This window comes from Verrucomicrobiaceae bacterium, assembly GCA_016713035.1.
Lineage (GTDB): Bacteria > Verrucomicrobiota > Verrucomicrobiia > Verrucomicrobiales > Verrucomicrobiaceae > Prosthecobacter.
Genome location: JADJPW010000002.1, coordinates 346,029 through 575,977, shown reverse-complemented (window position 1 = coordinate 575,977; position 229,949 = coordinate 346,029). Strand labels below are relative to the sequence as shown.

Annotated in this window: 208 protein-coding genes, 6 tRNA genes and 17 pseudogenes (2 of these 231 cut by a window edge); 95 read left to right on the top strand and 136 right to left on the bottom strand. The window is 59.0% G+C overall.

Features of this window, described 5'->3' with window-relative positions:
• The 5 genes and pseudogenes from IPK32_09490 to IPK32_09470 form a co-directional block, all read right to left on the bottom strand.
• On the bottom strand, nt 1-1,155 hold the 5' portion of the coding sequence (locus IPK32_09490; protein MBK8092186.1) for a hypothetical protein. The gene continues 282 nt to the left of window position 1, outside the view; the window shows 1,155 of its 1,437 coding nt (coding positions 1-1,155); the start codon lies at nt 1,153-1,155; its stop codon lies beyond the left edge, outside the window.
• Complete coding sequence (locus tag IPK32_09485) at nt 1,149-3,221, bottom strand: c-type cytochrome (protein MBK8092185.1); 2,073 nt, start codon at nt 3,219-3,221, stop codon at nt 1,149-1,151. Before IPK32_09485 ends, IPK32_09490 begins: the two co-directional genes overlap by 7 nt.
• A 4-nt stretch (nt 3,222-3,225) precedes the next feature.
• A pseudogene (locus IPK32_09480) lies at nt 3,226-3,800 on the bottom strand (DJ-1/PfpI family protein).
• Between the two features lie 35 nt (nt 3,801-3,835).
• Nucleotides 3,836-4,740 (bottom strand): annotated as a pseudogene (locus IPK32_09475) (sugar phosphate isomerase/epimerase).
• Nucleotides 4,741-4,930: 190 nt separating this feature from the next.
• Nucleotides 4,931-6,088, bottom strand: a complete 1,158-nt coding sequence (locus IPK32_09470) for a DNA-binding transcriptional regulator (protein ID MBK8092184.1) — start codon at nt 6,086-6,088, stop codon at nt 4,931-4,933.
• 123 nt (nt 6,089-6,211) lie between these two features.
• Between IPK32_09470 and IPK32_09465 the strand changes: the two genes are divergently transcribed.
• Nucleotides 6,212-7,438: a Glu/Leu/Phe/Val dehydrogenase gene (locus IPK32_09465; protein MBK8092183.1), complete on the top strand. Its 1,227-nt coding sequence runs from the start codon at nt 6,212-6,214 to the stop codon at nt 7,436-7,438.
• Between the two features lie 6 nt (nt 7,439-7,444).
• Here IPK32_09465 and IPK32_09460 read toward each other — a convergent pair.
• From IPK32_09460 to IPK32_09415, 10 genes and pseudogenes are all read right to left on the bottom strand, one after another.
• Nucleotides 7,445-9,467: pseudogene (locus tag IPK32_09460) on the bottom strand (DEAD/DEAH box helicase).
• A 114-nt stretch (nt 9,468-9,581) separates the two neighbouring features.
• Nucleotides 9,582-12,056, bottom strand: coding sequence for a hypothetical protein (locus IPK32_09455; GenBank protein ID MBK8092182.1), 2,475 nt, complete (start codon nt 12,054-12,056; stop codon nt 9,582-9,584).
• Complete coding sequence (locus IPK32_09450; protein MBK8092181.1) at nt 12,053-12,451, bottom strand: BlaI/MecI/CopY family transcriptional regulator; 399 nt, start codon at nt 12,449-12,451, stop codon at nt 12,053-12,055. The genes IPK32_09455 and IPK32_09450 overlap by 4 nt, the downstream gene beginning before the upstream one ends.
• Nucleotides 12,452-12,519: 68 nt before the next feature.
• On the bottom strand, nt 12,520-16,440 hold the full coding sequence (locus IPK32_09445; protein ID MBK8092180.1) for a lamin tail domain-containing protein: 3,921 nt from the start codon (nt 16,438-16,440) through the stop codon (nt 12,520-12,522).
• Nucleotides 16,441-16,531: 91 nt separating this feature from the next.
• Entirely contained in the window at nt 16,532-18,211 is a 1,680-nt protein-coding gene (locus tag IPK32_09440; GenBank protein ID MBK8092179.1) for a hypothetical protein, read from the bottom strand.
• 92 nt (nt 18,212-18,303) lie between these two features.
• Nucleotides 18,304-18,765 carry a single-stranded DNA-binding protein gene (locus IPK32_09435; protein ID MBK8092178.1) on the bottom strand — a complete coding sequence of 154 codons (462 nt, stop codon included), beginning with the start codon at nt 18,763-18,765 and terminating at the stop codon, nt 18,304-18,306.
• 41 nt (nt 18,766-18,806) lie between these two features.
• Nucleotides 18,807-19,124 (bottom strand): Dabb family protein, encoded by a 318-nt coding sequence (locus IPK32_09430; GenBank protein MBK8092177.1) that lies wholly within the window; start codon nt 19,122-19,124, stop codon nt 18,807-18,809.
• Between the two features lie 33 nt (nt 19,125-19,157).
• On the bottom strand, nt 19,158-19,535 hold the full coding sequence (locus tag IPK32_09425; GenBank protein ID MBK8092176.1) for an NADH-quinone oxidoreductase subunit A: 378 nt from the start codon (nt 19,533-19,535) through the stop codon (nt 19,158-19,160).
• An 82-nt stretch (nt 19,536-19,617) separates the two neighbouring features.
• Nucleotides 19,618-21,033 carry a sulfatase gene (locus tag IPK32_09420; protein ID MBK8092175.1) on the bottom strand — a complete coding sequence of 472 codons (1,416 nt, stop codon included), beginning with the start codon at nt 21,031-21,033 and terminating at the stop codon, nt 19,618-19,620.
• An 85-nt stretch (nt 21,034-21,118) separates the two neighbouring features.
• A complete protein-coding gene (locus IPK32_09415; protein ID MBK8092174.1) occupies nt 21,119-22,114 on the bottom strand; it encodes an alpha-ketoacid dehydrogenase subunit beta in 996 nt (331 codons plus the stop codon).
• A 186-nt stretch (nt 22,115-22,300) separates the two neighbouring features.
• On the opposite strand from IPK32_09415, the gene IPK32_09410 reads away from it, so the two are divergent.
• A tRNA-Val gene (locus IPK32_09410) sits at nt 22,301-22,375 on the top strand.
• Nucleotides 22,376-22,396: 21 nt separating this feature from the next.
• Here the strand turns inward: IPK32_09410 and IPK32_09405 are convergent.
• On the bottom strand, nt 22,397-23,797 hold the full coding sequence (locus tag IPK32_09405; protein MBK8092173.1) for an MBL fold metallo-hydrolase: 1,401 nt from the start codon (nt 23,795-23,797) through the stop codon (nt 22,397-22,399).
• A 173-nt stretch (nt 23,798-23,970) separates the two neighbouring features.
• On the opposite strand from IPK32_09405, the gene IPK32_09400 reads away from it, so the two are divergent.
• The 9 genes from IPK32_09400 to IPK32_09360 all read left to right on the top strand — a co-directional run bounded on the left by IPK32_09400 (nt 23,971) and on the right by IPK32_09360 (nt 30,615).
• Nucleotides 23,971-24,546, top strand: coding sequence for a HigA family addiction module antidote protein (locus IPK32_09400; protein MBK8092172.1), 576 nt, complete (start codon nt 23,971-23,973; stop codon nt 24,544-24,546).
• A gap of 287 nt (nt 24,547-24,833) precedes the next feature.
• The gene (locus tag IPK32_09395; GenBank protein ID MBK8092171.1) at nt 24,834-25,028 is read left to right on the top strand and encodes a hypothetical protein; all 195 of its coding nucleotides are present in this window, start codon (nt 24,834-24,836) and stop codon (nt 25,026-25,028) included.
• Nucleotides 25,022-26,311: a tyrosine-type recombinase/integrase gene (locus IPK32_09390; GenBank protein MBK8092170.1), complete on the top strand. Its 1,290-nt coding sequence runs from the start codon at nt 25,022-25,024 to the stop codon at nt 26,309-26,311. The genes IPK32_09395 and IPK32_09390 overlap by 7 nt, the downstream gene beginning before the upstream one ends.
• A 105-nt stretch (nt 26,312-26,416) precedes the next feature.
• Complete coding sequence (locus IPK32_09385; protein MBK8092169.1) at nt 26,417-26,965, top strand: hypothetical protein; 549 nt, start codon at nt 26,417-26,419, stop codon at nt 26,963-26,965.
• Nucleotides 26,931-27,314: a hypothetical protein gene (locus tag IPK32_09380; protein MBK8092168.1), complete on the top strand. Its 384-nt coding sequence runs from the start codon at nt 26,931-26,933 to the stop codon at nt 27,312-27,314. The genes IPK32_09385 and IPK32_09380 overlap by 35 nt, the downstream gene beginning before the upstream one ends.
• A 66-nt stretch (nt 27,315-27,380) precedes the next feature.
• On the top strand, nt 27,381-27,575 hold the full coding sequence (locus tag IPK32_09375; GenBank protein ID MBK8092167.1) for a hypothetical protein: 195 nt from the start codon (nt 27,381-27,383) through the stop codon (nt 27,573-27,575).
• Nucleotides 27,572-28,597 carry a hypothetical protein gene (locus IPK32_09370; protein MBK8092166.1) on the top strand — a complete coding sequence of 342 codons (1,026 nt, stop codon included), beginning with the start codon at nt 27,572-27,574 and terminating at the stop codon, nt 28,595-28,597. Before IPK32_09375 ends, IPK32_09370 begins: the two co-directional genes overlap by 4 nt.
• The gene (locus tag IPK32_09365; protein ID MBK8092165.1) at nt 28,594-29,958 is read left to right on the top strand and encodes a hypothetical protein; all 1,365 of its coding nucleotides are present in this window, start codon (nt 28,594-28,596) and stop codon (nt 29,956-29,958) included. The genes IPK32_09370 and IPK32_09365 overlap by 4 nt, the downstream gene beginning before the upstream one ends.
• Nucleotides 29,959-30,096: 138 nt before the next feature.
• Nucleotides 30,097-30,615, top strand: a complete 519-nt coding sequence (locus tag IPK32_09360) for a hypothetical protein (GenBank protein ID MBK8092164.1) — start codon at nt 30,097-30,099, stop codon at nt 30,613-30,615.
• 753 nt (nt 30,616-31,368) lie between these two features.
• On the opposite strand, the gene IPK32_09355 is transcribed toward IPK32_09360, so the two are convergent.
• Nucleotides 31,369-31,454, bottom strand: a tRNA-Tyr gene (locus IPK32_09355).
• Nucleotides 31,455-31,543: 89 nt separating this feature from the next.
• Complete coding sequence (locus IPK32_09350; GenBank protein ID MBK8092163.1) at nt 31,544-31,792, bottom strand: hypothetical protein; 249 nt, start codon at nt 31,790-31,792, stop codon at nt 31,544-31,546.
• Between the two features lie 206 nt (nt 31,793-31,998).
• Here IPK32_09350 and rpsT point away from each other — a divergent pair, with 206 nt between their 5' ends.
• Nucleotides 31,999-32,265 (top strand): 30S ribosomal protein S20, encoded by a 267-nt coding sequence (gene rpsT, locus IPK32_09345; protein ID MBK8092162.1) that lies wholly within the window; start codon nt 31,999-32,001, stop codon nt 32,263-32,265.
• Between the two features lie 18 nt (nt 32,266-32,283).
• Nucleotides 32,284-33,128: pseudogene (ftsY, locus tag IPK32_09340) on the top strand (signal recognition particle-docking protein FtsY).
• Between the two features lie 9 nt (nt 33,129-33,137).
• On the opposite strand, the gene tsaA reads toward ftsY, so the two are convergent.
• Nucleotides 33,138-33,809, bottom strand: coding sequence for a tRNA (N6-threonylcarbamoyladenosine(37)-N6)-methyltransferase TrmO (gene tsaA / locus IPK32_09335; protein MBK8092161.1), 672 nt, complete (start codon nt 33,807-33,809; stop codon nt 33,138-33,140).
• A gap of 84 nt (nt 33,810-33,893) precedes the next feature.
• A tRNA-Phe gene (locus IPK32_09330) sits at nt 33,894-33,966 on the bottom strand.
• A 187-nt stretch (nt 33,967-34,153) separates the two neighbouring features.
• Here IPK32_09330 and IPK32_09325 point away from each other — a divergent pair.
• Nucleotides 34,154-34,543, top strand: a complete 390-nt coding sequence (locus IPK32_09325) for a GxxExxY protein (protein ID MBK8092160.1) — start codon at nt 34,154-34,156, stop codon at nt 34,541-34,543.
• A 374-nt stretch (nt 34,544-34,917) separates the two neighbouring features.
• Here IPK32_09325 and IPK32_09320 read toward each other — a convergent pair.
• From IPK32_09320 to IPK32_09305, 4 genes and pseudogenes are all read right to left on the bottom strand, one after another.
• Nucleotides 34,918-36,179 (bottom strand): annotated as a pseudogene (locus IPK32_09320) (DEAD/DEAH box helicase).
• A 43-nt stretch (nt 36,180-36,222) separates the two neighbouring features.
• Nucleotides 36,223-36,651 (bottom strand): hypothetical protein, encoded by a 429-nt coding sequence (locus tag IPK32_09315; protein MBK8092159.1) that lies wholly within the window; start codon nt 36,649-36,651, stop codon nt 36,223-36,225.
• Between the two features lie 59 nt (nt 36,652-36,710).
• Nucleotides 36,711-37,556: a helix-turn-helix transcriptional regulator gene (locus tag IPK32_09310; protein MBK8092158.1), complete on the bottom strand. Its 846-nt coding sequence runs from the start codon at nt 37,554-37,556 to the stop codon at nt 36,711-36,713.
• Nucleotides 37,557-37,628: 72 nt separating this feature from the next.
• Entirely contained in the window at nt 37,629-43,694 is a 6,066-nt protein-coding gene (locus IPK32_09305; protein ID MBK8092157.1) for a hypothetical protein, read from the bottom strand.
• Between the two features lie 78 nt (nt 43,695-43,772).
• Between IPK32_09305 and IPK32_09300 the strand changes: the two genes are divergently transcribed.
• Nucleotides 43,773-44,516: a sigma-70 family RNA polymerase sigma factor gene (locus IPK32_09300; GenBank protein ID MBK8092156.1), complete on the top strand. Its 744-nt coding sequence runs from the start codon at nt 43,773-43,775 to the stop codon at nt 44,514-44,516.
• Between the two features lie 91 nt (nt 44,517-44,607).
• Here the strand turns inward: IPK32_09300 and IPK32_09295 are convergent, their stop codons facing one another.
• The 3 genes from IPK32_09295 to IPK32_09285 all read right to left on the bottom strand — a co-directional run bounded on the left by IPK32_09295 (nt 44,608) and on the right by IPK32_09285 (nt 49,135).
• Nucleotides 44,608-45,276, bottom strand: coding sequence for a transposase (locus tag IPK32_09295; GenBank protein ID MBK8092155.1), 669 nt, complete (start codon nt 45,274-45,276; stop codon nt 44,608-44,610).
• 178 nt (nt 45,277-45,454) lie between these two features.
• The gene (locus IPK32_09290) at nt 45,455-46,519 is read right to left on the bottom strand and encodes a hypothetical protein (GenBank protein ID MBK8092154.1); all 1,065 of its coding nucleotides are present in this window, start codon (nt 46,517-46,519) and stop codon (nt 45,455-45,457) included.
• Between the two features lie 102 nt (nt 46,520-46,621).
• On the bottom strand, nt 46,622-49,135 hold the full coding sequence (locus IPK32_09285) for a protein kinase (protein ID MBK8092153.1): 2,514 nt from the start codon (nt 49,133-49,135) through the stop codon (nt 46,622-46,624).
• 342 nt (nt 49,136-49,477) lie between these two features.
• Here IPK32_09285 and IPK32_09280 point away from each other — a divergent pair, with 342 nt between their 5' ends.
• The 3 genes from IPK32_09280 (at nt 49,478) to IPK32_09270 (ending at nt 57,564) form a co-directional block, all read left to right on the top strand.
• Nucleotides 49,478-50,908 (top strand): sulfatase, encoded by a 1,431-nt coding sequence (locus IPK32_09280; protein ID MBK8092152.1) that lies wholly within the window; start codon nt 49,478-49,480, stop codon nt 50,906-50,908.
• Between the two features lie 85 nt (nt 50,909-50,993).
• A complete protein-coding gene (locus IPK32_09275) occupies nt 50,994-55,373 on the top strand; it encodes a DUF1080 domain-containing protein (GenBank protein MBK8092151.1) in 4,380 nt (1,459 codons plus the stop codon).
• Between the two features lie 151 nt (nt 55,374-55,524).
• Nucleotides 55,525-57,564: a hypothetical protein gene (locus tag IPK32_09270; GenBank protein MBK8092150.1), complete on the top strand. Its 2,040-nt coding sequence runs from the start codon at nt 55,525-55,527 to the stop codon at nt 57,562-57,564.
• Between the two features lie 16 nt (nt 57,565-57,580).
• On the opposite strand, the gene IPK32_09265 is transcribed toward IPK32_09270, so the two are convergent.
• On the bottom strand, nt 57,581-58,591 hold the full coding sequence (locus tag IPK32_09265) for a Gfo/Idh/MocA family oxidoreductase (protein ID MBK8092149.1): 1,011 nt from the start codon (nt 58,589-58,591) through the stop codon (nt 57,581-57,583).
• Between the two features lie 293 nt (nt 58,592-58,884).
• On the opposite strand from IPK32_09265, the gene rpmE reads away from it, so the two are divergent.
• The 11 genes and pseudogenes from rpmE (at nt 58,885) to IPK32_09210 (ending at nt 67,421) form a co-directional block, all read left to right on the top strand.
• Complete coding sequence (gene rpmE / locus IPK32_09260; protein MBK8092148.1) at nt 58,885-59,130, top strand: 50S ribosomal protein L31; 246 nt, start codon at nt 58,885-58,887, stop codon at nt 59,128-59,130.
• Nucleotides 59,131-59,218: 88 nt separating this feature from the next.
• The gene (gene prfA / locus IPK32_09255; protein ID MBK8092147.1) at nt 59,219-60,298 is read left to right on the top strand and encodes a peptide chain release factor 1; all 1,080 of its coding nucleotides are present in this window, start codon (nt 59,219-59,221) and stop codon (nt 60,296-60,298) included.
• 83 nt (nt 60,299-60,381) lie between these two features.
• Nucleotides 60,382-61,824: a decarboxylating NADP(+)-dependent phosphogluconate dehydrogenase gene (gnd, locus tag IPK32_09250; protein MBK8092146.1), complete on the top strand. Its 1,443-nt coding sequence runs from the start codon at nt 60,382-60,384 to the stop codon at nt 61,822-61,824.
• Between the two features lie 161 nt (nt 61,825-61,985).
• A complete protein-coding gene (locus tag IPK32_09245; protein ID MBK8092145.1) occupies nt 61,986-62,159 on the top strand; it encodes a hypothetical protein in 174 nt (57 codons plus the stop codon).
• Between the two features lie 20 nt (nt 62,160-62,179).
• Entirely contained in the window at nt 62,180-62,809 is a 630-nt protein-coding gene (locus IPK32_09240; protein ID MBK8092144.1) for a hypothetical protein, read from the top strand.
• A gap of 10 nt (nt 62,810-62,819) precedes the next feature.
• A pseudogene (locus tag IPK32_09235) lies at nt 62,820-63,002 on the top strand (NADP-dependent phosphogluconate dehydrogenase).
• A 148-nt stretch (nt 63,003-63,150) separates the two neighbouring features.
• A complete protein-coding gene (locus IPK32_09230; protein MBK8092143.1) occupies nt 63,151-65,370 on the top strand; it encodes a hypothetical protein in 2,220 nt (739 codons plus the stop codon).
• Nucleotides 65,371-65,404: 34 nt separating this feature from the next.
• Nucleotides 65,405-65,584, top strand: a complete 180-nt coding sequence (locus IPK32_09225) for a hypothetical protein (protein ID MBK8092142.1) — start codon at nt 65,405-65,407, stop codon at nt 65,582-65,584.
• A 95-nt stretch (nt 65,585-65,679) separates the two neighbouring features.
• Nucleotides 65,680-66,159 carry a hypothetical protein gene (locus IPK32_09220; GenBank protein MBK8092141.1) on the top strand — a complete coding sequence of 160 codons (480 nt, stop codon included), beginning with the start codon at nt 65,680-65,682 and terminating at the stop codon, nt 66,157-66,159.
• Between the two features lie 365 nt (nt 66,160-66,524).
• On the top strand, nt 66,525-66,851 hold the full coding sequence (locus IPK32_09215; protein ID MBK8092140.1) for a helix-turn-helix transcriptional regulator: 327 nt from the start codon (nt 66,525-66,527) through the stop codon (nt 66,849-66,851).
• Nucleotides 66,852-67,001: 150 nt separating this feature from the next.
• Nucleotides 67,002-67,421, top strand: a complete 420-nt coding sequence (locus IPK32_09210) for a nuclear transport factor 2 family protein (protein ID MBK8092139.1) — start codon at nt 67,002-67,004, stop codon at nt 67,419-67,421.
• 4 nt (nt 67,422-67,425) lie between these two features.
• On the opposite strand, the gene IPK32_09205 is transcribed toward IPK32_09210, so the two are convergent.
• From IPK32_09205 to IPK32_09180, 6 genes are all read right to left on the bottom strand, one after another.
• Nucleotides 67,426-68,550: an iron-containing alcohol dehydrogenase gene (locus tag IPK32_09205; GenBank protein MBK8092138.1), complete on the bottom strand. Its 1,125-nt coding sequence runs from the start codon at nt 68,548-68,550 to the stop codon at nt 67,426-67,428.
• A gap of 51 nt (nt 68,551-68,601) precedes the next feature.
• The gene (locus tag IPK32_09200; GenBank protein MBK8092137.1) at nt 68,602-70,032 is read right to left on the bottom strand and encodes an aldehyde dehydrogenase; all 1,431 of its coding nucleotides are present in this window, start codon (nt 70,030-70,032) and stop codon (nt 68,602-68,604) included.
• Nucleotides 70,033-70,088: 56 nt separating this feature from the next.
• Complete coding sequence (locus IPK32_09195; protein MBK8092136.1) at nt 70,089-70,274, bottom strand: hypothetical protein; 186 nt, start codon at nt 70,272-70,274, stop codon at nt 70,089-70,091.
• A 163-nt stretch (nt 70,275-70,437) separates the two neighbouring features.
• A complete protein-coding gene (locus IPK32_09190; GenBank protein MBK8092135.1) occupies nt 70,438-70,665 on the bottom strand; it encodes a hypothetical protein in 228 nt (75 codons plus the stop codon).
• A complete protein-coding gene (locus IPK32_09185) occupies nt 70,655-71,212 on the bottom strand; it encodes a hypothetical protein (protein MBK8092134.1) in 558 nt (185 codons plus the stop codon). Before IPK32_09185 ends, IPK32_09190 begins: the two co-directional genes overlap by 11 nt.
• Before the next feature lie 15 nt (nt 71,213-71,227).
• The gene (locus IPK32_09180) at nt 71,228-72,289 is read right to left on the bottom strand and encodes a hypothetical protein (protein MBK8092133.1); all 1,062 of its coding nucleotides are present in this window, start codon (nt 72,287-72,289) and stop codon (nt 71,228-71,230) included.
• A gap of 385 nt (nt 72,290-72,674) precedes the next feature.
• Here IPK32_09180 and IPK32_09175 point away from each other — a divergent pair, with 385 nt between their 5' ends.
• Nucleotides 72,675-73,265: a PEP-CTERM sorting domain-containing protein gene (locus tag IPK32_09175; GenBank protein ID MBK8092132.1), complete on the top strand. Its 591-nt coding sequence runs from the start codon at nt 72,675-72,677 to the stop codon at nt 73,263-73,265.
• A 2-nt stretch (nt 73,266-73,267) separates the two neighbouring features.
• On the opposite strand, the gene IPK32_09170 is transcribed toward IPK32_09175, so the two are convergent.
• Genes IPK32_09170 through IPK32_09160 form a run of 3 tightly spaced genes read right to left on the bottom strand, consistent with a single transcriptional unit; the run spans nt 73,268 to nt 78,108 of the window.
• A complete protein-coding gene (locus IPK32_09170; GenBank protein ID MBK8092131.1) occupies nt 73,268-73,930 on the bottom strand; it encodes an SDR family oxidoreductase in 663 nt (220 codons plus the stop codon).
• On the bottom strand, nt 73,927-74,460 hold the full coding sequence (locus IPK32_09165) for a phosphatidylserine synthase (GenBank protein ID MBK8092130.1): 534 nt from the start codon (nt 74,458-74,460) through the stop codon (nt 73,927-73,929). The genes IPK32_09170 and IPK32_09165 overlap by 4 nt, the downstream gene beginning before the upstream one ends.
• A gap of 15 nt (nt 74,461-74,475) precedes the next feature.
• Nucleotides 74,476-78,108 (bottom strand): ATP-binding cassette domain-containing protein, encoded by a 3,633-nt coding sequence (locus IPK32_09160; protein MBK8092129.1) that lies wholly within the window; start codon nt 78,106-78,108, stop codon nt 74,476-74,478.
• 211 nt (nt 78,109-78,319) lie between these two features.
• Between IPK32_09160 and IPK32_09155 the strand changes: the two genes are divergently transcribed.
• On the top strand, nt 78,320-79,750 hold the full coding sequence (locus IPK32_09155) for a sulfatase (protein ID MBK8092128.1): 1,431 nt from the start codon (nt 78,320-78,322) through the stop codon (nt 79,748-79,750).
• Nucleotides 79,751-79,774: 24 nt separating this feature from the next.
• Here the strand turns inward: IPK32_09155 and IPK32_09150 are convergent.
• The 5 genes and pseudogenes from IPK32_09150 to gatB form a co-directional block, all read right to left on the bottom strand.
• Nucleotides 79,775-81,621: pseudogene (locus IPK32_09150) on the bottom strand (FAD-dependent oxidoreductase).
• A gap of 6 nt (nt 81,622-81,627) precedes the next feature.
• Nucleotides 81,628-82,389, bottom strand: a complete 762-nt coding sequence (locus IPK32_09145; GenBank protein ID MBK8092127.1) for a hypothetical protein — start codon at nt 82,387-82,389, stop codon at nt 81,628-81,630.
• 6 nt (nt 82,390-82,395) lie between these two features.
• Nucleotides 82,396-83,832 (bottom strand): Gfo/Idh/MocA family oxidoreductase, encoded by a 1,437-nt coding sequence (locus IPK32_09140; protein ID MBK8092126.1) that lies wholly within the window; start codon nt 83,830-83,832, stop codon nt 82,396-82,398.
• 81 nt (nt 83,833-83,913) lie between these two features.
• Nucleotides 83,914-85,025, bottom strand: a pseudogene (locus IPK32_09135) (lactonase family protein).
• Nucleotides 85,026-85,109: 84 nt separating this feature from the next.
• Nucleotides 85,110-86,573: an Asp-tRNA(Asn)/Glu-tRNA(Gln) amidotransferase subunit GatB gene (gene gatB, locus IPK32_09130; protein ID MBK8092125.1), complete on the bottom strand. Its 1,464-nt coding sequence runs from the start codon at nt 86,571-86,573 to the stop codon at nt 85,110-85,112.
• A 119-nt stretch (nt 86,574-86,692) separates the two neighbouring features.
• Here gatB and IPK32_09125 point away from each other — a divergent pair, with 119 nt between their 5' ends.
• On the top strand, nt 86,693-87,322 hold the full coding sequence (locus IPK32_09125) for a cyclase family protein (GenBank protein ID MBK8092124.1): 630 nt from the start codon (nt 86,693-86,695) through the stop codon (nt 87,320-87,322).
• A 49-nt stretch (nt 87,323-87,371) separates the two neighbouring features.
• On the opposite strand, the gene IPK32_09120 is transcribed toward IPK32_09125, so the two are convergent.
• Nucleotides 87,372-87,448: transfer RNA gene (locus IPK32_09120), tRNA-Asp, on the bottom strand.
• A gap of 112 nt (nt 87,449-87,560) precedes the next feature.
• Between IPK32_09120 and obgE the strand changes: the two genes are divergently transcribed.
• The 4 genes from obgE to IPK32_09100 all read left to right on the top strand — a co-directional run bounded on the left by obgE (nt 87,561) and on the right by IPK32_09100 (nt 91,431).
• Nucleotides 87,561-88,598 (top strand): GTPase ObgE, encoded by a 1,038-nt coding sequence (obgE, locus tag IPK32_09115; protein ID MBK8092123.1) that lies wholly within the window; start codon nt 87,561-87,563, stop codon nt 88,596-88,598.
• A 300-nt stretch (nt 88,599-88,898) separates the two neighbouring features.
• Nucleotides 88,899-89,954, top strand: a complete 1,056-nt coding sequence (gene rlmN / locus IPK32_09110; GenBank protein MBK8092122.1) for a 23S rRNA (adenine(2503)-C(2))-methyltransferase RlmN — start codon at nt 88,899-88,901, stop codon at nt 89,952-89,954.
• Nucleotides 89,951-90,880 carry a DUF3108 domain-containing protein gene (locus IPK32_09105; protein MBK8092121.1) on the top strand — a complete coding sequence of 310 codons (930 nt, stop codon included), beginning with the start codon at nt 89,951-89,953 and terminating at the stop codon, nt 90,878-90,880. The genes rlmN and IPK32_09105 overlap by 4 nt, the downstream gene beginning before the upstream one ends.
• Before the next feature lie 2 nt (nt 90,881-90,882).
• Nucleotides 90,883-91,431, top strand: a complete 549-nt coding sequence (locus IPK32_09100; protein MBK8092120.1) for a hypothetical protein — start codon at nt 90,883-90,885, stop codon at nt 91,429-91,431.
• 27 nt (nt 91,432-91,458) lie between these two features.
• On the opposite strand, the gene IPK32_09095 is transcribed toward IPK32_09100, so the two are convergent.
• Nucleotides 91,459-92,409: an endonuclease/exonuclease/phosphatase family protein gene (locus IPK32_09095; protein ID MBK8092119.1), complete on the bottom strand. Its 951-nt coding sequence runs from the start codon at nt 92,407-92,409 to the stop codon at nt 91,459-91,461.
• A 20-nt stretch (nt 92,410-92,429) separates the two neighbouring features.
• Nucleotides 92,430-92,690 (bottom strand): twin-arginine translocase TatA/TatE family subunit, encoded by a 261-nt coding sequence (gene tatA, locus IPK32_09090; GenBank protein ID MBK8092118.1) that lies wholly within the window; start codon nt 92,688-92,690, stop codon nt 92,430-92,432.
• 180 nt (nt 92,691-92,870) lie between these two features.
• On the opposite strand from tatA, the gene IPK32_09085 reads away from it, so the two are divergent.
• Genes IPK32_09085 through IPK32_09075 form a run of 3 tightly spaced genes read left to right on the top strand, consistent with a single transcriptional unit; the run spans nt 92,871 to nt 94,557 of the window.
• The gene (locus IPK32_09085; protein MBK8092117.1) at nt 92,871-93,179 is read left to right on the top strand and encodes a Dabb family protein; all 309 of its coding nucleotides are present in this window, start codon (nt 92,871-92,873) and stop codon (nt 93,177-93,179) included.
• Between the two features lie 8 nt (nt 93,180-93,187).
• Nucleotides 93,188-93,886 carry a 7-carboxy-7-deazaguanine synthase QueE gene (locus tag IPK32_09080; GenBank protein ID MBK8092116.1) on the top strand — a complete coding sequence of 233 codons (699 nt, stop codon included), beginning with the start codon at nt 93,188-93,190 and terminating at the stop codon, nt 93,884-93,886.
• Complete coding sequence (locus IPK32_09075; protein MBK8092115.1) at nt 93,883-94,557, top strand: thermonuclease family protein; 675 nt, start codon at nt 93,883-93,885, stop codon at nt 94,555-94,557. The genes IPK32_09080 and IPK32_09075 overlap by 4 nt, the downstream gene beginning before the upstream one ends.
• Nucleotides 94,558-94,663: 106 nt before the next feature.
• Here the strand turns inward: IPK32_09075 and IPK32_09070 are convergent.
• From IPK32_09070 to IPK32_09055, 4 genes and pseudogenes are all read right to left on the bottom strand, one after another.
• Nucleotides 94,664-94,910, bottom strand: a pseudogene (locus tag IPK32_09070) (hypothetical protein).
• 3 nt (nt 94,911-94,913) lie between these two features.
• Nucleotides 94,914-97,109, bottom strand: a complete 2,196-nt coding sequence (locus IPK32_09065; GenBank protein MBK8092114.1) for a DUF1553 domain-containing protein — start codon at nt 97,107-97,109, stop codon at nt 94,914-94,916.
• Between the two features lie 6 nt (nt 97,110-97,115).
• Nucleotides 97,116-97,823 carry a hypothetical protein gene (locus tag IPK32_09060; protein ID MBK8092113.1) on the bottom strand — a complete coding sequence of 236 codons (708 nt, stop codon included), beginning with the start codon at nt 97,821-97,823 and terminating at the stop codon, nt 97,116-97,118.
• 51 nt (nt 97,824-97,874) lie between these two features.
• The gene (locus IPK32_09055) at nt 97,875-99,254 is read right to left on the bottom strand and encodes a DUF1501 domain-containing protein (protein MBK8092112.1); all 1,380 of its coding nucleotides are present in this window, start codon (nt 99,252-99,254) and stop codon (nt 97,875-97,877) included.
• A 231-nt stretch (nt 99,255-99,485) separates the two neighbouring features.
• Here IPK32_09055 and IPK32_09050 point away from each other — a divergent pair.
• Nucleotides 99,486-99,562, top strand: a tRNA-Pro gene (locus IPK32_09050).
• A 639-nt stretch (nt 99,563-100,201) separates the two neighbouring features.
• Here the strand turns inward: IPK32_09050 and IPK32_09045 are convergent.
• Both IPK32_09045 and IPK32_09040 read right to left on the bottom strand, forming a co-directional pair.
• Nucleotides 100,202-100,405 carry a hypothetical protein gene (locus IPK32_09045; GenBank protein ID MBK8092111.1) on the bottom strand — a complete coding sequence of 68 codons (204 nt, stop codon included), beginning with the start codon at nt 100,403-100,405 and terminating at the stop codon, nt 100,202-100,204.
• 91 nt (nt 100,406-100,496) lie between these two features.
• A complete protein-coding gene (locus IPK32_09040) occupies nt 100,497-100,835 on the bottom strand; it encodes a hypothetical protein (protein MBK8092110.1) in 339 nt (112 codons plus the stop codon).
• A 401-nt stretch (nt 100,836-101,236) separates the two neighbouring features.
• On the opposite strand from IPK32_09040, the gene IPK32_09035 reads away from it, so the two are divergent.
• Genes IPK32_09035 through IPK32_09025 form a run of 3 tightly spaced genes read left to right on the top strand, consistent with a single transcriptional unit; the run spans nt 101,237 to nt 102,985 of the window.
• Complete coding sequence (locus IPK32_09035; protein MBK8092109.1) at nt 101,237-101,431, top strand: hypothetical protein; 195 nt, start codon at nt 101,237-101,239, stop codon at nt 101,429-101,431.
• Nucleotides 101,428-101,730, top strand: coding sequence for a hypothetical protein (locus IPK32_09030; GenBank protein ID MBK8092108.1), 303 nt, complete (start codon nt 101,428-101,430; stop codon nt 101,728-101,730). Before IPK32_09035 ends, IPK32_09030 begins: the two co-directional genes overlap by 4 nt.
• A complete protein-coding gene (locus IPK32_09025) occupies nt 101,717-102,985 on the top strand; it encodes a hypothetical protein (protein ID MBK8092107.1) in 1,269 nt (422 codons plus the stop codon). The genes IPK32_09030 and IPK32_09025 overlap by 14 nt, the downstream gene beginning before the upstream one ends.
• Before the next feature lie 273 nt (nt 102,986-103,258).
• Here IPK32_09025 and IPK32_09020 read toward each other — a convergent pair.
• From IPK32_09020 to IPK32_08985, 8 genes and pseudogenes are all read right to left on the bottom strand, one after another.
• Nucleotides 103,259-104,155: pseudogene (locus IPK32_09020) on the bottom strand (UDP-2,3-diacylglucosamine diphosphatase).
• A 148-nt stretch (nt 104,156-104,303) separates the two neighbouring features.
• Nucleotides 104,304-104,708 carry a winged helix-turn-helix transcriptional regulator gene (locus IPK32_09015; protein ID MBK8092106.1) on the bottom strand — a complete coding sequence of 135 codons (405 nt, stop codon included), beginning with the start codon at nt 104,706-104,708 and terminating at the stop codon, nt 104,304-104,306.
• Nucleotides 104,709-104,807: 99 nt separating this feature from the next.
• A complete protein-coding gene (locus IPK32_09010) occupies nt 104,808-105,413 on the bottom strand; it encodes a class I SAM-dependent methyltransferase (GenBank protein ID MBK8092105.1) in 606 nt (201 codons plus the stop codon).
• Nucleotides 105,410-106,588 (bottom strand): annotated as a pseudogene (locus IPK32_09005) (BtaA family protein). The gene IPK32_09010 and the pseudogene IPK32_09005 overlap by 4 nt, the downstream one beginning before the upstream one ends.
• Nucleotides 106,589-106,678: 90 nt before the next feature.
• Nucleotides 106,679-107,707 carry a hypothetical protein gene (locus IPK32_09000; GenBank protein ID MBK8092104.1) on the bottom strand — a complete coding sequence of 343 codons (1,029 nt, stop codon included), beginning with the start codon at nt 107,705-107,707 and terminating at the stop codon, nt 106,679-106,681.
• A gap of 211 nt (nt 107,708-107,918) precedes the next feature.
• Complete coding sequence (locus tag IPK32_08995) at nt 107,919-108,362, bottom strand: hypothetical protein (GenBank protein MBK8092103.1); 444 nt, start codon at nt 108,360-108,362, stop codon at nt 107,919-107,921.
• 183 nt (nt 108,363-108,545) lie between these two features.
• Nucleotides 108,546-110,084 carry a filamentous hemagglutinin family protein gene (locus IPK32_08990; GenBank protein MBK8092102.1) on the bottom strand — a complete coding sequence of 513 codons (1,539 nt, stop codon included), beginning with the start codon at nt 110,082-110,084 and terminating at the stop codon, nt 108,546-108,548.
• A gap of 19 nt (nt 110,085-110,103) precedes the next feature.
• Entirely contained in the window at nt 110,104-110,571 is a 468-nt protein-coding gene (locus IPK32_08985; GenBank protein ID MBK8092101.1) for a hypothetical protein, read from the bottom strand.
• 19 nt (nt 110,572-110,590) lie between these two features.
• Between IPK32_08985 and IPK32_08980 the strand changes: the two genes are divergently transcribed.
• Nucleotides 110,591-110,851: a proprotein convertase P-domain-containing protein gene (locus tag IPK32_08980; protein ID MBK8092100.1), complete on the top strand. Its 261-nt coding sequence runs from the start codon at nt 110,591-110,593 to the stop codon at nt 110,849-110,851.
• Nucleotides 110,852-110,964: 113 nt separating this feature from the next.
• A complete protein-coding gene (locus IPK32_08975) occupies nt 110,965-111,315 on the top strand; it encodes a hypothetical protein (GenBank protein ID MBK8092099.1) in 351 nt (116 codons plus the stop codon).
• A gap of 1 nt (nt 111,316) precedes the next feature.
• Here the strand turns inward: IPK32_08975 and IPK32_08970 are convergent, their stop codons facing one another.
• The 20 genes and pseudogenes from IPK32_08970 to IPK32_08875 form a co-directional block, all read right to left on the bottom strand.
• Complete coding sequence (locus IPK32_08970) at nt 111,317-111,739, bottom strand: hypothetical protein (protein ID MBK8092098.1); 423 nt, start codon at nt 111,737-111,739, stop codon at nt 111,317-111,319.
• Nucleotides 111,685-112,851, bottom strand: a complete 1,167-nt coding sequence (locus IPK32_08965; protein MBK8092097.1) for a hypothetical protein — start codon at nt 112,849-112,851, stop codon at nt 111,685-111,687. Before IPK32_08965 ends, IPK32_08970 begins: the two co-directional genes overlap by 55 nt.
• 492 nt (nt 112,852-113,343) lie before the next feature.
• Entirely contained in the window at nt 113,344-113,763 is a 420-nt protein-coding gene (locus IPK32_08960) for a hypothetical protein (GenBank protein ID MBK8092096.1), read from the bottom strand.
• A gap of 45 nt (nt 113,764-113,808) precedes the next feature.
• Nucleotides 113,809-114,402 (bottom strand): hypothetical protein, encoded by a 594-nt coding sequence (locus IPK32_08955; GenBank protein ID MBK8092095.1) that lies wholly within the window; start codon nt 114,400-114,402, stop codon nt 113,809-113,811.
• A 157-nt stretch (nt 114,403-114,559) separates the two neighbouring features.
• A complete protein-coding gene (locus tag IPK32_08950) occupies nt 114,560-117,937 on the bottom strand; it encodes a hypothetical protein (protein MBK8092094.1) in 3,378 nt (1,125 codons plus the stop codon).
• Nucleotides 117,938-117,939: 2 nt separating this feature from the next.
• Complete coding sequence (locus IPK32_08945) at nt 117,940-118,788, bottom strand: hypothetical protein (protein MBK8092093.1); 849 nt, start codon at nt 118,786-118,788, stop codon at nt 117,940-117,942.
• Nucleotides 118,785-119,342 carry a filamentous hemagglutinin N-terminal domain-containing protein gene (locus IPK32_08940; GenBank protein ID MBK8092092.1) on the bottom strand — a complete coding sequence of 186 codons (558 nt, stop codon included), beginning with the start codon at nt 119,340-119,342 and terminating at the stop codon, nt 118,785-118,787. The genes IPK32_08945 and IPK32_08940 overlap by 4 nt, the downstream gene beginning before the upstream one ends.
• Before the next feature lie 7 nt (nt 119,343-119,349).
• Nucleotides 119,350-119,637: a hypothetical protein gene (locus IPK32_08935; GenBank protein MBK8092091.1), complete on the bottom strand. Its 288-nt coding sequence runs from the start codon at nt 119,635-119,637 to the stop codon at nt 119,350-119,352.
• 11 nt (nt 119,638-119,648) lie between these two features.
• The gene (locus IPK32_08930) at nt 119,649-120,422 is read right to left on the bottom strand and encodes a peptidylprolyl isomerase (GenBank protein ID MBK8092090.1); all 774 of its coding nucleotides are present in this window, start codon (nt 120,420-120,422) and stop codon (nt 119,649-119,651) included.
• A gap of 68 nt (nt 120,423-120,490) precedes the next feature.
• The gene (locus IPK32_08925; protein MBK8092089.1) at nt 120,491-120,760 is read right to left on the bottom strand and encodes a hypothetical protein; all 270 of its coding nucleotides are present in this window, start codon (nt 120,758-120,760) and stop codon (nt 120,491-120,493) included.
• 206 nt (nt 120,761-120,966) lie between these two features.
• Entirely contained in the window at nt 120,967-121,242 is a 276-nt protein-coding gene (locus tag IPK32_08920) for a hypothetical protein (protein MBK8092088.1), read from the bottom strand.
• 3 nt (nt 121,243-121,245) lie between these two features.
• Nucleotides 121,246-122,103 (bottom strand): putative porin, encoded by an 858-nt coding sequence (locus IPK32_08915; GenBank protein ID MBK8092087.1) that lies wholly within the window; start codon nt 122,101-122,103, stop codon nt 121,246-121,248.
• Entirely contained in the window at nt 122,027-123,343 is a 1,317-nt protein-coding gene (locus IPK32_08910; protein ID MBK8092086.1) for a putative porin, read from the bottom strand. Before IPK32_08910 ends, IPK32_08915 begins: the two co-directional genes overlap by 77 nt.
• The gene (locus tag IPK32_08905; GenBank protein ID MBK8092085.1) at nt 123,282-124,055 is read right to left on the bottom strand and encodes a hypothetical protein; all 774 of its coding nucleotides are present in this window, start codon (nt 124,053-124,055) and stop codon (nt 123,282-123,284) included. The genes IPK32_08910 and IPK32_08905 overlap by 62 nt, the downstream gene beginning before the upstream one ends.
• A gap of 9 nt (nt 124,056-124,064) precedes the next feature.
• Nucleotides 124,065-124,465, bottom strand: a pseudogene (locus IPK32_08900) (biopolymer transporter ExbD).
• A 6-nt stretch (nt 124,466-124,471) separates the two neighbouring features.
• Nucleotides 124,472-125,236 (bottom strand): MotA/TolQ/ExbB proton channel family protein, encoded by a 765-nt coding sequence (locus tag IPK32_08895; GenBank protein MBK8092084.1) that lies wholly within the window; start codon nt 125,234-125,236, stop codon nt 124,472-124,474.
• A gap of 27 nt (nt 125,237-125,263) precedes the next feature.
• Complete coding sequence (locus tag IPK32_08890; protein ID MBK8092083.1) at nt 125,264-125,599, bottom strand: hypothetical protein; 336 nt, start codon at nt 125,597-125,599, stop codon at nt 125,264-125,266.
• Nucleotides 125,577-126,302 carry a DUF2341 domain-containing protein gene (locus tag IPK32_08885; GenBank protein ID MBK8092082.1) on the bottom strand — a complete coding sequence of 242 codons (726 nt, stop codon included), beginning with the start codon at nt 126,300-126,302 and terminating at the stop codon, nt 125,577-125,579. Before IPK32_08885 ends, IPK32_08890 begins: the two co-directional genes overlap by 23 nt.
• 22 nt (nt 126,303-126,324) lie before the next feature.
• Nucleotides 126,325-126,723 (bottom strand): BamA/TamA family outer membrane protein, encoded by a 399-nt coding sequence (locus IPK32_08880; protein ID MBK8092081.1) that lies wholly within the window; start codon nt 126,721-126,723, stop codon nt 126,325-126,327.
• A complete protein-coding gene (locus IPK32_08875) occupies nt 126,693-127,859 on the bottom strand; it encodes a ShlB/FhaC/HecB family hemolysin secretion/activation protein (protein ID MBK8092080.1) in 1,167 nt (388 codons plus the stop codon). Before IPK32_08875 ends, IPK32_08880 begins: the two co-directional genes overlap by 31 nt.
• Nucleotides 127,860-128,207: 348 nt before the next feature.
• Here IPK32_08875 and IPK32_08870 point away from each other — a divergent pair, with 348 nt between their 5' ends.
• Complete coding sequence (locus tag IPK32_08870) at nt 128,208-128,636, top strand: transposase (GenBank protein ID MBK8092079.1); 429 nt, start codon at nt 128,208-128,210, stop codon at nt 128,634-128,636.
• Entirely contained in the window at nt 128,605-128,883 is a 279-nt protein-coding gene (locus IPK32_08865) for a transposase (protein ID MBK8092078.1), read from the top strand. The genes IPK32_08870 and IPK32_08865 overlap by 32 nt, the downstream gene beginning before the upstream one ends.
• Nucleotides 128,884-128,918: 35 nt before the next feature.
• Here the strand turns inward: IPK32_08865 and IPK32_08860 are convergent, their stop codons facing one another.
• The 9 genes and pseudogenes from IPK32_08860 to IPK32_08820 form a co-directional block, all read right to left on the bottom strand.
• On the bottom strand, nt 128,919-129,380 hold the full coding sequence (locus IPK32_08860) for a hypothetical protein (protein MBK8092077.1): 462 nt from the start codon (nt 129,378-129,380) through the stop codon (nt 128,919-128,921).
• Nucleotides 129,377-129,664: a hypothetical protein gene (locus tag IPK32_08855; GenBank protein MBK8092076.1), complete on the bottom strand. Its 288-nt coding sequence runs from the start codon at nt 129,662-129,664 to the stop codon at nt 129,377-129,379. Before IPK32_08855 ends, IPK32_08860 begins: the two co-directional genes overlap by 4 nt.
• A gap of 87 nt (nt 129,665-129,751) precedes the next feature.
• Nucleotides 129,752-130,570, bottom strand: coding sequence for a hypothetical protein (locus IPK32_08850; protein ID MBK8092075.1), 819 nt, complete (start codon nt 130,568-130,570; stop codon nt 129,752-129,754).
• Complete coding sequence (locus IPK32_08845; protein ID MBK8092074.1) at nt 130,509-131,015, bottom strand: hypothetical protein; 507 nt, start codon at nt 131,013-131,015, stop codon at nt 130,509-130,511. The genes IPK32_08850 and IPK32_08845 overlap by 62 nt, the downstream gene beginning before the upstream one ends.
• Nucleotides 131,016-131,073: 58 nt before the next feature.
• Nucleotides 131,074-131,910 carry a PEP-CTERM sorting domain-containing protein gene (locus tag IPK32_08840; GenBank protein ID MBK8092073.1) on the bottom strand — a complete coding sequence of 279 codons (837 nt, stop codon included), beginning with the start codon at nt 131,908-131,910 and terminating at the stop codon, nt 131,074-131,076.
• Nucleotides 131,911-132,000: 90 nt separating this feature from the next.
• Entirely contained in the window at nt 132,001-132,840 is an 840-nt protein-coding gene (locus IPK32_08835; GenBank protein ID MBK8092072.1) for a hypothetical protein, read from the bottom strand.
• The gene (locus tag IPK32_08830; GenBank protein MBK8092071.1) at nt 132,837-133,535 is read right to left on the bottom strand and encodes a response regulator transcription factor; all 699 of its coding nucleotides are present in this window, start codon (nt 133,533-133,535) and stop codon (nt 132,837-132,839) included. Before IPK32_08830 ends, IPK32_08835 begins: the two co-directional genes overlap by 4 nt.
• Nucleotides 133,536-133,902: 367 nt before the next feature.
• Entirely contained in the window at nt 133,903-134,520 is a 618-nt protein-coding gene (locus IPK32_08825) for a TIM barrel protein (protein MBK8092070.1), read from the bottom strand.
• A pseudogene (locus IPK32_08820) lies at nt 134,430-136,265 on the bottom strand (arylsulfatase). Before IPK32_08820 ends, IPK32_08825 begins: the two are co-directional and overlap by 91 nt.
• 620 nt (nt 136,266-136,885) lie before the next feature.
• Between IPK32_08820 and IPK32_08815 the strand changes: the two are divergent.
• The 4 genes from IPK32_08815 (at nt 136,886) to IPK32_08800 (ending at nt 141,239) form a co-directional block, all read left to right on the top strand.
• Nucleotides 136,886-137,086, top strand: a complete 201-nt coding sequence (locus IPK32_08815) for a hypothetical protein (protein MBK8092069.1) — start codon at nt 136,886-136,888, stop codon at nt 137,084-137,086.
• A 136-nt stretch (nt 137,087-137,222) separates the two neighbouring features.
• Nucleotides 137,223-137,621: a helix-turn-helix domain-containing protein gene (locus IPK32_08810; GenBank protein ID MBK8092068.1), complete on the top strand. Its 399-nt coding sequence runs from the start codon at nt 137,223-137,225 to the stop codon at nt 137,619-137,621.
• A gap of 86 nt (nt 137,622-137,707) precedes the next feature.
• Entirely contained in the window at nt 137,708-138,316 is a 609-nt protein-coding gene (locus IPK32_08805; GenBank protein MBK8092067.1) for a transposase, read from the top strand.
• Nucleotides 138,317-139,295: 979 nt separating this feature from the next.
• Nucleotides 139,296-141,239, top strand: a complete 1,944-nt coding sequence (locus IPK32_08800; protein ID MBK8092066.1) for a DUF1553 domain-containing protein — start codon at nt 139,296-139,298, stop codon at nt 141,237-141,239.
• Between the two features lie 119 nt (nt 141,240-141,358).
• On the opposite strand, the gene IPK32_08795 is transcribed toward IPK32_08800, so the two are convergent.
• A complete protein-coding gene (locus tag IPK32_08795; GenBank protein ID MBK8092065.1) occupies nt 141,359-141,922 on the bottom strand; it encodes a c-type cytochrome in 564 nt (187 codons plus the stop codon).
• A gap of 6 nt (nt 141,923-141,928) precedes the next feature.
• On the opposite strand from IPK32_08795, the gene IPK32_08790 reads away from it, so the two are divergent.
• Entirely contained in the window at nt 141,929-142,408 is a 480-nt protein-coding gene (locus IPK32_08790; protein ID MBK8092064.1) for a hypothetical protein, read from the top strand.
• A gap of 78 nt (nt 142,409-142,486) precedes the next feature.
• Here the strand turns inward: IPK32_08790 and IPK32_08785 are convergent, their stop codons facing one another.
• From IPK32_08785 to IPK32_08775, 3 genes are all read right to left on the bottom strand, one after another.
• Entirely contained in the window at nt 142,487-142,843 is a 357-nt protein-coding gene (locus IPK32_08785) for a HEAT repeat domain-containing protein (GenBank protein MBK8092063.1), read from the bottom strand.
• Between the two features lie 745 nt (nt 142,844-143,588).
• On the bottom strand, nt 143,589-144,266 hold the full coding sequence (locus IPK32_08780) for a hypothetical protein (GenBank protein ID MBK8092062.1): 678 nt from the start codon (nt 144,264-144,266) through the stop codon (nt 143,589-143,591).
• 712 nt (nt 144,267-144,978) lie between these two features.
• Nucleotides 144,979-145,188: a hypothetical protein gene (locus tag IPK32_08775; GenBank protein ID MBK8092061.1), complete on the bottom strand. Its 210-nt coding sequence runs from the start codon at nt 145,186-145,188 to the stop codon at nt 144,979-144,981.
• Between the two features lie 160 nt (nt 145,189-145,348).
• Here IPK32_08775 and IPK32_08770 point away from each other — a divergent pair, with 160 nt between their 5' ends.
• The 10 genes and pseudogenes from IPK32_08770 (at nt 145,349) to IPK32_08725 (ending at nt 154,498) form a co-directional block, all read left to right on the top strand.
• The gene (locus IPK32_08770; GenBank protein ID MBK8092060.1) at nt 145,349-145,615 is read left to right on the top strand and encodes a hypothetical protein; all 267 of its coding nucleotides are present in this window, start codon (nt 145,349-145,351) and stop codon (nt 145,613-145,615) included.
• A complete protein-coding gene (locus IPK32_08765; protein MBK8092059.1) occupies nt 145,612-147,639 on the top strand; it encodes a PQQ-binding-like beta-propeller repeat protein in 2,028 nt (675 codons plus the stop codon). The genes IPK32_08770 and IPK32_08765 overlap by 4 nt, the downstream gene beginning before the upstream one ends.
• Nucleotides 147,639-148,631: a hypothetical protein gene (locus tag IPK32_08760; protein ID MBK8092058.1), complete on the top strand. Its 993-nt coding sequence runs from the start codon at nt 147,639-147,641 to the stop codon at nt 148,629-148,631. The genes IPK32_08765 and IPK32_08760 overlap by 1 nt, the downstream gene beginning before the upstream one ends.
• Nucleotides 148,632-148,643: 12 nt before the next feature.
• Nucleotides 148,644-149,421 (top strand): annotated as a pseudogene (locus IPK32_08755) (SDR family NAD(P)-dependent oxidoreductase).
• A 93-nt stretch (nt 149,422-149,514) separates the two neighbouring features.
• Nucleotides 149,515-150,489, top strand: a complete 975-nt coding sequence (locus tag IPK32_08750) for a hypothetical protein (GenBank protein MBK8092057.1) — start codon at nt 149,515-149,517, stop codon at nt 150,487-150,489.
• 55 nt (nt 150,490-150,544) lie between these two features.
• Nucleotides 150,545-151,460 (top strand): annotated as a pseudogene (locus IPK32_08745) (dihydrodipicolinate synthase family protein).
• A gap of 112 nt (nt 151,461-151,572) precedes the next feature.
• On the top strand, nt 151,573-151,965 hold the full coding sequence (locus IPK32_08740; protein ID MBK8092056.1) for a CBS domain-containing protein: 393 nt from the start codon (nt 151,573-151,575) through the stop codon (nt 151,963-151,965).
• 22 nt (nt 151,966-151,987) lie between these two features.
• Complete coding sequence (locus IPK32_08735; GenBank protein MBK8092055.1) at nt 151,988-152,713, top strand: DHH family phosphoesterase; 726 nt, start codon at nt 151,988-151,990, stop codon at nt 152,711-152,713.
• On the top strand, nt 152,682-153,245 hold the full coding sequence (locus IPK32_08730) for a hypothetical protein (protein ID MBK8092054.1): 564 nt from the start codon (nt 152,682-152,684) through the stop codon (nt 153,243-153,245). The genes IPK32_08735 and IPK32_08730 overlap by 32 nt, the downstream gene beginning before the upstream one ends.
• Before the next feature lie 116 nt (nt 153,246-153,361).
• Nucleotides 153,362-154,498 carry an aminotransferase class V-fold PLP-dependent enzyme gene (locus IPK32_08725; GenBank protein MBK8092053.1) on the top strand — a complete coding sequence of 379 codons (1,137 nt, stop codon included), beginning with the start codon at nt 153,362-153,364 and terminating at the stop codon, nt 154,496-154,498.
• A 251-nt stretch (nt 154,499-154,749) separates the two neighbouring features.
• Here the strand turns inward: IPK32_08725 and IPK32_08720 are convergent, their stop codons facing one another.
• Together IPK32_08720 and IPK32_08715 are read right to left on the bottom strand one after the other, a co-directional pair.
• Nucleotides 154,750-156,207: an NAD-dependent epimerase/dehydratase family protein gene (locus IPK32_08720; GenBank protein MBK8092052.1), complete on the bottom strand. Its 1,458-nt coding sequence runs from the start codon at nt 156,205-156,207 to the stop codon at nt 154,750-154,752.
• A complete protein-coding gene (locus tag IPK32_08715; protein MBK8092051.1) occupies nt 156,204-157,646 on the bottom strand; it encodes an N-acetylmuramoyl-L-alanine amidase in 1,443 nt (480 codons plus the stop codon). Before IPK32_08715 ends, IPK32_08720 begins: the two co-directional genes overlap by 4 nt.
• 65 nt (nt 157,647-157,711) lie before the next feature.
• On the opposite strand from IPK32_08715, the gene IPK32_08710 reads away from it, so the two are divergent.
• A complete protein-coding gene (locus IPK32_08710; protein MBK8092050.1) occupies nt 157,712-158,542 on the top strand; it encodes a TIGR00282 family metallophosphoesterase in 831 nt (276 codons plus the stop codon).
• A gap of 142 nt (nt 158,543-158,684) precedes the next feature.
• Here the strand turns inward: IPK32_08710 and IPK32_08705 are convergent, their stop codons facing one another.
• Both IPK32_08705 and IPK32_08700 read right to left on the bottom strand, forming a co-directional pair.
• The gene (locus IPK32_08705) at nt 158,685-160,235 is read right to left on the bottom strand and encodes a sulfatase (GenBank protein ID MBK8092049.1); all 1,551 of its coding nucleotides are present in this window, start codon (nt 160,233-160,235) and stop codon (nt 158,685-158,687) included.
• A 39-nt stretch (nt 160,236-160,274) separates the two neighbouring features.
• Nucleotides 160,275-161,045, bottom strand: a complete 771-nt coding sequence (locus tag IPK32_08700) for a creatininase family protein (protein ID MBK8092048.1) — start codon at nt 161,043-161,045, stop codon at nt 160,275-160,277.
• A gap of 90 nt (nt 161,046-161,135) precedes the next feature.
• Here IPK32_08700 and IPK32_08695 point away from each other — a divergent pair, with 90 nt between their 5' ends.
• Nucleotides 161,136-161,504, top strand: a complete 369-nt coding sequence (locus IPK32_08695) for a CoA-binding protein (protein MBK8092047.1) — start codon at nt 161,136-161,138, stop codon at nt 161,502-161,504.
• A 270-nt stretch (nt 161,505-161,774) separates the two neighbouring features.
• Here the strand turns inward: IPK32_08695 and bcp are convergent, their stop codons facing one another.
• Complete coding sequence (gene bcp / locus IPK32_08690; protein MBK8092046.1) at nt 161,775-162,257, bottom strand: thioredoxin-dependent thiol peroxidase; 483 nt, start codon at nt 162,255-162,257, stop codon at nt 161,775-161,777.
• A 111-nt stretch (nt 162,258-162,368) separates the two neighbouring features.
• Nucleotides 162,369-162,722: a P-II family nitrogen regulator gene (locus tag IPK32_08685; protein MBK8092045.1), complete on the bottom strand. Its 354-nt coding sequence runs from the start codon at nt 162,720-162,722 to the stop codon at nt 162,369-162,371.
• A 312-nt stretch (nt 162,723-163,034) separates the two neighbouring features.
• Here IPK32_08685 and IPK32_08680 point away from each other — a divergent pair, with 312 nt between their 5' ends.
• Both IPK32_08680 and IPK32_08675 read left to right on the top strand, forming a co-directional pair.
• On the top strand, nt 163,035-164,018 hold the full coding sequence (locus IPK32_08680) for a permease (protein ID MBK8092044.1): 984 nt from the start codon (nt 163,035-163,037) through the stop codon (nt 164,016-164,018).
• Nucleotides 164,019-164,052: 34 nt separating this feature from the next.
• The gene (locus IPK32_08675) at nt 164,053-165,294 is read left to right on the top strand and encodes a hypothetical protein (protein ID MBK8092043.1); all 1,242 of its coding nucleotides are present in this window, start codon (nt 164,053-164,055) and stop codon (nt 165,292-165,294) included.
• Here IPK32_08675 and IPK32_08670 read toward each other — a convergent pair whose 3' ends face one another.
• Nucleotides 165,295-166,230, bottom strand: coding sequence for a ThuA domain-containing protein (locus IPK32_08670; protein MBK8092042.1), 936 nt, complete (start codon nt 166,228-166,230; stop codon nt 165,295-165,297).
• A 169-nt stretch (nt 166,231-166,399) separates the two neighbouring features.
• On the opposite strand from IPK32_08670, the gene IPK32_08665 reads away from it, so the two are divergent.
• On the top strand, nt 166,400-167,281 hold the full coding sequence (locus IPK32_08665) for an FKBP-type peptidyl-prolyl cis-trans isomerase (protein ID MBK8092041.1): 882 nt from the start codon (nt 166,400-166,402) through the stop codon (nt 167,279-167,281).
• 62 nt (nt 167,282-167,343) lie between these two features.
• Here IPK32_08665 and IPK32_08660 read toward each other — a convergent pair whose 3' ends face one another.
• From IPK32_08660 to recA, 6 genes are all read right to left on the bottom strand, one after another.
• Nucleotides 167,344-168,189: an amidohydrolase family protein gene (locus IPK32_08660; protein ID MBK8092040.1), complete on the bottom strand. Its 846-nt coding sequence runs from the start codon at nt 168,187-168,189 to the stop codon at nt 167,344-167,346.
• A gap of 106 nt (nt 168,190-168,295) precedes the next feature.
• A complete protein-coding gene (locus IPK32_08655; protein MBK8092039.1) occupies nt 168,296-169,393 on the bottom strand; it encodes a beta-lactamase family protein in 1,098 nt (365 codons plus the stop codon).
• A gap of 64 nt (nt 169,394-169,457) precedes the next feature.
• On the bottom strand, nt 169,458-170,246 hold the full coding sequence (locus tag IPK32_08650; GenBank protein MBK8092038.1) for a succinate dehydrogenase/fumarate reductase iron-sulfur subunit: 789 nt from the start codon (nt 170,244-170,246) through the stop codon (nt 169,458-169,460).
• Nucleotides 170,247-170,267: 21 nt separating this feature from the next.
• Nucleotides 170,268-172,178: a fumarate reductase/succinate dehydrogenase flavoprotein subunit gene (locus IPK32_08645; GenBank protein ID MBK8092037.1), complete on the bottom strand. Its 1,911-nt coding sequence runs from the start codon at nt 172,176-172,178 to the stop codon at nt 170,268-170,270.
• Between the two features lie 40 nt (nt 172,179-172,218).
• Complete coding sequence (locus IPK32_08640; GenBank protein MBK8092036.1) at nt 172,219-172,929, bottom strand: succinate dehydrogenase cytochrome b subunit; 711 nt, start codon at nt 172,927-172,929, stop codon at nt 172,219-172,221.
• Nucleotides 172,930-173,093: 164 nt separating this feature from the next.
• Nucleotides 173,094-174,182: a recombinase RecA gene (gene recA, locus IPK32_08635; protein MBK8092035.1), complete on the bottom strand. Its 1,089-nt coding sequence runs from the start codon at nt 174,180-174,182 to the stop codon at nt 173,094-173,096.
• A gap of 159 nt (nt 174,183-174,341) precedes the next feature.
• Here recA and rlmB point away from each other — a divergent pair, with 159 nt between their 5' ends.
• Nucleotides 174,342-174,917, top strand: coding sequence for a 23S rRNA (guanosine(2251)-2'-O)-methyltransferase RlmB (rlmB, locus tag IPK32_08630; GenBank protein MBK8092034.1), 576 nt, complete (start codon nt 174,342-174,344; stop codon nt 174,915-174,917).
• Between the two features lie 2 nt (nt 174,918-174,919).
• Here the strand turns inward: rlmB and IPK32_08625 are convergent, their stop codons facing one another.
• Together IPK32_08625 and IPK32_08620 are read right to left on the bottom strand one after the other, a co-directional pair.
• A complete protein-coding gene (locus IPK32_08625; protein MBK8092033.1) occupies nt 174,920-176,401 on the bottom strand; it encodes a sulfatase in 1,482 nt (493 codons plus the stop codon).
• Between the two features lie 119 nt (nt 176,402-176,520).
• Nucleotides 176,521-177,687, bottom strand: coding sequence for a hypothetical protein (locus IPK32_08620; GenBank protein MBK8092032.1), 1,167 nt, complete (start codon nt 177,685-177,687; stop codon nt 176,521-176,523).
• Nucleotides 177,688-177,845: 158 nt separating this feature from the next.
• On the opposite strand from IPK32_08620, the gene IPK32_08615 reads away from it, so the two are divergent.
• Both IPK32_08615 and IPK32_08610 read left to right on the top strand, forming a co-directional pair.
• Entirely contained in the window at nt 177,846-179,216 is a 1,371-nt protein-coding gene (locus IPK32_08615; GenBank protein MBK8092031.1) for a sulfatase-like hydrolase/transferase, read from the top strand.
• Between the two features lie 88 nt (nt 179,217-179,304).
• Nucleotides 179,305-180,756, top strand: a complete 1,452-nt coding sequence (locus IPK32_08610) for a family 10 glycosylhydrolase (protein MBK8092030.1) — start codon at nt 179,305-179,307, stop codon at nt 180,754-180,756.
• Between the two features lie 14 nt (nt 180,757-180,770).
• On the opposite strand, the gene IPK32_08605 is transcribed toward IPK32_08610, so the two are convergent.
• Both IPK32_08605 and IPK32_08600 read right to left on the bottom strand, forming a co-directional pair.
• Nucleotides 180,771-181,877, bottom strand: a complete 1,107-nt coding sequence (locus IPK32_08605) for an aminotransferase class V-fold PLP-dependent enzyme (protein ID MBK8092029.1) — start codon at nt 181,875-181,877, stop codon at nt 180,771-180,773.
• 93 nt (nt 181,878-181,970) lie between these two features.
• Complete coding sequence (locus IPK32_08600) at nt 181,971-182,447, bottom strand: MogA/MoaB family molybdenum cofactor biosynthesis protein (GenBank protein MBK8092028.1); 477 nt, start codon at nt 182,445-182,447, stop codon at nt 181,971-181,973.
• An 88-nt stretch (nt 182,448-182,535) separates the two neighbouring features.
• Here IPK32_08600 and IPK32_08595 point away from each other — a divergent pair, with 88 nt between their 5' ends.
• Genes IPK32_08595 through IPK32_08580 form a run of 4 tightly spaced genes read left to right on the top strand, consistent with a single transcriptional unit; the run spans nt 182,536 to nt 185,151 of the window.
• On the top strand, nt 182,536-183,462 hold the full coding sequence (locus tag IPK32_08595) for an ABC transporter ATP-binding protein (GenBank protein MBK8092027.1): 927 nt from the start codon (nt 182,536-182,538) through the stop codon (nt 183,460-183,462).
• Complete coding sequence (locus IPK32_08590; GenBank protein ID MBK8092026.1) at nt 183,459-183,992, top strand: ABC transporter permease; 534 nt, start codon at nt 183,459-183,461, stop codon at nt 183,990-183,992. Before IPK32_08595 ends, IPK32_08590 begins: the two co-directional genes overlap by 4 nt.
• A gap of 59 nt (nt 183,993-184,051) precedes the next feature.
• Nucleotides 184,052-184,303, top strand: a complete 252-nt coding sequence (locus IPK32_08585) for a hypothetical protein (protein MBK8092025.1) — start codon at nt 184,052-184,054, stop codon at nt 184,301-184,303.
• Complete coding sequence (locus IPK32_08580; protein MBK8092024.1) at nt 184,300-185,151, top strand: pantoate--beta-alanine ligase; 852 nt, start codon at nt 184,300-184,302, stop codon at nt 185,149-185,151. The genes IPK32_08585 and IPK32_08580 overlap by 4 nt, the downstream gene beginning before the upstream one ends.
• A gap of 20 nt (nt 185,152-185,171) precedes the next feature.
• Here IPK32_08580 and IPK32_08575 read toward each other — a convergent pair whose 3' ends face one another.
• Nucleotides 185,172-186,308 carry a hypothetical protein gene (locus tag IPK32_08575; GenBank protein ID MBK8092023.1) on the bottom strand — a complete coding sequence of 379 codons (1,137 nt, stop codon included), beginning with the start codon at nt 186,306-186,308 and terminating at the stop codon, nt 185,172-185,174.
• 139 nt (nt 186,309-186,447) lie between these two features.
• Here IPK32_08575 and IPK32_08570 point away from each other — a divergent pair, with 139 nt between their 5' ends.
• Nucleotides 186,448-187,962 (top strand): alcohol dehydrogenase catalytic domain-containing protein, encoded by a 1,515-nt coding sequence (locus tag IPK32_08570; protein ID MBK8092022.1) that lies wholly within the window; start codon nt 186,448-186,450, stop codon nt 187,960-187,962.
• A 9-nt stretch (nt 187,963-187,971) separates the two neighbouring features.
• Here IPK32_08570 and IPK32_08565 read toward each other — a convergent pair whose 3' ends face one another.
• On the bottom strand, nt 187,972-188,574 hold the full coding sequence (locus IPK32_08565) for an HNH endonuclease (protein ID MBK8092021.1): 603 nt from the start codon (nt 188,572-188,574) through the stop codon (nt 187,972-187,974).
• A gap of 176 nt (nt 188,575-188,750) precedes the next feature.
• Here IPK32_08565 and IPK32_08560 point away from each other — a divergent pair, with 176 nt between their 5' ends.
• The 5 genes from IPK32_08560 (at nt 188,751) to IPK32_08540 (ending at nt 191,768) form a co-directional block, all read left to right on the top strand.
• Nucleotides 188,751-189,752: an MBL fold metallo-hydrolase gene (locus tag IPK32_08560; protein ID MBK8092020.1), complete on the top strand. Its 1,002-nt coding sequence runs from the start codon at nt 188,751-188,753 to the stop codon at nt 189,750-189,752.
• A complete protein-coding gene (locus IPK32_08555; GenBank protein ID MBK8092019.1) occupies nt 189,749-190,270 on the top strand; it encodes a dihydrofolate reductase in 522 nt (173 codons plus the stop codon). Before IPK32_08560 ends, IPK32_08555 begins: the two co-directional genes overlap by 4 nt.
• A gap of 62 nt (nt 190,271-190,332) precedes the next feature.
• Nucleotides 190,333-190,971, top strand: a complete 639-nt coding sequence (locus IPK32_08550; protein ID MBK8092018.1) for a DUF1361 domain-containing protein — start codon at nt 190,333-190,335, stop codon at nt 190,969-190,971.
• Between the two features lies 1 nt (nt 190,972).
• Nucleotides 190,973-191,389 (top strand): DUF393 domain-containing protein, encoded by a 417-nt coding sequence (locus IPK32_08545; GenBank protein MBK8092017.1) that lies wholly within the window; start codon nt 190,973-190,975, stop codon nt 191,387-191,389.
• A gap of 22 nt (nt 191,390-191,411) precedes the next feature.
• Nucleotides 191,412-191,768, top strand: a complete 357-nt coding sequence (locus IPK32_08540; protein ID MBK8092016.1) for a DUF167 domain-containing protein — start codon at nt 191,412-191,414, stop codon at nt 191,766-191,768.
• Nucleotides 191,769-191,780: 12 nt separating this feature from the next.
• On the opposite strand, the gene IPK32_08535 is transcribed toward IPK32_08540, so the two are convergent.
• Both IPK32_08535 and IPK32_08530 read right to left on the bottom strand, forming a co-directional pair.
• Complete coding sequence (locus IPK32_08535) at nt 191,781-192,545, bottom strand: DUF1553 domain-containing protein (GenBank protein MBK8092015.1); 765 nt, start codon at nt 192,543-192,545, stop codon at nt 191,781-191,783.
• On the bottom strand, nt 192,542-193,939 hold the full coding sequence (locus tag IPK32_08530) for a DUF1549 domain-containing protein (GenBank protein ID MBK8092014.1): 1,398 nt from the start codon (nt 193,937-193,939) through the stop codon (nt 192,542-192,544). The genes IPK32_08535 and IPK32_08530 overlap by 4 nt, the downstream gene beginning before the upstream one ends.
• A 308-nt stretch (nt 193,940-194,247) precedes the next feature.
• Between IPK32_08530 and IPK32_08525 the strand changes: the two genes are divergently transcribed.
• The 3 genes from IPK32_08525 to IPK32_08515 all read left to right on the top strand — a co-directional run bounded on the left by IPK32_08525 (nt 194,248) and on the right by IPK32_08515 (nt 197,096).
• Nucleotides 194,248-194,640: a hypothetical protein gene (locus tag IPK32_08525; protein ID MBK8092013.1), complete on the top strand. Its 393-nt coding sequence runs from the start codon at nt 194,248-194,250 to the stop codon at nt 194,638-194,640.
• 133 nt (nt 194,641-194,773) lie between these two features.
• On the top strand, nt 194,774-195,469 hold the full coding sequence (locus IPK32_08520) for a serine/threonine protein phosphatase (protein ID MBK8092012.1): 696 nt from the start codon (nt 194,774-194,776) through the stop codon (nt 195,467-195,469).
• Between the two features lie 28 nt (nt 195,470-195,497).
• Nucleotides 195,498-197,096, top strand: a complete 1,599-nt coding sequence (locus IPK32_08515) for a hypothetical protein (GenBank protein ID MBK8092011.1) — start codon at nt 195,498-195,500, stop codon at nt 197,094-197,096.
• Nucleotides 197,097-197,153: 57 nt separating this feature from the next.
• Here IPK32_08515 and IPK32_08510 read toward each other — a convergent pair whose 3' ends face one another.
• On the bottom strand, nt 197,154-197,942 hold the full coding sequence (locus tag IPK32_08510; protein ID MBK8092010.1) for a hypothetical protein: 789 nt from the start codon (nt 197,940-197,942) through the stop codon (nt 197,154-197,156).
• 31 nt (nt 197,943-197,973) lie between these two features.
• Nucleotides 197,974-198,516 carry a hypothetical protein gene (locus tag IPK32_08505; protein MBK8092009.1) on the bottom strand — a complete coding sequence of 181 codons (543 nt, stop codon included), beginning with the start codon at nt 198,514-198,516 and terminating at the stop codon, nt 197,974-197,976.
• Nucleotides 198,517-198,610: 94 nt separating this feature from the next.
• Between IPK32_08505 and IPK32_08500 the strand changes: the two genes are divergently transcribed.
• On the top strand, nt 198,611-199,333 hold the full coding sequence (locus IPK32_08500) for an isoprenyl transferase (protein MBK8092008.1): 723 nt from the start codon (nt 198,611-198,613) through the stop codon (nt 199,331-199,333).
• 27 nt (nt 199,334-199,360) lie between these two features.
• Here the strand turns inward: IPK32_08500 and IPK32_08495 are convergent.
• From IPK32_08495 to IPK32_08445, 11 genes and pseudogenes are all read right to left on the bottom strand, one after another.
• A pseudogene (locus IPK32_08495) lies at nt 199,361-201,332 on the bottom strand (BatA domain-containing protein).
• Nucleotides 201,329-201,814: a hypothetical protein gene (locus tag IPK32_08490; GenBank protein MBK8092007.1), complete on the bottom strand. Its 486-nt coding sequence runs from the start codon at nt 201,812-201,814 to the stop codon at nt 201,329-201,331. The pseudogene IPK32_08495 and the gene IPK32_08490 overlap by 4 nt, the downstream one beginning before the upstream one ends.
• A 238-nt stretch (nt 201,815-202,052) precedes the next feature.
• Nucleotides 202,053-202,373: a hypothetical protein gene (locus tag IPK32_08485; GenBank protein ID MBK8092006.1), complete on the bottom strand. Its 321-nt coding sequence runs from the start codon at nt 202,371-202,373 to the stop codon at nt 202,053-202,055.
• Between the two features lie 325 nt (nt 202,374-202,698).
• The gene (locus tag IPK32_08480) at nt 202,699-202,998 is read right to left on the bottom strand and encodes a type II toxin-antitoxin system RelE/ParE family toxin (protein ID MBK8092005.1); all 300 of its coding nucleotides are present in this window, start codon (nt 202,996-202,998) and stop codon (nt 202,699-202,701) included.
• A gap of 6 nt (nt 202,999-203,004) precedes the next feature.
• A complete protein-coding gene (locus tag IPK32_08475) occupies nt 203,005-203,298 on the bottom strand; it encodes a hypothetical protein (protein MBK8092004.1) in 294 nt (97 codons plus the stop codon).
• Nucleotides 203,295-203,453, bottom strand: coding sequence for a hypothetical protein (locus IPK32_08470; GenBank protein MBK8092003.1), 159 nt, complete (start codon nt 203,451-203,453; stop codon nt 203,295-203,297). Before IPK32_08470 ends, IPK32_08475 begins: the two co-directional genes overlap by 4 nt.
• Before the next feature lie 285 nt (nt 203,454-203,738).
• Nucleotides 203,739-204,641 carry a DUF58 domain-containing protein gene (locus IPK32_08465; protein ID MBK8092002.1) on the bottom strand — a complete coding sequence of 301 codons (903 nt, stop codon included), beginning with the start codon at nt 204,639-204,641 and terminating at the stop codon, nt 203,739-203,741.
• Nucleotides 204,634-205,104 (bottom strand): four helix bundle protein, encoded by a 471-nt coding sequence (locus IPK32_08460; protein MBK8092001.1) that lies wholly within the window; start codon nt 205,102-205,104, stop codon nt 204,634-204,636. Before IPK32_08460 ends, IPK32_08465 begins: the two co-directional genes overlap by 8 nt.
• 117 nt (nt 205,105-205,221) lie before the next feature.
• Nucleotides 205,222-206,226, bottom strand: coding sequence for an AAA family ATPase (locus tag IPK32_08455; protein MBK8092000.1), 1,005 nt, complete (start codon nt 206,224-206,226; stop codon nt 205,222-205,224).
• Nucleotides 206,227-206,288: 62 nt separating this feature from the next.
• On the bottom strand, nt 206,289-207,281 hold the full coding sequence (locus IPK32_08450; GenBank protein MBK8091999.1) for a methionine synthase: 993 nt from the start codon (nt 207,279-207,281) through the stop codon (nt 206,289-206,291).
• Nucleotides 207,278-208,243: an NTP transferase domain-containing protein gene (locus IPK32_08445; protein MBK8091998.1), complete on the bottom strand. Its 966-nt coding sequence runs from the start codon at nt 208,241-208,243 to the stop codon at nt 207,278-207,280. The genes IPK32_08450 and IPK32_08445 overlap by 4 nt, the downstream gene beginning before the upstream one ends.
• Before the next feature lie 140 nt (nt 208,244-208,383).
• On the opposite strand from IPK32_08445, the gene IPK32_08440 reads away from it, so the two are divergent.
• The 3 genes from IPK32_08440 to IPK32_08430 all read left to right on the top strand — a co-directional run bounded on the left by IPK32_08440 (nt 208,384) and on the right by IPK32_08430 (nt 210,161).
• A tRNA-Leu gene (locus tag IPK32_08440) sits at nt 208,384-208,468 on the top strand.
• Nucleotides 208,469-208,540: 72 nt separating this feature from the next.
• Complete coding sequence (locus IPK32_08435; GenBank protein ID MBK8091997.1) at nt 208,541-209,221, top strand: ubiquinone/menaquinone biosynthesis methyltransferase; 681 nt, start codon at nt 208,541-208,543, stop codon at nt 209,219-209,221.
• 61 nt (nt 209,222-209,282) lie between these two features.
• Complete coding sequence (locus tag IPK32_08430; GenBank protein ID MBK8091996.1) at nt 209,283-210,161, top strand: hypothetical protein; 879 nt, start codon at nt 209,283-209,285, stop codon at nt 210,159-210,161.
• A 2-nt stretch (nt 210,162-210,163) separates the two neighbouring features.
• Here IPK32_08430 and IPK32_08425 read toward each other — a convergent pair whose 3' ends face one another.
• Nucleotides 210,164-211,390 carry a DEAD/DEAH box helicase gene (locus IPK32_08425; GenBank protein MBK8091995.1) on the bottom strand — a complete coding sequence of 409 codons (1,227 nt, stop codon included), beginning with the start codon at nt 211,388-211,390 and terminating at the stop codon, nt 210,164-210,166.
• 79 nt (nt 211,391-211,469) lie between these two features.
• On the opposite strand from IPK32_08425, the gene IPK32_08420 reads away from it, so the two are divergent.
• The 4 genes and pseudogenes from IPK32_08420 (at nt 211,470) to IPK32_08405 (ending at nt 216,724) form a co-directional block, all read left to right on the top strand.
• On the top strand, nt 211,470-212,108 hold the full coding sequence (locus IPK32_08420) for a DUF1080 domain-containing protein (protein MBK8091994.1): 639 nt from the start codon (nt 211,470-211,472) through the stop codon (nt 212,106-212,108).
• Between the two features lie 2 nt (nt 212,109-212,110).
• Nucleotides 212,111-213,235 (top strand): metallophosphoesterase, encoded by a 1,125-nt coding sequence (locus tag IPK32_08415; protein ID MBK8091993.1) that lies wholly within the window; start codon nt 212,111-212,113, stop codon nt 213,233-213,235.
• Between the two features lie 31 nt (nt 213,236-213,266).
• A pseudogene (locus tag IPK32_08410) lies at nt 213,267-215,882 on the top strand (DUF1553 domain-containing protein).
• Nucleotides 215,882-216,724 carry an alpha/beta hydrolase gene (locus IPK32_08405; GenBank protein ID MBK8091992.1) on the top strand — a complete coding sequence of 281 codons (843 nt, stop codon included), beginning with the start codon at nt 215,882-215,884 and terminating at the stop codon, nt 216,722-216,724. The pseudogene IPK32_08410 and the gene IPK32_08405 overlap by 1 nt, the downstream one beginning before the upstream one ends.
• On the opposite strand, the gene IPK32_08400 is transcribed toward IPK32_08405, so the two are convergent.
• Nucleotides 216,721-217,854, bottom strand: a complete 1,134-nt coding sequence (locus IPK32_08400) for an efflux RND transporter periplasmic adaptor subunit (protein ID MBK8091991.1) — start codon at nt 217,852-217,854, stop codon at nt 216,721-216,723. The genes IPK32_08405 and IPK32_08400 overlap by 4 nt on opposite strands.
• Before the next feature lie 138 nt (nt 217,855-217,992).
• Here IPK32_08400 and IPK32_08395 point away from each other — a divergent pair, with 138 nt between their 5' ends.
• From IPK32_08395 to IPK32_08385, 3 genes are read left to right on the top strand one after another with little or no spacing between them, the layout of a single operon-like run.
• Nucleotides 217,993-218,736, top strand: coding sequence for an FHA domain-containing protein (locus IPK32_08395; GenBank protein ID MBK8091990.1), 744 nt, complete (start codon nt 217,993-217,995; stop codon nt 218,734-218,736).
• On the top strand, nt 218,672-219,688 hold the full coding sequence (locus tag IPK32_08390) for a DUF1080 domain-containing protein (protein ID MBK8091989.1): 1,017 nt from the start codon (nt 218,672-218,674) through the stop codon (nt 219,686-219,688). Before IPK32_08395 ends, IPK32_08390 begins: the two co-directional genes overlap by 65 nt.
• Nucleotides 219,685-222,204 carry a c-type cytochrome gene (locus IPK32_08385; protein MBK8091988.1) on the top strand — a complete coding sequence of 840 codons (2,520 nt, stop codon included), beginning with the start codon at nt 219,685-219,687 and terminating at the stop codon, nt 222,202-222,204. The genes IPK32_08390 and IPK32_08385 overlap by 4 nt, the downstream gene beginning before the upstream one ends.
• Nucleotides 222,205-222,251: 47 nt before the next feature.
• Here IPK32_08385 and IPK32_08380 read toward each other — a convergent pair whose 3' ends face one another.
• Entirely contained in the window at nt 222,252-222,566 is a 315-nt protein-coding gene (locus IPK32_08380; GenBank protein MBK8091987.1) for a hypothetical protein, read from the bottom strand.
• Nucleotides 222,567-222,583: 17 nt separating this feature from the next.
• On the bottom strand, nt 222,584-222,799 hold the full coding sequence (locus IPK32_08375; protein ID MBK8091986.1) for a hypothetical protein: 216 nt from the start codon (nt 222,797-222,799) through the stop codon (nt 222,584-222,586).
• 759 nt (nt 222,800-223,558) lie between these two features.
• On the opposite strand from IPK32_08375, the gene IPK32_08370 reads away from it, so the two are divergent.
• Nucleotides 223,559-225,082, top strand: coding sequence for an ATPase (locus tag IPK32_08370; protein MBK8091985.1), 1,524 nt, complete (start codon nt 223,559-223,561; stop codon nt 225,080-225,082).
• Between the two features lie 4 nt (nt 225,083-225,086).
• Here IPK32_08370 and IPK32_08365 read toward each other — a convergent pair whose 3' ends face one another.
• The 6 genes from IPK32_08365 to IPK32_08340 all read right to left on the bottom strand — a co-directional run.
• A complete protein-coding gene (locus IPK32_08365) occupies nt 225,087-225,527 on the bottom strand; it encodes a hypothetical protein (protein MBK8091984.1) in 441 nt (146 codons plus the stop codon).
• Nucleotides 225,528-225,580: 53 nt separating this feature from the next.
• Entirely contained in the window at nt 225,581-225,751 is a 171-nt protein-coding gene (locus IPK32_08360; GenBank protein ID MBK8091983.1) for a hypothetical protein, read from the bottom strand.
• A gap of 163 nt (nt 225,752-225,914) precedes the next feature.
• Nucleotides 225,915-226,358, bottom strand: a complete 444-nt coding sequence (locus tag IPK32_08355; protein ID MBK8091982.1) for a hypothetical protein — start codon at nt 226,356-226,358, stop codon at nt 225,915-225,917.
• Between the two features lie 26 nt (nt 226,359-226,384).
• Complete coding sequence (locus tag IPK32_08350; GenBank protein MBK8091981.1) at nt 226,385-228,310, bottom strand: sulfatase-like hydrolase/transferase; 1,926 nt, start codon at nt 228,308-228,310, stop codon at nt 226,385-226,387.
• 155 nt (nt 228,311-228,465) lie between these two features.
• A complete protein-coding gene (locus tag IPK32_08345) occupies nt 228,466-229,113 on the bottom strand; it encodes a transposase (GenBank protein ID MBK8091980.1) in 648 nt (215 codons plus the stop codon).
• A 177-nt stretch (nt 229,114-229,290) separates the two neighbouring features.
• Nucleotides 229,291-229,949 carry the 3' portion of a DUF1080 domain-containing protein gene (locus IPK32_08340; GenBank protein ID MBK8091979.1) on the bottom strand. It continues 124 nt past the right edge of the window, so the window shows 659 of its 783 coding nt (coding positions 125-783); the start codon falls outside the window, past its right edge; the stop codon is at nt 229,291-229,293.

Sequence of the window (229,949 nt, the reverse complement as noted above, 5' to 3'; positions counted from 1 at the left end):
GCCGGTTTCGGTGAGTTCGAGCTTCTGAACATCCAGTGGTGTCTTTTTCGACCACACGATCTTTTGCAGGCCAAAGGGACGATTGCCTTTGCTGTTCCAGCCACGATTCGACTCACCGACGATGAGCGAGCCGTCCGGCAGCGTCGTCAGGGCCAGTGCGGCGCATTGCAGACCGTCGATGAAGGGAAAACAGGCTCCCTGGAACTCTCCGCCTACTTTTTCGAGGAAAACGCGATTCACACCACTGAGCACGAATTCGCCGAGGAAGAGCTGTTTCTCAAAAGGACCGAATTTTCCGCCACTGCGGTCACAGGTGATGCCGGTGCCGCTTTGGCCCATTTTCACATACGGCAGCCAAACCGCAGGCGGCGTGTATCCGCGCACTTTTTTCATCGCTTCGGCCACGGTGATGCCTTCAGGTTGCTTCGCGGCGATTTTCACCGGTGAATCGGGTCGCATCGCATCGGGGATGGAGTCGGCGTGCGAAAAGTAAGCACCTTTGTGGATGTGAAACAGCGGCGTGGTGGGCATCCAGTTGCCTTGCTGGTCAGTGACGAAGATTTCGCCATCTGCATCCTGACCGATGCCGCAGGGGCTACGGAATCCCGCGCACCACGGCTCTAGTTTGCCCTCTGGAGATGTGCGCACCACCCAGCCACGCCAGAGCGTGTCCTCTTTGACCATGGCTTTGCCCATGCTGCAATTCAGCGAGGTATAGAGATTCCCTGCGGCATCAAACACCGGCCCATAAGCATACTCATGGTAAGCACCGGACACGCCCCAGCCCGCCGCTGCGGCGAGGTATTCATCCGCTACGCCATCACCATCTGTGTCACGGATTTTGGTCACTTCCGCACGCTGCGTGGCATAGAGCGCTCCATCATGATACGCGAGGCCCAGAATCTCATGCATGCCACTCGCAAAGCGCTGGAAGCCCTTTTCGCCTTCAACCCAAACTTCACCTTTGCGCAAGGCGACGGCCAGCTTGCCACTTGGAAGCACCGCCAGGCCGCTGGCTTCGAAATTCACGCCTTGAGGCAGGTCGTAGGTCTCGATGCGGTAGTAGTCGGACGGGGATTGAGCGAGCAAAGAGGCCGCTGCGAGGAACTGAAAACTGAGAACGGAAAACTGAGAACTGAAAATGGATTTTACCATGACACGACCTCCTTGGTTTCTTGGCCGTTGGTTTGGATGATGTGCTCGAAGCCGTTCTTTCTCGGACGAAGGGTGTCCTCGACTTGTTGGCCGTTTTCGCGGTAGAGGAAGGTGGGAACGCCATCTTTACCGAGCTTGTAACCCTGGAAGACTCGCGGCGCTGCATCCGGCAGTGTTTTGATGTCGGTGCCCAGCGGTTTGATGGGCGGCATGGCGCGGTCTTGCCAGTTGCTCATGGCATCGAGGAAGCGGCCTTTCCACACGATGGCCCACCGGGCGGTTTTAGCGTCAAAGGCGGCATTCAGGCCCCCTGGGAAGCCGACACCGATGGCATGCGTGCCGACGCCTTCGATAAAGCTGCGAAAGACGATGGGTTTGACCGTGGGTTTGAGTTCAAAGTCCTCTGCGGACATGAGTCCCTCCGGCAGAGGCTGGCCTTCCACCTCTCGCAGGTAGGTCCAGAGGCTCTCGATGTCTTTGTCAGCCGTTTTGCGGCCTACAAACATCGGCGGCATGACGGTGCCGGGTTGCGTGACTTGGGGGTTGAGCAGCAGCTCTTTAAAATACTCTGGCTGGAGCCGCTCCACCGTGTGCGTGAGACGGATGACAGGTGGCCCCAGCGATTTGCGCTCCTTCAGGCCGTGGCAGGCGACGCAGGCGAGCCCCGTGGAGCCCAGCAGCTTGCGACCGAGCTCAGCACGATGGTGCTTTTCGAGGCCACTGATGTCGATCTGCACAGGTTTATCGAGTTTGTCCGCTTCCTGGAAAGTGCTGATGAGCATTTCGGTCTGCGCTTGGCCGAAATTCGGCATGCGTGTGTCCATGTAGGGCCGCACGCTGCCATTTTGGCCCCAGAGGATTTTTTCAAACCAACCCCGCGTGAGCTTGCGACCGACTTTGTCGAGATTCGGCGGCAAATGAGCCAATTCGCCGAGCGATTCGGCAGTGGCATCGTTCACACCGAAAAACTGTGCTCGCGGATCTTCGGGCCCGCCTTTGCCATCGCGGTCATGGCATGCGTAACAGTTCAGGCGGCTCATCTGCCAATCAATCTGCTGCTGTGCGGTGAGTTGAGGGGCTGGTTTTTGGATTTCGGCAAGAGCGAGGCGCAGAGCCTTTTTTTGCAGCTCATTCAAATCAAAGCGCGGAGTGCCAGTGGGCTGCTTTTCATCGAGGCAGCCGATGCTGGGGTTTTGAATCGGTCGCAGAGGGCTGGCAGTGCCCATTTGATGGCACGCGACGCAGTTCATGCTTTCAAAGAGTGCTTTGCCTTTTTCGATGCCCTGGGGCGGAATCTTCAGCGCAGCACGCGCCGTGGCTTTTTCGGCCACACGACCCGTGTGGAGGTAGGCGGCGATGTCAGCAGCCTCCTGCTCACTGAGGCGCATGTCAGGCATGCGGCCTGCGGGGCGGGTGTGGAGCGGGTTTTTGAGGAAAGCGGCCAATGCATTGAATTCATACGCATCCGCGAGTGCGATGGGCACGGAGCCATTGCCGGGTTTTTCGATTTCGGCATCAGCAGGCACTTTCGGAGGCCGCACATCGAGCGCGGGCTCATGGCAGGCCACACAGCCAACTTTGTGGTAGAGGCCTTTACCGCGCTCGGCATCGCCAGCGGGCATTTTTTTTTGCGTTTCGGGCTTCAAGGAGCTGAGGTACTCGACCAGTGCTTCCGCTTTCTCTTCATCGCCTTCCTCTCCAGCGAAGAGACCTGGCATCTGCGTGCCTTTTTTCCGATGCTGCGGGCTACGGATCATGAGCCAGAGGGTGTCCTCATCCAGTCGCGATCCGACGGCGCTCAGATCGGGCGCTGGCTTCGGCTTTAGTCTCTCTTGCCAGGCTTTTGGCACGGCATGACAGGCGGTGCAGTTCAGCTCAGCCATCAAAAGCAGGCCACCATTCACGAGATGCTCATCTGGATCTACGGCCAGATGGAATTGGTCGAAGGTGAAGACGTAGGCGTGATTGATAGGCTCTGCCTGGAGTGGATGGGCATCACTACCGCGATGCATGAAGCCGATAAGGCCCATCAGCACGATCGTTTTAGAGATGGAGGCTACTCTCATGATTTCAGAGTCCCATTTTAGCACGCTCTGCATCCAGCGCCTTGATCCACGGCCCGATGAAGTGGCCAGAATCATGATACGTGCGTCCGCTGTACATGTGCTGGTCGATGACGCAGGGTTCATTCACATAGATGCCACCGCAGATTTCGAGGTCGAATTTGCATTTCGCGACAGTGGCCATGCGCAGGCCTTTGACGATGTCGGCACGGGCGGGGATCTCCACGCCGTGGCAGACGCTGGCGCAGGGCTTTTTGTTTTCCCAGAACCACTTGGTGATGCGCAGTAGATCGGCGTCCTCGCGGATGTACTCGGGTGCACGACCACCACTGAAAAAGATGCCGACGTATTCCTCAGGCTTGATGTCTTTGAAGGCGATGTCGGCGTCGATGCTATAGCCTTCCCACTCTTTGGTGATGGTCCAGCCGGGTTTGATCTCATGCAGCACCATCTGGTATTTCCGCTTTTCCGGCGCAGCGACGACAGGCTTGTAGCCGCCTCAATGAGGCGGTAGAATGGGTAGAGCGTATCGACGGTCTCGGTGGCGTCACCGACGATGAGGAGGACTTTGGCTTCAGGCATTTGTTGTGATGGGGGGAAGAGTATGAGTGTGTGGATTAAAGAGTGGCGACGATGGTGTCGAGATGGCTTTTCGCTTTGGCAATCTCTGCGGTCGATTCTGCGGCGGTGGGCATGATGGGGATGCCACGCGGGGTGGGATGCATGAAGATTTCCGTGGGGCCGGTGAATTGGATGGCTTTGAGAGCCTGGAGGAGCGGTTTCCAGTCGAGCGGGCCTTTGCCGGGGAGTTGCTGGAGTTCTTCCGCTTTGGGCATGGGCTTCATGCATCCTTTGCCGTGCTCCCAGGCGTAGAAGAGGTCATTTTCTGGTCGATGTGCTTGATGAGATCACTGAGCAGCGCGGTGTCCTGCGGCAGATGGTAGGGAGCGAGGGCGATACCGATGCCCGGTGTGTCACGGATGAAGTCCGCGAGCCATCGCAGGCTATCTGGCGTGTCGATGAGATTGTTGATGTGGTTCTCGATGCCGATGCTGACGCCGTTCTGGGCAGCGAGTGCCGCGTGGGGCTTCATTTTTTCCGCAAAGTCCTTCACATTGGCTTTGAGCCGCTCTGGAGAGAGTCCCTTCCAGTCTCCAGCGCCACCAGTGACGATGAAGGAGCCTCCGAGCTTCTTCACGAGCGCGATTTCTTCACTGAGCTTGAAGGGGCCGAGGTCGTAGCGGGTGCTGCCACCGAAACCGACGCCGTGTTCGTGGAGCATGGCGGCAAATTTGTCGTGGCCGATGGTATCGAGCTCCTCACGCTGCGTGCCGTGCTTTTTCGGCCAGAGCTCGATGGCTGTGGCACCGCCTTTTTTCACCTCTGGCAGGATTTCCGCGAGCGAGAGGCTGCCATACATGGAGGAGGCGAGCATGTAATTCAGCTTCCACGGCGTCTCAGCGGCGAAAGCAGGTGCGGTGGCGGCAGCGGCGATGGATTGGAGAAAATGACGGCGGTTCATGTGGTGGATTAAACGCCGGAAGATCCACCGCTTCATTCAGACTTTGGGCACGGTGTTTCAGGTTTTGCGGCGGCGGCGAAGATGCATTTACCTGCGGGCTTATGATGCGGCAGTCTCGGTGAGAGGCTTGTTTAAAAGCTGTGCGTGCGCTGGATGCCCATGCGTGGAGCCACGCGGCGCTGGTGCACTATCAAACCACGTGCCTCTTCCGAAATTGCCCAGGCGTCATGCCGGTGCGTTTGCGGAAGGCCTCCGCCATGTATTGCGGGTGAGTGAAGCCGCACTTCGCGGCGATTGCATCGAGAGTGAGGCCGGTGTGGGTGAGCAGTTGCTCGACGAGGGCGAATTTTTGCCGAGCGATCTCCTCGCCGGGGCTGCGGCCGATGAGGGACTTCATGCGGCGCTCCAGCACACTCCGCGAGAGAGCACAGGCACGAGCCACAGCAGTGACATCGAGGCTTTGTGCGGCGTTTTGGCGGATGAACCGCAACGCAGCAGAGATGCGAGCATCCTCCACAGCGACGATGTCACTCGACTGCCGTATGACGATGTCCCCTGGGGCGTGGAGATGCCTCTCATCAGGCTGGGGGATGCGCCTCCCCGCCATCCATTCATCCAGCACCCGTGCGGCATCGAAACCGACGGTCTGACCGCGCAAGCGCACACTGGAAAGCGGCGGCGAGGCGGTCTCGCAAAGCATGTTGTCATTCTCCGCGCCGACGACGGCGAGCTCCTCCGGCACGGCGAGTCCGGCACGGCGAGCGGCGTCGAGCACCCAAAAACCGAGCTGGTCATTCACGGCGAAAACGCCCACGGGTCTGGGCAAACTCTGCAACCAAGTAACGAGAGCGCCTCGATGCTGCTCCCAGTTTTTGCACTTCGACTGAAAAATAGGGCAGTCAAAACCGAAACGACTCACCGCCATAGCGAAGCGCTCACTGCGCTCGATGAAGAAGGCCTCTGAGGCATCCAGCACGCAGCCAAAGTGCTGAAAGCCGCGATGGCGAAAGTGCTCAGCCACACGCGTGCCGACGACACTGTTATCCATGCCCACAAAGGGAAAAGGATGCTTCAAAACGGTCGTGCGTAGCTCGACGACGGGCAGCTTCGTCGCCTTGAGCTGGCGCAGCAGGGCCTGATCGGCAGTGCGGGAGAGGATGCCATCACCATGCCAATTTTTAAGCCAATCTGGAAAGCTGCTACGCAGATCACGTGGCTCCAGATAGAGTGACCACGGCCCATGCTCCGCGACGTAGCGGCGAATGCCGCGCACGATGTCGCGACCGTAAGAGCGCGAAGTATCAACGAGGATAGCGACCTCGGGTATTCTAGGTGAGGCAGACGACATGAGGAAGTGCGAATGGAGCAGAGATCTCTGTTCGTCACACTTGATATATCGTCCACGCAACCACAAGTTCCCATCACCATGAGCACCGCGATCCCCCACGTCTATGATTCGCCTGTTTTCCGCATGGCATGCCAGCAATTCGATCTGGTGGCCGATTTCCTCGAAATCCCCGACAATGCACGTGATCGGCTGAAGCTCCCCAAACGAGCCCTCAGCGTCGCGATGCCCGTGAAGCGCGACGATGGCCGCGTGGAGGTCTTCATGGGCTACCGCGTGCAGCACCACCTCACGCTCGGGCCCACCAAAGGCGGCATCCGCTTTCATCCCGATGTCACTCTGGGCGAGGTCGCCGCGCTCGCTATGTGGATGAGCTGGAAATGTGCCCTCACTGGCCTGCCTTATGGCGGAGCCAAAGGCGGCGTCTGCGTCAATCCGCGAGATTGCAGCACCAACGAGCTCGAACGCATCACCCGCCGCTACACGCAAGAGCTGATCCCCTTCATCGGCCCGCAGGTGGACATCCCCGCGCCAGACATGGGCACCAATGAGCAAACCATGGCCTGGATCATGGATACCTACTCGCTACAAAGCGGCCACTGCGTCCCCGCCGTCGTCACCGGGAAGCCCGTCAACCTCGGCGGCTCACTCGGTCGCCGCGAGGCCACTGGGCGCGGTGTCGCCTACCTCGTCTCTCGTGCCATGGACACCCTCGGCATCACCGCCAGCACGGCCACTGCCGTCGTACAAGGTTATGGCAATGTCGGCAGCATCGCTGCATCCACCCTAGCACGTCAGGGCATCAAGATTATCGCCGTCAGTGACGCCTTTGGTGGTCTCTACAACGAAAAAGGAATCGACCTCGCGAAACTCGACTCCCATGTCGCAAAAACCCGCAGCGTCGTCGGATTCGAAGGAGCAGACGCCATCACCAACGAACAGCTTTTACTCACCCCCTGTGACGTCCTCGCCCCCTGTGCCCTCGAACGGCAGATCAATGCCACCAACGCCGCCCAAATCCGCTGCAAAATCCTCGCCGAAGGAGCCAACGGCCCCACCACACCCGAGGCCGATGCCATCCTCGAACAACGTGGCGACATCTTCGTCATCCCCGACATTCTCTGCAACGCTGGCGGTGTCATCGTCAGCTACTTCGAGTGGGTGCAGGATCTCCAGAGCTTCTTCTGGGACGAAGGCGAGGTGATGAGCAAGCTCTACCGCATCCTCGAGCAGTCCTTTGTCCAAACGCTCAACTTCAGTCGCAAACGCCAGTGCGGCATGCGCCTCGCGGCACTCAGCCTCGGCATCCAGCGAGTGCATGAGGCCAAAGCCATGCGCGGGCTGTTTCCGTGATCCGTTTCACCCCAACACCTCCGTCGGGCACTCAGGCAAAGACGCCAAAAAGGCGCGGCCATACGGCTTCGTGAGGATACGGTTGTCGAGGATAGCGCAGATGCCTTGGTCCTTGGCGGTGCGGATCAGGCGGCCGACGCCTTGGCGGAGTTTCAGGATGGCCTCGGGCACGCTGTATTCGGTGAAGGGGTTCATGCCTTCGGCCTCTAGGTGCTCGATGCGGCTCGCAGTGAGCGGATGATCTGGCACGGCAAAGGGCAGACGAGTGATGATGACATTGCTCAAGGATTCACCAGGCACATCCACGCCCGTCCAGAAGCTATCGGTGCCGCAGAGCACGCTGTGGGTGTCGTTTTTGAACTCCGCCAGCATTTGGTGCCGCGGCATGCCACGGCCCTGCACCAGCAGGCGCCAGCCGCGCTCCTCGCAATGGGCATCGAGCGTGTCGGCCACCGAAGTCATTTGGCTGTAGCTGGTGAAGAGCACAAAGGCGCGGCCTTTGCTCAGATCGAGAAAATGGCAAATCCACTGGCCAAGTTGGTCGAGATAGCCCGCCTCATTCGGCTGCGGCATCTTCTGCAACAAATAGAGCTTCATCTGCCGCTGGAAATCGAACGGACTCTCGATGCAGGCCGCGTGGGCTTTTTCTGCACCGACTCGATTGCGGAAGTAACGCAGCTTTTGGTCATCACCGACCCCCAGAGTGGCACTGGTGAACACGCATGCCTTTTGGCTCGCGAAAAAAATCTGCCGCAGTTTCGGCGAGACATCGACAGGCGCGGTGTGGAGCGAAATGATGTTCTTTTCCAGACCCGTGCGCTCCACCCAGTGGACATGGTCTTCCTGATCTTGGTCCAGATACATCTTCAGCCCACCTGCGACAGCACGCAGACGTTTGGCCAGATCATGCAGCTCCAGCTTGGTGTGTTCCTTGTGAGCAGCGTCGCCGGCTTTGTCGGCTCTTTTGGCCAGTTTTTCGAGTGGGAGGGCCAGAGTGTTCTCTACCAGCTCAGGGTCACGCACGCGGAACTCACGGCCCATGGCATTGAATTTGCACGCAGCCTCCACACGGCGGAAAAAGTCGTTCACGAGGTCGATCGTGCTCAAAACCTCACGGATGCCGTCTTTATCGCCCACGAGCTGGAAAAAGCCCTTTCGCGACTTCGGATTGTGCAGCCGCCCGAGGTCGAATTTGATGTTCGATTCACTGATGTGCAGCCCAAAGGCCTTCGCGGCCACATTTTCGATCGTGTGGGCCTCGTCGATGATCACGAAATCACGTGGGAAGAGGAAATTGCAGTCCTCGGTGGTCGTTTCGTCCGCCGAGGCCAGCAGCGTGAAAAACAGCGTGTGATTCAGCACCACCACATCCGCCTTCTCCATGCGGCGGCGCGTGTCCTGATACCAGCAGCGGCTGCCCGGAGGGCAACGGCGCGGCGATGCAGGCATGTGGCTCGCTGCACACCAGCGACCACACGCGTGCACCTGGCGTAAAGTCCATGTCGCTGAGTGTGCCGTCCTCTGTCTGCGCAGCCCAGTCGGCGATCTGGCCTAGTTCCGACGCTTCGGAGGATGAAAACAGGTCACCGCTCTCGCTCATGGCACGGTGCAGCCGCGTGGGGCACAGGTAGTTCCCGCGTCCCTTCAAAATCTCCGCGTGGAAGCTGCCGACGATCTTCTGCACCAGCGGGATGTCTTTGGAGATGAGCTGCTCCTGCAAATTGATCGTATGCGTGCAGATGATGGCCTTCCGCTTCTGCTCCAGCGCAAAAGTCACCGCCGGGATCAGATACGCGAGTGATTTACCGACACCCGTCGCCGCCTCACACACCAGCGCATGGCTGCCGTCCAGCGCCTCTCCCACGAGCTGCGCCATGCGCTGCTGCTGCGGCCGGTACTCGAACTGTGGTGACTCCGAAAGCCGCCCATCCTCTGAAAACGCGATGTGCATGCGCGGCCCCAGCGGCGGACGCTGCGGCTGGGCAAACACTCGCCCTCCTTCCTCGTGATCTTCGACGACATGAAACATGCGGGAGCCGCCGATAGCAGAGAGCGAAGGGCAGAGAGCAACGGACTTTTTTCCGCCGCGTGCGAATTATGACCTTCCGCTCCTCATGGGCCGCTTGTCCAATGACGACCACTGCTACTTTTTCGGCAAGGGACTGATCAACTGCGCGGAGATGAACAAGCAGCGTGTGGTTTGGCCTGTGGATTCGGACAGGACTACGGTCTGGCCATCCCAAATCGTGACGGAGGTGGTGTTGCCTGGTTTGATGTTGATGTTGAGCTCGATGGTGTTTCCGTCTGCGCCCAGAGTGGGCGTGATGGCGAGCTTTTGAACTCCGAACTCCGCTGGCGTGCGAAAAGTGCTTTCCACGCCAGGTTTGGCGCTGGCTCTAGGCAGGACATTGATGGATGTTTCTTTCTTTACTGATAATGAACGCATGACGACTTGGAATTGGGGGTCGGTGAGCACACCACTGAGAAAAATACCCAGAGGAGGAGCTGGCTCGGCGGGTTTGGAATCAGATGTTTTTTTGACCGCGCCCGATTGGAGGATGTCTAGGAACGCCTCCCAAGGCATGTTTACGCTCACCGCTTTCACAACTAGGACAATCCGCTTGTTGGCGCGATCATGATCGGCGTTTAGGATTCCGAGCCACTCCTCGATGAGTTCGAGCGTGGCTTTGGAGGCCTTCACGGTGAGTTTGCCTTCCTGGATGCTCGCGTCGCCCGGTGCGATGACGATTTTTTGTTCACGGAGCATGGTGACAAGGTTCGTGGTGTTTTGAAGAATCGCAGGGAGCCGATAAGTGCGTTGTGCGATTTCCAAGGAAGGTTTGTCCGGCATGTTCCTTCCTGGAGGTGGACGCGGGCCTTTGTCGTCGAAGCTGGTTTCTTCGCCTCCGGGATTGATCGCCATCGCGGTGATGAAAACGGTGACGGGTTTCTTCGGCGTGGTGAGATGCAGCACGAGTGTCTCACCAGAGGCGAGATCGGCTATGGCGCTGGTTTGGTGCATGGTGACGTGCTCCCAGACAGCATGTGCATCACTCATGCCTTCGTTGGCATCGAGCCCGAGGGAGACATTGGCCTCCACGCGGCTCTTCGCGGTGTCGGTGGCGGCGGCGAGGAGTTCGATGGAGGGGCCCAGTTTCTTCATTTCGGCACCTTTTTGCTCATCCGGCGGCATTTTGAGGATTTCGCGCACGACTTCGACGGTGGCCCGCTGGCCGAGTTTGGTGATGACGCTGGGGGCGCTGAGAATGTGGATGTCTTTTTGCTGTGTGGATTCGCGGATGAGCTTTTGGAACTCGCCTTTTTGAATGATGGCTGCGTGTTGGCTGAGAAGTGGGCCGCCTTGGATGAGCCTAGTGAGGAAAAACACCTGCGGGCTGCGCTCGCTAGCACGGGCGACGATTTCTTCGATCAAATCGAGGTTGGTGGACCAATTGCGAACGAGGAGGGTGCTGGTAGCTATTTGATAAAGGGCGGAGGAGCCTTCAGGGAATGGAATGCCGCGTTTTTCGAGGAAATCCCGCGCGGTGCTGCCTTCGGCGAAGCCTGGCGGCACCCTATAATGCCGCGTGAACATTTTTCCCGGCTGCGGAGCTGCGGCCTGAGCGGTGGCGATACCAAAAGAGGCCGCGAGGTATGGCGTGACCAAAGCGAAGGCCAAACAACCGAGCACAAACAGCGCACCGATTTTTTTCCGAACACCACGGGCTTCCATCAGGGCGACGAGGCGATCTTTGAGCCTGCGTGCGGGGCGCGAGCGAAGGAGCGGCATGGCAAAGCGGGAGGGCGAGGGCTGCCCGGCCCAGGTGAGGAGGAAATCGGCATAAGGCGCATGATCCGGCTCCTCGCCGACGGCGGCGGTATCGCAGGCCTCTTCGCGGGCGCGGGCAAACTCCTCGATGAGGGCATGCACGAAGGGATTCCACCAGAGGAACGTCAGGGCGATGTTTTGCAGCAGCACGGCCACGGTGTCGTTCAAGCGCAGATGCTCGGCTTCATGCCGAATGAGCCAGCGCCATTGTTGCGGAGAGAGCTCTTGGAAAGCCTGCGCTGGAACGGCGATGACGGGAAAGAACCATCCAGCGGCGCAGGGGGTGCACGGGGCCTCCGATACCGAGAGTCGTTCAAAGGGTACATCACGGGGTAGAGAATCGATTTCCGACTGGGTCAGCCCCCGAAGCCTCCATGCCCAGCGCTGGATGCTTATGCTCTGAACCAGAAGCCACAGCAACAAGAGTGCCGTGACTAGCCAGGACAATCGGTGAACCCATTTCACGAGATCGTTCACGTTCCATGCGGAAATGGCGGCGGGCCTCGGTGCGGGCTGCACGCTGGCGGTTTGTGGCTCCACCTTCACCCGCCAATCGTGCTCGAAAGTCTCGCGTATCGGTGTCAGGACGGGGACATGCTGCTTCGTCGGAAAAAGATCACGAAAGGTGATGTCAAATGGGCTGTAAAGGCACATCAGCACAGCGAGATTTGCGAGGATGCAGCGACGTAATGCATCGCGAATGACAAAACGCACCAGTAGCCATGCCACGGCTCCAATGACGAGGCTGTGGACGATGAAATTGAGGAAGGTGATGGCCTCCGTGCTCATGATGAAGTGCCTCCTTTTTTGTTGCTGATGAGTTTTTTTAGTTCGGCGAGCTCTTCGGCGGTGATGTCGCCGTTTTCGACGAGGCAACGGACGAGGGCGAGGCTGCTGCCGCCGAAGAGGCGCTTTTTGAGCTCGGTGAGGACACTGGTGCGGCCCGGCTGCTCTTTGACGGCGGGTTCGTAGGCGTGGCTGCGGTTGCTGTCGTCACGCACGATCCATCCTTTGGCCTCCAGGCGTGTGAGCTGCGTTTGCAGGGTGTTGCGCGTGACGGGTTCGGCGCGGTTTTCGTTCACGGCATCCAGCAGCTCCAAAACGGAGGCGGGATGCTTTTTCCAAAGGATGTCCATGAGTGCCTGTTCGGCAGCGGAAAGGGCTGGGAGTGCTTTTTTGGCCATATTTCGCGAGTTTGACGACAGATGTCGGATTTGTCGAGAAAAATGTCCGACAGGTGTCGGATGACGATTTATGGCAGCGTGACCTTCAGGCGCATGAAGCGGGTGTTTTCGCTGCTGAGAGGTGCGGCGGCTCTGGTGGTAAAAAGGTGGAAGCCTCCCGTTGTGGCGGTGGGGGCACTGTACAGCTCGGTGTGGCCGGGGCCGGTGCTCCAGGTGCCGATTTGGAGTGTGGGGCTGGTTTCGACGGTGAGGGTGGCAGAGCTGGCGGCGGGATTGATGCGGCAGATGAGGGCGAGGTACTGCTGGCCGCTGATTTCGATGAGGGTGGGCTGTGGAAGCGCGGTGGTGGGTGCGTCGTTGATTTTGGGAGGGGTTCCGAGGGCGTATTCGAGAGCGTTGTTGATGCCGTCGGCATCGGGGTCGTCGTCGGGGTCTTTGATTTCAGTGGGGTCGTTGGTGCGGTGAAAGCTGAGGTCCCGCCACGCGGCCCAGGTGAGTGTATGCGGTGTGCCGCCGGGCTGGCCACCAGCGCTGGCACTGGCGGTCCAGTTGGCGACGTTGGCGTGATCGGGTGCTGTGCTTGGATTGACCAAAAGGAGGCTGGGGCCAAAGCCATCTGCACTGCGGGGCCAGGGTGCGGTGTCGGTGTAGGTGACGCTGTGGAGGAGGGTGCCGTTGTTGCGGAGCTCGATGGTTTCGCCGCTGTTGCTGATGCCGCCGCTGTATGCTCCGGCGGCGATGATGCCGTTGTAGGCAGTGCCGTAGCGTTTGCGGAAGGCGATGAGGCTTTTGACGACGAGGATGTTTTGGCCGGGTGCGAGACTGGTGAAGCCGCTGCTGCTGAAGGTGTAGCTGATGCCGTTGGCGAGGGTGAGCTGGGCGAGTAGGACGGGTGCGGTGCTGATGTTTTGGATGCGGATGAATTCGAAGTCGTCGCCGTTGGTGATGGGGTCGGGTGCCTGGGTCTCGGTGAGTGTGGCGCTGGGTGGGTTGTACATGATTTCAGCGATGACGAGATTCGTGGCGCTGGGTGGGACGGGGTCGATGGTGTAGGTGGCTTCGCTGAGGGGGGACCACTCTCCGAGGGAACTGCGTGTGCGTGTGCGGAGTGTGATGGTGGTGTTTAAGGTGATGGCGCTGCTGTAAGTGGTGGCGGTGGGTCCAATGGCTCCGCCTTCGAGGCGCGGATCTGTGCCATCGGTGGTGTAGTAGATGGTTCCGCCGCTACCGCTGAGTGTGAGCGTGGTGCCTTGGGCGACATTGCCACTGGGAAGACTGAGGGCGGGGGCTGTGGTGGCGGGCCAGAGTCCGTAGGTGGCGAGTTGGGTGCCGTTGGGGCCGAGGAGATAGGTGCGGCGGCCGGTGGTGGGTGCGGTCCAGGTGCCGAACCACGTCTCATTGAAGGCCTGACCCGTGGTGTAGGTGAGGATGGGCTGGACCTGGGCTTTGAGGGCGTCTTTTTGGGTCTTCAGCCAAAAGGTGCTGCCACGGTCATCGAGCACTCCGCCGTTGAACATGTGCTTGTAAACGCGGTCGGCGAATTTGAGCCTGAACTCGGCGCTGGTGCGCAGTTTATTGAAGAGGATGCGGAGGGTGCGGTCACTGGTAGCGAATTGATTGGCGATGACGTCGTAGGACACCCCCTGACCGGTGTAGCCGATGGCGTTGAAGCCGCCCTCGCTGTCCCAGTCGATGAAGCGCCAGAGGGAGTTCGGGCCAGAGCTTTGCTCACGGACCATGACCCAGTTGTTGGCGGGCCAGTCCCACATGGCCGCGTAGATTTTCATGAGGAAGTAGTCACAGATGTTATCGAGATCGAGGCGGCTCTTTGCAGCGGCCCAGTTTGCAGGGATGGTGAGGTCTGCGGCGAGGGTGGTGCTGAAGAGGTCATCGAAGTCGGTCCGATCGCCGTCTTCGACTTCGTTGTTGTCGATCACGTCCCACACGGCGCTGCCGCCGTAGTGCTCGCGGAGCATGTCTTCGCGGATGCGCTCGACGATGTTGTAGTAGCCTTTGTATTGCCCATTGAGGTAGAGTGAGGTCCAGCGGCCGATGACGCCTTCATGCCCCATGGCCATGAGGATGCGGCGGCAGAGCTCGTCGGTGATGTGGGGATTGAAGTTGTCGTTTTTGCCGGAGCGGAGGCGCAGTTTGTCGAAGCGGGTGATGTCGTAGCCGGGGAAGATGCTGTGATTGAGCTTTCCAGGGCCGTAGGCGCTGCGGAAGTAGAGATTGAAGCTGGGCTTTTCTTCCCACTGATTGAATATCCAGGGTGAATTGCTGGTGTAGAGGAGGCGTAGCCGGGGACGTGTGTAATTACTGGCGGAAAGGCGCATGCCAGCCTGGATGGAGACGCTGGGGGTGGCATCTGGGTAGTGGTATTCGAGGGCGATTTCGCGCTCGGCGGGGTCGCCTTCGAGCATGGCGATGTTGTAGGTCTCTGGGCCTGCGGGGAGCCACTGGGCATCTGCATCGCGGGTGCCGCCTTCGATGCTGAGGACTCCATGGGGCTTATAAAAGACACGGGTGCCGCTGGCGGTCATGAGTGTGGCCGGCAGAGTCCTGATGGCGGTGTTTTGGGCGATGAGGTAGGTGTGGGTGGCGATTTCTCCAGGCAGGAGGCTGGGCGCAAAGGCGCGGGCACGCAGGACGGTGCCGGTTTTGTCATTGATGAATGGGATGCTGATGGGCGCTGAGTAGGCCGTGCTGGTCTCGGTGGGGTCGCTGCCATCAAGTGTGTAGCGGATGGTGGAGCCAGGGGTGGTGCAGGTGAGAGTGACGGTCTGTGCGGTGTCGTAGAAGTCACCTGGGAGGCTGGCGGTGATGGCGGCGGTGCGTGCGGTGTGCTCGGTGCCGCTGTTAGCTGCGGCGGGTGTGGCTTTTTCGAAAAAGACGGGCGTGATACCGTCGCTGACACTGCGCCCGAAAGTAGTGTGGGCATGCTGTCCGGCGGGATAGGTCAGAGAGTCGATAAGGCTGCCGCTTTGGTAAAGGAGGAGGCTGCCGCCGTCTTTTTCGAGGGTGAAATTGCTGTGGAGGTAGGTGGCGGTGCTGCTGCCATTGGCCTCAAAGCGGTTGTCACACATGACGATGAGGTAGCCACTTGCGGGGAGTGTGGCGCCATTTGGAAAGGACCATTTGGCGGGTTGGGCAGCACTGTCGGTGAGGGTCCAGCTGGTGAGGTCGATGGGGCTAGAGCTGGCGTTTCGCAGCTCGATCCAGTCACGGGCTTCTTGTGGGTCTTCGTAGTCCTCATGCTTCCCGGGTGGTGTGGGAAAGGGCTGCGTGACGAGTATGGTGTCCACGACGATGCCACTGGGCTCATGATGGCCGACGAAGTAGCGCCACACGCCGCCCGCCGCGCCACTGCTGATGAAGGTGGCTCCGCCACTGAGGCTGAGTGCGGCATCGAGTTTCAGGCTCGTGGCGAGGTCGTAGTTATGCACCTGGATGGCGAGGACATTGGTGCCGGTCACGAGGACTTGATTCGCCGGCACAGTCAGTAAATCACTGAAGCCAGTGGTGGTGGCGGCGTTGTAGGCACGCTGCGTGGCATAGACGTGGTGTTTTGCGGGGCCGAGATTTTTGCGAGAGATTTCGATGCCGTTGATGCTGGCAACAAAGCCATCGTTGTAGTCGATTTGCAGGCGCAGGAGTGTGGTGGCGGTGGCTTGGGCCTCCGTGGCGGTGAATTCTTTGCGCAGGTAGAGCGAGTAGGCTTTGCCACTCATCTCGGTGGTCAGATCGGTGCCCAAACCAGTGACGCCATGGCCAATGGGCTGCGTGCCAGTGCTCCAGGCACTGTGATCAAACTCAGCGGCACTCCAAGGTGGGCCACTGCCGATGGAGGGGACACCCGTGGTGCTCCAGCGAATGATGCGCTCACTAGGATTGGCCGCCAGCTCATTGATAGTGACCTGCGCAGGCACCGAAGTGGCCGAAATGGCACCTATAGCTACGGTGATGAAAAAAAGAGCAGCAGGTGACACGAGGCCCACTTACACCAGAAACGACCCTATACGACAAAAAACCCGCTCTGGGGCACAGAGCGGGTTTTAGCGAAAGGGTGTCTGAATGTGCTTATTTCTTCTTTTTGCCGCCGAGGGCGACAGCGAGCACAAGGACGACGACAACGACACCACCTGCGATCATGAGGATGGTATTGAGGTCCATGCCGCCTTCCTCAACGGGTGGGTTGATGATGGCACTGTAATCCGTTGCAGGCATGGCACCGGGCGCTGTGGCACCAGGGAGAGCTCCAGGAATGGCCTGTGGATAGGCACCGGGAACAGTGGCTCCTGGCACTGCACCAGGAACGGCTTGTGGATAGGCTCCTGGAACAGCGGCTCCTGGCACTGCACCAGGGACTGCTTGGGGATAAGCACCGGGAACAGCGGCTCCTGGCACTGCGCCAGGGACAGCCTGGGGATAGGCTCCGGGGACAGTGCCGGGGGCTACCTGGGGAGGGACGCCAGGTGTGGGCTGCGGGTAGGCCCCGGGAGCGGCAGGGTTTACAGCTCCAGGAGCGGCGACAGGAGCCGCTCCTCCGCTGGCCATCTGAAGGGCACGGGCTACGGCGTCATCGGTGCCACCTGCGGGGGCTACTCCAGGGGTGCCTGCGGCACTAGCAGCAGCACTTCCTGCCTGGGCGGCGGCTTTGGCCTGGTTTTCGTAGTTTTTGGCGATGAAGGCTTGGCCATATTTCTGGATTTCCTGCGCATACTGCATGGGGATAGTCGGCGTGATGAGGCGCTGGGCGGCATTGAGCGCAGCGTAGCCTTCTTGAAGTTTGTTGTTGTAGTAATGACCAATGGCGATGTGGATTTGGTCATTGATGGCAGTGATGGCCGCGACATCGGTTTTTTTGCGCTTGGCACTTTCCGTGGAGGCTAGTTTTTGCTGCTCTTTGATCTGCTTGATGTTGTATTTGTAGGGAGTCGCCCATTTGGCGTCCCGCTTATCAGAGTCGTATTTGTCCTCGGCTGCGTTTTTTTCTTTTTCGATAGCTGATTTCGTGCGGCTGAGATCGGGCTCAGTGAGCCGCTTGAGGTTGTCATCGCGGTTTTTTTGAAGGGTGGGCTGGTCGCGTGCCATCTGATTGAGTTTGGACTCATAGTCGGTGAGGTGGGCGATAACTTCTTCGACGGCCTTGGGGTAATGGATGGAGAGGAAGTGGGAGGAGCCTGCGGCGGTGAAACTCTCAAATTGCTTCATCGCGGCACTGAAGTCTCCGGCCTTGGCGGCATCATTCATGGCTTGGCGAATGCGGTAGGCGTCGATGTTGTATTTCTCGGCACGGGCATCGGCACTGGCGAGCCATTTGCCGTCCATCTTGATTTCTCCGGCGATGACTTTTTCTTTTTCCGCCTGGAGTTCATCGATCATTTTCTGGACCTGCGCGGCCTGGGGGGAGCCTGGATAGCGGTTCACAAAAGGGCGGAGGCGGTCCTGGATGACTTGCTCGTAGGCCTCTGCGGTCATCAGGTCGGCCGTGGGTGTGAGGGTGAGGAGCTCTTTGATTTCGACTTCCTCAGGCTTTTCCTTCATGATGCCGCCTGGAGCGATGTCGGCCATGGGGACGATTTTTTCGTCCCAGATTTTAGGCGTGACCTTGTACTTAATCTTCACGCCGGCGTCATTTTGCTCGAGGATGGTGCCTTCGAGCTTTTTGCCGTCTTTCAAAGTGACGATGTCGGCATGGAGTACACCGCTGGAGATCGCAGTGATCACCAGGGCGGGCAGGAAGCGGCTCAATTTCATGATGGGTCTAGGGTGGGTGGGGAAAAAGCGAGGAATGCGAGATTAATCAAAAAGGGCGGGCCTCGTAAAGGGGCGATTACATGAGAAGGGGATTATTTTTCCCGGCGCTTGAGGATGATGCGCTTGAAGCGAGCATCTCCGGTAGCGCTGACACTCACAATCTCACTGTCATCGACGAAGACCTGATGGATGAGACGGCGGTAGTAGCTGTTCATCGGCGGGAGGTCGGCTGGCTGACCCGTGGAGCGGACGCGGGAGGCGAGCTCTTTGGCACGGGCGATCATTTTATCCTCACGCATGGAGCGGTAGAACTCGACATCGACGCGGATGCGCGGTGCATCACTAATATGACGCTGGAGGACGCGATTGACGAGGTATTGGATGTCTTCGAGCACTTCACCACGACGGCCGATGAGGCGCTCACTATCCTCGGTGAGGATCTGGAGGGTGGGACCGTCGGCACCGTCATCGGGCTCGATCTGGGCAGTAAAGCCGAGGTAGCCGAGCATGGCATCGAGGATGTGCTGGGAGTGTTCGAGAGCGGTGGCGTTCATGGGAAGTTCGGGGTGCCCGGTTCTCGGTTAGCGGGTAGTTTCTACGAGTATTTGACGTTTTTTTGCGGCTCCATTTCGAAGGCGGTCGTTTCCTGCTCGGCGATGTGGGGCTTGAGGACTTCTTCGCGGAATTTGAAGTAGTAGGGGTCGTCCTGGCAGATGGCGAGCTTGTCCATGCTTTCGACTTCGATTTGGACGAACCAGGGCCATTCGTCGGAGGGATTGACGCGTTTGCCGGTCTTGACGGCGAGGACTTCGGGCACGCGAAGAAGGAGCACCCGTGTCTGTGCCATCATGGTCTCCAGCCGCTCGGGGGTGACCTCGGGCTTGAGCTGAAAGAGGCTGAGGTAGGAGATCATGTGCGGCGAATCCGGCGATGGACCGGTAGGGAGCTAGGATTTCCAGTCGAGGACGCCTTTTTTCCAGGCGTAGCCGAAGGCAGCGAGGAGGATGAGGGCAAAACTGAAGGCGACGAGGAGGATGGAGGCACTATCAAAGACGGTGATGTAGTCTTTATAGACGACGGACCAAGGGTAGAGGAAGACGACCTCGATGTCGAAGAGGACAAAGAGCATCGCGACGATGTAGAACTTCACGCTGAAGCGTGGTTGGCTCTCGCCGATGGGCAGCATGCCGCACTCGTAGGCGCTGTCTTTGATCTGGCTCCTACGAGCAGATTTACCGAGTAGGGCAGAGACGAGTAGGGTGGCACCAGCGAATCCGCCGGCGATGAGGACTTGGAGAAGGATGGGGAGATAGTTTTCCTGCATGGGGATGAGGTCACGAATGGTTAGCGGGCGGCTGGGGGAGCGTCAACAGACGTTCTCGCGGAGAGCGGCGTGGGGAATGGGCTCAGTGGGCGGCTTTCACGCGTGGAGTGGGCTTTTCCACATGGCCGGCCTCACGCTGCTGGCTGCCACGGGCATCGCCGTCTCCGAGGGTGCGACGGGCGGCCTCAGCTCGCTGGAGCAGGCGCTGGACGATTCCTGGCTGCTGGGCGGAGAGGTCGTTTTCTTCGGCGACATCGGTTTGGACGTCATAGAGGGCTATTTTTTGCTCGATGGGCTTTTTGCCTTTGGCGGTGCCGATGCCGCCTTTGTCACTGAGGGGCAAATAAAGCTTCCAATCGCCTTCGCGGACGGCTTGGAGCTGTTTGACATTAAAATAGAAGAATCCGGTGCCGTCGTAGGGTGAGTGGGCGTCCTTTTCGCCAAAGAGCAATGGACGGATGTCGTGGCCGTCGATGGGCTTTTGCGGAGGTTTGGCACCGGTGACTGCGGCCAGGGTCGGGAGCATATCCATCATGGTGCAAAGCTGGGTGCAGGTGGTGCCAGCGGGCACTTTGCCGGGCCAGCGAGCAATGCAGGGCATGCGCTGGCCGCCTTCACTGGTGCTGTAGCCCATGCCTTTATAGGGGGCGTTGCTGCCCTGGGCGGGAGTGCGGTTAACGGCACCGTTGTCATTGGTCCAGATGACGAGGGTATTTTCGTCGAGATGGTTGTCTTTGAGTGCCTGGAGGATTTCTCCAGTGGACCAGTCGAGCTCCTCGATGGAGTCGCCGTAGAGCCCGTTGGCGGATTTCCCTCGAAAGGCGGGGCCTGGATAGCACTCCTTGCGGCTGCCGGGGCCTGCTTCGGGGAAATAGAGGAAGAAAGGCTGCTCACGGTGCTGGCGGATCCAATTCACAGCGGCTTCGGTAAAGCGCTGCGTGAGTGTTTCTGCCGCGACGGGTGCTTCGATGACTTTTTCGTCCTGCATCAGCGGCAGCGGGGGCCAGCCTTTTTCCGGGAATTTGTCATGCACCATGTCCTCGCTGTAAGGGATACCGAAGTAGGAATCGAAGCCGTTGCGCGTGGGCAAAAAGTCCGGCTGATCGCCGAGGTGCCATTTGCCGAAGCAGGCAGTGGCGTAGCCGTTTTGCTTCAAAAGCTCTGCCATCGTCTCCTCGCCGGGATGAATGCCCCGCGTGGCGACGGGCTGCAAAACGGCTGCGCCGATGGCACTGATGTGCAGGCCGACGCGGCGCGGGTAACAGCCTGTCATCAAGGCCGCACGACTCGGTGTGCACACGCCGCTGGCGGAGTAGAAGCTGGTGAATTTCCGCCCCTCAGCAGCCATTTTGTCGAGATTCGGCGTGCGGTGCTTCGTCTGCGGATTGAAGCAAGCGATGTCGCCATTGCCGAGGTTGTCACAAAGGATGACGATGATATTCGGACGTGCGGCAGCAAAAGATGCTGCGGCGAGGAAGGCGAGGGTTCCAAGTTTCATGTTTCAAGTAACAGGCAGACCTGCAAACGCCGCGAATGGGCACCAACTTGAAACTTGGGACCTGAAACTTGAAACGAACCCGCGATCAGCAAATCCCCAGCGCCTTCGCCACCACGACATCTGCGGTCGGAAGCTGAATGGCCTCCAGCGGCGGGCTGTAGATCGCGGGGGAGTCGAGGCTGCACACGCGCTGCACGGGAGCATCGAGCTCATCAAAGATGCGCTCCTGGATCATGTAGGCGATCTGGGCTCCGATGCCGCAGTAGGGCTTGTTTTCCTCCACATAGACGGCGCGGTGGGTCTTGGCGACGGATTCGAGGATGGTGTCCTCATCCAGCGGGCGAATGGTGCGCAGATCTACGACCTCGGCGTGGATGCCATGCTCTTCCTCGAGGATCTGTGCGGCCTGGAGACAGGTGATGACAGCTTTGCCGTGGGCGATGAGGCTGATGTCGGTGCCCTGACGCTTCACATCGGCCAGACCGAGCGGGATGAAAAGCTCACCACCGGGGAGCTCGTCGTTGGAGGGCACATCCCATTCTTCGCCGTAGAGCTTAGTGCTCTCCATGAACATGACTGGGTCATTGTCGCGGATGGCGGCTTTCATGAGGCCCTTGGCATCATAGGCATTGCTGGGGCAGACGCACTTCATGCCGGGAAAGTTCGCCATGATGTTCTCTGGCGTGTGGGAGTGCGTAGCTCCCACGCTGGTGCCGCCATTGGCCGGGCCACGGATGACGATGGGGCAGTTGATCTTACCGCCAGACATGTAGCGAACCATGGCTCCATTATTGACGATTTGGTCCCAGGCGACGGTGTAAAAGCTCCAAAACATCAGCTCCATCACGGGCCGCACGCCGAGCATGGAGGCACCGATGCCCATGCCGATGAAGCCGGCCTCGCTGATGGGTGTATCGACGAGGCGCTTGTCTCCCCACTTATCCCAGAGGCCTTGGGTGACTTTGTAGGCACCGTTGTATTGGGCGACTTCTTCCCCCATCACGACGACCATGGGATCGCGGGCGATTTCTTCATCGAGGGCTTCACGGATAGCGTCGCGGTAGGTGATTCGGCGGGGCATAGGGGGATTTTGAGGGGCGCAGTAAGTCGGGGAGGCCAGGGGCGGTGTCAAGCCTGCGAGAAAGGAGACACACAGGGCCGGATTGGGCGGCTCTTCATGCGACTTGTCGGTCGCTTATTCATTTTCTGTTTGCCCGCAGGCCGCACCTGCGCTTTAGACTCCGCCCACGACAAAAAAAGTCACCTCGCGCGGTTAGCTCAGTGGTAGAGCATTACCTTGACATGGTAGGGGTCACAGGTTCGAACCCTGTACCGCGCACCATCTCCCACCAGGGAGATGATTTTAGAGATCCACGGTCTGCATGTGCTGCGCCACATCGACCTTATGCCCAGGGAAGGACATCTCCAGACCAGCCTTCAGCGCCTCGGAGCGCTCAGGCTCGCCGTGGACCAGGAAGACACGCTTTTTCGGCCCCTGCACCCTCGCAAACCACTCTAGCAACTCATCATGATCCGCGTGGCCGGAGAAAGCATCCAGCGTCTCGACCTGTGCATGCACGGGGAACTCCTCGCCGAAGATATTCACCCGTGGGTGCCCTTGGCGCAGCTTCCAGCCCAGAGTATTCTCCGCGCAGTAGCCGACAAAGAGGATGATGTTCTTCGGGTTCGTGACGTTATTGCGTAGGTGATGCAGGATGCGTCCACTCTCCGCCATACCACTGGCGCTGATGATGATCGCCGCGCCTTTGGTCTTGTTGAGCTTCTTGGACTCATCCACAGACCGCACGAGGCGCAGCCCCTCGAAGCCAAAAGGATCATCCCGCATAAAGACAGCGTCACGCAGCTCAGGGCGCAAATCGTCGATATGCAGGCGGAAAATCTCCGTCGCCTTCACCGCCAGCGGACTGTCCACATAAGTCGGCACCGAGCTGATGCGCCCCTCATGGATCAGGCGATCTAGGCAGCACAGCATCTGCTGAGTCCTCTCCACTGCGAATGCCGGGATGATGAGCCTGCCACGCTGCTGCTGGGTGCGGCGGATGATCTGCGATAGGTGCTCGTCTGCCTCTGTGCTGAGCTCATGCTTCCGCCCACCATAGGTGCTCTCCATGATCACCATGTCGATCCCCTCACTGGCCTCTGGATTATTTAAAAGGTCATTCCCAGGCCTGCCGATGTCGCCAGAAAAGAGTAAACGCGTCTGCTTCCCGCCCGCATTCCGGTCCGTGATGTCTAGGATGACCTGTGCACTACCCAGCACATGCCCCGCGTCGATGAAGGTCACCTTCACACCCTCCGCCACATGCTGCGGCCGGTGATAGGATGCCGTCACAAACTGCCGCATGCACTTTTCCGCATCCACCACCGTGTAGCTCGGCTCCAGCTCTGGGGAGCCATCCGCACGCTTTTTATTCAGCCAGGCGATGTCACTCTCATGGATCTTCGCCGCATCTGGCAGCATGATGCTGCATAGATCCCGCGTGGCCGGTGTACAGTGGATATTCCCATCGAATCCCAGCTTACACAGATGTGGCAGAGCCCCGCAGTGATCGATATGGGCATGAGAGAGCACCACGCAGTCCACCGACTTTGGATCAAAGGGGAAGCTCTTATTTTTCTCCATCGCCTCCGACCTGCGGCCCTGGTATAGCCCGCAATCCAGCAAAATGCGCTGTCCATTGACCTCGATGAGATGCTTTGATCCAGTGGTGGTGCCCGCAGCACCGCAGAAAGTGATTTTCATGACGAGAAGTGCCCCGAAGAACGGGAGCACGCCCAGAAGCGCAAGCAGAAGAAACGAATCCGCATCCCCACAACATAGGAAGTGGGGGAGCCATCCGACGCAAGTCCTGCTCACCCCTGACTTCCCACTTGTCACCCATAACGCCGCCCGTTATTATACCTACACCTCAATGCATGATCCGTTCCTTTGCCTGCGACGACACTGCCCGGCTGTTCCGGCGGGAGAAAGTCCGCGCCTTTCCGCCGGACATCCAGCGCACTGCCCTGCGGAAGCTCGCCCAGCTCCACGCCGTCACGGAGCTGCTCCAGCTCCGCGTGCCGCCGGGAAATCGGCTGGAAGCCCTCAAGGGCGACCGCAAAGGCCAGCACTCCATCCGCATCAACGATCAATGGCGCATCTGCTTCCTCTGGGAGTCAGACGGGCCGCATGAAGTCGAAATACCTGCCATGAAAAAACACGCTCCCATCCACCCCGGCGAAGTGCTCCAGGAGGACTTCCTTGCGCCCCTAGGCTTGTCCGAATACCGGCTGGCGCAAGACATCGGCGTGCCGCCACGGCGCATCAACGAAATCGTGAAGGGCAAACGCTCCATCACTGCCGATACCGCGCTGCGGCTCTCCCGCTACTTTGCCTGGCCTGCCGAGGTCTGGCTCAATCTCCAGTCCAGTTACGACCGCCAGCTCGCCGAGGACGCCATGCGGCCCGTGCTGGACCGCATCAAGCCCTGTGCCCTGGCAGCAGCAGCGTGAAGCCAGATGTCGAGATGAGACGCCCCTCGTAGAGGCAAACTGAACCGTAAAAGTGCACAGCCAGTGAACAGCGGATTTTTTTGCTTCCATCTCCAGCGCCCCAGCGAAGCGCTGGAACCCTTGATTTTAGGAGATGGTGGGTAGGGCTGGGTTCGAACCAGCGTAGGCGTAATCCAGCAGATTTACAGTCTTTCATTTGCGTGTTTCATCCTGATTCGCCATGATCCCTCTTGTGCCGACGGAAAGCCCATTATACAAGGGTTACAGCGCCATTTGAGAGAATCACCATGAAACAGGAAAGCACAAAACAGGGCAGAAAAAGTGAGCACATTTTGAGCACACTCACGAGTGTGCTCACTTCTGAGGATTCGGGCCAGTTCGCCGCCAAGAGCAAAACGAGCGCTAATTACTGGCTTTCGGGCAAGCGGCTGTTCAAGTTGACCCGCAGGAATGCCAAGGGGGGTGATGATGGCGGATGCTGACTATTCCTGCCAGCTCTCCTACGCTGGACGGCGGGAGCGGTTTCAGGCTCCACACGGCGAACAAGGCAGAAGCGGCGAGCAAAGCGGCAGCCATTTACCGGGATGTGGTCGGAAAGGGCTGGGAGGATGCGCTAAGACTGCACAAGCCCAAGGCTTTGCCCAAGGTCGAGACGCTGCCGCCTGCGACGGTGGGGAGCTTGATTGCGGCGAGCATGCGCCTTTCCAGTGCCCGCACTGAGAGCATGGGGGCTTACGCCAAGGCACTGCGTAGGATCGCCGTGGGGGTGCTGGAGATCACAGGCGGGAAGAAGTTCGACGCTTTTAAGGGCGGACGGGCTGCATGGCTGGAGAAAATCGACGCAAAGCCGCTGGCAGACCTGACTCCCGCTGCTGTGCTGGCGTGGCGAAACAAGTTCATGAAAGCGGCACGCACGCCGGAAGCACGGGGCCGCGCTGCGGTGACGGTGAACTCGCTGGTGCGGAATGCGAAAGCCCTGCTTGCGAAAAAGGTGCGCCCGTTCATCGAGCAGGAAATGCAACTCCCCTCCCCTTTGTTCTTTGAGGGTGTTTCTGCGGAGCCAGAGCCAAGCCTGCGCTACCGCTCCAAAATCGACGCTGAGGCAATTCTACAAGCCGCACAGAGCGAACTGGCTGCGCAAGACACGGAAGCCTTTAAGCTCCTACTACTCACGCTTGTCTGCGGCTTGCGGCGAAGCGAGGCTGACACCCTGATGTGGAGTCAGTTCGACTTTGGGAAACGGGTGCTGGTAATCGAGGATACGGAGCACAAGCGGCTGAAAAGCAAAGACAGTGCTGGCGACATTGACCTAGAGCCGGAGCTTTGCGCCCTGTTTCAGGGCTACATGGCAAAGGCTCAAAGCTCGTTCGTACTGGAGCCGTCGAAACGCATCCGCATCACCACCATGCAGGAACGGGAAACCCGTGGCTACCGCTGTGAGCCGACACACCAGAGACTGCTGGCATGGCTGCGGCTGCAAGGCGTCAACGGCATCCGCCCCATCCATACGCTGAGGAAAGAAATCGGTGCCGTGATAGCGAGCCGAGACGGCATCTGGAAGGCGTCCCGCTACCTGCGGCACTCCGACATCCGCATCACCAGCAAGCTGTATGCCGACAAGAAAATCCCCGTCACAGCGGGACTGGCGGCGTTCTTTGCGCCGGTCGCTGACAACGTAGTCGCTGCTGACTTCGGGGCCGGAGCGGTGGCGGGTGCTGATGCGGTGGCCGATGTGAAAAAGAAGGCGCAACGCAAGGTTCACTGAGACGAGAGCGGTGGCGGTGGTTTTTGAAAATCTGCTGTCACACTGTCACGAATAGGAGAGCAGAAAAGCGCATGACGAGTCAGGACGTGTTGGCATCTTGGAGGCATGACAAAAAAGCAATCGAAGAAACCTAGATCACAAACAAGCGGAGCCAAGCGCAAGACGGTCGAGGAAATCGAGTGGCAAGTCCACGAGCCATATAATGGTGACGAATCCGAAGTGCAGTGGAACGATGAAGGCTCTCCCCGTCCCGGCACGGCATGGGAGATGGCGATGAATCGCGCTGAACAATTGAAGCAGAAGCGACGACCGAAAGTCAGCCATTTGGGAGTGCTCAAGGTCTATGAAAAACTCGACATCGGAAAAGTCTTTGCTGGTCTGCATTATCTATCTGACGAGAAAAACCCACGTCGCGGAAGGTTTATTCGTTTGGAGGAGGTGACGCGAAATGAGTGGTCGAAATTTGAGATAGAAAAACCGTTTTCAATGGAAGGGCAATTGGGGATGCACCAGATTATTGAGGAGTGCGGACGTGCGATGGTATTGGCATACCTCAACAAAGATCATGGATTCTTCGATGCTCTTGAAAAAGTGGCGGCCATCAAATTTGGGGAGCGCCGTGGAGTACGACGAAAAAAAGGCACAAACGAATGAAGAGACGATCATCGAAATGGCGGTCGAACTTTGGCATGACTGGCAGGGAAATCCATCCAGGGAGGCTGTTATTCGGGCGGTGAAAAGTTTAGGACTGAAGATTCGCTCGAAAGATTGGCCTGCATATTTCAAGCGATGCAAACTCGACTTCCTCAAGAGCCAAAAAGGAGCCGGAAGACCAAGGAAGCCGGAGCCTCTTGAGAGGTTTGTAATCGAGAATCCAAAAGGCAATTTCAAGATACTCCGAGCAACAAAAACTGAAGGTGCGCGGTTAAAGTTTGAAGCGTCACAAGAGATGCGCTGGCGTGCTGAAGCTGAAGAACGCGGCGAAGAATACATCCCGTTTTAGATATACCCGAACATCGTTGAACGGTGTTCGGGTATATCCACGGTCTTTGACAATGCATCCTCTTGCATGGCTAAGACCACACAAGACACAGCATCGGTTCAAGGTCTCATCGACCGCGAAAAACTGGCAGCACGTTTTTGCTGCTCCATCGAAACAATCAAGCGCATGGAGAAGCGCGGCTTGCTCAAGAGAGTCCAGCTCTGCGAGCGGATGGTGAGATACCGCCTCTCGGATGTGCTCAAACTGGAGGGGGCAGCATGAAACTCTCCATTGAGGAAGCCAAGGCGCGGTTGTCGCTGCCGCAGTTGTTCAGAATGCTGAACGTCCCTGGCATCGTGCCAGAGCGTGATGGCAGCACGTTCTGCTGTCCCTTCGCGGATCGTCATAAGCACGGCGATTCCAGACCCTCGTTCAACTTTCACTCACGGCTGAGTCGCTTTCGCTGCTTTGGGTGCGGGAGCGCAGGAGACGGGCCGGATTTCATCGCTGAGTGGCTGGGCATCGGTGCTGATGAGGCGGTGAAAAAGTTCATCGCACTGGCTGGGGGTGAGAGCCATTTTTCGCCGGCGATGGGTGCGCGAGTGCAACGAATCGAGTCCGCTCCCCTGGCTGATGAATGGGGGGATTTTAGCGTGAAGAAAGAGAAGCGGAAGGCATGGCCGCAGTTCCATCTCGGTGCTGATTCAACCATTGCCACCCTCGCCGCCCAACGAGGTTTCAGCGAGGCTTGTCTGCGGGACATGCAGCGCATGGGCCTTTTGCGGTTCTGCGAACTGGCGGGACAACGAGCATGGGTGCTGCGGTCGCTGTGCGGACGTGTGGCACAAGCTCGCCGTTTGGACGGCGATATGTGGCACAGGGACAAGCATGAGTTCAAATCGTGGTCGCTACCTGGCTCCTGTGCTGTGGTGCCGCTGGGCATGGAGACGCTCACGCCATCGGTGTCTGTGGTGGGCATCGCGGAGGGCGGGCCTGACTTCGATTCGCTGTTCCAGCTCATCTGTGAGCAGGAGCGCATGGACAGCGGCTTGCTGGGCTTTTTGGGTGCAACAATGCGCATCCCCGCACCCGTGGTCGAACAGCTCCGACAACGGCGGGTGCGAGTCTTTGCCCATGCGGATGAAGCGGGCCGACGTGCTGCCGCTGAATGGGCCGCACAACTCACTGAGGCGGGCTGCATGGTCGATGCTTTCGACTTCGAGCCGTTCGGAGTGAAGGACGCAAACGACTTCCTGAAACTGCCGCTGGAGCAAAGAGACGTGGAGGTGATGCCGACGCTATGAAATCAACTCCGACTCCAGCATCCAAGCGCAAGGCCGCGCCCGTTTTTGACCCGTCAAAAACGGCTGAGGCCAAGGCGATGAAGAAGAAGCGCGGCAAGGCCGCTGCGACTGCACCCAAGCCGAAAGCGGGTAAGACTGCCGAGACACAAGCCAGCACATCGGACACGGATTACGACGCCGTGAAGATCCCTTTCGAGGTTTACCATCGGTCGAAGGGGGACAAGTACTTCTGGCTGGACGGTGCCGGTCGATTTCAAGAGCACGGCGTCGAAGATTTCCGCCGCCTCCTGCGACTAAATGGAATCAGCGGCAAGAATGCGGATGGAGAGCTGACATCCGCGCATGATCATCTGATTCAACGGGTGCAATCGAGTCACGGAGTCGATGTGGCAATGCCGCTGGCGGGCTACGGTGCCGGATTGCGTGAGATGAACGGCGTTCGTTTGCTCGTCACGGTGCCGCCGAAACTGCCGCAACCCAAAGCAGGTGATTATCCTGCGCTTGGGCGTCTGCTATCAGAGCTGGCAGGGGTGGGAAAAGACGATCATGGAGAAATTCAGCTCAAGACATTGACGCTATGGCTGGCGCGGGCTTGGCGAAGCATTGCTGAGGATCGCACGCTTTCCGGTCACTGTCTGATTCTGGCGGGGCCGCGCTCTGCCTCCAAGACGATGTTCCAAGAGCGCATCATCACGGCGATTCTAGGCGGTCGGAAGGCCAAGGCCGCGCTGGTTCTGGTGAAGGACAAAGACTTTACGGCAGACCTGGCTAGCAGTGAGCATCTGTATCTGGCTGACGAGCTGGTGAGCAAAGACTACCGCGCCCGTATGAACCTCGCGGAGAAGATCAAGAGCTTCGTGGCGAACCGGGGGCAATCGGTGCATCCCAAGGGCGTTGACCAAATGACTCTTGATCCGAGATGGCGTCTCTCCATCTCGCTGAACGATGAACCGGACAGGCTAGCGATGCTGCCGCCGCTGGACGATGCCGACATTGCCGACAAGGTGATTCTGCTGAGGTGCCATCCGGTCACACGGCCAAGTGATGACTTGGAACAGGAACGATGGATCAAGCAGTTGATTGAAGAAATCCCGGCCTTTCTGCATGATGCCATTGCCATGCAGGTGCCGGACGAACTGCGGGAGCTGGACGGCGTGCGCTTTGGGCTACGGTCATTCCTGCATCCCGGCCTGATGGCCGACATGAACGCGAACGAGTCCGAGAGCACGGCCATGGCGGTGATTGATAAACTGCTGTTCTGGAGTCCCGATTGTGAGGCTATCGAGGATAGTGCGAGCAATATCCGCCTGATGATGGTGGACAAGGCCAGCGGAGAAGGCGCTGTGAGGGGCGGAGGTTGACCGCCTGTTCCCGAACGAGCGGCTTGGCGGTGTTCTCAGTCGCATCATGACGCGTTATCCCGGCCGGGTGGAGAAGCCAGACCGTCATGGCAATAAACGATTCTGGCGCATCCTGCCGCCTGTGGAGGGCCAAGCATCATGACACAGACCTGGCTCCGCATTGAATGCGCTCCAGTGGCATCTGTGACGCTGTGCGCGGCGGATATGGAACGATTGCTGTGCGCGGGTGCTGGCGCGTCTGAGATCGCCGCTGTGCAACGTGTGCCGAATGCTGAGGATCGGGCCGCGCTGCTGAACTTCTTCACCTTCATCTGTCCGCAGAACTTCCGTCGTCTGCGGGCGACGGTTCAACTGGTGAGGTGGGGCATGGGCCGTGGCAAGCCTCGCGAATGTGGCGCTGACATCGTTTACAATGCGGCAAGGTTCATATTCGGAGACTTCGGGCATGGTGGCAGCAATGACGAGAGATGCTTTCTCACGCGGGCCTTGGCCGTGGTCGCTCCAGACATTGCAAGGATTTTGGAGATGAAGCGCGACGGCAAAGCGAACATCCTCTTGGCTGTCGGCTGGTATCCTTCGGGACAAATCGACTGGAGCACTGACGCGCTGCCGCCGCTGTCGGCTGATGAGCTGGCAATGTGTGTGATGCCGCTGTGAAATGCCGCACTCCCCGCGCCCCTCACTATTCATTGCCAGAAGGCCGTCACGGCTGTCATGCCGTCGCCTGCGGACATGAGGGGGGGAGGGGGTATAAGAAATCTTTTTGTGCCGCCCCTCTTCAGTCGGGTTTTGCGTCTCCCGGCTTTTCTGCGTCGTGTCGCGACATCTCCAAAGCGACGCGCAAACACGCAAAGGGCTGTCGTCAGTTGCGCTTTGGTGTCGCAATTTGCGCTTTGCGACAACGCGCAACGAAGTTTGTCCCTCTCCCCACCCGGCAAAGGAATCTTTTGCCCCCAGTCCCGCTCAGAACAGGTATATCGTCCCGTTCCCTGTTCGTGGGTGAGGTGCAAAAAATCATTTTGTCCCCTGCTTTTGCCCCTATCCGAATACCGAACCTGTTCTTTCTTGTGCGCTGATGAGTTCAAATCAGTGACAGGGTGACAACATCTTTCCTCTTTTTGGGGAGGATCATCGTTCCAAGCTGGGGAGCGGGGTGGATCGCTCAATCGGATGGCGCAAAATGACGGAATGACAGAACTTCGGGCAATCCATCAGGGGAGCGCCGATTTTTCGCGGATCACCGCGCCGGATGACGATGTGACGGTTGTTTTCCGGTTTCGGTGTTCGGATGGGCAAAGCCCTCAAATTACCGGAGCCGGGCAGAAAAAGTGAGCACATTTTGAGCACACTCGATTTTCCCCCACACCGTCCGACACCACCTTGATTCGCTGGAAGCCTTATAAATCAAGGTGGTGGGTAGGGCTGGGTTCGAACCAGCGTAGGCGTAAGCCAGCAGATTTACAGTCTGCCCCCTTTAACCGCTCGGGCACCTACCCATCTCCTTCCTTGCGGAAGGGCGGCGATTATGGAGTCACTCAATGCCTTTGCAACCGCCGATTTGGCGAAATTCGCGGCCTTTTTCCGCTTAACGCAGCACGATTTCCTTCACCCGGCGGGGGATCATGGCATTTCGGACGGTATCGGGGCTCACGCTGCGCAGGAAATCCACCAACAACACCGGCGACTCCACGATCATCTGCTCGATCTGGTCCCGCCGATGCGTCCACCGGCTGTTTCGATGCAGGTAATCCAGATCCGAGAGAATCTCATGCACATCATGCTCGCTGAAACCAGCAAGTTGGAAGGCGTAAGGATCATTCAGTGGTGTGGACATTGCGATTTTTTGACAGCGATACGCCACCCATGTTGGCGAACGTTTTCAGACACGCCAGCCCGAACCTAGCCAATCCAGACATAAAAAATGCTCCCCACCCTTTCCCTCCCCTTTTAATATACCGGCTTCCTTCCCAGACCTGGATTCCAGATAGACACCCTGGAAGCGGCGCCCATTCTCGCGCCCCCCTTTCCCCGCCCCCTCCTATGGCCAACATCCGCTCCGCTGAAAAGAACATCCGCAAGACCACCGTGCGCACCGCCCACAATCAGGCAGTGAAAAGCCGTGTGCGCACTCTGCGCAAGAACGTCCTCGCCGCTGTGGACAAAAAGGATGCCGCAGCAGCCAGCGCTAACCTCAGTGCCTTCGCCGCCTCCGTGGACAAAGCTGCCAAAACCAACGTTTTGCACAAAAACACTGCTTCCCGTCTCAAGAGCCGCCTCGCCCTCAAAGTCGGCGCTCTCACGAAGTAATATCATACCGCCATCCACATGGCCGGTTTCTTCAAATCTCTCCTCCAGCGCTTTACCAAGCCTGACATCGATTGGGATGACCTGGAGGCAAGCCTCGTCGCAGGCGATCTAGGGCCACGCCTCGCCATTCAGATCGTCAATGACCTGAAAGCACGCCAGCGCCAGCTCCACGGCGCGGACATCGTCCAAGTCGCCCGTGAGCATGTGCGGAAAATCTTGCCCGAGAGCGTCCCTGCCCTCTCCCCGTTCCCAGATCGGCCCAAAGTGCTCCTCATCGTCGGCGTGAATGGCACCGGCAAGACCACCTCCACTGCGAAGCTGGCCCACCACCTCCACCACGGCGGAAAAAAGTCGTCCTAGCCGCCGCAGACACCTTCCGTGCCGCCGCCGTCGAGCAGCTCACCGTCTGGAGTGAGCGCCTCAGCATCCCCCTCGTCAAAGGCCCTCCCAACAGCGATCCTGCCTCCGTCTGCTTCGATGCCTATGAAAAAGCCGTGCGGGAAAAGGCCGACTACCTCCTCTGCGACACCGCAGGCCGCCTCCACACCAAGCACAACCTCATGGAGGAGCTGAAAAAAATTCACCGCATCCTCGGACGTCGTGATCAGACCTCCCCGCATGAGGTTTTACTCGTCTGCGATGCCACCACCGGCTCCAACGCCCTCCAGCAAGCCCGCGAATTCCACAAAGCCGTCCCCCTCACCGGCGTCATCGTCACCAAGCTCGATGGCAGCGGCAAAGGCGGCGTCCTCGTCAATATCCAGCAGGAACTCGGCGTCCCCACCCGCTTCATCGGCCTGGGCGAGAAAGTAGAAGACTTCCAGCCCTTTGACCCGAAGCGCTTCGTTGAAGAGCTTCTGTGAAAAAACAGCCTACTGCGGCTCACAAGCCCGCACGCATGATCCCGCCGCGCTCATCGTCCAGCGCACACGCCAGCCCGCGATCTCCGTCACATACTCACGCCCCGTATCCTCGTGGTAAGCAGGCTGCGGCTGACAGGCCAGCGATTCATCAATGATCCGCCGCACCAGCTCCGGCGCAGCACTCTCACACGCCCACACCACCTTCGCTAAAGCCGGGGCCGCATCCGCAAAGCCACACCGCGCCTCCGGCACACTATCGGCATAGCGCACATACGGCTTGATGTCGAAAACCGGCGTCCCATCCACCAAATCCACTCCAGACACATGCAGACGCGGAGCCTCCAGTCCATCCAGCTCCACACGCTCCAGCCGCACCACACTCAGCGTCAGTCGATTCGGCCGAAAAGGGGAACGTGTCGCAAATACACCCCTCCTCTCATTCCCACCCAGGCGTGGCGGCCGCACCGTCAGCGAAGCATGCGCCTCCTCCACCAGATGAAACTGCGTAATCAGCCACACATGGCTAAACTCCTCCAGTCCACGCACCGCCTCCGGTCGGCGAAAAGCAGGTTCAAACTCCACCACACCCCAGGCAGACGGCGCTAGCCCCGACTGCCTCGGCACGCCGAATTTATCCGTATAGCAGGTGCGCAACCGCGCGATGACTTGGAGCCCGATCATCCCCCCACTTGGCCGTAAATCGCCCCATCGTCAAAAAAGCATCTTCGGCATGCCACACTCGATGCTCACTTTGGAGCAAAGAGGTGGCTCGGGACGGAATCGAACCGCCGACACGGGGATTTTCAATCCCCTGCTCTACCGACTGAGCTACCGAGCCATTTCCGAGTTTTCGGAGCGCGGATAGGAGCACGCAGGGTGTGCGACGCAACGTGTTTTTCCTCCACACACGAAAAACTCTGTTCTGCTGCATCCGCCTCTTCCCCCTCTTTTCCGCGCCGGATGCAATACGCTCCGTGACTTCTAGTCGATCCGTGGTTGAGTTTTACCACCATCTGCCCTCAAAAATGAACGACGCCGACCTGCCTCACCTCGTCATCGGAGCCTGTATGACCGTTCACAGCACCCTCGGCCCCGGTCTCACGCGGGAGGCTTATGAGGAATGTCTGGCTGTGGAGCTGCGGGATCTGGAGATGGATGTGCAGCGCGGGCTACCCCTCAGCTTTGATTATCGTGGTAGGCGCATTCAGGCTGCTGCGCGGCTGGATTTCGTCATTCATGACCGCTTACTCCTCCAAGTGCTCGCCCAGGAAGAAATCACCGCACTCGATAAACTGCGCTTCGAGTCCCATCTGCGCCTCAGCCATCTGCGCAGCGGCGTTTTGGTGAATTTTAATGTCTCCCAGCTACGCAAAGGCATCCACCGCATCATCTTGAAGCGCAAAGATCCGGTGTGAGCCACTTTGCAGGCCGCAGCCGTAACTATTCAGTCAAAGGCACTCCATGAGGATAGACTTAAAGCACCCTCAGGTGTGAAGGCTTGCGTCAGCGTTTTGGAGTGCGCCAGTCCTCTGGCGCTTTCGAGCGTTGCCTAGCCTGCGAAAAGCTCCACAGGGGTGGAGCAGTCCAGAACGCTGCCGCACAACGCATACATCCAGCGGCAAAGTCACGCCTCAGCGCCCAGTCAATTTACGCCAGAGGCTATGCGTCTTCGGCTTTGCAGCAGATGGCGGTGCTGGGGGCGCTGCGGGTCGGCTGGGAGCCGCTGATTGACCGTGTGGCCGAGAGGAGTCCTCACGGCGGCCCTGTTGCTGCTGCCCCTGTGGCGGACTTAGCGCTGCTCACCGCGATGCGGTGGTGGGCCACTCCGCTGTTGTTGCCGCTGCGGCTGGCGCGGATTCTGTCTGCGCTGCTCCCGCCGCTCCAGCGGCTCGGAGAGTGCTGTGGGTGGCGCTTTATAATCGAAGCCCTCCGCACGCTTCCGCGTGATGCCACGGCCAATGAAGCGCTCTAGCCGCCGCAAATCATCCATTTCATCGCTACTGACAAAACTCAGTGCATCTCCGATGGCCTGCGCACGCCCCGTACGGCCGATGCGATGCACGTAATCCTCCACCACATGCGGGAAGTCAAAATTCACCACATGCGAGATGCCATCCACATCGATCCCCCGCGCCGCGATGTCCGTGGCCACTAAAACACGCACCTTGCAGGCCTTGAAGTCCTCTAGCGCCTTCAAACGCTGATTTTGCGAGCGATTCGCGTGCAGCGTCGCCGTCGAGATCCCGCATTGCATGAGCTTTTTGGCGATTTTATCCGCGCCATGCTTCGTGCGGCTGAAAACCAGCACCATCTGCATTTTTTCATCCTGCAGGAGGTGCTGGAGCAAATTCGTCTTCAAGTGCTTCGCCACCTCATAGACATGCTGCGTCACCGTCTCCGCTGGATTCGAGCGTTTCCCGATCTGCTACCGTCTTCGGATGCTGCTGGAACTCATGCGTGAGCCTGCTCGATCTCCTTCGATAGCGTGGCGGAGAAGAGCAGCGTCTGGCGCTTGCGCGGGAGCTGCTGCAGGATGCGCCGGATGTCTGGCAGGAAGCCCATGTCCAGCATGCGATCCGCCTCATCGAGCACCAGATGCTCCAAACGTGAAAAATCCGCGCAACGCTGCCCCATCAGGTCCAGCAATCGCCCCGGACACGCGATCACGATGTCACTGCCAGCACGCAGAGCGTCTTTCTGTGGCTTCTCACCCACACCGCCAAAGACCTTCGCGATGCGCAGCGGCAAGTGTTTGGCATAAGCCAGCACATTTTCTTCGATCTGGGCCACCAGCTCACGCGTGGGGGCCAGCACCAGCACCCGCGTATGCCTACGCCCATCTGCTGCGGGTGGCTTCTCGCTCAGGCGGGTCAGGATCGGCAAAGTGAATGCCGCTGTCTTTCCCGTGCCCGTCTGGGCGATGCCGATCACGTCACCACCGCCGATGACGACCGGAATCGCTGCGGACTGGATCGGTGTAGGCTCAGTATAACCTGCCTCCTGGATGGCGGTGAGTATGGCGGGATGGAGTCCGAGTGCGGAAAAAGGCATCCGCCCCACTAAACCGCCTAGGAACATGAAGCGAGCCGCATTTTCACTTCACCCGCTTCATCGTGAAGGTGCCTCTGTCCTTTGCGCACTCGTAGCACGCATTGAAGTCATCACCCCGGATCGTGCCTGCGTAGTGATACTTCCCACCCGCCCACTCCGGCATGGCATGATCCCCTTCAAATCTGTAACGGCCATTTTTTTGCCTCACGACCTTGTGCGGTGACTTGAAGCTGCCGCTGAGGAATCCACCCCAAGTCGCGTGGTAGTGAAAATCATGCCCCGTGGCCGACTCCGCCACCACCGCCCGCAGGCGCCCGTGATGCCCATTGGCCGCACTCACCCATGTGCCCTCCCACTTTCCATTCACCGCAGAGGATGACGGCGGATTCTTCCACGCTTTTTTGAAGGACTGGCTGCACGCAGGCATCAGCGTGAGCAACAGGACGGTGATGAGCAGACGAGAGACGTTCATGGTGGATCAAAGAGATGCCTTCAACGCGATGACGCAGCATTTTTTCACGCCAAAGTCACTCAAGCCCCACGCCCCCGATACTCTCCCGGAGCCACGCCCACCCAGCGGCGGAAGACGCGGGAAAAGATCGCCGCGTTCGCGTAGCCCACGCTCGCCGCCACGACCTCCAGCTTGTCGTTTTCGCGTTCCAGGAGCCTTCGGGCCTGCTCCATGCGCAGGCAAGTGAGGTGCTGCATCGGACTGCGGCCCAGTTCCTTCATGCAGAGGCGACGCAGATGCTCCGGGCTGCAATGACTGCGATGCGCCAGCTCCGACAGCGTCCAGTCACGCTGCAAATCCTGCTCCACATCTGCCCACAGCTTCGCCACACGCGGCTCACGGCTGCGCCACGGCTGCGCGATGCGGCGGATCGTGCCGTGCAGCAGCTCCAGCCAGTGGTGAATCATGCGAGGCTCCTTTTCGCCCTCCCACTCGGCCCGCAGGCCGCTCACCAGCCGCCCGATCTCCTCCGCCTGCGCCACAGGCATCACCGGCGACGCTGCTCCGACCACGGGTGTGACAAAGCTCGGCTCATCATAGCGCACCCAGGCAAAGCACCACCTCTCACGGCCCTTTGCCTCAAATGCATTCAGCACCCTCGGCGGTGCGAGACACACCATACCCGGCTTCACCCGCTGCCAGCGCCCATCGAGCAAGATCGAGCCCTCGCCGCTCACACACGCCAGCACAAAACTCCCCTCCGGCGTCATCCGCACCCGCCGATAAGGCGGCAACGCCTCATCCATGCCAAGTCGCGCGATGCGGTGCGTGCTCATCTCCGCACAATCACACGCCTCGATCACCCAGCGGCGGGTTTTCGGCCCGTCGATGGTGGTTTCAGTCAAATCAGGCTGCACGGATGACATGCCACTTCTAAACCACCTTTGTGAGGCTCTGTCATGTGAGGAGAGTTGCCGCCTGATGCCAATGGCTTGAGTTCACGGAGCGAGTGGCACCTGCTCCACGCGCAGACGCAGGAACTCACTCGGTGACGCGGGACCAATCGGGTGCATGGAGCGGACGGTGATGGTTTCGAGATCGCCTGGACCGGGGACGGGGCTGCCCACCGGCTGAATGTGAGCCGGTCCACTTTGCCAATCGCCGGGGGCTAGGCTGGAGGAGAGTTGAGGTTCGTAAAGGATGTCTGAGGGGAGTGCGCCGGCCTGGGGACGTGTGTAGCTGAGCGTGAGGAATTGCTGACCGGAGAGATCCTGCCATGTGCCGGAGATGATCGGCGAGCCGTTGAACTGCGGGCTGAGGCCGAGGGCGTATTTGAGGAGGTTGCTGGTGCCGGTATGAAAAGGATCGGCGAGTAGATCGGCATCGGGGCCGCTGAGGCCGTGGATGGTGGCCCAGTGGCTGAAGGTGGGGGCCGCGAGCTGATAGTCAGAGAGACGGAGCGTGGTACCGCCATTGACGAGGGTGACGAGAAAGGTGCCGTAGGCGCTGGCGACGGGAATGCGGGTGCCGGTGAGGTTGGAGGTGATGCCGCTGGTGGCGACGGCCACATCAAAAGTGTGCGTGGAATTGATGCTTGCACCGAATCCGTTGACGAAGGTGACGACGAGCGTGCCGTTCATGATGAAAGCCTGCGAGACATTGAGCCGGTCATGCTGCGTGCCGGGCGTGGTGCCGCCGAGCTGGAGATTGAGGCTGGCTCCGGCTGCAATTTCGAGTGAGCCATTCCACTGCATGGCTCCGACCTGATTCGAGCCGCCTAGGGCCTCAAAACCGGGATTCACAGAGCTGCCGTTCATGACTTGGCCCTGCCCTTCGAAGGTTCCATCACCTGCGAGGCGGCTGCCAGTATCCACGGTGATGGTGCCGGGGCCGCTGGAGGGCTCTTCGCCAAAAGAGGCCATGCGTGCTTGCAGGGCCTCGCCCCCTGACCCGTTGAGGCCACCTGCGGCGACGATGTTTCCACCACCTGCAGCCACGATATTCATCCCGCCAGCGGCCACGATGCTGCTGGCCTGCATGAGAGATCCTGCGCCAGTGGCGATCACATTGCCGGGACCATCGGCATTCAATCCTCCCGCAGCGACGATGGTGCCACCGTTGTGACTCAAAACATTTCCTCCGGCTGCGGCGACCAAGGAGCCGCTGCCCTCGATGCGGGAGTTCGCGCCTTCGCTGGTAATGTTGCCACCACCTGTGGCGAGCAAGTTCATGCCGCCCGCGGCGACCAAGACGCCGCCGTTGTGGCTTAAAATATTGCCGCCGCCTGCCGCGACCATGTTTCCGCCACCTGCGGCGACGAGCCTGCCGCCGTTGGCCTCCAGCGCGGTGAGTTTGTCGCCGCTTGGGAAGGTCACGTTGATTTCGCTACCTGCTCCGAGGACCTGAAGGCTGCCGGGCAGCAGGCCGAGGGCGGTGGAGCCGAGCGGCAGAGTGAGCTTGGCTCCATTCGAGGCCGCGACGCCACCAGTGCCGGTGTAGCTGCCGGAGAAGTTCAGCGTGCCCGCCCGAACCTCAAGGATGCCATCGTTTTGGAAAGGCAGGGCGATGACGGTGTTCGTGCTGGTGTCATGCACGAGGCGACCGGTGCTCTTATTGTGAAATAAGGTGCCCGCCGTACCGGTCCATGCGCCAATGTGGGTGGTGATGTTGAAGGTGCCTTCATTCAAAAAGCGTGCGCCATTTTGCAGGTTGAGAGAGCCACCGGAGGCGATCCAACCCGTGTTCCAGCCCTGGCTGTTTTGCAGCGTGGCCTGATTGATGGTGGTGCTGGCTCCGGCAAAGGTAAACTGAGTGCCAGTGAGCAGTCCATTGCCCTCGACGATATTTGTCGCATCCACAAAGGTCACGGTGGCTCCAGCGGCGATGAGCGGATCATCCGCCGGATCGGCGCTGGGGTCTTCAAAGCTCAGGCGGGTATTTGAAAAGCGCACGATGCCCGAGCCTGAGAACTCGTTCGTCCGCCCCTGCACCCGCAGAGGCGCGGCCCCGGTGAAGGTGATCACTGAGTTGGAATGATTCGACCAGAGCTTGGCGGTGGCTTTGAGCAGCCCGCCCTGGGTGAAGGTGATCAGCTTGCCTTGATTGGCTGCAACAATGCCTGCGAACTCGACAGGCACATCGACGCTCACGTCTGCAAAGTAGCCGAAGTTGGGAACCACGGCGTTGAAATTGGTTATTGAACCCTCGAGCGTGCGAAAAAGCCCGGTGTCGTCACCAGTGAATGATTTGACAAGATAATGATCAAACTGCCCGGCATTCTCAAACACTGCCCCATTCATCAGGCGGCAAAAGCCGTTGGAAAGGGGCAGGTTATAAGTGGCGGTGGCGGTGGGTGCGATGCGCAGGAGCGAGTTGTTAATGGTGAGATCGTGGGTGCTACCAATTTGCAGGTTCTTGGTGACTTCCAGCGTGCCGGCACCGCTCACGCTGCTCGTGCCATAGAAGCCGATGTTTTCGCCGGTGAGTTTCGCCCCCGAGGCGAAATTGAAGCTCCCATTCCATGGGCCGAAGAAGCCCTCGCCAGTGGAGGCGTTCGCCCCGCCCACAAAGTTGACCGTGCCACCGCTTGCATAAATGCCGAATCCTGCCGCCGCTTTGGTAGAGCCATTGTTGAACGTGCCGGTGGAGGTGATCGAAAGTGAGCCGGTGAAAGCCTCGATCGTGCCAGAATTCTCGTAAGGCACGGCCAGGCGGTTTTCTTGAGCCGCAGTGGTCTGGAAAACACCGCCCGACAGGTTCTTGAAGAGGGTTCCGACAGCGCCATTCAGGACATTGATGTAGCCGCCCATGGATACCATCCCGGAGTTTTCCCAGGTGGCACCATTGGTGAATTCGAGCGGGTGCCCACTTTTATTGATCGTTGTATTTGAACCCGCCAGCGTGACCAGTTTGGGGCCGGAGAAATGGCTTGTGCCCGGATGAATGGTGAGCGTGCCGCCCGCGTTCACGTTCATGGTTCCAGGCCCGGTCAGCGTCGAGGTGCCGTAGTTGCCGATGTTGAAGTTGCCACTCACGTTCAGAGCGGTGGCTGCATCAGCGAGCGTGACAGTGCTATTCCCGAACCAGTGATTGCCTGAACCTGTGAAAGTATTCACGCCCGAAAAGGTGAAGGGCGTGTCTTGAAAAGTGAGGTTGGCATTTGCGCTGGCGGAGAAGGTGGAGTTCGACAAATCGCCACCCGCCATCCAGCGGAGGGTTCCGTTCTGCACTTGGATGGCACCCGTGTTGTTCAAGGGGCTGAAGATCGAATAATCCGAGCCTCCAACTTTGTTGATAGTGCCGGAACTGATGATGGACGATCCGCCGTCCGCCAATCCGTTGAACCCAGTTCCGCCCAGTGTTCCAAACTCCAGGGTGCCAGCGTTGGTGAAAATCACTCCGCCTTTCGCGGTCATTTCCCTCGCGACCTTGATGGTGCCCCCGACCTCTGAATTGACCAAACCTCCGGAAATAGGTCCATCAGAGCCGAATTCGACGGTCGATCCGTTCGTCGCTAAAATGGACGCGTTGGTATTGATCAGATTGCTGCTCCAGAGGGCGAGGGTTCCGCCATTGATCGCTTTCATCGTTTTACCAGGGGAGTTGGTGAGGCTGGCGGTGGTGAAGCGGAGTTGCTTGCCAGCTTGGTCTGCCTCGACGGACGTGTTGTTGATGACAGTCAGATGGCGTGTGTAGCCGTTCTCGGCACCCACCCAGCCCGCCCCGTGCAGATCCTGTTCATCCAAGGAGAGCGTCGCGCTGCTGCTGGCATTCACCATGGAATCATTTTCCAGGTAGAGTTCTCCTCCACCCGTGAGGGAGACGGCGCTGGCCCCGATCATCAGCAGGGTGCGGGTGCCTCCGGTGTTGAGCAGCCGGACGGAACTTTCGTTCTGGATCGCGCCCCGGAATTCAGCCTGTTGGCTGTGATCGACCGTGAAGGGGTGCGTGCCTTGCAGCGTGAGCCCCGCGCCACCGTTGATGAGCGTGGCATTGGATAGATTGAACGTTCCCGCGTTGTTCTTCAGCGTGCCATTGGTCACGGACGTTGAGGCGGCAAAGGACACCCCACCACCGGAGATGGCCTCAATAACGCCACCCGTGTTGTTAAATCCATTGCTGGCGGAGATGCTCATCAGTCCGCCGACCGAGGCGCAGAATGTTCCGCCGGAATTCGTGGCGGACAATAACCCGAGCGACAAGGTCTTGCCCGACGCGTTTGCTCTCACCAAAGCTGAATTTTGGAGAATCAAACGTGGGTCAGTCTGGGTATTACCGATCCGGCCATAGCCGGCCAGCGTGTTGTCCGTATTAATCAGGGTCCGGGCGGAATTAGAGCCATCAAGGCCATCCCAAATTTCTCCCGGACGATTGGTCTGGTTGGGATTGCCCAACTGGATCGTGCCTCCACCGGTGAGGGTGACGGAGCGGTTCGCGTCTTCAGAAATCCACAACCTCGCCGCCTGCGTGCCGCCTTCAATCTGGAGCATGCCTTTGTTTTCGATGGCACCCACGAGCCTAGCTTCGTTATAGACGTTGGGGCTGCCGAGGGTGAGTTCGCCTTCCAAAGTCATCCCGGTGCCGGGATTCACCAGGGTCATGCCATGCAGATCGATAAAGCCACCGTTATTGCGCACCAGACCGCCCTCGATCCGGCCAAAATTTGCCCGCACCCGGCCGCCAGTTGTCGCCTCGATGGTTCCGCCTGTGTTTTTTACAACCCCGTTGGAGTTGATGTGGATGCGCAAAGTGCCGCCCGTTTGAGCACGCAGCACGCCGCCGTTTTGGTTGTCGATCCCGGCGAGCCGCAGCAACAGCTCTTGCTCGTTTTGATCCGCCTGAAACGTGCCACGATTCGTGATGTAAGGCGGTTCAAAGTCATCATCACCGACCCGTCCGCGTCCACGGATCAATTGGTCCTGAATGTGCCAGATCGAGCGGCGGTAGCCGAAACCTGAGCTTCCCAGCCCGCGATCCAAAACAACCTGGCCCGTGCCTGCCAGGGTGATCGTCTGCGCCGGGTCGTAGGAGCCTGTGACGATGCCATCAATGCGGCCAAAGCCTTCCGGGATCGTGATCGTGCCGTTGTTCGTGTAAGTGCCCTGGAGCAGCATCTGGTCCAGCAGGTTCATCGGCCCGTTCTGCGTCACATTGCGGAACTGGTAGCCCCCGTTGCTACCATTAAAACTGCCCCCCACCTGCAAGCCGCCGCCGTTGGCGGCCGAGATCGTGCCGCCCTCCATCAATCCGCCTCGATAAAACGCCACCTGCGAGCTTGTGCCATACGCCAGCCCATCCGCCAGCACCGTGCCGCCCGTGTTCAGCCACTCACCCATACCGATCTGCATTTGGCCCCCGCCACTGGCTTTCAGTGTGCCCGTGTTCACGCTGCGATTCGCACCGTCCAACCCATGGAAATCAATATCCTGCCCTGACAGATTCGCTTCAATCAGCCCCGAATTGGTCACCTGCACTTTCGCGGCATTCGCCCGGCCAAAAAGCGCAGATCCTTTGATCGTGGCCGAATTCGTCAGGGCATCATAAATTTCCGGGCGCTGGCCCTGGCTGCCGAGCAGCAACTGGCCGGAGCCGGCAATGGATTTGGCACCGCGCAGGGCATTGGACGACCAGGGCAGTGACATCGTTCCGTTCAGAATCAGGGAACCCGCTCCAGAAAACGCGATCGCAGGGCCGAACTCAAGCGTGTTGGGGGCCGCGCCAAACTGGAGGGTATCCCCGCTATCAATGCGGAGCCGGCCAATCGTCAGGTCCGTGACCACACTGTCATTCCGCCCGAAAGTGACGGTGGAAGCCGTGGCTGGCGCGTTGTCGATCACCACATCCGCCAGGGCATCACCCGGCACGCCACCCGGAGTCCAAGCTCCCGCATTCAGCCAATCCCCGGTGCCGCCTGCCCAGGTGGAGACCGTCTGCCCCACCGCGAGAGAGGGCAGCATGGCCATGCAGAAAGAAAGGGCGGAAGAGAGCAGCGTGAACCGCCGCGGCTGGGTAGATACGGTTTGACCAAAGAGTGTGAATGCAGTGGCGAAAAAAGGAGATTTCATGGCGGCAGTGTTTGCGTTTGCCTTCCTCTCACCGAGCGGGCAGACTTGTTTCATCGCGGCGCGATTTTTTCCCGATTCATGAGCCAGCCTGACAACTCCCGCTTCGTCCCCTTCCCATCCACGCGCTGGACGCTGGTGCGCCGGGTGAAAAATGGCGGTGATGCTGAGGCAGAGCGGGCGATGAATGAAATCTGCCGCCAATACTGGTATCCCATCTACGCCTTCACGCGGCGCCATGGCTTTCCCACGCACGATGCGCAGGACATCACTCAGACCTTCTTCCAGCGCATCGTCACCAGTGAGGCCATCCACGATGCGCAGGAAGAAAAGGGCCAGCTCCGCTCCTTCATGCTCGCCATGCTGAAGCGCATCATCGCCAATCACGTCCGTCACGCCTCCACTCAAAAACGCGGCGGCTCGCGTTTCGCCACTCTCTCCTTTGATGACTTAGATGCGGAGGAGCGCTACAAGCACGAGCCCGCCGACCTCCGCGATCCCGAGACGCTCTTTGATCGCGCCTGGGCGGCTGGCATCCTCGATGCGGCGGAGAAAAAACTGCAAGCTGACTTCGCGAAGGCCAACAACCTCGAAGACTACCACCAGCTCCGCGAGTATCTACCTCTGGGCGACAATGCGACTCCGTATGCGGACGTCGCTGAAAAAATCGGCATCAGCGAAGGCGCACTGCGCCTGCAAATCCACCGGATGAGGAAACGCTACGCGAAATGCATCGAAGAAGAGATCCTGCAGACCGTCAGCTACCCCGAGGAGGTGAAAGCCGAGCTGGAGCACCTGATGAACGTGATCGGCACCGGAGGATAGACCTCCAGGTCTGTCGATGGATTGCGGGCTTTTAGCCCGCAGTCAGCATCCGCCGGACTAAAAGTCCGTCATCCGCTGACAGGTCAGAGACCTATCCTCCGAAGCCAAACCCCGCCTTCTCCCAGAGCGGACTCACCCAGCGCACCCATTTCTCCTGGGGCAGCTTTGCCCGTGCCGGATTCTTGCCAATGTAGCGCAGCACCTTCCACAGATGCTCCACGTCCCGCACGAGAGTGTCGTAGCTCTCGGGCTCCCACACGCTGCCCTCGCGTCCGAGGTGCTTGTTCATCTCACGCGCGGTGAATCCTTTCCACGATTTCAAGACATCGGCTGGCTCGTGGCCGATGAACGGCTGCAGCGTCACATGCACATGATTCGGCATCACGCAGTAGCTGGAGAGAAAGTAGCGTTCGCCGTCAAAGTGAAGCATCGCCCGTGTGACGATCGCCGCGCAGGTTTCATCGCGCAGCCAGCACTCGCCCGCGCCCGCATCGAGCCAGTCATCGACACGCTGCATCGTCTCGCGGAAATGCCGCTGCACATCCTCCTCGTCGCGCTGTTCAGAATGCGCGGCCTCCCATTGAGCACGCAGACGCTCCAGTTCATCGAGTTTTTCCTGCGGCAGCGAGTCCGCGAAACGAAACGTGATGAAGTAAGTCGCCCCCTCCTGCACCCAATGCGGCAACTTGCGTCGATACTTCTTGATCGGCTTGTTCCAATTCAGCGGCGCAAAATGCGGAGGCCCTTTCACGAACGGCATGCGTGGATTGGAAGACAGGTCTCCAGATCTGTCAACCGGAGGATAGACCTCTGGAGGATAGACCTCCCGGTCTGTCGATGGATAGCGGACTTTCAGTCCGCAGTCATCATTCAACGGACTGAAAGCCCGTCATCCATTGACAGGTCAGAGATCTATCCTCCACCCTTCTGCTCCAAAATTAATCAGCGATCTCCACTTTTTTCAGCAGCAGACCTTTATTGATATAGATCGAGTAGAAAGAGCCGGACACGGTCGCCAAGGTGGTGTCTTGGGCGGAGAGACTGAAAGTGCCGTTCACGGTGGCTCTCAGCACGTTTCCATCGACTCGAAACTCCAGGGTGCGCTCGGCGGTGCGGCTGATGGCAGCGGGGATTTTCTCACTCGCCAGCATCGTTTGATTCGCTCCGTCTTTACCACAGCGGAAAAGGCGGAGCTCGCTGCCCTTGTCTTCCGCTCGATAGCTTTCATACGTGAGTGGATCGATGCTGAAGACAAATTGTGTCCCCTCGGATTCGCGCAGCAGGTAGGTCATTCTGACAGGGCCTCTCACGACGGTTCCCTTGTCGAAGGGTATGCCCGTCACGAGTTGATTGGTGGTGATGCCGTCCTTCTCGACGACAAGATCTGGCCTATTTGCGAATTGCCCCTTGGCGAGCCTCGGCCCCAGCCAGTCGGTCCATGCGACCGTCGCGCCAGACGAGCCGACTGATGTCGTGGCGCTGACTCCCGCATCCACTTTCCCGGTCCCAGTGATCTCGCGCACGGTGATCTTGTGGAAGATGGCATTGCGTGCGGCACGTAGGCCGAGATGATTATCATCGCGCAACTTGCTGTCAGGGGCGGGTGCCAGCCGCTTGAAGTCACCGCTCCAGTTGACGAGTTCCACCCCATTGAGAAAACCGCGCAGGCCCGCCTTGCGCACCTCGACGCGGCTGACATGGCGTCGGCCTTTCTCCAGATTCCGTTCCATTGGCGCAGCTGCTTCGGAAGGACGACTCGTTGGCCCATTGTCGAATAACTCGAATCCAGCCATTGGTGCCTCCGGTTTATTTCCAGCCATGATCCAACTGAATGCTCGCGACTGCGCGGAGAGGATCTGGCCGACAGACTGCTGTTCGGCTACCGCCGTGAACTCCACCTCGAAGTCATACTCCTCTGGAGGCTGATAGGGCAGTTGCAGGCGGACCGCCCCCTTGTCTGTCGATCCCGACCCTTGCTTCGCGACGCCATCCGCCGTGCGCACCCACTCACCCGCGCTGACGTCACGTTTCAAATCGACAAGGGCGAGGAGATCGATGGTTTTGGCCTGCGTGGCCGACGAAGGAGCGCCGGTCGAGCCGCTCAGTCATTCGCTCACCGGCCTTTTGTTGATGGTCTTCAGCGTTGGGATGCTACGGAGCAAAGCCATGTCGGGCTTCGCTTCCGGGTCGAACTCCAAATTGCTCAGAGGCATCCCGGCGATGGGCGAGAAATCCCTCACGCCCGACCCCGTCAGGCTCAGATCTTTGAGCGGCATGCCTTTGATGAAGGAAATATCCACCAAATGTTTGCTGCCCAGCTGCAGCATCTCGAGCTTCATCCCGCGCAGGATCGTGAAGTCCACGGCTTCCTGACTATTCGGGCTCAGACTGCTTAAGCCCAGAAACCTGAGTGGCATGGACTTGAGCACGGAGATGTCCTCAAAGGTGCCGCCGTAGACCTCCAGCCTCTCCAGCTGAAGCCCGCCGAGGCAGGAGATGTCCGCCGGACCCACATACATAAGCCGGAGGTCCGTCAGATCCTTCAAGGCGGCCAAAGGCGAGATGTCGGGCAGAAGTGCATCTCCTTTCCGCGCCACTCTTAGAAATTTCACTTTGCCACCAGCGATCGTCGGCACCAGGTCCGCCTGTGCGCCATTGATCTCATTGAGCTTCGCGGTGACGAGGGACACCTGCTCCTCCGGGGGAGCGGCTGCGACGGCGCGGTTGAAATCCACGAGAGGGAGAAGGTCGTTGGCTTTGCCTTGGGAAGCTGACAGCGGAGCGTTGCCCGAGCCGCTCAGCCACTCGCTCACAGGCTTTAAGTTGATGTTCTTCAGCGTCGGGACCGAAGCGATGAGAGCCGCATCCAGCTTCGCTTCGGGATCGCAAACCAACTCAGTCAAGGGCAGCCCGGCGATGGGCGAAAGGTCGCGCACCTTTGTCCTGGGCACCCTCAGGATTTTGAGCGGCATGCCCTTGATGAAAGAGAGGTCGCTCAGACGGTCGCACAGTTCGAGATCCAAGTCTTGAAGCGCCTTGCCTTTGAGCACCGAAAAATCGGAAACCGAAATCCCCCTCAAGCAGAGTGTCTGCAAGGGATGTGATTGCAGGACAGACAGGTCATTGAATTCGCCGTCCCAAATCGTCAGATTCACCAACTTCAATCCCCGCAGGCAGGAGATGTCCCCCACCTTCAAGTATTCAAGCCGGAGCGAATCGAGATCCTTGAGCGCGGCAAGCGGTGAGACGTCAGGTGCCATAGCCTCTGTGCCGACTGCTCTGCCAAGCCGGAGGCCGGTCACCTTCTCCCCCTTGATGGTGGGTTCTACGTTCAGCTTCGCTCCGTTCAGAGCTTCGATCTTCTGAGTGACCAGTTCCACCTGCCGCAAGGCGGGTGCTGCCGCGACTTGTGCCAGGAACGCTGCGTCCACGGCGCTGGCGGATAGAGGCTGGACTCTGGAGGCTGGCTTGGACTTGCCACCCAGCGCAAAGAACGATGCCAGGCCAAGGACCGTGACGATGCCTCCGATGGAGAGCCACAGGGTGGCGGCAGATTGCTTTTTCGGCGGTGCTTTGGCCTTCGGCGCAGCGGCGGCTTTCTGAGCGGGCGCTTTTTGCGGTGCGGGCTTTTGGGCCGGAGGCTGGCTGCGCTCGCCGGGCGGGCGCGGCTGCTTTGCCACAGGCTTTTGCGGGATGTGACTCGCGGAAACGATGCCCGTCCCGTCATCCTTCGGCTGCGGCGTGGTGAGAATGACATCGAGCGCGTGGCGCACCTCCATCGCACTCTGGTAACGCTCCTCACGGTCCTGCTCCATCGCCTTGCAGATGATCTCATCAAAGCGGGGATCACTGCCGATGCCTTTCTGCGACGGCAGTTTGAACATCCCGCGCGGCACCTCGCCGGTGAGCATCTGGTAAAGCATCACGCCCACCGCATAAAGGTCCGCGCGATGATCCGCCACCATGCCCGTCGTCAGCACCTCCGGCGCGACATAGTCAGGCGTGCCCATCGCCATGTTCGTCTTCGTCAGGCCGCTGGTCTGCGAGGGATCATGCATCTTCGCCAGGCCGAAGTCCGCCACTTTGATGTGGCCTTCCTGATCAATGAGGATATTCGCCGGCTTGATGTCGCGATGGATCACCCCGCGCTTGTGCGCGTAATCGAGCGCATCACACACATGCGCCGTGATTGCCAGCGCATACTCGCCCGAGAGCTTCCCGCTGGCCTGGATCATCTTATGTACGTCCGTGCCATCGACGAACTCCATGATGAAGTAGAGCAGCCCGTCCGGCGTCTCGCCAAAGTCATACACGCTGACGATGGCCGGGTGATTCATCGCGGCCATGGTCTGCGCTTCGTTTTGAAACCGCTCCACAAACTTCATCTCATCATCCGCCGCATCGAGTGGGAGAATCTTGATCGCTACCAGCCGCTTGAGCGATTTCTGCCGTCCCTTGTAAACCGCCCCCATCCCACCGCGCCCTAGGATCTCCATGATCTCGTATTGCGGCAGCATCGTCTGCATCTCTTCGACAGAAGGAGCCTGCCACCCCATGGACGCAGGCCGCGAGCCATTCGGCGGCGGAATGAAAATCGTAGGCTGTTCGTCGGGAGACATCAGTCGCGGCGAGTAGAGCCTAGCAGCGAAACATCGGCAAGGAATGAATCTCAGGTGTATTTCAGGCATGACACCATCCTGCTAGCCTTAACCGCCTAGCCTCCGGTACTCGCCCGGTGCCACGCCGATAAGGCGGCAGCGCCTCATCCATCCCGAGCCGCGCGATGCGGTGCGTGCTCATCTCCGCGCAATCACAAGCCTCCACCGCCCAGCGGCGGGTTTCGGCCCGTCGATGGTCGTTTCGATCAGATCAGGCTGCGTGGATGCCATGCCTCTCATCCTGCCGCTCCAGCGCCTCTTTTCCACGAAGTTTTCCCCACCTCCATCGTTCTGAAAAGCATCATGCGCCGCCTCCTGCTTCTTCTGACTCTTTGCCCTCTGCTCTCCGCTCTCAGCGCTGAAAAGCCGAACATCCTCTTCCTGCTCTCCGACGACCACAGCACGCCCTACCTCGGCTGCTACGGCAATCCAGATGTGCGTACGCCCACGCTCGACAGGCTCGCCGCTGACGGCATCCTCTACGACCGCTTTTTCACCGGCTGCCCGCAGTGCGTGCCGTCGCGTGCCACGCTCATGACAGGGCGCAGCCCCGTGGCTGTGCGGATGGTGCGCTTCACCTCGCCGCTGCCCGCAGACATCCCTGCGCTGCCGGACTTGCTGCGGGACAAAGGCGGCTACTTCACCGGCATTGCCGGACGCGGCTACCACCTCGACGGCCCCGCCACCAATGGCGCTGGCAAAGGCACCGCGCCCATCCTCGGTGCCGTCATGGACCGCGAGAACCTGCGCACCTTCAAACAACGCGCCGACTATGTGGATGCCAAAGGCGGCATGACCGACTTCGGCGGCAAGCTCGCCAAATTCCTCGACCTCGCTCCGAAAGAGAAGCCCTGGTTCTTCTGGCTCGGCTTCAGCGATCCGCACCACGTCTGGAACACCGTTTCATCCAAAGGAAAACTCGACCCCGCAAAAATCACCCTCCCGCCGCACCTCCCTGATCTCCCCGGCGTGCGGGCCGACCTCGCGAACTACCTCCAAGAAGTCGAGCACCTCGACGAAGACGTGAAAACCGTGCTCGACACGCTCGAAGCACGCGGCTTCGCCCAAAACACGCTCGTCATCTTCATCGGCGACAACGGCATGGCCATGCCACACGGCAAAGGCTACCTCACCGATCCCGGCATCAATACACCCTGCATCGTCCGCTGGCCCGGCATCGTCAAACCCGGCCAAAAAGCCCACAACCTGCTCTCTGGCGAAGATTTCACCCCCACCATGCTCGATGTCGCAGGCGTCACCGCGCCGAAAAGCATGAGCGGCATCAGCTTCCTCAAACAACTGCGTGGCGAGCCCTTTCAGCCACGCCAGCACATCTTCGCCGAGCGCGGCCCGCACGGCGGCGATGGCGGCATGAAGCCCGACATCACTGCGAACGTCTTCGACCTCGCCCGCTGCGTGCGCAGTGATCGCTACAAGCTCATCTACAACTGCACCCCGCACGGCGCTGTCGCCCCCGTCGATAGCAAAGAAGATCCGAGCTGGAGAGAAATCGTCGCCGCCCACACCGCGGGCAAACTCAGCCCCGAGCATGAGAGAGCCTACTTCACCACCCCACGCCCTACTTTTGAGCTCTACGACCTCCAAAACGACCCCGGCGAGCTCAATAACCTCTCCGGCGACCCGCAGCTCAAAGACATCGAATTCGACCTGAAGAAAGCCCTCACCGAAAAAATGGTCCTCGACTGGGATTTCCTGCCTGCACCGCTGCGGTGAGCGAGATGCACGTGCAGGTGCATTTCGGGCATGACACCGTGCATGCACTCCTGCTAGCCTGCGTGCTTCATCTCGTATTCCCACCATGCGCCTCGCTCTCCTTTCTGTCCTTCTCGTCCCTTTTGTCCTTCACGCCGAGCCCGTGTCCCTTTTTGACGGCAAGACGCTCGATGGCTGGGACTTTGATCCCGCGATGTGGCGTGTCGAGGACGGTGTGATCACTGGCGGCTCCACGACAGAAAAGATCAAGAAGAACGACTTCATCAGCACGAAGAAGAGTTACCAAAACTTCGAAATGAAGCTCAAAATCAAGGTCAGCGGCGATCCGAAGACCGGCATGCTGAATAGCGGCATCCAGATCCGCAGCGTGCGTGCCGAGCATGGCGCGATGAGCGGCTACCAGGTGGACTGCGGCGCGGGCTGGTTCGGCAAAATCTACGACGAGCACCGCCGCAACAAGGTCATCTGGGCACCCACGCCCGAGCAGCAAGCGGCGCTGGACAAAGCCATCGACGTCTTCGGCTGGAACGAATACCGCATCCGCGCCGAAGGGCCGCGCATCCAGACCTGGATCAATGGCGTCCACTGCATGGACTACACCGAGACTGACCCGAACATCGCGCTCGACGGCCACATCGCCCCGCAGGTGCACAGTGGCGGTGTTTGCCTCGTGCAGGTCAAAGACGTCACCATCGAAGAACTCCCCGCCACGCCCGGTGCGCCCACATGGCAGAGCATCGGCGGCATCGAAGGCATGAAGGCCAAACTGCCGCCAAAACCTCAGGCCGATGCCGCGAAGCCGAAACGCGACATCTCCTACAACAACGTCCAAGGCACCTCCAAAACCGCCGAAGAGCAGCAAAAGCTCTTCCACCTCCCCGAAGGCTACGAAATCGAACTCATCGTGCAGGAAAGCGAAGGCCTGGGCAAATTCGTCAGCGTCTATTTCGATCAACGCGGCCGCCTGTGGACGCAGACGGCGCTGGAGTATCCTGTCGATTCAAATGAAAACCCCGCTGCTGCTGAGGCGGTGTATGCGGGCAAGGGCAAGGACAAAGTGCTCGTCTATCCGCGGGAGTCTTTGAACGCGAAGATTCCCGCGGGTGGACTCACGAACCCCACCGTCTTCGCCGACGGCCTCGCCATCCCGCTCGGCATCCTGCCCTGGGGCGCGGGCGATACCTGCTACGTGCAGCACGGTCACGATTTGAAGCTCTACAAAGACACGAATGGCGACGGCAAAGCGGACACCTTTGACGTCATCCTCACCGGCTTCGGCGTGCAGGACTCGCATTTGTTTCCGCATCAGTTCACCCGCGCACCCGGCGGCTGGATCTGGATGGCGCAGGGCCTTTTCAACAACAGCAAAGTCCACAAACCCGGCAGCGATGTCGTCGTCGATTGGCCCAAGTGCAGCATGGCCCGCATGAGGCCCGATGGCAGCGAGTTCGAGGTCATCAGCACCGGCCCGAACAACATCTGGGGCCTCGTCATCACCGGCGAAGGCGAGACCTTCATCCAGGAAGCCAACGACTACGGCTACCCGGTCATGCCCTTCCACGAATACGCCTACTACCCCGGCGGCATGGAGGCCCTCAAAAAGAGCTATCAACCCGATTTCCCGCCTCAGGCCGAGTTCCGCATGGGCGGCACGGGCTTGAGCGGCCTGGCGCTCATCGAGAGCGGCCCGCTGAAAAGTAGCCCTGTTCCTGCGGAACAGGGAGCTCTTGTTGCACAGCAACAAGGCAACTCTGCGCCGCCCACCTATTCGATGGCCGTCGCCAATCCCATCACCTCGAAGATTCAAACCATCGCCATGCATCGCGACGGCGCGTATTGGAAGCTCGCCCAACTCCCCGACCTCATTACCTGCGACGATCCCTTCTTCCGCCCCGTCGCCCTCACCAACGGCCCCGACGGCTGCATCTACATCGTCGATTGGTACAACAAGATCATCTCCCACAATGAGGTGCCACGCGCGCATCCTGACCGCGACAAGACGCGGGGACGCATTTGGCGGGTGAAGGCGAAGCAAAGTAGCCATCTCGCTCCGCGAGATGAGCCAAGCGCACCGCCAACACCCGTTGCCGCCAAATCACCCGCCAGCTCCGAAAGCAAGCCCTCTGCTCATCTCGCGGAGCGAGATGGCTACCGTACGATCCCGGACTTCACGAAGCTGAGCACCGAGGAGCTTGTTGCGACCCTTGGCACTGAGCCTGTCGCAAAGGCGCATCTGGCATGGCAGGAGCTTCTCGACCGCAAACAGCTCCCCGCGACCCATTTCGCCGCTCAAGAGTATCTCGCCAGCAGTCAATTCAGCCAGATCAGTCAGATCGGTCGGAATCTGTCCGATCAAAACATCTCCGCACTCCTCTCCTTCGCCAAACCCAGCCTCACCAACGGCCCCACCATCGCTTCCACGCGCGGCAACAAGCAGCTGCCCGTGCGCGAGGCCTACGACCGCGAGTTCGAGCGCTTCCTCGTCCGCATGTTCCTGGAGCGTCATCCCGATGTCGTCGCGAGGTTCCTCGACTCCGAAGCCGCCGCGAAACTGCCCGTCGAGGCCCGCGTGCTTGCCTCGCTCGCCTTGGAGCCGAAGGCCAGCGCTTCCCGTGTCGCCAAACTGCTCCCGCAGCTCGACCGCGCCCCGAATGACGAAGAACTCCTCCGCCTCGCCCAGTTCCCAGGGGAAAACGGGTGTGGGGATTCTTTGAAGGCGTTGCTGGCGAGTCCGAAGACACGGGCCTCCGTTGTCGAGAAGCTGCTCGTCCACAGCACGAAGCTCGATCCCATGAAGATCGCGCCATTTATCAATGATGCAGCAAGATCGCTGCTGAAGGCAACGAAAGAGATGGAAGTACTTCAAAGCGGGCGCGCCGTGTACACAATCAAAGTGCGTGATCAGGATGCATTTAAAGCAGCGCTACAACTTGTCAGTCGTTTTAACCTCACAGATGTCGAAGCCGAACTCACGGCCGCATTAAAAGAGACTGTTGCCAAAAACGGCATTAAGGACCTGAGGCTTCCTATGGATGATCCCAAAGCTCCCCTTGGCTCGGAGCCGGACAGCATAGGTCTTGCTCTCGCGACATTGGCGGAAATGAAAAGTGAGGCGAGCGACCTTTTCGTCGCGCTCGCTAAGTCGCCTTATAACCAGATTCGCATCAACGCGATTGCAGCTCTCGCTTCGTCGAGAAATCCAAACGCACCCGGAGAATATCTGAAGCTCTACGCCTCCATCGAGCCATCGGTTCGCCGCCCGACACTGAGTGTGCTTGCCAGCAGCAAAGCCGGTGCGAAGACCATCGTGGCCGCTTTGCTCGATAAAACGCTGCCGCAGGCCGACCTCGACGGCCCCACCGTTGAGCGACTCGCCACCGTGCTTGGCGATGATCCGGCCATCACAAAACTCCAGCAGCAGCTCGGTGGCATCTTCCGCGAGGTCTTGCTGCTCGATGGGCAGGACAGCGCTTTGGTCGATTCCAAGATCACGCTCGATGGTGCCTTCACTGTCGAGGCCTGGGTGCGGCTCGCGCCGGGCATCGGCAATGAGGACGGTCTGCTCGGTGTGAAGGGCGGTGTGGACATGAATTTCTTCGGCGGCAAGTTCCGCGTCTATGCCGGCTCCGAGCTGCGCGATGTGTGTGTGGCGAATAAACCGATGACGCCCGATCTATGGACGCATGTGGCGGTCACCCGCGATGAAAAAGGCCACTTCCGCATCTACCAAAACGGCGAGCTCGATGCCGAAGGCACCAAGCCCGCCCCGCAGAAGTGGGAAAACTGCCAGATCGGCTGGAGCGGCCCCAACAAAGGCACCGAGGGTGCGATGATGGAGTTCCGGGTGTGGAAAGTGGCGCGGAGCGCGGCGGAGATTCGGAACGGCTTTGATAGGTCCTATAGGCCGGATAAGACCTTTACGACTTATCTCAAAGCCGGTGAAAAACTCGGCAAAGGTGCCCGCATTGCCAAAACCATCGACACACCGCCGCTGCTCACGGAAGAGGCGGCGAAGGCTCTGGATGCCAAGTTTGCTAAATACACTGCTTTGGCTGCCAAAGGCCACGCGGAGGCTGGAAAGGCGCTTTCGGCACTGTGCATGGCCTGCCACCAAATCGGCAGCGCAGGCGGCCAAATCGGCCCGAACCTCTCTGGCGCGGGTGCGATGGGGTTGGAGGCTGTTTTGCGCAACATTTTGACGCCAAACGCGGCCATGGAGCCCGGATACCGCATCTTCCGCGTGGAAATGAAGAACGGCGATCTCATCGACGCCTTCTTCGTCAGCGAGGACAAGGACGCCACCATCATCCGCCAGCCAGGCCTGCCCGACCGCCGCATCAATAAGGCCGACATCCGCAGCACGAAATACATCCGCCGCTCCCTGATGCCAGAGGGGCTGCTCGATGGCTTGCAGGATCAGCAGGTGGCCGATCTGCTCGCGTATCTGATGACGCTGAAGGGCTGAGTTTGCATTTCTCACGCCATGGTTTGCGCGGAATGCGCAGCGGCGATTGAGCAGTCTCCTGCAAACTGTTCAGTCAGCATGAGTCTGGGGCGGTGGCCTTCTTCTGGCTGTCCATGCTTGCTCTACCCGATCGATGGAGATAGATGCCTGGATGCTTTTTCTTCGCGCTTTTCTGTTTGGTTTCCCGCTGGCTGTGCTGGCGGTGACTTGGTGGGCGGCGGGTCAGGCGAAGCGGGCTCGCGGTAGCGCGGGAGGGCATCTGGCGGCGATGATGACACAGGCGCTGCCTGCGATGCACCCCTATTCCCCGCAGAGCGAGGCAGAACGACAGATGATCGATCTGGTGCACGAGCCGCTGATGCGCATCGGGGCGGATGGGGCCTTGCAGCCGGCTTTGGCAGAGCTTTGGCGCTGGTCGCAGGATGTGACGTGTTGGTTCGGAGATGAGGCGACAGCGAGGAGGGCGCAGGAGATGCTGCAGGCTCAATTGACGGAGAAAAATGTCTGGGCGCTGTGGCACCTGAGCACGGTGCGTGTTTTGGGTGGCAGTCTGGTGATGAATTTTTCTGACCCTACGCATGCTGGGACGGCGCAGGCGCTGGAGGTCATTTCTTCACTTCAACCCAGTGTGCTGGAGTTTTGGCGCTTTGAGGCTGATAAGCCGATTCGGGAGTCGATGCGGCAGTTTTTGACCCAGGAGGGAGCTGCGAGCCAGATCTGCCGTGTGTGGTATGAAAACGACCGCGCTGTGGAGATCGTGGTCCGTAGCCCTACGCGGCTCCTTGTCGATGCTTTGCGCCGTGTGCTGCATGATGGCTCGGAGAGTGAGGTGCGGGCTCGATTGATCGGTGAGACGGTGGCTTTGAGTGAGCCGGTGCTGGATCTGGATATCCGCCACGGTTTGACTTGGCATGATGGGACGCCTGTCACGGCGGAGGATGCTCGTACGACGATCGAGGAGGTGCGGAGTCGCCCCTGGTTGCTGCCCAATCGCGAGGCTCTACGCCATATTCAGGCTTTGGTGGTGCAAAATGGGGGGATGCAACTGCATGTGGTCTTCCGTAGTCGCTACGGGCCGGCGCTGTGTGGATGGACTGATTTGCCGGTGCTGCCTGCGGCGTGGTGGCAGGCTCATGGCGGTGGTGATGATGCGGCCTTCACTCAGCATCCTCCACCTGGGGCGGGGGCCTTCCATCTCAGTCAGCTTGATTCACGCACGCTCGCTCTTTTGCCGGCGAATCAGGCGCTGGATGCGAGTAGTCTGGTGTTTCACTTTTCGGCGTCGCCGCTGATGACGCAGATCGGCCTAGCGACGCGGACTGCGCATCTGATTTGGCCGGGGCAGAGTGTGGCGGGAGAAAAGAGACTCCGTACTTGCCTCACGCCTCCGCACCGGCGGCTCGTGGTGCTATGGAATACTCGGAAAGGCCCGCTGCGTGATGCACTGGTGCGTGAGTCGCTGGCGGAGTTCACCCATGTGCCGTCGATTATCAGCCAGATCGGTGGGGTGCAGACGGTGGCAGATGCGAGCCTGTTTCCGCCTGGTATGTGGCTGCATACGCGGGCCCCACGTCTGGCGTATGCGCCGCAGCATGCAAAAAAGCGCCTACAGACGGCAGGATGGTTGCCAGGTGTGGATGGTGTTTTACGCGGACCAGATGGGATGATGGAGTTTTCCCTTCTGATCATCCAAGGGGATGCGGTGGCGGAAAAGACGGCGCAGCAGCTGGCGGCTCAGTGGAGGGTGCTGGGGGTGAAGCTGCACGTCGAGCGTGCGGCGAAGGCGGACGAGCTAGAGCGGCGTCTGAGGGAGCATGAGTTCGATGCGGTGCTGGTGGAGCAGCGGTTCGAGGTTTCGTGGGACCAGTTTCCGTGGTGGCACTCGTCCCAGGCGCGTGCAGGTGGGACGAATTTTTGCGGCATCGAGGACGCTCAGACGGATCTGCTGCTGGAGGCACTTGCGACGGAGTTCGAGCCTGCAGCGGCGGCAGCGCGTGTGCGCCAGCTAGAGGACCGCCTGCTGCCGCAGTATCCGATGCTCACCCTTTTCACCACGGTGGATACGGTGGCGGTGCATGAGTCACTGACGGATGCTGGCAATGTGGGCTCCTGGACACTGCGCCAGCTCGCGCTGAAGCCGAAAGCTGCCCCCCCTACCCCGAGTCTGGATCTGCGTGTGCGTGAGGAGTGATCTCCCGCCTCCTCCCTCAGCTATCTCCGGCTTTGGGGAGATTTTTCTTGGTGGTAGGCTGGGGCGCGGTGGTGGGCGTGGGCGCGGCGGGTAGCCAGGCTTCGGGGGCACTCGCTTTGAGCAATACTTCACGGAGCTGGATGGTGGCTCCATTGCGGCGTTTGCTCTCCTCTGCGGCCTCCATGAAGGCGTAGATCTCGAGTGTCTCGCGTGCGGTGACGGGAGCCTGTCGTGTTTTAAAGAACTTCATGATCTCGCGCAGCAGTGGGGTGTAGTCCCCGCCTGTTTTTTGCTCGGTGATCACCTCACGCCCGAAGCGGATGAGGCGGTAGTCCTTGGCCCCTTCATGGATGGCATGCAGGGTGCCGATGCGCCCACCATCCCACACGCCATTGATGACAGATAGTGTTGGCGTGGTGACGCGGCTGACGGAGCGGCATCCGCTGCCCATCACGGTGAAGAGTGCCTCTGCGGGGTGGATGCCATAAAAAAACAGATCGGGGTGATGCTCCATGATGTGGGCAGGACCGTAGGAGATAGCGGCGGCGGGCGGCTCCTTTTCCGCCGTGGCGACCTCCACCACGCCGGGATACCAGCGCAGTGCGGAGGCACTGAAGACGGGGGTGCCTGCCTCCTCGGCCAGCTTGTAGATCGCTACAGCGTCCTTCAGCGATGCAGCGACGGGTTTGTCCATGAAGACAGGTTTTTTAAAGGCGAGGATTTGCCGCATCTGCTCCAGCCGGGGACGGCCATCGAGCACGAGGAGCATGATGGCATCCACACTGCCGCAGACCTCGGCGATGCTACTGGCGATGCGCACACCGTATTTATCCCGCACGATTTTGGTAAAGCCCTCCACGCGGTCGCGGCTCTCTGGCAGGTCGGCGCTAGGCGTGGGAAAGGCGGCCACCACGCGGCCACCAGCGATGTGATTCGGATTGGCCGAGTCATTGAGCCGGAGGGTGAACTGCTCCGCGTGGGAGGTATCCAGCCCGATGATGCCGATGCGCAGGTGATCTTCCGCCATGAGAGTGCAGGTAGGCGCTGCCAGCAGACCCCACGCCATCATGGAGAAAAGTCGGGGCTGGAGAAAGGGCAGGCGCATGGAGTAAGCGATGATGCCGGGGCAGCTCTCTAGGTCAAGGCGGGGCAGCTTTCACCTACCGGGGCCGTCCCTGCATTCCAGGGGGCTATCCAGAGGCCTTTCCAGGCCGTGCCGCCTTGGCGGTTGACGGCGGGGCAAACTCCTCTAACATCCATGCCCCCACGCCCCGGCGAAAGAACCCACCCCTCGCCGATCACCGTGGCTACTACCACACCATGAAAGAAAGCACCCACCCGAAGACCTTTGAAACGACGATCACCTGCACCTGCGGGGCCGTCTATGACACCATCTCCACCGTGCAGAATCTCCGTATCGGTATCTGTGCCGCCTGCCATCCCTTCTTCACCGGCGAGCAGCGCTTCATCGACACCGCAGGCCGCGTGGACAAGTTCGCCCAGCGCTACGGCAGCACCCGCGCACGCCGCACCGCTCCGAAGCCCTCGGATGTGTCCGCTTCCTAGCCTCACAGCCCCTCCTTTTAGCCAAAACGGTGCCTCGCCTCGCGTGCGGCACCGTTTTGTTTTTCCAATCAGAGAATCGAGAACCTAAATGAACTACGCCCCCATCATCGACGCCAAGCGCACCCGTTTTGCCGATCTCGAGGACGTCATCGGCAGGCCGAATTTCTTCGACGACGCCAAAAAGGCAGGCGACCTGCTCCGCGAGCACCGCGGGCTCCAGAAGCTCATGTCCGCCTGGGATGCCTACCAGAAGGCCCAGACCGAACTCAGCGAGAACCGCGACATGGCGAAGTCTCTCGATGACAAAGACCTCGCCGAGATGGCCCAGGCAGAGATCCCCCTGCTCGAAGCACAGCTCATCGAGCTCGAAAAGCAGATCCAGGAGTACATCCTGCCCCCAGACCCGCTCGAAGGCCGCGACGTGCTCATGGAGTTCCGCGCAGGCACCGGTGGTGATGAGGCCAGCCTCTTTGCAGGCGACCTCATGCGCATGTACACCCGCTTTGCAGAAAATCGCGGCTGGAAGGTCGAAACCCTCGAAGCCAGCTCCTCCGACGTCGGCGGCGTCAAAGAGGCCACCATCAAAATCAGCGGCGAAGACGTCTATCGCATCCTCAAATACGAAAGCGGCGTCCACCGCGTCCAGCGCGTGCCCACCACCGAGGCGCAGGGCCGTATCCACACCAGCGCCGCCACCGTCGCCGTCCTCCCAGAGGCAGAGGAAGTCGATATCGAGCTCCGCACCGAAGACGTCCGCATCGAAGTCTGCCGCAGCTCCGGCGCAGGCGGACAGGGCGTGAACACCACCGACTCCGCCGTACAGGTCCTCCACATCCCCACCGGCACCATCGTCCGCTGCCAGGACGGCCGCAGTCAGATCAAAAACAAAGAAAAGGCCCTCGGCATCCTGCGCAGCCGCCTCCTGGAAAAGAAGCAGCAAGAAGAAGCCGCCAAATACTCCGCCAATCGCCGCCAGCTCATCGGCGGCGGCGGACGCGAGGAAAAAATCCGCACCTACAACTTCCCCCAGAACCGCGTCACCGATCACCGCATCGAGGTCACCCTCTACAACCTCGATCAATTCATCCAGGGCAAGATCGAAGGCATCCAGACCCAGCTCCTCGCCGCCGACATGCAGGAGCGCCTCGCCGAGGCCGGCTTGCGCTGATCCATCTGTCTCCTTCATGCCCTCCATGAGGAAAATCTCCTTTGCCAAAGCGGGTAGGGGGGGTATGGCTCGGCCCCCAAATTATGAGCAAAAAAAGTGACTTCGGATTGATCGGCCTCGCTGTGATGGGCCAAAACCTCGTTCTCAACGTCGAAAGCCGCGGCTTTCAGGTCAGCGTCTTCAACCGCACCACCAGCGTGACGGATGAATTCATCGCCAAACACCCCGGCAAGGCCCTCGTCGGTGCCCACACCCTGGAAGAATTCGTCCAGAGCCTGGCCACCCCGCGCAAAATCCACATCATGGTGAAATCCACCGCCGTGAAGGACACCGACCGCGACGCCGTGGACGCTGTGATCGAGCAACTCATCCCGCTTTTGGACAAGGACGACATCGTCATCGACGGTGGCAACAGCTTCTACCAGACCACCGAGCGTCGCGACGCCTACCTCGCCGAAAAAGGCCTCCGCTTCATCGGCGCAGGCGTCTCCGGCGGTGAAGAAGGTGCCCGCAAAGGCCCCTCCATCATGCCCGGCGGCCCTGCTTCCACTTGGGAAGTCATGAAGCCCATCTTTGAATCCATCGCCGCGAAGGTCGATGGCGAGCCCTGCGTCATCCACATCGGCCCCGGCGGTGCCGGTCACTATGTGAAGATGATCCACAACGGCATCGAATACGGCGACATGCAGCTCATCTGCGAAGCCTACAACATCTTCAAGCACGCCGGCTTCACCACCGACGAGATGGCCGCCATCTTCAACGAGTGGAACGAGGGCGACCTCCTCAGCTACCTCATCCAGATCTCTGGCAAGGCCCTGGAGCAAAAAGACCCCGAGACCGGCAAGCCCGTCGTCGAACTCATCGTCGATAAAGCCGGCCAGAAAGGCACCGGCCAATGGACGCTGCTCAACGCCGCCGAAAACGCGGTGGTGGTCAGCACCATCAACGCCGCCGTCGAGGCCCGCATCCTCTCCAGTCAGAAGAAGCAACGCGTCGCCGCCAGCACCCAGCTCACCGGCCCGACCGTCAACATCACCACCGACAAGAAGGAGCTCGTCAAAAAGGTCCACGACGCCCTCTACGCCTCCAAGATCATCAGCTACGCCCAGGGTCTCGACCTCATCCAAACCATGGGCACGAAGAAAGACTGGAAGCTCGACCTCGGCCGCATCGCCGCCATCTGGCGCGGCGGTTGCATCATCCGCGCCCGCTTCCTCAACCGCATCACCGACGCGTATCGCACCAACGCCAATCTGGCCAACCTCATGCTCGATCCGTTCTTCAAAGACGTGCTCAGCAAGACCCAGCAAAACTGGCGTGAAGTCGTGAGCATCGCCACCCTCAACGGCATCCCGGTTCCAGCCTTCAGCGCCTCCCTCGGCTACTACGACAGCTACCGCGCCGCCCGCCTCCCCGCCAACCTCCTCCAGGCCCAGCGCGACTTCTTCGGTGCCCACACCTACGAGCGCACCGACAAGCCCGAAGGCCAGATGTTCCATACGGAATGGCCTGAGGTGATTGGTTAAAGTAGCCGAGTTGCTGCGCAACTCGAACTCCAACCCCAGTTGCACAGCAACTGGACAACTTTGAAAGCGGCTGAGGCAACTCAGCCGCTTTTTTATGAACTTTTGACTTCAGGGCTCAAACCGGTCTTGCCGCCTGCTCTCCATCAAGGTATTTATAAAGCGTGAAAGCCACCCAAAGTCTTAAAAACATCCGCAAACAGCGCCTTACACCCAAACAGCGCTTCACGGTGATTGGCGGCGTGAAAGTTCAGCTCATGCCAGTGACAGCCAAAGGCAATCTCCCCCTGGGTTTGATCAAACGCATCGTGCGTGAAGCCAAGGCGACCAGAGCCTGAACCATTCACCCAGAAGGGCAATGAAAACTCCTATAGCGGACTATGATCGGCAGGTGTTCATCAACTGCCCCTTCGATGACGAGCACCTTCCCTTGCTCCGCGCCATGGTTTTCGCCATCCATGCCTGTGGCTATAAGGCCCGCTGTGCGCTGGAGGTCGTGGACGCAGGAGAAGTGAGGCTGAGTAAAATCCTCCGCTTGATCGAATCCTGCCGATATGGCCTGCACGACATTTCACGCACCTCTCTGGACGCAATCAACGGGCTTCCCCGTTTTAACATGCCACTGGAACTCGGTTTATTCCTTGGAGCTGCCCGTTTTGGAAACATTGCACAGCGGCGGAAGCGAACGCTCATTCTCGATGTGGAGCGATTTCGTTATCAAAAGTTCGTCTCGGACATTGCCGGGCAAGACATCAAGGCTCATGGCAATGATCCACTGCGGCTCATTGGTGCCGTGCGTGATTGGCTGAACGCCTCCTCAGCCACAGCCTCGCCACTACCAGGAAGCAAAGCCCTGATTCGCCAGTATCAGGATTTTTTGGCCGCCGTGCCGCCGACGCTGGTCCGTTTCAGGCTCCATGAGAGCGAAGTCTCTTTTGTGGACTGGCTGCGGATCGTTGAGCACTGGCTCGAAAACTCGGGATCATAAACCCACCCTCAACGGCATCCAGGTTCCCGCCTTCAGCGCCTCCCTCGGCTACTACGACAGCTACCGCGCCGCCCGCCTCCCCGCCAACCTCCTCCAAGCCCAGCGCGACTTCTTCGGTGCCCACACCTACGAACGCACCGACAAGCCCGAAGGCCAGATGTTCCATACGGAATGGCCTGAGGTCATTGGCTAAAGTAGCCATCTCGCTCCGCGAGATGAGCAAAACGTTCCCTAAAGGCGGCTGGCTTTCCCAGCCGCCTTTTTACTTTCCACAGAAACGGATGCAGACTTCAGCGACGAACCATTCATGGTTCCTGAAACAAAAATAACTCGAATCGCTCATGTCTCACTACGATCCCGACCTTCCAGCAGAGATCGATCTCTTTGGCCGCCGCCCGTTTGCTGACCGGGTTGCTGAGACGATGATTTCTAGGCCTCTTGGCGATCCATTGGTCGTTTCGATCATAGGTGAGTGGGGTAGCGGGAAGAGCACTGCCATGCGCTATGTGAAAGACAGACTGGCTGTTCTGGGGAAGTGCAAGATTGCCGAGTTTAATCCTTGGAGATTCAGCGGTGAGGATGTTCTGATATTTGAATTGTTCTCCGCATTGGTAAAGGCCATCGATCCGGAGCTTGAAGTCCTAACCGCATGGCAGGGGATCAAAAATGGTTTGGCCAAACACATGGATGCACTGAAAAGCATGGCTGGAGCCTTTGCTGACCTTCAGAGCGCAGGGAGTGGTGCCTTGGCAACTGGCGCGCTTGGGTTTTTGAGTGGCCAGTTACGCACTCAAATCGAGGAAGTTCGGGCTCAAGCGCGAGCGCATCTCGAGAAATCCAAGTGGAGGATCATTGTGTTACTTGATGACATTGATCGGTTGGAAGCCAGCGAGATTCTGACACTGTTTCGTTTGATCAAGCTCACTGCCGATCTTCCAAACACGACCTATCTGCTGGCCATGGATGAGGATCATGTGAGCCAAATCATTGGGCAGCGAATTGATGGAGATTCGAAAACCGGTCGATCTTACCTCGAAAAGATCATCAATGTCAGGCTCTCGCTTCCATCTATTCCCGATTACAAACTTCGCGATTACACTTTCAAACTGCTTTGTGAAGTGATACCCCAATCAGGTCATAGGTTGACAGGCGGCGAAGCAACCAGATGCACTAAAATATTTGATCACCTGTGCATGCCAATGGTGACGACTCCACGAAAAGCAAAATCGCTCGCGAATGCTTATCGATTTGCATTAGGAATGTTGCCTGTCGGCGAACTCAATCCTGTCGATTTAATGCTTCTAGAATCAATCAGGCTGCTCAGACCCGCCCTTCACGAAACCATTAGAAAACTCATGCCGAGGATGATGCGTGGTGAATCTTTGGAATCAGCTGTCGAGGCTCTCTTCGCAAACGAGGAGCGCAGATCAAAATATAAGAACCAGGCTTGGTCTGAGATTATTACTTCTATCGGCGAAGTAACCGACCGAGAGCATGAAGAAGTGAAAAGCGGACTTGAGCTCTGGTTTCCGCAGTTGATCCCAAACGCCGAAGGTGAGAACCACGATGAATGGAGTAGAGATCGTAGGCTTTGCTCGAAGGATTACTTTTGGCGATATTTTTCAGGCGCAATTCAAGAAGATGATGTCGGTGACAACATCGTTGGCGATTGGGTAAGCTCTCTCCAACCTGATAATCTTCCTCCAGCACATAACTCACTTTGTGCACACCTCGGCGCTCCCTATGTCGCAGCTTTTCTTGGCAAATTGCGATTGATGGTAAATGACCTGCAACTCACATCAAAATTGCCACTGATTCAAGTCCTTGCTCAAGCAGCAAAAGACACTCCTAACACTCGAACTGGCGTATTTTCAGGGACCTACCGCAATCAAAGCGCGGAGATTGCTGCCGAAACAACCCTGACCTTAGGCTCGGAGGAATCTGTCAGCTCGGCAGCATTGATTGCGATCCGAGCCTCAACGGATTTTGGTTGGTCATGTGCATTCCTCGACAATTTGCCCGAATATTGCAGAAGCAAAGGATCCAAGACAAGCGGCGGAATCAAGTGGGAACCTGCACTTGTTGAGCAGGCGCTCGCAGAAAGGGTTCTGAAGGAGTTCATCGAATATCCACCCGATAGCTCCAACTCCACCATGGAAATGGTTTGCCTAATTTGGCGAAATCGAAAAGAAGGTGAGACGCGAGCGCGAGTGACGGAAATTGTTACCAAAAGACCGGATTTGGCCCTTCACTTCCTTGCAGCAGGCTGCGGCTTTTCAGGCACTCCTGATGATGCTTCCTGTTGTTGGACTTGGAAGGACAAAAAGTCGATTCGTGATATTAGCGAGATTATTGATCTTGAAGCACTGAGGACGGCGCTTACTTCACAAGTGAAGGAGTTGGCAGGTAACGGGGAGGTCAAAACTTCATCTATATTTGATCGGGAGTTCCAGTCCCTTGAATCTATTGCCTGGAGCTTTCTGAATTCATTTGCACGAGAGGAACCACGGAAAAAACTGAACTCGCTGGCTGCCCATATTCCCACAGGAACGCTGTATTGACGCCAACTTTGTCATCCTGCATACTCCACCCATCGTGAATCCGAAAAAAAACAGCCCGCAGCCCATCACGAAGGCCATTCGCTTGAAGCCTTCCGTGACCGACTACGCGACCTTTGTGGCCACCACCTCGAAGGTGCTGGGAACGACCGGGCCCGCCTCGCGAAAGACCAAGCCGAACAAGCTTGTGCTCTCGGTCGCGAACTTGGGCTCTTAAGCACTCCCGACGTCTCTTGGGAGCATTTCAAGGCCGCTTCGGAGTCCCATCTCGGCACCGAGCATCTCGTCGAGTTTGATGAGGAGATCGACCGTATGGTCAAAATCACCATCCCGCCCAAATTCGGCCTCATTCCGAAGGTGCTGACACATGCAGTGCCAAACCTGCGTGGCGAGCCGGGCACGCGAAAGGCCATCGAGTTCATCCATGCCACGCCGATGGAGTATCTGGAGCGCTGGATCGCGGCGAATGACGTGTTTGGCGATGATGTGAAGCTCACCTCCGTGGTGCGGTGGGCGGATGGGCAGGTGTCCTTCGCCATCAGCCAGCCGCAGTATCATGGTGAACCGGCTACGGATCGCGAGATCGAGCAGCAATTCATCGCGTCCGGTTGGACGCGGATCGTCGATCCCACGGGCCAACACAGCCTGTTCTTCAATTACGCCTTCCAGACGCTCGCCATCGACGCCCTGCCGCGAAACTGCTACCTGAAGGACGGAGACCTGCTGCCCTTCGATGTGATCCTCTGCCAGCCGGATGAGGATTTGGAGGCGTTTTTGAGGCTGTATGACTGAGGGCTCGCAGTCTGCTCGGCAGCGCATGAATAGTCAGCTTCCCGGTCTTGCCCGGGCAGCCATTTATGCCAAAAAGTCTTCATTTCGAGACTTTTGCTCCGATGCCAGAGCTTGGGCTCTGGCTTTGGCACCCTAAAGCACCGATTACCCGGCTCTGGGCTCCGGCATCGGTGCTTTGGAACTGCAATTACCCTGCTGGAGGCTCTGGTATTGAGGGTTTGGGGGTGGTATTACCAGAGTGGAAGCTCGGGCATCGGAGCCTGGGGGGCTCGATTACCCTGCTTTTGGGCTCTGGTATGGGAGCTTTTTGGGGGCGAATGGCAGACGGTGGGCTCTGGTTTCTGGGCCTTGGAGACTCGGTGAAGGTGCAATCTGGGATTGTCGGCGCTGCTTTGGTCGTCCTCCGCGCGATCACGGACCCGATGCGCCATGCGGTGCTGCGGGAGCTGGCGGATGGGAGTTTCCCATCGGTGATCGTGCTTGCGAAGAGGTTGGACTGCCATCCAGACATGATGGGACGGCATCTCCAGCAACTGAAGAAAGCCGGGCTGGTGATCCGTGTGAATCCCGGTGAGGAGGCGGATCAGCGCTCGAAGTATTACCAAATCCCTGCCGAATTCCGCAGCACGCTGCCCGATGGCACGCGGGTGCTGGACTTTGGCAAGGTGGTGTTGCGGTTCGAGGTAGGGTGAGAAAATGCGGGCATGGATTTGGAGCGTATGGACGCCTATCCGGGGCCTGTATAGCCACCCTTTGGCAGTGCTCAGCACATCTCATGCAAGTGCCTGCGTCCGTTAGCTCTACATTGACGCTTTGCGGCATCTCCACATGCTCGTGTGACCATGACCAGCCCACGCGAAAACGCCCTCCAGCTCATCCACACTTACTACGCCACCTTCAACTCTGGCGACCGTGAAGCCTTCCTCCGCCTCCTGGCAGATGATGTGGCGCACGACATCAATCAAGGCGGCTGTGAGGTGGGGAAAGCGGTCTTTGAGGCCTTCCTCCAGCGCATGGACCGCTGCTACCGCGAGCAGGTCGTCGATCTCGTCGTCTTTGCTGATGAAAGCGGCACACGCGGCGCAGCGGAGTTTTTCATCGAAGGCCAATACCTCTCCACCGATGACGGACTGCCGCCCGCTACGGGCCAGCGCTATCGCCTGCGTGTCGGGGCATTCTTTGAGCTGAATGGGACCCTGGTGGCCCGCATCACGAACTACTACAACCTCGAGGAATGGCTGCGCCAAGTCGGGGCGGTGTGAGAAATCATCCCAACGCCGCGCGATACAGCTCCACAAAGTCCTCTACACTCGGCAGGCGCGGATTGAACTGGGCGGTCCATTGTTTTGCGGCCATTTCGGCGAGGTCGCGAAGGTTTTCGAGCTTCACGCCGTGCTCGGTGATGGTGCGAGGCATTTGGGCTTCCCAGAGCAGTTCGCTCACGCGGTCGGCGAGGTCGCCATCGAAGTAGGATTCGTAGATGGCGGCGATCTCGGGCTGCGCGGCATTGAAACGGATGACGTGCGGCAGCATCACGCCCACGGCATCGCCGTGCGTGACGTGGAAGAGGGCGGTGAGCGGATTCGCGCACGAGTGCGCGGCACCGAGCATGCTGTTTTCGATGGCGATGCCCGCGTAAGCCGCGCCGAGGAGCATCATGCCGCGTGCCTCGGTGTCTTTTGGGTTCCGTAGCACACGCGGGAAGCCCGCATGGCAAAGTCGGAAGCCCTCGCGCGAGTAAAGCATGCTGAGGGCATTGCGTTTCTTCGTGACGGCCGTTTCGAGCGCATGCGAGATGGCGTCGATGCCGGTGCAAACGGTCACGCGACGTGGCTGGGAGACGGTGAGCTCAGGATCGAGGATGGCGGCCTTCGCGGCGGCTTTGGGATCGCCGCAGGCCATTTTGACATGCGTGTCGGCATCGGAAATGAGCGCATAGCTCTGGCACTCGCTGCCAGTGCCTGCGGTCGTGGGGATGGCGATGATCGGCAGCATGGGCTTGGTGGCCTTGCCGGTGCCCCAGTAGTCGTGGATGCGACCGCCGTTGGTGAGGATGAAGTTACAGCCTTTCGCCGTGTCCATGCTGCTGCCACCACCGAGGCCGATGATGAAGTCCGCGCCAAATTCCCGCGCCACTGCCACACAAGCATCGACATCCTCCGTGCTCGGATTTTCCCGCACCTGGCCAAAAATCTCGACCGCCAGACCCGCTTCCCTCAAAAAGCCCGAAGCACGCTCCGTGTAACCCGCCGTCACGATGCCGGGATCACTCACCACCAGCACCCGTGAGCCGCCATATTCCCGTACCAGCTCACCGACGCGTGAAAGCGTGCCATTGCCAAAAACAAGGCGCGTGCGCGGCTGGTGATCGAAGGGGATGAGGGTGGACATGACGGAGCTATTGGAGGCGAACACGGGCAGGAAAGCCCGTGCTACATTGGCTCACGCGCAATCAATCGAGCGGCGCTTGTAGAGGAACTCGAACATGTTGCCCTCGTGCGGCTGGTCCCAACTGATCTTCATGGTGCTGATCGGTCCGATGTTGAGGCGGTCGATGGTGGGGCACTCGAGGAGGTCATTGATGAAGGCCTCGTCCTGCGTGATGGCGGTGACGATGAGGCTGTAGCCGATGCGGCCGAGCACCTCGCCCTGCGGCACTTCGAGCACGCTGGCGTAGGGGCAGAGGAATTCGCGGTTGGCGAGCGGGTGCTTGTTGTCGGAGCACCAGATGATCGTGGGTCGCAGGAAGGTGCCGCCTTGGAACTCGGTTTTGCGCGGTCCATCGCGGAACTGGGCGGTGACATCCTCGGCGCCGGGTGTTTGCAGGTCGGCGTCGATGGCGCTGTCGATGTAGTCGGCCATTTTGACGTTCGCGAAGCCGGAAAGCTTGGCGTTTTCATCATCGGAGGGCAGCGGCTTCACGGGGCCAAGGCGCTCGGCGATGGCAGTGGCGATTTCCTTGCCGTATTTCGGCACGATGACGACGCTGGCATTGATACAGGAACGTCCGCCGTTGTCGCTGATGGAGCCGACGATGACATCGAGGTATTCGCGCCAGTTTTCGATCTTGTCCTCGCCGATGATGATCTTGCTCCAGCCGGGGCCGTGCACCTGCACCGCGGGGTTGTTTTCATACATCTTGGCGATGTTCACGTCGCCGAAAACGAGATTGCGTCCGCTGAGCTTGACGACCTCGCCACTGCCCTCGTGATCGGTGGGGTAAAAGCCAAACGCCTCCGCAGGTGCGCCAGCGGCGATGAAGGCCTGGATGAGGCGAAACGGCGTCCAAGGCTCCTCACGGCCCGGTTTGATCACCACGGGGATTTTTAACGCGATGGAGGGCAGCCAGAGCGAGTTCACCGCGGGTGAATTCGACGGCATGACGAGGCCGAGCGAGTTCGTGGTGGGGAAATAGGCCACCGGGCAGCCGGCCTGGGTGCCAAAGCCGCGATCAATGACGCTCAGATCGAGGCCACGCGACAATCCATTCAGGATCGTGGTCATGTTCGTCATGGCGTAGTGAATCTTCGTCATGTTCCGCTTCACCATGATGTGCGGCAGGCCGCTGGTGCGGGAAAGCGTGGCGATGTATTCCTGCGGCGACTGCGTGTGGCCTTTGTCACCGAGGGGCAGCGTGCCATTGAGGAAAAGATCGCCCGCCTTCGCGGTGATGTCGATGAGCTGCTGCACAGTGAACTTTTTCAGCGCCTTGCGAGCCTCGCCGATCTTCGCAAGGTCCTTGCGCACGATGCCGGCATTCACCTGGCTGACCTCGGCGCAGACTTCGCCGGTTTTGTGGTCTTTGACCTGCACTTTATCGAGTGACTCATACGGGCGGCCTTTGCGGAGAGCGGGGAGATGGGGGATGGACATCTATTTTTGATTTGAGTTGGGTTTTATGATTTGGAGTGGGCTAAACGTCTGCGCAATCAGGATTCATACGACATGGCGAGAACAGTGGTTTTTGCCTGCTGAAAGAGTTCCTGCCAGATGGGGTCATCGTTTGGAATCACCGCCGCATCCAGGCAACCTGTCATGTCATATCTGGGAATGTGATCTTTGTGGATCATCCACTGAATCTCCTCCATGTGCTGCGGATCGTCTCCGCGCATCATTTTGGTCAAAATCAGGTCCAATGTGGCCGGCCGGAACAAAGCGAGATGCTGGGTGATGGGCCGGGTGAGACGCACCCGATGAGATGACCAGTCCGCCCGGAGAAAAACCGAGTGTTGCTCGAAAATATGCGAGAGATACAGTCCAAAGGGCTCAAGCGCAGCGTTAGCCTCCTTGGAGTGACTGCCAGAAGGCTATATCGTGGTCCATGCCCTCGGAGTGCTCTACCGGAATGACGAGGTCAACATCCGCCGTCACGCCGTAGCCGCTCGGTGGATCATCATAACCGAGCCAGATGGCCGACTTGCCGATCAAGGTCAATTCCACGGCATGATCCAGATGGGAATCCAGTTCTAGCAAAATGCGTGTGGGATTGTCGAGATCAGGCTGCATAACCAAGACCCGCAGGTTTTTGTGGACGCAGCCATTTTGTCAGTCCGTAAGTTTTGGGGCCGATGAGACCTGGCATGGAAACAAAACGCGTGTGATGGGGCAACACTCCACTTTTGAGCGGCGGCGTTTCAGGCAGCAGAGAAAGCAACTCCTTCCAAAAAGCCGTCTCCGGTTCGTAGCGATCACCTGCCAATGCGATTTCACGCAGAACCGACTCGCTTTGCTCCTGTTTTGCTAACTGACTTAACTTGTCCGTCTGATTGCCTGGATGACTGAGCAGCATAGCTCCGACGCGGATCAGCCAAGGCTCGTAGTTGTTGGAAACGGAGAGCAAAGCAATTGCCAGCTCTTCATTAGAAAACTCCGTCTCACTAACCCGCTGAATCGGCGGGTGGCCAATCTGCTGCATGTAATGAAAACAGCCGCGTGCCACAGCCTCGTCGATGAGGTCTTTTTCCGTCACCAGACCGAAACGCTTCGCCACTTCCCTGAGACGCGACACAGGTGTCGCGAAGCCGAGTTTTTGCGCCAGCGTTTCAGTCTGCATGGCAGGAGTTTAGCGTTAATACACGCCCTCAACAATGGTCTTCTCCATCGCGCCGAAGGGGCGGACGTCGGCGACGCCGTCCCAGGCGTAGGGGGCGCGGGGTTTGCGGCGCATGGCTTCGTCGCGTTCGAGAAAGCGCGGCATGAAGAACTCTTTGGTGAGCGTGGTGAGCTCGACACGGCCCCAAGCGTCGTAATCGACGGTTTCGTTGGTGGCGTTCGGGTTCACGATGCGCAGCACGGCACGTGGCTGCGGGGCGTAGTAGGTAATGGAGAAATTGTCCTCCGGCGTGAGCGGCACGCTGGCGGCCAGGCCCATCAAGGTATTGCCGTAGGTCGGGTAGAAGCCGATTTTGCCTTCGAGGACTTCTTCCACGATGAAACGCACATACTGCGGCGTCATGGTGGTGCCACCGACGAAGCAGCCGCGAATGCCGACGCCATAGAGATCGACTTTTTCAGCGAGAGCTTCGAGCAGTTTCGGAGTGGTGAAGATGGCACTGATGCGGCGATTCTTCAGCAGCAGCACGGCCTGATCGACGGCGTGATCCATGTATTGACGGGCGACATCGAACTGCTTGTTCGAAATGACCTTCTTCACGAAGCGAGGATCGAGATCGACGAAGTAGCAGGAGCTGCCACGATAGTTCGCCAAATGCTCCACGGCGAGGCGCAGGCGACGCGGACCGGTAGGGCCGACCATGATCCAGCTTTTGCCCTTCGGGAAATGCTCGTCGGCCAGCTTGTGACTGAATTCCTCGTAATCGACGCGGAAGTCGTTCCAGCCGATGCGCTGCTTGGGCATGCCGGTGGTGCCGCCGGTTTCGAAAATGTTGAAGGGCTTGCCTTCGAAGGCTTTTGGCACCCAAACCTCGGGCTGGAGGTCGCGGAGATACTCGTCCTGGAAGTGGTCAAACTTCGCGATGATGTCCTCGTAGCTGTTCACCACACCACGCGGGTCGAAATTCTTCTTCGCCCACTCCAGCCAGAACGGGCAGCCGGTTTCCGGCGAGAAGTGCCAGTTGATGATTTCGCGAACCTGGTTGTCGAGCTTGGCTTTGGCTTCTTCGGGCGTCATGGTGGTGGTTTTTGTGTGGGAAGTGGAGTTTAGAGGGGGTAAATAAAACGAAAGAGGAATTCCAGGCATTTCCTGTCTAAGGTGATTCGTGAGGTGTTTTGCCCTGTGCGCACCGCTAATTATCATAATTGAGAATAAAATTTCCATAAAAATCATTTTATAATTATGTAAACTGTGATAAATTGAGTGTGCCTAAGGATGATTGTTCTTGAGAGTAATCACCGCAACGGCACAGCAGCAAAATGAAACTCATCACAAAATTAGCATTAGGATTATTCCTCAGTTTATCGAGCCTTTCCCGAGCGGCTGATAACATTTTTGGATTGATCAATTTTCCGTAACCTCCTCACCGGGCAATCCTCTTTTAGGGAGTGGCTTTGGAACCATGTCTGGCAATTTCTCAAATGTGACTTGGGAAGGAACCAATCTGGGCTCTATGAGCGGCAATTTCTCGGTCCAAATAGCCTGGCAAGACGCTAATTCTAATGGTATCCCGTGGTCAGTGGACAGCGGTCTCGATGCCATCGTCTTTGATACTGAACCTGGCGACTTCTTGGCAGCAGGAACAGCCAGCATCACAGGAGCTACCGCTCCCTCCGGTTACTATTTCTGCGGTTTGAAGACTTTGATCTGTGTGAATCTATCTTCGACCTTGGAAAGCGAAATCAGTGTCGCCAGTGGCAAAGGAGAAAGGCTGTATTACGGCTTTGGCACCAAAGGAGAGTATTATGAAGTTGCTTACTCGGCTAGTAAAACCTACACCCTAGACGAAACTATCACCACCACCGAAAATTTGAGTTTCTTCTATTCGAATGACGGAGGTACAACAAAAACAGAGTTCACAAGAGGTCTCGATTTCGATACGGGCATCAAAATCGGTGGCTGCGTGTGTGCTGTTCCTGAGCCTTCCGGCGCGGTTCTGCTAGCCTCGGTTGGCCTGGTCCTCATCGTTCGCCGCCGCCGTCACTTGCGCTGATCTCATTCCCAGGGGCTGATCCGGCTATCGAGCTGGAAGACTTGGCCGCTCACGTGAGACATGCTGTGTAGGAAAACAATCATTCGGGCCGCATCTGCCACTGTGCTGATGCGGCCCAATGCATGTCGGGCGAGCAGTTGATCACGAAATACCGAATCAGACAGCAGGTGCCGCGTCATTTTGGTGTCGAGGAAGCCGGGCAGGACGCAATTCGACCGCACATTCCATGATCCATATTCTAGAGCGATGCTCTGACTCAGGGCGATGATCCCGGCTTTGGCCGCTGCATAATTGGATTGCCCCACCGGGCCAGTGAGAGCGGAAAATGAGCCGATGTGGATGATGTGGCCCTCACGCTGCTGAGACATGAGCTTTATAGCTGCCTGCGAGCATAAAAAAGCCCCTCGTAGGCAGACATCGAGCACTTGGGTGAAATCTTCCTCCTTCATGGAAACGAAGGGTTTATCGATAAAGAGTCCCGCATTGTTGATGAGAAGGTCCAGTCGGTCGATCTGACCAAAATAGGCCTTCACTGAGGAGGCATCACTCACATCCAGCTCCTCGCGTCCTGGGGATAGCACCTCCCAACCGGCGGAAAGGAGCTCGATGCGGATTTGCTGCGCGAGATCCCCCGCACCGCCTGTGATGAGTGCTTTGGGAGTCATGCGATAGGATCAGGGCATACATCACGCCGCTGGCATTTGAGACAGTGATCACCGAGGTAAAAGGCATCGAGGAACTCCATCAAGCCAGCGATCATCTGGCGATCCTCCGTGACGATTCCGGCTTCAAAATTCCGTCTATGCTGACTTTTGGCCCCCAATCCTGCACCAGTGAGGTTTGCGGAGCCGATGTAGGCCTCACGTCCATCCGCGATGATGCACTTCATGTGCATCCGTGGGCAGAGAAGTCGCTCAAAGCGGTCACTTTGGAGGAACTGCGGGTATTTGTCGAAATCCTCGCGAAAGCGCGGCCCCGGCTCCTTGGCGTGAATGAGGCGGATTTCGACTCCCTCATCGAGCTTATCCGCGAGCACCTTCAGGAGCGGCACGAAGCTACCGCCATCACTGGTATGCAGGTCTTTGATGTCGGCGGTGACGATCCATAGCATCCGCCTCGCTCCTGGGATGATGCCCTGCAGCACCTCCGAGTAGGTTTCGTGATTCAGGACGAGTTTGGTGGCTCCAGCAGACATGGTGAGGTGCCCTGCTCAGACGCGAGTGAGCTGTCGGCGCAGTGAGATCTGCACCGCGAGGATGATCAGCCCGATATTGAAGAGAATGACCAAGCTGTTGATCCACAAGGTATTGAATTTCGTGTCAAAGTACACCTTCTGAGTGCCGAAGAACACGTTTGGGCTGGATTTTCGCCGGTAGTCCTCGCGCTCCATCTCGGCCTTTGTGACGAGATCGAGCACTTTACGGTTCACGTAAATTTCTTCCGCGCTGACTTTTTCCCCGCTTTGCTGCAAGGACTCTAGGAAGCCCGTCTCCAACCTGCCGCTGATGACCGCATCATGTAGCGAGCCTAGGCGCTTGCGGATCTCACGCGGATTATCCGCATATAGGCCACTGACGACCGCGAGGCTCTGCTTCGTCAAATCAAGCTCATGGCGCTGTTGCTCAGACATTTCGACGCCCCGCGGCGGCAGGAGTGCCTGGATACGCTCATCGAGGAAGTCCTGGTTTCTTGTGAGTGGATTGAGCTTGGATTGGGAGATGATCATGCCTTCATAGCTCCAGCGCAGCGGCATGAATTGGCAGATGAATGGCACCTTGAGCTTACTGGGATTTTCATCCTCGGTGACGGGCGTTTTCATCCAGCGACTCATCGAGTACACGAGGTCGAGATTTTTATTCATCTCCTCATATTTGATCAGCGCCCCTCCCAGGATGATCTGCGGGATCAAGATGAGCGGGATGGCATTCACCGCGGTGCGGCTGTCCGTGACGATGCTGCTGATGAAAAGCCCCAGGCATCCCCCAGTCAGCGCGGTGAGAAACATCCACCACAGATGGATGAGGAACATGTCACGAATCTCCAGCACCCAATTCCCAATCATGAGGTAAATCACGCATTGGATAAAGGCGAAGGCTGCCAGTGTGATGATCTTGCCACTGAGGTAGTAAAAGGTGCGCAGGTTATGATTACGCTCGCGATTGAGCGTGTGGCGATCACGGATGATCTCATCGGCGCTATTGGTGAGTCCCAAAAACATCGCCACGACGAGGCTCATGAACAAATACGTCGGAATGTGGAATGCCGTGGCAAAGGTATAGTGAGCCTCCTCGCTGTACTTGAGCACGGAGGAGATCAGCCATGCCAGGAGGGGAGCCTCCAGCAGGGTGGTGAGCAGATTCGTGCGATTGCGCAGCTTTGCCAGGAAGGCACGCTGGAGCAGCGTGATGAAGAGGATGCCCTCCTCTCGGAAGGTATGTTTCGGCGGCTTCGGCGCGGTGCGGCCCCGTGTGCCAGTGGCCGTGCCTGTCTTATCACGCGGCCGGGCGATGAGATTGGTGCTTCCAGGCGCAGCTTGCTGCTTCGCCATGCTCTCCATGATGAGATGGCGCTGATACGAGTCGCGCCAAAAATTCGGCGGAAAGCGCCTAGATGCCACTAGATGGCCATCTGGGCTTCTTTCATGAATGATGTCGCCACTGATGTCTCGCAGCGGCGTCTCCAGCACATCGAAAACAAAGTCTGCGGTTAAATTATCTGGTGGTGCCCCGGCTGCATCCAGTCCGTGCCCTGTCTCCGTCTGGTAAACACGCCAGAAATACTCCAGCATCCCCTGTGGAGTGCCGTGATAGGCCATCTTGCCCCCTCGGTCGAGCATCACCGCTTTGTCGAACATCTTCAGCAATCGCATGCTGGGCTGATGGATGGAGATGATGACGATTTTGTTGCGGGCGAGGTTCCGAATGATCTCCAGCACATGCTCGCTGTCTTTGGAGGACAAGCCGGAGGTAGGCTCGTCGAAAAGATACACATCCGAGATGCCGATCATGTCGAGGCCTGCATTGAGGCGCTTCCTTTCTCCTCCGCTGAGGAATTTTTGCTGCGGAGTGCCTGCGAGGCGCTTGCGCATATCGGCCAGGCCTAGTTCCGCCAGTTTCGCCTCGACACGCTTGCGCCGCTCCTCTGTTTTCAGATGTGGGCAACGCACCGCCACGCTGAAATCCAGATTCTCCTGCACCTTCAGCAGGGGATCAAAAGCATCCTCCTGTGGGATGTAGGCGATGTACGGAGTGAGGTCCTCCAGATGGCTGTAAAGTGGCATGCCATTCATCAGCACCTCACCACCGCGTGGCTTGAGCTGACCACCCAAAACACGCAGCAGCGTGCTCTTTCCGCACCCACTAGGCCCCATCACGCAGATCATCTCCCCACGCCGCGCTAGGAAGCTGATCCCGTCCAGCGCCGTGTCTCGTGAATCAAACCGGTGCTGCAGCTCACGCACCTCCAGTTGGCGCACGATGTTTCTTTCCTCCTCAATAATACGGTCACTGAAGTGGCAGCGCAAATACTGCCCCTCCCCCAGCGTGATCGTATCACCATCATGCAGTGTGAAGCGGTCACGCACAGGCACCTGGCCGACATAGATCGGGCGGGAGGAGCGCAGCACCTCCAGCACACCCGTTTTTTGCGAGTAGTTGCACTCAATGCGCAGCAGTATCTCGCCATCCGTGTCATCACTCAGCAGGATTCCACCTTCATCGAGCAGCTCTGGCTTATTCGATACCAGATACGTATTGCGGCTGCCCTCTAGGCGGAACTGGCCCCCATACTCCTGTGCACGCGTGCGCAGATCCCGCAGCGCGATCTCTACCTCACCATGCGCGATGAGTTTATCCTCGATACTGGCCTCGATCTTCGTCCCACTGCTCAAAAGTGTGCCATTGAGCGTCGCGGGTGTCGTGCGCAGTGCCTCCACCGTCACCCCAAGTCCAAAACTCAGCCTCAGGTGTGTGCCACGCCCGCGCTGCGGCGCGATCTCTGCATCGCCATCCTCCGTGATCGTCAGGTAGATCTGCGAGCCCGTGAGGGTTTTCTTCGCATTGAAATAGGAGACGAGATCATTGTAATCCAGAGTCACATCCCCCAGCACTACACGCTCACCGGGATAGAGGCGGCAAAACTCCCCTGGGGACTGCCGACGGCTGCGCACCAAAATGTCCGCCGTGCCCGTGTTTTTCAAAAGCACCAGGTTTTGGAAGCGAAAGGCCACCACACTGCGCTCCTTCGGCAAGGAACGCAGCAGCACATCACTCGGCGGCTGAGAGGCGATGCGTAGCGTCTCCAGTGGCTGCCCGCCTTTGCTATCAAAGCCTTCCTCCGGCGGTTTATCGCCAGCATTGAGCTGATAAACGATGTCGATCGACTGAGCAGCGATGCCCAGATTCGTCATGAAGAGATAAAACTCCACCATCTGCCGCTGGTTCTGCTGACCGCGTGAGATGAGCAGGTAGAGCTGCACGCCGAGCAGGATTTTCTGCTCTTGCGTGAGAGTGCGTGAGAGTTCCTTCGCCCGCTGCGTGAGATCCTGGGGCTGCTGCAGCGCCTCAAAATAAAGACGCCGCATGTCCGCGTAGATCGCCTCTGGATAATCGTAGCGCAGATAGCCCAGGCTCGACTCCACATCCTCTTCCTCGATCTGTCCCTCCAGTTTGCTGAAAGCTGCAAAAACCTCAATGAGCACCGGCAGCATCGTATTTGCCGTCGCGGGGCTTCCGAGGCTTTTTTTTGCGCCCAGTTTCTCCACCGCCGCCATCAGCCGGTCCAACAACGCCTTCCCGGAGGAAACGGCGTTTTTAGAAACATTCGGTCTAGTGTCGGCACTCATGCGCGGGCCATGAATGGAGGAGCCCCGCTGAAAAACAAGCCCTGAGGCCAGAAAAACCTAGATTCGAGGCACAAACCGCACACACCGCGCTCCGATGTCCTTCTAGCCCGAGAGAGTGTGTTTGCTCGTAACTGCGGTGAAGTGGGGAGCATCAGGAGCCATCGTGAGTGAAGGACAAATCCTCGCTTGCCTCATGGGGTAGTAATCAGTCATGCTGGTGACAATGAACCGTCTATTGGCCTTCCTGTTGCTCTTTTCCATCCACGCTTTGTCTGCCCAGGAAAAGCGTCCAAATATCCTCTGGCTCATCGCGGAGGATTTTGGGCCGCATTTGGGGTGTTATGGCACGCGTGAGGTGCATACGCCGGTGCTAGACGCTCTAGCGGGGAAAGGGATGCGCTTCACGCGCTACTACACCACGGCACCCGTGTGCTCGGCGAGCCGTAGTGCCTTCAATACGGGCATGTTTCAGACCACGATCGGTGCGCATAATCACCGCAGTCATCGCGATGATGGCTATACCCTGCCTCAAGGTGTGCGGCTGATCAGTGATCGGATGCGCGAGGCGGGCTACTTCACAGCGAACGTGCGTGAGCTCCCTGCGGAGGCTGGTTTTAAAGGCACCGGAAAGACAGACTGGAATTTTTCCGCGCCAAAGCAGGCGTTTGATTCCGAAGTGTGGGATGATCTGAAGGCGCACCAGCCTTTCTATGCACAGATTAATTTCCAAGAGACTCACCGCACCTTTCATGGTGAGCCGCTCGCTGATCCCGCGAAGGTGGAGGTACCGCCATATTACCCCGAGCACGAGATCACTCGTAAGGACTGGGCGCAGTATCTGGACGCCGCCAGTGCCCTGGATGCAAAAATCGGCAAAATCATGGCCCTGCTGAAGCGTGATGGCCTACTGGAGAATACGGTCGTCTGCTTTGTCGGCGACAATGGCGCGGCCCATGTGCGTGCGAAGCAGTTCGTCTATGAAGAGGGTCTGTGGGTGCCCTTTATCCTGAGCTGGCCGACTGGCCTGCCTGCTCCATCGGGCTATGAGACGGGCAAAGTGAGTGATCGGCTACTCATGAGCATCGACCTGACCGCAACGACGCTTTCCTGGGCTGGCGTGCCCAAGCCTGTCGGCATGCAAGGGCAGGTTTTTATGGGCGCACAGGCAGAGGCTCCGCATGAGTATGTTTTTGGTGCCAGGGATCGCTGTGATATGACTGTTTTCCGCCTACGCAGCGTGCGTGATGCACGCTATCGCTACATCCATAACTTCACGCCAGACCGACCCTTTTTGCAGCACAATGAGTACAAGGAAAAGCAGTATCCCGTGTGGAATCTCATCAAAGAACTCGCCGCGCAAAACAAGCTCACGCCTGAGCAAGCCGCGCTAGCCGCCCCAACCATGCCAGAGGAAGAACTCTACGATCTGGAGACGGACCCGCATCAGATACACAACCTCGTCAACTCCAACACCCCAGAACATCGCGCCACACTGGAGCGGCTGCGAGATGTGCTAGACGGCTGGATCGAGCAAACACAGGATCAAGGCCGTGTGCCAGAGTCTGCAGAGGTCATCCGCCGGGCGAGTGAGGCGAAACCCAGTGCGGCCCAGGGAAAAAAGAAGGCGAAGAAGCAAAAGTGAATGAGAGGCCAAGGTAAGGCCTCTTCATGACATGCCGACTGGCTCATATGCACGCACTTCGACGATGCGTGCGTGGGGAGGCCGTTCGTGGCCGTAACCACGATCCGCAGCGCGGTCACAAGCTCTGCGTGGCTGAGCACATGACGACGACGGCGTTGATAATTGCCTCGGATGCTTTCGATGACCTGCCAGCCAGCCGGCGTCTCGATGCTCAATTCGTAATCACTCACCGTTTCAGGCTGTGGACGTCCCCAGAGCATTTTTTGCGTGTAGCCATCCGCTTGCGACAAAGTGAGAAGTCGGTGCAAACCCGTGTCGAAGACCAAAATGACCTCGCGTAGCTGCACGGGGGTGTCCCAGCGGATTTCGAGCGTGGCGGGCAGTTCGCAGCTCATCCAGCGATGTAGGCCTGGAGAGAGTCGATCACTCGGCAGCTTCATGACCGTCCGCGTGAGGCCACTGCGGACATTTTCGGGGCTGCTGCCGGATTGTGTGGAAGAAGCCGTGATCAGCCCGGCTTGGCGCACAAGGTCCCGTGGATCATCATTCGCGACTCCGATCAAATAGCCATCATCACGCAGGAGTTGCTGCTGGATGGCATGAATCAGCTTTGCGTCAGCGGCTATATCCGCAGGCAGCACCTTTTGCCGCAGTGAGAGTGCCGCAGCAGTGCCGACACCTTGGCCAATGACGGCGCAGGTGGCCATGACACGGGTGGAAGCAAAGGCGATGTGCGTGGCGGATATGTTGCGGCCTGCGAACATCAGATTGCGCGGTCCGGTGGAGACGCAGCATCGAAGCGGGATGTCATAAAGATAGGGCAGATGATGCTGTGTGCAGGGCGGCTCGTTCGGGGCATCGACACCCTCCGGCGGATGCGTGTCGATGGGCCAGCCGCCATACGCGATGGCATCAGGAAAGGTGCGCGATGTGCGCAGATCGCTCTCGGACAGGATGTGCTGACCGATGAAACGGCGGCTCTCGCGCTTACCCGGCACGAAGCCGATCCACTCCAGTGCCCAATGCGATGCGTCGATGTCGGAGTGATTCTTGACGAAGTCCCACACGCCGAGCGTGATGGCGAGCAGTTCATCGCGGATGCGCTCATTGTCCTTCAGCGTATCGAGACAGCCACCCCACTCGATCCACCAGTAACCGTATTCGAGACCGAGATCGAAGCCGCTCTGGCCATAGGGTCGCAGCTTGAAATCCTCTGCGCAGAAGCGTCTCGCCCACGGCGGCGCGGCGAAAGGCATCGGGCGATCATGCTTGCGGGCCTGAAACATGATCGAGGAGCCGAGTGTCTTCGTATCCGCCTCATCCTGAGCGAGCGACTCATTGAACTGCGCCTTACTCTCGCGTCCGCGCATGAAAGGCGCACCAGACTCGATACCCAGCCGACCATCCCCAGTGCAATCAACAAACGTCTTCGCACGAAGGATGAATGCCTCCTCCGTGGACGGCCTCTCAGCACGCACCTCGCGGATCAGGCCATCTTCGACCAAGGCGCTAACGACCGTTGTGTTGAGGTGCAGGACGATATTCGGCTCACGGCGACATTTATCGTAAAGCAGCAAATCCATCAGCGCCGGTGAGCGCTGGGGATTCTGCACAGCGAGATCGAGCCGCAGCTCCTCAATGATACCACCCTCGCGCAGCTCATTTTGCAGTTCCTCACCACCGCTCAGGCCCGTGGCTCCGACGATGTGCATGCGCACCTCGCTGCTCGCATTGCCCCCGAGCACGCTGCGGTCTTGGCAGAGCACCACACGAGCACCGAGCCTCGCCGCAGCGAGCGCACAACACACACCCGCGATGCCACCACCAGCGACGAGCAGGTCGGTTTCGAGGTTGTGAGTGGTCACGGGCATGATGCGTCAGAGTTCCACCGCCACACGAGCCGCTTTCATGCCGGTGGAGACGCAGCGGAAGTCGCTGATCACATTGAAGAAGCGAAAGCCCATCGCGTGGTAGCTTTTCACTTGCTCCGGGGCACAGGGAATGGCTGCGATCTTGCCGTGGCGTTCGCAGGCGGCGACGACTTGCTCCAAAATGGCCCGCACCTCAGGATCGTCGGTCTTGCCGAACTTTCCGAGCCCGAGCGTCAGGTCCGCAGGACCGACAAAGAGCACATCCACACCCGGCGTGGCCGCGATCTCGTCGATGTGCGGCACCACCTCCGGCTCCTCGATTTGCACCGCGAGGAAGTTCTCGTTATTCGCCTTCGCCAGATACTCCGCAGGCGGGATGCGGCCAAAATCAGCCTCCGCATGGATGCCATCAAAGCCACGAGCACCGAGCGGCGGGAATTTCATCGCACGGACGATCTCGCGCACTTCATCGGGGTGCCGCACGCGTGGTAACATGATGCCTCGGGCACCGGCTTCGATGAGTTGGAGCACCTCGGTGTAGTTTGAAGGCCGAATGCGGATCAGCGCATCGGCACCACCGAGGCGGCAGGCCTGGATCAATGCATAGACCATCGCCGCATCCACGCGCTTATGCTCCAGACAGATCCACACGGCATCAAAGCCAGCGGAGGCGATCATTTCGACCAGCTCAGGGTCCGTATAGCACGACTTCGCCGTGATGACGGTCTGCTCAGAGCGGATTTTTTGGAGGACTACGGAAGGCTGCATGAGAAATCAGATTTCGCTCAGCTTCGGCACCACAAAGGGAGCGCGATACTCGCGGGTGAGGAGGGCATTGGCAGCAGCGTCGTCGAGAAATGCCTCCTTGTCACCGTCGATGCGGAGATGCTGGCCGAGTTTGAGCTGCGTTTTGTCCAGATCGACTCCGGCTTCGGCGAGGTAGTGTTTTGTTCTCTCCAGCGTGTCCTGCACATTTTCGTGAGCCTTCATGTCACCGAGACGCTTCGAGATAGCATTGACGGAGGTTTCCGATCCGAGCCGGTACGAGATGTTTGCGATGTGGCAGAGCGCGGTGCTTTGATGGCCTTCCTCGATGTCGGCGGCGAGGTCGGTGTGCTTGCGGCTGCGGACGGCGCGGAGGAAGTTGGCGAAGTGGTTCTCCGATTTGCCTTCAAAGGCGCGGACGAGGTTGCCTTTCGGATCAAAGAGGCTGGTGTCGGCGATGATCCCCTCGCTGCCGTAGAAGAACCACATGGATTTGATCGTGGGATGAAACGGCGCGGTTTTGTGGCCACGAGTTTCAGAGACGATTGTCTTGTCGCCAAAGTCGAAGATGCCGACCTGCGTATTGGGCGTCTCGGCGACATCCGTGTAGCCGAGGCGGCCACCGTAGCTCAGCACGCTGCGGCCTAGGCCAGTCACACCGAGGCCCCAGCGGCAGATGTCCAGCGAGTGGACGTTGTTGTTGCCGATCTCCCCGTTGCCGGTGTCCCAAAACCAATGCCAGTCGTAGTGGAACTTCGGCCGCGTGAGCTTCGTCATCGGCGCGGGGCCGGCCCACAGGTCGTAATCGCAGCGCGGCGGCATCACGCACTCTGCCGGGCCGCCGATGCTGCCGCGTCCACTATAGATGATGCTCTTTGCCAGCTTCACCTCGCCCAATTTACCCTCGCGCATAAATTTCACCGCCTCCGCCAAAGCACCGCGCGAGCGGTTCTGCGTTCCTGTTTGCGCGATGCGGCCCAGCTTCCGCGCCACCTGCACGATGCGGCGGCCTTCCTCGACATTCTGGCTCACGGGCTTCTCGACATAGACATCCTTGCCCGCCAGCATCGCCCAGATCGCGGCGAGCGCATGCCAGTGGTTCGGCGTGGCGATGAAGACGACATCCACCGCCTTGTCTTCGAGCACTTTGCGCAAATCCTGCACCTTCTTCGGCATCGACCGCTTCAATTCGACCAGCAATGCGCCGACCTCATCCGCCCGGTCGAGATCGGGATCGCAAACATACGCCACATCGCACTCAGCGAGCCGTGCCAGCTCCCTCGCATGTGCTTTGCCACGAATGCCACAGCCGATGATCGCCGCAGTGATCTTCTCGTTAGCTGAAACCGATGCCGTATCGGCCCCCAGCAGAGTTTTCGGCAAAGCGACCGCCGCAGCGGCCATGAGCGAGTCTTCAAAAAAGCGTCGGCGTGTGGGTGTGAGCATGGTGGGACAGGTACGAACAAAATCCCCCAGTTTTCCCGCGAAGGTTCACTGAAATGCTTGCAGTCAGCTTCGAGGCAGGCCTCAGTCCATCCAGCGCACGCAAGAGGCCATGGGGACCTCGACGGGATCGCCTTGCTGGGTGATCGCGCCGCTGGAGGTATCGAGTTGGAAGACGACGACGTTATTCCCCGGCATGTTGGCGCAGAGGAGCCAGCGGCCATCGGGTGTGATGAGGAGGTTTTGCGGGCCTTTGCCGCCACTGGGCTGGATACGTAGCAGCGTGAGCGTGCCGTCCTCGGCGATGCGGTAGCTGGCGAGGCTGTCATGGCCGCGATTGGTGCCGTAGAGGTGCTTTCCGTCAGGTGTGATCTTCAGATCGGCAGTGTAGCTTTGCCACTGAAGTCAGTGGGGAGGGTTGAGATGGTCTGCTTTTCCTGCAAGGTCCCCTGCCCCGCATTCCAATCAAAAACCGTGATCGTGTTGGCGAGCTCGTTGATGACATACACGAGCTTTCCATTCGGGTGAAAGGTAAGGTGCCGAGGGCCACTCCCTGGAGTGAGTGTGGCAAAGGATTGGACTGAGTTTGGGGCCAATTTTGCCGTGGAGGCATCGAGCGAGTAGATCATGATCTTGTCGATGCCTAGATCCGCTGCGAGGGCGAACCTGGTATCCGGGCTGATGACGATGCAGTGCGCATTGGGGCCTTTTTGTCGTGCTGGATCAATGCTGGAGCCGCTGTGCTGATGAAAGGAGGTGGCTTCGCCAATCGAGCCGTCTTTTTGCACCGGTAAGGCGGCCACGCTGCCGCTGTTGTAGTTGGCGACGAGGACGGATTTGCCGCTGGCATCGACATCGAGGTAGCATGAGGCCGTGCCGCGTGCAGATTGATGGTTTAGCCGGTGCAGGGCACCCGTGCGGTCCGTGATGGCATACGCGGCGACGTTTTCATCCTCCTCTCCGCCGAATTTCTCCGCATCGATCGCGTAGAGGGATTTTTTGTCTGGGGAGAGGACCATGAAAAATGGGTTCTGCACATCGGTGGTGCGGTGCAGCGGCTTCAGAGTGCCTTTTTCCGAATCGAAGCCGAAGGCGTGAATGCCGCCCTTTCCGGCTGGAGCAAAGGATGTGACGAAAACGAGCGGATCGGCGGCAAAAGCAGGCATGGATAGCAGGGCGAGTAAGAGTGGGCGCATGATGCCCATACGAGCCCTGCGAGCAGAAACTGGCAGCTCCTGTGATCGCATCTTTTAAGGAGCAAATGCTCCCCCAGGAGGAAATCACCCGAGGACTTTTTTTCGCACGATTTCGGTGACCATCTTGGGGTTTGCTTTGCCTTGGCTGGCCTTCATGGCCTGACCGGTGAACCAGTTCATGGCTTTCTCATTGCCGCCTTTGACCTCGGCGACTTTGTCCGGATTGGCGGCGAGGATTTGCTCGACGATGGCTTCCAGGGCTCCCGTGTCGCTGACTTGCTCGAAGCCTTTGGCTTTGATGATCTCGGCGGCGGGTTTGCCGGTATCGAGCATCTCGGCAAAGACTTCCTTCGCCTGATTGTTGCTGATTTTGCCGGATTCGACGGTGGAAACGAGGGCGCTGAGTGCTGTGGGCTGGATGGGGCACTCGGTGATGCTGAGGCTGCGATCATTGAGGGCACCGAGGAGGTCGTTGATGACCCAGTTGGCGATTTTTTTGGCCGGGACGGCTGTGTCTGCGGCGACGGCGCTTTCATACCAGGCGGCGAGTGCTTGCTCACTGCTCAAGACGCTGGCGTCATAGGCGGAGCAGCCGTACTCACGCTCGAAGCGGCTGCGCTTCTCATGCGGGAGCTCGGGCACCTGGGGGCGCACGCTCGCGAGGAGGTCTGCGGTGCGCACAGGCAGCAGATCAGGATCTGGGAAGTAGCGGTAGTCATGGGCGTCCTCTTTGGTGCGCATGAGCGTGGTCTCACCACAGTCATCATCCCAGCGTCGGGTGCTCTGGATGAGCTTTTCACCACGCTCGAGGCAGTCGATCTGGCGCTCCGTCTCGTATTTGATGGCACGGCGGACGGCGGACATGGAATTGATGTTTTTGAGCTCGATCTTGGAGCCGAGTTCTGTTTGGCCCTCTGGACGGACAGAAATGTTCACGTCACAGCGCATCTGGCCCTTTTCCATGTCCGCATCACTGACGCCACCATAGAGCAGGATCTGGCGCAGGCTGCTGAGGTAGGCCACAGCCTCCTCTGCGCTGTCGATGTCTGGATCGCTGACGATTTCCATGAGCGGCGTGCCAGCACGGTTGAAGTCGATGGTGGTGAATTTTTCGTGGTGAGTGGATTTGGCCACGTCTTCTTCTAAATGGATGCGGGTGAGCTTTACGACCTTGCCAGGGTTGGCGATGGTCTTTTGGGCATCTTTGGGGTAGCTCAGGTCATAAAGAGGCACGCCACCACCGATGCAGAGCGGCAGATCAAACTGGCTGATCTGGTAGTTTTTCGGCATGTCGGGGTAGAAGTAGTTTTTGCGATCCCACTTCACCGTCTCGGGCGTGGTGCAGCCGAGCATGAGCCCGGTGAGGAGGGTTTTTTCAATAGCTGCCTTATTCAGGACCGGCAGCGCCCCCGGCAGGCCCAGGCAAGTGGGGCAGGTGTGGGTGTTCGGCTCGGCACCGTACTCGACTGGGCATGCGCAGAACATCTTGCTGCGAGTGGTGAGCTGCGCGTGGACTTCGAGACCGATGGTGAGGATGTATTTGGGCATGAGCGGAAAAGGAGGTGCGCAGAATGGCGAATGCGCCATGGGCGCAAAGCAGTTTTTGGGGTGATAAGTGGCCTAGTTGAGCCGTATGGCCGAATAACCCCTATTTCACCTCCCCCCCCATGAAGCGCCCCTGGAAAGATGTCACCGTCACACTGCATGACCAAATGGTCCACTGGCCCGGTGATCCCGAGTGCCGCATCACCCGTGTGCATGAAATGGAAAAAGGCGCGGTGTGTAATCTCACGCACCTCAGCCTCAGTGCCCACACTGCCACGCACATGGATGCGCCACGGCATTTCATCGCAGATGGTTCGACGATGGAGCAGATGCCCCTGGAGGCGGTGATCGGGCGCTGCCGCGTGATCGAGTTCGCCTGCGAGGACCAGATCACGCTCAAGGACGTGGAAAAGCTGCCCTTTCAGCGTGGACAACGGGTGCTTTTCAAAACCCGCAACTCCACGCGGAGCTGGGCGATGAAGGAGTTTGATAAGGACTTCATCTCCATCCGTGCAGACGCGGCACAGCACCTCGCCGACATGGGCGTGATGACGGTGGGCGTGGATTACCTCAGCATCGGAGGCTATGGCAAGGATGTGGTGGAAACACACCGCATCATGCTCGGCGCGGGCATTTGGGTCATCGAGGGGCTCGATCTGTCCCAGATCCGGCCGGGTAGCTATGACATGATCTGCCTCCCTCTGAAAATCGCTGGGGCAGATGGTGCCCCCTGCCGCGTCGTGCTGCGATGAGGGGTCTTTCCCAGGCCCAGATGCCTCTGTGGGCAGTGGACCATCCAAATGGCGGAGCGGACGGGGCTCGAACCCGCGACCTCCAACGTGACAGGCTGGCGTTCTAACCAACTGAACTACCGCTCCTTGCCTTTGGTGGGCCGCGATAGTAGATGCGACCTCCCAACGCGCAAACGGAAATTGCCAAGTTGGACCAAATACCCTGCCGCAGCCCCGCCTGTGGCCACTTTTTCGCCCCATGTTCATCGACCAGATCAAAATCTACGCCCGCGCCGGTAAAGGCGGCGACGGCTCCGTCCACTTCCACCGTGGTAAATTTCGCCCCAAAGGAGGCCCAGACGGCGGCGATGGTGGACGAGGGGGCAGCGTCATCCTCGAAGTCGATCCCAGCACCGACTCCCTGCGCAATTACGTCTTCAATCCCAAACTCATCGCCCAAGACGGCCAAACAGGTGGCGGCAATCAATGTACCGGTCGCAGCGCCAAGGACATCATCTTTAAAGTCCCACCCGGCACCGTCATCAGCCGCATCATAGAGGAAGAAGACGCCGAAACGGGCGAGCAGACCCTGCGCTACGAGCCCGTGGCCGACCTCACCGCCACTGGCGAGCATTTTGTCCTCTGCAAAGGCGGCAAGGGCGGCAAAGGCAACATCCATTTCAAAACCAGCACCCATCAGGCCCCGCGTGAGTTCACCCCAGGCACCCCTGGCGAGGAAGGGCGCTACCACTTTGAGCTACGCAGCATCGCAGATGCAGGTCTCGTCGGTGCCCCGAACGCTGGCAAATCCACGCTCCTCTCCAAGCTCAGCGCCGCAAAGCCCAAGATCGCGAACTACCCCTTCACCACGCTCCAGCCCATGGTCGGCGTCATCGAGTTCGGCCCCTATCGGCGTGGCACGATGGCCGACATCCCTGGACTCATCGAGGGAGCTCACCAAAACATCGGCCTCGGGCACGACTTCCTACGTCACATCATGCGCTGCCGCGTTCTGCTCTTTGTCGTCGATACCGCAGGCAGTGAAGGCCGCGATCCCATCACCGACCTCGAAACCGTCCGCGCAGAGGTCACCCTCTACTCCAAAGAGCTCGCCAAACGCCCCTGGTGCATCCTCGCCAACAAATGCGACCTCCCCGAGTCCGCCGAAAACCTCGCGAGGCTCAAAGAGCGCTTCAAACGCATCAAACTGCACCCCATCTCCGCCCAGACTGGCCTTGGCCTCGAAAAACTCCGCGATTGGCTCGATGAGAAAATCGGCTTTGATTTGGTGAAGTAAGGCACTTCACCCATGAATAGATTCCCACCACGCCACATTTGCATCGCAGGTGCTCTATTGATTGCAGCAGCAGTTGGCTCGGTGATGGAGATGCTGTCGGCGTGGTGCAAAGGCGGTTTAAATCTCAATTTGGGATTCTTGGGGCTGCCGATCGGCTACGGACTTTGGATAGGCAGGCCGACAGCGCAGAAAGTGGCTCTCTTTTTCGCGGGGGCTGCATTGCTTTGATGGTGCTCACCAGGCTTGCGCCACCTGCACGGAGAGTGCTACTCGATCATTCGCTTTTCATTCCCCACCCCAATGCCCTCGCTGCACGATCTCACTCACGCACAGCTCGCCGCCGTCATCGCGGAGGCGGGGTTGGCTGCGGTGCATGGGAAGGCGCTGTGGAATACGCTGCACTTCCGCTCCATGGCGGAGCCGCTCCAGCGTGCAGACCTATCCCCGCCGCTGCGGCGGTGGCTAGAGCGTGTTTTGGGTGAAAATGAGTGGTCGCTCGATGTGCTGCCTATCGCTAGTGACATCCCGAGTAGCGATGGACTCACGCGAAAGGCCCTGCTGCGGCTCACGGATGGCCAGGAGATCGAAACCGTGATCATGGGCTATCAGGGCCGCCACACGGCCTGCATCAGCACGCAGGCCGGATGCGCGATGGGCTGTGTTTTTTGTGCCACTGGGCAGATGGGGTTTGTGCGGCATCTGCGGCCTGGGGAGATCGTGGCGCAGGTGCACCATGCGCGGCGGGTTTTGGCCGGGACGGGGCAAAAACTGCGCAATCTCGTCTTTATGGGCATGGGGGAGCCTTTGCACAACTACGACGCGGTCATGACCGCGCTAGACATCATCACGCACACCAGCGGGATCAATCTCGGGCCATCCAAGGTCAGCATCAGCACTGTCGGTGTGGTGCCGGGCATCCTGCGCCTAGCGGAGGAGAACAGGCCCTACAACCTCGCGGTGTCTCTCCATGCTGCGACGGATGAGGAACGCAGCGCCATCGTGCCTGCGAATACCAAATGGCCTCTCCCGGTGCTGATGGATGTCTGCCGCTTCTACAATGCGAAAACTGGACGCCGTATCTTTTTCGCATGGACATTGATCCAGGGTGTCAATGACACGCCGGACCATGCTCACCGCGTCGCAGAGCTGCTACGTGGCCTGGATGCACATGTGAATCTGATTCCGCTCAACGAAACGGCGGGCTACTCTGGCACCGAGAGCCCTGATAGCGCCGCAGATGCCTTTCACCGCATTCTCCAGGAGGCTGGCTATCCCTGTACCATCCGCCAGCGGCGCGGGATCGATGTAGCGGCGGGTTGTGGCCAGCTCCGTGCCGAAAAACAAAAGCGGAAATGAATGAAAACCTGCCGTTTGTGATCCAAGACGCCCCCACCTCCATGATCGCATCGCTTTTCCGTCCTTCGCCCATCGGCCTTTGTCAGTTGGCGTTCTGCCTACTCGCTACCGCAGCGAGTGCCCAGTCCTGGACCTCCTCTCTCACCCGGACATCAGCAGGGCCGCTTCAGGTTCCTGCTTGTGTTTTGGAATATGAGTTGGGCTGGAAAAATACGCTGAAGGCCGGCACTGCCCGCATCACGATCCAGGAGGCCGGCTCCTCCTACTGGCGTGCTAGTGCCCAGGCTAGTAGCACCGGCTTTGCCCGCACCCTGTGGGCTTATGACTGCACCATGTCGTCCATCATCAGCAAGAATTCGCTGAAGCCTGTCTTCATGCAGCATAGCGAGACGGACCGCAGCGAGACCTGTCGCTACCGCGTCTCCTTCCAGCCGCGACGCGTGATCACCGAGTCCACTACCCTGCCCCGCAGCGGCACAGCCAGCACGGGCACCACCACGCTCGCCTTTTCGCCGGTCGAGGACCTGCTTTGCACCATCCTCTACGTCCGCAGCCTCCCACTGGCGAACGGCGACAAGATCACCCGCGTCGTACAGCCCTGGGACAAGCCCTACCTCACCACCTTTGAGGTCCAAGGACGCGAAAGCATCAAAATCGGCGGCAAAGCTCAACCCTGCATCAAGCTGGGCGTGCAGATCCGTAAAATCGACCGCGATAATCTCTCCCTCTCCAGCTACAAGAAAATGAAGACCGCCACCATCTGGGTTAGCGATGATGCGGAGCGCCTGCCAGTGGAGATGCGGGCGGAGATTTTCGTCGGTTACATGTCCTGCCGCCTCACGAATAAGACCCTCCTCACGGGAAAGGCTGCCCGTGCTAGTGTCCCCAGCAGCGCTAGCATGTATGTGAAGCCCCCGACTCCTTGAACATGCGCTTGCTTTTCCTCCTCCTTGCCTGCTCCTCCCTCCTCGCCCGTGCGGAGATCACACTCACGGCTATCGATGGCTCTACGCATGTCCTGCTGAGTGAAAAAGCCGCCAAACCGGAGCTTTTCCTCTTTGTCTCGCCCTTTTGCTCCACCACGAAGGCTTTTGTGAAGGAGATCAATCAAGTCGCTGCCGACTACGAGGGGAAGCTCAGCCTCTACATCATCGAGTGCGACCCAGAGGTCACACGAGACGTGGCGATCGAGCATGCGACGATCAGTGAATTCAAATCGCCCGTGCTGCTCGATGCCGAGCAAAAACTCACCCACCAGCTCCAGGCCACCATCACACCAGAGGCAGTCCTCACAGGCAGCGGGGGCAAGACGTTCTACCAGGGCCGGATCAACGATCTCTACCTGGGCCCCACCAAGCGCCAACGAGCCGCCACCACGCGTGATCTACGCGATGCCATCGATGCCCTTCTCGCGGCCAAACCTGCACCCCAGCCTCAGAATCCGGCGCAGGGCTGCAAGATCGGCCAAAAGCGGTAGAAATCTCCCAGCAGACCTACGGCACCTTCATTTCCCCTTCCGCTCCTCCCATGGAGCGTATTTCACGGTTAGCACGATAGGGCGATGATCACTGGCTTTATCGAAATCACGGGCGGAATAGATAAAACTCTTCCGGTAGTCGAGGTGCGGACGCAGCAGCCGACTGGAGAAAAAGTAATCCAGCCGCGCATAGGCATCTGCGGAGTCCCAAAAGTGCGTCCAGACCTCACCATCGACATCGCGGAGCTGTACATCCAGCATGGCGCTATCACTCTGGCGGTCACCCATGATGGTATCGATCGCGGGCTCGTTGCGGTGCTCGTTGAAGTCACCGTAGGCTAGGAGTCGCGCTTTTGGCTCTGCGGCAAAGATGCTGTCCATGTGCTTGCGCAACAGACGTGCCTCTGCACGGCGCATCGCGGCCTGATCGGCCTCCGGGATCTCGCGTTTTGACTTCAGATGCACTCCGAGAAAGCGCAGGTCAAAATCCGGCCTGAATCGCACCGTGGCGTCCAGGATGCCACGCTGGAAGGGCAGCGTCAGCTCCCCTAGCTTGTAGGTGAGGTCTTTCTGCGAGGCACGACTGACGATCTCGTAGCGGGAGAGCAAGGCCAGCCGCCGCGTCTCATCCCCGCCGTGGGCCATCTCGGTATAGGGTAGGTCGATGCCTGCCGCCTTGAGCCGCTTTTGCAGATCCGCCAGATCGTCTGCCGTGCCGATCTCGCAGATACCGAGCACGTCTGGCTTGATCGCGGCGAGGATCTTCACCACGCGGACTTTTTCATCCTCGGGCTTGGGCTCGCCGGGCATGGTCTGCTTTTTCTCAGGATCAAAGCGATCCATGGTGAGCCAATTCTTCACGTTGTAGGAGCAGAAGACGAATCCGTCGGGCTTCGACTCCTGCGCATGCGTCAGAGCAGCGGTGAAAAGAAAAACGGCGGGCCACAGAGCCCGCCGCGTGATTGAAATGCGTTTCATGAGTGGTCGTAAGGCGCAGATCAAACGTCCACATTGGCCACTGGCTGGCGCTTTTCTTGAGGAGCGGTGACTTTCGGCGTTTCGGCCTCGATTTGGGCATTTTGCAGCTCACGCTCGAACTCCATGCGGGCGCTTTTGAACTCACCCATGCTCTTGCCCAGGCTGCGGGCAAAGGTGGGCAGTTTTTTTGCACCGAAGAGCACCAACACCAAAACGGCGATGACGACCATTTCAGGGGTGCCGATGGGAAAGGCGAGGAAGGGGTGGATAGGGGTATTCATGATGGTACTAGTTTTGCATTGTTCACGGTGAGTGCAACGCGGAGTTTGAGTCGTTCCCAGTGGGGCCATCATCCGTTGCGTAGGGTGCCGTTGGAGCGGCTCCGTGGTGATTTAAACGTATGCAAACCGCCATCATTAGCAATTGCACGAAACTTTTCTGCCGCCTACCAATCGGCCGCTATGCTCCACAACGTCTATTTTTGGCTCAAACCCGGCCTCAGCGCCGATCAAATCGCCACCTTCGAAGCCGAACTCGCCCGGCTGCCGCAGATCAGCTACCTCGCCAGCGGCTTCGCAGGGAAACCTGCCGCCACAGAGAAGCGCCCCGTCACGGACCACTCCTACAGCTACTCCATCTCCCTGGGCTTCAAAACCATGGCCGATCACGACTTTTATCAAAAGGACTGCCCAGACCACAAGCGCTTCGTCGATACCTGCAAAACCCTGTGGGAACGCGTGGTGGTCTATGACAGCGCCTCGCTGGCCTAAGCGCCCCCATGCTCATCTCAGAAATCTTCCACTCCATCCAGGGCGAGGGCATCCTCGCCGGAGTGCCCTCTGTCTTCATCCGCACCTCTGGCTGCAATTTACGCTGTAGCTGGTGTGACACGCCCTATGCCTCCTGGCAGCCAGAGGGCACGGAGATGAGTCTGGAGCAGATTTTGGCCGTCGTCCGCCAGCACAGCAGCACGCGGCATGTCGTCGTCACCGGTGGAGAGCCCATGATCGCACGCCAGATGCCAGATTTGCTCACCGCCTTAAAAAACGCGGGCCTGCACATCACCATCGAGACTGCCGGCACCATCGCTCCGGGCGGTGTGGCATGCGATTTGGCCTCCCTGAGCCCAAAACTGGCCCACTCCACCCCCAGCACCGACCGCGCCGGCGCCGCCTGGGTGGAGAAACATGAGCGCCTGCGCCTTCAACCCGCCGTTTTGCGGGATTGGTGCTCTCAATACGATTTTCAGCTCAAATTCGTCGCCAGCAGCGATCCCGACATTGCCGAGATCCAGTCACTCCTGACCGAGATCGACCTGCCGCTCCCGCCCGACCGCATTCTACTCATGCCCGAAGGCATCAGCACCGAGTCGCTGCGCTCACGCCAGCAGTGGATCGTCCAGGTCTGCATGCAAAACGGCTGGCGCTACTGCCCACGCATGCACATCGAACTCTTCGGCAACCGCCGTGGCACATGAAATGGGAAAAATGGATCAGCCGCATCGTCTGGGGGCTCATCCTCCTCATTATCCTGCTGGTGCAGACCTGGGAATGGCTCGATCCACCGCCATCGGAGCCTGCCCCTCCACCTGAGTACACGGTCAAGATCCAGACACTCCGCTCTCCGCGCCTCGTCACCACCGATGGGGCGAATGACGGCGACAGCTTCCGCATCGCCCATGAAGGCGGCGAGCACACCTTCCGCCTCTACTTTGTCGATTGTGCCGAAAAGCGCGAGTACCGACTCGTCGCCGGACGGCTCAAAGATCAAGCCTCCTACTTCGGCGGCCTCAGCATCCCGCAGACGCTCGCCCTCGGTCAGCAGGCCCGCGAATTCACAGAAAAATGGCTCACCAGCGGCGACTTCCAGCTCCAGACACGCTGGGAGCATGTCTTTGAGTCCGAGCGCTACTACGCCTACGTCATCTGCCACGACGGTGAGCACCTCGGTGAAAAACTCGTCCGCGCAGGACTCGCCCGCATCCACGGCAAAGGCAGCTACGCCCCAGATGGCAGCACCCCCAATCAATACGAGCTCCACCTCAAAAAACTCGAAGACGAAGCCCGCCACGCCCACCGCGGAGCCTGGAGCACCCCCAAGCGAGCTCCACCCTCCACCAAAACCGCAGGCCCCAAGCAGCCTCAGTGATTAAACAAAGCCAGGAGACCCCCCCCCCCCCCCCCCCCCCTGTCCGCCCCCCCGCCCCCCCCCCCCGTTTCGATGGACCTATCAGGCTGTTGGGCGTTTCATGGGTTCATTCGTAAATTTTGGCTGCGCGCCCCCCGGCGAACGAGCGCCAGGGCGGTGAAATTCGCGCGCCCCCCCCGCCCAAGCTTTGGATTTTCCCAACCAAGAGCATTTGAGCCGTATGGAGAGGATGGTGTCGTCTCTTCGATTGACTGCGACTTCTCCCAATCAGCAACAAGCATGCTGACGAAATCCAAGAAGGACTCTTTGGAGTCCACCTGCTGAACGGCTTGCTCAAGGTCAAGAAGGCTCATGGCTCAGTGATTAAACAAAAACTCCTTCGAGCTCATCAGGCCCCAAAACAGATCCTCCAGCGTGGTGCGGCGGTCTTCGGGTTTGGCGCTGGTGAGCAGGGCGGTGGCTTTTTCGAGCTCGCGGTCGGTGGGGGCGCGGGTGAGGGTGAGGAGGTAGGCTTCTTCGATGATCTTCGCATCGGGCTGCTTGCTAGTGAGCAGCGCATCGAGGCGGTTGTCCTTTTGGGCGAGCTTGGTGTTTAACGTCTCGCCATTCGCGATGTGGAGAGCCTGAGCCATGCTGGGTTCGTTCGTGCGCTCGCATTCGCAGGTGGCGACGCGGTCGGCGCGGCCGAAACTTTTGAGGAAGTAGCTGGCGATGTTGCTGTCGGGCAGTTGCAGGGCGCGGAAGCCCATGGGGTAGGCGTCGGCGGTGCCGCGGTTGGCGTTGCGGCGGTCGATTTTGAAGGTGGTGGGCGCGGCGGTGACCTGCGACACGGTGTCGAGCAGCACCTCGGCCTTCAGACGGCGCGGAACGTAGTGCGAGCCGTAGCGGAGGTCGGTGATGTTCTCCGGCTGCGTGATGCTGCTGCGCTGGTAGGTCTCGCTTTGCAGGATGGTGCGCATGAGGGCCTTCAGATCGAACTTTTGCTTCACCAGGTGCTCGCATGCGGCGGCGAAGAGCGGCTCGTTGCTAGCGGGATTGGTAACTCGGAGGTCATCGACGGCCTCGACGAGTCCGCTGCCGAAAAAGTTCGCCCACACGCGGTTCACGATGGCGCGTTGAAAGAGCTTATTATCCGCGCCGGTCAGCCATTTCGCGAGCGTGATGCGGCGATCCTCGGTGGAGGTCATCGAGACGGACTGCACGGCATCAAGCGGACGGGGCGGCTGCGGTTTGCCAGTCAGTGGCGCGACGAGATCACCCTGCGTGTCGCTGAAAAGCACGCGTTCATTTGCCTGCGTGCCGTTTTTGCTCCTCACACGGGCGAAGAGATTCGCGAAGGCGTAGTATTGATCGTAGGTCCACTTTTCCATCGGGTGGTTGTGACACTTCGCACAAGCAATGGAGGTGCCCATGAAGGCTACACTGACGGTTTCGGCACATTTGGTCGGCTCGTCGTTGAGGACGAAGAAATTGCCTCCGCCGTGCTCCAGCGTGCTGCCAGTGGCGGTGAGCAGATCACGCACCATGGCGTCCCACGGCGTATTCGCGGCGACGTGGCGGCGGATCCAATTATAATAAGCCCACATGGCCTCCGGCATGAGTTTGTCACCATTGACGAGAAACAGGTCACTCCATCGGTGCGACCAGTAATCGACGAATTCCGGCCTTTTGAGCAACGCGTCAATAAGGTGGTCGCGTTTGTTCGCCGCTTTGTCCGTGAGGAACACCTTCGCCTCGTCTGGCGAGGGCAAAACGCCGATCGTGTCGAGAAACGCACGTCGGATGAACTCCGCATCGCTCGCACGACCCGACGGCGGGATGTTCAGCTCGCGTAGTTTCGTCAAAACATGCTCATCAATGAAATTGCGAGGCTTCAGGGCCGCAAACGCCTCTGTATCCACTTTGCCCGGATTCGGCACCGTGACGGTGGTGACACTCAAAAGGCTCAAATACCAAGCGCTGACGGTAGCCTCGCCGCTGCCGGTGATTTTGATGAGGCCCGCATCATCCACCGTGGCCACGCTAGCATTGGTAGCGTTGTATTTGCACCAGCGCGTCACGTCCTCGCTTTGTCCGTCGCTGAATTTCGCGGTCACTTTGAGCTGCACGCTCTTCCCCGCCTGCGTGACGAGATGCGGCTCCGCCACGCTGAGCGACACAATGCGTGGATCATCCGCCTGCGGCCCCGGTGCCCCCGCCGCGATCCAATCGGCAATGGCTTTGTATTCCACCGAGTTCACCTCAAAGCGCTTGTCACCCTTGTGCGGCACCGCTTTGACCGCTTTGAGCAAAAACAAACTCCGCGCCGGATCTTCCAGCGTGAGACGGCGTCCATTCGCACTCCGCGTGATCGAAAGCCAGTCGCCCTCGTCATCGAACCCACGCAGAGAAAGCCGGAAGCCCCCCTGCCCCGCCGCCGCCCCATGACACGCACCCATTGCACAGCCGTAGCGCGTGAGGATGGGCTGGATGGTATTGCGGAAGGATGGCGCTTCGGCGGCGAACGACGAAACGGCAGCAAAGAGAGCAAAAATAAAGCAGAGACGGTTCATATGAGGTTACCAGCACTTGGAAAGTCCAATGCCTTTGGCGTGAGCGTAGGTTTTGAGAAACTCGTAAATGCGTGGGATGACTTTGTTGGGATCGAGGTCTGTGCTTTCCAGCCCGAGTTGCTTCACAATCTTCGCATTCGCCTCCGCCCAACCGCGATGAGGAGGCGGCACGATGACACACATTGAGTGTCGCTCATTCGGGTTCGTGCTGGCCTTGGCCGCCAATGCATCAATCGCAGCCAAAACATCGAGATAGCTGGTCTCTTTACCGTTTTGATACGGCGTGCCATCCGGAGCTAGTCGAGTCAGAACCTGACTTTCCGGAGTCCAAGCTTTCTGATTGGGCATTCCAATCGGCATCTTGGTTCGTGAAGCCACAAGAGGAATTCGAACCTCATCCGCATACCACCAAATGACATCCACGTTTGCTTCAAAACGTTCGAGATTGTCATTAAATGTTGATGAAGCGACCCCAGCTTTTGCTGGAAATGTAGGGTAGAATACATGGAGCTTCTTCAACTGTTGTTCGTCGAACGAGATCACGCCCGTTTTGCTGATTTCTACGATCTGAGACTGTGAGATCGTGAGAGCAACGAAGTCACCTATCATGGCTCGTTTGCCTGAATCACTCGTGTGATACGGCAAGCCATCAGCTAGTGTCTTCGATTGGAAGAAGAGCGAAGCGAGGGCAAGCAAGATGAGATGACGAGGCATGATGAATCAAATACGCTGACTTTTGCGGACGAGGGCGTCCGCGCTCCAGGTTTACGCAAACAGCTCCTTGATCGCTTGAGTGCCGAAATCGACTACGGGGTACGGTCTGCCCTGCGGGCCCGGTAGCTCGGTGTGGAGATCGACGCCGAGGGCTTGGTAGATGGTGGCGACGATTTCCTTCGGGGCGACGGGGCGTTCGGTGGGGTAGCCGCCGATGTCGTCGGACTTGCCGATGACTTCGCCGCCTTTGACGCCGCCGCCGGCGAAGTTCACGGTCCAGCAATTTGGCCAGTGATCGCGACCACCGGCAGGGTTAATCTTCGGCGTGCGGCCGAATTCGGCGAGGCAGGTGACCATGGTGTCGTCGAGCATGCCGCGCTGGAAAAGGTCCTCGATGAGGGCGCTGTAACCCTGGTCATACATCGGCGCGACGATGTCGCGCATGCCTTCGATGCTGGTGAAGGGCTTGGAGCCGTGGATGTCCCAGGTGATCTCGCCAAACACGGTGATGAAGGTGTTCACGGTGACGAAGCGCACGCCGCGCTCGACGAGGCGACGCGCGAGCAGGCAGCTCTGGCCGAAGCGGTTCAAACCGTAGCGCTCGCGCACTTTGAGCGGCTCCTTCGTGAGATCGAAGGCCTCGCGGGCCTGCGTGCTGGTCATGATGCGGTAGGCGGACTCGAAATTGCTGTCCATGAGCTTCGCCTGCTCGCTGTATTCGAAATTCCGCACGCTGCTGTCCACCAGCTCGCGCATTTCGCGGCGGCGCTCCATCCGCACCTCGCTGATTTCCTTCGGCGGGAGCAAATCGGGCACCTTGAAGTCCTTTTCGGACGGATTTGCGTTTAGGACGAAAGGATCATACGCCTTGCCGAGGAAGCCCGCGTCCTGGCCATGCGGCATGTTGCCACCGGTGGGGCCCATCGACTCTGGCAGGATGATATGAGCCGGCAGATCGCTGCGGCGGCCTTGGAGGAACTCCAAAGCGCTGCCGACGTGCGGGGTATTCACACCACCGGTGAAAAGACGGCCCGTCTGCATCATCTGATGCCCGGTATCATGCACCGCCGCGGCTGTGTGGTAGCAGGAGCGCACGAGGCTGAATTTGTCCGCGATCTTCGCGTGCAGCGGCAGGATCTCGGAGATCTCGAAGGCATTGCTCTTCGTGCGGATCGGTTTGAACGGCCCGCGAATCTCGCTCGGCGCATCCGGCTTCATGTCCCAGAGGTCCTGCTGGCTCGGCGCACCGAGATTGAAAATCATGATGCAGGCCTTGTTGCTCTTTTTGGCATCCACTTTGCCTTCCGCCCTCAGTTTGGCGAAACCCGGCATCGTGAGCCCGATGGCGCTCAAAGCACCAGCGGTGATGAAATCGCGGCGTGTGACGCCATCGCAGGTGGTGACGGCAGCTTTGTCGGTGAAGGTGAACATGGGGCGCGTTGGTGAGGGAAGTTGCCAGAACATACGCTCCTCGGGCGGGAAACTGAATGGATGATGCCACTTTGCTCATGGGTCTTTCCGGCCTGTGTCCAGCCCGAGGAATCGACTTGCCATCAGGATTCATCCCCACATAATACCCTCCGTTCGCTGCGTGCAGAGAGTACGCAGCAGCAGGGTTTTGGAGTCTCCGAATCGACCCCAAAGCCTTGTAAATCAACGATTCGGGCTGTGGCTCAGCCTGGTAGAGCGCTTCGTTCGGGACGAAGAGGTCGTGGGTTCGAATCCCGCCAGCCCGACCATCCAGCCATTGAAAAATCAAGACTGGAGAGGTGAGAGTATTTTAGCGATGATCTGTAGTGACAGATATCGTAACACCCTCACTGGGACCAGAATGGAAAGCTGGCCGGATGTTGATCTCGGAAAGCCCAGAGGACGCCCCGACTCGCTGAAACGGGTATGCGAGGGGCTGCTGCTGTAATAGAGACGTGCATTGTTTTCCTCAAGGTCTGCGTGTGCCAGCATAGCTCTGGCCAAGGCGAAACTGGGTGAGTGCGGGTGCTGACTCACGCATTGCGGGAGGTGCCGGCGGGGGCTCCGCCAATTTCCTGTGCTGAGGGGCATATATCTCATTTAGTCGGCGTAACTGTCGTTGCTTATAAACCGCATGGACTTGAACAATCATCCAAACAGAAACGATGAAGGATAAAATGCCGGCTACCGCGCCCCATGGAGCTTGGCGTCGTTTGCTACGAGTGCGTCTGCACGATGGGAAGAACAATGCATCTGAATCCATGTCTGAGGCAGTGTGGAGCGGTTCATGCCTTCTGTCGTAGCCATCACGATTGATGGGCTCAATAACCTCGCGGTTACTTCATCGCCACATGGCATTCGTGTCACACGCGGCGCTCGTTCCTCTGTCAACTGCGTGTGACATAAGCTCACTCATCCGTCACCCAGCCGATGCAGATGATCTGCATCACACGCACCCATCCTTGCTCGGCGCTGGCTTTCTCCGTTAGTAAGCGGAGTGTAAAGGGCGTGTTGCGTGAGGTAGTTAGAGACTTGCCTGCTGCATGGGCCTTCAAGAGCTCCGCAGGCACATAGGCACTCAGCGTCGTCTGCTCCGCAGGGTGCGACAGCACGAGTGAGACACCTCTGCATCTTCAAATGGAGCCTTCGCACTCGTGGGAGAGCACATCACCCGCATGAGCACCACTTGCCTATTCGGTCGCGTCAGCAGCTCAGTGAAAGTGGACTCCCCCAGCCGGTGAGGCTCTCCCAATCCAGCAAATAGCCCTCCTTTTTCTTTTCCATCGCCACAGGCCTATGCGTGCCATCTCTCAATCGTAGTGTGGTCAGCAGCAGATCTCCGCTCACGCCAAATTTCGGCCCGATCTCTATTGGCTGCGCTGGCAAAACGCCGCGTGTTGCAGGCGAGGCACGCACACGCGGCATCGTCAGCTCAGGATGGCGCACGCAGGACTCCATCGCCGCCATGGAGTTGCCACCTAGCGCCTTGCGCAGCACGGCAGAGGCTTGATCAAACTCCTTCCGCATTGCTTCCGGCATCATCACACTCTCAGGATCAAATGGGGGCGCATTCTTCTGCGTCGCGGGCTTCGTCGGCGTTGGATGAGGTGTAGGGCTAGGCCTAGACGTAGGTGATGCGATCTCTGGCTCTTTCCGAGACGCCACACTTCGGTCCATCACCTTCCAAACCGACCATGCAGTCCCAATCAGCACGACGATCAGCAACCATGCTAAAGCCTTCTTCCAAAATGAACGGCGAGACCTACGGCGAGAGGATGAGTAGCTAGACATGCCGCGTGATTCTTGCCGGGCCGTCACGCCGCTCAACACGCCATCTGTCACATCATTGCCACATGGCGAAATCGTTGCCCCAGATGTTTCGACGCCTCGCCGCGAGTGCCTAGAAAAGAGTCCTGCTTCATATAGGCAATCCAGCAACTCACATGAAACACATCGCACTCACACTCCTGCTCGCCGCAGCTTCATCATCGCACGCCATCACGCTGCTCAACTCCTACGTCGAGGGCAATGTCACTCGCGCTGGAGGCTCTGAGGTCGTCTCCTACACCTCGCAGGACAACACGCTGCTCGCCACCGTAGCAAATAGTGGTGCCAGTGCCTTCGAATACAGATCATGACACTCTCCAGCAACGCCACACTCAGCGAGCGTGCCTATATCGACTACTCCGGGACTTTTGGTGCTACGGCGAACATCAGCAGCATCAGCAGCGTCGCTGCAGACCCAGCGAATCGCGGCTTCGGTGTCGCCACACTCATCCCCACGGCGAATACGACCACGCAGGGGAAAATCGCCTTCTTTGATCTCACCAGCGGTTTTTCAGGCGGCAGTCGCACGCTCGTCACGCTGGATGTAGGCTTTCACCCCGACAGCGTCACCTTTCTCCGCAGATGGATCGAAGCTCATCATCGTCAATGAAGGCGAATTCAATCCGCTTGCGGCCAATCCATCCTCCACCGGCAATGCAGCGGGCTCTATCAGCGTCATCGACCTCAGCAGCATCACCAGTGCTGCGGGCATCTCCGCACTCTCCAATGGCAACGTCGGTACTTTTGACTTCTCTGCCACCAATCTAGACACTGGCGTCTCACTCGCAGGCATCCGCAATGCCAGTGTGTCCGCGCTTGGCACCAGCGGTGCTTTCATCAGTTCCGTGCCAAATTTCACCACACTCGCCGGTTCGGACCCCGACTTCTACAAAGGCATGGAGCCGGAATACGCCGCCGTGCTCGGCAACAAAGTGCATGTCACGCTTCAGGAAAACAATGCCATCGCTACCTTTGACCTAACCACAAACAAATGGACGGCTGTAAACAACCTGGGAACCATCACACAAACGATCGATGCATCCGACCAAGACGGACCCAGTATTGCCATCAATGACACAGTGAAAGGTCTGCCCATGCCGGATACGGTGAAGGCCTTCACCTCCGGCGGCACAAACTACCTCGTCACGGTGAATGAAGGTGATGCTCGCGTCGATGACCGCGACATCAGCCGCTTTGGCGACACCTCAGGCAACGACAGCCTGAATACCCGCCTCTCGACTTCACTGGCCGCCGATCCTTCGCGTGCGAATAGCGTCATGGGTCGCCTCAATGTCTCCCGCTTGAATGGCGACACCAACAACGATGGAAAAATCGACGAAGCCGTCATGATCGGCACCCGCTCCATGACCATCTGGAATGCCGACACAGGCGCCCGGGTCTGGGACAGTGGCCAATCTGGCAGCACGAACTTCGAAACCATCCTCGCCAACCTTGACCCAACTCGCTTCAACATGAACAACGGCAATCCAGCTCTGTGGGACACTCGCTCTGATGACAAAGGCCCCGAGCCCGAGGCACTTACCATCGGCCAGTTTGGCTCCAACATGCTCGCTTTCGTCGGCATGGAGCGTCAGAACGGCCTCATGGTCTATGACATCACAGATCCGAACAACCCGACGTTTGTCAGCTACATCAACAGTCAGGCGGATGGCCTCATCTCACCAGAAAGCATGGTGTACATCTCCGCCGCTCAAAGCCCCACCGGCTCCGCGCTGCTGATCACTGGTTACGAGGGCACTGGCAGCCTCGGTTCCGGTATCGGCGTATATGCCGCGCCAGAGCCTTCTCGAGCATTGTTCGCTTTTGCCGGATTGTGCGGATTGTTTCTTCGTCGCCGTCGCTGAGGTACTTAGCTCAACTCAATCTTTACCTGTTATGCCACGCCCTGCCATTTATACCACTTTAGAAAAACGGCCTTTGTGGAAAAGGCTCGTCGCATGATGCGCGAAGGTGCTAACCGCAAGGATATTGCCGTCCATCTTGGCGTGAAATTGAGTTCGCTGAATGTTTGGCTACGACAACATACGCTAGATTCTATTTACCCATCGGTATCACTCGATTACCCGATTAGAAGAGCCATCTGATTGCACAGGATCAAAGCAGGGAAACAATTCTCCTCATTGACCTCTCCGGGTGTATATAGTGCTTGGGTTATTGTGGAGCCAATCAGGCTGCGAGTAGCTCTGGGGCTGGGAGGAGGAGCGCTGGGCGAGGAGGGGCTTTGGCAGGGAGTAGCTGGGCTCGCAACCTTTGGCTTGTCGGCCAGTCAGAAGGCAAAAGTCATGATAGCCGAGCACTTCAAAGCGATGGTCGTCGTGCTCGATGATGGCGGTCATACTTTCGACCCAGTCGCCCGAATTCAGGTAATGGATGTCTCCGATCTGCTTATTCGCAGGTGTGTGGATGTGGCCACAGATGATGCCATTGCATCTTTTCCAACGGGCCAAGTTTTGTAGCTGCTCTTCATAGCGACCGACAAAGCCGACGGCTTGCTTCACCCGCGACTTGACCCAGCGGCTAAGTGAAAATGCTTCTTTTCCGCGCCAGCGCCGCCAGCGGCTATAATGCCGATTGAGGCGGAGTAGTACGTCGTAGCCGATGGGGCGGATCTTTGCGAGCCAGGCATGATTGGTGGTCACATGGTCAAAGCCGTCTCCATGTACCACGAGGTAGCGTCACATTGGTGAGTCGTGAATATGCTCATCAACGATGCTTAGTCCCGCCATTTTAAAGGGTAAAGCTATCAGGATGTCATCATGATTTCCACGCACATAAATGACATCAGTTCCTTCTTTCTCCATTTTCTTGAGTAGCGTGCGGATGAAGTGCGTGTGATCCGAACGCCATTTGCCGGAGGTTTTTAAGGCCCATGCATCGATGATGTCGCCATTGAGGATGATTTGGTCACAGATACAGTGCCGTAGCATGTGGGCTGCCTGTAGAGCTTTTGAATCCGCCATGCCGAGATGGATGTCGGACATGATGAGTGTCTTGATGCGAAGCTTGGTCTTCATGTGGAAGTGGCGAACCACCACATAAAGTGCCATCACTTTGGAGGAGCCCAAGATTTGCCGGGAAACGTTTCCGTCACGACTATGCGGCGATTCCACCCCAGGCTGCTCGATCCCATTGGGGCTTGGGCTGATTGATCAATTGAGTCCTTTAAGAAGTTACTTTTCTTGGCGGCTTTCTTGTCTGAGGGGCTTTCTTCACCGCTTTTTGCCAGCTTTCCACACCTGCCTTGGTTTTTCTTATCGTGGAGGTGCCGCAGCTTTTTTGGTCCGCACGAAGTTGGGCGTTCTTCTTCGCGCTCATTTTGAAGTGGGTGAATAGCTTTTCGAGAAGAGCGGCGTGCTTGTGCTTGATTTTGGCCTGCTTGCCAGATTTATCCGCTTTGAGTAGGCCTGCATCGCTAAGGATTTTGACATGCTGGGCGAGGTCCGCTTCGGAGATGGAGATCGTTTCTCTCAGGCTGACGAAATCCGCTTTGTGATCCCGCAGGAGGCTGAGGATGCGAAGGCGATTGAGATCGGAGAGTGCGTTGGAGAAAGTGATGAGGGCTTGCATGTTCTGGAGGGGAGAGATGACCGGAGTGAGCCGCACTGTGCAACGGAAAAGACACATGTGGCGAAAATGTAACAATTAGGCTGAAGAATTGGCATGCGCTCATGCTGGCAATTTGCGCCCGATGAACATGCCATAGTGCCAAAGGCCGCCATAGGCGGGGTGGAGTGAATCACACAGCGGGGTGAAGGACTGCCTGAGGAGGGGCCAGAGGTGGCCCTGCATACGAACGTGGTTGCGCAGCATCCAGCGCTCGAACCAGCCGACAGTGGTGTGGTGGAAATCAACGACAGCGATGGTGCCACTAGGTTTCAAGTCTGCTGCGGCAGTCTGGATGGCACGTTCCCAACCAGGATTGAACATGCTAAGGGCGTATGAACAGAGAATGAGGTCAAAACCGCCCACTGGTGTATCGTAGGCACGCTGAATGAAGTGAATGCCTTCCGTTTTGGTTTTTGCGATGCGCAGCATGTCGGCGCTGAGATCGAGCCCCGTGATTTTGGCCTCAGGAAAGAAGTTCTGGAGGCTGCGGAGGTTACGTCCGGTGCCGCAACCGACTTCAAGGATGCGATACGGATTGATATAGCCTACAGCGCGGCGAATGATTTTCTCACGGCCAAAGAGGAAACTCCAACGCGTGGCATCGTAGATACGGGCGTGGAGTGCGTAGTAGCTTTGCAGGGCCTGCTGAGGCGCGGTCGAGGTCATGGGAGGACTTCAGCAAAGTGGGTGCTACCATAGGTGCCTACGCGGTCTAGGGTGTGTAGCTTGGTAGTCAGCTCAGGGTGGAAGCAGAGACGTGCGCGGATGTCTGCGGGGATGAAATCGACATCCAAACCGGCGCTGCGCATGAGGATTTTGGTTCCTGGGCGGCTATTGTTAAAAAATGAGTTCCCATTCTTCACGGAGGGCAGCGGTGTCGTGCGCGGCGAGCCAGTCCTGGTGATCGAGCAGGATGTAGTGGCTGTATTGGCCCGGATGCTCGCGGAGAAAATTGGAGATGGTGGTGGTGCAGGTGCTTACCCGAGGCAGGCGAGCACGAAGCTGAGTCTGATAGATGCGACGGAGATAATTCGGGCAGCAGGTAAAGGTGTAGCTGCCGGTGATGTAGGCACGCCAGAAGTAGTTGTCCGCCATGGGCAGCTCCGTGAAGACATGACGGAGTTTATCTTTCACAAAGCCGCTGAGGCCACCGGGATGGCTGTCTTGGATGAGCTTGATCTGAGGACGCGGGACCCCGAGAAGGGTCATGAGCGCGGGCTGGCGGACGAGCCAGTCAATGAAGCCAGTCCAGACTTCGCTCTCGATTTTTTCCCAGGCAGCAGTTTGGTCTTCGAGGGATTGAGCATCGAGGAGTGCTAGGGCAAAATTTTTGATGTTCGGTTTGAGTCTAAAAAGAGAGTTTCCCATGACCCAAGCCGCGATGCCGGAGGTGCCATGGTAGTAGAAGGACTTTTGAGACTTTTGGGTCGAAGAAACTGATGCGACGGTCCCAGAATTTCTGCGCGGGCTCGCTCAAAACATGACGAACGCTAGCATAGACTGATTTATACTGCGGATGGCTGCCAATGCCGAACATTTCGAAAAGGTCGTCATAGTGGTCACGGGCAATAAGGGCCATTTCAGCTCCAAAAAAGGGCGTTTTGGCGGTAATTGACGTCGATCGCGTGAATCTCTGCTGGATTGTCGATGAGGTAGTCGAGGACATTGCAGCCAGCACTGGTGATCATGACGACTTTGCTGGCCGAATCGAGCCGCAGCAGCTCGCGGTCGATGCGCGGATCTTCCCAAGCGCAGTTGTAGATGAGGTTGGAGTTGTGGACTCGACCAAAGACGAAGTCATGCGCTGCTTTGGCAATAGGTAGGGAGGTTTGTTTGACCATCCGCAGAGCATGGAAGCCTATGCGCTGTTGTGCGAGCAGTGACGTGGGGCGCTTTCGTCACGGTGCGAGTGTTTTCTGATCGTTCTGAGCTCAACGTGCCATTTTTAGAAACACGCGTTCTTCATCGAGCAGCAGCGCATCGGGCACTTTTTCGGCGATCTGAAAGGCACGGGCGGTTTCACCGGCTTTGGCCAGCAGACCACTCAGGACAGCGCGGCGGCCAGCGGGTAAGCCTTCGGTATTGGATGTATGGGTGAGCAATTGAGGAAGAGCTGCGCCGTCTCCTAAACGATAGGCGTTTAGCGCTGCGTAGAAGGATGGGAGTTTTTTGCCGCCCAGGGAGACGATTTCCATCTCCTCGCCGAGTAGGAGGCGGAGGTAGGCGAGGTCGTCTGCATACTGCGTGCTTTCAGGATGAAGTGCGAGCAGGTCGCGTGTGATCTCCAACAGAGAATGCGTGTCCTGTGACCGGGCGGCGAGTCCGCGTGCTCTCGATAGGAGATCACCCTGGCGATGTGGGGCCTCTGGCCGCAAGTATTTCACGGCTTGAAGCGCGATGTCTGTCCAGCCCAGACGCTCTGCTAGACCAGAGGCTAGCTCGAGTTCCTCCGCTTCGTGAGCGGTGCGTGCGCAGTCGATAGCTAGAAGGATCTGGCGACGTGCTTCGCGGCCATCTGGCTGTAAATGGCTCTCAGCATCAGCAAGCCAGAGTTTGATGAGCGTTGGCGAGACGGGTGGACGCTCCTCATTAAGTAGGGATTTCATGTCCTGCCAGCGGCCCTCAGACGCGAGAGCTTTGACGAGCGCGGTGTAGAGCTCACGGGAACTGCGTGCTAAGTGCCGAGGAATGAGACGGTGGAGTTCCGTGTAAGCATGATGTTCTGCGAGCCATGCGGCTAATTCTACCAGACCGCCGCGCTCTCCCACATGGTCACGCGACTCAAAACGTGCGACTTCACGGCGAATAAATTCCTCTCGCTGCTCTGGTAGCAGCCGCATGAGAGTGGAGATGACTTCTAGACGGGCTGCGGGCTCCGCGTGGGGATGCTGCTCGATGAGGGTGAGTAGGCGTGCAGCATCCTCAGCGGATAGGCGTGGGTCTTTGATCAGTGCCCGCATGGCAGCGATACCAGGGGCGGAGCGAGCTGTGCTAGCTCCCAGAGTTCTTGCCAGATTTCTGCCGCAGCTCTGGAAAGGCGCTACGGCTGTTTTCGACTGCTATTTCGATGCGTGCCTCTGGTGTTGTTTTATCCAAAAAGCCTAGCTTGGCGTGCCGTGGCAGCAGCAGAGCCTCTCTGGCCCTCAGCACCCTGTATCTGTGCGAGGACGGCTAGCCCACCGTACTCTGTGCGTCTGCGGCTGGCAATTTATCGAAGGTTTTGCGTGCTTCGGCTGCCTGCCCACTCCGCACTAAGCTATCAGCATAGAGTATTTGTTCCTCACTGGTGAGGGTGCGCTTTCCGCTGAGCACGCGAAGGTTGTAGGCGATCTCACGCGGATCACCTTTGACCAGCTTTAGGTACTCGATGATGGCTTCTAGCACAGCAGGCTCCTCAGGTGCATAGGAGCGTGCGTCACGCAGTTGAGTGATGGCATAGCCGAAATCATCTGCATGCATGGCAGCAATGGATTCCTTTGCGTAGCTGCGTGCCATGGCGCTTTTGATGGCCTCTTTTGCCGGGGTCCAGAAAAAGACTCCCACGACAGCGAGGATGACGATGGCAAAGAGCCAACGGCTGAAGATGCCGAGCAAAGGAGGCTTTGAGTCTTGCATCTCTACGCGTTTTTGATGGAGCGGTTGGAAGTCAAAAGCCATTTTGGGAGTGTGGGTAGTGCGAGTGATGGAGAGCGTTACTCCGCCCCGCTGCTGCGACGTTTGCGCTCGTCTTCATCCTCATTGCCATCGCCGCCGCCGTAGCCGAGGACTTCGACGGTGATGATGGAAGGAGCGGTGTCTTTATTTTCTGCATCGTCTTGTTGTTGTGCGGCCTGCTGAGTGGCTGGGCTGCCGTTGGTAGCTGCTGTGGCTGAGGCGGCGCTGGCCAATCCACCGAGGCGAAGGCGTAGCGACGCTCGGTGCGGAGGGGGCTCCAGCAGAGGTGCCACCGACAGAGATGTTGCCGGCATTTAAAACGAGAGCGGCGGCGATGTTCAGATTGCCGGTGGCACGGATGCCGGCGTCACCGGCATCCACCGCGCCGACCGGGGCGATGAGATCGACATTGCCAGGTCGCACGCCTGCCACTGTCGCCAGAACCCCGATGCCGCCACCGGTGGCCAGACCGGCGAGGTCCGTGGCGACGCTGGCGCTTTGTGGATCGATCAAGACACGTGTCGGTGGCGCGGATTGCACGGTTTTGGCAGAGGAGCCAGCGGCGATGTCGCCTTCGCTTGACCAAATCGTGATGTCACCACCGCGCAGGGTGAAAATACGAGCGATACCGATGCTGACATCATCCTGTGCAAAGACGGAAATATTTCCTCCAGCCTCGGTAATGATGCCTGGAGGTGCTAATGTCTCACCGATGAGGGTGGAGGCTAACTGAAGGCTGCCACCTGGCGCGAGGATGCTGATATCACCACCGCTGCGAGTGCGAATGTCACGGGCCTGGGTGAGGATGTTTCCGTCGAGTGCTCCAGGGATGAGCGTGTCGATGGCGAGCTCTCCAGCAGCATAGGTGCCAGCGTCTGGGCTATTTGGGTCATTGCGGTCACGGCCAGCATTGCGCAGAGCGACATAGAAGAGTGCTAGTGAGAGCTGTTTTTGCTGTTCGGCGGTCAATGCGGGGTCATTGATGTTCACAGACGGCACGCCGAGCAATTCAGCTAAGCTGGCCAGATTTCTGGGTGTGCTAAACTGGGTGACGAGGCCTTCAAAATTCAGCCCGCTGCCTCCGAGCCCCTGCGAGGTGGCTCCTAGGCCTGCTGAAAGGATGATGTCCGCGCCTGCAAATGGCAGATACGGATTGCGCCCGTTGCCGATGCTGGTGATGCCGACGCCTGTGCCGTCGGAGTTGTTGGAGCCAGTGCCGAGATCGAGATTGCGACCGGAGAGCACTTGCAATGTACCTGGGCCACTGATCTGGATGTCGCCGGATTTTGGCCTTTCGGTAAAGCTGGGCAGATTTCCATCCGTGACGGCCTGAGTGCGCAGTGCAGAGCTGGCATTGTAGGCGATGATGTCTCGCCCGCTGGAGATGAGCGAGAGGTCGCTATCACGCACATTTTGGATATAGAAGGAGATGTCTGTGATGTCTTGCTGGGCAAGGATGTTCGCTGCTTTTCCAGAGAAAAGTGAAAGGCCGGAGACATCTCCATCGCCGGCATAAATGCGCACGGGGGAGGTGTCTGCGGCGTGCAGCACACCAGGTGCGTGGAGCTGCTGCTTTGTCTGCGTGGTGGCGTAGTCACCGCTGGTGGAGCCAGACTCGTCAAAGACGGCGTTGATGGAGTCCAGGAATGTGGAGGTGGAGATACGAGCTGCGAGATTGTTCACGGCAGTAGGCGCAGCAGGGTTAAAGTATGTCTGGTAAAAGGCGAAGGGTGCCAGAACTCCGGGAATGGATGCCGGATTTGCATCTGAGAGATTGACGGTAGCTGAGGCCCACACGGTGGTCTGTTTTCCATTGATGATGGAGCTGGATACCCCTAGGAGTAAGTCCGTGCACTCCGCCGGCTGCCAGTAGCTCGAGCGTACCGGTGGCGGAGGGTGAGAGATTCATGCGGCCCGTGAGCTGGATATCGCCACTGAAGGCGGTGGCTTTCAGGGTGCCTGGCATCAGCGTGCTCACGGTCTGGAAGGCCGATACATCCGTCTCTGCGAGTCGTAACCAGGGCTGATAGGCGGCAGCAGAGCTGGAGCCGGTGCCCAGCAGCAGCATCTCGCTATTCCATTGTGCGAGTAGGGAGGACTCTACCGAATTCGTGCTCAAAGTAGCCGCTTGCCGGATGCTGACATCGCCACCCAGGGAGGTGACGTTCACACCGCTGTTCTCCGCATACGTGGAGAAATACGTTTTGTACCAATGCCTATTGGTCAGGCCCTGTGGCAGTAGGAAGGTATTGGCTACGGGGCCTAGAAGAACATCTTCACGCGCAGTGACGGTGAACTGGCTCTTTCCAGCGAAGAGTGTGGTCGGCAGCCAAGTGTCCTGGGATTGGACACTGAGGCTAGAGGACAAACGGCCGAGCGAGAGGCTGCGAGTAGCATTGGTGGTGATCTCTCCACCTGCTGTGAGCGTTCCGCTGCCGCGCTCGACGTAATAGATGCCACCGTCGATGTTGCGACCGGTCGTTACGCTCACGTCACCACCACCGAGTTCCAGGACACCTGCTGCACTGGGCATGCCGCGTGCAGCGCGGGCATTGGTGGCTGCGTGGGCGCTGACGTTTTGCACATCGCGCCCAGCTTTAGGACGACATTGCCACCACCGGAGAGCGGCTACTCCGTCAAAGAAGTTGGTGAAATTGACCCACCAAGCTGTGGAGGCCGCTACATCATTGATTTGCTGCACACCGCTCTGTCGCACGTTGATCAGACCGTATTCGCCAGCAGGATTCACATAGCCACGACGCATGAGCCAATTGTTTGGGAGCTGGCGGGAGGAGTCTGCTACCAGCAATCCATTGTCCTTTGTCAGGTGCAGGATGTCCGCGCCTGCCTTGACGCTCACATTGCCACCCGCCATGCTGAATTGTGGGGTGTGGAGCTGCTGCACGGCACCTAGCTCATTTTGTGGGACTGAGGCGGATACGTTTGGCAGAACAAAATCGCCTGCGGTGAAAATCGTTGTCGCCACAGGCACGGTTACACCAGCCGTAGATGGTGGCGAATTGATTGAGGAACTGTGGATCACGCCCAGCATTGATTTCGATGTCGCCTGTGCCCGTGCGGATGACTTGGAAGCGATTGGAAGCCGTAGGCGTGCCCGAGATGGCGGTGTTGTTGGTGGGATTGATGGCGAGACGCGTGAGCGCAGCTGTGCCGGGTGCATTGCTGGTAGGCACGGCTTGCCCAGCGTCTTTGCCGAGTAGCAGGGAGCCAGTGTTCGCCGCGAGGGAACTGGTGGAAGCGGTTTCACGGGCATTGGCAGCGTTCACATCTGCGCCGGCAGTGAGGCGTAGGTTCCAGTTTTGCGAGGTGACGGGCATTGGGTATTGAGAGCACTCAGGGGAGCTAGCCAGAGGCGCTCGACGAGCGGCGTGGTGCCGGTGGTGACAGGGGTGAAGCCATCACTGAGCGCATTGTAAAACTCCAGATTTCCAGCCGCACGCATGGTGAGCGTCCCTGCGGCGTTCTGCGGGCCGTAGCGGAAGCTAGCAAGGTTCCAGTCATTCACGGCGGCGGAGGTCGCGGTGCCCAGGGAGATGCTGCCACCACGATTGACGATCTCCACACCAGGCTGAAGCACGGAGATGGATTGCAGTGCCGGATTACCACCGAGCAGGCGAGTGGTGATGGCGGCGTGGTTCGCCATAAAGCTGGTGTTATTGCTGTGGATGGTTGTGGTGGTGAGGTGCTCACCTGCGATGGCGAGCGTGCCTGCACGCAGCAGCACATTGCTTTGATTGAATAAATAGCTGCGGAAGCCTTCGATCTCGATGCTGGAGGCTCCGAGCACGCTTCCTGCGAGCGGATCGATGAGCAGATCGTTGAAGCTGGCGTTCTGTGGCGCACGCAGGTGGAGTTTCCCGCCAAATTGGCCGCGTGAGGCACTTAGAGGCAGTTTGTGCATCGACGCTGAGATCGAGCGTGGAGCCGCTAGCGACGTTCGCTGACCTGCGCCGGTGGTTTTGAGCCAAATTGAGCCACCTTTGCCTGCGCTGTCGAAGTCTGTGCCACGAACGCTCAAGACGGAACCATTGTTGAGGGTGATGTTACCGTTAGAGATCAAATTGATGCGTCCACCGGTCGATCCAGCGGCGTTGATGGTGCCATTGACGGTGATAGAGCCAGCATCGAGGGCTAGAATGAAGCTTTTAGCATTGACGACACCGTCGATGCTGACGTTGCCGCTGCGCACACGTAGATCGCGGCTTTCTGTGAAGGAGCCGGCATTCAGGCGATTGTTCAAATCTTCAAAGGAGGCCAACGTGCCCACATCGACTTCCACGGAACCGGTTTTGACACCGCTGCCAAGTAAGCTGCCTGCGATTTCAAGTTGCTGTGCCGCATTGACGACAAGCAGGCCGGCGTTTCCGCCGGCAGCTGGTGCGGCGAGGTTCAGCACGCCAGTGGAGCCGACATCTGACATTGCCAGCATCTGCCTGGAGTGTGATCTGGCCGGCATTGGTGAAGCGAGTGGCATCAAAGAAGGTGCGGGCAATGCCACCGGCATCGAGCCTTCCATTCACTGTGACGTCACCCGTGAGTGCCTGCACGGAGATAAGCCCGCTGGGGAGCAAGACATCTGTGGCGACAGAGACAGATGCCCCTTGTAGAGAGCTGTGATCCCAGGCCGGGCGTAGCAGGAGTAACGGCTGCGCTGCCACGTAGGGAGGCTCAAGGCACCATTGGCAGCGATGCTCTGGATGGCATTGCTCTCCATGATGGACAAAGGGGGTGGTGATTTGTAGGTCGTTTTGAGCACGGAGAGCCGCTATCGCGCAAGGTCATGCCGCGAGTGGCATTTAAGGCCACGGCAGCGTATTGATCGATCACGAGAGCATTTTCACCGAGCGTGATGGTTTCGGCATTGAGGCTCAAAAGGCCGCTAAATGGCGCAACGATGCCCGAAGTGGTTCCGAGACTGCTATTATCCAAAATGAGGTTTTTTGCCGTGATGGCCACTTGACCGATAGATTGATTTAAACCCCGGATTTGGCCTGCATGAAGCTCCAAATCGCCCGCGAAGTTCAGGGCTCCCGTGCCATAAAGGTCGATGGATGAGTAAACTGAGCAGCGAGAGCGAATCCGCAGCCCGTAAGCCTGTCAGTAGCGCCCCACCGAGGATCATACCGGGCTGCGGCTGCAAAGTTCCTGAGTTGTCCAGCAGGACGCTGATGCGGCCACTGCTGGGCTGGAGGCTACCTGCATTCAGAAGCGCATCCGGGGAGAGTGTGGTGGTGATGTTTGAGGAGTCGAGTGTGACGGTCTCACCCGAAAGAACGGCTCCAGCTCCGATGATGAGCTGCGGCAGTGGTGGAGGGGTGACTCCGATGCGAAGTGAGCGCATTTTCGACACCGCTGACTCGGACGAGTGCGCCGTTGCCATTGATGACTAGGGCATCCGCGGCGTTCTGTGTGCCGACTTGAGTGAGGACAGAATTGGGAGCCAGTGTGAGGGTCTGGTCGCGGCCAGGACGATGTCAGCGCCGGTGAGAGGTGTTCCAGCGTTATCGAGTGTGAGATTGGTGGTGCGCACGGTGACGCGGCCGGTGCTGTCGCGTTCTCCACCGATGAGCAGGCTCTCAGCATTCCAGGCGCTGAGTAAGGCTGCATCGAGCACGAGTTTGCCACTCTGCGCGGGTGCTCCGGGTGTGGTGATGAGGATGTCCAGCGGGCTGCTGATGTCCACGCGGCCACCACGGCCACCCGCAGCGCCTGCGGCACTGACAGCACCAGCGAGCTGCATGGACTGCTGTGCACTGAGTAGCGTATAGCCTGCATCCAGGGGGCCACGGGTGATGGGTAGGCTGAGGCGCTGCTGCTCCGAGCGGATGTGTGTCTGTGCGGAGTAGTCCGCGTATTCGGAGCGCACTCGGATGACGTTTTGTGGGGCGATTTCAAAGAGCGAGTACACCTGGCCGCCCGCTGTGGGATTGAGGCTGTTGAAGCGGTAGCCACTGGCTAGAACGGCGCCGCCTGGTTTCACAAGTGAGTCCACGGGTGCGTCTTGTAGTGGTGTGACGAGCAGTGCTCCGGGTAGCAGTGCGTAACGAGCGGGAGCAGCGTGTAGTTCCCAGCGGCGAGTAGCGCATTATCCTTCAAATAAACGCGATCTCCGGCATTCAGTGCCGTGTTTTGATAGCCTAGGTCCCCGCCGAGATTGCTGGCGTAGATGCCGGAGGCGGCAAAGGGAGCGTAGGGAGCGAACTGGGAGACATAACCGGGCAGTAGGGCAAAGGAGGTCTGCGTGTCGAGTATGTCTGCGCTACCACCATTGCCCTGAATCCAGCGGTAGCCGTAAAGGTGCCGCCGCCGCGTAGATCGAGCGTGGATCCTGCTTCGGTGGTGATGTTCTGTGCGGAAACGCGCAGCGTTTTCTCCGGCACGCCTGTGGCGGTGATGTCGAGGCCGGTGGGGTCGATCCAGTTGGTGCCGTCTTTGACGATGCCGTAGGGGATGGTCACGCCGGTGCCGGTTCGAGGGTCGATGGCGGAGACGGATGTGGTGCTGCCTGCGCCGAGGGTGATCTGCTGGGCGATGGGCACGCTGGTATTGGTGATGAGGCCCCTTGGGGGCGGTTCCGGTGCCATCCCCAGCCGAGCTGGATGCTGCCAAACGGTGCTCGCAGAACCCCGTGTTGTGAAATGGTCTGCGCATAGATGTTCAGCCTCCCGCCTGCACTGGAGTGGGGAAGGCTGGATTTGTGCCACTGGAGTAGATGCTGACGCTGCTACCCGTACGGGAGGCTGTGATGGTGAAGTTCGATGCGGTGAGTGGAACGATCTGACCTGCGGTGATGGCCAGGAACCAGCGATGTCGAGGAAGCCGCTGCCACGTAGCTCCTGCCGTGCAGTGAGCGCTGCGGAGCTGATGTTTTGCAGCGAGAGCGTGCCTGCGTCGATCTGATCGGCAATGACTTCCAGTCTGCCAGCACCACCTGTGGGGGAGAAGTAGCTGGGGCGGCTACCAGCTGAATCATTGACCTGGAAAGGATTCACCAGTTCCTCATCCCGCGTGGGACGAGCTAGAGGCCTGCCGAGTGTGACATACGCTGCCGTGAGGCGTGTGAGGGCATCCGCACGGATGACGCCGCCATCTGCGATGCTGAGATAGCCGCGTGCGGTGATGTCCACGGCATTACGGAAGTCCACATTGCCGGCGAGGCGCAGTGAATCGAAGCCGCCACTGAGGAATGAATCGGCCGCGAACCAGCCGCGATCCAGCGTAGCAGCGCTCAGACCCGCGAGGCTCTGTGCGACGGTGAGTGATGTCTCCTTGTCATCTCGTGCATTACCAACAGGGACAAATCGGCCGGATGAGACGCTGAGGACGCCCCCCTGTGCCCCTGCGCCACCTGCGAGTCCGACCATGGTACTGCGGGGGATCAAAAACTCCGCGCCTTTCCAGGTGAGAGAGCCACCATTGCTGGTGACGAGTGTGGGGATGGTATTCGCTGGGAGAATGAGCAGTGAGACGGCGTTCAGGCTATCGAGCGTGAGGCCTGCTTCTTGCGGAAGGAGATCGATGATGGCGCTGGTCCCAGATACGTCGAAAAGAGAGCCCGCATCCGCGACAATGTTGCCACTGACGGTGATGCTGCCACCTGCATACACATGGCCGCGGCGGTTGTTGTAGATGTCATTGAGATAGACTGTTTTTCCAGCAGTGGAGACGCGTGCCGTGGAGCCGACATGCACCGTGGTGATGGCGAAGGCTGAAGGAGAGTCTTCTGGATAGTGGTCCGCCCCCTGGATATCCACGCTGCCGCCGGGAGTAGTGATTTCACCCAGGAGGTCGATGACCTGCCCATGCATGGTGACGCTGCCAAGTGCGTCTGTGAGGATGCTGGAGCCTGCACCCATCTGGATACGACCGATGGTGCGGATGAGCTGAGTGAGACTGTCTTTGACCCCTGGTGCCTCAAAGTCGAGATGGGCAGTATTTCGATAACCTTCTGGCTGGAGCAACTCAGAGAGCAAAAGGCTGCTCATGCCGTTGTTAAGGCTGACATCGGCGAGTAGGCTGCGCACCTGCGGCATGATCTGCACTCCTGGCGTGATGATGACGGCGGGCTGTACGGTGTCAGAGCCGAGACCGGTCATTTTGAAATGACTGAAGCCCCCTTGGCTGAAAAACTCTGGCTCCAGCAGCAATGCGTTCGGATTCGTAGTGGTGCCACCGATCTGGATGACCGGCGCTAGGAGGTCGAGAGAGCCACCTTCTGCGCCAGAGAGGCCGCGTAGTGTGCTACCAAGATCGAGATGGCCACCGAGGAGAGATTTCAGGATCGGATCACGCCCGGCATGCAGGCTGATGGTTCCAGCATCCCCGTAGGTGATACCTTTTCCAGCGACCAGACCGCCAGTGACATCCAGCATGCTGGCCGTGAGCAGATCGATACTATAACCATCCAGGGAGATAGTGCCGCCATCGAGCGTGCTACCTGCGCCTGTGACGCTGTGCGGCACGGTGAGAGGTGCCGGAGCGTCTGCACGGTCATTGATGATCAGGCCAGCGGTGCTTAGACGTGCAGCGGTGCCCACAGAGATGATGCCACGACCTGCATTGGGCGCAGGCATCACCGTGGAGCCATTCTCCAACAAGATCGCGGAGGTAAAGGGAGAGATATTGTAGGCGGTGAGATCGATGCGGCCTGATGGTGCGATGATGCCGCCCTGCACATCCACATTGGCACCGCGCAGAGTGATGGAGCCTGCTGCACGCACGTTCAGAGTGACTCCGGCAGGTATGCTGATGTTCCCATCTCCGTTATGCACTGCGAGCGAGCCAAAGCCCTGCGTGGTAAGCAGCGTGGGGGACAAATCTACCGCCGCGAGGCGCTCACTACGTAGCGCGAGAGGGGCACCGCTGCCATCCAGCGCGAAAGCGGCTGCGGCGGGCAGTGTAGAGGCCGTGTCACGGAACGTGATGGCGGGTGGCGTGGGTGAAATGAGGGGGAACTGCGGATTGGTGCGTGAAATGAGCTGTGATTGCCATTTTAGCGTGAGGCTGCTGTAGGCCGGCGCGGCAGAGAGCTGCTGCGGGCCCGTGACGGTGCCACCCGCGAGTGTGCCATCCAGCGCCATGGCAGGTGCACTGATGCTGACGCTGCCGCCTGCGCCACCAAAGACATGTGCGGACTCAAGGCGTGTATTTGCAGCGAAAATGCCATCGGTGGTGGTCGTGACGCCCCAGCGCGGGTCGATGGTGGTGCTGCTAGGATCATAAATGCCATCATAAACGACCGAGGGATCTGCATCGGCGATATCGACGAGGTTTCCGTCGTCGATAAGACGAGTGGTGGTCACCGCTCCGCCGGCGAAATCCTGGTAACCGCCTGCTGCACGAATGATGGAGCCGTTTTGCAGCACTACGGAGCTGCCTGCATTGATATTGACCGTTCCACCTGCGGTGGTGAGCTGTCCGGCATCACGCTCGATCACGCCAAGGTAGCCGGTGAGATTGGCCAGCGGTGTGCCATACCAGGTGGTCCCATCAGCACGGGTGCCGCTCTCGCGCATATCTACAGTGACAGATTGACCACGCAGGGAGCCATTGCGCTGGAGGGCACATCCGCCAGCTCTGCGCCGCGCAGATCCACGGTGAGGATGTATTGAGAGATGGTGGCGGCGACTCCAGTGGAGCCAGAAACATCAATGACAGCGTCTTGATCGAGATAAACCTGACCACCGGATTGAACAAAGTCCAATTGGGTGGTTCCAGAGCCGATGAGTAAATCCCATACGCCAGCGCTGAGGGTCACATTCGCATTCGGCGCATGCACCACGCTACCAGAGGCCATGTGGATGGCGAGGCCGCGCATATTGATCTGGGATTTGAGCGAGAGCTCGGTTCCTACCACCTTGGTGGTGCTAGCATACTCCGGGAGGATCTGAAGGACCGATCCAGCGCCGAGACTCACGGTGCCAGTGGAATTGCCACTGGTATAGACGAATGCCGCGCCCTGATTAGGGGTGCCATAGTTGGGATTGGCGATGGCATTGTATTCCGCCTGGAGATCGACACGACCATTGAGAGCGACGCTGGTGCTACTCTGCACAAAGCCGTTCTGGCTGACATTCTTTCCTGCGATGATGATGCTGCCACGAGGGGCGGAGATGAGACCCGTGTTTGTGGCGCTGCCACCGTAGCTGCCGACACTGCCTACATACACATCCAGGCCGCGCAGACTGGGGTCATCACTGCTGTGGGCATCAAAACCTACCTGCATGCCAGCGGCGAGAATGGTCTGACCGTCTGGGCTGTAGATGCTGCCTTCATTTTTCACATTCGGACCGATGAGGGCGACGCGACCGCCGACGTTGGCCGAGGAGGTAGGGGCAGTAATCTGTGCACCAGGCTGTACGATCACGTCACCGATGCGGCCGCTGCTAGGGGCGCGGGCGGTGTGTAGGCAGGTGTGGGCCCCTTGTTGCCGGCGGCCTGGGCCGTGGCGGAGAAGAGGAACTGCGCGTCTGGATTGCTCAAGAGGCCGCGGCTCACGAGATTGTCATTGATGGGGAGTGAAGAGACGGTGAGGGCACCGGTATTCACCACGCTAGCACCGCCGAAGATGATGCCGTTTTGGTTGATCACATAGACTTGGCCCTGGGACTCGATGCTACCGAGGATCTGCGTCGGATTCCCGCTCGGGTCTGTCACGCGATTGAAGGCCACGCTGCTAGCTGGCGCTGCCCCCGTGTTGCTCTGATCAAACCTAACTGTGGTCTGTCGCCCCACATTGAATGTATTCCACTCCAACATGGCCTGCTGCTGCGTCTGCTGGATGGTGACGATGCTGCGTGCATTCTCCAAAGACTGCACTGGCGCATTCGCTCCGCTGACGATGTGGTTCAGATCGAGTCCACCGACTCCGAGACCATTCGGCACATCCGGCAGCATGGTTCCGGGGAGGTTGGGGTTCATGCCGGCGTTATTCATGGTGGCAGCAGCAGCGCGTGCAGCCTCCTGCATGGCCTGCACGGATTGTAGCGCCAGAGTGTTGCGCGTGAGCATGTCCTGTGCGGCAGCGCGGGCCTCGTGCAGCGGCTACGGCAGGATTCACTGCATTGGCTGTGGCAGTGCTGGTGTCCGCTGCGGTGCCTGCGGCCTGACCGGTGGTGCCGAGGGTGTTTTGCGTCAGCATGTCAGCCATCACGGCCTGCGGTGGCAGGGCGATCAGGAGGATCATGAAATGGGCGATGATGCGTTTGGCGAGCATGAAAAGGGTGGTCAGGGTTTGGACGGTGAGGCCAGCTTAGACAGCGCTACCCCGTCCACGGCGACAGGGTGTTGCTGTAACAATTTCGACATATATGCCCGCATGGTGGCGCGGGTCTTCTCGGTACGGAGCTGCTGGACGAGCTGGGTGCGCACCTGCGCAAAGAAGGGCGTGTGAGCGGTGCGGACATCGAGCACCTTCATAATGTGCCAGCCGTCGGCGAGGCGCAGGGGCTCAGAAAGGGTGTTCAATACGAGCTTTGGGAGTCGGGCGAGGATTTCTGGCTGGATCTGCGGTTCACTCACCCAGCCGATCTCGCCATCGCGGGCGGCGCTTTGGGTTTCCTCGCTCATTTCGCGAGCGATCTGGCCAAATTGAGCCGGTTCGGCCTTCAAACGTGCCTGTACGGCTTCGAGGCGGTCTTCGCTGACGAAAATCTGCGCAAGCCGGTAGGAGCGTGGGACGGTCAGTCGGTGCTTGGCGGCTTCGTAGGCATCCTGGAGCTCTTTTTCGGAAGGATAGTCCGCTGGGGGCTCACAGAGCTTTTTGAGGTAGCTGTCGGTGATGGCGGCCTCGCGGGTGTTTTGGATCAATTTTTGCGTTTCGGGCTGCTGATCCCATTTTTTCTCCAGGGCCTCTTTGAGCACGACTCGCTGCACGAGCATGGCCTCGATGAGTTTGCGCAGGGCGGGCTCAGAGAGTGCGCCAGGGTTTTCGAGCTCGGAGCTTTTCAGGATGATTTCTCCGATGCGGGCGATGACGGCGTCCTCGGCTGCATGTGACAAGTGAGGGCTGACGAATGCTGAAAGGGTCAGCAGTCGGAGCCAGTTCATCAGGATGCATCGGGGATGGGTCATTGGGTGCGGGCAGGCTCCTGGATAGCTGCGGCTTCTTCCTTGGAGACGGGTTTTGCAGCTTCGGATTTTGGAGCTGGCGTGGCGGCAGGCACAGGCTCGACGGCGGCTGCTTTTTTGGGCGCATCGTCAGGTTGCACGCGGTTATCTTCGAGTCGGTCGCCGTAGTCTTGGATGTAGTTTTCGAGTTTGACGCGGGTGTTCTTGGTGAAGGGCTCGCGTGCGGTGAGTGCGGTTCCGAGGCTGAAGCCCTGGTATTTGGAGAGCACTTCTGAGCCGATGGCGTAGAGCTCTCGATTCTTGCGCTCGGACTCGGCGAGCTTGCGGTCAGTGAGGATGACGCGGGCGGCGTATTCTTGGCGCTGGGTCTCGATTTTCTGCGCGGTCGTGGTGACCTCAGTGTGGCTTTTTTTCCAGAGGGCGTTGTTTTCGAGCAGTTTGGCGATGGTGGCCTCCTGCTGGGCGGTTTTGGCCTTCAGGGACTCGATCTCCTTCGAGTCGGCGTTTTTTTGCTCGTTGCTGTCTTTGGCGAGTTTTTTGAGATTGGCCTCCAGCGTGGTGATTTTCTCTTCGAGAGTGGTTTTTCTGCGGCTAGGGCGGCGCGGTCTGCTTCCGTTTTTTGTTGCTGGAGCATGACGGTGCGGAGCTGGTCACGCATGCGCCGGAGAGCGGTCATGGCTGCGTCCTCGGCCTCCTGGGCAGGTGCGGAGGCGGCGATAAGGATGAAAAGGAGAGCGAGAGACTTTTTCATGGATCAAAACTTGGCGGTGAAGTCAAAGAGGAGGACGTCTGAGCGCATTTGTGGACCAGCGATCTGATCAGCACTCATGTAGGCGAGGCGTAGCCAGGTGCGCTTGGAGACGGCCATGGCAGCATTGAGGGTGTAGCCCTCCATATTGGTGCCGCCGAAGCCGAAGACGGAATCGGTGAAGCCGTCGATGACCGCATCTGACTCGACATGGCGATAGCCGAGGCCGAGAGCCCAGTCGCCACGCTTGTCGAAGGCGGTGATGGGCTTGCCGACATTGAGACCCATGAACCAGGCGGTGTCGCCACCTTCCCAAGCACCAGTGCCGCCGCTGCGATTGTTCACGACGCGGTCTGCACGGGCCAGATCGTTCATCGCACCGCGATCGAGACCCAGGTTCTTGATGTATTCACCGAGGAGTGAGATTTGCATGGGCTCGTAGTGATTGAAATCGACACGTCCATTCCATGCGAGCTGGCGGAACTGGGTGGCGAGACCGTAGTATTGGTATTGGTTGATGGTGCCGTTGAGATTGCCTCCAGGTGCGGCTCCTGGGGTGGGCGTAATGTTGCGAATCGGGCGGTAGGTATTGCCTTTTTGGGCAAACAGCGGACGGCTGTTATCTGTATCGCCAGCGTCATTGGGGCTGGCTGGGACGAAGGGGCTGGAAAAGCGGCCTTCGATGTTTTTCCAGTCATAGTAGGCGAGGCTGGATTTCACCACGATGTCGTCGGTGATCTTGAACTGCACTCCCATCTGTGCGGCGATGAGGTATTTGTTGTAGCTTTCATTTGGCAGCGTTGTTGGAGCCGAAGTTGAAATAACTGGTGAAAACGGGGAACAGACCTGCGGTGAAGAATCCATCCAATCCGCTGGTGATTTTGTCAGATACTTTGAAAGCGATGCCGTCTAAGCCCACGTCTTCATCCCACATGATTTGGCTGTTGGTCTGGAAGGGATTGTCGAAGCGCCCGAGCCAGACCATCAGCTTGCCATGCTTGTGAAAGCCGGATTCGTACTGAATGAAAGCACGATCAAGCCAGAGTTCATATTTCGAAAAGCCCCCTCCCTGCGCTGGGCTGCCACTACCGGTGCTGCCGAGAGTCTGGTTGGTGGAGACAGGGGAGTTGTTTCCACCCGTGGCGAGGCGAATACCTGCGGTGAAGCCGTCTTCGAGGTCGATGTCAAAGCCTAGGCGCATGCGCAGACGAGCACGTTCACGATCTTGATCGACATTGAGCTGGGGCGGGCGAGTGCCTGCAGCATTGGTGAGATCAAAGGGGGCTCCAGTGTTGATGGAATTGAAGTTCGGGAAAGCACCGGTTAGATTATCATTTCCTGTGGGAAACATGAACATGTCATAGCGCATGCGGATGTCGCCATAGGGCCGGAAGCGCTTTGTCCAGCCGGGGATGGACTCATCGGAGGCCCAGCTCTGTGGGCGGATTTCGGCAGTGAGCTCGCTACGGAGCTGTGTGCGAATTTCTTCTTTGACGGACTCTGGGATGTAGGTGACGCGGACTTCTTCTTTGTCGGGCTCCAGCGGTGGGATGGCATTTTGTGATGCGACGACGGCCTGCGTTTCTGCAAGGGCCTGCTTTTGCTGCTGGGCCATGATTGCGTCTTGCTCAGCGAGCTTGATGAGGTCATCCGCATCCGCTTTGGTCAATGCGCCGCGCTGTACGAGGCGGTTGATGAGATTGATGGTGACGTTCTCGGATATCGAGGCGGCTGGGGGGCGTGGAGCGTTGCTGGATGGTGGCAGCAGGCCATTGGGCGGCGGGATTTCCAGTGAGATGTCCGCACCTGCTGCTGCGGATGGCTCGGATGGGCTGGGAACGGCTTTAGCAGCTGGGGGAGCTGCGGATGTAGCGGCAGGTGTGGACGGATTCTCTGTCGGTGCACGCATGGTGGGTGCCGTGGCGGCAGCAGGTGCAGTTGCGGCGGATGCTGCTGTTGTGGAAGCTGCGGTGGCGGCTTGTTTTACAGCATCCTTGACGGCGGGTGGTGGTGTGACTTCGGCGAGCAGTGGTAGTGGCAGCTCAGTGGTCTGAGCGAGCGCAGCATTGGCGCAGAGCAGGGAGATGAGAGTGCGGTGAAGCATGTGTGGGGAAAGGAAGGTTTAGCGGCCGGTGAAGCGCATGATGACTGGCATGGGGTGCCTGGAGGTGCTGGCTCAAAATCTGCCCTACGAGGGCTCGCTCTCGCAGGGTCTCATCCTGTGCGGCATTGCCAGTGGTGCCGTTGAGCTTGACGCGGGTGATGCGGCCGGATTCATCCAGCCAGACGCGGAATGGGGTGCTGCCTTTGGCGAATTTTAGTGCGGGATCACGGGAGAGGATGTCCTGCACGGCACGGCCGAATTTGCCCTGCCAGCGTCCGCGCTCGGAGTAGCCTTTGCCGGTGCCGCCGATCATGCCACCACCGCCGCCGGTGCCGCCGCCGAGACCGAGTCCGCTGCCATCACCACCTGCGATAGCGGTGCCGATGGGTTCGTCTGCGGGTTTGTCGGCTGGCTTGTCCTGGGCATCCGGTGGAGGTTCTTCCTCGGCGGCCATTTCTTCTTCTTGTTTCTCTTCCTCGGGTGGGGGCTCTTCTTTGGGTGGTGGGGGAGGAGGAGGCGGTGGTGGCGGTGGCATCACCGGCATGACCATGACCATGTCCATTTTCTTTTTGGGCTTGGTTTCTTTTGAAGGCTTGGCCGTGGCGAAATAATACCCACCCCCACCCAGAGAGAGGAGACCCAAAATGATCATGACGAGATTCCGGCGGAGAAAGCCGGGCTCGTCATCGTCTGAGAAGTTTTTGGTGCTCATGGCGGTGGATTATTTTTCGCCTGGAGTGGCGAGTCCGATCTGGGTGATGCCGAGGCGGCTTACAACGTTCAGCACATCCATGATGCCCTGGTATTGAGAGGCACTGTCACCACGGATGACGACGGGGAACTCGGGTGTGGCGGACTTGATGGCCTCCAGCTTAGTGGCGAGCTCATCGAGTGTGACGGGGATGGTATTGAGGAAGACTTTTCCTCGGTGTTGATGGTGATGGCCTGCATTTTAGGCCCTTCCAGCGGCTTGGCGGACGCTGGGCCACCACGCGGCAGATTGACCTTCACGCCCTGCACTCCTGCGGTGGTCATGATGATGAAAATCAGCAGCAGCACCAGGTAGAGATCCACCATGGGCGTGACGTTGATGTCATCGTAGCTCTTGTTGTCTGCTTGCATGGTAGATTAGGCCTCCTTGTGGTGTTCGGCCATTTTGGCGATGAACTCGTCGATGAAAGTCTCCATGTTGGTGACCACGTCTTTGATGCGAGAGCTGAGGTAGGAGTAGATGAAGAGAGCCGGGATAGCGACGGCGAGGCCAGCGACCGTGGCGAGCAAAGCGCCAGCGATACCAGGAGCGATGCTATTGACCTCCACCTCACCGCTTTTGGCGATGACGGCGAAGGTGATCATCACACCGATCACGGTGCCGAGCAGACCCAGGTAAGGACCACCTGCGATGCCGATGGTGAGGAAGACGAGCTTGCCATTGAGCTTCTGCACCTCACGCACCATGCCACCGTGCAGCGTGGCTTTGATGGCTTGGATGCTGCGACAGCTGAGTCCTTTGGTCGGCTTGGTGGCGTCTTTTTTCTCAATCGTGCCAGAGCTGTTTTTGATGCGGTGATTGATCTCTTCGCCGCCGAGGTGGTAAATTTGATACAGGGCGATTTGCGCATCAAACGCATGGATTTGGCATTGGCGGTGCCGCCGAGGGATTTGACACCGCTTTCGTCTTCGGTGTCGATGGCAGTCAGATCGGAAGAAATGCTGTGCCAGCGCTTCAGGAACTCCTTGGAGGCCTTTTCGATGGTGTTCAGGTAGAAGAACTTCCCGAGTGCGATGGCCCAACCGACGATGGCGAGCAGTGTGTGCAGAGGAAAATAACCACCCAGCCGTCGAAGGTGAGGTCTTGGAGATGTCTTTGATGAGGGTGAGGTGCTTTGCCATCTCACTTTCTTCCTCGTGGTCGCCGATTCATCCGAGCCGACGGTGAGGAGCTTTGTGCCTCTGCCGTGCTGCTTGATTGATGGCTGCAAAGGCGATGAAGCCCGCAGGCCGTGCAGTTTTGGCGATTTGCAGCTCATCGAGCTCGCCAGTGTAGCCTGTGAGTCCGGTGCCAGTGCTGTCCTTGCTGATTTCCAGGGGTGTTTTGAGTGCAGGCATCGCTGCGGCGAGTTGGCCGTAAGATTTGCCATTCACAAAGAGGGTGGTGGTGCCTGCATCATGCACAGCCGCGATGTGTGTCCACGCACTGGCGGCGATAGGCGCTCCAGGGCTGCTGCGCTGCTTATTGATTTCGACAAAGGGCACGCCGTTGTTCAGACCGAGGATGAAGGCGTTCGCCCCATCTCGGCGGGCGAGCAAAAACCGCATCCGCAGCAAGCGCAGAGGGCTTTACCCAGAGTGAGATGGTCAGCGGACCGCCGGGGAACCAATCTGGGAGAGGTGGGGCTGGGGTTTTGACTGGTACCTGACCGAAAACACGCAATCCGCTGCCGATGAGTGCGCCTGCGGCTGGTGGAGGTGCTCCTTCGGCATTCGCTCCGGTAGGGGAGGAATCGCTGGCGACTTTCGCTGCATCCGCAAAGTGGTACACTAGCACGCTATCGGCTGTGTAGGTCTCTTTGGCTGCCTCCGCGGCTGGAGCGGCTGCATTGCCGTAGTAGAGCCAGATGGTTGTGGCTGCGGCTGGCTTCAAATCCGGCACCTGGACCCAGACGTAGGCTTCATTGAGCAGAGAGTCCCACTTTTCGACATGATGCTTGAGTACAGTTTTGTGATCATCGGCGGTAAAGCGTAGATCGCCGCCGTCTTCTCTGGCGGAGAGGAAGCTGAATACGCCTTCATGGAGCCGCACGAGCACGGCGCTGGTGCCGAGTGGATCGGTGATGGCGGCCGCTTTGGTGTCGATGTCGATCTTCTTGCGAATGGTGTAGCCAGGATCGAGCCAGAGCTTTTCTTCCGCAGCATGCAGTGCGACGGAGAGTGTGAGGAGGCAGAGGAGTTTGAGCATGGGGGAGGTGAGAAGTGAGGAATCAGAAGTCGGCTCCGAGGCGGAAGGTCATGTTAAGGTGCTGCGCGATGGAGTTTGGCTGCGTGATGAGGGGCATGCCGATATCGAGCGAGCCGAAGTAGTGCTCCTTCCAGCGCAGGCGTGAACCGATACCGATGCTGGCGAGTGACTGAGTCCGCTCTTCACCGGCAGGGTGGCATTGACGAAGAGCTGTAGTGGCATCTGCGAAGGCGTAGGCCCGCCATTCATTGTTCTTATCCCTTGCCGTCTCCGATAAAGCTGGCGTGCGTAGCTCCATCGATCCGATGATGCCGCCGTCACCGAGCTGGGTCGCAACGAGGTAGCCACGCACCGTGCTGATGCCGCCTGCAGCGATCTGCTCGGTATTGATCAGCGGTGATGGGGAGGCCTGTCCTTGCACGCGTGAGTAAACTGGAGCCCATGATCGAGATCACGCGTGGAGAAAGATCTCGCACGGAGGTAGAAGAAATTATCCTGCGCCTTGAATCGCCGGTTGGAAAACCTCTTGGGAACCACCCATGCCACGCAGGTGGAAGACGGCGGATGCATTGAATTCCAGAAACTGCGCTCTGCCAGATGACTGAGCGAGTAACTAATGGTGAAGGGGAATACGTGATGGGTGAGGCGATGAGCGCTCCACCCGCAGTGATGTCCTGCACGAAGTCTTTGAAGTCGATACCGAAGCTCAACGAGTGAAACCAACCCTTCTCTGCGGGCAGTGTCTTCATGAAGCGTAGGCCATAGATGCTGCCCTTGCCCACCACGGTGCCGCCACCGAGGGTGCTGATGTTGCTGTCCCGCCATGTGCCAGTGAGCATGGCAGTCCACCCATTTTCCAGCGGAGCGCTGTAATAGGCGGGAGAAGACGGTGCCATCAGAGAGCTTCTCTGGAGCGATCTGAAAACTGGTGCCCAGGGTGTGTCCGAGCTGCCACAGATTCCCATAGCTGAGGGAGCCGCTGAGTCGCAGGACGGTGTTGGCATTATAGACATTGTTCAGCTCGAAGCTGCCGTGCAGCGGAAGTGAGTCTTCCACATTGAGATCGATATCCACCGTACCGGGGACGATGCCCTGGCGCAGCTCAGGCGTGACTTTGCGATCACGCCAGCGATTGAGCGCTACGATGTCCTTCTGGATCTCATTGAAGTCTGGCACCTGCCCCTCCGCCATGGATGGCGCATGCTTTTCGATCTCGCTGGGGAGGAAGTACTTCGCCCCTTTCACGCGGAGGCGGCCCACGGTGGCCTCGACGACGTTGAAGTAGATCACGCCACGCGAGCCGCTCTGGCGCGGAGTTTCCACATAGACGCTTTGGTAGCCTAGGTCGCGGTACACTTTCTCTAGACCGGCACGTGCCTGTTCGATGTCGTTTTCCGAGCGGCCAGGTCCCAAGTAGGGATACACAGCCTTTTCGATATCGATGGGTTTGATCTTGGTGTTTCGCGAGCGCGATACTCGCGGATGTAGAGCCGTCCGAGCTGGGATAGGGCGGTGGGAGCACTGGTTTCTTCCTGTGCAGTCACCACGCTGGGGCACAACATGGCTGCGAGGCAGCCTGCCGTCTGGAGCAGATGATGAAATGGGGCACGGGGAAGAAAGCGCCAACATGAGTGCGCCGTCTTTCGCAGATGGTTCCCTCCCCTCAAGATAGCTGCGGTTACGAATGCGTAACGACCGCTGATGAATATGGCGCTTAAAGTCTAGGCGGTGTCTTCGCAAATGGAACGCATTTTCTGCAAGGTTGGTGCAGGGCTGAAGTTGAAAGGCTGCCATGTTCAACAAACTGACCCGGAGTCTGCAAACCGCCCTGCGTGACAGGGCTTCTTCATTCATTCTGTAGTGCAACAACGCTGGGCAGGGCGAAGAGGGCGCAGGCCCAAAATCGTGGCTCTGCATCTGGAGGCTTTCTTCCACATCCTACGCACTGGTGATCCATGGAGAGACCTGCCTGTGCGCTATGGACTCTGGACAACGGTCTATTCGCAGTTCAGGCGCTGGTGCCTCTGCGGGTGTGGGACGCTGGTGGCGTGGTTGGGCAAGAAGGCCAAGGGCTTGCTGCGACATGTCGATGGCAGCTACATCAAAGTCCATCAGCACGGTCTGCAGGGACCTAAGCTGCGGCGTGAGCAGCAGGCCATCGGGCTGTCGCGTGGAGGGATGACCACCCAACTGCTGGCTGCCGTTGATGAAGACGGCCTGCTCTGCGACTTCGTGTTGTGCGCGGGCAATTTCCACGACCTCACCGCCGTCCGTCTGATGCTTGAGTCCTTTCGCGGCACGCATGTGGTGGGCGACAAAGCTTCGGCAGCCTAGCGTTCCGTCAGGCACTCATAGAGCACGGGCCGCTGGCAGCACGATCCCGCGCAAAGGCTACCAGACCCTCGACGAGCAGCCACAGCCCTTTGACCGCCAGAACTACGCCACGCGCCATCTCGTCGAAAACTTTTTCCAGCGCATGAAGGCTCACAAGAGGCTTGCCATGCGTTCGGAGAAAACAGCCTCTTCCTTCGCTGGCTTCATCACTTTCGCCGCACTCCTGGACAGAACTCTCCTGGCTTGATTTGCGAAGACACCGCCTAGTATATGACGTTTTTGTCACTTGGCAGGCTGTTGGGGCGTTTGATTTCCAGCCCCCTGCTGCACCCGGATGAAGTAGTCCCCGCCATAGAGTGAACTGAAGTAGTCATCGCTCTGAAAGCGTGCACGCTGCCAGTTGAGCTGATAGTTGTTGCTATCTGGCTGCGCCCCGGGGACTGAGGCTTTCCCCGAAATCCTCACGCAGATCCTGGAGCCTGCGCAGTGTCTCTGAGCCAGCGTGGTGTCCGTGGGCGTGGTGGAAAGACTGTTCGGCGTGATAGAGGGCATGTTTGCGGCATCTCCGACGAGGAAGGCGGGCACTTCCAGCGGTGCAGGGTAGCATCCGGCGTAGCCTGCGCGGCGGCAGTAACTGGCGTAGTAGGGTCGATGCTTCGCCTGAAGGTAGCATTTTGCGAAGCGCTCTGCGGTCTGGCGCTCGATGGTGGCTGCGTCTGCGCTGCCTGGACTATCGCTGGTCAATGAGCTGCGCAGCTCGGAGTGGACGATTTGGCGTATCGTCGGCTCTGGACAGCCGATTTGGCGTAAATTCGGATGTAGGAGGCAAAATCGCAGCTTTCGATCTCACGCCAGTGAAAGGGCGCTTTTCCGTGGAGTGGTCTCAGCGGAAATCGGCACGAAAACAGGCTGCGGGGCGACTTGATGCTCAAGTCGGCCTGTGGCGTGCTTTGGAGAGTGGAGTAGAATTGCACGCCATTGAGCAAAAGCGACAATGCGAGCGCGGAGAGCAAAATGGGGCGTTTCATGGTGGAGAGGTCGTTTGGAATGTAAAGCTGGTGCTGACGACGAGCGTCAGCACCAGCTGAGTGCGTTTGAGGTGTTATCGAAGACGATTACGGGCCAACAGTAGCACCGTCGTTGCTGCGGCCGACATTCATCTGGGAGGTGCGCAGGCCAGCGGAGCCAAGAACGGTTGCGTTGTCGAACTGAGTGGCGAGGTTGGTTTTGAACTGGGTCTCATCGCTGCTCAGGCCACTGGGGTGGTAGAGGTGGAGGTAGCCCCAGTTGGTGTAGCGCCCCTGATAGATGAGGTCAGCGTTCGTACCGTCGTAGGTGACGCCTTCGTAGGCGAGGCGGACAGCACCATTGGTGACTGCGGTGTTCGCATCAGTGATGCCCAGGCAGGAGACGAGAGAGACGGAGAGGTCTTCAGCGGCTAAAGTACCAGTCTCATCCAGTAGATCAGTGACAGCAGAGGTCATGCCCATGGCGTTGCGGATAAGGCTACCAGAGGCGTAACCACCGTTACCAGCAGCAAAGGAACCGACTCCATCACCCACAGGCCAAACCTGAGCGGAGGTAATGGTGCCAGTGCCAGGGGTGCCGGAAGTTACAAGCTTCCATTGTTGGACTGCCGTAAAGACGCCGTATTTGATCTCAGCCAGCATGGTGATGCGTGTGCCAGAGCCGTTGTCACGACCGATGGCCAGGACAAGATCTTCAGCGTCGGCAGCACCAGCATCGCCAGTGAGTAGCTTTTTGGGCTGAGAGCCGTTTACATAGAGAGCACGAGCAGCCTGGGATGTCATGTTGGTGAAACCCGTGGTGCCTTTGTTCGCCACCCAGCAGAAGGGGATGATGGCGAGGTTATTATTCGTGAGTGCAGGTGTAGGCGTAGGCGTGGAGGACTGATACACGTCTGAGAATGCCATGCGGGAGGTCGTGGACTCGGACTTCGATACGCTGCTGGAAGTGAGTGACGAAGTTGCCCACAGCGGCATTGGTGTAGCCATTACTGGCGGGCAGGCCGGCAACGGAGATGAAGTTGAGATTGTTCCCCTGCGCCACATCCGCGATACCTGTGGCAGAACCCGTCCATGTGCAATGAACAGTGGTGACACCGGCGATACTGGTAGCAGTGCCGCGGATGATGGAGCAGTCCGCGCTCTCATAGCTGGACTGTGTCGCGGTGGTGTTGCCGCTGATGGCAGCGTGAGCGAACTTGCAGTTCGCCTCACCGCCCATCATGGCGACGATAGCCTTGTGCGTAGCTGCACGGAAGGCGGTGGAGCCTGTGAGGCGGACGGTGAGGTCCGCAAACGCCTGCGGAGCCATGGCGAGGGCGAGGATGCCCGTGAGGATGGAGATGTGTTTCATAAAATACTGTTTCGTGGTGGATTTAATTATGTTTTAAGTTGGCGGGAGGGGAGTGAGATTAGGCGGTGGCTTTCACACGGCGGCGGCGGAACAGCACGCCAGCGAGACCGAGACCACCGAGCAGGGCACGGCTTGGCTCAGGAACGGCAGCAGTGACGGCGAAGCTGACCTGACCAGCATCGCTGATGGTGAAGGTGCCTTCATAGGAACCGACTCCAACGGTGCCGGTGGGATTGGCACCTGTGGTGCGGTCTAGAATGCGGTAAAGATCCAGTGCCGTGCCGCTTGTGCCGGAGCCGAAGTCACCTTCAATAATTCCTGAGAGGGTAAAGGAAGTCGCACCATCGTTATAAGCGCTCCACGAGTTTCCATTGCTGGCATCAAGGACATTTGTCAGGGAAGCTTCTGGAGCTGCGGCATCAAAGACACCAGCCATGCTTATGATGCGGGCAGCCACGTCAGCTCTGGCAGTTGATGTGCCAATAGTCCAAGCCGTGGACTGCTGAGTGCCGGGGGAAACCGTTGTTTGTTCTGCACTCAAATAGTTTGTCCGAGTGGGGTCCCCATCAACGGCACCAGCTATGTTACTGTTACTACGCACACCTGCGACGCCCCAGAAGAGGTCGGAGCGGGTGTTCCAGTCAGAGCCATAGGTGCTGGTGAGCAGCGTGCCGATGTCCACGAAGTTGAGGAGATTGGAGGTCGCGTCACGGAAGACGGTGTCTGCCTGGCCGAGATTGACGAGAAGGTTTGAACTAGCACCCGTACCGCCGGTGGCACGGAATCCGAGGATGAGATCGCCAGCGACGTAGGTGGCTGCGGAGGCCTGGGAGGCCAGAGCAGTCATCCCAGCCACGGCGAGCATGGTGAGGAGATTTTTGGAGCGAATGAGCATGGTGTGATGGAGTTGTCGGTTTGGATTTTCTTTTGGGTAACTACCAGGGGTGAGCCTGGAGGCCTGCAGCCGTGAACCGGCGATGCCGTTTTAAGCTCCTCTTTCCGTGGCGGCTAACTTTGAGGGGTTACATTTCAGTAACAGCCTCCGAGGGTGACAAAAACGTGTATACAAATCTCTTGTGCCCATTGATCGCCGATAGTGGCGAGCTCTCAGGCTGAAGGGAGTGAGTAGGTAGCAGTCGCTACCCTCCGCGTCGCAAGTGCGCAGCTCCAAACGGCCCCTGCTGACCTCCAGCGTATGGCGGACCAACAGCATATCCAGCTCACCAAAGGTGGGAGCCATAAAGTCATCGCACACAGGATCGAGGCAGCTCGCCACCTGATCCTTACTCGTTGCCTGCACAGAGAGCACCATCTCAGTAGCCTCCCAAGCTGCCTGGATCGAGATGCGCAGTGCAGAGGCTCTGCCGCGTAGGATGGACTCAAACAGCTTCAAAAGTATGAGGTGCAGCTTTTCGCGGTCCACCAGCAGTCGTGCACGCCCCTGAGGTATATGGTGCTCGATCACGATTTGGCGTGTCTCCAGCTCTGGTGCTAGCCACTCCACTGCGAGCCCGATGCACTGGCGCAGATTCGCTGCATCACACAGCCAAGCGGAGGATGGAGTCACCACGGTGGAGACGATCTTCATGTCATCTATCACATGCATGAGACGGCGGCTATTGCGGTCCATTACCTCCAGGCAGCGTGCCAATTGCTCACCACCTTTGACAACGCCTGAACGCAGCGTCTCGATGTAGCCCTGTATCAGAGCAAGCGGCGTGCGCAGCTCCAGCCCGGCCTGGGAAAGGAATGCTCGTACGGTGTCACTCCCCACCCCGTGGCTCGCTCTTAGAGGCGTGGCCAATGACGCGTGAGTTCTACTCATGCCCGCTTAGCCTTTCCTGGATCTGCGATGAAAAGATAGCCCTGTTTGCGCACGGTGCCGATGTGGGTGCCGTGGGAGCCTAGCTTGTCACGCAGGCGCTTTATGTGCGTGTCGAGCGTGCGGGAGTGTGTGTCATCGGCATATCCCCACACGGCATTGAGCAACTCACTCCGAGTATGCACCACATCCGGATTCGCCATCAAAAAAGACACCAGCTTCAGCTCCGTGGACGTCAGCTCCGCGAGCTGTCCGGAGACTGTGAGCACCATGTTTTGGCGATCCACCACGAAGTCCCCTACCCGTAGCTCATCGGTCATCGCGACCTTTTGGGAGCGGCGTAGGATGGCCTTGATCCGCAGCACCAGCTCACGCGGACTGAAGGGCTTCGTCAAATAGTCATCCGCCCCCAGCTCCAGGCCATTGATGCGGTCATGCGCCTGGGAACGCGCACTCAGCATCAGCACCGGAATGCCTCGCGTTCGCACATCCGTGCGCAACTGCCGGAAAACCTGCCACCCGTCCAAACCAGGCAACATGATGTCCAGCACGATGAGCTGCGGCTTTTCACGAGCCGCTGTCTCCAGCACCTCAAGGCCATTGCTCAAAGTGAGCACTTCACTCCCTTCATTAGAAAGATGGAGGCTGATAAGCTCCAAGATGTCTTTCTCATCATCTACTAAAAGGATTCGGTTCATGTTCGGGAATCCACATCAACGTCACATTCCCCTGTCTGCCAAAGATCGTGATGTGACGATCTTGTCGCACGATCACTCACAAGGCCGCTTTTTGCTGCATTTTTTATGAGCCCAGGCGCATTCAACAGCATGCACTAAGGATACACCTTACCCTTGATGCAGGCATAGGCTTCCTTGCTGCCTTTGGTTTCTCCAGACCAGATCAGGAATCTAGTGATGGACAGAGGGTCAATCTGTCCGCATCCACCTGCGGAGTAGGTCGCGCAGGAGTTTCATTTCCTGAAACAGCTCAGGCAAGTCGGGGTGGAAGTGCTCGATGCACCAGGACCCCGAAAACCAGTGGCCCAGGCGATGTCGAAGCACTTTTTCAGATCGTAATCGGCGTGAGCGCCATCGGGGCCGAGTTTGAAGGCTTTGAAGTCGCAGGAAACGGCGTGCGGAAAGGCTTTTCGAGGCCGGTGTAGCGGGTGGTGTTGTCCTTCCAGTTACCGGTGTCGGGTTGGGCTTTCAATGCGGGGCCGACAGAGGCGATGACGCGGGGGATGGCATCGGCATCGGTCATCATCCAGCCATAGTTTTCGACGAGCACGGTGATTTCTTTGGCGGCGTAGTCGATGAGTTCCCGCATGGCTGCGGCGAGGCGCTGTGGATCAGGCCTGTCTGGGAGAGGCAGTGGACGCACCCAGCGACAGCCGAGCAGTGCCGCTGCATCGATGCTGTGCTTATACACACGCATGGCGGCCTGTTTGATCACGGGATCAGCACTGGCCATGTCGAGGCCGGGCTGGTTCATTTTCAGATTGGTCAAAAGGCAGCCGTGTTTCTCCGCAGCTGCGCGGAGTCGCTCTAAGTAGGCTGGCTCGAGCGAAACGAGGGTGGCGGTCATGAGATCGATCACCCGCATATCGAGCTCCTCACGCATGATTTGCGGCAGATCGAGTAGGCGCAGCTTTCCAGCCGCCTTTTCAGCGCTGAGATGCCGCATGAAGGAGCCGGTGGTAATGCCGATCTCGCCTCTGAGGTCGTCCTTCGCGGCCAGAAGTGGCCCCGCAGCAAATAGAGCACTCGATCGTAAAAATCGACGGCGGGTAGGCATGTGAAGAAAGGAGCTGGAAAATGCGAAAAGACTGCCGCCTCTATTTCTTCGGAGCTTCTTTCTTCTTCCCCTTTAGGCTGGCCTTTCGGCGTGGGTTTGCGCAGGATGACCTCGACGGCGTTGCTTTGTGCGGCACCAGGGGTGCTGCGGCCATCGGTGATTGTTTTTGGATGAGGTTGAGCTTAGCGGCGATTTCGGGCTTTCGGCGATGAGGTTATTCGTTTCTCCGATGTCGGCGCTCAGATCGTAGAGCTGGGAGTCTGGGGCGTCTTTCGGGGCCTGACCAGGACGCGGGCGCTCCAGCCGCCGGAGTCGGCACAGAGGGCTAGCTTCCACGGACCTTCACGGATGACAAAGCTGCCATTGATGCTGTGGTGGATGATGTTGGGACGTGAGTCGGAGCTACTCTCGCCGCGCAGGACGTGGAGGAAGCTGTAACTGTCCTCCGCAGCCGTTTCGGGTAATTTTTCACCTAGGATGTCGGCACAGGTGGCGAGGAAGTCGGTGAGGCAGGTGAGCTGGGCGGATTTTTGACCTGCTTTGGCCTGCGCTGGCCAGCGGACGATGAATGGCACCCGGTGCCCGCCATCAAAGACATCCGCTTTGTGTCCACGCATGTTGTAGCTGGGATTATGGCCCTTGCTGAGATGCAGTGGGAAGTCAGCGCTGGGAGAGCAGCCATTGTCACTGGTGACGATGATAAGCGTGTCCTGAGCGATGCCCCTTTTCTCTGTGGCGGTCATGATTTGACCGATGGCGTCGTCTGTCTCCATGACAAAATCAGCGTAGGAGCTGAGGCCGCTTTTCCCCTGCCACTTCTCACTCCGGCAGGATCGGTGTGTGCGGAGAGTTCAGCGGCATGTAGATGAAGAAGGGGTTGCCGTTTTCGCATCAGCAGCTTTTCTTGTCGATGATCTTCACCGCACGGTTGGTAAAGGCGGGAGCACATCCTCACCGCGAAATCCCGGGCTACCTGGCCCCTCGCGGGTGAATGCCTTGCCGCTGCGATTGGCGGCATTCATGAGAGCTTCATCGTTTGCTGTCGGATTGACCGGGACACGATCATTTTCGATGAAGCAATACGGCACCATGTCCAGAGAGGCACTGATGCCGAAGTAGGAGTCAAAACCGACACTGAGTGGGCCATTAGCGATGGGCTGAGTGTAATCAACGTTATGGACCTGCTCGGCAGATTCGATGCCCACTCGTCACGCTGCCCTTTTTCACCCAATCCATGCCGAGGTGCCATTTTCCGACACAGGCAGTGTAATAGCCGTTTTGCTTCAGAAAGGAGGCCACGGTGAGCGCCCCTGCTCGATGAGCCTCGGGGAGAGCCCACCGAGCATCGCTGCTTTGTAGCTTTACCGCCAGAGTAGCGGCCTGTCATCACGCCGTAGCGTGTGGGAGTGCAGACGCTGGAGCCGGAGTGTGCATCGGTAAAGATCACCCCTCCTTCGCAAGTCGATCCATGTGTGGAGTCGCGATTTTCCTTCAGGATTGAGGCACTTCACATCGCCATACCCCAGGTCATCACAGAGGATGAAAATGATGTTCGGCTTCGCTGCAGCAGAAGCAGACTGGAAAGGAACAAGGGTAGCCAGTGAAACAAAAAGCAGAGGAAGCAAGGAGCGCATGATCTGTGGATAACGACAGGCATGGTGCTCAAGTTTCAGCCCATGAGAAAAGCGAGGCGCAGACTGACCATGCACACTGAAATTGCCTGCTACTGGCGCTCGATGTAAAGCCGCCATATTCGGTCGAATACATCTTATGCTTCGCGTCGTGAGGTTTTGTGATTTTTAACCGCTCATTCGACGCTGACCCGACGCTAATCCCAAACCAAACATCAGCGTTAAATGAGCGTCATATAAGCGGTTTAGATTCCCCATCTTCATCTCATGAATTCACAAATCATGATGAAGCGAAGCATCGCGAGCCGGTTTTTCGGCTCGAAGGTTGGCCTGGTTTTAAAGTCTCTGGCCGAGATGCAAAGCGGCAAAGGTTCCCAAGCTTTCTGAACCTGTGGCCATTTGCCTTGGCGTGAAATCATCTCTGCCATTTCGTTTTTCAAAAGCCTTGGGATTGTTCACCAAGCCACCGCCGAGCACAGACTTGTTGACGGTTAGCAGGGCAGCAAGTCAGACTTTCTTCATGACTGTGACACTACCCGCTGTTTTCGAATCCTTTGTGCGGCAAAAATCGCCACGGGCCTCATCAAAACGCCGATGAAGTCGTGGAGGATTCTTTGGAGCTCATGCACCAGCAAGAACGCTGGAAGATGGCGGCGACAGCCAAGATTGACGAAGGGCTTCAGGACATGGCCGAGGCCGTTTCTGACGAGTGGAAGTCCCTGGCAGAAAATGGAAGCATTCAAGGCGAACTGGCGTGCCTAGGCATGAATGCCGTCTTATTCAGCCGTGCGGCTCAATACGACCTGCAAGCCATTTGGGTCTAGACCGGTTCTCAAAAAGAATGTCATATTGAGGCTGTACTTTTTAGAATTGCGGTAATTAATAGGCGGCGGTGGCCCGCCCGTGCATCACACTCAATCTCGAAAACGCGACCTTGGAAGAGGTCGGCGTGGCGATGGATTGCACGCCCTGAAGAAGGGCTTTCGTCGGCTTCAAGCGCTGCGCTGGCTTTATGAAGGCAAGAGCCGCGAGCAAGTCGCTGACCTCTCAGGCTTCAGCCTGCGGCAGGTTTTGCGTTTCATCCAAGCCTTCAATCTCGCCGGCCTTGATGGTCTCATTCCCGGGCGTAGCAGCGGCCGTCGCCGAATCCTGCCCAAGGGAACAAGTGAACGAAAAATTCTGCCTCTCATCGAAGATCCCTCACTGGCCGGACAGAGCCACTGGACTGCGGTGAAGTTGCACGGCTGGATCAAGCAGAACCTGCAAACCCAGCTCGGCTACAGCACCACCGTGCGCTATCTCCACGAGCACGACTACCGCCTCCAAAGTTCCGCGCCCTTGGCCGCTCAATCAGGATGAGGACAAGCGCCAAGCCTTCTGCGAAAAGCTCCAGAACTGGGTGGCTGATCCGAACGTCGACTTGTGGTTCAGCGACGAAAGCGGCTTTGAAGGCGATCCGCGCCCGCGCCGCACCTGGACCAAGATCGGCAAGGTGCGCCACTCACCCTATCTCGGTGAGCATCCGCTACAATGTGTTTGGTGCCGTGCGGCCCAAAGATGGACGTCTCGGCGCACTGCTCTTCAACCTGTGCGACAGCGTCACTTTTCAGGTGTTCCTTGACACTCTAGCTGAGGAGAATCCGCGCGTAGAAGGACGCCGCGCTATCCTGGTGCTCGACAACGCCTCATGGCACAAGACCAAGAGCCTCAACTGGCATCACTTCGAGCCGGAGTATCTGCCGCCACGCTCGCCAGACCTCAACGCCATTGAGCGCTTGTGGCTGCGCATGAAGGCCGACTGGTTCAACGGCTGGATCGCCAAGACTTCCGAGCAACTTCAGGACCGTATCATCGAGTCCCTGCGCTCTTTGTTCGACCAGCCCTCCATCCTTCGGTCAGTGCCGCCCAAAGACGCGTTTATGACATTCTTTTTGAGAATCGGTCTATGGGCTGACCATCATCCTGAGGCCGCTGATGGACTGAGCAGGACATTCGTGACGAGATCTGGACATTGTCGGAGATGCCGGACCTCGGGCACCGTAGCAAAGAACTGACCAAACATGATCTTTGGTTTCCCAAAGCGGCGAACCATGGATGGTTTGTGACCATTCATGCAGACAAAGTCACGAACCATAGAAAGTCTGCGTGCAACCATGAACACAAAGCCACGCCCCCCCAAGGTCTGCGACAACTCATGCAGACAGAGCCACAGTCCATGCATGGCTGGTCGCAGCCTAAAGACAAATGCCGGGCGCACGGCTAACTCCTCGTCTCCAGCTCTCCGGCAAAGCTGTCCCCCTGAGCGCGGATGCCCTCATCCGCCGCCGTGCCGCCAATGCGAAGGAGACGATTTCTCAGACAGTTGCACATCCACCCCATTTTCACCGTTTCCCCCTGAATAGGTCATCCGGCTATAATCTTATTTACACCTTTCGTGGGTGCAATTCCGATCCAAAAGTTGACGGCACCTCGCCTCTGCAGTACTAGGGATGAATTCTGCGTTTCACCTCACATGAATGGACTCCTAGCGTGTTCAATGATCTTAACGTTTTGGCTTGGGACGATCGCCCGAGCCGCTCCGGTAGTTTCCGCCGCCGATGAAATTGACGCGCTTCTGGCGAGGGACTGGGCGGCTAACAACTTGACGCCCAATGCCCCAGCGGATGACAGCGCTTTCGTGCGCCGCATCTATCTAGATGTGGTGGGCCGCATTCCCACCTCGCGTGAGGCTGAGGAGTTTCTGGCTTCCAGAGAAGAAGGAAAGCGTGCGGCACTGATCGACAAGCTCCTCGATTCCGAGGGCTATGTGCAGAACTACTTCCACTACTGGGCGGACGTGCTGCGTGTTCAATCCAAGGGCCAGCGGACAGGCCCTGCGTATGTTCATTTCATCAAGGATGCGCTGCGCAGCAACAAGCCGTATGACGTGTTCGTGCGGAGATGGTCGCCGGAGATGGCAAGGCCTGGTCCGATGGGGCGATTGGCTACTACACACGTGATCGTGGCATGCCCTTGGACAACATGGCGAGCACGTTGCGCGTCTTCCTCGGCACCCGCATCGAATGTGCCCAGTGCCACAATCACCCCTTCGACAAGTGGACGCAGAAGCAGTTCTACGAGATGGCGGCCTTCACCTCTGGCGTGGAGATCAGAGACTCCGGCGGCAGCTTCACGGGCGGTATCAGCGATCTTCTGCGTGAGCAAGGCCTGGCCATTCGCACCACGTTCAAACAGCCTGAATGGCCCAAAAGCCCCAACACCGAGGCCGACCGCCTCGCTTTCTGGGCGGAGCTGGACAGAGCGGGACAGGCACGCCGGGCAGCTGAGGAGTACTTGCTCCAGGGTCAAGGTTTATACAATCAGGCCATGAGCGAGGCACGTGGCCCCGGGCGCTACCCCAAGGTGACCTTTGACGAGAGGCGCAAGGTCACTCTGCCACCGGATTACCAGTATGACGATGCGGAGCCCAAATCCGTCGTGAAACCGGCTGCCATCATGGGCCATGCCAGTACTCCTCTGCCAGGGGAAACACGGATCCAGGCCTATGCACGCTGGCTGGCGAATCCCGATAACGACCGCTTCAACAAGGTCGTGGTCAATCGCCTATGGAAAAAGGCCTTCGGTCTCGCCCTGATCGAGCCGCTCGACGATCTCACGGACACGACCGTGGCGGTGAATCCTGAACTGTTGAGCCATCTTGAAAAGCTGATGGTGAGCCTGAATTACGATATGAAGACGTTTCTGCGCATCCTTTTCAACACGAGTACCTACCAGCGCCAGGCCTCCCACGAGGAGGTGGCGCCCGGGACTGCCTGCCACTTCACTGGCCCGCAACTGCGCCGCATGTCAGCCGAGCAGCTGTGGGACAGCTTTGTGACGCTGATCAACCCGAATCCCGACATGTCAAACATGCCCACCCACGAATACTTGGAGCAGCGCAGGCTGGCTGTGGAAAAGGTCGCCGGTCCGGCTGAGGCGTTCAAGAGCATTCAAGTGGCCGCCAAGAAGTACCAGGCGCAGCCGGAAGGTGTGGAGGCTATGCAGAAACGTTTGGCGGAGGCCCGCGATGACGCCAAAAAATACCAATCCATCGCGGCCAAAGTCACCGGACCTGAAAAAAAGGCTGCCATCACACGCGCTGCTGAGTGCCATGCGAAAATCAAATCCATCAGCCGTGAGATCACGGCCCTTTACAGCCATGCCCGCCGCACCGTCATGGCTGAAGTGATCATTCCAGGCCAAAAAAAGCTGTTCGAGAAGGTCACCGGCAAGCCCTGGGAAACCATTGCTTATGAACCTAATCAGGAGGTTTCGATGCAGGCCGCCCCCAGTGCCGAAATGCAGGCGGCCGGTGCTGCCAACGGCGGGCACACGATGGCCCCTGCTGGAGATGGTAAGATCAAGATGACCAAGGCGGACGTCGCCGAAGCTAAGATAAAGGCCTGGAGCGAAGAAGCCATGTACTATGCCATTCCCCGCAAGCAGTGGGGGGACTACTTCCGTTCGCGTGGCCAGCACTCCCGGCAGTGGTTACGCGCTGCGGAAATCGAAAGCCCAGCCCCGCGCGGTCATTACCTACGCGAATTTGGCCAGAGCGACCGGGAAATGATTGAGAAAAGCAACAGTGAAGCCTCTGTTCCCCAAGCCCTGGCGTTGATGAATGGAGAGCTCCTGCCGCAGATCGTTCACCGCCACAGCCAGCTCATGCTCACCGTGGGCAAGGCCCAGTCTGCCGATGAAAAAATCGACGCCGCTTACATGGCCCTGCTTTCCCGCAAGCCCACCTCCAGGGAAAAGGCCCTTTGCCTTCAGGCCCAGGAAAAGGGCCTCCAGCACCCTGGAGGACCTGATTACGCCCTGATCAACGCAGCAGTTCATCTTCAATCAGTAAGTGACTGCCGTCGGCGTTCTCCCATCGTAAACGTCACGGTAGCGACCATGGAAACGAGGAAACGGGATCAGGCTGCAACTGGCTGACAAAATAACCTCTCTTTCTAGCTCGTCGCGAGTCGTGGAGCTCCTCGGCTCCGCAAGAAAGGTTCAGCAATCGATAGTTGCCAGCGCCTCAGCTACTGAAGGGACGTGGATGTGAGATTTCATTTCTTCTTCGCCTTCAAGCTCGCCAGATAAGCCACTACATCGCGGATCTCCGCTTTGGTGAGGATGCCGAGCATCGGCGGCATGATGCTGATGGGTGGAGTTCGAGAGGCGATTTGATCGACGGGGACGGTTTGGAGTTTTCCGTCGGGGAGTTTCAGGCGGATGGATTTATTATCTTCTTTGTCGAGGACGGCAGAGAGGCTTTTTCCATCTTTGAGGGTGAGGGTGATGAGACCATAACCGGGTGCCACTTGCGCAAGCGGGTTGAGGAGGGCTTCGAGGATGTAGGCACGGTCTTTTTGACTGCCGATGGTTTTCACGTTGGGGCCGACCTGGCTGCCTTCTTTGGCTTCGACGGTGTGGCAGGCGATGCAGTTGGCGCCGAGGTGATTGGTGACGAGGTCGCGGCCGCGGGTGACATCGCCGCCTTCGAGGAGTTCGGTGTTTTGGGTTTGGAGGGCGGCGAGCTTGGGTTTGAGGCTTTCGCGGGTGGCGGCGGCTTCGAGGATGTCGAGCTGAATGGCGGCGGGGACTTTGTTCTGCGCGGGAGGTCGAGCCACTCGGTGATGACGCTGTCGTCTTTGGATGACGCAGAGCAGCGAGAGGCAGAGTTGCTTCGTGGTGGTATCGGCTTCTTTCAAAGCGGTGGCGGCAGCGGCGATGGCGCGGTCGGGTTGATGGGCGAAGAGTTGTGTGAGGGCTTCGCGGCGGAGTTCGGCGGGGATTTTTTATCGAGGCGAGATCGAGCGAGGACCGAAGTCGCCGGTGCTGGCGAGCATCTTCAAGGGCACCGGCGCGGGGCTGCTGCGGGCTTTCGCATCGGCGACGATGCTTTGGAGCACGGCGGGCTCGACGCGAAGCTGGAGCTGCATGAGCAATTCGACGGCTTTGGCTTTCAAAGCGCCGTCGGTGAGGTCGAGCAGCGAGTCGAGACGCGATTGAACGAGCGCGGCGAAGGCTTTGGCATCGCGCGGGGCGTTTTCATGCGCGTGGCCGTCGATGCGGTCGAGACGCGGCGGAGTGTTGAAGACGAGCAGGAGGTCTAGCGCCTCGCTTTGCAGCGTGGAGGGGCTTCAACGCGGCCTGGATGAGCGGTTCGGCGATGCCGAGGCGCAAACAGGCGTTCAGCCCGCGACGCGTGAGTCGCGTGGTGAGCGCGGGAAGAGCCCCTCGGGGATGCCGGCGTCGTCGTGAATGGCTCGCTCGGCCTCGTCAGGAAATTTGGTGAGAAACTCGGCGACCTTCGGCGAGCGCTGCCGGGCGAGGGCGAGAAGGTTGCAGAGGCTTTTGTCCTTCACGAGCACCTTGGCATCCGCACAGCCCGCGAGGCCGGTGACGATGGCGTGGCGCATGAAGGGATCGTTTTGCTCCTTCGCGGCGAGTTGGAGCAGTTTCGGTGTCGCGGCAGGGTCTTGGAGCTTGCCGAGGGCGATGGCGGCGTGGAAACGAACCCGTGAGACGTTAGATGTGAGAAGTGAGATGAGTTCGGGAACGCGTGTGGTGCCGTCGCCGAGGGTTTGGCGGTTTGGGTGAGGATTTCAGGATCGGCGTCGGTGAGGAGTTTGGTGAGCGTGCTGACTTCGACCTTTTGGCGCGGAGACCTTGGCCGAGGCCCCAGATGGCGTGGATGCGGGCGGTTGAGCGGCTTTCTTGTTGGCGGCGATGGCCTCCAAAGCAGCGAAATCGCCTTTTTGACGATTTGGAACTGCGCACGCAAACGAACGCGTTGATCGCGGTGAGAGAGGTGGGAGGCATCGAGGTCCGCAGCGAAGTTTGGCGGTTTCTTGGCGCTCGGTGCTGTTTGAGCAGAAGGATCGTCGGCGCGCCAGATGTGGCCGAGTTCGTCGAGCGGATAGCCGCCGACCCAATCGGCGATGAGGAGGCCGCCGTTGTTCGCGAAGGCCATGCCGATGCCCATGATGCCGCTGTGGATGACGCGTTCGTTTGTCATGACGAACGAAGCGCCGCTCGGAGCGAGCTGGAAGGCGGTCATTTTGCCGCTGGGGGTGATCGAGGATGAAATGACCGCGCAGCGGGCACCGAGCGCGGTCCCGGGCTCATGCGCGAACCCAGCGGGGCCGTTCGAGTAGTTTTGCAGCGGCGGGGTGATGAAAAGCGGCTGCGTGGCATGCGCGGGCTTCCACAGGCCTTTGAACATCCAGCGGCTCTTCTCTGTTTGATACTGATGGCCGCAGCGCCAGCCGGAAGTCGCTGCGCTCGGTGATGTCACGAAGGCGTTCTTTTCGCCGGGGAGGTCGGCGTCGTTGTCCACGCCGAAAGATTGCCGAAGTCGTCAAAGGCGACCTCTTGGATGTTGCGCAGGCCATGCGCGAAGACCTCGAAGCCGCTGCCGTCCGGTTCGCAGCGCATGACGCAGCCTTCGTGCGGGTAAAACCACTTCACGCCTTCCTTGCTCGTCACGTTCACGCCTTTGTCGCCGATGCTCCAGTAGATGCGGCCATCCGGGCCGATGCGCGGGCCGTGCATGTCATGCCCTGCATAGGCGATGTGCATACCAAAGCCATGCGCGACGATTTCACGCTCATCGGCGACGCCGTCATCATTTGTATCGCGAAGGCGCACGAGATCAGGCGCGACGGTGATATAGACCCAGCCGTCGTGATACAATATGCCCGCCGCGATGCCGGTGACGACGCTGTTGAAGCCTTCCGCAAAGGTCGTCATCTTGTCGGCGGTGCCATCGCCATCGGTGTCGCGGAGCTGGTAGATGCGCTCGCTGTGAACGGTGAGGTCCTTCCAGTCGATGGAGCCGTCCTTGTTGTGATCTTTGAGGCCGCCGCGTGGAAGGCGCAGCTTGCCGGGAGCGAGTTCGCGCTTCAGAAAGGCTTCTTTTTCCTCCACACTGGTGAGCGAGACATCGTCGTTTTCTCCGCTGCGGCACATGGCAGGGCCAGCAGCACGGCGAGGGCGATGAGCGAGGTTTTTGCATGAAATGGGGATCAAAAACGGTACAATTAGCCGCGCTCCATGTCATTGCACCCTAAACGGCGACCAATACTCACGATTGCGGATTCGCCGGAGCCCGCAATCGCAGTGACAAGACTCCGCCGTGCTGAAAACACGGTGTTGAAATGGCCGCTCAAGGCCGCGGCGGACCTTCGGGCTGCGAAGGCACCTGCGGCGACACCGCTTGTGGCGGCACGGCCTGAGCTGCACGGGAGGTGCTGCGGGCACAGGTAGTGGGCTCTGTGGGGGAATGAAGCCTGGCTGATACGGCCGAATATCCGGTAGCGGAATGGGGGCGGGCTTGGGTTTGGGCTGAGGCACTGTGCCGGGGGCAACAGGGGGCTTTGCGGTCGGTGCTGCTGGTCGCGCCTCGGTCTTCCTCTTTTTCACCGCTTGGAAGAGCTGGTTGTAATTATGCCGGATGGCCGCCGGGAAGGACACGCGGCCTGGTTCCACGATTTTTCCCGCAGCGCTTGGAGGACAAATCGGCCGCAGATCCGTGCCGATCCTCACGGCATGATCCACGCCATAAGGAGCCGCCACAGAGGCACCAGCCGAGGCCGTGCCGCGAATGAGCTCACTGCTGATCGTGCGTCCTTGCAGCGCCATATTGCTCTGCGCGAGACTAGCGCCCCGCTGGAACTGAAGCTCATCTCCAGGCTGGCATGGTCATCCGAGGCAAAAAGCCGCGCAGATGGTCGATACGCACGGAGACGAAGATGCCGCCATCCGGCGAGGGCGAGATTTCTGGCTTGTAGGTGCGGTAGCTGGCACCGGAGATCTGGTACTCGGTAGCTTTGCCGCGTTTGCAGTTCCAGCCACCCAGGCTGGCACCAAAGCGCTCAATATCGACCTCCACCGCCGCATGTGTGAGCGTGGTGATGGCAAGAAAATGGGGAGAAGAACTCGAAAACTCATCGGGATGAAAAACAGATGCCCTTAAACTGAGTCCGCCAGGGGCTTATTCAAGCTCCTTTCCGGGATAGTGCTGACCACGCTCGTCCGTAGTGGCTGCTCGCATGAAATCTATCCTCGCCCTCCTCCTCGCCGCCACCGCACTCCATGCCGAGGACTGGGCGCAGTTTCGCGGCTCCAATGCGAGCGGCATTTCATCCTCCAAAAATCTGCCGCTGGAGTTCAGCGCGGACAAAAACATCGCGTGGAAGGCACGGGTCGGTGATGGCGTGGGCTCGGCGATCATCAAAGATGGCGTCGTCTATGCCAGCGGCATGGCGGGGACTCGAAGGCCGCGATGCAGGCCTTTGATGCTGCCACGGGTGCCGTGAAATGGCGCACGGAATTTGAAACGGGCACGCTGCCACGCATCACGCCGCCGAACAGCCACGCGGCGGCCACGCCCGCGACGGATGGCGAGCGAGTGTACATCCATTTCAGCACCATCGGCCTGCTGGCGTTTGATTGCGCCACCGGCAAGGAAGCGTGGCGCTACACCATGCCGCGTCCGGCTTACCTGATGGACTGGGGCGCGGCGTCCTCGCCCATCGTGCATGACGGCATGGTCATCTTTTGCCAGGATGATGACCTCGCGCCCTTCCTCGTCGCCGTGGATGCCAAAACGGGAAAGGAAAGGTGGAAGACGCTGCGCAAAGACATGCTCGCGGGCTATGCCGTGCCCGTCATTTGCAAAGGCGACATCGTCGTGGCCGGCAGCGGCAAGATGAAAGGCTATGACCCCGCCACTGGCGCGGAGAAATGGACCTGCAACACGCTCCTGCGCACCATCATGGTCACGCCCGTCGTGCAGGACGACATCATCTACATCGCCGTGCAAAGCTACGGCGACAGCACCCGCACGCTCAAACATGCGCTGCTCGAATGGCTCGACACCAATCAGGACAAGATCCTCGCCCGCGACGAGACACCGAAGGAATTTCACGAGCGCTTCGACGCTTCCGATAAAAACAAAAACGGCCTCATTGATGCCGACGAGATCGACACCGCCTTCCAAAGTCCCGACAACATGGCTGCCGGTGGAAACATCATCCAGGCCATCCGCGGCGGCGGCAGCGGCGATGTGACGAAGACGCATTTGCTCTGGTCGATCGATCCCAAAACGCCCTCGAACATCTCCAGCCCGCTGTTTTACAACGGCCGCCTCTACCTCGTGAAAAGCGGCGGCATGTCGAGCTGCTACGACGCGAAGGACGGCAAGTCGCTGTGGGACCGCAGCCGCCTCGGCAACTTCGGCGACTACTTTGCCTCCGCTGTCGCCGCTGATGGTAAAGTGTATGTCGCAGGCAAGAACGGCTTCGTCGTCGTGCTCGAAGACGGCCCTGAATTGAAGGTGCTCGGCAAAAACGATCTCGGTGAAGAAATCATCGCCACACCGAGCATCGCCGATGGTCGCTTGTATGTGCGCACACGCGAAAATCTCTTCTGCATCGCCCAGGGAGGCTCTGGAAATGTTTTGGCGAAAGCGGAAACGAAGCCGCAAACACTCGAACTCGCCTCACGACCCGTCAGCGGCTCCAAAGTGTGGAATGGCTACACCGGCACCGCGATGGGCCAGGAGTCTTGGAGCGATGAAGAGCTCGAAAAACGTCTCCAGCAGCTCAAAACGCTGAAGTACACCGCCGTGGCCGTGCCGAAGGCCGTGAAGCCCTTTTCAGCCATCCGCGTCGATGGCGACACGGCAGGCCGCAAAGCCTTCGGAGGTGCCAAAACCTTCGAAAATGCCGACGTGGCCGCCATCACGGCCCGTTTCCGTGAAAAAGCCGCGAAGATGGGTTTTGAGGTCATCGAGGCCGATCCGCTTCCCGGCACCTTTTTGCCGCAGATGGAGTTCACCGATGAAAAATCCCTCAGCGAGCTCATCACACCGATGTGCGGCGAAGGCGTCGCCGAGCGCATGTGGCTCGGCTTCCAAGAGATCGCCAAAGCGAACGCCTTGATCGAAAAACACGCCCCCACACTCGGCCAGCCATCGCCTGACATGCTCACGCGGCATCTGAATTCCAAAGACCCACTGCCCGAGTGGGTCACGCAGCTCAAAACGCACTACCTCACCGCCATGAGCGAGTTCTACCGCGCCAACACCCGCGCCCGCGAAGGCAGTCGCACGCTCACGCTTTACTACGCGAAGAAGCTCGAATTCGCCTTCCACTTCGCCAGTTGCCTCGAAAACCTCTACAAAGCCCACGAAACCCGCGCCGAGTCCCTCGATGCCGCAGTCGAGTCCATCTACAACGCCCTCAATTCCCTCGCCGATGCCGCGAGAGACTCCAGTGATCGCGGCGCGATTGCGCTGCTGAACGAACACGGCTACCGCGTGCTGCGAAAGGCCCAGTGATGAAAAAGCCCGCCGCCAAAAAAGCCAAACGCATCGTCCGCACCAAGCCGGACGCTTCCATGAGCTTCAAATCGCTCGTGGACGCCATCCAGCACGTCCACACCGAAAGCGCTGCCGTGGTGAACCGCACGGTCAACACGACCCTTACGCTACGGAACTGGGTGATCGGGTGGTATCTGCGCGAGTATGAACATCACGGAGCTGACCGCGCCAAATATGGAGAGGCTATGATTGACTCCGTGTCAGAGCGGCTTGCGAAGTCAGGCATTGAAGAATTCACACCGCGTTATCTGAGGTTGTGTCGTCAGTTTGCCCTGGTTTATCCAGAGATTTGGCGGTCACTGACCGCCGAATTTCGGGAAGGGTTTCTGCATCTTCCAAAAGTTGGGTCACTGACCGAACAATCTCATTCAAACGTCTCCGGTGAGATTTGGAGGTCAGTGACCGCCAAATCAGGCAAAAAGTCTTCAAAGATTCTGGAGACACTGTCTCCAGAATCCGCTGCGTTAGCAATTCGGGAGTCACTGTCTCCCAAATTCGGGGCACCCATCCCAGTGCTGGTTTCAAGGCTTTCCTTCACCCATCTCGAACAACTCCTGGCCATCGACCAGCCGCTCAAGCGTGCCTTTTACGAGATTGAGTGCATTCGCGGCAACTGGTCGGTGCGGGATTTGAAAAGGCAGATCGGGTCGTTGTATTTTGAGCGGTCGGGGCTGTCGAAGGACAAGGAAAAGCTCTCGAAGATGGTGAATGAGGGCATCGAGGCGGCGGAGCCGAGGTACAGTAGCCATCTCGCTCCGCGAGATGAGCCTAATGCTTGGAAGGCTAAGCGGATCACGATTTTTGTGAATTTTGGATGTCAGCGAAAGCCTTCTGCCCATCTCGACGAAGCGAGATGGCTACTTTGCTGGCGCATCCTGAAACGCCATGTGCTCGCAGCACTGGAGACTTTCCTGCACGCGAAGCATCTAGAGATGCTCGGCAAAGCCTGAAACACGACTGCCATGCCTGTTCTCGAACAATTTCGACTCGATGGAAAACGTGCCCTCGTCACCGGTGGCTCGCGTGGGCTGGGTTTGGAGATGGCGCGGGCTTTGGGGGAGGCGGGAGCGAAGGTGATCATCACGGGATCGAGTGCTGAAAACCTCCACAAGGCCTGCGAGGAGCTTTGCAGCGAGGATTTGCATGTCACGTCGATCCAGGCCGATCTCTCGAAGCCGGAGGAGGCCGAGCGGATTCTGTGATGTCGTGCTGCGGGATCATCCGCCCATCGACATCCTCATCAACAACGTCGGCGGTCGCCGCATCAACACGCCGACGGAGGATCTGGCGCTGGAGGACTGGCAGCGGATCATCGACTTGAACCTCACGCAGGCCTTCATCCTCACCAAACGCCTCGGCGGGGCGATGATCCCGCGAAAGTGGGGCCGCATCATCAACATCGCCTCCATCAATGCCCTCTGGCCCGGCAAGGCAATGCGCGGTCGCAGTTACGAGGCCTCGAAAGGAGCCCTGGCCATGTTCACGAAGGCCGTGGCGGCAGATTGGGCCGTGCATGGCATCACCGTGAACGCCATCGCGCCCGGCCCGTTTTTGACCGATGCGAATCGCCGCTGGATCGGCGAAAAGCCCGAGTTTGAAGGCGAAGTGGCGGCCAGCATCCCGATGGGCCGCTGGGGCCGACCGGAGGAGATCGGCCCGCTCGCTGTATCTGCCAGCGAGGCCAGCAGCTTCATGACTGGCAGTGTTTTGGTGCTGGATGGCGGGAAGCTGCTTTGGTGAGGGCTCAACCAAACGAAAGTCCAGTTTACGTTTAGTTACACTAAACGACATTTGGGTGGCGTTTAGTTGGCCGATGAGTGTTAAAAAGTCGCCATGAGCAAGACAACAATGCACCGACTTCCTGCTTGGCTTTTGCCGATCTACTTCGCCTTTCTCGTGGCTGGCTTCGCAACGATGCTGCGGGTCGCGTGGCTGTATGCCAACTCACCCGTGTTTGAAAACGAGGGCGACGCTGGTTGCGGGAGTTCGAATGAGTGGTTCTGTGACTCATCATCGTCAGTTTTGGAAATGATGCAGACCATGCTGAACACGGTGATGGAAACCATCCAGTCGCCGGACATGGCAAGAAAGACTGCGGATCGTGTCCGTGCGCTGTTTCCAGAAACACCGCCATGTGAGGTGACGCTACGTGTGTTGCAAACCAAAGGCTCGGCGAACGTGAATTTGATCGTCACAGGTTCGGAACCCAAATACATCCAACATTACCTCAATGCATTGATGGATGAATTCATAGCCGTCCGCAATTCTTGGCGGGAAGCATCGGCCAACAAGATTGTCTCACCTTTTCTGCAAGCGATAGTCAATGAGCAAAAGAAGGTGGAGGAGGCACTTGATGCCGTTGAGGATGCCAAGAAGCAGGTGGAGTCGGTTTCAGCCAAGATCGAGGTGGAAAGGCTTTCTGAACGCCTCAAACGCCTGCGCGATGAGCGGGATGATTTGAAGCTGGCCCAGTCAGAAAAGCTGCCTGCTGTTGAAACCGAAATTCAGAGAATCGAGAACGAGTTAGAAAAGCATGAAGAGGCAGTCAGCAGGCTTAGAAGAGCCAAGGAAGTCTATGAATTGCATCAGAAGACCTACCAGGAGCTGTTTGAACAAGTTCAGCAGTGGACGAACCTGGATTATGTCGTGGATTATGTTCACATCCAAGAGCGTGCCACTGTAGCTTCGCAGCAACCGGCATTGAGTTGGTCGAGCATCGGGTGTTTTTATCCGGGGCTGGGTTGTCTTATCGGAGCAATCACGGGGCTAGGGGATGTGCGTCGAAGGCCTTTAGAAGCTCTTGAATGAATTCTTGGTTTGATGAGCAAGATAGCCGACGATCACTGTTTATTCGCTTCACCTCATGCTCATCTCCACCCACCACCCACTCCGCGGCGTCCTGCCGGTTTTCGAACGCCGGCTTGAGGATGAGACGCTTGATCTCGAAACGCTGGAGCGTGAGATCGCGTGGCTTTATGATTGTGGGGCGAACGGGATCGTGATGGCGATGGTGTCGGAGACGTTGCGGCTGGATAGTGAGGGAGCGGGAGGCGCTGGCAGAGGCGGCGTGCCGTTTTGGTAAGGAGCGCGGCGTGGTGGTAATCAGTGTCGGTGCCGAATCATCCAAAACCGCCGAGCGTTATGCAAAACATGCCGAAAGCATCGGCGCGGATACGGTGATGGCGATTCCGCCGGTTTCTATCGGCATCGGGGAGAGTGAATTGCTGGCGTATTACACGCGGATCATTGAGGCGATCCACATCCCGGTGATCGTGCAGGATGCGAGCGGGTATGTGGGGAAACCGATGCCGATTGCGATGCAGGCGCGGCTGTTGGAGGAGTTTGGGCCGGAGCGGGTGCAGTACAAGCCGGAGGCGAGCCCCATCGGGCCAAAGCTGAGCGAGTTGCGCGATGCGACGCAGGGCCGCGCACGCGTGTTTGAGGGCACAGGGGGCATTGCGCTGGTGGATTCGTTCAAGCGCGGCGTGGTGGGCACGATGCCGGGCGCGGATTTGATTCGCGGGCTCGTGCCGCTTTGGAAGGCGCTGGAGGCCGGCGATGCGGCGAAGGCGGATCGCATTCATGGGCCGCTTTCGGCGCTGATTTCGATGCAGACAAGCTTGGATGGCTTTTTGGCGGTGGAGAAGCATCTGCTCAAACGGCAGGGTATTTTCAAAAACACGCTGGTGCGCGGTCCGGTGGGCTTCCGGCTGGATGCGGAGACCACGCGTGAGGTGGAGCGGCAGTTTGACCGGATGATCGCGGCGGCGGCGGGGTGAGTTTGAAGAGAGCAGCGGAAAAGGTGGGTTTGTCGGCTTTTGCAAAAAGCAGCTGCCGGAGAGGGCGAGCGGAATCAGGGGCGTGGAGGGAAGCAGTTTTATTCGTAGCACCATGAGCACTCAGGACCCCATTTATGTCATCGGCCATCGCAATCCAGATACGGACGCGATTTGCTCCGCGATCGGGTATGCGGCGTTTTGCGGGATGTGCGCGGTATGGATGCCGTGGCGGCCTGCTGTGGTGGTGAGCGTGCGGACGAATTGGGTGCTGCATACGGCGAATGTCACAGCGCCGAGGCTGCTACTGGATGTGCGGCCTACGGCTGCGACGATTTGCCGCCGGGATGTGCTGACGGCACGGCCTGCGGATACGTTTTTGTCGGTGTATCGCATGATGCTTGAGCATGGTTTCCGCAGTATCCCGGTGGTGGATGCGGAGGGGAGATTGCTGGGGGTGCCGTCGATCCAGGAGATGGCGGAGCTTTTCCCTGCCGGTGGAGGGTAGCTCGCTGGCGGGGAATCGTGCGGTGCGCACGAGCTTGGCGAATATCGTGGCGGCGCTGGGTGGTAGGCTGGCAGGTGAGGCGAGCGAGGCGGAGCGGGAGCAGGATTTTGTGCTGGTGGTGGCGGCGTCGAGCGTGGAGACGTCACGCCAGCGTGCGATGCAGTTCCAGCCGCGTGATGTGGCGCTGGTGACGGGTGATAGGCCGGAGATCCACGCCTTGGCGATCGAGCTGGGGGCGCGGTGCCTGGTCATTACGGGCGGTTTTCAGCCGTGGGAGAGCATTTTGACCCAGGCTCGTGCGAAGGGTGTGGCGGTGATCTGCTCGCCGCATGATACGGCGAGCACGTCGCAGCTTCTGCGTTTCTCCAGGCCCATCAGTGGGGCTTTGAAGGATGAGGTTTTGTCGTTTGGGTCACGCACGCCGCTGCGTGAGATCGTGCATGCGGTGCAGAGCTCGCATCAGCCACTGTTCCCGGTGGTGGATGAGGAGACGCGGCATTTGATCGGTGTTTTCTCCAAGTCGGACCTCATCGATGTGCCGCGTGCCCGGCTGGTGCTGGTGGATCACAATGAGTTCGCCCAGGCTGTGGCGGGTGCGGATGAGGCGGAGATCATCGAGGTGATCGATCACCATCGCCTGAGTGGAAATCTGCGCACGAAGGAGCCGATTCGTTTCCTGAATGAGCCTGTGGGCGTACTCGACCATCGTGGGGATCATGTACCGCATGCGTGGTGCCGCGCCGGATAAGGGCACGGCGATCTGTCTGTGCGCGGGCATTATCAGCGATACTCTGCATCTGACTAGCCCGACGACGACAGAGACAGATCGTGAGATCTTGAGCTGGCTGGCTGGGATCGGCGGGATCGATGGGGCTCAGTTTGTGAAGGACTTTTTCGCGGCGGGATCAATGCTGCGTGAGAATACGCCGGATCGTGCGCTGGAGAGTGACCGGAAGGTCTTTGAGGAGAATGGCTGGCATATCAGTATCAGCCAGATCGAGGAGCTGGGTCTGGAGGAGTTCTGGAAGCGTGAGAGTGGCCTGCAAGCGGCTCTGCAATCACTTTTGAAGAAGCATAGTCTGCATTTCGCCTGCCTGATGGTCACAGACATCACACGGCATCACAGTGTACTGCTGGTGGCGGGTGATCAGCGTGTGATCGGTGCCATCGACTACCCATTGGCCAAAGAAAACGTCTATGACATGCCCGGTGTGGTGAGCCGGAAGAAGCAGCTCTTCCCGTTCATGAGCCATGTGGTGAGTAAATTGGCTGCGCCGTGATTTAGAGAGAGCGCTGCGGATTGGGCGTGTGATCTGGTTGCGATTTGGCGGATGCGCCCGAGTGGTGAGTTCATTTGTTTTTCTGCTTATGCTCCAACTTTCTGATTTGCTCGCTGATGAGGCTCTGCGCCGTGCTGAATTCCCGTGGTGGAGAAGGGTGTGTTCCTGGCTCATGCGGGGTGACGATTTTGCCGCGGCGTGTGGTGAGGACGATGCAGGAGCACCTGGAGGCGAGCTGCACGCGGATGCAGGAGTATCCAGAGGCGTGGAAGGCGGTGCTGGAGACGCGAGCAGTCGCAGCACGGCTGATCGGGGCAAAGGCCCAGGAGATCGCGCTGCTGGGGCCGACTTCGGTGGGGCTGAGCTTGGTGGCTAGTGGCTTCCCGTGGCAGGCGGGGGATGAGGTGGTGTGTTACCCGGATGATTATCCGGCGAATGTGTATCCGTGGCGTGAGCTGGAGCGGCGGGGAGTGATCGTGAAGGAGCTGCGGCCGGATTCTCCAGGGGAGATCACGCTGGAGCTGGTGGAGGCAGCGCTGACGGCAAAGACGCGGATGGTGGCGCTGGCGTCTTGCCATTACCTGAGTGGTTGGCGCATTAATGTGGATGGGATAGGCCGGATGCTGCGAGAGCGAGGTGTGTTTTTCTGCCTGGATGCGATCCAGACGCTAGGGGCGTTTGAGACGCGGGTGGAGTATGTGGATTTTTTGTCGGCAGATTCGCACAAGTGGCTGCTGGGGCCTATGGCGGCGGGGATTTTTTATGTGCGTGAGGAGTTGCAGGAGATGCTGCGGCCAGGGCTGCTAGGCTCATGGAATGTGCGGAGCCCAGACTTCATCGCGCAGGCGGAGATCGCCTTTGAGCGTGGGGGGAGGCGCTATGAGCCGGGGGCGCTGAATATCAGTGGTATCCTGGGGATGAAGGCGGGGATGGATTTGATCGCGGAGATCGGGCTGGAGGCGATTAGCGGGCAGTTGCGGTGCTTGAAGGCGGCGCAACATGAGTTTTTGGCTCCGTTGGGGTTCCGCTTTCTCGGACCGGAGCCGGGACATGCGTTGAGTTCTTCCATCACGACGGTGTGGCATCCTGAGCAGTCGGTGGAGGTGCTGAATGCGCGGCTAGCGGCCCAGGGTATCGTAGCCTCTCTGCGACATACGCGTGATGGACGCGGTCATCTGCGGTTCAGTCCGCACTTTTACAATACGCGTGCGGAGATGGAGAGGGTGGCGGAGGTGCTGGGTTCGGTGGGTTAATAGTAGAGTCGGTTCGCTGTTCCCGGTTCGCTGTTCCCGGTTCGCTGTTCCCGGTTCGCTGTTCCCGGTTCGCTGTTCCCGGTTCGCTATTCCCTGTTCTCCGTTCTCCGTTCCCGGTTCCCGGTTCTCAGTGCTTAGTTCGCGGTTGATTTGCGCTACTAAGAACTAAGCACTGAGAACTGAGCACTTTGACTTGGGCGGCACGAGAACGGATCAACACGATCCAACCCAGAGAATGCGAAACGCGCACCTCAGCGGCGCATTTTGGCGAAGAAGACGCGGGCGCTTTCCATGATGCCGTAGGCGCTTTCTTGGGGTGTGAGCTCGCTGGTTTTGATGCGGAGGTCAGCGAGGGATTTGTAGATGGGTTTGCGCTCGGTGAGCAGGCGGGTGAGTTTTGCCTGGGGGTCTTCTTCTCCAGCGAGGAGGGGGCGATCTTGATTGAAGCTGGTCCGGCGGGCGAGGAGCGCGGGGTCTGCATCGAGCCAGACGATGTAGCCGAGGTGGCGCAGGAGGGAAAGATTCCGGGGCTGGGTGATGATGCCGCCCCCCGTGGCGATGCAGCAGCCACGGCGACCGAGGAGGCTGCGGAGGGCTGCGCTTTCACGCTGGCGGAAACCGCTTTCGCTTTCAGCAGCGAAAATGGCGGGAATGTTTTTGCCAGCGGCTTCGATGATGAGGTGATCGGTGTCGATGCATTGAAAGCCGATCATTTGGGCGACGATGCGTGCGACGGTGGTTTTGCCGCTGCCCATGAGACCGATGAGGATGATGTTTGGCTGACGGGGGATGATGTGCTCGCCGCTTTCATGATGCACGGTGTCGAGGATGCTGCTGACGAGGTCGGGGTCGTTTTGCAGGGCGTCGAGGTAGGTGGGATAGTGCGGTGACCAGCCGGTGGAGCGGAGTTTGGCGTTGGAGATGTGTTTATGGCTCCAGCCGCGTTTGCGTGTGGTGTCTGGTTCACGCTCGGGGGGCATGCGGAGGCCAAGGAGGCGGCAAATATCCAAATAAGCGGCCTTTTGAGTGACTTTTTGGTCGTCGGCGATGTTGAAGACGCCAGAGAGCTTTTGGGTGATGAGGTGCGCTAGGGCGCTGGCGGCGTCATCGGCGTGGATTTGGTTGAGGTAGCGGCCTTCGCCGTGATTTCCCTCGATGGCGGCTTTTCCTTCGATGAGGTTTTTGAGCAGAAAAGAGCGATGGGGGCCATAAATGCCAGCGAGGCGTGCGACGCAGCCATGGGCCTGTAGGGAGATGTTTTCCGCCTCGCGCAAAAGTCGGCCCGTATCACGCTGGGGCTCTGCGGGGCTGGTTTCATCGACCGTCTCGCCTGCGGTCTGTGGATAAACGCTGGTGCTGCTGGTGTAGAGCGGGAATGCGCGAGGGAAGGCGGTGATGAGATGCCGCATGCCATCGACATAGACGCTTTGGTAGGTCTCTGCTCCGCCACGACTGGAGCTGGCGCAGTGGATGAAGGCGTCGATGGGTGTGGAGGCGAGTTTTTCCGCGAGGGCGAGTACGGCGCTGGAGCTGCTGATGTCGCAGGACTCGATGATGGGCCAGGGCTTGGTCTGGCGCAGGAGCTGGGCGGAGGCCTCTGTGTGCGTGAGCCCGATGACGCGGTGCCCTGCGGCATGGAGTAGATCGGCGGTGCGGGCACCGACGAAGCCACAACCGGCGACGAGGATGGTCTGCGGCGGCTGGCTCATGGCTCTTGTTGCGCGGAATCGACGCGGCGATGGGTGCGATAGTAGGTGGTGAGGCCCTCGATGACGCCGCGCACGTAGTCGCGGACGACGCTGGTTTGCAGTTTGCCGCCGATGAGGGTGCGTCCGATGAAGTGCCCATTGAGCAACCGGCGGTAGGTTTCTTCATGGTTCATGACGTAGGGCTCCAAATAGACGACAGGGCAGTCGTAGAGGCGATTGGCGAGGAGGTTACGAGCATACACAGCGTCGTTGGTGCCGGGGCGGCGTGCATTGGGTGTGGTGTAAATATAGGCGGGCAGGCCTGTGATGCGGCGCATGCCTTCTGCGACGGCATTGGCGAGTGGGAGCTCCTCCTCATGCACGCGTGCGAGGAGGCGATGAAACATCTCATAGCGTATGTCGGCCTGCTCCAGCTCGGGGGCGCTGTAGCAGCCATTGACGAGGATGTGGAAGTGATTGTTGGGCGAGAATTGGGGGGAGGTGGCAGCGCCCCAGGCCTCCGCATTGTAGTGGAGGCAGAGGACGAGGTCTGGCTTGATCTCGGTGTTGACCTTTTTCGCACGGGCACGGATCTCGCTGACGCGGTAGAAGAGCTTTTCGGCCTGCCATTGCACGGTGAGGAGCTTCGCGTCGCCGGTGAGGCCGTCGTAAGTCTCTTTGGGCTGAGGGAAGCCGGATTCAGTGAGTAGCTTCCGCGCAGCATCGAAGAGGTCCGGCGGGCGCTGTTTGGTGACGGGCTCAAGGCGGTCACGCACGAGGGTGACGTAGGCTCCGAGTGCTTTGAGCTCTTCTGCGAGTGCCTGTGCGGTGATGAGGGTGAGGTAGCCCTCCTGCACGGCCTCATTGGGGGCAAAGCTGAGGAAGCGCTCCTCCACGGTGGAGTAGCCTCCGCCGATGTGGCCTGGGTCGATGGCGATGTGCAGATCGGCGAGGGGCTTGGCCGGATCAGTGAGCGGCGGGAGCTCCTGGACGCGGTGCCAGAAGCGGGTGGCGGAGTCGGAGGGCTCTGAGCGGGCTCCGAGCTCGATGCGGTGCTCTGGCCGAGCGGGGTCGCCTGTTTGGATGATGAGAGCACCCGGCTCCACACGCCAGGGCTGCGGGAAGGCCCCGCCGTCGGTGTAGATGTTGCGTAGCGCGGTCTCGACATCTGCGCGGCTCATGGTCTTCGCCAACGGAGCGAGAGCCTCCCAGTGGGGTGAGTCACCGAGTGGGCTGAGTTTCGCGAGTCGGTCGATGCTGCTGGCCAGAGTAGGAGGGGCCGAAAGCGTGGAGCCTGTGGGCGGTATGATGGTGGAGGCCTGACTGGTAACAGGTGCCGCAGGAGGGGGGGGCGCAGGTGCCGCTGCGGGGGGCGGCGGCACGTTGGTGGACTGCGCGGCGGTGTGCAGGGCGGACGACACGATGGCCAGGACGCATAGGGACACGATTTTCTCGAACATGATGTGGATCGTAGCTTGAAGACACCGTTCATCATCTACTAAGTGAGGCTGTGATGAACAAAGATATGGATGCTCCGCCTTCGGATGCAGAATCGGTCGCAGATGGTCTCCTCCGCCTGCTCTTCCTCGGTGACGTGGTGGGCGAGCCGGGGCGCAAAGCCGTGTCCGTGCTACTGCCGCTGCTCAAAGAGGAGCTGAAGATCGACTTCACCGTGGTGAATGGCGAAAATTCGGCGGGCGGGCGCGGCATCACGCCGAAGATCGCCATCAGTCTGATGCGCAGTGGTGCCACCGTGATCACGACAGGGGACCACATCTGGGATCAAAAGGAGATCATTCCATTCTTCGCAGAGGAGCCGCGCATCCTGAGGCCGCTGAATTACCCCGCTGGGGTGCCTGGGCAAGGCAGTGTGATTTTGGAGACTAAAAAAGGCAAGGTGGCCGTGGTGAACCTGATGGGCCGTACCTTCATGGGTCCACAGGTGGAGAACCCCTTTGTAGCGATCACTGAGTGCGTGGAGCAGCTGCGGCAGGAGACGCCGGTGATCTTCGTCGATTTCCATGCTGAGGCGACGAGTGAAAAAGTGGCGATGGGCTGGCACCTGGATGGCAAAGTGAGTGCGGTGATCGGCACGCATACGCATGTACCCACGGCGGATGAACGTGTGCTACCAAAGGGGACTGCCTTTCAAAGTGATGCTGGCATGTGCGGACCGCTCGAAAGCGTGATCGGCAGCCAGATCGAGCCCGTGCTGCAAAAATTTCACGATCAGATGCCTGCCCGCTTCGGAGTCGGACGCGGCGCAGTCCGGCTCAATGGTGCGCTCGTCACGATCGATCCACAAACCGGCCGCGCCGTGAAGATCGAGCGCATCGCCCGGACATGGCATGAGTAGGGTTCGCTGTTCCCTGTTCTCTGTTCCCTGTTAGTTTCGGCACTCGGCGTGCTTCAACTGCGCCCTGAGAACTGAGAACTGAGAACTGAGAACTGAGAACTGAGAACCGGGAACTGAGAACTGGGAACAGCGAACCGAGAACTCACTCCGGTATCACATCCCCACGCTTCACCGTCTTCCCTTCCCACACGGCCTCATCGGTGGCTTTGTCATAGGTGAGGACGCGGCTGGCGCTATTGGGTGCGGGTGGCAGGTCGATCTTTGGCAGCCAGCGAGCATGCTCGGCGATGATGGCGGCGTTTTCGGGCTTCGCGGCGACATTGTGCCACTCGTTCGGATCATTGACCATGTCGTAGAGTTCCTCTGAGCCATCAGCGTAGCGGATGTAGCGCCATTTTTCACTGCGGATGCCGTGGTTGCCCTGATTGTGGCTGGTGATGGCGGGACGCTCACGCTGGGTGGCGGCATCACGTAGCTGTGGTGCGAGGCTGATGCCCTCTAGGTCGCTACGCGGAGTGAGACCAGCTAACTCGATGAGTGTGGGATAAATATCGAGCAGCTCCGCAGGCTGCGAGCAGCGCTGACCGGCCTTGATCCCAGGGCCGGCAAAGAGCAGCGGCACTTTCGTCCCACGATCCCAGAGGGTGTTTTTTCCGGTGATGTCTTTTTCACCGAGATGCCAGCCGTGATCTCCCCAGAGCACGACGACGGTGTCATCCGCATGGCCGGACTCCTCCAATGCGGTGAGCAATCTGCCCACCTGCGAGTCGGTGAAGCTCACGCAGGCGAGGTAACTGCGAACAAGATTGCGCCACTGGCCGGCTTCTTTGAGGAACTTCAATCGCGGCTCTGGCAGATTCCAATGCAGATACCAAGAGAAACGCGGCGTGTCGTTTCGATCCCCCTCCAGCACCTTCGGCAGCACGCTGTCATCATCAGGGTAGAGGTCGAACCACTTCTGGGTGGCGTAGCATGGCACATGCGGCAGGAAGAAACCTGCGGCGATGAAGAATGGCTTATCCGCAGGTGCTTTGCGGATCTGCTCGGCTGTCCAAGTGGCCACTTGGTAGTCGCCTTTGCCCGTGTCGTCATTATCCAGCGGCCAGACACCCCAATCCACCAGAGCGTGGTTTCCCATCGGTGTCGGATTGACGAGTTTTTGCGGTGGCCGGGAGCCCACGCCGCCAAAGGGCGCGGTGAGCTGGAATTCGGGCTTGGCGGGTTTTGCTGCGGGATTTTTCGCCTGCTCCTTCGCTTTGTTTTTGCCCTTTCCTTTGCCACCACCGCCTGCGCCGCCGCCCGTGCCGCCGTGATAGATCTTGCCCGTCGCAGCAGTCAGGTAACCATGGTTTTCAAAATGCTGCGGCAGAGCGACTCGATCCCGCCACTCTGGCAAGGTGCGGAACCAGGGAGAAAGGCCGTAAATGCCCGTCGTAGTGGGCCGCAGGCCCAGGAGCAGGCTGGTGCGGGATGGATTGCACAGCGGAGCCTGGCAGTGTGCATTGAGGAACGTGGTGCCCCGCTGCGCCAAGCGGTCGATGTGCGGTGTCTTGGCCATGACATGCCCTCCCAGATGCCCGATCCAGTCATTCTGATCATCAATGGCGATGAACAGAACGTTTGGCCTATCCGCAGCAGTGAGCAGGGAGCTCCACGCGAGAAAGAGAATAAAAAAGTGCTTCATGTGGCCCATAGGAACGTCGTGCTGAGTGCGTGCTTTCGGGCCACTCGATCAAGCCTTCACATACAGGTCAGAAATGTCTGCCTTCGCGAGCTCGATGAAGTAGGTGGCGATTTTGGCCCCTAGGGCAGCGAGGTAGCGCTGGCCTTTATCCGCGCTACTGTGCTGTGGATCGCCGCTGCCAGTGTCGTTGGTAGCTTTTAGCCAATCACGCTGTGCCCAGGCCCATTTTTCATTGATGGCACGGAGCCTCCAGCGATTGTCCGTGCCAGGGCCCCACTCGCTCTTCGGCAATACGAGGTGCGGGTGCAGGTGCATGATGAGGCTCGTCTCGCGCTCGTCGGCATGATCGCCCACGATTTGGAAAATATCGTCGCCTTTGACGGCATTGAACCAGTTTACCACGCTCAAAAACATCTTCGGATGCTTCCCCTGCAACTCCCGCAGCATCTGGCGGAAATCGTTGCCACCGTGACCATTGAGAATGACGAATTTCATCACGCCGTTGCCCTCTAGGCTCGCGATGACGTCTTCGAGCACTCTGAGCTGCGTGCTCGGATTCATATTGATGCAGAAAGGAATATCGAGCTGCCCGGTCTGCACTCCGAAGGGCATATTCGGAAGGATGGCGACCCTCGCGCCCGCCTCCCACGCGATGCGACCCGCCTCGGCGGCGATGGCATCATTTTGCAGTGAATCCGTGGCGTATGGCAAATGCCAGTTATGCGCCTCCGTGGCTCCCCATGGCAGCACCGCCACTTCATAGGGGTTGTCTTTGACGTGCTTCCAATTCGTTTCGGCGATGATCCATGGGCGACTCATAAGTTTCGAGTGTTCAGGTTAAAGTTCTACGCTGGTTATAGCAAAAGCGTTTCCGTGTCGTTCTATTTCATGCCAGATAAAGTCTATCCTATGAAACATGAACGCGTCGTCATCCTCGGAGCCAGTGACAATCCAGATCGCTACAGCTACCGGGCGCTACTGCTGCTACGCCAGCACGGACATGAGGTGCTGCCCGTGCATCCAAAGCTCACTCAGATCGAGGGAGTGCCCGTCGTGGCAGATATCAGCACCATCGAAGTCATTGTGGATACGGTGACGATGTATGTCGGCCCCGCGATTTCCTCAGCCCTGCAAGACAAACTGACCGCACTAAAACCAAAACGCGTGATCTTCAATCCAGGCACCGAAAATGCCGCCTTACAGACACATTTGACGAAGGCAGGAATCGCGTGTGAAGAAGCCTGCACACTGGTGCTACTGAATACAGACCAGTTTTGAACGAGAAAACCTCGCCATACGTCAAAATGGCGACATCCCCGAGCATGTTAGACATTCAAAGACACCGCACCATCGAAGCCAGCCGCCTCAAAGCTCACGGAGCAAGCGAGGAGGAAGTGGAGGCATTTAAAAACCAGGGAAGCGCCCCTTCCGCCCGGCCTTCATCAATGGAGAGCGCAAAAACGGCGCTCTGAAGTGCCCACCGGCACCTTTGAGGTCCCCACTGGCGAGTTCACGATGCCCAGCCGCGGTTGAGCCACTCTCACTGAGTCATTCCATGCTGCGCAGAGCTTGGAGCACCAGCTCCAGATGCTCATCCGGCTTCACCTTCTCCAGAATAGCCTGGAGCCGCCCCTCTGCATCGAGGATGAACGTGCTGCGCTCGACTCCCATGTATTTCCGACCGTAGAGACTCTTCTCGACCCACACACCGTATGCCGTAGCGATGGCGTGATCCTCATCCGCCACCAGCGCAAAAGGCAGTTCATACTTCGAGATAAACTTCGCATGCCGCCGCACGGGATCAGGGCTGATGCCGAGCACATGAGCTTTGCGACGCAGTTTGTCCCACGCATCGCGCAAACCGCAGGCCTGCCGCGTGCAGCCAGGAGTATCGTCCTTTGGGTAAAAATAGAGCACCACCGGCCGACCTAGCAGGGAAGTCAGATCGAGCCTCGCATCTGCGGCAAATCCGCCGCCACAGACAGGGGCGTTAAAAAGAGGCGCAGGCTGGTTAAGGAGAGGTTTACTCATACTAGGCAAGCTATACAGACCAGCACCCGGCGTGACAAGCCGTCTGCTGGCACGAAAAAACCGCCTAGCACACGGCAAAGGCGGTTTCTCCAAAAAAGAGCCGTGTTCAGCCTACTTCGAGCTAGAAGCGACGGCATCCGAGCCGCGCTCACCAGTGCGGATACGGACGGCATCGAGCACTTCGCTGACGAAAATCTTTCCGTCACCGATTTTACCAGTGTTCGCAGCCTTCTGGATAGCACCGACGACTTGGGCAGAGCTGTCGTCATCGACGACGACCTCGATTTTCACCTTCGGGAGGAAATCAACGGTGTATTCGCTGCCGCGGTAGATTTCGGTATGGCCTTTCTGACGGCCGAAACCCTTGACCTCGACGACAGTCATGCCTTCGACGCCGACCTCAGCGAGCGCTTCTTTGACGTCCTCCAATTTGAAGGGTTTGATAATGGCTTCGATCTTTTTCATGGTGGAGGCAATAAGAGGTGTGGTTTGGAGGGAATGCAACGATGAGGGCCGTCAGAACGGAGATTCCCGGCTGCACCGTCGATTACCGACAAGTAGCGGGAAGTATGCCAACTTCCAGAGACTTTTGATGCGTATCCTAGCGCCTTCATTGTTCTCCTGCGGAGCGGGAAACGAAAAGCCCCAGAAAAACGCTGTGCTTGCTCATGCTCCGGGCGCTGGCGGCCCCCTTCTCATCGAGCCTGCCCCCAAAGCAACGGAAGCACAGCTTTCACGCTTGAAGGCGAGTCCTCGCTCCGTTTAAAGAAACCATACATGTCCCTGATTCTCGCTGCACTTCCAGATCCTAGTCCCTTGGGCGACGTCCTCGTCGCGTTCCTGAGCATCGTCTTTGAGGGGGCTCCGTACATCCTTTTTGGCACGTTGCTCTCTGGCTTTATTGATGCGTTTTTGCCACCGCGGCTGCTAGAGCGTGTGCTGCCGAAAAGCCGTGTTCTCTCCACGATCATGGCAGGCTTTCTGGGCTTGGTTTTTCCAGTTTGCGAGTGCGCCATCGTGCCAGTGATCCGGCGCTTGGTGCAAAAAGGCCTGCCAGTGTCCTGCGCGGTGACGTACATGCTTTCCGCCCCCATTGTGAATCCGATCGTGGCGATCAGCACCATGACGGCTTTCAAAGAGTTCCAGGGCCTGTCCATTGCTACCGCTGGGAATGCCACAATGACCATCGCTCGTCTATCCCTGGGCTGGCTGGTGGCGGTGATCGTGGGGCTGGTGATCATCCGCTTCAAGCCCTCTCAAATCCTGCGTGATCATGTGGCCGCTCAGATCGATGCTGGCTCTGCAGAAGCAGCAACGGGGCACGCTGTAGCCACTGCTCCCTTCAATACCCGACTGGTGCAGGCCATGCGCACAGCGATGCGGGACTTCCTCGATACCGCGATGTACTTCGCCATCGGCGTGGTGATCACGTCGGTCTTCAATACCCGCATCGACCAGAGCATCCTCGCCAGCGTGGCTGGGAACGAGTGGCTGGCACTGCCCTCCATCATGGGCATCGCGATGGTCCTTTCCCTGTGCAGCACGAGTGATGCCTTCATCGCCGCTCCGATGGCCTCCTTCAGCATGGCGGCAAAATTGGCCTTCCTCGTCTTCGGCCCCATGATGGACATCAAGCTGCTCTTCATGTACTCCGGCGTCTTTAAGCGGAAAGTCGTCATCGGTCTGCTCATCGGCCTATTCTTCCTCATCGGGGCACTCTCCGTGCCCTGGATGAACCTGATCGAAGGTCTCAGGAAATGAATCTGACATCTGAACTCTAACACCAGAAACTACCATGTCCGCCACACGCACACTCGTTCACTTTCTCAGTGTCGCCACGCTCCTCATTTGGGGCGGCGTGATGCTCTATTTTTACGCCAGTGGCCGAATCGTGGCCTATTTGCCACCGGATGGCATCTTCCGTGAGATGGTGCTCGCAGCAGGCATCGGTCTAGTCGTCCTCGCCTTGTTCAATCTGCTCACCATGCATTCCGAGGAGGCTGATTGCTGTAGCCACGATCATGCGCATGACGACCATGATCATGACCACGATCACGCCCACCACGGAGACTGCTGCGGCCACGATCACGGTCCAAAGCATGATCACGCACACAAAGAAGGCTGTGGCCACGACCACTCCCACCAGCATGGCGACTGCTGTGGTCATACCCACGCCCACGCCGCACCAAAGGCCGCTGGTTGCTGTGATCACACGCATGAGCACGCGCATACACATACCCACGATCATGACCATGGGCATGCGCACGGCATTTTGGAAGAAAGCGCCTGGCCGGGCCGCATCGGCGCTCTGGCCATCCTCATCGCACCTCTCACATGGGCGGCGCTATCCACCCCGGATCGCTACAGCCCTACCGCCATCGCGAACAAGGGACTCTACAACCCCAACTACAGCGACACCACGCGTGCCGAGCAGTTCTCTCTGCGCAAAGACACCCCAGGTAGCGAAAAAGTACCTACTGTGGCTACCGCACCTACCGTGGCTACCGCGACCACGCAGACAAATTCCGCTCCCCTGCCCCCAGCTTTGCCCGCAGTGCCTGCAAAACCCGGCGAGCCACCGAATGCTCAAAACGCCCCGAAGCCCGCTGCCGAGGCCAAGAGCTACGGCAGCTTTACGCTCGAAGATCTGAAAAAACAGGTCCCCATGAGCAAAGATGGCAACTTCCTCCTCGAAGTGCCTGAAATCTACTACACGGGCGGCGACATCGAAGTGCAGCGCGTGCTCACAGGCCAGACGGTGGAGACGACCGCGCAGATCCTCCCAGAAAAGGTCAACAACGACAATGGCCACCGTATGCGCATCTTCCGCATGCTCGTGCAGTGCTGCGCTGCTGATGCGCGGCCTTACAGCGTGCCCATCGACTTCGGTAAAAAAGCCCCCGAGTTCAAAGACAGCTCCTGGGTCAAAGTCATCGGCAAAGTGGGCTACAAGAAAGAAAACGATCAGACCGTCCCCGTCATTGAGGTCAGCAAAATCGAGCCTACCACCGCGCCAGATGACGCGATGATCTATTGATCACTTCTTCTTCGCTGGTTTCGGCGGAGGAGGCTCGACGTAGGGCGGATTCGTGTAGGCCTGCGGAGCGACTTCTTGGATGTTTGCGGGCGTTTCGGCCTGCACATCACCATTGGTCCAGTTCAGCGCTCCGGTGAGGATGTTTTGGAAGACGGGATTCGTCCACACATCATCGCGGTGGCCCATGGCGGTGTAAAAGACGCGACCAGAGCCTTCCTTCCGCGCCCAGGTGCTCGGATAGGCCGGACGCTCGTATTCCTTGCCCTTCATCGCTGGGTCATTGATCACACTGAGCACATGGATGTCAGGCGTGAAGTCCTTTAGCGAGTACCATTCCTCCATGAAGCTGTATTCCTTGCCCACGCTCTCGAATCCGGGGAATTTCGGGTTCACCACGGTATTCCGCGCCTCTTGCTGCGCTCCGTGTTTGATGAACTCGCCACCGAGGAAGCGCACATACGCATCCGCCTTCTCACCATGGTTCAGATAGCGGTCCGGGCCTTTCTTGGACTCATTGTTCGTGTGGAAGGTATCGCTGGCGCTATGCGTGCCGACAAAGCCCTTCCCCGAGCGGATATGATCGAATAGGGCCTGCTTCCCCTCCGGCGACATGGGCGGCTGGCCATCCGTGCCAGGGCTGCATAAGTCCCCCGTGGTGTAAAACATCACCGTATCGAACTGCGCCAAGTACTCTTTGCTGAACTTGCTGCCATCTTTGCTGAACTCGAACTCCCAACCGTTTTTCGCACCGAGCTCGAGCAGAATTTTCTCCGCGTGACTGGGGCGGCCCTTTTTCCACGAGATCACCTCGTGCTCGTAGCCGCTGGATTTGGTGAAAAAGAGGATTTTGTGCTTCGCAGCGCCGGGGGCGGCAAAGCTGACAGCGCTGACGATAGCCGCAGCGAGCAGGAGGAGAGGAGCGAGGAGGCGTTTCATTCGGATAATGCGAGGTGGCGGAGCGCAGAGATGCAGGGGCGCGGCCTGGATGCAATGCCGGACTGCGCCCCAAAAACAGTCGCCATCCCCCCAGATGCCTCATTTTGAGCCAAAGCGGGCGAGGCTTTGATTGACCGGGTTATCACAGGCGCTTAGGCTTCTCCTCTCCATGAACAAACTCCACACCGCCATCCTCTGCGCCGCCGTGTCCACCCTCGGCAGCCTCCAAGCTCAAGAAGCCAAACCCGCTGAAGCAAAACAAGCCGAAGCCGCCCCCACCGCACCTCCTGCGATGGACAAAGTCAGCTACTTCATCGGCAAGAACGTCGGTGGCCAGTTCGCCGGCCAAAAAGAAAAAGTGGACCTCGCCGTCTTCCTCGAAGGCGTGAAGGACGCCTTTGCTGGCACCAAGCCCCCCAGCTACGCGATGGGCATCGGCCTCGGCCAGCAATTCCGCTCCGAAGGCATCGCCATCGACCTGGAAAACCTGAAAGCCGGCATCGAGTTCGCCGCCTCCGGTGGCAAAACCCCAGAAAAATTCGCCAACGCGGACGTCGAAGCCGCCATGGATGCCTTCAACAAAGTCATGCAGGCCAAGCAAGAAGCCCGCGTGAAGGCAGACGAAGCCCGTGAGATGGCCGAGCGTGCCGCAGGCGCTGCAGGTGCCAAAGCCGCAGGAGCCAAATTCCTCGCAGAAAACGGCAAAAAGAAAGGCGTCACCACCACCGCCAGTGGCCTGCAATATGAAGTCATGAAAGAAGGCTCCGGCCCGAAGCCTGCCGCCACCGATCAGGTGAAAGTCCACTACCACGGCACCCTCACCAATGGCAAAGTCTTCGACAGCAGCGTCGAGCGCGGTGAGCCCATCACCTTCCCCCTTCAAGGCGTCATCAAAGGCTGGACTGAAGGCGTGCAGCTCATGCCCACAGGCTCGAAGTTCCGCTTCTTCATCCCATCCGAGCTCGCCTACGGCGACACCGGTGCCGGTGACGACATCGGCCCAGGTGAGACCCTCATCTTTGAAGTCGAGCTCCTCGGCATCGTGAAATAAGCCAAGAGCACAGCACATTTACCCACAGGGCGGTTCGGCGACGAACCGCCCTTTTTCATGCCTCAGCGCAGCCCCAACAGGCGCAAGCTGTCGCGGTGGATCATCGCCTCGACTTCATCCATATCGAGCCGCGGCAGCTTCGCCCCCTCCAGCATGTCATTGAGGCCACGCAGCCCCGCGACGGACGCATTCACCGTGGTGAAGGGGAAATCCGTGCCAAAGAGCACTTTATGCCACACACCGTACTCCTGCACCAGCATCAGCGAATGGTACAACTGCCACGGCCGGTAATGCAGGGCACTGACATCCGCGAAGACGTTTTCATGCTTCCGAACCGTCACGACACACTCTCCCTCATACGGATGACCGAGGTGGGCGAGGATGATCTTCACCTCTGGGTGCCGAGTCGCCACCGGATCGATCAAACGCGGCAAAGTAAAGGCAAGCGGAGCCTGCGCGATGAAAGTCGTCCCCATATGCAGCAGCACAGGCAGGCCATTTTTTGCCGCATACTGCCACAACGGCTCCAAAACCGCATCATCCGGGCTAAAGCCCGCATACATCGGCAAAAGCTTGATCCCCCGTAGCCCGAGCTCCTCGTGCCCGAAGCGCATCTCACGCTCCCAGCCATCCTGCGTCGGATCGACCGATAAAAAGCCCGTCAACCGCGCCGCATCCTCAGCCACAAAATCCGCCACCGTGCGATCATCCACCCAGATTCCACTCAGACGAGCTTTCCCGCCGAAAACGACCGTATGCGTCTCCTCCGGTGCCGCAGCCCGATAAGCCTCATACCGCGCACTCAGATCCACCACATGCCCAGGCCTCGCCCGGCCAGCCTGACGGATAAAATCGTCCGAAAAATCCGCCGGAAAACTCCAAGCATGGGAATGAATGTCGATGATCATGGAAGTGCCCTGTGGCTACGCAAGCAGACCATCCGATCTTTGCCGCAACAACACACATTACTTTTTGCCTGGCTTATTTTGTGAGGGAAATTGCGAAGCAATAGGTCTAAATTTGCCAGCTTTTCACCACGCGACCGATCTTCCACATCAGCTCGTCCAGTGGGCCGCTGAGGCCCTCTTTGCGACCATTGATGAGGCCTGCCCAGCAGACTCCTTTCGCGGTATGCACTAGGATTGTCGTCGTACCGGGAAGTGAGCCTGTGTGCCACCAGTTCGGTGCTGAATTGACGTTCCAGCCGCGTGCATAGCCCGCGTTGAGGCCCGGGGTGGTCATGGTTTGGATCGACTCCTCTTTCAGCAGCTTGGGCAAACTGGAGGCAAAGCGCACCAGATCACCCGCCGTGGCGATCCAACCACCGTGTGAGTCCATCCGCGCCACGTTCATGCGGTAGGGCGCATCCGCTTCTGGCATCTGATAGACCACCTCCAGTGGTCGGCGCTCGGCCAGGGTGTTGCCGCCGATCTGCATGCCGCTGATGCCACACTTGGGAAGCACATGCTGAGTGAGAAGCGCCTCGTAGGGTAGCTTTGTCACTTTTTCCAGCACACGGCCTAGCACACAGTAACCGAAGTTCGAGTAAGCGTACTTTTTGCCCGGTTCATCTGGCTGGACACCGTTCTTCAATGCCCAAGGAATGAGTTCGTCGTGCGTCATCGCCTTGTCGGCAAACATCGGGTCGTTGCGGTCATTCGCCCAACCACCGCTCGTGTGCGTGAGCAGATGATCCACGGTGATGGCGGTGATTTTCTCCGGCAGGCCGCTGCCATGCGTTTCGCCCAAAATGCCCTTCGGACCGAAAACGGTGCTATCGAGCTTCAAGAGGCCTTTTTCGACCGCCATCATCACTGCTGTCGCCGTGATCGGCTTTGAAATGCTCGCGATTCGAAAAAGGTGCTGCGAAGTCACCGCCTCCTTCTTCTCAGCGTCTGCGAAGCCGTAACCTTCTTCGAAGGCGATCTTGCCCGCACTCCCAAACGCAATCGAAAAGCCCAAAAGGCCGTTTTCGGCCAAAAAGGCCTCTGCAATGCCTCGAATTGCTTTCTCCTCGTTTGAGGATGGTTTTCTCAAAGTGGTCGAATCAGCCGCCAAAAGGCCCGCAGCTGGCCACAAGGCTGCGTTTTGAAGGAAAAGTCGTCGATTCATGAACGTCGTCCCAATAGCTTCGCAACTAGTCCAGCTTGTCGAGTAGCGCAGCTACTGCGCTGCTTTAATCCCCGCCACCGGCGACCTTCGGCGAGTTGCCGAGGGCGTCTTTGACGGCGGCGACGGCGTAGTCGCGATTGAGCTTGGTGATCCAGCGGACGCTGATCTCTTTCGGGCAGGCGGCTTCACACTCGTATTGGTTGGTGCAGTTGCCGAAGCCTTCTTTGTCCATCTGGCGGACCATGCCGAGGGTGCGGCGGTCCTTCTCAGGCTGGCCCTGTGGCAAGGTATTGAGCTGGCCGGCCTTGGCAGAGACGAAGAGCATGGCACTGGCGTTTTTGCACGCGGCCACACAGGCTCCGCAGCCGATGCAGGCAGCGGCATCCATCGCGGCGTCTGCGACTTCTTTGCCGATGGGCAGTGCATTGGCATCCTGCGGCGCACCAGTGCGCACGCTGACGAAACCACCGGCCTGCTGGATGCGGTCAAAGGCGCCGCGATCGACGACGAGGTCTTTGATGACGGGGAAGGCCTTTGCGCGGAAGGGCTCGACCCAAATGGTGTCGCCCGTGCGGAATTTCCGCATGTGGAGCTGGCAGGTCGTGGTGGCCCTTTCTGGACCGTGAGGCACGCCGTTAATCTGCATGCTGCACATGCCACAGATGCCTTCGCGGCAGTCGTGGTCAAAGGCGACTGGCTCCTGGCCTTTGGAAATGAGCCGCTCGTTGACGATGTCCATCATTTCGAGGAACGAGGCATGATCCGGGATTTCCGGGGCTTCGATGTCCTGGAAGTGACCAGGCTGACCTGCGTTCTGACGCCAGACTTTGAGGTGAAGATTGAGTTGGGACATGGTGGACTTTGAAAAGGCGTTTTACTTATAGCTGCGGACAGCGAGATGGACTTCTTCGAAGGTCAGGGGCTCTTTGTTGAGCTCAGGTTTGCTGAAGTCGCCGGTGTAGCCCCAGGCGGCGGCGTGGCAGAAGTTTTCGTCGTCGCGTTTGCACTCGCCTTCTTCCTGGTGCTCCACGCGGAAGTGGCCGCCGCAGCTTTCCTCACGCGTGCGTGCGTCGAGGCAGAGGAGTTCAGCGAACTCCATGAAATCGGCCACGCGTCCGGCTTTTTCGAGCTCGGGATTGCAGGCGTCGCCGCTGCCGGGGACGAAGACATTGTTGTGAAACTCCTCACGCAGCTCGGGGATGCGTTTGAGGGCCTCGGTGAGGCCGGCGTGGTCGCGGGCCATGCCGCATTTGTCCCAGACGAGGAGGCCCAGCTCGCGGTGGAAGCTATCCACGCTGCGTTTGCCTTTGATGTCGAGGAAGCGCTTGGTTTGTGCGGTGCAGACTTCGAGCGCCTTTTTGAATTCGGGATGCTCTTTGGTGACGCTGCCGGGCTTTTGATGCACGAGGTAGTTCGCGATGGTCGTCGGGATGACGAAATAGCCATCGGCGAGACCCTGCATGAGCGCGGAGGCACCGAGGCGGTTCGCGCCGTGGTCGGAGAAGTTCGCCTCGCCGAGCACATGCAGGCCGGGGAGGTTGCTCATGAGGTTGTAGTCCACCCAGAGGCCGCCCATGGTGTAATGCACGGCGGGGTAGATGCGCATCGGCTGCTTGTAGCCGTCTTCGCCGGTGATCTTTTCATACATGGCGAAAAGGTTGCCGTAGCGCTCAGCGATGGTCTTTTGACCGAACTGGCCGATGGCCTCTGCGAAGTCGAGATACACACCGCGACCACCGGGGCCGACGCCGCGTCCGTCATCGCAGGCTTCCTTGGCCGCACGGGAGGAAATGTCACGCGGGGCGAGGTTGCCAAAGCTCGGGTATTTGCGCTCGAGGTAGTAGTCGCGATCTTCCTCGGGGATTTGCGAGGCAGGCTTGCCGACATCGGCGGCCTTTTTCGGCACCCAAACGCGGCCGTCATTGCGGAGCGACTCGGACATGAGCGTGAGCTTGCTCTGGTAATCGCCGCTGACGGGGATGCAGGTCGGGTGGATCTGCGTGTAGCAGGGATTGGCAAAGTAAGCGCCCTTTTTGTGCGCACGCCACGTCGCGGTGACGTTGCAGCCCATCGCATTGGTGGAGAGGTAGAAAACGTTGCCGTAGCCGCCGGTGCAGAGCAGCACGGCGTCGCCTGCGTGGGCTTCGATTTTGCCAGTGACGAGATTGCGCGTAATGATGCCCTTTGCGTGGCCATCCACAGTCACCACATCGAGCATCTCCGTGCGTGGATACATCTGCACGCCGCCCGCAGCGATTTCCTTGTTCAAAGCCGAGTAAGCGCCGAGCAGGAGCTGCTGGCCGGTCTGACCACGCGCATAAAACGTGCGGCTCACCTGCGCACCGCCAAAGGAGCGGTTCGCCAGCATGCCGCCGTATTCGCGGGCAAAGGGCACGCCCTGCGCCACGCACTGGTCGATGATGTTCACGCTGACCTCGGCGAGACGATGCACATTGGCCTCGCGAGCGCGGAAGTCGCCACCTTTGACCGTGTCATAAAAGAGACGGTGCACGCTGTCGCCGTCGTTCTGGTAGTTTTTGGCCGCGTTGATGCCGCCTTGGGCAGCGATGGAGTGCGCACGCCGGGCGCTATCCTGGAAGCAGAAGCATTTCACCTTGTAGCCCAGCTCCGAAAGTGTCGCCGCTGCCGAGGAACCGGCCAAACCACTGCCCACGACGAGCACGGTGAACTTGCGCTTGTTCTTCGGGTTGATGAGTTTCGAGTCCTGCTTGTGCTTGGACCACTTCATGGCCATCGGGCCGGAGGGGATGCTGGAGTTGAGCATGGTGAATTTGAGATTTGAAATTTGAAAATTTGAGATCGCTTCACCGCCCATAGCCGCAGAGCCAGATGGCGATGACGATGGCAGCATTTCCAGCGAAGACGAGGCCCGCGAAGGCATAACCAGCCTTCTTGAAGAGCGGCTCGGATTTGTCCGTGCTGATGCCCAGCGTCTGAAAGAGGCTGGAGAAGCCGTGGCTCAGGTGGCTGCACAGCAGCGCCATGGCGATGAGGTAGAAAATGGAGGCTGGAGCCCAAGAGAAGCCGTCGATGACCATTTTATAGACGTTTTGTGCCTCATGGCCGTCGATGGTCACTTTGTAGGCTTTGCTGCCGAAGTCGTTGGCGACGCGGACGGTGAAGTGCAGCAGGTGATAGACGACAAAGGCCAGGATGGTCAGACCGCTCCAGATCATGGTGTGAGAGGATTTGGAGCTGACTTGGGCCTTGTGTTGGCCGTATGCTTCGGGGCGGGCAGCACGGTTCGCTTTGGTCAGGGAAATCGTGGCCACCACATGGACCAAAACCGCCGCAAGCAGGCCGATCCGGGCGATCCATACGCCACCGCCATGCAGCGCAGTTTGCAGCAGGTGGCCGTATTCATTGATGGCATCCGCGCCGACAAAGATGAGCAGATTGCCGATCATGTGGCCAAAGATGAAGCCGATCAGCATCAAGCCCGTCAGGGCCACAAGAATCTTCTTGCCGATGGAGGAGGCGTAGAAACGGGAAAAGGAGTCAAAAACAGCGCTCATGAGAAAAGGAAACACTCTCCTTATGGAGAAGCCGTCCTCACACGCAAGCCACACCGCGCACTTTTGCGACAAATGCATGCAATTTGGCAAAATAAACGCAAAACAGCCGCCTCCAGATAGGACGCGGCTGTTTTCAAAACAACAATTACCAACCAGCAGATCACTCACTCATCGCTATTGCCTGCGGGTCTTTTGCCCGTGACGGCGGCCCCGCCTTTGTCAGCGATCTTTTGCTTCACGGCTTCTTCGATCTCCGCATACACGGTAGCGTCGTTGCGGAGGACTTCCTTCGCGGCATCGCGGCCTTGGGCGAGCTGCGTGCCTTTGTAGCTGATCCATGAGCCGCGTTTTTGCAGGATTTCGAAGTCCATGGCCAGATCGAGCAGGGAGCCCACATTGCTGATGCCCTCATTGTACATGATGTCGAACTCGGCCTCCGTGTAGGGCGGTGCCAGCTTGTTTTTGACGACTTTCACCTTCGTACGGTTGCCAGTGACGGTGCCATCGGTGCTCTTGATGGCTCCGATACGGCGGATGTCCACGCGGACGCTGGCGTAGAATTTGAGGGCCTTTCCACCAGGGGTCGTCTCTGGATTGCCGAACATGACACCGATCTTTTCACGGATCTGATTGGTAAAGATCACCGTGGTGCGGGCTTTGCTGATGATGGCAGTGAGCTTTCGCAGAGCCGCACTCATGAGGCGGGCCTGGGCTCCGACGGTGCTGTCACCGATGTCACCTTCGAGCTCCTGGCGGGTGACGAGCGCAGCGACAGAGTCGATGACGACGACATCGAGCGCATTCGAGCGGACGAGCGTTTCGCAGATGCGCAGGGCCTCCTCACCGCTGCTGGGCTGGGAGACGAGCAGTTCATCCATTTTCACACCGAGGCGCCGGGCGTAGCCTGGATCGAGGGCGTGCTCCACATCAATGAAGGCAGCCAAACCGCCCATTTTTTGCGCTTGGGCGATGACGGTGAGGGTAAGCGTGGTTTTACCAGAGGACTCAGGGCCATAGATCTCGACCACGCGGCCACGGGCGAAGCCTCCGACGCCGAGGGCCTGGTCGATGAGTAGATTCCCTGTCGGGATGACGGCCACATCGGCTTTGCTCTCCTCGCCCATGCGGAGGATGGAGCCCTCACCATAGTCTTTCTGGATCTGCTGGATCGCTAGATCGAGATTTCGGGCACGGGCCTCGGCGACTTTGTTGGAGGCGGGTTCGGAGGAGGATTCTTTGGGTGCGCGGGCCATAATCGTGTCAGTATGTGTGTTGTGGGGGTTTAAAAAGCTGTTCGGTGGAACAGAAACCGCATTTTGCAGACATGGTAAAGGCTTTTCTCCAGTGAACAGTACTTTTCTGTGGTTAGAGCGGCATCGCGGTCACACGTTGCCGCTCTTTTTCTCGCCCGCATGCGTCCGAACCGCCCCGATCAACCCACCGCTCGTCAGAACCGCCACTCCAGGGGCGACTCCCAGATCGTCACCTACGATGAAAGCGACCTCGCTCCTCTCCTGGAGGACAAAAAAGACCCGCTCGTGCTCATCCTCGACTGCGTGCAGGATCCACACAACCTCGGTGCCTGCCTGCGCACAGCGGATGCCGCCGGCGTGTGCATGGTGGTCATGCCAAAAGATAAATCAGCCCCGATCAGTGAGACCGTGATCCGCGTCGCCTGTGGTGGCGCAGAAAACATCCCCCTCGTCCGCGTCACAAACCTGGTGCGTGCGATGGAAAAGCTCAAAGAGCTAGGCGTCTGGCTCGTCGGCACTGCGGACGAAGCGACGCAGAGCCTTTATGACCTGGATCTCAAAGGCGGCATCGGCATCGTCATGGGCGCAGAGGGCCCAGGCATGCGCCGCCTCACTGGCGAGCACTGCGACTTCCTCGCGAAAATCCCCATGGCTGGCCGAGTCGAGTGCCTGAACGTCTCCGTCGCGACAGGCGTGTGTCTTTTCGAGTGCGTCCGGCAGCGACGCCAGAAGTAGCTCTATTTTTTCTTCTTTGCCCGCTGCCCAGGATTACCTGCGGCACGGCCATCCGGCTTCGTGGCATCAAAGGCGGGATTGATCGTCGGCATGAGCGCTCCCACATCCTTTTGCCATGCTCGGAGCTCCGTGAGCATCGCTTTGACCCGCGCGGGCTCCTTCTCAGCCAGATTGCTCGTTTCACTCAGATCCGTGCGGAGATTAAAGAGCTCGTAGCGATCCATTTCAAACCAGTGGATGAGCTTCCAATCCCCACGGCGAATAGCCGCCCCAGGAGCCCCACCTTGGTTGCCATAATGCGGATAATGCCAAAAGAGCGAGCGCTCCGGCACCTCACCCTTCCCCTCCAAAAGCGGGCGCAAGCTGACGCCATCGATCTTCGCATGGACAGGCGCACCCGCGACATCCGCGAGCGTGGCAAAATAGTCCGGACTACACACCGGCGTATCGATCGTCCTACCAGCCTGCAGCACCGCAGGCCAGCGGATGACCAGCGGCTCACGAATACCTCCTTCGTAAAGCCAGCCCTTCCCTGCCCGCAGAGGTAGATTCGATGTGGGAGAGCCCTCGCTAGTGCTCAGACCACCATTGTCGGAAGTGAAAATGACCAGCGTGTTCTCCGTGAGTCCCAGCTCGTCGAGTTTTGCCAAAATTTTGCCCACCGCGAGATCCATGGCCTCCAGCATCGCAGCATAAGTCACATGCTCCTGGACGAGTCGCACGTCACGAGGCTCCTCGCGTCCGAACTTTGGCTCCAAACCGAGTTTTTGACGTTTCGCGGCATATTTGGCCTCCAAATCCTTGCGGGCATTCAGCGGCGTATGCACATCGTAGAACGAATAGCAGGCAAAAAAGGGCCGCGACTTGTTCGCCTCGATGAATTTACACGTCTCCGTCGCCAATCGATCCGGCAGATGCTCACCCGCAGGCCCATCCGGCAGCCGGGGATTGGCGTAGGGCGTAAAATACTTTCCAGGGCCATAAGGTCCCCCGCGATCGACGCCTCCCATATTGATGTCATAACCCTGATCCTCTGGCCAAAAGCCCTCTGGGCCGAGATGCCACTTCCCCGCGAAAAAAGTAGCATAACCAGCGCCCTTCATCATTTCGCCCATCGTCACCTCTTCATGCGCCAGGCGATCCGAATAGGGAGCAGGCAAAAGAAGGGTATTTCGCTTCCAAAGCTCCGGCCTGAGCGCCGCACCGATATAGTCCGTGACTCCCGTGCGCTGCGGCCAGCGACCCGTCTGCACCGCCGCACGCGTGGGGGAGCACACCGGACAAGCCGCGTAGCCCTGCGTAAAGCGAGCACCTTCGCGGGCGATCCGATCGAGATTCGGCGTCTCGTAAAAAGTGCTGCCATAACATCCCAGATCCCGCTGCCCCAAGTCATCCGCGAGGAGGAAAACCACATTGGGCCTCTGCGCATGTACGACAGACAACAAAAAACCAAAAGCGTAGAGAAAACACAAGAAGCGAATCATGGCATCACACAACGCTAGCTACGTGCACCAGCTTGCTCAAAGAAACGACACACCACCGCAGGAAAACTTCAGTTCACATCCTGGCTGGCTAATGCCGCTCTCTCTCAGTCTCTGATTCTTTACATGAGTGACTCGACATCACCATGCCTCAAATCTCGTAGCGAGTACAAGTCTTCGGCAGTTCTCCCGAGACATCGAGCCCCATCCCTACGATTGGGGCCGAACCATTGGCGATTTCTCGAAAAGTAGTCATTAACGAACTCTTTCGACCCGAGAACCGTTCCATCCGTGAAGTGCCGCACCCTCGTGCGCACCAACTCACCCAGCGATAGCCGCCCTTTCTTCGCCAAAACCTCCTCCGCCTTCTCTCCACTCACTCCGCGCCGAGCCACAGCCTTCCCCTCCGCCGTTTTCACCTCCAGCCCCACCGAAAACAACATCTGCCGATACCCTTCCCGCGCTCCGCTCTTCACCCAATCCTTCTCCCCCATATTTCGCCCCGTCACTCGGCAAATCCCCCGCTGACATTCCTTGTTCCCTCCCAGCGCCTCCGCATACCCACACCAACGGTAATCCTTCGGATCCACGACCATCCCTGCTCGCACCGCATTCAGATCAATATACGCCGCCATTGCCAATAGCGGGTTCCCTTTCCCCTCCACCAGCACACTGCGGAACCGATCCATCCACAACGTGCCCTTGCGCTTGTGCCGCTTGTTGTACCACTTCGTGAACCGCGTCTTCAGCTCCTGCATGAACACCGGCAGATTGCAAAACCGCCTCTTCAGCAACTCCAAGCGCCACCGCACCAACCCCTCTGCCCCACGCTTCCTCAGTTCCTCAAACTCTTCCCGAAGCCCCTCCACGAACGCCTTGCTATAAAGCACCCGCAGATGCCGAAAGAGCTTCGCTTCGCCCTCTGCGTCGCTGAGTCCTCCAAACTGCTCTTCGAGCCACCGCTTCTGATCCGGCACCTCCAGCAACAGGTGAAAATGGTTCCCCATCACGCAATAAGTCAGCACCCGCAGCCCACAGAACTCCGCCAGTCGCCAAATCACCCTGCGCAGCGCCTCCTTCTCCACATCATCCCAAAACACCGCCCCGCCACAGGTGCGGGACATGACGTGGAAGCAATTCGTCTGCGCCTGAAAACCGCGAATCCGCCTGGAGCCACGCCCCGAGCGCAAATACGGCCCTGTTTTGGCATTCACGCCGATGAGCTGCTTTTCCCGATCCTCTACGGGTGGGAACGCTGCTGCAGAAAAGGATGGGCGAACTGGATTCATGCGGCAGCAAGAGGTAATCGATAGATGGTCCATCCTGGAAAGAAAACCCAACACTGCAATAACTATCTTGCAGATACTTTATACATATCTATCAGCACCGTCACGATGTTTAATATCATCGGAAGGCCAAACCGCCTCTCACGACACGTTTACTTAGTATGCAGCGCTTTTTTGCTCTTCTTTTACTCGCGATTTCATGGGCCACTGCGGCTCCCAATGTGCTGCTGGTCGTTTCGGATGATCAGCGTCCTGATTCGATCCATGCATTGGGGCACGGACAAGTTGCCACTCCTGTGCTGGACCGACTGGTGGCGCGGGGCACGGCGTTTTCGCGGGCGTATGCAGGTTATCCCATCTGCCATGTCAGCCGGGCACAGATCCTCACGGGCACCCACGCATTCACTGCTCTGCCAAAATATCCCACAGGCGGTATTGATCCTAATTTGGCGACTTTGGCTGGGACACTGCAAAGGGCTGGCTACTTCACCTGCTACAGCGGCAAGTGGCACAATGATGGGCATCCTTTGCAGCGTGGCTATTCTCTGACGAGTGGACTTTTCTCCAGTGGCGGGGCCAAGGGGGTAGAGCAGCCTGCTATGGATGATCGTGGCCGGCCACTGACGGGGTATCGGGGCTGGACCTTCAAGGACTCTGAGAATCGAGCGGAGTTGGACAAAGGAGTGGGTTTACTGCCGGATAACAGCCGCATCATCGCTGACGGAGCGATCCGGGCTATTGAATCGGCTCCAAAGGACAAACCATGGTTCGTGCATGTGAATTTCGCCTTCCCGCATGATCCTCTTCAGTGGCCTAAGGGACTGGAAAATCGCTATTTGGCAGAAAAAATGGTCCTGCCGCCGAATTTTGCCCCGCTGCATCCTTTTGATCATGGGAATTTACTGGGCCGTGATGAGTTGCTGCTGCCTTCGCCTCGAACGGAATACGCGGTGCGTGAGGAGCTAGCGCTGTATTACGCGATGGTGACGGATGTCGATTCGCAGCTAGGGCGCATTCTGGCCGCTCTGCCTTCACAGGAGGAGACGGTGATTATTTTCACGAGTGATCAAGGCCTGGCGCTTGGTAGTCACGGCCTGCTGGGAAAACAAAACTGCTACGAGCACAGCATCCGCAGTCCACTGATCGTCTGCGGTCCTGGATTGCCCCGTAATGAGCGTTGTGCCGCGCTGGTGGAGCTAAGAGACCTTTTTCCGACGCTTTGCGATCTGGCGGGGGTGGCGGTTCCAGCGACGGTGACGGGGAAGAGCCTCTTGCCGCTTTTGCGGCATGAAACTGATCGCGTGCGTGTTTTTGCCACGGGTGTGTTCACGGACACTCAGCGCATGATCTGCGATGAGCGGTGGAAATTCATCCTGTATCCCAAAGTGGGCCGCGAGCAGCTTTTTGACCTGCAAGCTGACCCGTATGAGCTGAGAGATCTGAGCGCAGTTGTTAGCCATGCGGACACGTTGGCTCGCTTGCGAGCCGAGTTGAGGTCATGGCGTGTGCAAAGCGGTGATCCGTTGCGGTGATGGGCTTGTTAGCATTTCATGTGCGCTGGTGTTTGAAGATCCCTGTAGGGGCGCTATGACGTATGGGATGATTCTTCGTGTGTTTTTGATGGTACTCGCTCTCACAGCGGGCGGGAGGCTGCGTGCGCAGTCCACTGTGCCGCCACCTGCGCGGGAGTTGCGCGGTTCTTGGATCGCTACGGTGCGGAATATCAATTGGCCCTCTGAGCCCGGTCTGCCTGTGGAGCGGCAGCAGCAGCAGCTCCTCACGCTGATCGAGTCTGCGGCGCGGCTGCGGCTCAATGCGCTCATTTTTCAAGTCCGCCCCGCTGGTGATGCGATGTATGCATCCACGTTAGAGCCGTGGTCGCCTTTTTTGACCGGAGCGATGGGCCGTGCTCCTTCCCCAGCATGGGATCCTCTGGAGTTCGCCGTGAAAGAGGCCCATAAGCGGGGCATGGAGCTGCATGCGTGGTTTAATCCCTTCCGCTCTCTGGCGGGTGAAAAGCATGCGCCCAGCTCTGGCCACATGCGCCGTAAGAATCCCGAGTGGACGATGAAATACGGCATCGACTGGTGGATGGACCCTGGTGTGCCTGAGGTGCGAGCTCAAGCCATTGCGGTGATGCTGGATGTGACGCGGCGATATGACGTGGATGGCATCCACATCGATGATTATTTTTATCCTTATCCTATTACGGATGCCGCGAAGCAGAAGATCGAGTTCCCGGATGATGCAAGCTATGGCCGATACAAGGCGGCTGGTGGACCGCTGGATCGCCCTGCCTGGAGGCGACAAAATGTCGATGAGACGGTGCGCATGATTTATGAAGGCATCAAGATAGCGAAGCGCTGGGTGAAGTTCGGTATCAGCCCCTTTGGTCTTTGGAGGCCTGGCTACCCAGAGGGCACGGGCGGAGGGCTCGATCCCTTTGAGGAAATGGGGGCAGACTCTCGTAAGTGGCTGCAATCGGGCTGGGTGGATTATTTCACGCCGCAGCTTTATTGGACCATCGACCGTCCGAAGCTGGGGTTCACCACTTATTACGACTGGTGGCTCCAGCAAAACACGCTGGGCCGTCACATCTGGCCTGGTATGAATACCTCCAACGTGGGCAATGATCGAGTCGCTGGCGAGATCCTGCGCCAGATGAGTGTGCTGCGAGAGCGCGGCTTAAAGATGACACCTGGGCACTTTCACTGGAACTTCGGGGCTCTGCATAAAGACGTGGGCAAAGTGGCGACTTACACGGTCAGCCGTGCGTACACGACGCACGCCTTGCCGCCGGCGAGTCCGTGGCTGAGTCAGACGCCGCTACCTGCTCCTATTTTGGCCAAGGCTGCTGGCAATCGCGTCACTTGGCGGCATGCGGATGAGCGCTGGCAGTCTCACACACGCTGGTGGGTGATGCAGGCGCTAGTGCATGGCAAGTGGGTGACTCATGCTTCATTTTTCCATGATCAACTGAGTGCCGAGTGGCCTGCGGGTGCTGACGCTATCGCGATCCGCGCTGGTGGACTGGGCTGGGAAACGGGGGATGCAGGTGTGCTACTTAAGTGACTCGGTTCTGGTGATCAGCTCTTGAGCAGATCGAGCAGTTTTTCCACATCCTCGGCGGTATTGTATCCATGTACGGCGATGCGGATGCGCCCGACTTGGTGCATGACGTGGATGTTCGCGGAGAGCAGCGCATCGTGGATCTCCTGCGTATTGGCGTGGGTGAAGGCGACGATGCCACTCGGGTTCTCCGGCTGCTCGGGGGCGAGTGTGCGGATGCCGAGGTGGCGTAATCCAGCATGCACGCGGGCGATGAGCGGATCGGCGTGTGCTGCGATGCGAGCGACGCCGAATTGATCCAAGTAACGCAGGGAAGCATTTAGCGCATAGAGTGCGGCAAAGCTGGGCATGCCGACGGAGAAGCTCAGAGCTCCTGATTTGATGCGGGCGGATTCAAAGCGGTCTGGATCAAAGGCATTGGCGATGTGATACCATCCACCCGCTTTGGTGGTGAGTCGTGCAGCAGCTTTTTTGGGGATGCCGACGATGCCGCCGCCGTGGATGCCGAGCGTCCACTTGTGCGTGCTGGAGATGAGGATGTCTGCATCACTGCAATCGAGCACGACACGCCCGAGAGCCTGCGTGACATCGACCGAGAGCACGGCCTGCGGTGCGAGGCGACGCACCAGATCGCGCAGCGGAGCGAATGCGATGCGGTGCCCATTGTAAAAGCTCACTAGACTGACTTGGACCAAAGCAGTGCGTTCATTGAGCAGTGGCGCGAGGTCATCGAGGCTCAAAGCTCCCTCACGGTGCCGCCAGAGCCGTGTGAGGGGTTTTTCCGCCGCTGTGAGCCACGGGGTGGCCCCTGCGGGGAAGTCCAGATCGGTGATGACGACTTCATCCTGCGCCCGGAGCTGGAGTGCGGAGGCGAGCAGATTATACGCCTCCGAGCTGCATGAGCAGAAGGAGACCTCATCCGTGCTGAGACCGAGGTGCTTCGCAGCGATCTCACGGCAGGCCTCGACACGTGGAAAGTGAAAATCACGCCCGCGCATGCCAAGGGACTTGTGGGCCATGTACTCGGCCACTGCGTCATTCACGCACTGCGGCGGGATGCTCTCCGCAGCGGTATTGAGATAATGGAGACCACGGAGGGAGGGGAAATCAGTGAGTGGGAGCATGTGGAGAGGCGGGGAATGGAAAGAGGAATGCCGCTGACGAAGCGATTCTTTCTCCACGAGCGAGATGGGCCGATTATCTCGTTTTTTTCATTCTCAGCAGCTCGTAGGCACTTTTTGCGCCAGCTTCACCGCATGCGGCAATGCACCCAGCACGAAGCCGAGGCAATCCACCGCGCCCTGCGGCTTGCCCGGCAGCGCTAGGACGAGACTACGGTCCACAATGGCAGCGAGGCAGCGGCTGAGGATGGCATTGGGCGTGTGTTCGAGTGATTTCATACGCATCAGCTCGCCAAAGCCGGGAATCTCCACCCGCATGATGCCGCGCACCGCCTCAGGCGTGACATCCCTCTCGGCGATGCCTGTGCCACCCGTCGTCAGGATGAGTCCACAGCCCTGGGCTGAAAAGGAGCGGATAGCATCCTGGATGCGCAGCAGATCATCTGGCACGATCGCTTCTGCGAGCACGGTCCAGCCGTATTCCAGAGCTGCTTTGCGCAATGCGGGGCCTCCCAGGTCGTCGTAAACGCCTTCGGAGGCACGGTCAGAGATAGTGATGATACCGGTGGTCATAAGTTTGAGGTTCCTTGTTCTTGGCAGAAAATCAGGGAGACATCAAACTCCGCACCTTTGAAAATAGGGAACCGGGAACCGCCACTTGATGCGCCGCTCCGGCGAGCCTAAATGGGTCACGATGGCGATCCTAGAAGTCAAACATCTCACCAAACGCTGGCCCACCGGGCGAGTGGCGCTGGATGATGTCAGCTTCGAGGTGAAGGAGGGCGAGATATTAGGCCTACTGGGGCACAATGGAGCCGGAAAGAGCACCATCATGGGCATCACCCTCGGTATGGTACGGCCAGATACGGGTGAGGTACGCATCGGTGGCCGCAGCGTGCAGCGTGATCGTGCCGGTGCGCTCCAGCAGATCGGCGCGATCTACGGGGCAGCCTGTTTTTACGATTACCTCAGTGGTTGGCAAAATCTGCGGGCTCTATGCTCACTCTCCGGCTGGTGGGACGAAAAAGAAGTCCACCGCGTGGTCGAAATGGTGCGGCTGACAAAAGCCATCGGCCAAAAAGCCGCCACCTACAGCCACGGCATGCGCCAGCGGCTCGCTCTGGCACAGGCCTTACTACCGCGTCCGCGCATGCTGCTGCTGGACGAGCCCACCGACGGGCTCGACCCCGAAGGCATCCGTGAATTCCGCGAGCTGATCCTACACCTCCGCCAGCATCACGGCATGACAATCATGCTCAACTCCCACCTCCTCGGTGAAGTAGAGCAAATGTGTGACCGCTGCGTCATCATCAAAGACGGGCGAAAGGTCTTCGAAGGCGTGATTCCATCTCAGGAAAAAACGCGGCGCATGTTCCAACTCCACACAGATGATATCGGCATCGCTCGTGAAGTGATGGCACGCGTGGGTGCCCAAATGGATAAGCAAGGCATCGTCGAAGTGCCGCTGGAGATGGAGCCGCACCAGCTCGCCGCAGCTCTAGTGAATGGCGGAGTGCCCATCCACTCCTGGCAGCCCCACCGCCGCACCCTTGAGGAACTCTACATGGGACTATCTGGTAAATCATGATGCTCTTTCTCCAACAATGGCGCGGCGAGCTCCTGAAGCTCTTTGCACGCAGGCGGACCTTTCTCGGCTTCGGAGTGTTTGTCGTCCTAGAGCTCCTATGCCTATGGCTCATCAAAGTGAAGGGCCTCGGGCCGGTGCAGCGGGCCATCGTCGGCTCGGGCGAGAATATGGACCACTACTTCTCCGCACTCACCGTAGCTTTCCTCGTCGTGATCATGTCCTTCCTGCTCCTGGGAGCCCTTTTCCTCACACTGGTGGCCGGGGACATCGTATCGAAGGAGTCGGAGGATGGACACCTTCGCCTATTGCTCGCACGGCCCGTGAGCCGCTTCCGGCTGCTGTTGCTGAAATACCTCACCTCCATCAGCTACGCAGTGTTCTTGATCCAGTTTCTCGCCTGGACAGCCTTCGTCCTGGGCCTGTTGCTAAGAGGATGGGGCGGCGGATTCTGTGTGTGGATACAGGACATGTCCCTGGTATCTTTTTCGAGTGGGATGAGGGTCTGCGCCACTACGCACTCGGCACACTAGGCATGGGCCTGAGCATGACGGTGATCACCAGCATCGCCTTTTTTTTATCCTGCTTCCGCATGAAGCCTGCAGCAGCCACCATCGGCGCACTCTCTTACATGTTGGTGGACTTCATTCTACGAAACAGCGGCTTCATGGAAAGCTACCAGCACCTCCTCATCACACGCCACATGACCGTCTGGACCCGGCTCATGGCCGAAACCATCGAATGGCCGCTCGTCTGGCGCGGCTTCGCCATCCTCGCCGCGATAAATCTTACTTTGTTCACGCTGGGGTATGCCGTATTTGAATCGAGAGACCTCAAATCATGAATGTCATCAACAACATCCGCCAACTACGCTCATGGACCTCTGTGAATCGGGGCACCCGCTGCGTCTTTGTGCCCACGATGGGGGCACTACATGAAGGCCACGCCACCCTCATCCGCACCGCACGAGAAATCGCAGGCCCCGGTGGCAATGTGGTCGTGAGCAGCTTCGTCAATCCGCTCCAGTTTGGCCCGAACGAAGACTTCACCAGCTATCCACGCACCCTGATCGAAGACCTCACCATCTGTCGCGACAATGGAGCAGATGCCATCTTCTCCCCGAAAGTGGAAGACATCTACCCAGAGGGCCGCAGCATCCAACTCACCGAGACCAGTCTCTCAAAAGTCCTCTGCGGAGCCAGCCGCCCAGGTCATTTCGACGGCGTCTGCACCGTCGTGGCAAAGCTCTTCAACCTCGTCCAACCAGACGATGCCGTTTTCGGCAAAAAAGACTACCAGCAGCTCGCCATCATCCGCAGACTCGTGCGTGATCTCGACTTCAACATCGTCATCCACGGCGTGGAGACCATCCGCGAGTCCGACGGACTAGCCATGAGCAGCCGAAATCGCTACTTAAGCGCCGAAGAACGTCAACAGGCCCCCGTTCTGCGTGCCGCGCTCCAGCAAGCCCGTAATGCCTACCTCAAAGGCGGTGAAAATGACCCCAAAAAGCTCAAACAGCTCATTTTAGACGAAATCAGCTCCAAAGCCCCGCTCGGACAAGTGGACTATGTCGAAGTGGTGGACGCCACCACGCTGCAAGAGCCTTCCGAGAGCACCGAAATGGCCCTCATCGCCCTCGCGATCCGATTTGGCTCCGCACGGCTCATCGATAACATCGAGCTGAAATAAGGGCAACGCCCTCCCAGATATTACTTCAAATCCCGAAGAGCGTGTAACTCACCATCGACGGCTCGAATACTCCGCGCTCCGCTTTTCCGCGAAGTGCCAAACAAGCCTCGATTCGCCTCGAAAAACGCATTCACAAAATCCCGCGAGCCAATCACCGCCCCCGCTGTGAAATGCCGCACCTGCGAGCGCACCAACTCGCCCAGCGAGAGCTTCCCACCTGCTTTCAAAACCTCCTCGGCCTTCTCCACGCTCACCCCACGCCGAGCTATCGCCCCTCCATCCGCCGTTTTCACCTCCCGCCCGGTCGTAAACAAGATTCGTCGATACCCCTCCCGCGCTCCGCTCTTCACCCAGTCCGTTTCATTGGCATCTCGCCCCGTCACGCGGCAAATCCCTCTCTGGCACTCTTTGTTCCCTCCCAGCGCCTCCGCATACCCACACCACCGGTAATCCTTCGGATCACTCACCAGCCCACCTCGCACAGGATTGAGATCAATATACGCCGCCATCGCCAGCAGCGGATCACCTTTTCCTTCCACCAGCACACTACGGAACCGATCCATCCAGAGCGTCCCTTTCCGCTTGTGGCGTTTGTTGTACCACCGCGAAAAACGCTGCTTCACCTCACGCATATATACCGCCACATCGCAAAATCGCTTTTTGAGCAGCCCCAGCCGATGCTGCACCACCGCCTCAGAGCCCCGCTTCCGCAACTCGGCAAAATCCTCCTGCAACTGCTCCACGAACACCTTGCTATAGAGGACCCGCAGATGCCGCATCAGTTTTTGCTCGCCCTGCGGTCCACCAAACTGCTCCTCTACCCACCTCTTCTGGTCCGGCACCTCCACCAGCGCATGAAAGTGGTTCCCCATCACGCAGTAGGTCAGCAAGCGTACTCCACAGAACTCCGCTAGCCGCCACAGCACCCTGCGTAGCGCCTCCTTCTCCACATCATCCCAAAACACCGCCCCGCCGCAAGTGCGTGACATGACATGAAAGGCATTCGTCTGTGACTGAAACCCCTTCACCCTGCGCAGGGATTTACCGGCATCAGGCATGAGATATGGGCCAGTTTTGGCATTTACCCCGACGAGCTGCTCTTCGAGAGGCAGTTTTCTGAGCAGATCAACAGGCGGAAGCGCAGCGGTGGAGTTCATGTGCAACGAAGGGTGGACAATGCAGCCTGTAGGCCACAAAAAGGAGAATGCAATAACTTTGTGCCATGCTCAAAGTTACATATCGTGTGTCATTGCTTGCAAACTGACGTGGTTATCGGGTAGTTGTTGCATGATGCCTATGCATGAATCCACCGCCGCTGAGGCTGCGAGCCGCTTGTGTGCTGCTTGCGGCATGTGCTGTGATGGGACTTTGTTCCAAATCGTGCGGATGCAGCCTTCGGATAGACCGGGACGGCTCATGGAGCTGGGGGCGCGGATTCGGCGGAAAAATGGGGAGAGCTTTATGGAGCAGCCCTGCGCGGCACTGCGGCAAGGTGGGTGCTCGATCTATTCGGAGCGGCCCGTGCGATGCAGGGCCTTTCGCTGTGAGCAACTCCGCCGGTTGGAGCTCCATGCACGAACAGAGGCGGAATGCCTGAGTAGTATCCGCTCCGCTCGGGCTCTGGTGGAGCGAGTAAAGGGGCTACTGGAAGAGTGTGGGCAGCGTGATGATGGGAGTGCTCTCGTGGAGCAGTATGAGCGTGCTATTGCTACCCGTCCAAGTCCGCATCTGGAGCCTGAAATGACGAAAAATCGTCAATTGCTCGATGTAGCGATGCATGATCTTAAAAGTATGCTGAATCACGATTTCCATCCACGCATGTCACACCGCGCACTGGCTCTGGTGGCGCCGCGCCGCTTCGAGTGGGTGCCCGCGACGCCTACGGGCTCTCCAGGTGCTGGTGAGGTACTGGTGCGTGTGCGTGCCATTGGCATCTGCGGCACGGATTTCAGCGGCTTTCTCGGAAAGATGCCGTTTATCGAATACCCACGCATTTTAGGGCACGAGTTGGGCGTGGAGGTGCTGGCGACGGGTGAAGGGGTGACTGGGGTGAAGTCTGGTGATCGCTGCGCTGTTGAGCCTTATCTGAACTGTGGCAGTTGCCAGGCTTGTAAACGTGGAAATACGAACTGCTGTGAGACGCTTGCGGTGTTAGGTGTGCATACGGATGGGGGCATGCGTGAGGAGTTGCTGCTTCCGGCTGCGAAGCTCCATGTAGGCAATGCACTTGCTTTTGAGCAATTGGCGCTGGTGGAGACGCTGGCAATCGGTTGCCATGCTGTGAATCGCGCCTCGGTGATGGTTGATGATGAGGTGTTGATCATCGGAGCGGGGCCGATTGGGCTTACGGTGGTGGAGTTTGCGCGTGCGGCGGGTGCTCGTATCACGGTTTTGGAGTCCAATGCACGTCGCCGTGCCTTTGTGGAGACGCACTATGCTGGTGTGCGGGCTACGGGGGCTCTGGCTGCGAATTACAGGGCGCGGGTGATTTTCGATGCGACGGGGAATGCGGCGTCGATGAGTGCGACGCTGGGTTATGCGGAGTTCACTGGGCGTATCGTGTTTGTCGGTATCACGAAGGAGTCTGTGGTGCTGGATGATCCGCTTTTTCATCGCCGGGAGCTGACGCTGCTGGCTAGCAGGAATGCGCAAAGCGCGGATTTTCCACGGATTTTGGGGATGATCCAGCGCGGCGAGATTGATACGCGTCCATGGATCAGTCACCGCTGCGATTTCGCAGATTTGCCGCAGCACATGGAGTCCTGGCTGGACCCTGCTGCGGGGGTGATCAAAGCGGTAACGGTGGTGTGATGAGCGGGCTCAGGAGGCTGCGGCATTCACATGCTGCAGGAATAGATCCCAATCGCGAACGCGGTGGGTGTTTTTGATCAGATGCGTCACGGGTAGCTCTGGTGGTGTCGTGGGTCGGCGCAGGAGCTTCAGACCGGCTTCGTCGGGTAGCTTGTTGCCTTTTCGGCTGTTGATCTTCCGGTCGGCGAGGACGCAGTTTTCCCAGTTGGTGCCGCCTCCGCGTGAGATGGGGACGATGTGGTCGATATTGCCCTCATGAGGCCGGAGTTTTCGTCCAGTGTATTGGCAGATGCCGCCATCTCGCTCCCAGATGGCTTTGGCGCAGAATTTGGGGCGCCGACGCGGCACTTTGTCATAGCGGGCGAGCACGAGCACGCTGGGGATGCGCACGCCGCCGCTGACAGTACCGATGGCATTGTCCTCTGGTCGTACGGGCAGATGCACCCACTCCTCCCAGGTCACGGGCCGCATGTCTCCTCCGGGATGGATGTCGAGGGCGGTGGCGTTTCCTGCGGCGATCATGCCGAAGGCCTCGATGGGCGTTTTCACGTCGATGGCTTGCCAATGCCGGTTCAAAACCAGCACGCTACTTTTGTTCAACACTTCATTCATGCTCTTGGCTCCAGGGTTGGAATTACGGCACGGAGAAAGCCTGTGTCACAGACGTTTCCCAGCGTTGGACGGCCATGCTGGCGAGAGTTCGCGTTTTGCCAAGAACTTCCTCCTTGTTTAAAAACGACGCTCTGACTAGACTCCGCACCGCACGGCTCCGTTATACCCACCGGATCATGTCTGATCTCCACGCCCACACGCCTGACAGCGTCATCACCTTGCGGCCGAAACGCCGCTCCTCCTTGCTCGGTAGAGTCGAGGGAGATGGGCAAAACCAAATCGGCCTGCGCCCCGTCGAGGGCTGGCAGAAGCGGAACATGGATTATCTCAATAAGGTCCTTTTGCCGGTGCTTCTGGCACCGCGCCGCCCTGGGCATGATTTTGGGACGCTTCCAGAAGTCGCCGTGGATGAGATGGCCGTGACTTGGCTGGGGCATGCGGGCTTCCTGGTGCAAATCGGTGGCATGAATATCCTCATCGACCCGATCTGGGCTCTGTGGCTGGGGCCGATCAAGCGTGTGCGCCATCCGAGTGTCTGGGCACATGATCTGCCGCGAATCGATCTCGTGCTGATCACGCATGCGCACCATGACCATTTACATGTCCCCTCACTGCGCAAAGTGGCTGCGGCTCAGCCCGTGATTGTGCCGGAGGGAGTAGGCGGGCTGCTGAAGAACTGTGGATTTGGCCGCATCGTCGAGCTGCGCCCCTGGCAGAGTGCCACCTTTGCCGAGCTGCGCATCACGCTCACGCCGGCACGGCACTGGGGAGCACGGATGCTCCATGACACGCATCGCGGATTCGGTGGTTATCTCATCCAGGGGCCTGGGCACACGGTGTATCATTGTGGAGATAGTTCCATGTTTGATGGTTTTGCGGAGATCGGTCGCAGGGCCAGCATTGATGTCGCACTGATGCCTATCGGCGCCTATGAGCCACCCAGTGGACGACCGGTTCACATGAGTCCAGAGGAGGCTCTGGATGCCTTTCTGATGACTGGTGCACGTCACATGGTGCCGATGCATTTTGATACTTACCCTCTCAGTGGCGAGCCACTGCACGAGCCTGCGGAGCGGCTCATCACTGCTGTGGCGCAGCGTGGGCTGGAGGGGCGAGTCACTGTGCTGAATGAAGGAGAAAGCGCCATCTTTCCTCCGCCGACTGGCAGCCCGACGTGAACACGCTCACTCCACACACCAGCCCACGGCTCACGCTCATCGCCGCTGTGTCGGAGGATGGCTTCATCTCGCGTGAAAAGGGTGTGCCATGGGATCTACCGCGTGATCGCCTTCATTTTCGTGCCATCACGGCGGGCCGTTGGCTGCTCCTCGGCCGACGCACGTATGATGAGATGCGGGGCTGGTTCCGCGATCACACGCCGCTGGTGCTCACGCATGACTCGGGCCTCATCGTGCCGAATGGGCATGCCGTCCGTGATGTCGCGGAGGCTCTCGCTTTGGCCCAAAGCAGCGCAGTGGGCGAAATCTTCGTCTGTGGCGGCTCCGCAGCCTATGCAGCAGCCATGCCGTATGCCCAGCGGCTACTCATCACGGAGGTCCAGACCACGCTGGGCAGTGGAGTCTCTTTCCCCGCCATCTCGCCGGATGAATGGATCTGCACCAGCAGCCAGCGGCAGGATGCGGATGCGGAAAATGCGCACAGCATGCGATTCACCGAGTATCAGCGCAGGAAATGAGGTCTGTGTGAAATGGGTGTGAAGCATTTGCTGCATGCGCTGGCTGGCATGAAGCTGCCCCCATGTCCCCGCGCATCTTTCTGCTGAAAATCGCCGCCATCTTGTTCTGTGCCGCGCTGTACTTTACCCGCGTCCTTCTCAGTGGGGGCACGTACTTCAGTTTCATGCTGTGGAATCTGTTTCTGGCGGCGCTGCCGCTGGGTTTCGCACTACTGCTGCCACGCAGCCGTGTTTACTCGCGGGCGCTGCCGCTGCTGGCGCTATGGCTGCTTTTCTTTCCGAATGCACCCTATGTGCTCACGGATTTGATCCACCTGCGGCCCCGTGTTGGTGTGCCAGTGTGGTTTGACCTCACGATGCTGCTTTCCTTTTCCTTCACGGCACTGTGGCTGGGCTTTGAGTCCCTGCGCCTAGTGCAGACCTGGGTAGCGCGGCATTTCAGCCATCGCACAGCTTGGGCAGGGGTGGTGCTGGTCATGCCTCTGACGGGATTTGGCATCTATTTGGGCCGCTTTTTGCGCTGGAATAGCTGGGACATCCTCACACGGCCACTCGCACTTATGCGCAGCATCGCCGCACCGCTCATGCAGCCTACGGCATATGCGGAGGTATGGCTTTTCACCCTCATCACCGCCGCGCTGCTCACGCTGGCGTATCTCGTGTGGATTTTTGCCGCTCCCTCGGCGAAGGAAGTGGACTGAAATGAACTGCTACGACGCCGCGCACGATCACCTGCTGCTCTTTGACGGCATTTGCCATCTCTGCGACGGCGGTGTGCAGACCCTCGTCAAGATCGACAAGCACGCACGCATCCGATTTGCGCCGATCCAGAGTGAGCTAGGAACCCGCCTCTATCGTGAGCACGGGCTCGATCCGCAGGCACCGCACACCATGCTCTTCATCACACCCCACGGCGCATTCCGTGCGAGTGATGCCGGGATCGAGATCGCGCGGGCACTGGGCGGCTGGTGGAGCCTCGCGGTGATCTTCAAAGCACTCCCCCGTAGCCTGCGGGATGCGCTGTATTACTTCATCGCTCGCCATCGCTACCAGTGGTTCGGCAAGCACCAGAGCTGCATGCTCCCCACCCCAGAGCTGCGCCAGCGCATGCTTTCCTAAATCTCCCCCGCCCCAGCCTCTCATGTCAGACTCCGCCCAGCTCACCGTCCGCGTCACGCCCAATGCCCGTGCATCCGCCTTCGCAGGCTGGACTGCGGATGAAAAAGGCCGTCCCGTGCTCCTCATCAAACTCGCCGCTCCACCCGTCGATGGAAAGGCGAACACGGAGCTCATTCGCTTCCTCGCCGAAGAGCTCGACTGCTCGAAAAGCCAACAACGCCCCGGCTTTTATCTCATCTGTCTGCTCATGCTGGCGATGCTGGTGCTGACTCTCTATCTAGCCTGGAAGCTCCCGATGGCAGAGGAATTGGCGCGGATGCGTAGCCCTGAGGTCCCAGGAGCCTCAACTCCACGCCCACAGGCGACACCACTCCCCTAGTCATCACCACGCTCACTCGATAAAGATGAATCGCTGTGTGCTGAGGGCAGCGAGGGTGATGTCTTCCCAGAGGTTTTTGTTGGAGGCGTAGCTTTCGATGGTTTGCAGCATGTGGGCTTTTTCCTTCGCCGTGGGGAGACGTGAGTAGAGGCTGAGGAAGAGAGTATTGACCTTCTCCTCGTTGTTGGTGGCCTTACGTAGGTTCAGGCTAAAGGTGGACCAGCCGCTGGTGATCTGGCCGAGAAGTGCGCCATTCATGATGGTGAGCGCTTGTGGCACGGAGGCCTCGTCGGAGGCGTTTTCGATCACATCACGGTCACTTTGGCCGAATTCGCGCAGGAAATGGCCGCGTGGGGCTGGGGAGGGCAATTCCGCTGCACGGCTCCATGTCTGATGCAGCGTCTTCTGATAGGTTTCGTAGCTTTTGATGCTCTTTGGGTCTTTGAGGCCGAGGAGGGCTTCGCTGGCTTTGATGCGGCTGATGAGCTTGTCATTGAGCGGGGCGGCTTTGGCATCGACGCGGGCATTTTCCATCATGTTCATCATCGCCATCTCCATGGGGCCATCTCCGGCGCTGGCGGCGAGCTGGGCCTGGATTTCTTTGTTGTTGGATTTCTTCGCAGCCTCGTAGAAGCACTTGGAGACAGTTTCCCGCAGGATGCGCTGGCTTTCCCCCAGGCGGCGCTGGATTTCGCGGGCCTTTTCCTTGTCGTCTTTGGCACGGGCGACATCGAGCTCTTTGCGCAGAGCATCGAATTCCTTGTTTTGCGACTTCATGGCTGCGGCGACTTGGCAGCATCAAAGAGGAGTGTGTCCTCGGTTTTATCGAGCATGGCGGTGAGGTCGCGGCGGTTCGCGAGGTCGCGGCGCTCACGCTCACGGGCGGACCAGTTGGGCTGCTCAGGATCGGGACTGACTAGGGCGACCATGGAGTCCCAGACCTGCTCGGCGGTCATGCGGCGGAAGACGGGGCCCTGGAAGTAATAGGGCACGCCAGGAGCGACCTCCTTCTCACTCGCCCGGGCAAAGGCCTGGGTATTGAGCAGTATGCGCAAATAGGCCTTCATGTCGTAATGTAGGGCGACCATTTGTTTTTCGAGAAAACGCATGAGCTCGGGGTTCGCAGCGACAGAGGTGTCCATCATCTCATCGACCTGCTCGTAGATGCCAGCTCCAAAGACGCGTTTCCACAGACGGTTGGCGATGATGGTGGTGAAGCGCGGATTTTCTGTCGATGTGAGCCATTTGCCGAATTCGCCGACGGTGTTGGATTCTTTGGTCAGGGAGATGGGCTTGCCAAACATGACAGAGGCAGGGACGACCTCCTTCGGCTTTGCGTCGGGGTATTTGTAATCATGTGGGAGGCGGATGGGGCTCTTGTTTTGCACCACCAGCGTGTCACGCAGCGGGCGGAAGACCTCTTGGAGCGCCTGCCGCATGAGATCCTGGGTTTCTTTATCGAGCGATTTGTCCGCACGGATGAGCTTGTTGACGCTGTCGTTGCCTTTGGACCGGTAGCTGCCAGCGGTCATGTTGTGCGTGAAGGCGGCCATCTCGAAGAACTGCTTCTGGGTCCATTTATCGAAAGGATGGTCGTGGCACTGGGCACACTCCATGCGGGTGCCAAGGAAGATGCGCGTGGTGTTCGATAAATTATCGAGCGGCATGCCGCGGTCACGCATGTAGTAGCCGATCGCACCGGTGTCAAAACAGGTGCCCTCGCTGGAGACGAGCTCACGGGCGAGCTGGTCCCAGGGCTTGTTTTCGCGCAGGGCTTGGCGGAGGTAATTGACGTAGTTTTCAGAGGTGGTATTCCCCGCGCCACCCTGGGTCTGCGCACGGAGCACATCGGCCCAGTAATTGAAAAAGTGCTGCACATAGCCCTCGGAGGCGAGCAGTGAATCGATGAGCTTGGCTCGCTTGTCCTTGGCGATGCTGGCGTGAAAGGCCTGCGCCTCATCCAGAGTGGGGATGCGGCCCACGACAGTCAAAAACGTGCGGCGCAAGAAGGTAGCATCATCCACGAGCGGATTGGGCGTGATTCGGTGCTTCTGCCAGCTTTGTGCGAGCAGGGTGTCGATCTGTTTCGAGGCAGCGGAAGTGTCAGCGGCTTGGGTGCTGTTGATGAGGCAGACAGCGGCGACGAGCGAGAGATGCAGCGTGGCTTTCATGGGGGCAAAAACGCGCCGCCTTCGAAAAAGGTGTCAATACAGGGCCAAGAAGCCAATCTTGGCACAATGGATGCCAAGGGAGGTCTTGCAGCCTCAGTCAGAAAAAAGCCAAGCCCTCCACAATTTTCTGCGTGACGAACAAAACACCAATCCGCTAAAAGCAGAAATGGAAATCAACCCCTACGCCGCCCCGCAGTCTGAAGTGCTCCAAATCGACACTGAGGATGAGGTCATCCGCAGGAAGCATATCGAAACCGAGGCCGCGCTGAAGTCGGTGGGCTTTTTGTATTATTTTGGGGCCTTTTTTCATGATCTTTGCAGACGTCATGGGCCTCAGGGGCATACTGTTGCAGGGCATGGAAGGTGCCTCGCCTGTGGTGGTGGGTGCCATTCTCCTACTCCTCGGGGTCGGTCAGGGTATCGCAGCTTACGGCATTCGTCGTTTAAAGAGCTGGTCACGCATCCCGACGGCCATTTTCGCGACGATCGGCCTGCTCGGCTTCCCCATAGGTACACTGATCAGTATTTACGTCCTGGTGAAGCTATCTAGCGCCCAAGGGAAATTCGTGATGACCCCAGATTATCACCGCATCATGGCCGCCACGCCGCATGTGAAGCGGAAAAGCGGCATCTTGAAGCTGTTCGTGATCGTACTGCTGATCATCATTGTCATCGGCATCGTGATGGCGATGCTCGCGTAGAGAGGGGTAGGAGGCTGGATTCCAGGGGAGAGCGTGGTTACGCATCCCCTGCACTCTCTGGTTGCCATTCCAGCAGGGGCCGCCATTTTCGCCGCCGTTTTCCTGCTCCCGCAGCCCCTTTTATCTCCCACTCATGCGCACCCTCGTCATCGGCGACATCCACGGCTGCTCCACAGCGCTGGACAGGCTTTTGCAGGAGCTGGCACCGCAGCGTGAGGACACACTCGTCACCCTGGGTGATTACGTGGACCGTGGCCCAGACTCCAAAGGCGTGATCCAGCGGCTCATCGCGCTCGATTCCCGCACACAGCTCGTGCCCCTCATCGGCAATCATGAGCTACTCATGCTCGACTCTCGCAGCGGCATCTTCGACTACAGAAACTGGTACATGGTCGGCGGGGCGAATACCCTGGCCAGCTACACCGATGTGACCGGGCCAGAGTGGAGCGCCGTGCCCGATGCACACTGGCATTTCCTGGAAAAGCGCTGCCAACGCTACTTTGAGACAGAGACACATCTCTTCACCCACGCCACCATCGAGAGTGCCTACCCGCTGGCGGATCAAAAGGACACCTGGCTCTTCTGGCGGCGCTTTGATGAGGCCCACGCTCATTTTTCTGGCAAAACGCTCATCTGTGGTCACACCGCACAAAAGAGCGGACTGCCCGCGATGAAGCCTGGGTGCATCTGCATCGACACCTGGGCCTTTGGCGAGGGCTGGCTCACTGGCATGGATGTGGCACGCGAGGAGTTCATCCAGGCAAATCAGCGCGGCGAGCTGCGGAAGCTATCTTTTGAAGACGTCGCAGAGATGCGGCGCAAGCTCTGAGCTCCCTCCCCCCCTCACCACCACCATCATGCAGCGCCCGCCTTTGCCCCTACTCATCGCGGCGCTCGCTTTTTTTTGGTGCATCGGCGTCTTCATCCTGCTGCCACGGATGGAGGACAAGCTGCTGCACGCGGCCCAAAGCACCCTGGAGGCACAAAAAACGCTCCAAGGCCGACTCAGCCGCGTGGAGCTGCATTTTGATAGCCAAACGGCCATACCCACGGGCAAAGTGCGCAGCGCCACGGATGCCCGTATTCTCCTAGATACTCTACAGAATGAAGTGCGTGCTCCCACGCTCTTTGGAGCCGTCACGCAGCTCAATCCAGTAGCCTCCGTCCGCAGTGAGGTGGAGATCGCTCCATTCCCAGCAGGCTGGCTGCTACTCGCGGTGCAGGGAGACAGAGCACAGCTCCGTGGCATCGCCGCGACGGAGTACGAGGCCCGCGACATCACTCGCAGCCTCGCAGATGCATGGAGCGAGTCTGGCATGCGGCTAGAGAGCTCCCTCCAGCATGACTCCGCCGCGCATGATGAGGCCGCTGGCATTCAGTCCACGCTCACCAGCCTACCGATCCGTGCTCCAGACACGAGCCGCGTGGAGCTGCATCTCGCCCGCATCGGAGCTGGCTGGGAAAAACTGCCACTCCATGAGACAGAGCCCTTTCTGCGCAGCCGAGCCAGCGCCGCAGGCATCAGCGATGCAGAGTGGACGGGTCTGGCTGCGCCGCTCATCGAGCAGATGCAGCGCATGCATGCTGCGGCCACTCAGCGTGAGGCAGAGCGTGTGGCGCGTGAAAAACTACCCCCCGCGCACCTCTTCATCGCCGTGCGAGGCCAGGACATCCTCCTCCGTGGTGAAATCAGCCACGCAGACGAAAAGCGCCGCCTCCTCACCGAGGCACTGGCCGCATTCCCCACTCATCGTGTGCATGATGCACTGCGTGTCGATGCGCAGCGCTGGGAGCGCACAGGCCTACCACCTCTCACCGCCGCTTTGCTGCCAGAAAAGGGTGCCAAAGCAGAGGGGAAGGCCTTTCACCTCTGCTTCGGTGGTGCAGCATGGACCGCGCTGGACTGGCGTGGCTCGCGTGCTGATCCCTCTTGGAAAAAGGAGGCACTGCCTGCCGGATTCGATGCCGGCACACTCCGCGCGGACAACGCAGCACTCATCGACTGGCTACAAGGCGGCAGCGATCCCGCAGTGCCAGCGTCCTCGCCACCAAAGCCCGCCTTCATCGTGCTCGCGCTACTCGATGGAAAGGCGCTTCTCGCTGGCCGTGTCGCAGAGCCAGCACTCCACGCCCAGCTCCTCCAGGCCCTGCGCGAGGCCTATGGCACACACCACCATCTACAAACCGACGCCTTCCTCATCAGTCCACAATGCGAGGCCAGCGCCGACATCCTACCCACCACTCGCAGCCTCCCAGCGCATGATGCAGGCGTGCCGCGGCTCGCTGTGGCGCGGCCAGGTGGCCCCTGGCAGCTACTACCGCTCAGCGCAGCTCTGTTAGAGCCCGGCGGCATCAGTCGCTCCGGTTTGTTGCCTCCGCCCCTCTCGGCCAACGAAATCGAATCCGCCGCCGCAGATGCCCTGGAGCAGCTCCGTGCCGTCTTGAACCGGAAATGATCAATGCGTGGCACTCGCCACGTTCATGCCTGTGGGTGTTTGCGTGAGTTTCTCCATTCACTTCACCGGCTGCGCGGGGCGCACGCTCTCGCCCGCAGTTGGCTCAGGTGCCTCCACTGCCATGGCGGGCTTCGCATCGGTGACTGCACCTTCACAATCGACGAGCAGTACCAAATCTTCACGTTTCTCTCCGAAGGAAATACGGCGCACCAGCACCCGCACCACGTATGCCTGCCCCCAGGTGGTCGAGCGATCCATAAAGCGGCCCAGTGGCGTATTTTTCGGTACACAGGCCTCCAGCGGCTCACTGCCATCCGCCAGAGTTTGTAGCTGATAGCAATGGTAGTTCTCCCGCTCGGCGACAGGTAGCTCGAAGCCATGATTCGGACGCAGCAGCCCCGTGCTCCACACGGGCTCATCCGGCTGCTCTTTCAGGGATTTGAGAGTCCGCTTCTCCAGCGACTCCTGGAACAACGGCCAATCAATGCGCGGCTTCCCATCGGCCCCAGGCAGCAGGCGCACAAAGACGCCGCTGTTCGTCGCTGTAGTCACCCGGTAGAACACGGTGATCTCCGCATCAGGGATGCGCACCGCGAGTCCACGCAGTGGCATCAGAGCCTTGAGGATCGGGCGCACCGCATTCTGCGGACCGAACATGGCCTCGATCTGCTCGGCATACTTTGCTCCCTCATGCACACAAGCCTGCCGCGCCTCAGGCGTCTTGGCATTAAAAAGCTCTGGAATGAGGTAACGGAACTCTGCCCCGAGAGCCACGGTATCCGGCGGTGATGTCCGCAGTTTTTCCAGGGCGATCTCTGGAATGGTCGTGGGCGGCTTTCTAGGCACCTCGGGCAGTGGCTCTTTTAATGTGGGGACACTAGGGCCAGCGCGTCTCGCTGCCTCCCTGCTCCGCTCGGTGCTCCATCCATACCCACAGGCCACCGCCCATCAGCGTCGTGAGAATGGCAAAGGCCGCTACCCATGGCCAAGGCGAAGGCTTCAAGTGCTCCGGCACGAAATCCTCGTCCACCTCCTGCACTGTCCCAGGCACCACACCCTGATCCACTGGACGGTCAGGCAATGAGTGCCACTGCATCTGCGACTGCGAGGCGGACTTTTGTGGTGCGGAAGGAGACTGTGGCTGGGGTGTGAACTCGGGGGCCGCTGGGGCGAACTGCTGCCGCGCCCACTCTGCCGCCTCGGGCGAAGGGGCCACCATGGGCTGCTCCTCAGGCGCAGCGGACACACGGCGGCGCTCCTGGCTCACCGCCGCGACATGGCCGTGGGTGATGAAGGCGGAGCGCGGAGCATGCCGGGCACAGTGTGGACAGCTCACCATACCAGCGGCGTTTTGCTGCTGGCAAAGAAAGGCCTGCCCGCAGGCAGGACATTGGACACTGGCGACGATTCCCTGGCTCATGGCTGTTGATGTGCCAAACATAACCCATGAACGAGTCTTCGTGCGAGTCGAAACTGGCTAATTCCTGCGCCCACGCTATTTTTCACCCCTTCACATGAGCCGTACGCACGCCGAAGAACTCAAAATCCCCCGCCACATCGCCATGATCATGGATGGCAATGGTCGCTGGGCAAAAAAACGCGACCTCCCACGCACGGAGGGCCACCGCGTCGGTGCCCAGGTCGTGCGCAAGGTCACAGAGGCCTGCGGCGAGCTCGGCGTGGAGTTCCTCACCCTCTACGCCTTTTCCTCAGAGAACTGGAAGCGCCCAAAACGTGAAGTGGATGCCCTCATGAAGCTCTTGGTGCTTTTTTTGAGCACCGAGCTGCCCGTCATGCTGGAGCAAAACATCCGCCTCCAGGCCATCGGTCGCCTGCATGCGCTGCCGCAGTTTTGCCAGGATGAGCTGCACCGCTGCATCTCTGCCACAGCGCAGAATACCGGCCTCACGCTCATCCTCGCCCTCAGCTACGGCGGCCGGGAAGAGATCGTCGATGGCGTGAAGAGCCTCATAGAGTCCGTGGAGAAAGGCCACCTCGATAAGGCCATGATCGACACCGAGGTCTTTTCCAAGCATCTCTACACCCGCTATTACCCTGACCCCGATCTCATGATCCGCACCAGCGGTGAGATGCGCCTCTCGAACTTCCTCCTCTGGCAGCTCAGTTACACGGAATTCGTCATCACGGAAAAACTCTGGCCCGATTTCGATAAAGAAGCCCTCATGGATGCCATCCGCATCTACAACAACCGCGAGCGCCGCTTCGGTGGCGTGTGATTGGGGCCTCCAATCGCCACTTTTCGGCTAAACCGTGCGAGCTGTCACCTCGCGTTTCGGCGGCATGCACAGCAGTGCTTCGCCCAGCAGCGCAATCGCCATCAAAAACAGGAACGTCCGCCAAACCTCACTCGCCAGGCTCTTTTCGTCCTCCACGCGGTCTTCGATGATTTGGTGATCCAAACCGGCAAAAAGCTCACTGAGAGCCGTTTTGCCGAGAAAATCGGGCAAATCCTCACGGAGCGGGCGATTCAGCGCCACGAGCTTTTCGCCACTTTCGGCGATTCCAGCCCGCAGAGGCAGTTCGGTGCTCAAAACAGCCTCACCGCGTCTTTTCCACTCGCCAGCGCCGAGCGCATTCACACCCGCTTCACGCTGCTGCGCTTTCCCAAGCCCCCGCGAGCCATCATTGAGCGCCCGGTGCAGCATCGCAAACATCACCACGCCATCGCGTGCTAGAGTGGATACTCCAGAGCCGGGCAGCGTGCCGAGGAACCAGACTTGGTTTTCACCCGTCGTGTCCGCACGCATCAGCAGCGGCTGATTTTCACCGAGACGGGCCAGCGGCGTGCCTTCACCGAGGATTTCACAGCGGCGCTGCACTTCGAGGTCGCCGAGCGGCAGCGCGGTGCCGCTGCGTGTGTTCGCGAGCAGGCCCGCGTCGTTGCGCCACCAGCTCACGGTGGCTGGTTTGCTTTCGCCGCTCCATGCGCCCCAATGCAGCCCCGCGAAGGCATTCGTGTTCGGAGAATCGGGAGGTAAAAACAGCACGCAGCGAGCATTCGCGAAATTGCTTGGTAATGAGGTCACCCTCCTTCGGCAGCGGCGCATGCCAGACAATCAGTGCCGTATCGTCCCACGCGATCTCCGCAGCTCGCGACGGCGGTAAAACGGTGCAGGCATACTTCCGCGTGGGATCGGCGGCGGCTTCGAGCGCGGCTTGCAGCGGCGTGAAGGTGGCTTCGTCCTCGCTGACGATCACACTGCGCAGCACTGGCGGCTCGGCGAAGACGAAGTGGAAGACGTTGTCGCTCGGTGAGGCATCGGCGGGCAGTTCGACGCGTCCGTGGCCCTGCTTCATCGTTTTGGCGATGGGGATGGCGTGCGCCTGCAAAACGAGCTGCGAGTCCTTCATCTCCGCTTTGAAAGTCGTGCTCACATCCCCCACGACGAAGCGCAGCGGCAGTTCGAGCGGCTCCTTGGCCGAATCCGGCCGCGTGACACGCACATCGAGCAGCAACTCGGCCTTTTCCGCCGTTTCGCGTCGCGTGACCCGCTCGACGCTGATGCTCAAATTCTGCTCCACAGGCTGCGCATACGTCAGCAGATGAAAACGCACGCCTTTGAGGCTGGCGAAGCCGCTGCGCAGCGCCTGCCAGCGTCCGCCACCGGCATCCCAATCGCTTTGGCGCAGATCACTGAGCACCCACACATCCGTGCGGCCCGTTTGGTTCTTCGAGATGTAATCCAGCGCACTTTGCAGCAGCCCCGGCACATCCGCGCTCGTGTCCGTGGGGCCGGTAATCGGCAAATCGGTGAGCGACTCCGGCTTTTCGAGCGCCTGCGGCTGGAGATGCGCATTCTCGATCAGCACCAGTTTGGACCGAGTGCCCACCGTGTCCCGCAGCGCCTGCGAGAGCTTCGCGAGACCTGCGCTGCGCTTGCTGCTGCCCGTGGCGAGGTTTTGCTGCTCCATGCTCGCCGAGCGGTCCAGCAGCACGATCACCGTGTCCGGCACACCGCCCGTCAGCCCGAGCAAACCGCCCGCCATCGGCCGCGTGATGACAAACAAGATCGCCGCCACCGCCAGCACGCGAAACGCCAGGATCAAAACCTGCCGCAGCCGCGACAGCCCCTTGTTCATCCGCTGCGCCATCCTCAGAAACATCATCGCTGCCCACTTCACCTGCCGCCGCCGATACAGGTGGATCAAATGAATAACCACCGGCAACGCCGCGAGCGGCAGGGCGAGAAGCAGCGCTGGGACGAGGAAGGTCATGGGAAGTCGATGTGCTGGCCACTTGGCAGTGTCCTTTTTTGTTCCACCTTATTTGCAGCCTCAAGTGCCTCCTGCATTTCACGGGCATGGCGAGGTGCCTGAGTGATTTGCCAAGCAGAAAATAGGGCCAAAGGAACGCAAAAGACCAGCATGCCTATTTGGAATGTGTTTTCTCCGCCAAACAGCATCTCCCAAAAGCCGTCAAAACCCATATATAAGACCAAGGCTAGAGTTACTTCGCCCGAATCAGCATATAGATTTCGGCGCTTGATTCGCAGCCAAGCGTAGAAAGTCACGACAACCGTCATGAAGATCGCTTCACTGAGCCATTTCGTGGAAAACGAGCCACTAATCGAGAATGCCCACCAATACATGAGAAGAGTCATGCTTGAGAGGAGAATAAAGATCGCGAAATCCCGTGGCTGCATGAAGCTGTAGTGCGGCTGCTGTTTCCGGGCTGGTGGAAGAAGTTTTTTGAGCATCACCAGCCTCCTTTCTCACGCGCCAGCGTCGTGGAGTGCGGTGGCAGAGGGGCAAGGCGCAAGCCTTTTGCCCCGACGACACCGCTATCGCTGGCTGATGGTGTTTTCGACGACCTAGATTCGCTCGACAGCGGCGTCGCCGATGCCAGGAGGCCCCGGCATCTCTGCCACCGCACTCCACGACGCTGCCGCGATAGGCGGAGCGGCAGGGCGAGAAGCAGCGCTGGGACGAGGAAGGTCATGTGTTCGATTCTTCCTTTTGGGCCAGTTCGGTTTTGAGCCGACTTAATTTGCCTTCCAATTCCCAAATGGTTGATTTCAAATTTTTAACTTCATCCACAAGGCCGTTAGCCCAGCCCGCCAAGGTCATCAGAGTTGTTAGCGAAAAAATACCTACCATCACAAACTGCACGGTAATGAAATCATTATCGGGTTCACTACTTGCAGCGCTGCGCACAGCCCCCCAGATTGAGAGCAATACAGGTAGAATTGTAAGCAGGATTGTCAGATACGGAAACTTCAAACTCGGAGCTTTAGCATTCATCAATTTTTTGATCATAGCAGCAGGAAAGGTTGAGTTAAGAGCATGATAGTGAGATTCACGAAAGCGGTGCCGTCAGTGTCGCATTTTAATAGAATGGGAATCATCCATCTTCGAATCGAAGTGGTGGAGTGCGGTGGCAAAGGGGCAAGGCGCAAGCCTTTTGCCCCGACGACACCGCTGCCGCTGGCTGATGGTGATTTCGACGACCTAGAGACGCTCGACAGCGGCGTCGCCGATGCCGGGAGGCCCCGGCATCTCTGCCGCCGCACTCCACGACGCTGGCGCGTGATGCGAAGCGCCATGAGGATGTTTGTTTCTGTGAGGTGTAGATGCATGATGCTCAGGGTTTCGGAAACTCGATTTGCCTGATGTCACGCGCGGAATGCAGCACGCGCAGGAGCAGGATGCCATCCTTCGTTTGGCGGAAGTAGAAGCAGTAGTTGCCAAATGGATGACTGCGACATCCGATTGCAAGCTCGGGCCGTGGGCGTCCGTAGCCGCGATGGTTGGCCAGATGCATCCATTTCTCCTCAAAACGGCTCAAGAGCTTGTCTGCCTGTAACACACTGTCACGAGCCACATAGTCCCAAATCTCTTTGAGATCAGCCTGGGCATCGAGCGTGAGATCAACTCGTGACATGCAGAATCAGGCTTTGGCGGACGTGGCATGCTCGCGGTGACGTTCTTCGAGGAAAGCACCCATTTTGAAGTCTCGAATGATTTCTCCGCACTCGGCTTGGGCCACGGCGTGCTGGATGTCGGCACGCAGGGAAGTGAGCTTCGCCTGCTCCTCGGCGGTGAGCGGAGACTCCGTTTGCTCCTTCAAAGTGGCGACAAAGCTGACGAAGAACTCGTTCGCGTCATGGAATCCGCCCGTGCGCACGCTTTGCTGCACAAACTGGCCGAGTTCGTCGGGGAGTTGGATGGCGACTTGGGTCATGGGGTGAGTGTATGAGGTGTGGGAGGACTTGTCAGCGGCAAATTCATGGCCGCCCACTTCACCTGCCGCCGACGATATAGATGGATCAAATGACTGACCACCGGCAACGCCGCGAGTGGCAGGGCGAGAAGCAGCGCTGGGACGAGGAAGGTCATGGGTGTAGTGAATCGCCCCCCCTTCGAGTTCTTGCCGACGCATAGCTTCCAGCTTTTTAATGTTCCGACTTATACGCCAGAACCAAACTGCGAAGGCAAGGCGGAACAACAATGAAAACATGTGCCACCCCAAGTCGTGCTTTTCAAGCGCCTCACGAAAGAGCGAGAGCATATCCAAACCGACCACGAAAAAGAGAAACCACCAAAGATTGCGAAGGCCCCATTGGTGAAGGCGCTGAATGACTCTCTCTAGGCGCTCAATACCTCTTTCCACGAGTTCACTCATCACCGTCCCCCTTTCTTCTGCACGCGGCTGAGGAGGAACTTCACGAGCACATCGTCGTATTTTTCGTGCAGCTTCACGCGGTGGTAGTCGATGGCGGTGGTGCGGATGAGGTCGTCGATTTCGTGCATGTATTGCTTCACGGCTTCGCGGTAGTTTCGACGGATGAGGCTCGGATCGGCGAGCAGGGCTTCGCCGCCTTCGAGGTCGATGAAGCGGGCGGGGCGGTCGAAATCGAAGTCGAGTTCCTTCTGATCGAGCAGGTGGAAGACGGCGACGTCGTGCTTGCGGAAGCGCAGATGCTGGATGGCCGTTTTGAGCTCGGTGGGAGGGACGAAAAGATCGCTAAAAATGACGACGAGGGCTCGCTGGCGGATTTTTTCGGCGGCGTCGTGCAGGGCAGTGAGCAGCGTGGTATCGCCGACGGGCTGGATGGAGCCCATTTGGTCCAAAACGAGGCCGAGATGGCTCGCGCCGCGTTTGGCGGGGATTTCGACGGGTTTTTCCGCGAGCGACCAAAGGCCGACGGCATCGCCCTGTTGCGCGGCGAGGTAGCCGAGCGTTCCGGCGAGTTTTTTGGCGTAGTCGAAGCGTGTGGCTCCAGCGGGGCCGAAGCTCATGCTGCCGCTGGTGTCGATGAGCAGGCAGAGGCGGAGATTGGTGTCGGCTTCGAATTCTTTGATGTAGAAACGGTCGCTGCGGCCCCAGGTGCGCCAGTCGAGGCGGCGGGTGTCGTCGCCGGGGACGTATTTGCGGTATTGAGCGAATTCGAGCGAGGAGCCGCGAACAGGACTGCGGTGCTTGCCGGACACGCTGCCGAGCATGGCTTGGCGGGCGTTGAGGGGAAGGGCCATGAGGCGCGATAATACCGCAGGCTCTAAAAAGGATCGTGAGTTCTCAGCCATGTTGGTAACCTCCCAGTTTCGTCCTCGTCCTCGTCCTCGTCCTCCTACTCGAACTCGTCCTCGATTCTGCAGCTCTCGAAACACCCGAGACATCGTCAAATCGGTCCACCAGCTTCGTCAGCATGCTCACGATGCGCAGAAGCATCGCTTTTCCTTCATCGACTCGTTTCGCTGAACAAGCTCGTTTCGCGACGAGTGCATCCAGACAGGCCGCGCATTCGGTAGCGGAGCCTCGGGCATCGTCGAAAAACCGGGCGCGAAGCTGGCTGACACGTTTGCCGTTTCCCTCGGCGGTGTTGAGAAGGGCGGAAAGACTGGCGCGGTCGAGTTGATCGAGAGTTTCGGCGAGGCGAGCGCCTTTGATGTCGCGAAGTTCTTCAAAGAGTTCCGTAAGCCACGCGATGACAGAGAGCTCGAGTTGGTAAACATCGAGCTTTTCGCGGTCGAAGAGGGCGGTGGGCATGGCGAGGGAGGATCGAGGATGGGGAAGGAGGCGAGTGATCGGCGGGGTTTTGTGGTGAGTTGGAGCGGAAGGATCGAAGACGAGTTCGAGTAGGAGGACGAGGACGAACGGAAGCGACTACGCCTTCGCCAGTTCCTCAACGAGCCTCTTCGCCACATCACGGCTCGTCACACCATCACTCTCAGCCGTGAACGTCGTCATCACGCGATGCCTCAGCACAGGCTCCGCGACTTCCATCACGTCTTCGAGTCGCACCATGTAGCTGCCATTCAGCGCAGCTCGCGCTTTGGCACCGAGGATCAAATACTGCACGGCACGAGGTCCAGCTCCCCAACTCACGAGTGGTTTGAGCCATGCGGGAGCTTCACTGCTGGCGGGACGGGTCTTTCTGGCGAGATCGACGGCGAATTCATAGATGTGATCGGGCACAGGGACGCGACGGACGAGATCCTGGAAGGCTAAAACTTTCGCACCATCCATGATGTGCTCGAGTTTGGGCAAGGTTTGGCCGGTGGTGCTTTTGGCGATGGCGATTTCTTCATCGCGGCTGGGGTAATCGACGCCGATCATGAACATGAAACGGTCGAGCTGAGCCTCGGGGAGCGGATAGGTGCCTTCTTGCTCGATGGGGTTTTGCGTGGCGAGGACGAAGAAGGGGCTGTCGAGCGTGTAGGTGCGGCCAGCGACGGTGACTTTGTGTTCCTGCATGGCTTCGAGCATGGCGGCCTGCGTTTTGGCGGGGGCGCGGTTGATTTCATCGGCGAGGACGATGTTTGCGAAGACGGGGCCTTTGGCGAACTCGAAGGCGCGTTTGCCGCCGGGCAGTTCCTGCAAGATGTCGGTGCCGGTGATGTCCATGGGCATCAAATCGGGCGTGAACTGGATGCGGCTGAAGCTGAGGCTCATCGTCTCTGCGAGGCGGGAGATGAGCAGCGTTTTGGCGAGACCGGGGACGCCCATGAGGAGGGCGTGACCACGGGCAAAGAGGCAGATGGCGAGCTGTTCGACGACCTTGTCCTGGCCGACGATGATTTTTTTCAGCTCGGTGCTGAGTTTCACATACACTTGGCGAAGCTCGTCAATGGCGGCGACGTCGTCTTGAGGGAGGACAGGGTGGGACATGCCGGTAAGGCACCAGAAAACCGGAGCGATGACAAGCGCGGCGTTGAAAAAGATGCGTCTTTTCAGCGGCCGAGGTAGCGGTCGCGGCCTCGGGCGAGGGCTTCGATCTTGCGGTCGGCGATGCTGCGTTTGAGCATCCAGAAGCCACAATCAGGGTGAATGAAGGCGATTCGGGCCGTTCCGAGCTTGTTTTGGGCCGTTTCGATGCGGCGGGCGATTTCGTCGGCGGTTTCGATGTGGTTCACTTTGATGTCCACGACGCCGAGTCCGATGCCTATGCGCGGATCGAGGCCGCGGAGGGCATCGAGGTCACTTTCTGGCCGGTGGGCCATTTCGAGCACGAGATGGTCTGCGCGGAGATGATTCAAAAAGGTGATCAAGGCGGCCCATTCGCCTTTTTGGATGGTTTGGCCGCCGTAGTTGCCAAAGCAGAAGTGGACGGCTTTTTGGCCTCTGACGGCATCGAGCACGCGATTGATGCCTGCGGCGGCGATAGGGGCATCCGCAGGATTTCCGGGGATGTTTGCCTCATCGATCTGGACGCAGTCGCAGTCGAGATGGGCAGCCTGGGCAGCGAGTGCATCTGCGAGGGCCATGTTGAGCGCCTGGAAGTCGTGATAATGCTCATCCAGCAGGGTTCGGGCGAGCATGTAGGGGCTGGTGAGGGTGAATTTGAAGGCTCCTCCGGCGACTTTTTTCGCACGGAGGCAGTCTTCTGGCAGATTGAGCACTCCTTCGGTGATGGGGCCGCGCACGATGGCGGCGGGGCGGCTGCGAAAGGCCATTTCGTGCTTTGCGCGGAAGGCAGCGGTGTCTGCACGGCTCACGCGTGCGTCGATGCCACCGAGCTTGTGGACGAAGTACTCGATCATGCCGTTGGTATCGGGATGATTGACATCGAAGCGGTAGAGCTCGCCATCGGTGGGGAGGTCGATGCCGGCCTGGCGCTGAGTATCAAAGATGACGCGGGTGGCGTCGATGAGGGCCTGCTCACTCGGCAGCGCTGGGAGCCAGTCTGGGACAGGATAGGAGCCGACGGTGGTGGTCTGGATCATTTTGAGGAATCGAGTTTTTGAGATCGCGTGGGAGTAAACGGATCAAAGTCGATGTCTTCAAAATGACCTGCTGCGGCGATGCCGGTGCGGACGATGCAGCGTGCGAGGCGTGCACCAGCCACGACGCGTGCGCCGGGCCAGAGGATGCAGTCTTCGAGCTGCACACCACTTTCCACGATGGCTCCTGGGCCGATGACATTGGTGCGGCGGAGGATGGCGTCTGGGGCGACGTGGGCCTCTGGATGAATGGCGGGGCCGTGCATGCCATTGAGAGCGGAGTGGGCAGATAGGTACTGGGTGCGGCTGCCCAGATCCCACCAGTCGCCCTCATCGAGCACGACGGCACCGACTTTGACACCCTGGCGGATCATTTCCAGGAAGATGGGGATGACGGACTCGACCTTCCCCGGCGTGATCCAGTCATGGATGGCGGGTGAGCAGGCGTAGATGCCGGTGAAGAGGTGAGTGCCCTCGTCGCCGGTCTCGAGCTTGTTGCGGATGTCGGTGACGCGGCGGCCAGCGGCGTCGTAACCGATGTGGAGCGCGGGCCCGTGACTGCGCAGGGCGAGGGTGACGATGTTTCCACTTTCAGCATGCTCCCGGAGGAGCGGCTCTAGGGGCAGGCTGGTGAGGATGTCGCCATTATAGACGAGGAAAGGCTGCTCCTGGAGCAGATCGCGCACGTTGGCGATGCCGCCGGCGGTTTCCAGCCGAACGGGGCTCTCGTGACGGAGGGCGATGGGCATGCCACGGTAGCTGTGATCTGGGAAAGCGCTGTCGTAGGCTGCGGCGAGGTGGTGGGTATTCACGACGAGGCGCTGCACGCCTGCGGCGTGGAGGTGATCGAACGCGTAGGTGATGAGCGGACGGTGAAAGACGGGGATGAGCGGCTTCGGGAGCTGCTCCGTGAGGGGGCGCAGTCGCTCACCGATGCCCGCACCGAGTACGAAGGCCTGGGTCATGAGAGCGCGGCTTTACTGCCGCTGCCCGGTGGATGCAAGAAGAGGACTCATGGCCGCACCGCGCAGAAGAAAGACGAATTTCGGGCTTGAGAAATGGATGCAGCGAACCAGACTCCGCGCCCGGTCAACCCGACTCCCTTGCTCACGTGGCGGAATTGGTAGACGCGCTAGATTCAGGTTCTAGTGAGTAACATCGTGAAGGTTCGAGTCCTTTCGTGAGCACCATCCCGGGCTGTATCGCAGCCCGGGTCGGGATGGGGAGATGGCAGAGCCCGGTTTCTTTTTTCTCCCCCCACCATGCAGGACGCCGGATTTGTCAGAGAGGCCTTCGCGGGCATCGCCAGTCGTTATGTGCTGGCAAATCATGTGCTGAGCCTCGGCATCGACTGCCTGTGGCGGCGTGTGGTGGCGCGGCGTATCGCGCAACTGGCTCCTAGCCGAGTCCTCGATCTCGCTACCGGCAGTGGTGATCTGGCGCAGGCGGTGCAGCGTGCCTGCCCGCAGGCGCAGGTGCTGGGAGCGGATTTTTCCGTGCCGATGATGCGTGAGGCACAAAAGCGCTCGCTCCAGCGCCTGATCGCGGCGGATGGGATGCGGCTGCCTTTTCAGGATGGTGCCTTTGATGTGCTGACGGTGGGTTTTGGCCTGAGGAACATGGCTTCCTGGCCGGGGGCACTGCAGGAGATGAGCCGCGTGCTGCGGCCTGGCGGGAGGCTCTTTGTGCTGGATTTCTCCATCCCGCGTATGCCGGGCATCCGGCAGCTATATTTGTTCTATCTGAAGCATGTGATGACTCGTGTGGCAGGCTGGATCACGGGCAAGCGGGAGGCGTATGTGTATCTCTGCGGCAGTATTGAGCGCTTTCCCTCCGGTGCGGAGATGGAGGCGCTGATCTGTGAAAATGGCTTTCGCTCGGCCTCCACGCGGGCGCTGAGTCTGGGCATCGCCTCGCTGTATGAAGCCCAAAAGGCGGCGTGAGGCTCCGTGGGGGCTCTTTTGTTGGTATTTGGTCTCTGCGACAAAAAGTGATCATTGATTCGTGTCGCGTGGTCTTTTACTCTCGGTCGTTTTTAGCACGAATTTCATCTATGGAGCCCACCAACTTACAGCAGATCCTTTATGTGGCCGCGCTGGCGGTTTTGGATTTGGCTGCCGCACCTTTGATAGCCGTCTCATCGTCAAGATCGGCTCCATCGCCCTGATGGGGGCTCTGTATCTGGCGGGGTATTTCCTCACGGAGGGACAGCATGCTGGCGGCATCTTGTTCATCGGTGGCTGGCTGCTGCTGCCGTGGATGGAGATCATGTTCCGCGTGCGCAGACTGCGCTTTCCGATGAAAAACACGGTCTCGCACCGCTTTCCGCCCTCGCGTGAGATTTTCCCGGATCTCAATGAGCTCTCGCGTGAGGCAGAAGCAGCAGATTTCGTCCAAGTGGGTGACACAGGATGGATGTGGAGTGAGACGGACCACTTCATGCGCCTCTTTTACCATGAGGAGAGCCGCACGCAGGCTAGTGTGGCGCTGGCGCGGCAGGGTGAGATGGGCTTTTCGTATGTGAGCCTCACTTCCCGTGCGAAGAGCGGCACTGTCTATACCACGTCAAATTACCCCTTTCCCGCTGTGATGAAGCATGCGCCGCGGCATCTCATGAACCGCTATGAGTCTGCGCAGTCCTTTGATGACTTACTCGGTGAGCACCTGGAGTTCCTAGCAGCTCTGGCGGTGGAGACAGAGGACCTCGCTCCGCAGGATACGGAGTTCCTCCACGCCTACATCCAGCGTGACATGAATGTGCAGGTCGATCACAACCTGACCGAGGGCCTGATCGTCAAAGCAGGTGAAACTGAGTTCCGCTACTCCTGGCGCGGCTGTTTTTACCTCTACTGGCAGGTGCTCAAAGACATGGTGCGGGTGTAATCTCAGCCCCCGCGTGCAGCTCGCTCCCTGAGCTTGTCCTTTTTGCTTTTGCGCCGGCCTTTGATGCCACCGGTGCCGGGAGGTGGAGGCGGCTGATCCTGGGGCTCGAAGCCCGGCACATGCTCCCGCACCAAGTTCAGGCGGTGGCGCTTTTCGATCAGGCAAAAATGCGCGTGCGACTCTGCTGTGATGAAACTCACCGCCAGTCCACCCTCCCCCGCGCGGCCTGTGCGGCCAATGCGGTGCGTGTAGTCCACGGCGGAGCGTGGCAGGTCGTAATTCACCACCACAGGCAGCAGCGCGATGTCCAACCCGCGCCCTGCGAGATCTGTCGCCACCAGCACCTGAATCTGTGAGCCCTTGAAGTCCGCCAGCGCCTGCATGCGTGCGCCTTGGCTGAGATCACCATGAAAGGCTAGGGCGCTGATGCCGCCACGGCGCAGCTTATCGGCCACGTGCTCGGCGCTGTATTGTTTTGCGACAAAGACGAGCACTCGCTTCCAGCCCTCTGTCTGGATCAAATGCCGCAGCAACGGTGTGCGCAGCGCGGTATCCACCTCGATGGCTCGCTGCTCGATGATGGGCTCCTGCGTGCTCGGCCCCTCGATCTCGATCCGCTCGGGTGCATGCAGCAGATCATCCGCTAGGGCCTGGATCGCCTTGGGGAAAGTAGCGGAGAAGAGCAAATTCTGCCGATTCTTTGGCAGCAGCGCCAGCACGCGGCGCAGCTCTTTTGCAAAGCCCAGATCGAGCATGCGATCTGCCTCATCGAGCACCAGCGTGGCCACTTGTGCGAGATGCAGTGCATTTTGATCGATGAGATCGAGCAATCTCCCCGGCGTCGCCACCACAAAGTCCGCTCCACCGCGCAGCGCCATCATCTGCGGATTGATCGACACACCGCCATAGACACCGACGACCCGCAGCGCCTCTGGCAGCTGCACCGCGCAGCGCCGCACCGTCTCAGTGACCTGCGCCGCTAGCTCACGCGTGGGCACCAGGATCAGCACCTGCACACGGCGCGGCCGCTCCACCCGCGTGCCCAGCCAGCGCTGCACCAGCGGCAGCACATAGGCCAGCGTCTTTCCAGAGCCCGTCTGTGCCGTGGCCAGCAGGTCGCCACCACGCAGGATCACCGGGATGGCGGCGGACTGCACAGGAGTGGGTGCGGGATGCTGCTGGACAGCACGGAGGAGCGGCGCGGAGAGGCCGAGGGATGAAAAAGGCATGAGGCAGCTCCCATAGCCGCGTTCCTGGCGGCATAAAACTTGGAATCTACGCCTCCTGCTTCACGTTTGCATGCATCCCATGAAACTCACTGCCCTCTTCTCACTCCTCTCCACGCTCGCCCTCGCCGCAGATCATCCAGACACCACGGGCTGGAAAGACCTCTTCGCCACCGATCTGTCCAACAGCGTCGCTCCCGGCGGCTGGGGCTTCACGAGTGGCGAGCTCGTCGCCAAAGACCACGACACTCTGTGGACGAAGGAGTCGTATGGCGACTTCATCCTCGATCTGGAATTCAAAGTGGCCAAGGAATCCAACAGCGGCGTCTTCCTCCGCTCCGGCAACATCAAAGATGTGCTCTCCGCCCTCGAAATACAGGTCCACGACAGCGCTGACGGCAGCAAATACGGCATGGTCGCTGCCATTTATGATGCCATCCCGCCTAGCAAGAGTGCCGCGAAGCCCGTGGGCGAATGGAATCACTACACCATCACCTGCAAAGGCCCCCAAGTCACCGTGGTCTTCAATGGCCAGACCGTCATCGACGCGAATCTGGATAACTGGCCCGAGATCGGCAAAAACCCAGATGGCACACCGAACAAGTTCAAGAAAGCGCTCAAAGACTTCGCCCGCAGTGGCCCCATCGGCCTCCAGGGCCTCCATGGCAAAGCGCAGGCACCCGTGTGGTATCGGAATCTGAAGATCAAAGTGCTCGAATAGACATGATTCGGGCGCTGCTCCTGCTTTTCACCTCCACGGCCTTCACCGCGCCCATCCAGCGCATCTGGCTCACCCACGCGACGAGCGATCCCTCCAAGATCGTCCTCAATTGGGAAACAGATGCGCCGGCGGACTCCATCGTGGAATTCGGCACCAGCGCAGCGCTCGATCAGCGAGTCGCTGCGGCAGAGAAAGTCACGCTGCACCACGTCGAGATACCGCTAGGGCAGCGGGACGTGCTGTATCACTACCGCGTGCGTAGTGGTGATGAAGCCTCTCCCATCTACACCTTCAAAGGCTACCCGAGCAAAGATCTCCGCATCGCCATCGTCGGTGATTGGGGCTTTGCCATGGGCAAAGACGTGAGCGCCATCGTCCAAGACGATGTGCATCTGCTCGTCACCTGCGGCGATAATGTCGCCAGCCTGCATGAAAAGGGCAAAGAAGGCACAAGGGCCTTCAGCGCCCTCATCGATGCACATCGTGAGCTCTTCCGCAGCACACCCTGCATGCCCATCCTGGGCAATCACGACCGCGAGATCACCCCTCGTGGCCCGCAGCCACCTCCTCAGCCCGTCTATGACGTCGCGGCCACTGCCTATCGTGATTTCTTCGCTCTACCTGGTGAGGAGTGGCATTGGCACTTCGATCTCCCCGGTTTCGATTTGCGCCTCATCGCGCTCGATTTGAATCACATCCAGGATTTCGGCAGCACCTGGCAGACTTGCCATGCCTGGCAGGCAGATGCGCCGCAGTACAAGTGGTATGCCCAGACCATGGCCACGACGACGAGCGGATTCGTGCTCACACTCATGAATGAAAAGCAGACGCAGCTACAAGGCCTCACCAAAGGTGCCTGGCACGCGCATTTCCGCCGCAGCAGCGCTCTGATCACCGGCTTTGGCTACTTTGCAGACCGTGCCGTGCTCACAGGTAGCCTGCCGTATTTCAATACCTGCCTCAAAGGCGATGGTGACCTCTACAAAGACCCGCAGTCACAGTTTCACGCCCGCGAGGACAATTACCTCCTGCTCACACTCACAGCCGGTGCTCCCACCATGAAACTGCAATTCAAAAACCTGCGTGGTGCCGTACTCGACGCGACGGACATACCACGGCGAAAGTAACCGACTTACGCCGTATAAGTGAGTGCTACTCATGCTCCGCGCAGCCTTCATCGCCCTCCTCGCCACGCCTGCACTCGCCGTCGAAGTCGGTGAGCACTGGGCCTTTCAGCCACTGCGCGGTGATCTGCCGCAGCCATGCTCCATCGACACCTTCATCCACGCCAAGCTGAAGGAAAAAGGCCTCTCCCCTGCCCCGCGTGACGATGCACGCACACTCATCCGCAGGCTTCACTTTGACCTCACTGGCCTGCCGCCTGCGCCTTCAGAGAGTGCGGAGATGTCAGACGCAGCTTATGAGCAGCTCGTCGATCAGCTCCTGGCCAGCCCGCGTTATGGCGAGCGCTGGGCACGCCACTGGCTGGACCTCGTCCACTACGGCGAAACGCATGGCTATGACAAAGACAAGCCACGCATGAACGCCTGGCCCTACCGCGACTACGTCATTCGGGCACTCAATGGCGACAAGCCTTTCACACGCTTCATCGAGGAGCAAATCGCTGGCGATGTGCTCTATCCTGGCACCACCGATGGCGTCACCGCACTCGGCTTCATCGCGGCGGGGCCGTGGGACTACATCGGCCATGCTGAGGTGCCTGAATCCAAGATCGACGGCAAGATCGCTCGCCACCTCGATCGCGATGACATGGTGCAAAACGCCATCGGCACCTTTTGCAGCCTCACCGTGCAGTGTGCCCAGTGCCATGATCACAAATTTGATCCCATCAGCCAAGAGGACTACTACTCACTCCAGGCCGTCTTTGCCGCCATCGACCGCACAGAGGTCGATTATTATCCCGATGACGCCTCGATGCAGAAATTTGCCACGCTTCAGAAACAGAAGAGGCAGCTCATCGACGAAATCGCCGCACTAGAGGCACCTTTGAAGCAAAAAGCCGGCGCAGCCTACTCCGCCCTCAGCAAGCGCATCGACGGCGCAGCCGAGAAAAGTGCCAATCCGAACGCTAAACCCGACTACGGCTACCACAGCGCCATTTCACCGACGCAGGATGCGGTGAAGTGGGTCCAGCTCGATCTCGGCAGGAGCGTGCAGGTCGAGCGCATCGTGCTCAAGCCCTGCTACGATGACTTCGGCGGCATCGGGGGAGGATTCGGCTTCCCGCTGCGCTTTAAAATCGAAGTCAGCGATGATCCCACCTTCAAAACCGGCGTCTCCCTCGTCTGGCGCAAGCATGACGCCACTTTCATGAACGATTTCGCCAATCCAGGCCTGAAGCCCTTTGAAAGCGGCACCGCAGGCGATGACGGCGTCACCGGCCGCTTCGTCCGCGTCACGGCCGTAAAGCTCGCGCCACGCAGAGGAGACTACATCTTCGCCCTGGCCGAAATGGAGGTCTATGACAGCAAAACGGGCCCCAACCTCGCCGCGAATCGTCCCGTGACCGCCCTCGACAGCATCGAGGCCGCGCCACGCTGGCGCAGGGCTAATCTCACCGACGGCATCGCCCCTGAAAGCCGCAGTGAGGAGGATAAACAATAACTCATCCGCCAGCGAGACGCTCTCATGCTCGCTCAAGCCGATGAAGCGACCCAAAAGAAACTCCGCGCAGCACGCCAGCAGCGTGATGCCCTGCCACAACTACCCGCACCGCAAAAAGTCTATGCCGGAGCCATTCACTACGGCAGCGGCTCCTTCAAAGGCACGCACGGCACGCCACGCATCATCCAGGTGCTCAAACGCGGCGATATGAAGCAGCCCGCGCAAGAAGTCAGTCCCGGCAGCATCACGGCGCTCAATCAGCTCTTTGGCCTGCGCTACCAGCCCACCAGCGATCATGAATCCGCCCGCCGCGCCGCTTTGGCCAAGTGGATCACCGACCGCAACAACGCCCTCACCTGGCGCAGCATCGTCAATCGCGTGTGGCAGCATCATTTTGGCCGTGGCCTAGTGGAAACGGCGAACGACTTTGGCCTCATGGGGAGTGAGCCGAGCCACCCTGAGCTACTCGACTGGCTAGCGCGGTGGTTCCGTGACGAGGCGAAGGGCTCACTCAAAGCGCTGCACAAGCTCATCGTGATGTCCGAGACTTACCGCCAAAAGTCTGGCGCATCCGCCCTCGCCGCACGGTTAGACGCCTCCAATCAATTTCTCTCCCACCAAAACCGCCGCAAGCTCGATGCCGAGTCCATCCGCGACTCGATCCTCGCCGTCAGTGGCAAACTGGACCTCACGATGGGCGGAGCGAGCTTCCAGGACTTCATCATCGACAAGCCGCAGCACTCCCCGCACTACGAGTACCATCTGCACGATCCAGAAGATCCGAAAAGCCACCGCCGTAGCATCTACCGCTTCATCGTGCGCAGTCAGCAGCAGCCCTTCATGACCGTGCTGGACTGCGCAGACCCATCCATGCGTGTGGACCGCCGGAACGAGTCCCTCAGCCCACTCCAGGCTCTCGCGATGATGAACAATGGCCTCACCGTGAGCATGGCGCGGCACTTCGCCTCCCGCGTGAGTAAGGAGGCCCCGGACCTCGGAGCACAAACGCGGCATGCCTTCGTCCTCGCCCTCTCGCGTGAGCCGAAAAAGGACGAGCTCGCAGCTCTCATCACCTACGCACAGCGTGAAGGCCTGGAGAACACCTGCCGTGTAATTTTGAATCTGAACGAGTTCAGCTTTGTTGACTGATGAAAGCCCTCCTTTGCCTCTTTTTGCTCGCTCTCACTGCCTATGCGGACACGCAGACAGATCTCGAATACGCCGTCGTCGATGGGCACTCCCTGCGGCTCGATCTACATCGCCCACAGGCAGAAAAAGCACCGCTCATCGTCTATGTGCATGGCGGAGCCTGGCGTGCGGGCTCGAAGAGTGATGTCCCCATCGCGGCGCTACTCCAGCACGGCTACGCCATCGCCAGTGTGGACTACCGCCTCTCCACACAGGCACGCTTCCCCGCGCAGATCCATGACATCAAGGCCGCCATCCGCTTCCTGCGGGCGAAATCGGCCTCCCTGGGCATCCAGACGGAAAAAATCGCCATCATCGGCTCCAGCGCAGGTGGGCACCTCGCCGCGCTCACGGGTGTCAGCAATGGCCACACCGTCCTAGAGGGCCGCATCGGCACACATCTCGATCAAAGCAGCGATGTGGCCTGCATCGTCAGTTTTTACGGCGCATCGAATTTGCAGTCCATCCTGGCTCAGAGCACGCCATTCGGCCTCAGTGTGCGCATCCCCGCGCTGAAGCTGCTCCTGGGCGATGTGCCAGAGAAAACGCCCGCTCTGGCCCAGCTCGCTAGTCCCGTGGCCCATCTCGATCGTGGTGATCCGCCGCTGCTGCTGCTCCACGGTGATGCAGATCCGCAGATGCCGCCGGCACAGTCCACGGAGCTCGCCCGTGCCTACGAGGCAAAATCACTCCGTGTCACCCACATCACGCTCCCAGGCTCCAAGCACGGTGGCGCAGAGTTTTATGACGACGAGCACATGAAATCCGTCGCTGACTTCCTGCGCAGGTATCTGCGAGATTAGTTCCTCGGCGCGGCCATCTCTTCAGGATTAAAGGCCTTCACCGGCCCTGTGAACTCGCCTTTGACCGTCACGCTCATGCCATCCTGGAGACCGACGAGCCCATCCGCTACGACGAGTTGATTCTCCGTGATGCCACGGAGGATTTCGATGAAGCCGGGCTTCCTACGTCCCGTCTGCACCGCCACGCGCTTTGCTTTTTCACCATCAACGACGAAGACGAAGGCCTTTTCCCCCACGGGCACGAGAGAGCGCTCTGGGACCGATAGCGAGACGCGTGGCTCCACGCTCAATATCGCCGTGACGAGCATCCCAGGCTTCAGCACGAGCCCCTCATTCGGCACCTCCGCCCGCGCGGCCACGGCTCGCGTCACCGGATCGATACGGGAGTCGAGCTGCGTGAGTTTCCCTTTGAAAGGCTTGTCATGCGCTAACTCGACGCGTGCCAGGATGGGGGTGCCCGCTTTGATCATGCCTAGATACGTCTCTGGCACCTGGAAGTCGATCTTCACCACGTCGATCTTATCGAGCGATACGATCACCGAGCCGGGAGATACCAGCGCCCCCACGCTGATGCGCCGCAGCCCCAGCCAGCCATCAAACGGAGCCACGATGTGACGATCCGCTAGCCGCGCCTCGGCCTCGCGGATGTTTTGCTTGGCCACATCAGCCAGAGTACGGCGCTCCTCCAGCCGCGCCTCTGGTGCGGCACCATCTTTGACCAGACTCTGGAGGCGTGTGATCTCACGCTCGTGCTCCGTGAGTTGGGATTTCGCGGCAGAGAGCGCGGCCTGCTCCTCTGCGGCACTGAGCTCGACGAGCAGGGTGCCTTTTTTCACCTGCTGACCGTCCTCAAAGTGCAGCGCAGTGACCGTCTCCGTGACGTTCGAGCTGAGCTCGATGGACTCATCTGCCTGCACCGTGCCCACCGCGATGAGATCGAGTGCGTAGCTCTCGCGAGTCACCTTGGCCGTGGTGATGTTCTGCGCCCCTTTGGCTTTCGCGGCGGCCTTGGGAGCCTCTGCGGCGATTTTTTGCTGCTGGAAAAAATACCACCCACCAGCACCCACCGCGCCAGAGATGATCAGAAAAACAAGGGAGCGCAACCACAGCGCAGGAGAGGAATCAGACATGAGTAAGGGATGAAAACGGGCATTGCCGCAGGAACTTCCACGCAGCAACTCACGCGTGCATTTAGAATGGAGAAATGCTGCACACCGCGCTGTCCTCTTGCAGCTCGGCCCTTCCGCAGCAAATCCATACCTCACACCATGTCCGCCGAATCACGCTTAACTCTCGCCACGTCACAGGGCAGCCTCGCGCTGCCGTGCCCGCTGGGTGCGAATCTGATCTTCGGCAGCTCTCCAGACTGCGCAGCTATTTTTGAGGGACCTGGCATCCAGCCACGGCATTTCATGGTGCGGCGTGTCGGCGTGCGGCGCTTTCACATCAGCTCCAGCACGCGAAACATGCCCTGCGTGGTCAATGGCGTCTCCTCCATCGACATGGAGGCAGACACCCCCTTCCGCCTCACACTCGGTGGGGAGGAGATCGTCTTTGCGCTGGAGGATGATGAGCTCCCGCAGCTCTCCTCCGGGCAGCCTTTGAGCCAGCGCCGTCGCGGCTACCTGCTCGGTGCCCCAGCACCCGCCAGACCACGCCCTGCATCAGTCTCCATGCAGACAGAGGAGCCCGCACAGGAGCCTGAGGACTCCACCCCGGCAGCAGCCAGCGTGCCCTACCTACCACCGCCGCCGCCACTGGTCAAAGCCACCGCTCCTCCATCTAGAAAATTTTCCACCGAGGACAAAGAGCCAGAGGGTGGCGAGATCACCCTCACCGGCATCCTCATCCTCATTCTGCTCACCATCGTGGGCACATCCCTCTTCATCTATCTCAACACCTCTGACGAGGACATCATCGAGACACCCATCATCCCCGTCTCCAAGGATGTCTCCTCTGAGCCCAAGGCACCAGCACCGCCTCCAGCTCAACCGGCCTCAGCACAAAAGTAGCCGTTTTAGCGCTATTTCGTGCCTCGAAAGGCCAAGTGGCAGCCGTACTCCCTCCACGACTGCTATGAGAACCATCCTCCTTCCCCTTCTCTTGATCTCCTCCGCTCTGGCTCAGCCAGTGACGAAAAAGATCGACCTCCTCGACGTCATCCGCTCCGGCGCAGTGGAGCACCACGTCAATCCGAAGGCCGATTTCCACGATGACCCGAAGGACATCTGGACCTTTGCCAAAGACGGCAACTTCAACATCTCCGGCCGCGGCTACGGCTATGTCGCCACGAAGGAAAACTACCGCGACTACCACCTCGTGCTCGAATTCAAATGGGGCACCAAGACCTGGGGCGTGCGTGAAAAGAAGGCGAAGGACAACGGCATCCTCCTCCACGCCTACGGTCCACATGGAGCCTACAGCGACACCTGGATGGCCAGCATTGAGGCGCAGATCATCGAGGGCGGCGTGGGCGACATTTTGGTGCTCTCTCCAAAGCTCGCCGATGGCACCGAGCTGACCACCAGCCTCTCTGCCGAGTTCGCACTCGACCGCGATAAGGAGAAAATCTGGAAAGCAGGCTCACCACGCCAAACCGTGACCAAAGGCCGCATCAACTGGAAAGGCCGCGATGAGGACTGGAGCGATACCGTGGGCTTCCGTGGCAAAAACGACGTCGAAAACCCCTCCGGCGACTGGAACCGCCTCGAAGTCATCGCCAAAGGCGACACGCTGCAATACTTCGTCAACGGAGCGATGGTCAATGAGGCCTTCGACTGCAAACCGAGCGAAGGCAAAGTGCTGCTGCAAACCGAAGGCGCGGAGATGATCGTCCGCCGCTACGAGCTGTATCCGCTCGGTGAGTTCAAAGAAAAATGGTCCGCCATCCAGGCCAGCGGCGGCAGCGAAATCGGTGCCGTGCGTGATGGCCAGAGCGATGCCCTTCCCCTGAAGAAAGCATGAAGCGCATCCAGCTCGATGGCGAATACGAGGTCCAACTCGTCGCCGCCGAGCCCCTCGTGCTCGATCCCGTCGAATGCACCTGGGATGAAAAAGGCCGCCTCTTCGTGGCCGACATGCGTGACTACCCATTCGGCCCGCCGAATCCCGGCGATCCCTGGCTTTCCCGCATCCAACTCCTCACCGATGAGGACGGCGATGGCCGCATGGACAAGGCTGTCACCTTTGCCGACCACATGGACAACGTGCAAGGACTCCTCCCCTACGACGGCGGCATCATCGCCACCACCCGCAGCCAGATCACCTTCCTCAAAGACACCGACGGCGACAACAAGGCCGATCTCATCAAGCCCCTCATCCGTGGCTTCAATCCCAGGCACAGCCAGCTCCAGGTCAGCGCCCCGCGTTGGGGCCCCGATGGGTGTGTACACTTCAACAATGGCTTGGACACTCGGGAGATCTATCCGGTGGAGAAGATAGAGGATAGAAGAGAGAAGATAGAAAAGCCGGATGCGGCCACGAAGAGCAAAACTCCATCCTCTCACCTCTCTCCTCTATCCTCTTCCGTGAACGTCGCGGGCTCCAACTTCAAATGGAACCCCAAGACTGGCGAAATCACCCCCACTGGCGGCAAAGGCCAATACGGCGGCGCATTCGACGACTACGGTCACCATTTTTACTGCTCGAACCGTAACCCGCTCATGTTCACCGTCATGCCCTACGAGGCCATGCTGCGGAATCCGCACGCTGGCATCACGCAGGTGCATGAAGACATCGCCACGCCTGGCGCAGAGACCCGCGTCTATCCGCTGCAAATCACCCACACCACCGCCGATGCCCACGCCGGCACCAACACCGCGTGCAGCGGCCTCGGCGTCTATCGCGGCCACTTGATGCCCGAGTTCAAGAACAACGTCTTCGTCCCGGATCCCTCCGGCCAGCTCGTCACCCGCTACAAAGTCGAACCCAACGGAGCCTCGCTCAAAGCCACCCGCGTCGGCGACCGCACCGAGTTCTTCCGCAGCAGCGACGAATGGTGCCGCCCCGTGAACTTCACCACTGGTCCCGACGGTGCCATCTACATCTGCGACATCTACCGCCGCTGGATCGACCACGCCCGCTTCTTCCCCGAAGAGTTCGTCAAAACCCACGACATGCGCCAAGGCGAGAACCATGGCCGCATCTGGCGTGTGGTGCCGAAGGGAACAAGGAGTGATGGCGTCCAGCCATCACAAGCTGACGGCAAGATGCCGTCACTCCCAGTACTCGCCGAGCATCCCGAACGCGCCCTCTTCCTCAAAATCCCAACCATCACCGACACCAAGGAACTCGCCGCCATCATCACCAAACATGCCGACGATCCGTGGATGGCCAAGATGGTCGCTAGCGCCTCCAGCAAACAAATGGGCCGCGTGCTCAGCCAGCTCGGCGAAAGCTTCTTCACCACCTTCTCCGAAAATCGCAGCGACACCCTACGCCTCTTCGCCGCAGGCTCTCTCGCCGATGCAGAAGCCGATGATGTAAAAGCGCTGCTCACCCTTCTCCAAAAACAACCCGGCGAACTCCTCTGGTGGAAACCCGCCTTGCTCCAAGGACTCGCCAAGCTGCCCAAAGGCCATGAAGACGCCGCCAAGGAGATCGCCGCGCTACAATCCAAGATCGACGACATCGTCGCCGACGCGAAAGCACCGCTCGATCAGCGCCTCGCCGTGCTGCCGCTGCTGGCCTCACGCAAATGGACCGCCGTCGAGCCAGTGATGAAAAACCTACTCACCAGCAACCAGCCAACCGAGCTCACCAGCGCCGCCGTGGCCCTGCTGAAGAAATTCAGCGCCACCAGCACCGCGCCGCTCATTTACGACCTACTTCCCAAAGCCGGTCCTGCCCTCAAACGCGACCTCGTGACCATCCTCACCAGCAACGGCACCACCGCGCTCGAACTCTTCAAGCGCATGGAAAAAGGCGAGTTCCCCACCGCGTGGGTCGATGTCGAAAAACGCTGGAGCTACCAGCGCGGCAAAGGCGAAATGGCCGATCTCGCCAAAAAGCTCTTCGGCGAGGCGAATAGCAACCGCGCCGCCGTCGTCACCGCCTACCTCGACGCCGCCAAGAAGCCCGGCGACGCCAAAAAAGGCCAACAAATCTTCGCCACCATCTGCATCACCTGCCACAAGCACGGCACCATGGGCGTCGATGTCGGTCCACCGCTCTCCGACGTCAAAGTAAAGCCCCCAGAGGGCCTCCTGGCAGACATTCTCGACCCCAACCGCATGTTTGAAGCCCGCTGGAGCGCCTACGCCATCGAAACCAAAGATGGCCGCACCCTCAGTGGCCTCATCCAAAGCGAAAACAGCGACACCATCGTCCTCGCCATGATGGGCGGAGCCAAAGAAACCCTCCCCCGCAGCGCCATCAAAGACATGAAATCCCTCGACCGCACCCTCATGCCCGAAGGCCTCGAAGCCGCCATCACGCAGGAGCAGATGAGCGACTTGATCGCGTTCTTGCTCGGGAAGTAATTTCCCCGGCTCCAGTCGCTTCTACGACTGAAAAAGCAGGAGCGTTATCAAGGGCGAATCCGTGCCAGGCCCATCTCGATCCATTTCTGTGCAAAGCGCCGCCCGATCTCGTTTTGCGCTGCGGTATCAAAATGCACCGAATCGCCGATGTGTGCCTTCAGATCACGCGCATCCACGCAGGCCGTGTGTGGCACGAACTTCGGCAAGGCGAGCTGAATCTCGTTCATCGCCTTCAGGTTTTTCAGCAGCGGTTCCTTCTTCGGCTCCTCCGGCATCACGCCACGCCCTTTCATGTTCGACTGCCCGCACAGCAGCCACAGATCGAGATGCGTCGCCCCTTCCAGCAGCTTCGTGATGTCCACTTCGCGCCAAATTCAACTTACTCGAAGAATTCGAGCTGATCTGGGTTTGATGCTGGTGTGCTGGGCAACTTGGACACCGGCTTCCGGGGCGGCGAGTCCGATTCCTTCGTCTTGCGACGCTCTTTTCGCTGCTCCGATCGTTGTTGGGCTTTGACGGTGAATTTCCGCAGGTTCGCGAGCATGCGCAAGATGTCCGACTTCTCGCCATCCAGCATGTTGTCAAGGTCCTGCACGGTAGGTGAATCCGGCTCCAGCTCCTGTAGCATTTCACGATAGCCCCTCGCGATCTCCGGCTCGCCAAGCAGGATTTTCGTCCAGGCGCAAACATAAGCCCAATGTCGGATTTCAGAGATGTGGAAAACCTTTTTCCGGGATATAGAAGGGGAAGCGCGAGGCGAGGCCCAAAGAGCAGCGCATCCGCTTCATCCACCGCGCTTTTACCTAGCAAGAGGTCAGCCAGCGTGATCCGGGCAAAGAAATAGCCGGGGTTCTCCCGAAACATCTGTTCGGACAGGCTCATCGCTTCCTTTCGCTCCGCATCCGAACCCTCACGCAGTGCGGATATCAGCCAATTGGTCAGGCACAGGACCTCCGGATGCCTAGCGGACAGCTCCCGAAGCTCTGATATGACCATTTTGGGCTTCCGTTGAACGAGGTCGAAAATCTTCTGCATGCGGTCCCTGGTGGCTTTCGGCAGGGCATCCACCGCCTCATCCGGCATCACATCCCAAGTGATTTCGAAATCCATGAGCTGAAAAACTTCCGGCGCATCTTCTTTACTCGCCTTAGACTTCACCGGACGCTCCGCTAGGCGCTTGAGCATACCTTTACCATGGTCCGGGTTGCGATTGGGTCTGCGTCTCTTTGCCATCCACCGCAATTACGGAGAGCCGAGCACTCGTCAAGCCACGCCCTAAAAAGGGAGGACGACATCGACCCGAAAGTCGATTTCGTGCCAGAATGTTGTCTCAAATTCCAGGCACCAAATCAGCATGATGTCGATTTCGTGCCAGAAGTATGCCGCCAATTTCAGGCACCAAATCGACATGAGCACTCACGAAGACGGCTACATCGGACGCAAGGACGAGCGGGAAGAGTTTCGCCGCCTGCTGGGAAAGAGGATCGCCTCACTCGTCACCTGCCAGGGGCGGCGGCGCATCGGGAAGAGCCGCTTCCTCGCGGAATGCGCTCAGGAGGCGGATCACTTCCTCAGCTTCATGGGGCTGCCTCCGCGTGAGGACATGACACGGCAGGTGCAGCTCGACGCCTTTGCGGATCAGCTCTCCAAACAAACCAAAGCACCCAAAGTGCCGCTCGATGGTTGGCCCACGGCGTTTCAGCTCCTCGCCAGTCAGCTCCCGGCCAGCGGCACAGTCGTTTTGCTGCTCGATGAGATTTCCTGGATGGCCGCAGGTGATGCCGACTTCGCTGGGCATCTCAAAACAGCCTGGGATACGCATTTCTCCAAGCGGCAGCGGCTTGTCGTCGTGCTGTGCGGCAGCGTGTCATCGTGGATAGAGGAGAACATCCTCAACAACACCGGATTCGTCGGGCGCTGCTCGTGGCAGTTCCGGCTGGGGCCGCTTTCACTGCCGGAGTGCGTGCAGTTTTGGGGCAAGCGCGGCACACGCATCAGCACAGCGGAAAAGCTGCGCTTGCTGTCTGTGACGGGCGGTGTGCCACGCTACCTGGAGGAGATCAATCCCGCCCGCACGGCGGAGCAAAACATCGCCGATCTGTGCTTCAACGCCGCAGGCATGCTCTTCAGTGAGTTCGACAGCATCTTCCACGACATCTTCACGCGGAAGGCGGAGACTTACCGCGAGATCGTGCGCACGCTCGTGGCTGGACCGCGCAGCGTGGATCAAATCAGCGCTGAACTCGGCCGCGCACGCGGCGGCAGCCTCAGCGCCTCGCTCACCGATCTGGAGCTGGCTGGTTTCATCGCTCGCGATATCCCGTTTGAGCCGGAAACCGGTCGCAGTCGGCCTCGCGATGCCCGTTTCCGCCTCTCGGACAATTACCTGCGCTTCTACTTAAAGTATGTCGATCCCGTGAAGGCCCGCATCACGAAGGGCCTGCTCAAAAACACCGCGCTGGAGACGCTGGAGACGCTGGAGACGCTGGACGCCGGGGACACCATCATGGGCCTGCAATTCGAAAACCTCGTCCACGCCAATCTCGACCTCCTGCTCGCCCAAATCGGCCTCGACAGGAAACTCGTGCTCAATGCCGGTCCCTATGTGCAAAAGCAGACCCTGCGTCGCAAAGGCTGCCAGATCGACCTTCTCATCCGCACCCGCCGCAGCCTCTACGTCTTCGAGATCAAATTCCGCAAACGCCTCGCCGTCAGTCTCGTCGATGAAGTGCGGGAGAAAGTGAAGCGCCTGAAACTCCCCAAAGGCCAGTCCGTCCGCACCGGCCTCATCTACTGCGGCGAACTCGACCCCGAGATCGATGGCCGCGATGATTTTGATTTTCTGGTGCCTGCGGAGAAGCTGCTGATGGGGAAGTAGCTGACTATGGCACAAGTGTGATCATCACATCAAAAGGCACGGGCAATCCTGAGTCCGACAGCAACACGTTGGCGGGATGAATGTCCCAGACATCAAAGCCATCTTTGCGGACCGAAAGTGACTCCGTATAGCCGAGGCCACGCCATGGCAGGACTTCGAAGTCAGCGTCGATGAAGGCTTTCTCCAGCTCTGGCAGCGTAGCTTCCCGCCCTTCGACGTGAGGCTGGGTGGTGATGATGCGCCAGTCGTGTCCCTGCGGATTCCACAGTCCTAAAAGTCGGACATCGTCACCAAACAGCTCGTTTTGGCGAATCATGCGTTCCAAGTAGTCAAGTGGCAGGGCATTGTGCAGCCACGGGCGACCCTCTGTCCAGCTCACGATGTAGCCAGCCATGTTCGGCTTGGTGTATTTCCACCACAAGCCAGTCGCCGCTTCATGGCGCACGTCATGCTCACGGCCTCCATCTCTTACGGGTGGCTGGAAATCCCTCGGGAGGATCAGGCCGTGCGCTTCGGCCCACTGACGGAAGGCTGCCCACTCTTTTTCGGGTCGCTCGAAGTCGTCCGTCCCATCAGCCGATCCATCTGTGCATAAGCACGCTCGGAGGTGACTCGCGGCATCTCGGAGCGAATCTGGCGGAGTTTGGCGGACAGTTGTTGGAAGCTCATCTTTGATGCGGCAATGATCCTGGAACCTGCGGAGCAGGCAAATGATTTTCTACGTCTTCGAGATCAGGTTCTGCGAACGCATCGCCGCCAGCATCGAAGGGGCTGCTGACGGCGTAGCAAATGAGTTTTTGGATTCCTCGTCAGAGGCAGAATCCGAACACCATCAGCGCTTTTTTCTGGTTCTCGGCTTCTGCCGAATAGATCTCACTGATGCGAGCATCGAATCTAGCACCTGCTTCGCCTCATTCGTATCCGCCTTTGCCGAATCGATAAAACATGACGCAATGACTACATGTGATCCAAGCCCGACATACCAATAATGCATGATACTCCACGGAGCTCCCTCAGAGGATTCTTGAGTTGTATAATACCAAACGATTTCACCTTCATCATTCAGTGCCAAATCAAATTTGGCAGCCCGAGATTCGATCATTTCTTTGCCCGCATTCTGCACTTCTTTTCCGTCCCTTTGCAGAGTGAGTTTCGAGAAACGAACGTTCGCGAAATCCGACTCTGGCCAAAATGCCACGAGCGTGTCCTCCTCGATCCGGGTTTCCAGAAAATCGGCTATATCGATGACAGTGTTGCCAAGGCTAAATGTTTTCATAGAATGTCTAATTTGATGAGCTGTCTTTAAAGTTTTAGAACAAGCTTTATTTCGACAATCCCCCCCTCAAACTTCCCCTTCGCTGTGTAACTCGCCACGGGCACTTTGTTGTCGTGGCCGAGGCAGAAGTCTTCTTTGGGCTGCGAGCGGATGAGGCCGGGGCTGGTGGCAGTGATGGGCTTGTTTTGATCGAGCTGGAGGGTGAGTTGGCCTTTTTTGGCGAGGGTGGCGGTGATGCTGTGCGGATGGTTGTCGGAGGGGTAGTCGGTTTGGGCGGTGGTGAGGGTTTTGCCGTGGCGGATGGCCCAGATGAGCTTGCCGCCGCTGAGATGGAGCGCGTAGCCGGTGCTGGCGCCGCCGTGGGCGATGAGGATGGCATCGCGCTGTGCGGTGGTGAGCTCGCAGGTGAGGGTGAAGGGCTTGTCGGCGATTTGCGGGGCTTTGTCGGCGTCGAGTTTGTCGCCGGGTTGGAGCTTGGAGAGGTCGGCGGGCTTGGCAGAGGCTTTGGGTGAGTTTTTGGCCTTCGGTTTGTCGCTCGTGGGATAGAGGGTGACGGGATTTTCGGCCTCGCCGGGCGGACGGCGGGATTTGGGTTCGTCGCCGCCGATCTCGGTGGTCATCTTTTCGGCGAGGGCGGTGAGCTTGGCGACGATGTCGGGGTGCTGGGCGGCGAGGTTGGTCTTTTCGCCGATGTCTTGATCGAGGAGGTAGAGGCGCGGGTTCTTTTTCGCATCGTCGGCGGCTTCTTTGCCCATGGTTTCTTTTTGCGTGGTGAGCGCGAGCTTCCACGGGCCTTGGCGCACTGCTTGGAGGTTGTAGCTGGAGAAGTAGTAGTGCGCCTCGCGTGGGGAGTCTTTGCTTTGGCCAAAGAGCAGCGGGGAGAGATCGCGGCCGTCAATCACGGGCTGCGCGGGCACCTCGGCTCCAGCGATTTTCAGGCAGGTGGGCAGCACGTCGATGGTGCCGGCGACGGCATCGCTCACGCTGCCGGGTGCGATCTTGCCGGGCCACCACGCGAGCGTGGGGACGCGCACGCCGCCTTCCCAGGTGCTGCCTTTGCCGCCGCGCAAGGGACCGGCGCTGCCGCCATCGGGGCCTTTGATGAGCCAGGGGCCGTTGTCGCTGGTGAAGATGACGAGCGTGTTCGTGTCGAGCTGCAGCTCGCGCAGCGTGTCGAACACGCGACCGATGCTGGCATCGACTTCCTGCACCCAATCGCCAAAGCGGCCGTTTTGTGAGCTGCCTTGGAAGGCCTTGCCGGGATGGATGGGCGTGTGCACGGCGGTGTGCGGGAAGTAGAGGAAGAACGGCTGCGCCGTGTTCTTGGTGCCTGGTTCTTCGTTCTTCGTTGCTTGGGTGCTGCGGATGAACTTCACGGCCTCGTCGGTGTAGATTTCCTCGATGCGATCCTGGTCCGCTTCATCGAGCAGGCGCTCCACCTGATCATCGCGCACGAGCGGCACGACGCGGCGACCGTCCACGCTCGCCGTTTTGAGCATGTCATTGGAATACGGGATGCCGAGGTAGTGATCAAAGCCCTGCTTCGTCGGCAAAAACGCCGGTTGGTCGCCGAGGTGCCATTTGCCGATGCACTGCGTGGCATAGCCCAGCGGCTTCAAGCGGTCCGCGATGGTGTGCTCCTGCGGATGCAGCCCGTTTTTGCTGCCGGGCGGATACACGCCGGGCACGGAAACGCGTGCGCCATAGCATCCGGTCATGATCTGCGCCCGCGACACGCTGCACACCGGCGCGGCGTAAAACGATGTGAGCTTCATGCCCTCCCGCGCCATGCGGTCGAGGTGCGGCGTTTTTTGCTTCACCGCGCCAAAGGGACCAATGTCGCCGTAGCCGAGGTCGTCGATGAAGTGGATGATGATGTTCGGAGCGCCTGCGGCGGCATGGAGCAGGGAGCATGGGGCAAGGAGCCAGAAGAGGAGGGAGAGGAGGCGCATGGAGATAGGGTGGAAAGGCAACGAATCGGCGTGAGCAAAGTAGCCATCTCGCTCCGCGAGATGAGCCGAGGGCTGACGCAAGGCCACAACGCAGCCGAACTCGATCGCATTCCGTCTTTTTGACGCGCTTTGCTCATCTCGACGGAGCGAGATGGCTACTTTGCTTTGCTCCAAAGACGCGCTTGGTCGGCTCGGAGACCGGCTCTGACCGGGTTTTGCGCGATGTAGTCACGCAGGCGGCGAAATTGGCCTTCGTGGCGCACGAGGTGATCAAAGGCGTCTTGCTGCCAAAAGCGGCCTTGAAGGCCGAGTGTGGCATTGATCTGGCGAGCGGTGAAGTGCTTCCAGGAGTCGCATTGCACGATCATTGCGGCCTTGTCAGGGAAAGTGGCCAGCAGATGGACGTGGTTCGGCATGATGACGAAATCGAGCATCTCGTAGCGATCTCCATCGAAGTGAAGAAGGCTGTTGGCGACGATGTCCGCGATTTCCGGCTGGCTGAGCACGCAGGCACCGTGACTGGCATCGAGCGCCTCATGCCAGCGTGTGGTGAAGCGCTCATGGTATTCAGCCATCAAATCGGGCGGCAGCTCCTGCACCCGCATCTTCCAGCCTTTCTGGGTGGGATCAATGCCGTGGACATCGAGCCAACGATTGCGATCCGCCCGCCAGCGTTCGAGAACATCCTTCGGCATGGAGTCAGCCGTGCGCCAAGTGATGAAGACCACGGAGCCGTCCTGCGCCCAATGCGGCAGCTTGCGCTGGGTGATGAGCAAATCGTCGTTCGGATCGAAGAAACGCATGTCGCGATGCTATGACGATCACGAAATGGCGCAAGCAAAGTAGCCATCTTGCTCCCCAAGATGAGCTGGGGGCTGGCGCCGGAGAGGAAGGCGATCAGAGTTTGCAGACGCTCGTGTTTGCGAAGCGCTTCGCTCCTCTCGCGGAGCGAGAGGGCTACTTTGCTTCGCCGAAACGCGTCACTTCTTCACCGGCACCACCGGGCCCGTGCCCTGCGGCCTGCTGGTCTTCGGTTTCTCGATCTTCTGCACCGTGGAGAGTTTCGCAGCCTCAAACGGCACCATCGCAGCCTCGGGCAGCACTTTGAGCTTCAGGTCTTTGATTTCGACGCGGTTGGGGTTGCCTTTGTGGAGCTGGATGGCGAGGAGGCCTTCCAGGGTGCGTTTGTCGGCGTGGTGGTCGATGAGCTCGGAGGTGGGCTGGCCGTTGATGAAGTGCTGGAGGCGGTTTCCCTGTGCGATGATGACGTATTCGTTCCACTGGCTCACATCGACCTTCACGGGCGCGTGCTCGCTGAGCTGCCAGAGGGCGCCATCGGGGTCGAGGAGGACGTTTTTGCCGTTGAGGCCGAAGATGCCGCGACCGCGCTCCTCGTAGGTCATGCCGGTGTGCTCGATGGCGGGATGGATGTCGCACTGATAGCCGGTGATGACCCACGGGGCCACGTCCTTCAGCTCGCGACTGCGATACTGGATGCCGCTGTTGTTATCGCCGATGACGCGGACGGTGGCGCGAAGCTCGAAGTCCTTCACCGTGCCGCCGCGCCAGATGAGGAAGCTGTTGTTCGCCATGGCCTCCGGCGTGGGATTCGTGCCGATGACGATGCCGTTTTCGACTT

Bases quoted from the DNA above. Each gene is read 5' to 3' on its own strand.
- IPK32_09485 (MBK8092185.1), bottom strand. From the start codon at position 3,221: ATGAGAGTAGCCTCCATCTCTAAAACGATCGTGCTGATGGGCCTTATC.
- IPK32_09470 (MBK8092184.1), bottom strand. From the start codon at position 6,088: ATGTCGTCTGCCTCACCTAGAATACCCGAGGTCGCTATCCTCGTTGAT.
- IPK32_09465 (MBK8092183.1), top strand. From the start codon at position 6,212: ATGGCATGCCAGCAATTCGATCTGGTGGCCGATTTCCTCGAAATCCCC.
- IPK32_09455 (MBK8092182.1), bottom strand. From the start codon at position 12,056: ATGAGCACGGAGGCCATCACCTTCCTCAATTTCATCGTCCACAGCCTC.
- IPK32_09450 (MBK8092181.1), bottom strand. From the start codon at position 12,451: ATGGCCAAAAAAGCACTCCCAGCCCTTTCCGCTGCCGAACAGGCACTC.
- IPK32_09440 (MBK8092179.1), bottom strand. From the start codon at position 18,211: ATGAAATTGAGCCGCTTCCTGCCCGCCCTGGTGATCACTGCGATCTCC.
- IPK32_09435 (MBK8092178.1), bottom strand. From the start codon at position 18,765: ATGAACGCCACCGCTCTCGAACACTCCCAGCACATCCTCGATGCCATG.
- IPK32_09430 (MBK8092177.1), bottom strand. From the start codon at position 19,124: ATGATCTCCTACCTCAGCCTCTTTCAGCTCAAGCCCGAGGTCACCCCC.
- IPK32_09425 (MBK8092176.1), bottom strand. From the start codon at position 19,535: ATGCAGGAAAACTATCTCCCCATCCTTCTCCAAGTCCTCATCGCCGGC.
- IPK32_09420 (MBK8092175.1), bottom strand. From the start codon at position 21,033: ATGAAACTTGGAACCCTCGCCTTCCTCGCCGCAGCATCTTTTGCTGCC.
- IPK32_09415 (MBK8092174.1), bottom strand. From the start codon at position 22,114: ATGCCCCGCCGAATCACCTACCGCGACGCTATCCGTGAAGCCCTCGAT.
- IPK32_09405 (MBK8092173.1), bottom strand. From the start codon at position 23,797: ATGAAAATCACTTTCTGCGGTGCTGCGGGCACCACCACTGGATCAAAG.
- IPK32_09400 (MBK8092172.1), top strand. From the start codon at position 23,971: ATGATCCGTTCCTTTGCCTGCGACGACACTGCCCGGCTGTTCCGGCGG.
- IPK32_09395 (MBK8092171.1), top strand. From the start codon at position 24,834: ATGAAACAGGAAAGCACAAAACAGGGCAGAAAAAGTGAGCACATTTTG.
- IPK32_09390 (MBK8092170.1), top strand. From the start codon at position 25,022: ATGCTGACTATTCCTGCCAGCTCTCCTACGCTGGACGGCGGGAGCGGT.
- IPK32_09385 (MBK8092169.1), top strand. From the start codon at position 26,417: ATGACAAAAAAGCAATCGAAGAAACCTAGATCACAAACAAGCGGAGCC.
- IPK32_09375 (MBK8092167.1), top strand. From the start codon at position 27,381: ATGGCTAAGACCACACAAGACACAGCATCGGTTCAAGGTCTCATCGAC.
- IPK32_09370 (MBK8092166.1), top strand. From the start codon at position 27,572: ATGAAACTCTCCATTGAGGAAGCCAAGGCGCGGTTGTCGCTGCCGCAG.
- IPK32_09365 (MBK8092165.1), top strand. From the start codon at position 28,594: ATGAAATCAACTCCGACTCCAGCATCCAAGCGCAAGGCCGCGCCCGTT.
- IPK32_09360 (MBK8092164.1), top strand. From the start codon at position 30,097: ATGACACAGACCTGGCTCCGCATTGAATGCGCTCCAGTGGCATCTGTG.
- IPK32_09350 (MBK8092163.1), bottom strand. From the start codon at position 31,792: ATGTCCACACCACTGAATGATCCTTACGCCTTCCAACTTGCTGGTTTC.
- rpsT (MBK8092162.1), top strand. From the start codon at position 31,999: ATGGCCAACATCCGCTCCGCTGAAAAGAACATCCGCAAGACCACCGTG.
- tsaA (MBK8092161.1), bottom strand. From the start codon at position 33,809: ATGATCGGGCTCCAAGTCATCGCGCGGTTGCGCACCTGCTATACGGAT.
- IPK32_09325 (MBK8092160.1), top strand. From the start codon at position 34,154: ATGAACGACGCCGACCTGCCTCACCTCGTCATCGGAGCCTGTATGACC.
- IPK32_09315 (MBK8092159.1), bottom strand. From the start codon at position 36,651: ATGAACGTCTCTCGTCTGCTCATCACCGTCCTGTTGCTCACGCTGATG.
- IPK32_09310 (MBK8092158.1), bottom strand. From the start codon at position 37,556: ATGTCATCCGTGCAGCCTGATTTGACTGAAACCACCATCGACGGGCCG.
- IPK32_09305 (MBK8092157.1), bottom strand. From the start codon at position 43,694: ATGAAATCTCCTTTTTTCGCCACTGCATTCACACTCTTTGGTCAAACC.
- IPK32_09300 (MBK8092156.1), top strand. From the start codon at position 43,773: ATGAGCCAGCCTGACAACTCCCGCTTCGTCCCCTTCCCATCCACGCGC.
- IPK32_09295 (MBK8092155.1), bottom strand. From the start codon at position 45,276: ATGCCGTTCGTGAAAGGGCCTCCGCATTTTGCGCCGCTGAATTGGAAC.
- IPK32_09285 (MBK8092153.1), bottom strand. From the start codon at position 49,135: ATGTCTCCCGACGAACAGCCTACGATTTTCATTCCGCCGCCGAATGGC.
- IPK32_09280 (MBK8092152.1), top strand. From the start codon at position 49,478: ATGCGCCGCCTCCTGCTTCTTCTGACTCTTTGCCCTCTGCTCTCCGCT.
- IPK32_09275 (MBK8092151.1), top strand. From the start codon at position 50,994: ATGCGCCTCGCTCTCCTTTCTGTCCTTCTCGTCCCTTTTGTCCTTCAC.
- IPK32_09270 (MBK8092150.1), top strand. From the start codon at position 55,525: ATGCTTTTTCTTCGCGCTTTTCTGTTTGGTTTCCCGCTGGCTGTGCTG.
- IPK32_09265 (MBK8092149.1), bottom strand. From the start codon at position 58,591: ATGGCGGAAGATCACCTGCGCATCGGCATCATCGGGCTGGATACCTCC.
- rpmE (MBK8092148.1), top strand. From the start codon at position 58,885: ATGAAAGAAAGCACCCACCCGAAGACCTTTGAAACGACGATCACCTGC.
- prfA (MBK8092147.1), top strand. From the start codon at position 59,219: ATGAACTACGCCCCCATCATCGACGCCAAGCGCACCCGTTTTGCCGAT.
- gnd (MBK8092146.1), top strand. From the start codon at position 60,382: ATGAGCAAAAAAAGTGACTTCGGATTGATCGGCCTCGCTGTGATGGGC.
- IPK32_09240 (MBK8092144.1), top strand. From the start codon at position 62,180: ATGAAAACTCCTATAGCGGACTATGATCGGCAGGTGTTCATCAACTGC.
- IPK32_09230 (MBK8092143.1), top strand. From the start codon at position 63,151: ATGTCTCACTACGATCCCGACCTTCCAGCAGAGATCGATCTCTTTGGC.
- IPK32_09220 (MBK8092141.1), top strand. From the start codon at position 65,680: ATGGTCAAAATCACCATCCCGCCCAAATTCGGCCTCATTCCGAAGGTG.
- IPK32_09210 (MBK8092139.1), top strand. From the start codon at position 67,002: ATGACCAGCCCACGCGAAAACGCCCTCCAGCTCATCCACACTTACTAC.
- IPK32_09205 (MBK8092138.1), bottom strand. From the start codon at position 68,550: ATGTCCACCCTCATCCCCTTCGATCACCAGCCGCGCACGCGCCTTGTT.
- IPK32_09200 (MBK8092137.1), bottom strand. From the start codon at position 70,032: ATGTCCATCCCCCATCTCCCCGCTCTCCGCAAAGGCCGCCCGTATGAG.
- IPK32_09195 (MBK8092136.1), bottom strand. From the start codon at position 70,274: ATGATGCGCGGAGACGATCCGCAGCACATGGAGGAGATTCAGTGGATG.
- IPK32_09190 (MBK8092135.1), bottom strand. From the start codon at position 70,665: ATGCAGCCTGATCTCGACAATCCCACACGCATTTTGCTAGAACTGGAT.
- IPK32_09185 (MBK8092134.1), bottom strand. From the start codon at position 71,212: ATGCAGACTGAAACGCTGGCGCAAAAACTCGGCTTCGCGACACCTGTG.
- IPK32_09180 (MBK8092133.1), bottom strand. From the start codon at position 72,289: ATGACGCCCGAAGAAGCCAAAGCCAAGCTCGACAACCAGGTTCGCGAA.
- IPK32_09175 (MBK8092132.1), top strand. From the start codon at position 72,675: ATGTCTGGCAATTTCTCAAATGTGACTTGGGAAGGAACCAATCTGGGC.
- IPK32_09170 (MBK8092131.1), bottom strand. From the start codon at position 73,930: ATGACTCCCAAAGCACTCATCACAGGCGGTGCGGGGGATCTCGCGCAG.
- IPK32_09165 (MBK8092130.1), bottom strand. From the start codon at position 74,460: ATGTCTGCTGGAGCCACCAAACTCGTCCTGAATCACGAAACCTACTCG.
- IPK32_09160 (MBK8092129.1), bottom strand. From the start codon at position 78,108: ATGAGTGCCGACACTAGACCGAATGTTTCTAAAAACGCCGTTTCCTCC.
- IPK32_09155 (MBK8092128.1), top strand. From the start codon at position 78,320: ATGCTGGTGACAATGAACCGTCTATTGGCCTTCCTGTTGCTCTTTTCC.
- IPK32_09145 (MBK8092127.1), bottom strand. From the start codon at position 82,389: ATGCAGCCTTCCGTAGTCCTCCAAAAAATCCGCTCTGAGCAGACCGTC.
- IPK32_09140 (MBK8092126.1), bottom strand. From the start codon at position 83,832: ATGCTCACACCCACACGCCGACGCTTTTTTGAAGACTCGCTCATGGCC.
- gatB (MBK8092125.1), bottom strand. From the start codon at position 86,573: ATGCCCAAATACATCCTCACCATCGGTCTCGAAGTCCACGCGCAGCTC.
- IPK32_09125 (MBK8092124.1), top strand. From the start codon at position 86,693: ATGAAGCGCCCCTGGAAAGATGTCACCGTCACACTGCATGACCAAATG.
- obgE (MBK8092123.1), top strand. From the start codon at position 87,561: ATGTTCATCGACCAGATCAAAATCTACGCCCGCGCCGGTAAAGGCGGC.
- rlmN (MBK8092122.1), top strand. From the start codon at position 88,899: ATGCCCTCGCTGCACGATCTCACTCACGCACAGCTCGCCGCCGTCATC.
- IPK32_09105 (MBK8092121.1), top strand. From the start codon at position 89,951: ATGAATGAAAACCTGCCGTTTGTGATCCAAGACGCCCCCACCTCCATG.
- IPK32_09100 (MBK8092120.1), top strand. From the start codon at position 90,883: ATGCGCTTGCTTTTCCTCCTCCTTGCCTGCTCCTCCCTCCTCGCCCGT.
- IPK32_09095 (MBK8092119.1), bottom strand. From the start codon at position 92,409: ATGAAACGCATTTCAATCACGCGGCGGGCTCTGTGGCCCGCCGTTTTT.
- tatA (MBK8092118.1), bottom strand. From the start codon at position 92,690: ATGAATACCCCTATCCACCCCTTCCTCGCCTTTCCCATCGGCACCCCT.
- IPK32_09085 (MBK8092117.1), top strand. From the start codon at position 92,871: ATGCTCCACAACGTCTATTTTTGGCTCAAACCCGGCCTCAGCGCCGAT.
- IPK32_09080 (MBK8092116.1), top strand. From the start codon at position 93,188: ATGCTCATCTCAGAAATCTTCCACTCCATCCAGGGCGAGGGCATCCTC.
- IPK32_09075 (MBK8092115.1), top strand. From the start codon at position 93,883: ATGAAATGGGAAAAATGGATCAGCCGCATCGTCTGGGGGCTCATCCTC.
- IPK32_09065 (MBK8092114.1), bottom strand. From the start codon at position 97,109: ATGAACCGTCTCTGCTTTATTTTTGCTCTCTTTGCTGCCGTTTCGTCG.
- IPK32_09060 (MBK8092113.1), bottom strand. From the start codon at position 97,823: ATGCCTCGTCATCTCATCTTGCTTGCCCTCGCTTCGCTCTTCTTCCAA.
- IPK32_09055 (MBK8092112.1), bottom strand. From the start codon at position 99,254: ATGTTCACCTTCACCGACAAAGCTGCCGTCACCACCTGCGATGGCGTC.
- IPK32_09040 (MBK8092110.1), bottom strand. From the start codon at position 100,835: ATGATGCCGGAAGCAATGCGGAAGGAGTTTGATCAAGCCTCTGCCGTG.
- IPK32_09035 (MBK8092109.1), top strand. From the start codon at position 101,237: ATGAAACACATCGCACTCACACTCCTGCTCGCCGCAGCTTCATCATCG.
- IPK32_09030 (MBK8092108.1), top strand. From the start codon at position 101,428: ATGACACTCTCCAGCAACGCCACACTCAGCGAGCGTGCCTATATCGAC.
- IPK32_09015 (MBK8092106.1), bottom strand. From the start codon at position 104,708: ATGCAAGCCCTCATCACTTTCTCCAACGCACTCTCCGATCTCAATCGC.
- IPK32_09010 (MBK8092105.1), bottom strand. From the start codon at position 105,413: ATGACCTCGACCGCGCCTCAGCAGGCCCTGCAAAGCTACTACGCACTC.
- IPK32_09000 (MBK8092104.1), bottom strand. From the start codon at position 107,707: ATGCGGGCACTGATCAAAGACCCACGCCTATCCGCTGAGGATGCTGCA.
- IPK32_08995 (MBK8092103.1), bottom strand. From the start codon at position 108,362: ATGCAAGACTCAAAGCCTCCTTTGCTCGGCATCTTCAGCCGTTGGCTC.
- IPK32_08970 (MBK8092098.1), bottom strand. From the start codon at position 111,739: ATGCCCGTCACCTCGCAAAACTGGAACCTACGCCTCACTGCCGGCGCA.
- IPK32_08965 (MBK8092097.1), bottom strand. From the start codon at position 112,851: ATGCTGGCAATGTCAGATGTCGGCTCCACTGGCGTGCTGAACCTCGCC.
- IPK32_08960 (MBK8092096.1), bottom strand. From the start codon at position 113,763: ATGCGCTCACTTCGCATCGGAGTCACCCCTCCACCACTGCCGCAGCTC.
- IPK32_08950 (MBK8092094.1), bottom strand. From the start codon at position 117,937: ATGCGCGAGAGCGGCACCCGTGCTGATGGGACCACCTGGTATGGCACA.
- IPK32_08940 (MBK8092092.1), bottom strand. From the start codon at position 119,342: ATGAACCCCAACCTCCCCGGAACCATGCTGCCGGATGTGCCGAATGGT.
- IPK32_08935 (MBK8092091.1), bottom strand. From the start codon at position 119,637: ATGCTCGCCAAACGCATCATCGCCCATTTCATGATCCTCCTGATCGCC.
- IPK32_08920 (MBK8092088.1), bottom strand. From the start codon at position 121,242: ATGAAAAAGTCTCTCGCTCTCCTTTTCATCCTTATCGCCGCCTCCGCA.
- IPK32_08915 (MBK8092087.1), bottom strand. From the start codon at position 122,103: ATGGATTCTTCACCGCAGGTCTGTTCCCCGTTTTCACCAGTTATTTCA.
- IPK32_08910 (MBK8092086.1), bottom strand. From the start codon at position 123,343: ATGCTTCACCGCACTCTCATCTCCCTGCTCTGCGCCAATGCTGCGCTC.
- IPK32_08905 (MBK8092085.1), bottom strand. From the start codon at position 124,055: ATGAGCACCAAAAACTTCTCAGACGATGACGAGCCCGGCTTTCTCCGC.
- IPK32_08895 (MBK8092084.1), bottom strand. From the start codon at position 125,236: ATGGCAAAGCACCTCACCCTCATCAAAGACATCTCCAAGACCTCACCT.
- IPK32_08885 (MBK8092082.1), bottom strand. From the start codon at position 126,302: ATGCTCAAACTCCTCTGCCTCCTCACACTCTCCGTCGCACTGCATGCT.
- IPK32_08865 (MBK8092078.1), top strand. From the start codon at position 128,605: ATGTGGTGGGCGACAAAGCTTCGGCAGCCTAGCGTTCCGTCAGGCACT.
- IPK32_08855 (MBK8092076.1), bottom strand. From the start codon at position 129,664: ATGAAACGCCCCATTTTGCTCTCCGCGCTCGCATTGTCGCTTTTGCTC.
- IPK32_08850 (MBK8092075.1), bottom strand. From the start codon at position 130,570: ATGGCATTCTCAGACGTGTATCAGTCCTCCACGCCTACGCCTACACCT.
- IPK32_08845 (MBK8092074.1), bottom strand. From the start codon at position 131,015: ATGAAACACATCTCCATCCTCACGGGCATCCTCGCCCTCGCCATGGCT.
- IPK32_08840 (MBK8092073.1), bottom strand. From the start codon at position 131,910: ATGCTCATTCGCTCCAAAAATCTCCTCACCATGCTCGCCGTGGCTGGG.
- IPK32_08835 (MBK8092072.1), bottom strand. From the start codon at position 132,840: ATGAGTAGAACTCACGCGTCATTGGCCACGCCTCTAAGAGCGAGCCAC.
- IPK32_08830 (MBK8092071.1), bottom strand. From the start codon at position 133,535: ATGAACCGAATCCTTTTAGTAGATGATGAGAAAGACATCTTGGAGCTT.
- IPK32_08825 (MBK8092070.1), bottom strand. From the start codon at position 134,520: ATGCGGCATCTCAGCGCTGAAAAGGCGGCTGGAAAGCTGCGCCTACTC.
- IPK32_08815 (MBK8092069.1), top strand. From the start codon at position 136,886: ATGCACCAGCAAGAACGCTGGAAGATGGCGGCGACAGCCAAGATTGAC.
- IPK32_08790 (MBK8092064.1), top strand. From the start codon at position 141,929: ATGACGCTGTCGTCTTTGGATGACGCAGAGCAGCGAGAGGCAGAGTTG.
- IPK32_08780 (MBK8092062.1), bottom strand. From the start codon at position 144,266: ATGTGCCGCAGCGGAGAAAACGACGATGTCTCGCTCACCAGTGTGGAG.
- IPK32_08770 (MBK8092060.1), top strand. From the start codon at position 145,349: ATGAAATCTATCCTCGCCCTCCTCCTCGCCGCCACCGCACTCCATGCC.
- IPK32_08760 (MBK8092058.1), top strand. From the start codon at position 147,639: ATGAAAAAGCCCGCCGCCAAAAAAGCCAAACGCATCGTCCGCACCAAG.
- IPK32_08750 (MBK8092057.1), top strand. From the start codon at position 149,515: ATGAGCAAGACAACAATGCACCGACTTCCTGCTTGGCTTTTGCCGATC.
- IPK32_08740 (MBK8092056.1), top strand. From the start codon at position 151,573: ATGAGCACTCAGGACCCCATTTATGTCATCGGCCATCGCAATCCAGAT.
- IPK32_08730 (MBK8092054.1), top strand. From the start codon at position 152,682: ATGTACCGCATGCGTGGTGCCGCGCCGGATAAGGGCACGGCGATCTGT.
- IPK32_08725 (MBK8092053.1), top strand. From the start codon at position 153,362: ATGAGGCTCTGCGCCGTGCTGAATTCCCGTGGTGGAGAAGGGTGTGTT.
- IPK32_08720 (MBK8092052.1), bottom strand. From the start codon at position 156,207: ATGAGCCAGCCGCCGCAGACCATCCTCGTCGCCGGTTGTGGCTTCGTC.
- IPK32_08715 (MBK8092051.1), bottom strand. From the start codon at position 157,646: ATGTTCGAGAAAATCGTGTCCCTATGCGTCCTGGCCATCGTGTCGTCC.
- IPK32_08710 (MBK8092050.1), top strand. From the start codon at position 157,712: ATGGATGCTCCGCCTTCGGATGCAGAATCGGTCGCAGATGGTCTCCTC.
- IPK32_08705 (MBK8092049.1), bottom strand. From the start codon at position 160,235: ATGGGCCACATGAAGCACTTTTTTATTCTCTTTCTCGCGTGGAGCTCC.
- IPK32_08700 (MBK8092048.1), bottom strand. From the start codon at position 161,045: ATGAGTCGCCCATGGATCATCGCCGAAACGAATTGGAAGCACGTCAAA.
- IPK32_08695 (MBK8092047.1), top strand. From the start codon at position 161,136: ATGAAACATGAACGCGTCGTCATCCTCGGAGCCAGTGACAATCCAGAT.
- bcp (MBK8092046.1), bottom strand. From the start codon at position 162,257: ATGAGTAAACCTCTCCTTAACCAGCCTGCGCCTCTTTTTAACGCCCCT.
- IPK32_08685 (MBK8092045.1), bottom strand. From the start codon at position 162,722: ATGAAAAAGATCGAAGCCATTATCAAACCCTTCAAATTGGAGGACGTC.
- IPK32_08680 (MBK8092044.1), top strand. From the start codon at position 163,035: ATGTCCCTGATTCTCGCTGCACTTCCAGATCCTAGTCCCTTGGGCGAC.
- IPK32_08675 (MBK8092043.1), top strand. From the start codon at position 164,053: ATGTCCGCCACACGCACACTCGTTCACTTTCTCAGTGTCGCCACGCTC.
- IPK32_08670 (MBK8092042.1), bottom strand. From the start codon at position 166,230: ATGAAACGCCTCCTCGCTCCTCTCCTCCTGCTCGCTGCGGCTATCGTC.
- IPK32_08665 (MBK8092041.1), top strand. From the start codon at position 166,400: ATGAACAAACTCCACACCGCCATCCTCTGCGCCGCCGTGTCCACCCTC.
- IPK32_08660 (MBK8092040.1), bottom strand. From the start codon at position 168,189: ATGATCATCGACATTCATTCCCATGCTTGGAGTTTTCCGGCGGATTTT.
- IPK32_08655 (MBK8092039.1), bottom strand. From the start codon at position 169,393: ATGAATCGACGACTTTTCCTTCAAAACGCAGCCTTGTGGCCAGCTGCG.
- IPK32_08650 (MBK8092038.1), bottom strand. From the start codon at position 170,246: ATGTCCCAACTCAATCTTCACCTCAAAGTCTGGCGTCAGAACGCAGGT.
- IPK32_08645 (MBK8092037.1), bottom strand. From the start codon at position 172,178: ATGCTCAACTCCAGCATCCCCTCCGGCCCGATGGCCATGAAGTGGTCC.
- IPK32_08640 (MBK8092036.1), bottom strand. From the start codon at position 172,929: ATGAGCGCTGTTTTTGACTCCTTTTCCCGTTTCTACGCCTCCTCCATC.
- recA (MBK8092035.1), bottom strand. From the start codon at position 174,182: ATGGCCCGCGCACCCAAAGAATCCTCCTCCGAACCCGCCTCCAACAAA.
- rlmB (MBK8092034.1), top strand. From the start codon at position 174,342: ATGCGTCCGAACCGCCCCGATCAACCCACCGCTCGTCAGAACCGCCAC.
- IPK32_08625 (MBK8092033.1), bottom strand. From the start codon at position 176,401: ATGATTCGCTTCTTGTGTTTTCTCTACGCTTTTGGTTTTTTGTTGTCT.
- IPK32_08620 (MBK8092032.1), bottom strand. From the start codon at position 177,687: ATGAATCCAGTTCGCCCATCCTTTTCTGCAGCAGCGTTCCCACCCGTA.
- IPK32_08615 (MBK8092031.1), top strand. From the start codon at position 177,846: ATGCAGCGCTTTTTTGCTCTTCTTTTACTCGCGATTTCATGGGCCACT.
- IPK32_08610 (MBK8092030.1), top strand. From the start codon at position 179,305: ATGGTACTCGCTCTCACAGCGGGCGGGAGGCTGCGTGCGCAGTCCACT.
- IPK32_08605 (MBK8092029.1), bottom strand. From the start codon at position 181,877: ATGCTCCCACTCACTGATTTCCCCTCCCTCCGTGGTCTCCATTATCTC.
- IPK32_08600 (MBK8092028.1), bottom strand. From the start codon at position 182,447: ATGACCACCGGTATCATCACTATCTCTGACCGTGCCTCCGAAGGCGTT.
- IPK32_08595 (MBK8092027.1), top strand. From the start codon at position 182,536: ATGCGCCGCTCCGGCGAGCCTAAATGGGTCACGATGGCGATCCTAGAA.
- IPK32_08590 (MBK8092026.1), top strand. From the start codon at position 183,459: ATGATGCTCTTTCTCCAACAATGGCGCGGCGAGCTCCTGAAGCTCTTT.
- IPK32_08585 (MBK8092025.1), top strand. From the start codon at position 184,052: ATGAAGCCTGCAGCAGCCACCATCGGCGCACTCTCTTACATGTTGGTG.
- IPK32_08580 (MBK8092024.1), top strand. From the start codon at position 184,300: ATGAATGTCATCAACAACATCCGCCAACTACGCTCATGGACCTCTGTG.
- IPK32_08575 (MBK8092023.1), bottom strand. From the start codon at position 186,308: ATGAACTCCACCGCTGCGCTTCCGCCTGTTGATCTGCTCAGAAAACTG.
- IPK32_08570 (MBK8092022.1), top strand. From the start codon at position 186,448: ATGCATGAATCCACCGCCGCTGAGGCTGCGAGCCGCTTGTGTGCTGCT.
- IPK32_08565 (MBK8092021.1), bottom strand. From the start codon at position 188,574: ATGAATGAAGTGTTGAACAAAAGTAGCGTGCTGGTTTTGAACCGGCAT.
- IPK32_08560 (MBK8092020.1), top strand. From the start codon at position 188,751: ATGTCTGATCTCCACGCCCACACGCCTGACAGCGTCATCACCTTGCGG.
- IPK32_08550 (MBK8092018.1), top strand. From the start codon at position 190,333: ATGTCCCCGCGCATCTTTCTGCTGAAAATCGCCGCCATCTTGTTCTGT.
- IPK32_08545 (MBK8092017.1), top strand. From the start codon at position 190,973: ATGAACTGCTACGACGCCGCGCACGATCACCTGCTGCTCTTTGACGGC.
- IPK32_08540 (MBK8092016.1), top strand. From the start codon at position 191,412: ATGTCAGACTCCGCCCAGCTCACCGTCCGCGTCACGCCCAATGCCCGT.
- IPK32_08535 (MBK8092015.1), bottom strand. From the start codon at position 192,545: ATGAAGTCGCAAAACAAGGAATTCGATGCTCTGCGCAAAGAGCTCGAT.
- IPK32_08530 (MBK8092014.1), bottom strand. From the start codon at position 193,939: ATGAAAGCCACGCTGCATCTCTCGCTCGTCGCCGCTGTCTGCCTCATC.
- IPK32_08525 (MBK8092013.1), top strand. From the start codon at position 194,248: ATGATCTTTGCAGACGTCATGGGCCTCAGGGGCATACTGTTGCAGGGC.
- IPK32_08520 (MBK8092012.1), top strand. From the start codon at position 194,774: ATGCGCACCCTCGTCATCGGCGACATCCACGGCTGCTCCACAGCGCTG.
- IPK32_08515 (MBK8092011.1), top strand. From the start codon at position 195,498: ATGCAGCGCCCGCCTTTGCCCCTACTCATCGCGGCGCTCGCTTTTTTT.
- IPK32_08505 (MBK8092009.1), bottom strand. From the start codon at position 198,516: ATGAGCCAGGGAATCGTCGCCAGTGTCCAATGTCCTGCCTGCGGGCAG.
- IPK32_08500 (MBK8092008.1), top strand. From the start codon at position 198,611: ATGAGCCGTACGCACGCCGAAGAACTCAAAATCCCCCGCCACATCGCC.
- IPK32_08490 (MBK8092007.1), bottom strand. From the start codon at position 201,814: ATGCTCAAAAAACTTCTTCCACCAGCCCGGAAACAGCAGCCGCACTAC.
- IPK32_08485 (MBK8092006.1), bottom strand. From the start codon at position 202,373: ATGATCAAAAAATTGATGAATGCTAAAGCTCCGAGTTTGAAGTTTCCG.
- IPK32_08480 (MBK8092005.1), bottom strand. From the start codon at position 202,998: ATGTCACGAGTTGATCTCACGCTCGATGCCCAGGCTGATCTCAAAGAG.
- IPK32_08475 (MBK8092004.1), bottom strand. From the start codon at position 203,298: ATGACCCAAGTCGCCATCCAACTCCCCGACGAACTCGGCCAGTTTGTG.
- IPK32_08470 (MBK8092003.1), bottom strand. From the start codon at position 203,453: ATGACCTTCCTCGTCCCAGCGCTGCTTCTCGCCCTGCCACTCGCGGCG.
- IPK32_08465 (MBK8092002.1), bottom strand. From the start codon at position 204,641: ATGGCTGAGAACTCACGATCCTTTTTAGAGCCTGCGGTATTATCGCGC.
- IPK32_08460 (MBK8092001.1), bottom strand. From the start codon at position 205,104: ATGCCCACCGCCCTCTTCGACCGCGAAAAGCTCGATGTTTACCAACTC.
- IPK32_08455 (MBK8092000.1), bottom strand. From the start codon at position 206,226: ATGTCCCACCCTGTCCTCCCTCAAGACGACGTCGCCGCCATTGACGAG.
- IPK32_08450 (MBK8091999.1), bottom strand. From the start codon at position 207,281: ATGATCCAGACCACCACCGTCGGCTCCTATCCTGTCCCAGACTGGCTC.
- IPK32_08445 (MBK8091998.1), bottom strand. From the start codon at position 208,243: ATGACCCAGGCCTTCGTACTCGGTGCGGGCATCGGTGAGCGACTGCGC.
- IPK32_08435 (MBK8091997.1), top strand. From the start codon at position 208,541: ATGCAGGACGCCGGATTTGTCAGAGAGGCCTTCGCGGGCATCGCCAGT.
- IPK32_08425 (MBK8091995.1), bottom strand. From the start codon at position 211,390: ATGCCTTTTTCATCCCTCGGCCTCTCCGCGCCGCTCCTCCGTGCTGTC.
- IPK32_08420 (MBK8091994.1), top strand. From the start codon at position 211,470: ATGAAACTCACTGCCCTCTTCTCACTCCTCTCCACGCTCGCCCTCGCC.
- IPK32_08415 (MBK8091993.1), top strand. From the start codon at position 212,111: ATGATTCGGGCGCTGCTCCTGCTTTTCACCTCCACGGCCTTCACCGCG.
- IPK32_08405 (MBK8091992.1), top strand. From the start codon at position 215,882: ATGAAAGCCCTCCTTTGCCTCTTTTTGCTCGCTCTCACTGCCTATGCG.
- IPK32_08400 (MBK8091991.1), bottom strand. From the start codon at position 217,854: ATGTCTGATTCCTCTCCTGCGCTGTGGTTGCGCTCCCTTGTTTTTCTG.
- IPK32_08395 (MBK8091990.1), top strand. From the start codon at position 217,993: ATGTCCGCCGAATCACGCTTAACTCTCGCCACGTCACAGGGCAGCCTC.
- IPK32_08390 (MBK8091989.1), top strand. From the start codon at position 218,672: ATGTCTCCTCTGAGCCCAAGGCACCAGCACCGCCTCCAGCTCAACCGG.
- IPK32_08385 (MBK8091988.1), top strand. From the start codon at position 219,685: ATGAAGCGCATCCAGCTCGATGGCGAATACGAGGTCCAACTCGTCGCC.
- IPK32_08370 (MBK8091985.1), top strand. From the start codon at position 223,559: ATGATGTCGATTTCGTGCCAGAAGTATGCCGCCAATTTCAGGCACCAA.
- IPK32_08360 (MBK8091983.1), bottom strand. From the start codon at position 225,751: ATGAGCTTCCAACAACTGTCCGCCAAACTCCGCCAGATTCGCTCCGAG.
- IPK32_08355 (MBK8091982.1), bottom strand. From the start codon at position 226,358: ATGAAAACATTTAGCCTTGGCAACACTGTCATCGATATAGCCGATTTT.
- IPK32_08350 (MBK8091981.1), bottom strand. From the start codon at position 228,310: ATGCGCCTCCTCTCCCTCCTCTTCTGGCTCCTTGCCCCATGCTCCCTG.
- IPK32_08345 (MBK8091980.1), bottom strand. From the start codon at position 229,113: ATGCGTTTCTTCGATCCGAACGACGATTTGCTCATCACCCAGCGCAAG.